200 protein-coding genes, 2 tRNA genes, 2 pseudogenes and 1 riboswitch (1 of these 205 cut by a window edge) are annotated in these 230686 nt (G+C 71.4%); of the genes and pseudogenes, 121 read left to right on the top strand and 83 right to left on the bottom strand.

From position 1 onward, the window contains the following. Positions 1-556: the 3' end of a type I restriction endonuclease subunit R gene (locus tag GPA10_RS01010; RefSeq protein WP_157163829.1), read on the top strand. Its footprint begins 2591 nt before the window's first position; the window shows 556 of its 3147 coding nt (coding positions 2592-3147); its start codon lies beyond the left edge, outside the window; its stop codon occupies positions 554-556. Between the two features lie 13 nt (positions 557-569). Here GPA10_RS01010 and GPA10_RS01005 read toward each other — a convergent pair whose 3' ends face one another. Beyond that, on the bottom strand, positions 570-977 hold the full coding sequence (locus GPA10_RS01005) for a PIN domain-containing protein (RefSeq protein WP_093675289.1): 408 nt from the start codon (positions 975-977) through the stop codon (positions 570-572). After that, positions 974-1249, bottom strand: a complete 276-nt coding sequence (locus GPA10_RS01000; RefSeq protein ID WP_157163828.1) for a hypothetical protein — start codon at positions 1247-1249, stop codon at positions 974-976. The genes GPA10_RS01005 and GPA10_RS01000 overlap by 4 nt, the downstream gene beginning before the upstream one ends. 1162 nt (positions 1250-2411) lie before the next feature. Here GPA10_RS01000 and GPA10_RS42110 point away from each other — a divergent pair. Beyond that, positions 2412-2643, top strand: a pseudogene (locus tag GPA10_RS42110) (IS630 family transposase); the annotation flags it as partial. Positions 2644-2861: 218 nt separating this feature from the next. On the opposite strand, the gene GPA10_RS00990 reads toward GPA10_RS42110, so the two are convergent. After that, complete coding sequence (locus tag GPA10_RS00990; RefSeq protein WP_343040153.1) at positions 2862-3254, bottom strand: PIN domain-containing protein; 393 nt, start codon at positions 3252-3254, stop codon at positions 2862-2864. Then, on the bottom strand, positions 3251-3517 hold the full coding sequence (locus GPA10_RS00985; RefSeq protein ID WP_157163827.1) for a hypothetical protein: 267 nt from the start codon (positions 3515-3517) through the stop codon (positions 3251-3253). Before GPA10_RS00985 ends, GPA10_RS00990 begins: the two co-directional genes overlap by 4 nt. Before the next feature lie 376 nt (positions 3518-3893). On the opposite strand from GPA10_RS00985, the gene GPA10_RS00980 reads away from it, so the two are divergent. From GPA10_RS00980 to GPA10_RS41550, 3 genes are all read left to right on the top strand, one after another. Further along, positions 3894-4331, top strand: coding sequence for a hypothetical protein (locus GPA10_RS00980; protein WP_157163826.1), 438 nt, complete (start codon positions 3894-3896; stop codon positions 4329-4331). Then, positions 4294-5061: a site-specific integrase gene (locus GPA10_RS00975; protein ID WP_198351500.1), complete on the top strand. Its 768-nt coding sequence runs from the start codon at positions 4294-4296 to the stop codon at positions 5059-5061. Before GPA10_RS00980 ends, GPA10_RS00975 begins: the two co-directional genes overlap by 38 nt. Positions 5062-5157: 96 nt before the next feature. Then, positions 5158-5307, top strand: coding sequence for a hypothetical protein (locus GPA10_RS41550; RefSeq protein ID WP_198351473.1), 150 nt, complete (start codon positions 5158-5160; stop codon positions 5305-5307). 140 nt (positions 5308-5447) lie between these two features. Here GPA10_RS41550 and GPA10_RS00965 read toward each other — a convergent pair whose 3' ends face one another. The 3 genes from GPA10_RS00965 to GPA10_RS00955 form a co-directional block, all read right to left on the bottom strand. Next, the gene (locus GPA10_RS00965; protein WP_343040152.1) at positions 5448-5855 is read right to left on the bottom strand and encodes a PIN domain-containing protein; all 408 of its coding nucleotides are present in this window, start codon (positions 5853-5855) and stop codon (positions 5448-5450) included. After that, positions 5852-6127, bottom strand: a complete 276-nt coding sequence (locus GPA10_RS00960; protein ID WP_014048106.1) for a hypothetical protein — start codon at positions 6125-6127, stop codon at positions 5852-5854. The genes GPA10_RS00965 and GPA10_RS00960 overlap by 4 nt, the downstream gene beginning before the upstream one ends. A 299-nt stretch (positions 6128-6426) precedes the next feature. After that, a complete protein-coding gene (locus GPA10_RS00955) occupies positions 6427-7782 on the bottom strand; it encodes an MFS transporter (RefSeq protein ID WP_246258593.1) in 1356 nt (451 codons plus the stop codon). Positions 7783-7933: 151 nt separating this feature from the next. On the opposite strand from GPA10_RS00955, the gene GPA10_RS00950 reads away from it, so the two are divergent. The 7 genes from GPA10_RS00950 to GPA10_RS00920 all read left to right on the top strand — a co-directional run bounded on the left by GPA10_RS00950 (position 7934) and on the right by GPA10_RS00920 (position 16938). After that, positions 7934-8440: a MarR family winged helix-turn-helix transcriptional regulator gene (locus GPA10_RS00950; protein WP_058849764.1), complete on the top strand. Its 507-nt coding sequence runs from the start codon at positions 7934-7936 to the stop codon at positions 8438-8440. A gap of 432 nt (positions 8441-8872) precedes the next feature. Next, entirely contained in the window at positions 8873-10456 is a 1584-nt protein-coding gene (locus GPA10_RS00945; protein WP_058849763.1) for a S8 family peptidase, read from the top strand. Positions 10457-10799: 343 nt separating this feature from the next. Next, positions 10800-11552 (top strand): GntR family transcriptional regulator, encoded by a 753-nt coding sequence (locus GPA10_RS00940; RefSeq protein ID WP_343040151.1) that lies wholly within the window; start codon positions 10800-10802, stop codon positions 11550-11552. Between the two features lie 452 nt (positions 11553-12004). Next, positions 12005-12187, top strand: coding sequence for an SPOR domain-containing protein (locus GPA10_RS00935; protein ID WP_058849761.1), 183 nt, complete (start codon positions 12005-12007; stop codon positions 12185-12187). Positions 12188-12206: 19 nt separating this feature from the next. Beyond that, positions 12207-12641, top strand: a complete 435-nt coding sequence (locus tag GPA10_RS00930; protein ID WP_157163824.1) for a (deoxy)nucleoside triphosphate pyrophosphohydrolase — start codon at positions 12207-12209, stop codon at positions 12639-12641. A gap of 264 nt (positions 12642-12905) precedes the next feature. Beyond that, a complete protein-coding gene (locus GPA10_RS00925; protein WP_157163823.1) occupies positions 12906-13358 on the top strand; it encodes an ATP-binding protein in 453 nt (150 codons plus the stop codon). Positions 13359-14301: 943 nt separating this feature from the next. After that, positions 14302-16938: a SpoIIE family protein phosphatase gene (locus GPA10_RS00920; RefSeq protein ID WP_343040275.1), complete on the top strand. Its 2637-nt coding sequence runs from the start codon at positions 14302-14304 to the stop codon at positions 16936-16938. Positions 16939-17034: 96 nt separating this feature from the next. On the opposite strand, the gene GPA10_RS00915 is transcribed toward GPA10_RS00920, so the two are convergent. The 7 genes from GPA10_RS00915 to GPA10_RS00885 form a co-directional block, all read right to left on the bottom strand. Then, positions 17035-17748, bottom strand: coding sequence for a PspA/IM30 family protein (locus GPA10_RS00915; RefSeq protein ID WP_157163822.1), 714 nt, complete (start codon positions 17746-17748; stop codon positions 17035-17037). Positions 17749-17851: 103 nt separating this feature from the next. Next, entirely contained in the window at positions 17852-19843 is a 1992-nt protein-coding gene (locus GPA10_RS00910) for a TPM domain-containing protein (RefSeq protein ID WP_157164144.1), read from the bottom strand. A 237-nt stretch (positions 19844-20080) separates the two neighbouring features. Next, a complete protein-coding gene (locus GPA10_RS00905) occupies positions 20081-21391 on the bottom strand; it encodes an alpha/beta hydrolase family protein (protein ID WP_157163821.1) in 1311 nt (436 codons plus the stop codon). 108 nt (positions 21392-21499) lie between these two features. After that, the gene (locus GPA10_RS00900; protein ID WP_343040150.1) at positions 21500-22357 is read right to left on the bottom strand and encodes a succinate dehydrogenase/fumarate reductase iron-sulfur subunit; all 858 of its coding nucleotides are present in this window, start codon (positions 22355-22357) and stop codon (positions 21500-21502) included. After that, entirely contained in the window at positions 22354-24366 is a 2013-nt protein-coding gene (locus GPA10_RS00895; RefSeq protein WP_157163820.1) for a fumarate reductase/succinate dehydrogenase flavoprotein subunit, read from the bottom strand. The genes GPA10_RS00900 and GPA10_RS00895 overlap by 4 nt, the downstream gene beginning before the upstream one ends. Positions 24367-24394: 28 nt before the next feature. Beyond that, complete coding sequence (locus GPA10_RS00890; RefSeq protein ID WP_157163819.1) at positions 24395-25228, bottom strand: hypothetical protein; 834 nt, start codon at positions 25226-25228, stop codon at positions 24395-24397. Positions 25229-25306: 78 nt separating this feature from the next. Beyond that, a complete protein-coding gene (locus GPA10_RS00885; protein WP_058849756.1) occupies positions 25307-25609 on the bottom strand; it encodes a hypothetical protein in 303 nt (100 codons plus the stop codon). An 864-nt stretch (positions 25610-26473) separates the two neighbouring features. Here GPA10_RS00885 and GPA10_RS00880 point away from each other — a divergent pair. From GPA10_RS00880 to GPA10_RS00850, 7 genes are all read left to right on the top strand, one after another. Beyond that, entirely contained in the window at positions 26474-29086 is a 2613-nt protein-coding gene (locus GPA10_RS00880) for an ABC transporter substrate-binding protein (protein WP_157163818.1), read from the top strand. A 142-nt stretch (positions 29087-29228) separates the two neighbouring features. After that, complete coding sequence (typA, locus tag GPA10_RS00875) at positions 29229-31136, top strand: translational GTPase TypA (RefSeq protein ID WP_157163817.1); 1908 nt, start codon at positions 29229-29231, stop codon at positions 31134-31136. 544 nt (positions 31137-31680) lie between these two features. Next, positions 31681-33303, top strand: coding sequence for a peptide ABC transporter substrate-binding protein (locus GPA10_RS00870; protein ID WP_157163816.1), 1623 nt, complete (start codon positions 31681-31683; stop codon positions 33301-33303). An 88-nt stretch (positions 33304-33391) separates the two neighbouring features. After that, on the top strand, positions 33392-34321 hold the full coding sequence (locus GPA10_RS00865; RefSeq protein WP_157164143.1) for an ABC transporter permease: 930 nt from the start codon (positions 33392-33394) through the stop codon (positions 34319-34321). Beyond that, positions 34314-35276, top strand: coding sequence for an ABC transporter permease (locus tag GPA10_RS00860; protein ID WP_157163815.1), 963 nt, complete (start codon positions 34314-34316; stop codon positions 35274-35276). The genes GPA10_RS00865 and GPA10_RS00860 overlap by 8 nt, the downstream gene beginning before the upstream one ends. 11 nt (positions 35277-35287) lie before the next feature. Further along, positions 35288-36346 carry an ABC transporter ATP-binding protein gene (locus tag GPA10_RS00855; RefSeq protein ID WP_343040149.1) on the top strand — a complete coding sequence of 353 codons (1059 nt, stop codon included), beginning with the start codon at positions 35288-35290 and terminating at the stop codon, positions 36344-36346. Next, on the top strand, positions 36339-37487 hold the full coding sequence (locus GPA10_RS00850; RefSeq protein ID WP_157163814.1) for an ABC transporter ATP-binding protein: 1149 nt from the start codon (positions 36339-36341) through the stop codon (positions 37485-37487). Before GPA10_RS00855 ends, GPA10_RS00850 begins: the two co-directional genes overlap by 8 nt. Positions 37488-37577: 90 nt before the next feature. Here the strand turns inward: GPA10_RS00850 and GPA10_RS00845 are convergent, their stop codons facing one another. After that, positions 37578-38171 carry a hypothetical protein gene (locus tag GPA10_RS00845; protein WP_157163813.1) on the bottom strand — a complete coding sequence of 198 codons (594 nt, stop codon included), beginning with the start codon at positions 38169-38171 and terminating at the stop codon, positions 37578-37580. Positions 38172-38551: 380 nt separating this feature from the next. Between GPA10_RS00845 and GPA10_RS00840 the strand changes: the two genes are divergently transcribed. Genes GPA10_RS00840 through GPA10_RS00820 form a run of 5 tightly spaced genes read left to right on the top strand, consistent with a single transcriptional unit; the run spans position 38552 to position 44211 of the window. Then, complete coding sequence (locus GPA10_RS00840; protein ID WP_157163812.1) at positions 38552-40174, top strand: peptide ABC transporter substrate-binding protein; 1623 nt, start codon at positions 38552-38554, stop codon at positions 40172-40174. A 34-nt stretch (positions 40175-40208) separates the two neighbouring features. Beyond that, positions 40209-41132: an ABC transporter permease gene (locus GPA10_RS00835; protein ID WP_058849742.1), complete on the top strand. Its 924-nt coding sequence runs from the start codon at positions 40209-40211 to the stop codon at positions 41130-41132. Next, complete coding sequence (locus GPA10_RS00830) at positions 41125-42111, top strand: ABC transporter permease (RefSeq protein ID WP_157163811.1); 987 nt, start codon at positions 41125-41127, stop codon at positions 42109-42111. The genes GPA10_RS00835 and GPA10_RS00830 overlap by 8 nt, the downstream gene beginning before the upstream one ends. Positions 42112-42116: 5 nt before the next feature. Then, a complete protein-coding gene (locus tag GPA10_RS00825; RefSeq protein ID WP_157163810.1) occupies positions 42117-43160 on the top strand; it encodes an ABC transporter ATP-binding protein in 1044 nt (347 codons plus the stop codon). Further along, the gene (locus GPA10_RS00820; RefSeq protein ID WP_343040148.1) at positions 43153-44211 is read left to right on the top strand and encodes an ABC transporter ATP-binding protein; all 1059 of its coding nucleotides are present in this window, start codon (positions 43153-43155) and stop codon (positions 44209-44211) included. Before GPA10_RS00825 ends, GPA10_RS00820 begins: the two co-directional genes overlap by 8 nt. 166 nt (positions 44212-44377) lie before the next feature. Here GPA10_RS00820 and GPA10_RS00815 read toward each other — a convergent pair whose 3' ends face one another. Continuing rightward, positions 44378-46555, bottom strand: a complete 2178-nt coding sequence (locus GPA10_RS00815) for a S9 family peptidase (RefSeq protein ID WP_157163809.1) — start codon at positions 46553-46555, stop codon at positions 44378-44380. A 213-nt stretch (positions 46556-46768) separates the two neighbouring features. Here GPA10_RS00815 and GPA10_RS00810 point away from each other — a divergent pair, with 213 nt between their 5' ends. The 4 genes from GPA10_RS00810 (at position 46769) to GPA10_RS00795 (ending at position 51011) form a co-directional block, all read left to right on the top strand. Beyond that, on the top strand, positions 46769-46963 hold the full coding sequence (locus tag GPA10_RS00810) for a hypothetical protein (RefSeq protein ID WP_030562584.1): 195 nt from the start codon (positions 46769-46771) through the stop codon (positions 46961-46963). Positions 46964-47068: 105 nt separating this feature from the next. Then, complete coding sequence (mshB, locus tag GPA10_RS00805; RefSeq protein WP_157163808.1) at positions 47069-48001, top strand: N-acetyl-1-D-myo-inositol-2-amino-2-deoxy-alpha-D-glucopyranoside deacetylase; 933 nt, start codon at positions 47069-47071, stop codon at positions 47999-48001. Between the two features lie 260 nt (positions 48002-48261). Continuing rightward, positions 48262-48630 (top strand): DUF6113 family protein, encoded by a 369-nt coding sequence (locus tag GPA10_RS00800; RefSeq protein WP_157164140.1) that lies wholly within the window; start codon positions 48262-48264, stop codon positions 48628-48630. A 140-nt stretch (positions 48631-48770) separates the two neighbouring features. Further along, the gene (locus GPA10_RS00795) at positions 48771-51011 is read left to right on the top strand and encodes a hypothetical protein (RefSeq protein WP_157163807.1); all 2241 of its coding nucleotides are present in this window, start codon (positions 48771-48773) and stop codon (positions 51009-51011) included. 80 nt (positions 51012-51091) lie between these two features. Here the strand turns inward: GPA10_RS00795 and GPA10_RS00790 are convergent, their stop codons facing one another. After that, positions 51092-51691, bottom strand: coding sequence for a dihydrofolate reductase family protein (locus GPA10_RS00790; RefSeq protein WP_157163806.1), 600 nt, complete (start codon positions 51689-51691; stop codon positions 51092-51094). A gap of 169 nt (positions 51692-51860) precedes the next feature. Here GPA10_RS00790 and GPA10_RS00785 point away from each other — a divergent pair, with 169 nt between their 5' ends. The 4 genes from GPA10_RS00785 to GPA10_RS00770 all read left to right on the top strand — a co-directional run bounded on the left by GPA10_RS00785 (position 51861) and on the right by GPA10_RS00770 (position 55807). Further along, positions 51861-52919 carry an ABC transporter ATP-binding protein gene (locus GPA10_RS00785; protein ID WP_157163805.1) on the top strand — a complete coding sequence of 353 codons (1059 nt, stop codon included), beginning with the start codon at positions 51861-51863 and terminating at the stop codon, positions 52917-52919. A gap of 121 nt (positions 52920-53040) precedes the next feature. Continuing rightward, the gene (locus GPA10_RS00780; RefSeq protein WP_157164138.1) at positions 53041-53781 is read left to right on the top strand and encodes an ABC transporter permease; all 741 of its coding nucleotides are present in this window, start codon (positions 53041-53043) and stop codon (positions 53779-53781) included. 74 nt (positions 53782-53855) lie between these two features. Then, positions 53856-55121, top strand: a complete 1266-nt coding sequence (locus GPA10_RS00775; protein WP_157164139.1) for a sensor histidine kinase — start codon at positions 53856-53858, stop codon at positions 55119-55121. Further along, positions 55118-55807 (top strand): response regulator transcription factor, encoded by a 690-nt coding sequence (locus GPA10_RS00770; protein ID WP_157163804.1) that lies wholly within the window; start codon positions 55118-55120, stop codon positions 55805-55807. The genes GPA10_RS00775 and GPA10_RS00770 overlap by 4 nt, the downstream gene beginning before the upstream one ends. Before the next feature lie 24 nt (positions 55808-55831). Here the strand turns inward: GPA10_RS00770 and GPA10_RS00765 are convergent, their stop codons facing one another. The 3 genes from GPA10_RS00765 to GPA10_RS00755 all read right to left on the bottom strand — a co-directional run bounded on the left by GPA10_RS00765 (position 55832) and on the right by GPA10_RS00755 (position 59128). After that, on the bottom strand, positions 55832-56743 hold the full coding sequence (locus tag GPA10_RS00765; RefSeq protein WP_157163803.1) for a transglutaminase family protein: 912 nt from the start codon (positions 56741-56743) through the stop codon (positions 55832-55834). 70 nt (positions 56744-56813) lie between these two features. Next, positions 56814-57668: a transglutaminase-like domain-containing protein gene (locus GPA10_RS00760; protein ID WP_157163802.1), complete on the bottom strand. Its 855-nt coding sequence runs from the start codon at positions 57666-57668 to the stop codon at positions 56814-56816. A gap of 419 nt (positions 57669-58087) precedes the next feature. Further along, positions 58088-59128, bottom strand: coding sequence for a GNAT family N-acetyltransferase (locus tag GPA10_RS00755; RefSeq protein ID WP_343040145.1), 1041 nt, complete (start codon positions 59126-59128; stop codon positions 58088-58090). A gap of 143 nt (positions 59129-59271) precedes the next feature. Here GPA10_RS00755 and fdxA point away from each other — a divergent pair, with 143 nt between their 5' ends. After that, positions 59272-59592, top strand: coding sequence for a ferredoxin (fdxA, locus tag GPA10_RS00750; protein WP_058849731.1), 321 nt, complete (start codon positions 59272-59274; stop codon positions 59590-59592). Positions 59593-59689: 97 nt separating this feature from the next. After that, positions 59690-60784 carry a bifunctional succinyldiaminopimelate transaminase/glutamate-prephenate aminotransferase gene (locus GPA10_RS00745; protein ID WP_343040144.1) on the top strand — a complete coding sequence of 365 codons (1095 nt, stop codon included), beginning with the start codon at positions 59690-59692 and terminating at the stop codon, positions 60782-60784. An 83-nt stretch (positions 60785-60867) separates the two neighbouring features. On the opposite strand, the gene GPA10_RS00740 is transcribed toward GPA10_RS00745, so the two are convergent. Both GPA10_RS00740 and GPA10_RS42045 read right to left on the bottom strand, forming a co-directional pair. Then, positions 60868-61308: a hypothetical protein gene (locus GPA10_RS00740; RefSeq protein ID WP_058849729.1), complete on the bottom strand. Its 441-nt coding sequence runs from the start codon at positions 61306-61308 to the stop codon at positions 60868-60870. Positions 61309-61944: 636 nt separating this feature from the next. Further along, positions 61945-62808 (bottom strand): annotated as a pseudogene (locus tag GPA10_RS42045) (heavy metal transporter); the annotation flags it as partial. 107 nt (positions 62809-62915) lie between these two features. On the opposite strand from GPA10_RS42045, the gene dapE reads away from it, so the two are divergent. Together dapE and GPA10_RS00725 are read left to right on the top strand one after the other, a co-directional pair. Beyond that, entirely contained in the window at positions 62916-64046 is a 1131-nt protein-coding gene (dapE, locus tag GPA10_RS00730) for a succinyl-diaminopimelate desuccinylase (protein ID WP_157163800.1), read from the top strand. A 179-nt stretch (positions 64047-64225) separates the two neighbouring features. Then, entirely contained in the window at positions 64226-64975 is a 750-nt protein-coding gene (locus GPA10_RS00725) for an LOG family protein (RefSeq protein WP_157163799.1), read from the top strand. 119 nt (positions 64976-65094) lie between these two features. On the opposite strand, the gene folP is transcribed toward GPA10_RS00725, so the two are convergent. Further along, positions 65095-65955, bottom strand: coding sequence for a dihydropteroate synthase (folP, locus tag GPA10_RS00720; RefSeq protein WP_157163798.1), 861 nt, complete (start codon positions 65953-65955; stop codon positions 65095-65097). A 149-nt stretch (positions 65956-66104) separates the two neighbouring features. On the opposite strand from folP, the gene GPA10_RS00715 reads away from it, so the two are divergent. Both GPA10_RS00715 and GPA10_RS00710 read left to right on the top strand, forming a co-directional pair. Continuing rightward, entirely contained in the window at positions 66105-66563 is a 459-nt protein-coding gene (locus GPA10_RS00715; RefSeq protein ID WP_079086616.1) for a DivIVA domain-containing protein, read from the top strand. After that, complete coding sequence (locus GPA10_RS00710; RefSeq protein WP_343040143.1) at positions 66560-67162, top strand: DNA-3-methyladenine glycosylase I; 603 nt, start codon at positions 66560-66562, stop codon at positions 67160-67162. The genes GPA10_RS00715 and GPA10_RS00710 overlap by 4 nt, the downstream gene beginning before the upstream one ends. Before the next feature lie 18 nt (positions 67163-67180). On the opposite strand, the gene chcB is transcribed toward GPA10_RS00710, so the two are convergent. After that, positions 67181-67981 (bottom strand): 2-cyclohexenylcarbonyl CoA isomerase, encoded by an 801-nt coding sequence (chcB, locus tag GPA10_RS00705; RefSeq protein ID WP_157163797.1) that lies wholly within the window; start codon positions 67979-67981, stop codon positions 67181-67183. A gap of 32 nt (positions 67982-68013) precedes the next feature. Here chcB and GPA10_RS43280 point away from each other — a divergent pair, with 32 nt between their 5' ends. Continuing rightward, positions 68014-68145: a hypothetical protein gene (locus GPA10_RS43280; protein ID WP_281364618.1), complete on the top strand. Its 132-nt coding sequence runs from the start codon at positions 68014-68016 to the stop codon at positions 68143-68145. Between the two features lie 260 nt (positions 68146-68405). Further along, on the top strand, positions 68406-68573 hold the full coding sequence (locus GPA10_RS00700) for a DUF3117 domain-containing protein (RefSeq protein WP_003966491.1): 168 nt from the start codon (positions 68406-68408) through the stop codon (positions 68571-68573). 289 nt (positions 68574-68862) lie between these two features. Here the strand turns inward: GPA10_RS00700 and GPA10_RS00695 are convergent, their stop codons facing one another. Beyond that, a complete protein-coding gene (locus tag GPA10_RS00695) occupies positions 68863-69561 on the bottom strand; it encodes a class I SAM-dependent methyltransferase (RefSeq protein WP_079086615.1) in 699 nt (232 codons plus the stop codon). Between the two features lie 209 nt (positions 69562-69770). On the opposite strand from GPA10_RS00695, the gene sigE reads away from it, so the two are divergent. The 5 genes from sigE to GPA10_RS00670 all read left to right on the top strand — a co-directional run bounded on the left by sigE (position 69771) and on the right by GPA10_RS00670 (position 75693). Continuing rightward, entirely contained in the window at positions 69771-70544 is a 774-nt protein-coding gene (gene sigE / locus GPA10_RS00690) for an RNA polymerase sigma factor SigE (RefSeq protein WP_198351472.1), read from the top strand. Beyond that, complete coding sequence (locus tag GPA10_RS00685; protein ID WP_343040141.1) at positions 70541-71587, top strand: anti-sigma factor family protein; 1047 nt, start codon at positions 70541-70543, stop codon at positions 71585-71587. Before sigE ends, GPA10_RS00685 begins: the two co-directional genes overlap by 4 nt. Positions 71588-72205: 618 nt before the next feature. Beyond that, positions 72206-74125: a S1C family serine protease gene (locus GPA10_RS00680; RefSeq protein ID WP_343040139.1), complete on the top strand. Its 1920-nt coding sequence runs from the start codon at positions 72206-72208 to the stop codon at positions 74123-74125. Between the two features lie 149 nt (positions 74126-74274). Beyond that, positions 74275-74763: a sec-independent translocase gene (locus GPA10_RS00675; protein WP_058849720.1), complete on the top strand. Its 489-nt coding sequence runs from the start codon at positions 74275-74277 to the stop codon at positions 74761-74763. Between the two features lie 255 nt (positions 74764-75018). Continuing rightward, positions 75019-75693, top strand: a complete 675-nt coding sequence (locus GPA10_RS00670; RefSeq protein WP_058849806.1) for a hypothetical protein — start codon at positions 75019-75021, stop codon at positions 75691-75693. 195 nt (positions 75694-75888) lie between these two features. On the opposite strand, the gene GPA10_RS00665 is transcribed toward GPA10_RS00670, so the two are convergent. Genes GPA10_RS00665 through GPA10_RS00655 form a run of 3 tightly spaced genes read right to left on the bottom strand, consistent with a single transcriptional unit; the run spans position 75889 to position 78914 of the window. Further along, entirely contained in the window at positions 75889-77022 is a 1134-nt protein-coding gene (locus tag GPA10_RS00665) for an Mrp/NBP35 family ATP-binding protein (protein ID WP_058849719.1), read from the bottom strand. Between the two features lie 43 nt (positions 77023-77065). Then, the gene (locus GPA10_RS00660; RefSeq protein ID WP_157163795.1) at positions 77066-77650 is read right to left on the bottom strand and encodes a DUF1003 domain-containing protein; all 585 of its coding nucleotides are present in this window, start codon (positions 77648-77650) and stop codon (positions 77066-77068) included. After that, positions 77637-78914, bottom strand: coding sequence for a magnesium transporter MgtE N-terminal domain-containing protein (locus GPA10_RS00655; RefSeq protein ID WP_058849717.1), 1278 nt, complete (start codon positions 78912-78914; stop codon positions 77637-77639). Before GPA10_RS00655 ends, GPA10_RS00660 begins: the two co-directional genes overlap by 14 nt. Positions 78915-79167: 253 nt before the next feature. Between GPA10_RS00655 and GPA10_RS00650 the strand changes: the two genes are divergently transcribed. Beyond that, positions 79168-79938 (top strand): hypothetical protein, encoded by a 771-nt coding sequence (locus GPA10_RS00650; protein ID WP_058849716.1) that lies wholly within the window; start codon positions 79168-79170, stop codon positions 79936-79938. A 39-nt stretch (positions 79939-79977) separates the two neighbouring features. Here GPA10_RS00650 and GPA10_RS00645 read toward each other — a convergent pair whose 3' ends face one another. Together GPA10_RS00645 and GPA10_RS00640 are read right to left on the bottom strand one after the other, a co-directional pair. Continuing rightward, positions 79978-80493: a hypothetical protein gene (locus GPA10_RS00645; protein WP_157163794.1), complete on the bottom strand. Its 516-nt coding sequence runs from the start codon at positions 80491-80493 to the stop codon at positions 79978-79980. 64 nt (positions 80494-80557) lie between these two features. After that, a complete protein-coding gene (locus GPA10_RS00640; protein WP_157163793.1) occupies positions 80558-81682 on the bottom strand; it encodes a magnesium and cobalt transport protein CorA in 1125 nt (374 codons plus the stop codon). Positions 81683-82169: 487 nt separating this feature from the next. Here GPA10_RS00640 and GPA10_RS00635 point away from each other — a divergent pair, with 487 nt between their 5' ends. Further along, positions 82170-82754 (top strand): suppressor of fused domain protein, encoded by a 585-nt coding sequence (locus GPA10_RS00635; protein WP_157163792.1) that lies wholly within the window; start codon positions 82170-82172, stop codon positions 82752-82754. Positions 82755-82772: 18 nt separating this feature from the next. Here GPA10_RS00635 and GPA10_RS00630 read toward each other — a convergent pair whose 3' ends face one another. Continuing rightward, a complete protein-coding gene (locus tag GPA10_RS00630; protein WP_157163791.1) occupies positions 82773-84041 on the bottom strand; it encodes an MFS transporter in 1269 nt (422 codons plus the stop codon). Between the two features lie 199 nt (positions 84042-84240). On the opposite strand from GPA10_RS00630, the gene GPA10_RS00625 reads away from it, so the two are divergent. The 3 genes from GPA10_RS00625 (at position 84241) to GPA10_RS00615 (ending at position 86934) form a co-directional block, all read left to right on the top strand. Continuing rightward, entirely contained in the window at positions 84241-84882 is a 642-nt protein-coding gene (locus GPA10_RS00625; RefSeq protein ID WP_058849712.1) for a DUF6758 family protein, read from the top strand. Positions 84883-85241: 359 nt separating this feature from the next. Beyond that, positions 85242-86117: a PHP domain-containing protein gene (locus GPA10_RS00620; protein WP_343040137.1), complete on the top strand. Its 876-nt coding sequence runs from the start codon at positions 85242-85244 to the stop codon at positions 86115-86117. A 214-nt stretch (positions 86118-86331) separates the two neighbouring features. After that, complete coding sequence (locus GPA10_RS00615; protein WP_058849803.1) at positions 86332-86934, top strand: MarC family protein; 603 nt, start codon at positions 86332-86334, stop codon at positions 86932-86934. Positions 86935-87048: 114 nt separating this feature from the next. On the opposite strand, the gene GPA10_RS00610 is transcribed toward GPA10_RS00615, so the two are convergent. Further along, positions 87049-87201 (bottom strand): hypothetical protein, encoded by a 153-nt coding sequence (locus GPA10_RS00610; RefSeq protein WP_016644538.1) that lies wholly within the window; start codon positions 87199-87201, stop codon positions 87049-87051. Between the two features lie 216 nt (positions 87202-87417). Here GPA10_RS00610 and GPA10_RS00605 point away from each other — a divergent pair, with 216 nt between their 5' ends. After that, on the top strand, positions 87418-88332 hold the full coding sequence (locus GPA10_RS00605; protein ID WP_425505632.1) for an NYN domain-containing protein: 915 nt from the start codon (positions 87418-87420) through the stop codon (positions 88330-88332). On the opposite strand, the gene GPA10_RS00600 is transcribed toward GPA10_RS00605, so the two are convergent. Together GPA10_RS00600 and GPA10_RS00595 are read right to left on the bottom strand one after the other, a co-directional pair. Next, positions 88326-89291 carry an alpha/beta fold hydrolase gene (locus GPA10_RS00600; RefSeq protein ID WP_157163790.1) on the bottom strand — a complete coding sequence of 322 codons (966 nt, stop codon included), beginning with the start codon at positions 89289-89291 and terminating at the stop codon, positions 88326-88328. The two genes, GPA10_RS00605 and GPA10_RS00600, sit on opposite strands and share 7 nt — an antisense overlap. Before the next feature lie 286 nt (positions 89292-89577). Then, positions 89578-91182 (bottom strand): DEAD/DEAH box helicase, encoded by a 1605-nt coding sequence (locus GPA10_RS00595; protein ID WP_157163789.1) that lies wholly within the window; start codon positions 91180-91182, stop codon positions 89578-89580. Between the two features lie 466 nt (positions 91183-91648). On the opposite strand from GPA10_RS00595, the gene GPA10_RS00590 reads away from it, so the two are divergent. Next, a complete protein-coding gene (locus tag GPA10_RS00590; RefSeq protein WP_425505631.1) occupies positions 91649-92443 on the top strand; it encodes a ferritin-like fold-containing protein in 795 nt (264 codons plus the stop codon). 242 nt (positions 92444-92685) lie between these two features. On the opposite strand, the gene GPA10_RS00585 is transcribed toward GPA10_RS00590, so the two are convergent. The 4 genes from GPA10_RS00585 to GPA10_RS00570 form a co-directional block, all read right to left on the bottom strand. After that, positions 92686-92955: a hypothetical protein gene (locus tag GPA10_RS00585; RefSeq protein ID WP_058849709.1), complete on the bottom strand. Its 270-nt coding sequence runs from the start codon at positions 92953-92955 to the stop codon at positions 92686-92688. 276 nt (positions 92956-93231) lie between these two features. Next, complete coding sequence (locus tag GPA10_RS00580) at positions 93232-93459, bottom strand: DUF3107 domain-containing protein (RefSeq protein ID WP_343040136.1); 228 nt, start codon at positions 93457-93459, stop codon at positions 93232-93234. A 146-nt stretch (positions 93460-93605) separates the two neighbouring features. Next, positions 93606-94247, bottom strand: a complete 642-nt coding sequence (locus GPA10_RS00575; RefSeq protein ID WP_058849707.1) for a TetR/AcrR family transcriptional regulator — start codon at positions 94245-94247, stop codon at positions 93606-93608. 187 nt (positions 94248-94434) lie between these two features. Then, the gene (locus GPA10_RS00570) at positions 94435-94665 is read right to left on the bottom strand and encodes a hypothetical protein (protein WP_058849706.1); all 231 of its coding nucleotides are present in this window, start codon (positions 94663-94665) and stop codon (positions 94435-94437) included. A 334-nt stretch (positions 94666-94999) separates the two neighbouring features. On the opposite strand from GPA10_RS00570, the gene GPA10_RS00565 reads away from it, so the two are divergent. The 12 genes from GPA10_RS00565 (at position 95000) to moeZ (ending at position 110539) form a co-directional block, all read left to right on the top strand. Continuing rightward, entirely contained in the window at positions 95000-96052 is a 1053-nt protein-coding gene (locus GPA10_RS00565) for an alpha/beta fold hydrolase (protein WP_157163787.1), read from the top strand. 8 nt (positions 96053-96060) lie between these two features. Then, positions 96061-97725 (top strand): DUF3152 domain-containing protein, encoded by a 1665-nt coding sequence (locus GPA10_RS00560; RefSeq protein WP_425505630.1) that lies wholly within the window; start codon positions 96061-96063, stop codon positions 97723-97725. An 82-nt stretch (positions 97726-97807) separates the two neighbouring features. Beyond that, complete coding sequence (locus tag GPA10_RS43570; protein WP_343040134.1) at positions 97808-97900, top strand: Ms4533A family Cys-rich leader peptide; 93 nt, start codon at positions 97808-97810, stop codon at positions 97898-97900. A gap of 334 nt (positions 97901-98234) precedes the next feature. Beyond that, positions 98235-99938, top strand: a complete 1704-nt coding sequence (locus tag GPA10_RS00555; RefSeq protein WP_157163785.1) for an ABC transporter substrate-binding protein — start codon at positions 98235-98237, stop codon at positions 99936-99938. A gap of 64 nt (positions 99939-100002) precedes the next feature. After that, entirely contained in the window at positions 100003-101073 is a 1071-nt protein-coding gene (locus GPA10_RS00550) for an ABC transporter permease (protein ID WP_157163784.1), read from the top strand. Further along, a complete protein-coding gene (locus GPA10_RS00545; RefSeq protein WP_425505629.1) occupies positions 101070-102149 on the top strand; it encodes an ABC transporter permease in 1080 nt (359 codons plus the stop codon). The genes GPA10_RS00550 and GPA10_RS00545 overlap by 4 nt, the downstream gene beginning before the upstream one ends. Beyond that, complete coding sequence (locus GPA10_RS00540; RefSeq protein ID WP_157163783.1) at positions 102146-103948, top strand: dipeptide ABC transporter ATP-binding protein; 1803 nt, start codon at positions 102146-102148, stop codon at positions 103946-103948. The genes GPA10_RS00545 and GPA10_RS00540 overlap by 4 nt, the downstream gene beginning before the upstream one ends. A 245-nt stretch (positions 103949-104193) precedes the next feature. Then, positions 104194-105975 carry a glycosyltransferase gene (locus GPA10_RS00535; RefSeq protein ID WP_343040132.1) on the top strand — a complete coding sequence of 594 codons (1782 nt, stop codon included), beginning with the start codon at positions 104194-104196 and terminating at the stop codon, positions 105973-105975. After that, complete coding sequence (locus tag GPA10_RS42105; RefSeq protein ID WP_246258591.1) at positions 105972-107336, top strand: hypothetical protein; 1365 nt, start codon at positions 105972-105974, stop codon at positions 107334-107336. Before GPA10_RS00535 ends, GPA10_RS42105 begins: the two co-directional genes overlap by 4 nt. Positions 107337-107540: 204 nt before the next feature. After that, positions 107541-108494, top strand: a complete 954-nt coding sequence (locus GPA10_RS00525) for an NAD-dependent epimerase/dehydratase family protein (protein WP_058849697.1) — start codon at positions 107541-107543, stop codon at positions 108492-108494. Further along, a complete protein-coding gene (locus GPA10_RS00520) occupies positions 108482-109261 on the top strand; it encodes a spherulation-specific family 4 protein (protein ID WP_058849696.1) in 780 nt (259 codons plus the stop codon). Before GPA10_RS00525 ends, GPA10_RS00520 begins: the two co-directional genes overlap by 13 nt. Before the next feature lie 99 nt (positions 109262-109360). Then, positions 109361-110539, top strand: coding sequence for an adenylyltransferase/sulfurtransferase MoeZ (gene moeZ / locus GPA10_RS00515; protein WP_343040131.1), 1179 nt, complete (start codon positions 109361-109363; stop codon positions 110537-110539). Between the two features lie 102 nt (positions 110540-110641). Here the strand turns inward: moeZ and GPA10_RS00510 are convergent, their stop codons facing one another. The 3 genes from GPA10_RS00510 to GPA10_RS00500 form a co-directional block, all read right to left on the bottom strand. Next, positions 110642-112210: an alpha/beta hydrolase gene (locus GPA10_RS00510; RefSeq protein ID WP_157163781.1), complete on the bottom strand. Its 1569-nt coding sequence runs from the start codon at positions 112208-112210 to the stop codon at positions 110642-110644. An 88-nt stretch (positions 112211-112298) separates the two neighbouring features. Next, complete coding sequence (locus GPA10_RS00505) at positions 112299-113849, bottom strand: alpha/beta hydrolase (RefSeq protein WP_157163780.1); 1551 nt, start codon at positions 113847-113849, stop codon at positions 112299-112301. Positions 113850-113884: 35 nt separating this feature from the next. Then, positions 113885-116764 carry a lysylphosphatidylglycerol synthase domain-containing protein gene (locus GPA10_RS00500; protein WP_343040130.1) on the bottom strand — a complete coding sequence of 960 codons (2880 nt, stop codon included), beginning with the start codon at positions 116762-116764 and terminating at the stop codon, positions 113885-113887. Positions 116765-116928: 164 nt separating this feature from the next. Between GPA10_RS00500 and GPA10_RS00495 the strand changes: the two genes are divergently transcribed. The 6 genes from GPA10_RS00495 (at position 116929) to nudC (ending at position 128851) form a co-directional block, all read left to right on the top strand. Continuing rightward, positions 116929-117384, top strand: a complete 456-nt coding sequence (locus GPA10_RS00495) for an MGMT family protein (protein WP_246258590.1) — start codon at positions 116929-116931, stop codon at positions 117382-117384. A gap of 168 nt (positions 117385-117552) precedes the next feature. Further along, entirely contained in the window at positions 117553-121560 is a 4008-nt protein-coding gene (locus GPA10_RS00490) for an ATP-dependent helicase (RefSeq protein WP_425505628.1), read from the top strand. Positions 121561-121679: 119 nt separating this feature from the next. Next, on the top strand, positions 121680-122372 hold the full coding sequence (locus GPA10_RS00485; RefSeq protein ID WP_157163779.1) for a hypothetical protein: 693 nt from the start codon (positions 121680-121682) through the stop codon (positions 122370-122372). A gap of 149 nt (positions 122373-122521) precedes the next feature. Further along, the gene (locus GPA10_RS00480; RefSeq protein WP_343040129.1) at positions 122522-126163 is read left to right on the top strand and encodes an ATP-dependent helicase; all 3642 of its coding nucleotides are present in this window, start codon (positions 122522-122524) and stop codon (positions 126161-126163) included. 10 nt (positions 126164-126173) lie between these two features. Further along, on the top strand, positions 126174-127706 hold the full coding sequence (locus GPA10_RS00475; protein WP_157163777.1) for a dipeptidase: 1533 nt from the start codon (positions 126174-126176) through the stop codon (positions 127704-127706). A 197-nt stretch (positions 127707-127903) separates the two neighbouring features. Beyond that, positions 127904-128851 (top strand): NAD(+) diphosphatase, encoded by a 948-nt coding sequence (gene nudC / locus GPA10_RS00470; RefSeq protein ID WP_058849688.1) that lies wholly within the window; start codon positions 127904-127906, stop codon positions 128849-128851. A gap of 42 nt (positions 128852-128893) precedes the next feature. Here nudC and GPA10_RS00465 read toward each other — a convergent pair whose 3' ends face one another. Beyond that, on the bottom strand, positions 128894-129151 hold the full coding sequence (locus GPA10_RS00465) for a mycoredoxin (RefSeq protein WP_058849687.1): 258 nt from the start codon (positions 129149-129151) through the stop codon (positions 128894-128896). 154 nt (positions 129152-129305) lie between these two features. On the opposite strand from GPA10_RS00465, the gene GPA10_RS00460 reads away from it, so the two are divergent. From GPA10_RS00460 to GPA10_RS00440, 5 genes are all read left to right on the top strand, one after another. Then, positions 129306-131522: an ATP-dependent DNA helicase UvrD2 gene (locus GPA10_RS00460; RefSeq protein WP_343040128.1), complete on the top strand. Its 2217-nt coding sequence runs from the start codon at positions 129306-129308 to the stop codon at positions 131520-131522. Positions 131523-131685: 163 nt separating this feature from the next. Next, positions 131686-132036, top strand: coding sequence for a hypothetical protein (locus GPA10_RS00455; protein ID WP_157163776.1), 351 nt, complete (start codon positions 131686-131688; stop codon positions 132034-132036). 166 nt (positions 132037-132202) lie between these two features. Further along, complete coding sequence (locus tag GPA10_RS00450; protein WP_030560620.1) at positions 132203-132571, top strand: WhiB family transcriptional regulator; 369 nt, start codon at positions 132203-132205, stop codon at positions 132569-132571. Continuing rightward, positions 132568-132894: a hypothetical protein gene (locus GPA10_RS00445; protein ID WP_058849684.1), complete on the top strand. Its 327-nt coding sequence runs from the start codon at positions 132568-132570 to the stop codon at positions 132892-132894. Before GPA10_RS00450 ends, GPA10_RS00445 begins: the two co-directional genes overlap by 4 nt. Before the next feature lie 109 nt (positions 132895-133003). Continuing rightward, complete coding sequence (locus GPA10_RS00440) at positions 133004-133249, top strand: hypothetical protein (protein ID WP_157163775.1); 246 nt, start codon at positions 133004-133006, stop codon at positions 133247-133249. Positions 133250-133277: 28 nt separating this feature from the next. On the opposite strand, the gene GPA10_RS00435 is transcribed toward GPA10_RS00440, so the two are convergent. After that, the gene (locus tag GPA10_RS00435) at positions 133278-134675 is read right to left on the bottom strand and encodes an ABC1 kinase family protein (RefSeq protein ID WP_198351469.1); all 1398 of its coding nucleotides are present in this window, start codon (positions 134673-134675) and stop codon (positions 133278-133280) included. A gap of 41 nt (positions 134676-134716) precedes the next feature. Next, on the bottom strand, positions 134717-135850 hold the full coding sequence (locus tag GPA10_RS00430) for a ThiF family adenylyltransferase (RefSeq protein ID WP_157163773.1): 1134 nt from the start codon (positions 135848-135850) through the stop codon (positions 134717-134719). A 292-nt stretch (positions 135851-136142) separates the two neighbouring features. Here GPA10_RS00430 and GPA10_RS00425 point away from each other — a divergent pair, with 292 nt between their 5' ends. The 4 genes from GPA10_RS00425 to GPA10_RS00410 all read left to right on the top strand — a co-directional run bounded on the left by GPA10_RS00425 (position 136143) and on the right by GPA10_RS00410 (position 140164). Next, complete coding sequence (locus GPA10_RS00425; protein WP_058849680.1) at positions 136143-136739, top strand: M48 metallopeptidase family protein; 597 nt, start codon at positions 136143-136145, stop codon at positions 136737-136739. A gap of 140 nt (positions 136740-136879) precedes the next feature. After that, the gene (locus GPA10_RS00420) at positions 136880-138700 is read left to right on the top strand and encodes a TerD family protein (protein ID WP_157163772.1); all 1821 of its coding nucleotides are present in this window, start codon (positions 136880-136882) and stop codon (positions 138698-138700) included. 11 nt (positions 138701-138711) lie between these two features. Then, on the top strand, positions 138712-139392 hold the full coding sequence (locus tag GPA10_RS00415; RefSeq protein WP_058849678.1) for an AIM24 family protein: 681 nt from the start codon (positions 138712-138714) through the stop codon (positions 139390-139392). 16 nt (positions 139393-139408) lie between these two features. Then, on the top strand, positions 139409-140164 hold the full coding sequence (locus GPA10_RS00410; protein WP_157163771.1) for an AIM24 family protein: 756 nt from the start codon (positions 139409-139411) through the stop codon (positions 140162-140164). A 97-nt stretch (positions 140165-140261) separates the two neighbouring features. On the opposite strand, the gene GPA10_RS00405 is transcribed toward GPA10_RS00410, so the two are convergent. Then, on the bottom strand, positions 140262-140786 hold the full coding sequence (locus GPA10_RS00405; protein WP_343040126.1) for an NUDIX hydrolase: 525 nt from the start codon (positions 140784-140786) through the stop codon (positions 140262-140264). Next, positions 140783-142288: a zinc-dependent metalloprotease gene (locus tag GPA10_RS00400; protein WP_343040125.1), complete on the bottom strand. Its 1506-nt coding sequence runs from the start codon at positions 142286-142288 to the stop codon at positions 140783-140785. Before GPA10_RS00400 ends, GPA10_RS00405 begins: the two co-directional genes overlap by 4 nt. A gap of 194 nt (positions 142289-142482) precedes the next feature. On the opposite strand from GPA10_RS00400, the gene GPA10_RS00395 reads away from it, so the two are divergent. The 4 genes from GPA10_RS00395 (at position 142483) to GPA10_RS00380 (ending at position 145960) form a co-directional block, all read left to right on the top strand. Beyond that, complete coding sequence (locus GPA10_RS00395; RefSeq protein ID WP_058849674.1) at positions 142483-143682, top strand: SDR family oxidoreductase; 1200 nt, start codon at positions 142483-142485, stop codon at positions 143680-143682. 280 nt (positions 143683-143962) lie between these two features. Then, positions 143963-144424 (top strand): molybdenum cofactor biosynthesis protein MoaE, encoded by a 462-nt coding sequence (locus tag GPA10_RS00390; protein WP_157163770.1) that lies wholly within the window; start codon positions 143963-143965, stop codon positions 144422-144424. 163 nt (positions 144425-144587) lie between these two features. Continuing rightward, a complete protein-coding gene (locus GPA10_RS00385) occupies positions 144588-144794 on the top strand; it encodes a hypothetical protein (protein ID WP_058849672.1) in 207 nt (68 codons plus the stop codon). A gap of 77 nt (positions 144795-144871) precedes the next feature. Next, the gene (locus GPA10_RS00380; RefSeq protein ID WP_058849671.1) at positions 144872-145960 is read left to right on the top strand and encodes a YlbL family protein; all 1089 of its coding nucleotides are present in this window, start codon (positions 144872-144874) and stop codon (positions 145958-145960) included. A gap of 102 nt (positions 145961-146062) precedes the next feature. Here GPA10_RS00380 and GPA10_RS00375 read toward each other — a convergent pair whose 3' ends face one another. Further along, on the bottom strand, positions 146063-146620 hold the full coding sequence (locus GPA10_RS00375; protein WP_246258588.1) for a PPA1309 family protein: 558 nt from the start codon (positions 146618-146620) through the stop codon (positions 146063-146065). A 145-nt stretch (positions 146621-146765) separates the two neighbouring features. On the opposite strand from GPA10_RS00375, the gene GPA10_RS00370 reads away from it, so the two are divergent. From GPA10_RS00370 to GPA10_RS00355, 4 genes are all read left to right on the top strand, one after another. Continuing rightward, entirely contained in the window at positions 146766-149732 is a 2967-nt protein-coding gene (locus tag GPA10_RS00370; RefSeq protein ID WP_157164119.1) for a UPF0182 family membrane protein, read from the top strand. Positions 149733-149807: 75 nt separating this feature from the next. Next, positions 149808-149881 (top strand) — tRNA-Met (locus GPA10_RS00365). A 246-nt stretch (positions 149882-150127) separates the two neighbouring features. After that, positions 150128-152356, top strand: coding sequence for a tetratricopeptide repeat protein (locus GPA10_RS00360; protein ID WP_157163768.1), 2229 nt, complete (start codon positions 150128-150130; stop codon positions 152354-152356). Between the two features lie 69 nt (positions 152357-152425). Continuing rightward, a tRNA-Met gene (locus GPA10_RS00355) sits at positions 152426-152499 on the top strand. A 130-nt stretch (positions 152500-152629) separates the two neighbouring features. Here the strand turns inward: GPA10_RS00355 and GPA10_RS00350 are convergent. After that, entirely contained in the window at positions 152630-153040 is a 411-nt protein-coding gene (locus tag GPA10_RS00350) for a Fur family transcriptional regulator (RefSeq protein WP_058849667.1), read from the bottom strand. Positions 153041-153183: 143 nt separating this feature from the next. On the opposite strand from GPA10_RS00350, the gene GPA10_RS00345 reads away from it, so the two are divergent. Further along, positions 153184-154635 (top strand): catalase, encoded by a 1452-nt coding sequence (locus tag GPA10_RS00345; protein WP_058849798.1) that lies wholly within the window; start codon positions 153184-153186, stop codon positions 154633-154635. Positions 154636-154750: 115 nt separating this feature from the next. On the opposite strand, the gene GPA10_RS00340 is transcribed toward GPA10_RS00345, so the two are convergent. Both GPA10_RS00340 and hisN read right to left on the bottom strand, forming a co-directional pair. Further along, complete coding sequence (locus GPA10_RS00340; protein WP_058849666.1) at positions 154751-155149, bottom strand: CBS domain-containing protein; 399 nt, start codon at positions 155147-155149, stop codon at positions 154751-154753. Between the two features lie 211 nt (positions 155150-155360). Then, positions 155361-156161 (bottom strand): histidinol-phosphatase, encoded by an 801-nt coding sequence (gene hisN / locus GPA10_RS00335; RefSeq protein WP_058849665.1) that lies wholly within the window; start codon positions 156159-156161, stop codon positions 155361-155363. 154 nt (positions 156162-156315) lie between these two features. Between hisN and GPA10_RS00330 the strand changes: the two genes are divergently transcribed. Next, positions 156316-156921 carry a TetR/AcrR family transcriptional regulator gene (locus tag GPA10_RS00330; protein ID WP_058849664.1) on the top strand — a complete coding sequence of 202 codons (606 nt, stop codon included), beginning with the start codon at positions 156316-156318 and terminating at the stop codon, positions 156919-156921. A 125-nt stretch (positions 156922-157046) separates the two neighbouring features. On the opposite strand, the gene GPA10_RS00325 is transcribed toward GPA10_RS00330, so the two are convergent. The 4 genes from GPA10_RS00325 to GPA10_RS00310 form a co-directional block, all read right to left on the bottom strand. Then, entirely contained in the window at positions 157047-157370 is a 324-nt protein-coding gene (locus GPA10_RS00325; RefSeq protein ID WP_016645400.1) for a DMT family transporter, read from the bottom strand. 144 nt (positions 157371-157514) lie between these two features. Beyond that, on the bottom strand, positions 157515-158525 hold the full coding sequence (gene rsgA / locus GPA10_RS00320) for a ribosome small subunit-dependent GTPase A (RefSeq protein WP_157163766.1): 1011 nt from the start codon (positions 158523-158525) through the stop codon (positions 157515-157517). A gap of 16 nt (positions 158526-158541) precedes the next feature. Further along, positions 158542-159882: a 3-phosphoshikimate 1-carboxyvinyltransferase gene (aroA, locus tag GPA10_RS00315; protein WP_058849662.1), complete on the bottom strand. Its 1341-nt coding sequence runs from the start codon at positions 159880-159882 to the stop codon at positions 158542-158544. 272 nt (positions 159883-160154) lie between these two features. Further along, positions 160155-160877 (bottom strand): M50 family metallopeptidase, encoded by a 723-nt coding sequence (locus tag GPA10_RS00310; protein ID WP_058849661.1) that lies wholly within the window; start codon positions 160875-160877, stop codon positions 160155-160157. A 49-nt stretch (positions 160878-160926) separates the two neighbouring features. Here GPA10_RS00310 and GPA10_RS00305 point away from each other — a divergent pair, with 49 nt between their 5' ends. The 10 genes from GPA10_RS00305 (at position 160927) to GPA10_RS00260 (ending at position 171527) form a co-directional block, all read left to right on the top strand. Further along, the gene (locus GPA10_RS00305; RefSeq protein WP_058849660.1) at positions 160927-161742 is read left to right on the top strand and encodes an SOS response-associated peptidase; all 816 of its coding nucleotides are present in this window, start codon (positions 160927-160929) and stop codon (positions 161740-161742) included. A 1-nt stretch (position 161743) separates the two neighbouring features. Next, complete coding sequence (locus GPA10_RS00300; RefSeq protein WP_343040123.1) at positions 161744-162406, top strand: alpha/beta hydrolase family protein; 663 nt, start codon at positions 161744-161746, stop codon at positions 162404-162406. Between the two features lie 221 nt (positions 162407-162627). Beyond that, entirely contained in the window at positions 162628-163311 is a 684-nt protein-coding gene (locus GPA10_RS00295) for a sigma-70 family RNA polymerase sigma factor (protein WP_343040122.1), read from the top strand. Beyond that, a complete protein-coding gene (rsrA, locus tag GPA10_RS00290) occupies positions 163308-163634 on the top strand; it encodes a mycothiol system anti-sigma-R factor (RefSeq protein WP_058849657.1) in 327 nt (108 codons plus the stop codon). The genes GPA10_RS00295 and rsrA overlap by 4 nt, the downstream gene beginning before the upstream one ends. Positions 163635-163790: 156 nt before the next feature. Then, positions 163791-165182: an HD-GYP domain-containing protein gene (locus GPA10_RS00285; protein WP_343040121.1), complete on the top strand. Its 1392-nt coding sequence runs from the start codon at positions 163791-163793 to the stop codon at positions 165180-165182. A gap of 26 nt (positions 165183-165208) precedes the next feature. Continuing rightward, complete coding sequence (locus tag GPA10_RS00280) at positions 165209-166561, top strand: HD-GYP domain-containing protein (protein WP_425505656.1); 1353 nt, start codon at positions 165209-165211, stop codon at positions 166559-166561. Positions 166562-166673: 112 nt separating this feature from the next. Continuing rightward, on the top strand, positions 166674-167654 hold the full coding sequence (locus GPA10_RS00275; protein ID WP_058849655.1) for a tetratricopeptide repeat protein: 981 nt from the start codon (positions 166674-166676) through the stop codon (positions 167652-167654). 279 nt (positions 167655-167933) lie between these two features. Next, on the top strand, positions 167934-168584 hold the full coding sequence (def, locus tag GPA10_RS00270) for a peptide deformylase (protein WP_058849654.1): 651 nt from the start codon (positions 167934-167936) through the stop codon (positions 168582-168584). A gap of 574 nt (positions 168585-169158) precedes the next feature. Then, entirely contained in the window at positions 169159-170151 is a 993-nt protein-coding gene (locus tag GPA10_RS00265; protein ID WP_241845177.1) for a terpene synthase family protein, read from the top strand. Next, a complete protein-coding gene (locus GPA10_RS00260) occupies positions 170148-171527 on the top strand; it encodes a bifunctional albaflavenone monooxygenase/terpene synthase (RefSeq protein ID WP_157163763.1) in 1380 nt (459 codons plus the stop codon). The genes GPA10_RS00265 and GPA10_RS00260 overlap by 4 nt, the downstream gene beginning before the upstream one ends. Before the next feature lie 72 nt (positions 171528-171599). On the opposite strand, the gene GPA10_RS00255 is transcribed toward GPA10_RS00260, so the two are convergent. From GPA10_RS00255 to GPA10_RS00220, 8 genes are all read right to left on the bottom strand, one after another. Then, positions 171600-172571, bottom strand: coding sequence for a helix-turn-helix domain-containing protein (locus tag GPA10_RS00255; protein ID WP_157163762.1), 972 nt, complete (start codon positions 172569-172571; stop codon positions 171600-171602). 257 nt (positions 172572-172828) lie between these two features. Beyond that, positions 172829-173869 (bottom strand): ribonucleotide-diphosphate reductase subunit beta, encoded by a 1041-nt coding sequence (locus GPA10_RS00250; protein WP_157163761.1) that lies wholly within the window; start codon positions 173867-173869, stop codon positions 172829-172831. Then, the gene (locus GPA10_RS00245) at positions 173869-176325 is read right to left on the bottom strand and encodes a ribonucleoside-diphosphate reductase subunit alpha (protein WP_343040120.1); all 2457 of its coding nucleotides are present in this window, start codon (positions 176323-176325) and stop codon (positions 173869-173871) included. Before GPA10_RS00245 ends, GPA10_RS00250 begins: the two co-directional genes overlap by 1 nt. 129 nt (positions 176326-176454) lie before the next feature. After that, a riboswitch (cobalamin riboswitch) is annotated at positions 176455-176595 on the bottom strand. Between the two features lie 214 nt (positions 176596-176809). Continuing rightward, positions 176810-178438, bottom strand: coding sequence for a monocarboxylate uptake permease MctP (gene mctP, locus GPA10_RS00240; protein WP_343040119.1), 1629 nt, complete (start codon positions 178436-178438; stop codon positions 176810-176812). Then, on the bottom strand, positions 178435-178716 hold the full coding sequence (locus GPA10_RS00235) for a DUF3311 domain-containing protein (protein ID WP_079086606.1): 282 nt from the start codon (positions 178714-178716) through the stop codon (positions 178435-178437). Before GPA10_RS00235 ends, mctP begins: the two co-directional genes overlap by 4 nt. Before the next feature lie 197 nt (positions 178717-178913). Continuing rightward, positions 178914-179114 carry a CstA-like transporter-associated (seleno)protein gene (locus GPA10_RS00230; RefSeq protein ID WP_157163760.1) on the bottom strand — a complete coding sequence of 67 codons (201 nt, stop codon included), beginning with the start codon at positions 179112-179114 and terminating at the stop codon, positions 178914-178916. Continuing rightward, on the bottom strand, positions 179111-181243 hold the full coding sequence (locus GPA10_RS00225) for a carbon starvation CstA family protein (RefSeq protein ID WP_343040118.1): 2133 nt from the start codon (positions 181241-181243) through the stop codon (positions 179111-179113). Before GPA10_RS00225 ends, GPA10_RS00230 begins: the two co-directional genes overlap by 4 nt. 228 nt (positions 181244-181471) lie before the next feature. Beyond that, positions 181472-182299 (bottom strand): GntR family transcriptional regulator, encoded by an 828-nt coding sequence (locus tag GPA10_RS00220; RefSeq protein ID WP_157163759.1) that lies wholly within the window; start codon positions 182297-182299, stop codon positions 181472-181474. 397 nt (positions 182300-182696) lie between these two features. Here GPA10_RS00220 and GPA10_RS00215 point away from each other — a divergent pair, with 397 nt between their 5' ends. The 4 genes from GPA10_RS00215 (at position 182697) to GPA10_RS00200 (ending at position 188044) form a co-directional block, all read left to right on the top strand. Next, positions 182697-183971, top strand: coding sequence for an extracellular solute-binding protein (locus tag GPA10_RS00215; protein WP_343040116.1), 1275 nt, complete (start codon positions 182697-182699; stop codon positions 183969-183971). Between the two features lie 756 nt (positions 183972-184727). Then, entirely contained in the window at positions 184728-185717 is a 990-nt protein-coding gene (locus tag GPA10_RS00210) for a carbohydrate ABC transporter permease (RefSeq protein ID WP_058849794.1), read from the top strand. After that, a complete protein-coding gene (locus GPA10_RS00205; RefSeq protein WP_058849645.1) occupies positions 185714-186544 on the top strand; it encodes a carbohydrate ABC transporter permease in 831 nt (276 codons plus the stop codon). Before GPA10_RS00210 ends, GPA10_RS00205 begins: the two co-directional genes overlap by 4 nt. A gap of 6 nt (positions 186545-186550) precedes the next feature. Beyond that, positions 186551-188044: a glycoside hydrolase family 3 protein gene (locus tag GPA10_RS00200; RefSeq protein WP_157163757.1), complete on the top strand. Its 1494-nt coding sequence runs from the start codon at positions 186551-186553 to the stop codon at positions 188042-188044. Between the two features lie 240 nt (positions 188045-188284). Here GPA10_RS00200 and nagB read toward each other — a convergent pair whose 3' ends face one another. Then, on the bottom strand, positions 188285-189070 hold the full coding sequence (nagB, locus tag GPA10_RS00195; RefSeq protein ID WP_343040115.1) for a glucosamine-6-phosphate deaminase: 786 nt from the start codon (positions 189068-189070) through the stop codon (positions 188285-188287). 357 nt (positions 189071-189427) lie between these two features. Between nagB and GPA10_RS00190 the strand changes: the two genes are divergently transcribed. Next, entirely contained in the window at positions 189428-190498 is a 1071-nt protein-coding gene (locus tag GPA10_RS00190; protein WP_058849642.1) for an SIS domain-containing protein, read from the top strand. A 184-nt stretch (positions 190499-190682) separates the two neighbouring features. Here GPA10_RS00190 and GPA10_RS00185 read toward each other — a convergent pair whose 3' ends face one another. After that, the gene (locus GPA10_RS00185) at positions 190683-191588 is read right to left on the bottom strand and encodes an SDR family oxidoreductase (protein ID WP_246258587.1); all 906 of its coding nucleotides are present in this window, start codon (positions 191586-191588) and stop codon (positions 190683-190685) included. Between the two features lie 95 nt (positions 191589-191683). Here GPA10_RS00185 and GPA10_RS00180 point away from each other — a divergent pair, with 95 nt between their 5' ends. Further along, on the top strand, positions 191684-192280 hold the full coding sequence (locus GPA10_RS00180) for a TetR/AcrR family transcriptional regulator (protein ID WP_157163756.1): 597 nt from the start codon (positions 191684-191686) through the stop codon (positions 192278-192280). Between the two features lie 686 nt (positions 192281-192966). Further along, the gene (locus tag GPA10_RS00175; RefSeq protein ID WP_058849640.1) at positions 192967-194433 is read left to right on the top strand and encodes a sensor histidine kinase; all 1467 of its coding nucleotides are present in this window, start codon (positions 192967-192969) and stop codon (positions 194431-194433) included. A gap of 278 nt (positions 194434-194711) precedes the next feature. Here GPA10_RS00175 and GPA10_RS00170 read toward each other — a convergent pair whose 3' ends face one another. Continuing rightward, the gene (locus tag GPA10_RS00170; protein WP_016639615.1) at positions 194712-194969 is read right to left on the bottom strand and encodes a WhiB family transcriptional regulator; all 258 of its coding nucleotides are present in this window, start codon (positions 194967-194969) and stop codon (positions 194712-194714) included. Between the two features lie 319 nt (positions 194970-195288). Next, positions 195289-196257, bottom strand: coding sequence for a diacylglycerol/lipid kinase family protein (locus GPA10_RS00165; protein WP_058849639.1), 969 nt, complete (start codon positions 196255-196257; stop codon positions 195289-195291). A gap of 101 nt (positions 196258-196358) precedes the next feature. Between GPA10_RS00165 and GPA10_RS00160 the strand changes: the two genes are divergently transcribed. Beyond that, the gene (locus GPA10_RS00160; RefSeq protein WP_343040113.1) at positions 196359-196799 is read left to right on the top strand and encodes a hypothetical protein; all 441 of its coding nucleotides are present in this window, start codon (positions 196359-196361) and stop codon (positions 196797-196799) included. A gap of 129 nt (positions 196800-196928) precedes the next feature. Here the strand turns inward: GPA10_RS00160 and GPA10_RS00155 are convergent, their stop codons facing one another. From GPA10_RS00155 to GPA10_RS00145, 3 genes are all read right to left on the bottom strand, one after another. Beyond that, positions 196929-197927: an RNA polymerase sigma factor SigF gene (locus GPA10_RS00155; protein ID WP_058849637.1), complete on the bottom strand. Its 999-nt coding sequence runs from the start codon at positions 197925-197927 to the stop codon at positions 196929-196931. Then, positions 197924-198337: an ATP-binding protein gene (locus GPA10_RS00150; protein ID WP_016639611.1), complete on the bottom strand. Its 414-nt coding sequence runs from the start codon at positions 198335-198337 to the stop codon at positions 197924-197926. The genes GPA10_RS00155 and GPA10_RS00150 overlap by 4 nt, the downstream gene beginning before the upstream one ends. Positions 198338-198582: 245 nt before the next feature. Next, positions 198583-198843 (bottom strand): UBP-type zinc finger domain-containing protein, encoded by a 261-nt coding sequence (locus GPA10_RS00145; RefSeq protein ID WP_157163754.1) that lies wholly within the window; start codon positions 198841-198843, stop codon positions 198583-198585. A 46-nt stretch (positions 198844-198889) separates the two neighbouring features. Here GPA10_RS00145 and GPA10_RS00140 point away from each other — a divergent pair, with 46 nt between their 5' ends. Then, entirely contained in the window at positions 198890-200488 is a 1599-nt protein-coding gene (locus GPA10_RS00140; protein WP_157163753.1) for a Na+/H+ antiporter, read from the top strand. Positions 200489-200523: 35 nt separating this feature from the next. On the opposite strand, the gene GPA10_RS00135 is transcribed toward GPA10_RS00140, so the two are convergent. The 3 genes from GPA10_RS00135 to GPA10_RS00125 all read right to left on the bottom strand — a co-directional run bounded on the left by GPA10_RS00135 (position 200524) and on the right by GPA10_RS00125 (position 202844). Continuing rightward, complete coding sequence (locus GPA10_RS00135) at positions 200524-201438, bottom strand: 1-aminocyclopropane-1-carboxylate deaminase/D-cysteine desulfhydrase (RefSeq protein ID WP_343040112.1); 915 nt, start codon at positions 201436-201438, stop codon at positions 200524-200526. A gap of 436 nt (positions 201439-201874) precedes the next feature. Next, positions 201875-202465: an N-acetylmuramoyl-L-alanine amidase gene (locus tag GPA10_RS00130; RefSeq protein WP_058849633.1), complete on the bottom strand. Its 591-nt coding sequence runs from the start codon at positions 202463-202465 to the stop codon at positions 201875-201877. Between the two features lie 145 nt (positions 202466-202610). Beyond that, positions 202611-202844, bottom strand: a complete 234-nt coding sequence (locus GPA10_RS00125) for a hypothetical protein (RefSeq protein WP_030560680.1) — start codon at positions 202842-202844, stop codon at positions 202611-202613. Between the two features lie 371 nt (positions 202845-203215). Between GPA10_RS00125 and GPA10_RS00120 the strand changes: the two genes are divergently transcribed. The 8 genes from GPA10_RS00120 to GPA10_RS00085 all read left to right on the top strand — a co-directional run bounded on the left by GPA10_RS00120 (position 203216) and on the right by GPA10_RS00085 (position 210975). Further along, positions 203216-204622 (top strand): family 2B encapsulin nanocompartment shell protein, encoded by a 1407-nt coding sequence (locus GPA10_RS00120; protein WP_157163752.1) that lies wholly within the window; start codon positions 203216-203218, stop codon positions 204620-204622. Positions 204623-204752: 130 nt separating this feature from the next. Beyond that, complete coding sequence (locus GPA10_RS00115) at positions 204753-205829, top strand: family 2 encapsulin nanocompartment cargo protein polyprenyl transferase (protein WP_157163751.1); 1077 nt, start codon at positions 204753-204755, stop codon at positions 205827-205829. 321 nt (positions 205830-206150) lie between these two features. Next, positions 206151-206750, top strand: a complete 600-nt coding sequence (locus GPA10_RS00110) for a GNAT family N-acetyltransferase (protein WP_058849630.1) — start codon at positions 206151-206153, stop codon at positions 206748-206750. Between the two features lie 270 nt (positions 206751-207020). Next, complete coding sequence (locus GPA10_RS00105) at positions 207021-207620, top strand: dihydrofolate reductase family protein (RefSeq protein ID WP_157163749.1); 600 nt, start codon at positions 207021-207023, stop codon at positions 207618-207620. 209 nt (positions 207621-207829) lie between these two features. Next, the gene (locus GPA10_RS41535; RefSeq protein WP_198351467.1) at positions 207830-208045 is read left to right on the top strand and encodes a hypothetical protein; all 216 of its coding nucleotides are present in this window, start codon (positions 207830-207832) and stop codon (positions 208043-208045) included. Between the two features lie 260 nt (positions 208046-208305). Then, positions 208306-209220: a hypothetical protein gene (locus GPA10_RS00095; RefSeq protein ID WP_157163748.1), complete on the top strand. Its 915-nt coding sequence runs from the start codon at positions 208306-208308 to the stop codon at positions 209218-209220. Next, positions 209217-209906 (top strand): HAD-IA family hydrolase, encoded by a 690-nt coding sequence (locus GPA10_RS00090; protein WP_157163747.1) that lies wholly within the window; start codon positions 209217-209219, stop codon positions 209904-209906. The genes GPA10_RS00095 and GPA10_RS00090 overlap by 4 nt, the downstream gene beginning before the upstream one ends. Before the next feature lie 142 nt (positions 209907-210048). Then, positions 210049-210975, top strand: coding sequence for a sigma-70 family RNA polymerase sigma factor (locus tag GPA10_RS00085; RefSeq protein ID WP_157163746.1), 927 nt, complete (start codon positions 210049-210051; stop codon positions 210973-210975). 69 nt (positions 210976-211044) lie between these two features. Here GPA10_RS00085 and GPA10_RS00080 read toward each other — a convergent pair whose 3' ends face one another. Next, a complete protein-coding gene (locus GPA10_RS00080; RefSeq protein WP_343040271.1) occupies positions 211045-213060 on the bottom strand; it encodes a GTP-binding protein in 2016 nt (671 codons plus the stop codon). Positions 213061-213579: 519 nt separating this feature from the next. Next, on the bottom strand, positions 213580-213975 hold the full coding sequence (gene sodN, locus GPA10_RS00075) for a superoxide dismutase, Ni (protein WP_058849625.1): 396 nt from the start codon (positions 213973-213975) through the stop codon (positions 213580-213582). A gap of 165 nt (positions 213976-214140) precedes the next feature. On the opposite strand from sodN, the gene sodX reads away from it, so the two are divergent. Further along, positions 214141-214602 (top strand): nickel-type superoxide dismutase maturation protease, encoded by a 462-nt coding sequence (sodX, locus tag GPA10_RS00070; protein WP_157163745.1) that lies wholly within the window; start codon positions 214141-214143, stop codon positions 214600-214602. Here the strand turns inward: sodX and GPA10_RS00065 are convergent. Then, positions 214506-215135, bottom strand: a complete 630-nt coding sequence (locus GPA10_RS00065; protein WP_343040108.1) for a CGNR zinc finger domain-containing protein — start codon at positions 215133-215135, stop codon at positions 214506-214508. The two genes, sodX and GPA10_RS00065, sit on opposite strands and share 97 nt — an antisense overlap. A 117-nt stretch (positions 215136-215252) precedes the next feature. Between GPA10_RS00065 and GPA10_RS00060 the strand changes: the two genes are divergently transcribed. Further along, positions 215253-216026 (top strand): class I SAM-dependent methyltransferase, encoded by a 774-nt coding sequence (locus GPA10_RS00060; RefSeq protein WP_058849623.1) that lies wholly within the window; start codon positions 215253-215255, stop codon positions 216024-216026. Between the two features lie 104 nt (positions 216027-216130). Here GPA10_RS00060 and GPA10_RS00055 read toward each other — a convergent pair whose 3' ends face one another. Genes GPA10_RS00055 through GPA10_RS00045 form a run of 3 tightly spaced genes read right to left on the bottom strand, consistent with a single transcriptional unit; the run spans position 216131 to position 218839 of the window. Then, positions 216131-216892, bottom strand: coding sequence for an amino acid ABC transporter ATP-binding protein (locus tag GPA10_RS00055; RefSeq protein WP_157163744.1), 762 nt, complete (start codon positions 216890-216892; stop codon positions 216131-216133). Continuing rightward, a complete protein-coding gene (locus GPA10_RS00050) occupies positions 216892-217839 on the bottom strand; it encodes an amino acid ABC transporter permease (RefSeq protein WP_058849621.1) in 948 nt (315 codons plus the stop codon). Before GPA10_RS00050 ends, GPA10_RS00055 begins: the two co-directional genes overlap by 1 nt. 37 nt (positions 217840-217876) lie before the next feature. After that, positions 217877-218839 (bottom strand): ABC transporter substrate-binding protein, encoded by a 963-nt coding sequence (locus tag GPA10_RS00045; protein ID WP_058849620.1) that lies wholly within the window; start codon positions 218837-218839, stop codon positions 217877-217879. A gap of 564 nt (positions 218840-219403) precedes the next feature. Here GPA10_RS00045 and GPA10_RS00040 point away from each other — a divergent pair. After that, on the top strand, positions 219404-220645 hold the full coding sequence (locus GPA10_RS00040) for an NAD(P)-dependent malic enzyme (RefSeq protein ID WP_343040107.1): 1242 nt from the start codon (positions 219404-219406) through the stop codon (positions 220643-220645). Positions 220646-221120: 475 nt separating this feature from the next. Continuing rightward, positions 221121-222083 carry a zinc-binding dehydrogenase gene (locus GPA10_RS00035; protein WP_058849618.1) on the top strand — a complete coding sequence of 321 codons (963 nt, stop codon included), beginning with the start codon at positions 221121-221123 and terminating at the stop codon, positions 222081-222083. 140 nt (positions 222084-222223) lie between these two features. On the opposite strand, the gene GPA10_RS00030 is transcribed toward GPA10_RS00035, so the two are convergent. Continuing rightward, positions 222224-223543, bottom strand: a complete 1320-nt coding sequence (locus GPA10_RS00030; protein WP_157163743.1) for a PadR family transcriptional regulator — start codon at positions 223541-223543, stop codon at positions 222224-222226. Between the two features lies 1 nt (position 223544). Continuing rightward, positions 223545-224540, bottom strand: a complete 996-nt coding sequence (locus GPA10_RS00025; RefSeq protein ID WP_157163742.1) for a DUF4097 family beta strand repeat-containing protein — start codon at positions 224538-224540, stop codon at positions 223545-223547. Positions 224541-224739: 199 nt separating this feature from the next. Here GPA10_RS00025 and GPA10_RS00020 point away from each other — a divergent pair, with 199 nt between their 5' ends. Then, entirely contained in the window at positions 224740-225636 is an 897-nt protein-coding gene (locus GPA10_RS00020; RefSeq protein WP_157163741.1) for a hypothetical protein, read from the top strand. Between the two features lie 86 nt (positions 225637-225722). Here the strand turns inward: GPA10_RS00020 and erm are convergent, their stop codons facing one another. The 3 genes from erm to GPA10_RS00005 form a co-directional block, all read right to left on the bottom strand. Beyond that, positions 225723-226505 carry a 23S ribosomal RNA methyltransferase Erm gene (erm, locus tag GPA10_RS00015; protein WP_343040106.1) on the bottom strand — a complete coding sequence of 261 codons (783 nt, stop codon included), beginning with the start codon at positions 226503-226505 and terminating at the stop codon, positions 225723-225725. A gap of 286 nt (positions 226506-226791) precedes the next feature. Continuing rightward, positions 226792-226974: a DUF6104 family protein gene (locus tag GPA10_RS00010; protein ID WP_003961784.1), complete on the bottom strand. Its 183-nt coding sequence runs from the start codon at positions 226972-226974 to the stop codon at positions 226792-226794. A 156-nt stretch (positions 226975-227130) separates the two neighbouring features. After that, on the bottom strand, positions 227131-230686 hold a 3556-nt coding region (locus tag GPA10_RS00005; RefSeq protein WP_157163740.1), incomplete at its 5' end, for a multifunctional oxoglutarate decarboxylase/oxoglutarate dehydrogenase thiamine pyrophosphate-binding subunit/dihydrolipoyllysine-residue succinyltransferase subunit.

Genomic DNA, 230686 nt, shown 5'->3' with positions numbered 1-230686 from the left:
CGACTACGGCGATCCCTACATGGAGATGCTCTCGATCTTCCTGCGCCTGCTGGAGAAGGTGATCGCCGAGTCCGCTTGGGCAGCCGACGTCGACCTCTCCGACGTGGTGCTGGTCGGCGTCAAGCACAACAAGGCGATCGCGGTCGACATCTCACTCGTGGGCGACGGGCAGCTGAAGGGCATCAGCGCCGCCGGCACGGGAGCGAAGAAGGATCCGAAGTACGTCGCGCTTCAGGTCGTCATAGACAAGATGAACGACCTCTTCGGCGCCGAGACGTTCGCTGCCTCCCAGGTCAGGGAGTTCGTACAGGGCCTAGTGCAGCTGCTGCTCGCTGACCCGAACTTGGTCCAGCAGACCAAGGTGAATTCCAAGAAGCAGTTCCTGGAGTCACAGGATTTTCAAGCCGCCGTCACGGAGGCAGTCGCAGAGAATCAGGACGCCCACAACACGATGGCTGACTACTTCTTCACCGATGGGCCGGCCATCAACGCGATCATCGTTGCCCTTGCGGATGCCTTCTACGAAGCAGCAGTCGATCAGCAGATCGACACCTGAGTGGACGCCGAGGTCAGACGTCCTTGATCTGTACGCGGTCGCCGCACAGTTTCGACCAGTCGTCGCGGTCCGAGGTCAGCACAAGGACGGGTGCCGGGGAGCGGAGCGCCATCGCGGCGACGAGGGCGTCGATGGCGTACTTGTGGCCATGTAGGCCGCCGGCGTCGCTCAGCAGCTGCACCGCGGTGAGACTGTCCGCCTGGGTGACGTCTTGGACCTGAAGGCGGGAGAGCAGCCAGCGCAGCCTGGCGGTATCCGTTTTCCCGTAGACGGCCTCCACCACCGTCAGGGCCGACACGAGGACGGGCACACCTACGCGCCGAGCGGCCTCGATCCGGGTGATCATCTGGCGGTCGTTGCGCAGCAGCAACGACAGCGCCTGGGAGTCGAGCACCAGGGACCTGGCCGCGGGCTCCTTCACGCGGCGCTGTCGTTCGACGCGTAGGGTGCCGGTGTGTCACCGAACAATTCGCTCTGCGCGGCCTGGACTTCGGCTTCGGTCAGCGGCTCGTGCTCGGCTTCGTAGGCGGCCACGATCTCCGCGAGGCCGTCCATGGCGAGCTGATGCCGGACCGCCGCCGTCACGTATGCGGACACGCCGCGCTTGCCGGTACGGGTGCGCAGAGCACCGAGGAGTTCGGAGGGCATCGACACGGAGATGTTCTCTGTGCCACCGGGGCGGGGTGACTTCATGGCCGCAAGTCTAGTACACAAACTATTACAGTGTCTGGAGTGCTGCGCGGCCTGTATCCGGACGGGCGTTGATGCGTAGTCTTGACGCTTCTGGATCTTCTTGTACTTTGCAGTGAATCCCGTGCTGGGATGGTGCTGGGATGCGCCTGGATAACCGCAGGTCAGAGCGGTTGTGGTGGAGTTCCGCTTCAACGTGTGATCGATCAACTGCTTTACGTTATGCGGCTCGTTGACGTGCGAGTTCGGGGTCGAGCCCTTTCCTGGGCTCGGCCCCTTGGCGGGTTCCTGTGTCGACCTGTCCTGCGCCTTGCAGATGGCGTTTTTATGGCAGTTGTGCCTGAAGAGTGGCTGCGCCTGATTGGCAGTGCATCGCTTCACTCTCCCAGATGATGCGATGCACGCCAGCCCGCTTGCGGTCCCCGGGCGTCTCGTGCCGTTCCCCGCGATTGCCGAGGCCGCTACGGCGAAACAAAGCGAAGCATCAGCCGTCAGGCGCTCCAGCACTAGGAAGCGAGAACGGCAGGAGCGAGGCAAGGCCCTTACGGAGTACCGGTTGCGTCCCGTCGTCTCGTTCAGTGGAAACCGGCAGGTTGCAGCTCGGTTCACCGGAGTGATCGCGCATCAGGCTGGCAGTTGCACACTTTCTGTTATGAACTTGACGGGGCTGTCGTGCAGCAGGGCGTATATGGGGCTCCAACCGTGCACATTCTTACGTGTGCTCCTCGGCTCTAGAGCTGTAGTTAGCTACGAAGCTCTGTTTAACTTGAAAGGAACTTCGTCAAATCCTGCTGCAACCGTCACTCGCTAGTGTCGGCGGTGAGTAGATCTGGCATTTATTTGTCCTCTGGTCGAACGAATCTTTCCCCTGCCTGACTACGCGCATGGGAAGCGGCATTCAGGTGCCTACGAAGGAATTGATGGACTCGCTTTCCATAGCGGACATTATCGTTCACCTTGACGACGTGGAAAACGGGGCAGCCCACGTCGGAGGAAACTAACGTCAGCTTCAAGCGGGACCATCGTTCGACTTCGCCCGCTTTGTCTGAGCGGGGTCTGTGCCCAACGGCGCTCCGCTTACTGAGTTGGGACTCGTGGAGTCGTAGTTGCTGACGGAGCTTGATCTTCGCGGTATGCCGTACTCATGCGGTACGCACGCGGCGGTGGGCTGAAGTGGCTGGCCGCGCACCAACTGCCCTCCTACGCACCCGATCGCACCCCGGTCGAAGGCGCTGCGACGCGGCTGGCTCAGCAACGTCGCCTTCACCACGCCCGAGCACCTCGTCCAGACCGTCCGCAGAGGCTTGCGCACGATTCCATACCTCAGCGACCTCATCGACGGATGCCACGTCGGAACCGGATTGTCGCTCACGACTCCACGAGTTCAAGCTCGGTAGGAAGTGTCACGCTGGCTGGGTCATCAGTCCTGCAAGATCCCACTCGACTTCGGCGAAAATCATCGAAGAGCATGTCTGTTGCCCAGTACGTGAGCGCCCTTGTCGGGAGGTCCTGACGCTGCCCGTCCACCCCTGCGTGATCAGGCAGCCGTGCCTGTCTCCGTCCCTCACCTCGCTATTGGGTCCCGTAGTGGCTGGTCGCCGGGGAATATCTGAGGTTAGACGGTTCGGATGACCGGGGCGGGTTTAATGTCCTGGGCGTCGATGAGGGTGCGGATGTCGTCTGGGTCCGAGGTCCAGATGATGGCGCCGAGGCTGGCTGCCATGGTCACGACGGTAGCGTCGACGATGTCGGAGGTGCTGGCCTTGCCGCAGAGGATGCCTGCGGTTTTGGCGGTTTCGAGGCCGACGGGTACGACGTGGCATCCGGCGAGGAACTTGCCGAGTCTGACCTGGCGGCGGGAGTCCCGCCATGCCTGGCTGACGACGACGGACGGGATGTGGATGTCCCGTCCGTCTTCGAGGGCGAGGCTGTGTCGGACCCACATGCTGCGGTCGTCGTTGTCGATGGCGATGAGGACCCCGGCGTCGTACAGGTAGGGGATGTTCACGCGGCCGAGGCTCCCGAACTGCTGAGGTATTCGGCGTCGGCGGCGGCCAGGTCCGCGCGGGCGGCGGCAAGCTCTTCCGGGGTGAAGGCACCGTGCTCGGCCTGCCACTCCTGGATGACGGCGCGACCGGCCCGCAGGCGTAGCTCGCGCTCGGCTGCTCCGGCGACGAGGCGGGAAAGTGGGATGCCTTCTTCCTCGGCAGCTCCGGACAGGGCTTCGACCAGGGATTCGTCGAGGGTGATAGTCACCTTCTTGGTAGCCATACATCAACCATAGTGCGGTATGGCATCCGGTGTCGATGTGCTCTTCGCGCGTCAGCGAGCGTCGCGGTGTGAGCGCGTCCGGTGAGGGGTCTCGGCGGGCAGGGGCTGTAGGTGATGCTGGGCCCATATTCACTGGTAAAAGCGGATTGGCGATGAATGCCCTGCTGGGCCGTGGGGCGCCAGTGCACGGTCTCGAGCACGGGCCAGGCGACAGATCGGGGCTTGGGTGGCGAGCGTTTTTCAGAGGTGCAAGAGGGACGTCCGGGACCGGAACTTCCCCTGTGGCCGTCTGCGATGTCGGCACGGCTGGACGGTGCGTTACCGGGAGCCGGGCGGTAGGCGCGGGCGGCAGCGGGAGAGGTCGTTTGCCCGGCGGGTGGGCTCGGATGGTGCGGATGCATTTGCCGACAAGGGCGAGAACGACAAGAAGGCCGACGTTCACTTCGATCCTGCGCCTGGGTGGGTGTCATTGCAGGTCTGGGCTCAGGAGTGGCTGGAGCGCCGGGTCAGCGGTGAATCGACGCGCCGCAACTACGAAGGGTTCGTCCAGAACCATCTCGTGCCGCGACTGGAACGGAAGATGCTGGCCGGGCTGGCACGGCGCGACTTCGAGGAGTTCACCAGGCAACCGCACTCCGCCGGCGCCGGGTTGGCGGTCTCTACGGTCAACGATCGGTTGATGATGGTGGCCGCGATGCTAGAGGTGGCCGTCGTGGAGAAACGCATCTGGCGCAATCCCGCGCGGTGTCCGGGTATCCCGGGCGGCCCCGTGCGCGGTGGACGAGGACGAGATTCCCACGTTGGGCGAGGTTGACCTGATCGCGGAGCACATCTCCCCGCAGTACCGGCTCGCGGTCTATCTGCAATCGGGCACCGGTCAGCGCCCCAGCGAGGCCCTCGCCTTCTCCACCGAGTGCCGACGGTCCGGCTTCGTCAGGGTCCGCCGGCAGGTCAGTGCCAAAGCGCACCACGATGACTGCCGCACAGCCTTGGTGCCGCTCAAGCACCGGACGGAGGGTGAGTACCGGGACGTCCCGGCAGCCCCGGTCGTCGAGCAGGAAATCGACGACCACTTGTCGCGGTGGGCGCTGGTGTCCGTGGCCTTCACAGGGCTTCGCGGCAGACGTCGGCGGCTGGAGGTCTTCTTCCCCCCCCGCCGCCAGCGTGGCAAGGGTGTGATGCCCACCGCCGCCACCTTCGGATGCCACTTCAAGAAGGCGTGCGCGGCAGCAGGCGTGGTCGATGTGGACGGCAAGGCCAAATACACGCCCGGCAGTCTTCGGCGCTTCTTCACCTCGACCGCGCTGGGGAACGGCGTGCCGATCCGCGAGGTCTCGCGAGGGTCCGACTCTTCGGGGTCGGGCCCTCTGCTCCTCCCGCGCTTCCACCAGTGGGAGGCCGTCACGAGCATCGTCGCCGCAGCGAAGGAGGAGGGCGTCGGGCACCGGTACTTGATCGAGCACTGGGCCGGGTCAGGAGCGACGAACACCATCGACTGGACCGCCCACGGGCTGGCTCGACCGCATGATGCCGTTGGCGTGTAAGTGCTCGACGGATACGGAAGGGAAGGAACGCTCTCGCGGCGGCGATCAGCCCGGCGCAGCGCGACTTCCGGCGCCGCTACGCGCGGGCGATCGAGGATGAGGACGGAGAAGGTGATCGCCGAGTCCTCTTGGGCAGCCGACGTGGACCTCTCCGACGTGGTGCTGATCGGGGTCAAGCACAGCAAGGCGATAGCGGTCGACATCTCGCTCGTGGGTGACGGGCACTCGTGGGTGACGGGCAACTGACGGGCATCAGCGCCGCCCGCACGGGCGCGAAGAAGGATCCGCGCGGTGGCCGCCGCCTCCAGCGAAGCCGAGTTCCGGATGCCGTCCGCGAAGCGGCAGTCGATCAGCAGGCGGATGCAACCTGAGTAAGCGTTGAGAGGTCAGACGTCCTTGATCTGTACGCGGTCGCCGCACAGTTTCGACCAATCGTCGCGGTCCGAGGTCAGTACGAGCACGGGTGCCGGGGAGCGGAGCGCCATCGCCGCGACGAGGGCGTCGATGGCGTACTTGTGGCCGTGCAGGCCGCCGGCGTCGCTCAGCATCTGCACCGCGGTGAGGCTGTCTGCCTGGGTGACGTCCTGGACCTGAAGGCGGGAGAGCACCCAGTGGAGCCGGGCGGTGTCCGTCTTCCCGTAGACGGCCTCCACTACCGTCAGGGCTGACACGAGGACGGGCACACCTACGCGCCGAGCGGCCTCGATTCGGGTGATCATCTGGCGATCGGTGCGTAGTAGCAGCGACAACGCCTGGGAGTCCAGAATCAGGGACCTGGCGGCGGGCTCCTTCACGCGGCGCTGTCGTTCGACGCGTAGGGAGCCGGTGCGTCCCCGAACAGTTCGCTCTGCGCGGCCTGGACTTCGGCCTCGCTCAGCGGCTCGTGCTCGGCCTCGTAGGCGGCCACGATCTCGGCGAGGCCGTCCATGGCGAGCTGATGCCGGACCGCCGCCGTCACGTACGCGGACACGCCGCGCTTACCGGTGCGTGTACGCAGGGCACCGAGAAGTTCTGAGGGCATGGAAACGGAGATGTTCTCCGTGCCGCCGGGGCGGGGTGACTTCATGGCCGCAAGTCTAGTACAGAAACTATTACAGTGCCTGGAGTGCCGCGCGACCCGTATCCGGGGTGGGCGTTGACGCGTAGGCGTGGCGCTCCTGAATCTTCTTGTACTTTGCAGTGAATCCCGTGCTGGGATCGTGCCGGCATGTGAGCGGGCGGGCGCCTGCTCCATGAGGGCGACAGTGAGCATGGTGACGAGGTGGCCGTGCCACCACCTCTGAGGAGCCGGTTGCCGGGGAGTATCGCCGCGGCCCCCGCCCGGGTCTTCGGGCGGGGGCCGCTCGCGTACCGGGCGATCGAGGATCACCCAAGGACCAGCACCGTAGCAACCCCCGGCCCGAACGCCCCGCCCAGCTGATAGCTCAGGGCGAAGAGGCCGATGGCCGTAGGGCGGTGGGTGGGGGTGGGGGCTGATGCCGCGTGCATGGAGAGGGTGGCGTTGGCGCCCGTTGCCGCGAAGGCTGCCGCGCCCGCCGCGAGCAGCAGCAGGACGCCCGACGTCGCGAACACCGCCGTGGTGATCGCCGCCGCGCCCACCGAGATCAGCACCGCCCGCACCACCGTCCTGCCCAGCCGCACCGCGCTCGCCGCAAGCAGCCACGACAGCGCCGACGCCGTCAGCAGGGTCACCAGCTGGCCCGTGCCGATCGCCCCCTTCGACCAGTCCGCCCTGTCCCGCAGCAGGCTCGGGACCGTGAAGAGGAGGGTGAAGTACGTGGTCGACAGCGTTCCGCCGAGTGCCGCCGAGAAGAGGAAGAGCGGTGAGCGCAGGAGTTGGACCGGGACGAAGCCCTCCGGGCGGCGGCGGATGTGCAGGGCCAGGACGACAATTGTCAGCAAGGCCGCTGCCAGCGCCGGGAGCGGTGCCGTCGGCAGCAGGATCAGCGACGTCGCCAGCGCTATCAGCAGCGCCGCCCCGCGTGCGTCGAAGCCACCCCCGCCCGGCTTCGTCCCCCGCGTGTACCGCGCCACCACCGGTACGGCGAGCACCGCCACCGCCGACACCCCGAACGCGAGCCGCCACGACACCGCGTCCGTCAGCGTCGCCCCCAACAGCGGGCCCGCCGCCCCGAGGACACCGAAGCCCGAGCTGATCACGCCCATCCTGCGTGCGCTGCCCGCCAGGTTCATCGCCGCCGCCACCAGGCCCGCGCCGCCGAGCGACTGCCCCACCCGACCCACCAGCGCCACCGGCAGCCACGGCGCGAGGGCCACCAGCGCCGTGCCACCGAGCACCAGCGCCGTGCTCAGGCGCAGCAGCGGCTGGAACCCGTACCGCCGCAGCAGCGCCGCGAGCAGCGGGGTGCCCGCCGCCATCGCCCACGCGAAGGCCGTCACCATCCACGTCGCCGTGGCCGTCCCCACCCCCAGCGAGCGCGCCATGTCCGGCAGGATCAGCACCGGGGCGTTGGCCCCCGCCGCCACCGGCGCCGCCAGCAACGCCAGCCAGATGACGGGGACTTGGGGCGGTGTGTGTTCCCCTTCCCCTTCCCCTTCCCCTTCCCCTTCCCCTTCCCGTTCCTGGTTTCCCTCCCGCTCCCGGTTCCGGTCCCGCCCCCGGTTCCGGTCCCGGTCCCGCCCCCGCCCCCGCTCTCTCGTGGGCTCTACAGCAGGTTCCGCAGGTGCTGCGAGCGCGGTAGATGCGGTGGTGCTGGACATGGGAATCCCCCTGAAGCCATCTCTGTGAGCCTTCGTTTTCTGAAGGCTGGAACTCTTAACGTTGAGATAAGAATGCATGCGGGTTCGTTCAGTGTCAAGTGTCTTAACATTGAGAGACTGTGGGCGAAGGATCCAAGAAGAGGAGGTCCCTGTGAGCGACGTCGTGGACGCCATCGTCGGGCAGTGGGAGAAGGAGCGGCCCGCGCTGGCGGACGATCTCTGGCCGGTCCAGTTCATCGCCCGGGTGCAGCGGGCGAACCGGGTCATCGAGCGGGAGGTGAAGACCTTCTGCGCCGAGCACGGCGTGGAGATGGGCGAGTTCGACGTCCTCACCACGCTGCGCCGCTCGGGGCCGCCGTACGCCCTGACCGCCGGCGCCTTCCTCAAGGCGGCCATGGTGACGTCCGGTGCGATCACCAACCGTATCGACCGGATGGAGGCCAAGGGGCTCGTCGAGCGCGTGCGGGACAGCGGCGACCGGCGGACCGTCAAGATCAGGCTCACCGAGCGCGGGCAGGAGCTCACCGACGTACTGATGGCCGGGCATCTGCGCAACCACGCCCGGATCCTCGGCGGCATCGACCCCGCGGAGATGGAGCGGGCGGTCGCCGTGCTCCGTACGTTCCTGGAGCAGCACGGGGACACGTCGATCACCTGAAGAGGGGCGGAGTGCGGCCGGCCGAGGCCCGTGGCCGAAGTGCCGCCCGTGACCCGAGAGGCACGGGCAACCCCGTGTGAACCCCGCGGCGCAAAAGCGTGGAGTGCCCACCGTGGCTGAAATCCCGCCATCGCGGCCCCTCGCCAGCCTCCGCCCCTCGGAAGCCGAAGTCCGGTGCCGATGCCTGGACCAGGGGTCGTTCCCTGTGTCGCGGACGAAATGCATCGATTGTTGATGCCATGTCATGGCGGGTGCATGGCAGTCGTGTTACGTCCGAACACTGCCCTTGTGGGTTTTCTATGGATCGGTCAATCTTTCGTCGGCGACAGGGAGTTGAACACTGATCAACTTGACGTGACGTCTCTCCCAAACATTGTCATGCCCTTGTCGCATCCCCCACCAGCGCACCACCGATTGAGGAGGACCCCTCAGATGGCAGTGACGCGTCACCCCCGCCGAAGACTGGCCGGCATAGGCACCCTCTCCCTGACCGCCGCCACGGCCGTCGCCCTCGGCGTCGTGTCCGCGCTTCCCGCGAGCGCGCAGCCGCAGGCCGCGGAGGGCCGGATCCAGTACGCCGGTGCGCCCGGCACGATCGCGAACAGCTACATCGTCACGCTCGACGCGCACGTCGCGAAGGCGGACTCCCCGGCCGGCAAGGCGCTCGCCGAGAAGCACGGGGCCGAGATCGAGCGTACGTTCAAGAAGGTCCTGAACGGCTACGAGGTGGAGGCATCCGAGGCCGAGGCGAAGAAGTTCGCCGCCGACCCCGCCGTCACCTCCGTCGTGCAGAACCGGACGTACACGGTCGCCGCCACCCAGAACAACCCGCCGTCCTGGGGTCTGGACCGCATCGACCAGCGCAGTCTGCCGCTGGACCAGAAGTACACGTACCCGGACAAGGCCGGTGAGGGTGCCACCGTCTACGTCATCGACACCGGTGTCCGCAAGACGCACCAGGACTTCGGCGGCCGTGCCGTCGACGGCTACGACGCCGTCGACAACGACAATGTCGCGCAGGACGGCCACGGCCACGGCACACACGTCGCCGGCACCGTCGGCGGCACCGCGCACGGCGTCGCGAAGAAGGCGAAGATCGTTGGCGTCCGGGTGCTCAACAACTCCGGGTCCGGCACCACCGCGCAGGTCGTCGCGGGCATCGACTGGGTGACCAAGAACGCCACCAAGCCCGCCGTCGCCAACATGAGCCTCGGCGGCCCGGCCGACAGCGCGATCGACACCGCGGTGCGCAACTCGATCGCCGCCGGCATCACCTACGCCGTCGCCGCCGGCAACGAGTCCACCAACGCCTCGACGCGCTCACCCGCACGCGTCACCGAGGCCATCACCGTCGGTGCCACCACCAACACCGACGCCAAGGCGAGCTACTCGAACTTCGGCACCGTGCTCGACCTGTTCGCCCCGGGCTCCAACATCACCTCGACGTGGAACACCAACGACACGGCGACCAACAGCATCTCCGGTACGTCGATGGCGTCGCCGCACGTCGCGGGCGCCGCGGCCCTGTACGTCGCCGAGAACCCGTCGGCCACCCCGGCCCAGGTGTCCACCGCCCTGACGACCGCCGCGACGCCGAACGTCGTCGGCAGCCCCGGCACGGGCTCGCCCAACCGCCTCCTGTACGTGGGCGGCGGCGGCACCAACCCGCCCGGACCGAAGTTCGAGAACGGCGCGGACTTCGCCATCGCGGACAACGCATCCGTCGAGTCCCCGGTGACGGTCACCGGTGTCGCCGGCAACGCCCCCGCCGCGCTCGGCGTCCCGGTCGCGATCAAGCACACGTACGTCGGTGACCTGAAGGTCGAACTCCTCGCCCCCGACGGCACCGCCTACGTCCTGAAGAACTTCGGCACCGGCGGCAGCTCGGACGACATCAACACCACGTACACCGTCGACGCCTCGTCGGAGACCGCCAACGGCACCTGGAAGCTGCGCGTCACGGACAACGCGGCCCAGGACGTCGGCACCCTCGACTCCTGGGGTCTGCAGTTCTGACGGCCCTGACGGACGGCGCCACGCAGTAGCGGCGCCAGGCCTCACCCGCACGTGACTTCGCCCCCGCGGAACGGCCCGGGTCACCGACCCGGCCCACCGCGGGGGCGCGGTCATGTTTGCGTGTGGAAGGGCTGCCCGCACGGGAGTGCCCGTGAGAGGGCTCATAAGAGGGCCAACGACTCTCGGGTGTGGGTTGGTTGATGGCTATAACGCTTGAAACGCCCTGCGTAAAGCCCCGTGTAGCAGGAAATCATCACTTCGAGTGATTCCTTGGCCTAGGGTTGCGACCAACAACCCACGGTTGCCAGGCTGTTGCTGTCTGTCAACCTGATGGGAGTGGCCAGTGACATTCGGTGAGCAGCCGGCGTATCTCCGCGTCGCGGGTGATCTCCGCAAGAAGATCGTCGACGGTTCGCTGCCTCCGCACACCCGCCTCCCCTCGCAAGCAAGGATCCGCGAGGAGTACGGGGTCTCGGACACGGTCGCTCTCGAAGCCCGCAAGGTGCTCATGGCCGAGGGCCTGGTCGAGGGCCGCTCCGGTTCCGGTACGTATGTGCGCGAGCGCCCCGACCCGCGCCGCATCGCGCGTACGGGCTTCCGCGGCCCCGGTGTCTCCACCCCCTTCCGGCAGGAGCAGGCCGCCGAGAGCGCCCGGGGCACCTGGGAGTCCCGCAGCGAGCAGGCGGAGGCGAGCGGCGCGGTCGCCGAGCGCCTCGCCATCCGCCCCGGCGACCGCGTGATGTGCACGAGGTACGTCTTCCGGGACGCGGGCGAGGCCATGATGCTCTCCACGTCCTGGGAGCCCCTCGCCGTCACCGGACGGACGCCGGTGATGCTCCCGGAGGAGGGCCCCCTCGGCGGCTGCGGCGTGGTCGACCGCATGGCCGCCATCGATGTCATCGTGGACAACGTCGCGGAGGACGTCAGCGCCCGCCCCGGTCTCGCCGAGGAGTTGCTCGCCCTCGGCGGCGTCCCCGGCCATGTCGTCCTCGTCATCCGCCGGACCTACTACGCCTCGGGGAGGCCCGTGGAGACGGCCGACATCGTGGTGCCCGCGGACCGCTACCGCGTCGCCTACCACCTGCCGGTGCGCTGACCGCCGTCCGCTGTCTGCCGGTTCTGCCAGGGGGTGGGGCAGCAGGGGGTGGAGCGCGTGCGGTGGCGGTGGTATCCGGCCGTTCTCATGGCCCGTCGCGATCGGATGCCGGTGGTGCGGGCCGGGGCTCCGGGCGGCTCCCGGCGGCCCTCGGGGGCGCGCCCTGCCGGTGGCCTCCCGGGCCATCGGCGCGAGCGGGGCGCACGTCGTCCGAGGGTAAGTCAACGAACCGTAAAGCAGAGGGAGTTACGGCTCGTCGTGGCCGTGCGGGATCATCGCAGGGGGCGCATTCGCGAGAGTGCGCCCCCTGTGTGCTGGCCGATTGCGTATCTCTTTGTGCAAATTCGTATCCGCTGCGTAAAGGTCGGGCGTAAGCTCGGGCATATGCGGATTGCGGTTTCCTTACAGATCGAGGCGTGGGGCGCGCCGGGGGCTGGGAGCGGAGGGACGGCATGAACGACGGAACGGTCATACTTCCCTGGCTCGTGATACGGCAGGACGACAACGGCAACCGCTACCGGGTCGGCAGGTACGCGACCAAGGCCGAGGCCCAGAAGATGGTGGACAGCCTCGACGGCCGCGGCAAGGAGAAGCTGTACTGGGTGGAGCGGCTGAGTCCGAACGGCGGACGCTGAAGGTCGTAGGCTCCGCCGCATGACTGAGCTGATCGCGGTGGTGGGTGCGGCGCTGTACGACGAGGGGCGACTGCTCGCCGCCCGCCGGAGCGCACCCGAGGAACTGGCCGGGCGCTGGGAGCTGCCGGGCGGCAAGGTCGAGCCCGGGGAGCGGGGCGAGGACGCGCTGGTGCGCGAGTTGCGCGAGGAGCTCGGGGTCGAGGCGGAGCCGCTCGGGCGGGTGCCGGGGGATTTCGACCTCGGACGCGGATATGTGATGCGGGTGTGGCGGGCCCGGCTGCTCGCCGGTGAGCCCCGGCCGCTCGAGGACCACGACGAACTGCGCTGGCTGCGCCCCGATGAGCTGTGGACGGTGGACTGGCTGCCCGGCGACGTCCCGGCGATCCAGGCGCTGATCGACTCCTCGCTCGGTTCGGTGCGCGATTCCTCGCCCGGTTCGGGGCGTGACTCCTGACCCGGTTCGGTGTGCGATTCCTCGCCCGGTTCGGGGCGTGACTCCGGGCCCGGTTCGGTGCGTGATTCTTCGCCCGGCTCCTCGCCCGGCTCTTCCTCGTAGGGGCTCGCCGCGTCTCGTGGCGCCTCGTTCGGTGACGCCTGGGCGAGGGGGCGTGCGAGGTGATGAGGGGACAGTTTGTGCGCCCCCTACGCCGTTCGTGTCACTGTGTCCCCTTGGATACGGTAGCGCGGCCGGGATATCGGGTATGTGCCCATTAACCCCATGAAACCGGACATAGGTCCGCCGCTGGCCTGGGAAGTGATCGGCGTGATCGACACCGAAGGCGACTGCGCCGAGTGGGCTTTCCCGGCGGATCCCGGAGCCGTGCGCACGGCCCGCGCCGTCGTCCGCGGGCAACTCGGCGAGTGGGGGCTCGGCACCCTCGGCGATGTCGCCGTGCTGCTCGTCAGCGAACTGGTGACCAATTCCCTGCGCTATGCCTCGGGCCCCATCGGGGTGCGTCTGGTGCGCCCGGCGAGACCTGGGGGCGCCCTGCTCGTGGAAGTCTCCGATCCGCTCCCGGACCCGCCCAGGGAACGCGCCGCCGCCCCCGACGACGAAGGCGGACGCGGCATCCAGCTGGTGGCGCGATCATCCCGGCGCTGGGGTACCCGACCGGGACGGACGGGCAGCGCGGGGAAGACGGTGTGGTTCGAGCTGGCGCTGCCCGGATAGAAGACAGGTGGCGCCGGTACGTACAAGTGCAGGGGACGAGCACAAGGCGGACACGGGCCAAAAAGCGTTGAGTCCGTGCTGTGATCGTGAACGGCGTGTGGCCCGGCACCGTAGTGCTGGATACTGCGGGCAGCCACATCCGGTGACCGGTGCCGGACGCGGTGAGCTGGAGGGGACGGTTCGCGTGAGCGAGATACCAGCGAAGGCGACGGGTGCGAAGCGGCCTGTGGCGCGGGCGGGCGGTGCCCTGCCCACCCGGCCGGTGCCGGGAGCGCCGGGACCCGGGGGGACACCTCGCTCGGCGGAGCCGGTGGCGGCTGCGGACATGGCGGGGGGCTCGGCGGGCCCGGCGGGCGCGCCGGGCATGTCGGGCACGTCGGCGAGCGGCGCCCGCGGTACCGCGGGGACGGCTGGCGCGGGATCGGGCGCTGCCTCGGGCGGCGTCTCGGGCGGTGGCGAACAGCGAGGTGAGGAGGGTGGTGCGGCCGCCTCCGGCGAGGACGCGGCCGGCTCCGGCGGTGAGGACGCGCCTGGATCCGCCGGCGAGGACGCACCCGGCTCCGGCGGCGAGAACGCGTCCGGACCCCCGGGACACGCACCCGGACCAGCCGAGGCCGCACCCGGCTCCGCCACGGACGCAATAGAGGCCGCCGAGGCCGCACCCGGACCAGCCGACAGCGTCCCCGGGTCCCGCGAGCAGGCCACGTGTTCCGGCTCCGCGGGGCCCGGCTCCACAGGTCCCGGCTCCGACAAGGGCGCCCCCGACCCCGGTGCGGAGACGGCCCGCCCCGGCTCCGGCACGCCCGGCGCCTCCGGCACGCCCCGCGCCTCCGGCCCCGGGGGCGCGGAGGACGTAGACCCGGGCACGCGCCCCACAGCACCCGCGGATGGTCCTGGCGGCGTACCGTCGCGGGCCGAGGGTGTCGACGCGCGTCGCCGCGGCGTGACGGCCGCGCACTCCACGGTCGACACCGGACCCGTCGCCCCGGACGACATCGTCTGGCAGACGAGCCCGCCGGGGTCCATCTACGACTACATCAAGGTGGCGTCCTTCTCGATCGGGCCCGACGGCCTGGTCGACCAGTGGAGCGCGCGCGCCGAGCGGCTGTTCGGCGTGGCCTCGCAGGACGCCGTCGGCAAGGATCCGATCGAGGCGTTCGTCGCCCCCGAGCTGCGCCGCACGGGCCACCGCAAGATGGCCGAGATCCTCGACGGCCGGGAGTGGACCGGATCGGTCCCGTTCCGGGTGCCGTCATCCGCCCCAGGGGTAGAAGGCGCCGGGGGCACGGCGGGCGCCCAGGGCATGGAAGGCGCCCGGGGCATGGAAGGCGTCGCGGAGGTCTATGTCATGCCGGCCAGGACGGCCGACGGCGAGCGCTCCGCGGTGTGCATCGTCGTCGATGTCCGCGCACTCCGGCAGATAGAGAGTGACCTTGCCGCGTCGCAGGCGATTTTTGGACAATCTCCCTTCGGTTTCCTGCTGTTCGGCACCGACCTGACGGTGCAGCGGGCCAACCCCCGCTTCGCCGACGTCTTCGGTGGCGCCGTCGAGGCCCACCGCGGCCGGACCGTCCACGACTATCTGCCCCGGCACGAGGCCGACCGCGTGCAGGCCGCGCTGCGCCGCGTCCTGGAGACCGGCGAAGCCGTCACGGACATGCAGATCGTCGGCCCGGCCCCGAACAGCAACGAACGCCGCCACTGGTCCGTCAACCTCTACCGCGTGCACAGCGGTTCCGGACGCCCCATCGGCATCGCGTTCCTCGGCAGCGACGTCACCGGCAGGCACGCCGCCGCCCGCGAAGCCGCGCACGCCCGCCGCAACCTCGCCCTCCTGAACGAGGCGGGCGCCCGCATAGGAAACTCCCTCGACCTGGAGACCACCGCCCGCGAACTGCTCGACGTCGCCGTCCCCGGCTTCTGCGACCTCGCCTCCGTCGACCTCTACCAAGGCCTGCTCGACGGCGACGAGGCCTTGAACGTCCGGCAGAGCCTCGCCGACGGCAGCGCCGAGCTGCGCCGGGTCGCGTTCGCCAGCGCCGTCGCCGACGCGCCCTTCCCCGAGGGCACCGGGCCCGTCGAGGTCGGCTCCGTCCACCGCTTCAGCTTCAACTCGCCCTGCGCCGACGCGCTGCGCACCGCCCGCCCCCGGCTCGTCTCCGCCGGTGACGACAGCGGGCCCGCCCGCCGTCTGACCACCGGGCTCATCCAGTCGACGCTCGCCGTGCCGATGGTCGCGCACGACACCGTCGTGGGCCTCGCCCAGTTCTCCCGTACGAAGGGCAGCGAACCGTTCGGCGAACGCGACCGCGCGCTCGCCGTCGAGCTGGCCTCCCGCGCCGCCGTCTGCATCGACAACGCCCGCCTCTACCGCCGCGAGCACGAACGCGCGCTGATCCTGCAGCGGTCCCTGCTCCCGCCCGGTGACCCCGAGGCCGCGGGGCTCGACATCGCCTGCCGCTATCTGCCGGGGAACGCCGCCACCGAGGTCGGCGGCGACTGGTTCGACGTCATCGAACTGCCCGGACACCGCACGGCCCTGGTCGTCGGCGACGTCATGGGGCGCGGCCTGCGCGCCGCCGTCGCCATGGGCGAACTGCGCTCCGCCGTCCGCACCCTCGCGCTGCTCGACCTGGAGCCCGCCGAGGTCCTCTCCGCGCTCGACGAGATCGCCCGCGGCCTCGGCAACCCGCAGAGCCCCAGGGACGCCCGCCGCTCCGGGCCCGCACGCGGCGGCGCCGAGGGCGACGACCTCGCCGAGGTCTACCTCGCGACCTGCGTCTACGCGGTGTACGACGCCGTCACCCGCCGCGTCACCTTCGCCAACGCCGGGCATCTCCCGCCCGTCCTCGTCGAACCAGGCGAGAGCGCGCTCATGCTCGACGTCCCCCCGGGCATGCCCCTCGGTGTCGGCGGCGAGCCCTTCGAGGAGGTCGAGGTCGACCTGCCGGAGGACGCGCTGCTCGCGCTCTACACGGACGGCCTCGTCGAATCCCGCGACCACCCCCTCGACGAGGGCCTGAACGCCTTCGTCGGCGCGCTCGCCGACCCCGCGCGGGCCCTGGAGGACATCTGCGACCACGTCCTGAACACCCTCGACACCCACCACGGCGAGGACGACATCGCCCTCCTGATGGCCCGGGTGCAGGGGCTGCCCGCCGAGCACGTCGGCGACTGGACGCTGCCGCGCGAGCCGCAGTCCGTGGGCCGCGCCCGCGAGCTGGCCTGTGCGCGGCTGCGCGAATGGGACCTGGAAGGCCTCGTCGACACCGCCGAGCTCCTGGTCAGCGAACTCGTCACCAACGCCCTGCGCTACGGCGAGGGCGAGATCCGGCTGCGGCTGCTGCTCGACCGCACCCTGGTCTGCGAGGTGTGGGACGCGGGCCTCGTCCAGCCACGCCGCCGCCGTGCCCGCGACACCGACGAGGGCGGGCGCGGCCTCCAGCTCGTCGGCCTGCTGAGCGCCGCCTGGGGCTCGCGCCGTACGCCGCGCGGCAAGACGGTCTGGTTCGAACTGGCCCTGCCCGACGGGGACTCGCAGCCGATGGACGCGGCGGAGGCGCTGATGAGCCTGTTCTGACGCCCGCCCGGCTGCCCGGCGGCGCGCCCGGCTGCCCGTCCGTCTGCCCGCCGCCCGTCCGTCCGTCCGCTCGCCCCGGCCGTGCGGCGCGCAGGTCTACGTGGTCGCCTTCAGGGCGGCGAGCCGCGCCTCCACCTCCGCGGTGTCGCTCAGGCTGTCCAGCTGCTCGAACTGCGCGTCCAGCGAGGACGCGGCGAGCTCCTCGCGGCCGAGCGCCCGCGCCTCCTCGCGCCGCACCTTCTCCTCGAACCGGCTCAGCTCGCTCGTCGGATCGAGCACGTCCACGCTGCGGGCCGCGTCGAGCATCCGGTTGCGCGCCTGCGCGGACTTCGCCCGTGCGACCAGCTGGTCCCGCCTCGACCGCAACTCCGTCAGTTTGATCCGCATGGTGTCCAGGCCGTCCTTCAGCCTGCCGACCACGTCGGTCTGCGCGGCGATCGACGGCTCGGCGTCCCTCGCCTCCTGCTCGGACCGCAGCTGCCGCCCGAGCGCCACCTTGGCGAGCCCGTCGAACCGGTCCGCCTCCGCCGCGTTCCCGTCGGCCCTCAGCACGTCCGCCTTCTTGCTGGCGGCGAGCGCCTTCGCGCCCCACTCGGCCGCGGCCTCCAGGTCCTCCCTGTGGTCCTCCTCCTGCAACCGCAGATCACCGATCGTGGTCGCGACGGCCTGCTCGGCCTCCCGGATGCTCTCGGTGTAGTCGCGGATCAGCTGGTCCAGCATCTTCTGCGGGTCCTCGGCCTGGTCGAGGAGCGCGTGCACATTGGCCCGCGCCAACTGCGCCACCCGCCCGAGGATCGTCTGCTTGGCCATGGCTGTCTCCTTCTCGGGGCGTACGAGTTCTTGAGGCGTGCGAGTTCTTGAGGCGTGCGGGGTGTGGGCGTACGAAGGCGGTCGCGCTCCGGGCGTACGAGGGTCAGAACCGGCCCCCTCCGCCCCTGCGCCCCCGCGTCCCGCCCCCGCCGAAGCTCCCGGGACCGCCTCCGCCGAAGCCTCCGGAGCCGGCGGACCCGCCCCCGCCGAAGCCGCCGCGGCCCCCGCCGCCCAGGATCTGCCCGAGGACGATCCCTCCGAGCACGGCCCCGCCCGTGCCGCCGCCCCGGCCGCCGTACGGATTGCCGTACGCCCGCACGTCCCGTTCGGCGAGCGCCTGGGCCTCGCGGGCGAGGGAGTCGGCGCGCTGGGCGTCGGCGAGGGCGGCCGCGGGCCCGGCCGTGTCCGCGGGCCGCTCCGCCCGCGCCAAGTGCCGCCCACCTTCCGCGAGGCGGGTGCGGGCCTCGCTGCCCACGGCGCCGCGGTGCGTCGTCACATAGTCCGTGGCCGCCGCGACGGCGCTGCGGGCGGTGAGGAGCGCCTGGTCGAGCAAGGAGCGGGCGCGCACGTCGGCGCTCTCGCGGGCGCGCGCGCCGGAGAGCGCCGCGTCCAGGGCCGCGTCCGCCTCCTCCAGGCGGCGCAGGGCGTCGACGGGATCGGGGCGGCCCGCCGCCAGGGACCGGCGTACCTCGGCCACGACGGCCTCCACCCGCGCCATCCGGCCGCGCAGCTCACCGGTCGGCACTCCGGCACCCGTGCCCGCCAGGAGCCCGCGCGCCTCCGCGAGGTCGGCCTCCGCCTCACCGAGCGCCCCTGGCAACCTCGCCGCGGCCTCGGCGAGCTCGGCGGCGAGGCGCTCCACCGCCGTCACGAAGGTGTCGGCCTGGTCGACGGCGCCCTCGGCCGCGCGCAGATGGACGGCGGCCCGCGCGTGGTCGGCCCCGCCCACCGCGTCGCGGGCCTGCCGCAGCTGTGCCGCCGCGAACAGGAGCCGGTCCTCGGCCTGGGTGACGTTGCCGACGACCGCTTCGGTGGCGCCGGGCGCGTACGCGGCGCGCACGCTGTCAAGCGTGCTCCGCACGGCTCCGGCGCGCGCCTCCACCTGCCGGAACACCGAATCGGCGTGCTCCAGCGCGGCGGGCGCCCCGCGTTCCAGGGCCCGCAGCTGATCGAAGGCGGCGGCTTCGGCGTCCAGGCGGTGCCCCGCCTCCGTGCAGCGGGCGACGATCTCGTCGAGCATGCGGCGCCGCGTCGCGTCGTCCTCGGGGTGGGCGTCGTCCAGGCGCTGGCGGAGCCGGAACGCGGCGGTCAGCTCGTCGCGCGCGGCGGCGAGGGCGGCGGTGAACGGCTGCGCGGCCTCCTCGCCGAACTGGGCGGTGGCGAAGCCCAGCTCCTCGGTGCTGGTGCGCACGGCGTCGTCCGTCTCGACGAGGAGGGCCCTGGCCGTCGCGTCGAGTTCGGGCAGCGGCACCGGCCGGGGGCCCGTGGCCGGGCCCGGCGTCGTACGGGTGGTGAAGCGCCTCTTCCTGCGCCGGTACGCGACGAAGGCGACGGTGCCCGCGACCCCGGCGGCGACCACGGGCAGCGCCAGGTCGCCCGCCACCCCGTCGTCGGCGGCCGCCCGGCCCCCGCCCGGGTCGGCCTCGCCCGGAGTGACGGCCGGCGTCGGCACGGGCCGCCCGTCGAGCACCGCCGCGTACCCGTTCGCCGCGCCGATCGCCGCCCCGGCCCAGTCGTTCTGCCGCAGCGCCGGTTCGACGGCGGTGCCGGCGACCTCCCGGAGCTGGGCGTCGGTGAGCCGGGACCCGTCGTCGACCGTGTACGCGTACCGGCGGTCGTGGGTGGCCACCGCGAGCAGCACGTCGTCGTCGCCGAGGCCGTTCCGGTCGGCGGTGGCGTCGGCCCAGCCCCGCGCGGAGCGGCCGGAGAAGTCGCGTACGTACACGACGAACAACTGCACGCGCTGCTCGTCGTACAGCTGGTCCAGTGCCGCGGCGACGGCCGGGCCGCGGTCGCCGAGCGCGCCGGTCCTGTCGGTGACCTGCCCGGAGCGGTCCAGGGGCGCCGGGTCGTCGAGGGGCGCCACAGCAGCCATGGGCGGCACGGTGGTGTGCGCGGCGGGCTGGGCGGACGCCGTGGGCGCCGCCGGTGGGAACCAGCACACGCCGAGCAGCACGGCGGCCGCGGCCCGCGCGGATATGTGCGACGGGGCGCGGGAGGACGGCGTCACATTGGGCAGCGTATGACCCTGTTTGCCCTACCGCGACCGGGGTGGTGCACAGCCCGGCCGAGGCGGTTCGCCATGTGGCTCGCCGTCCGGGCGGACGCGGCGCTACGGCCGTACGAAGCGGACCTCGGGGAAGCGCGCCGACGGGCCGTCCAGGAGGTGGTCGTCGCGGCCGCGCAGCTCCCTGTCGAAGAAGGAGGCGACGTAGGCGCGCTGGGCGGCGGTGGCACGGGCCGGGTCGACGGTGCCGATGTTCTTCTCGACGACATCGCGGCCCACCCCGGCCTGCGGCAGGACCGCCGCCAGGTCGGTGTACGTCTGGTGCTTCGAGCCGCGCAGGGTCAGGTCCCGCTTGAAGCCCGTGCTGTGCTTCCAGAAGGGGGCCCAGGACGGTTCGGTGGTGTGGTCGCTGCCGTCCCTGCCCATCAGGACGAACGGCCGGTCCAGGCCGTGCCGGGCGACGGGCATGAGGTTCGTGCCGTCGGGCTCGCCGTTGTACTCCAGGGTGCCGTCCATGTTCAGGCCCGCCCGCACGCGCTTGTCCTCGTACATGGTCTCGGCTGCGGCGATCCCGCCCGCGGACTGGCCGAACATGCCGACACGCCGGGTGTCGACCGCGTCGCCCACGCCGTGGGGCAGCGACGTGAGCCGGTCGATGACGAACTTGTCGTCGGCGACGCGGACGCCGAGCACCTTCTCCAGGAGCCGCGGCAACCCCTCGGGCCCTGCCTGCGCGAACGCGTCCCGCACGGGCTTGTCGTCCGTCACGGAGCCGTCGGGGAACTGCACGCCCGGCGACTCGTAGGTGTGGTCGACGGTCACCACGACGTAGCCGCGGCTCGCCATCTCCTCGACCAGGGAGGTGCCCCAGGTACGCGGGTCGCCCGCGCCCGCGCTGTACAGGAGCACCGGCAGCCGCCCGCCGCGTCCGGGCCCCGCGGCCCCCTTCTTCAGGGGCGCGCCCTCCCGGGCGTGCGTGCGCATGCCCGCCCAGTCGACGGCGCCCGCGGGGACGCCGTGCGGTTCCGCCGCGTTCCAGCGGGCCGCCGCCCCCTGGGCCATGTACGGGGCGACGCGGTGCCCGCCGGAGGCCCGCGCGGGGTACCAGACGCTCACCATCAGCTCCCGCTGCGGCCGCGAGGACACCCATGGGTCGGGCCGCGAGTGGTCCACGAGGCGGGTGGAGAACGTGCCGACGGCGTGCGGCCCGGTCGGCGCGGGCAGCGCCGCCCGCACCGGCCGGTCCTGCCCGGATGCCCCCGTCGCCTCGTCCGCGGCGGCGGGGGCGGCGGTCACGGCGGCGAGGACGGTCGCCACCGCGAGGCCGAGGGCGAGCGCTCCCTTGCGGGAACGGGGGGACCAGGGGGACCGGGGGGACCGGGGGGACCGGGGGTTTCGAAGATCGCTGCGGTTCATGTGTCCATGCTGGCGCCGCCGTACGCCCGCCACCATGGAGGCAATCCGGAGAATCCGGGGTGGGGGATTTCCCCCACCCCGGGCCGGCACGAGGAGCCCAGGGGGCCGTTACGTGGGCCGCCGCCGGATCTTGTTGCCCAGCCAGACCAGCGGATCGTACTTGCGGTCGACCGCCCGCTCCTTGAGCGGGATGAGCGCGTTGTCGGTGATGTGGATGCCCTCGGGGCACACCTCCGAGCAGCACTTGGTGATGTTGCAGTAGCCCAGGCCGTGCTCCTCCTGGGCGGTGGACTTGCGGTCGAGGCCGCTCGCGGCGGCCGCGTCCAGCGGGTGCATGTCGAGTTCGGCCACGCGCATCAGGAAACGCGGCCCGGCGAAGGCCGTCTTGTTCTCCTCGTGGTCACGCACCACATGGCAGGTGTCCTGGCACAGGAAGCACTCGATGCACTTGCGGAACTCCTGGGAGCGGTCCACGTCCTCCTGCATCATGCGGTACTCGCCCGGACCGAGGTCCTCCGGCGGGACGAACGACGGCACCTCCCTGGCCTTCTCGTAGTTGAAGCCCACGTCCGTCACCAGGTCCCGCACCACAGGGAACGCCCGCAGCGGCGTCACCGTGATGACGTCGTCACGGCCGAAGACCGACATGCGGGTCATGCACATCAGGCGGGGGCGGCCGTTGATCTCGGCGGAGCACGAACCGCACTTGCCCGCCTTGCAGTTCCACCGCACCGCGAGGTCGGGGGCCTGGGTGGCCTGGAGCCGGTGGATGATGTCGAGGACGACCTCGCCGTCGTTGACCCGTACGGTGAAGTCCCTCAGGTCACCGCCGTCGACGTCGCCGCGCCAGACCCGGAAGCGCGCGTCGTAGGCGCTCCCGTTCGCCTCGGAGCCCTCGCCCGCCGCGTCGGGGCGCTCTGCCGGGCCCTGGTCGGAAGCCGTTTCGGAAGGCGTACGCGTACTCACTCGAAGAGCTCCTCTTCGGCCAGGTACTTGACCAGCTCCTCCTTGTCGAAGAGGGCGAGCAGGTCGGGTCGGATGGGGTCGGTGGTGACGCGGGTGAGGGCGATGCGGCCGCGGGCCGGTTCGGCCGCCGCGAGGCCGCCGACGGGCGCGGCCGAGCCTGCGGCCGGTTCGGCGCGGACGTCGGGCCGTCCTGCCGTCGGGCTGTCGTCGGCCGGTTCGGCGAGCCGGCACAGCAGGTTCACGCGGCGCCAGTCGCGGTTCATCCCGGGGTGGTCCTCGCGGGTGTGCCCGCCGCGGCTCTCCGTCCGCTCCAGGGCCGCCCGCGCCACGCACTCGCTGACGAGCAGCATGTTGCGCAGGTCGAGGGCCAGGTGCCAGCCGGGGTTGAACTGGCGGTGGCCCTCGACCCCGGCACGCCGTGCGCGCTGCCGCAGATCCGCGAGCCGCTCCAGGGCCTCGGCCATCTCGCCCTCGCGGCGGATGATGCCCACCAGGTCGTTCATCGTCTGCTGGAGTTCCTGGTGCAGCGTGTACGGGTTCTCGGGGACCGTGCCGTCCCGCGGGCCCTCGGCGCTGAACGGACGCAGGGCCTCCGCCGCCGCCGTGTCCACCTGCGCCTCGTCCACCGAGCGCGCGGCGTCCGGCGCGGCGGCGTGCCGGGCCGCGTACAGACCGGCGCGGCGCCCGAACACGAGCAGGTCCGAGAGGGAGTTGCCGCCGAGCCGGTTCGAGCCGTGCATACCGCCCGCCACCTCACCGGCCGCGAACAGGCCGGGGACGCCGCGCGCCGCCGCCGTGTCCGACTCGACGGCGATGCCGCCCATCACGTAGTGGCAGGTCGGGCCGACCTCCATCGCCTCGGCCGTGATGTCGACGTCGGCCAGCTCCTTGAACTGGTGGTACATCGACGGCAGCCGGCGCCGGATGACCTCGGCGGGCATCCGGGTCGACACGTCAAGGAACACCCCGCCGTGCGGGGAGCCGCGACCCGCCTTCACCTCGGCGTTGATGGCGCGCGCCACCTCGTCGCGGGGCAGCAGTTCGGGTGGGCGGCGGTTGTGGTCCGGGTCCTCGTACCAGCGGTCGCCCTCCGCCTCCGACTCGGCGTACTTCTCCTTGAAGACGTCGGGAATGTAGTCGAACATGAACCGCTTTCCCTCGGAGTTGCGCAGCACCCCGCCGTCACCGCGGACGGATTCAGTGACCAGGATCCCCTTCACCGAGGGCGGCCAGACCATGCCCGTCGGATGGAACTGTACGAATTCCATGTTGAGGAGCGGCGCACCGGCGAGCAGGGCGAGCGCGTGCCCGTCGCCCGTGTACTCCCATGAATTCGACGTCACCTTGAAGGACTTGCCGATGCCGCCGGTGGCGAGGACGACACTCGGCGCCTCGATGACGAAGAACCGCCCGCTCTCGCGCTCGTAGCAGAATGCACCGGTGACGCGCCCGTCGCCGCTCGCGCTCTCGTCCTTCAGGACCCGGGTGACGGTGCACTCCTGGAAAACCTTCAGCCGGGCCTCGTAATTCCCGAATTCCCGCTTGTCCTCCTGTTGCAGCGCCACGATCTTCTGCTGAAGCGTGCGGATGAGTTCGAGTCCGGTGCGGTCCCCGACGTGCGCGAGCCGCGGATACTCGTGCCCGCCGAAGTTCCGCTGCGAGATCCGGCCGTCCTTGGTGCGGTCGAAGAGCGCGCCCCAGGTCTCCAGTTCCCACACCCGGTCGGGTGCCTCGCGCGCGTGCAGTTCCGCCATGCGCCACTGGTTGAGAAACTTGCCGCCCCGCAGTGTGTCGCGGAAGTGCACCTGCCAGTTGTCACCGGAGTTCACATTGCCCATGGACGCGGCGATGCCGCCCTCGGCCATCACCGTGTGCGCCTTGCCGAACAGCGACTTGCAGATCACCGCGGTACGAGCACCCTGCTCGCGCGCCTCGATGGCGGCCCGGAGGCCGGCACCCCCGGCACCCACCACGACGACATCCCACTGCTGTCGCTCCACTTGAGACATCAGAAGCACCCTTTGTTCCGTTGTTCCGTCAGAAGAGGGTCGGGTCGTCGAAGGCGCCGGACGCGATGAGATACACATAGAAGTCCGCGAGCGCGACGCTGATCAGCGAAGCCCATGCGAGCAGCATGTGCCGGCCGTTCAGCCAGCCGACCCACCGCCACATCCGATAGCGCACCGGATGGATCGAGAAGTGCTTGAGCTTTCCGCCGACGATGTGCCGACAGGAGTGACAGGAGAGGGTGTACGCCCAGATGAGCGTGATGTTCACGAGGAACACCAGGGTGCCGAGACCGGCGTGCCCCCACTCGTAGTGCTCGTTCCGGAAGGCGAGCACGGTGTCGTACGTCAGAATTCCCGCGACGGGTACCGCCGCGTAGAAGAAGTACCGGTGGATGTTCTGCAGAATCAGCGGGAAACGCGTCTCACCCGTGTACTTGGCGTGCGGCTCCGCGACCGCGCAGGCGGGCGGTGACGCCCAGAATCCGCGGTAGTAGGCCTTGCGGTAGTAGTAGCAGGTGAGCCGGAATCCGAGCGGGAAGATGAGAATGAGCAGGGCGGGGGAGAGGCCCCACCAGCTGCCGAAGATCTCCCAGTTGGGCCCGTTCTTCATCGGCTCGCAATTCTCCGCGATGCACGGTGAGTAGAACGGCGAGACGTAGGGCGCCTCGTAGTAGTCGGCGTTCGCGAACGCCCGCCATGTCGAGTACACGACGAAGGCGAACAGTCCGGCGGCGGTCGCGGCGGGCTGTAGCCACCAGCGGTCCGTCCGCAAATGGGCAGCGGCGATCGCGGCGCGCGTGCCGTGCCGTACGCCGCCGGGGGCCGAGCCCTTCTTCAGATGGGGTTCCGTGCCAGTGGCCAACGAGGCTCCACTCCTTCGTCGACGTGCGGGTCGTTGCAACGAGGCCGTGCCTTGCGCCTTGCTCTTCGGTGGTCCGGCCTACGGTGCGTGCCGGTCGCGGGCGCCCAGGCCCTCGTCGTCCGAATCCGTCCACAGCGACCGGTCGTACGGCGTGTCGGGGATGGTGACGAGGTCGGGCCGGGCTTCCGGGCGCGCGGGCGGGGCCGTGGCGGCGGCGCGCAGCAGGGCGACGCTCTCGCGCAGATGGTCGGTGTCCATGCGGACCCGGCGGAAGTCGACGCCGGCCAGCTCGGTGCCGGACCGCTGTTCGACTCTGCCCACCGTGCGGACGAGTTCGTCCACACAGTGCTGAATGGCCGTCAGATCGTCGTGCAGAGCCATGACTTGCCCTCGCTTCGGGGTGCGGGTGCGGTGGCTGCGCTCACGCAAAACGCTCATGCGCCTGCGAGTGTCGCGCGTCACATCCCGGTTGGGAAGCCATGTGCGGCGATTCGCCCCCTTCGGGGGCGCTCTCATTGCGGGGGTGCGCCCCTCGGCGGGGCGGGGCGGCGCCGGTCGGGCCCCGCCTTCGCCCTGGCCGGGCTCCCGCCGCGACCCCGCACCAACCCATCCACCCATCCACCCATCCACCCATCCATCCATCCATCCACCCACCCACCCGCCCGTGACCGCGACACCCGCCGTTCCGCCCATCGCGCGCCGCCCATCGCGCGCCGCCCATCGCGCGCCGCCCATCGCGCTCCGCCCATCGCGCTCCGCGCTCGTCCTCAAGCGCCGGACGGGCTGGGTGGGTGCTGGGCGGGGCGAGTTTGCGACGCGAGCGCGTCCTCCGATGTTCGCTGTGCCCACCTGCGCCCTGGGCGGGTGCGTGGTGGGGGAAAGCCTGTCCGGCAATTGAGGTCGAGCGCGGAGCGCGATCTGCGGTGCGTGACTGCGCCGGTCGCCGCGTGGGCGTACCCCGGCCCGGCCCTTCGACAGCCCCCCGCAGGGCCCGCAGGGGACGGCCCCCCGCCCCCGGGGATCCACCCCGAGAGGGACCCCCGCCCCCGGGGTTGTTCCGCCGCACGGGTGGCTTCCGCCCCCGGAGCCGCCGTGTCGCCCCCGCCCCCACCACCCCGTCCCCTTCAGTGGAAGCAATAGGTGTGATCAACTCCATATTTCCCCGCAATGCCGCCAAACGTGCACAAGGCGCACACGCCTGACGCGCGCCGGCACATGGCGTGCCAGTACTCGGAGGTATCCGTCATGCCCCACGACCGCGCCAGGCCGCGACCGGTCCGCCCGGCGGCCACGGCCCGCTCCGCCGTGTTCCTCGCCGCCGGAGTCCTCGCGCTGCCCGCCCTCACCGGCTGCGGCGCGGGCGACGAGCCGAGCACCCCGGCGGCCGGGCAGGACATCGCCCCCGCAGCCCGGGACCGGATCGCCGACGGCTCCACCATGAAGTGGGCCGTCGACACGCTCCCCGAGACCTTCAACTCCTTCCAGTCCGACGCCGACGCCACCACCACCCGCGTCGCGGGCGCCGTCCTGCCGTCGATGTACCGCACCGACGCGCAGGGCAGACCCCAGCGCAACCCCGACTTCCTGGAGTCCGCGGAGGTCGTCGAGCGCGCACCCCGCCAGGTCGTGCTCTACAAGCTGAACCAGCAGGCGGTCTGGGGCAACGGCCGCGAGATCGGCGCCGACGACTTCGCCGCCCAGTGGCGCGCCCTGTCCGGGAAGGACAGCGCGTACTGGACCGCCCGCAACGCGGGCTACGACCGCATCGGCAAGATCGAACGCGGCGCCAACAACCTGGAGGTCCGCGTCACCTTCGACAAGCCCTACGCGGACTGGCGGTCGCTGTTCTCCCCGCTCTACCCGAAGGAGGTCATGGCCACCCCCGACTCCTTCAACGACGGCGCGCGCACCAAGCTCAAGGTCACCGCGGGCCCCTTCGTCCTGAAGGGTGTCGACCGCTCCGCGGGCCGGATCACCCTCCAGCGGAACCCGCGCTGGTGGGGCAGCCCCGCCAAGCTCGACAAGCTGATCCTGCGCTCCGTACCGCGTGACCGGCGCGCCGCCGCCCTCGCCGAAGGCCGCGTCGACCTCGCCGACATCGACGCCGCCGAGGCGAGCCGCATCGCCCTCGCCGCCCGCGACAAGGACGCCCCGGGCGCACTCGCGCACGGACCCGGCGCGCAGCTCACGCCCGCGAGGGCCCTGCGCTCCTGGGCGATCGCGCACGGCTCCGACGAGGAGGCCGCGGACACCGAGCAGCGCGCCCGCAAGAAGGCCCGCAAGGCCGTCGCCAAGTATGCCGAGCAGCAGACGGGCCTGCGCGGCTACGTGGTCCGCAAGTCCCTCGAACCCGCCTACACCCAGCTCGCCCTCAACGGCTCCGAAGGCCCCCTCGCCGACGACCGGGTGCGCCGCGCCGTCGCCCGCGCCCTGGACCGCGGCGAACTCGCGGAAACGGTTCTGAAGCCGCTGGGCCTGCCCGCAGAGCCCGTCGGCAGCCACCTCGCGCTCGCCGGACAGGAGGCGTACGCCGACAACAGCGGCGCACTCGGCGACCAGGACGCCGCCGAGGCCCGCGCCCTCCTCGCCGACGCGGGCTGGACGCCCACCGCCGTCACGGAGAAGGGGGCGAAGGAGGAGGACAAGGAGAGGGACAAGGAGAGGGGCGGTAAGGAAGAAGGGGAGGAGGCGGCGGGGGGCGAGGCCGGATCGAGGACCAGGTCGGAGTCCGGCTCCGGCTCGCGGTCCGAGTCCGAGTCCGGTTCCGAGTCCGAGTCCGGTTCCGAGTCCGAGTCCGGTTCCGAGTCCGGCTCCCGGTCCGAGTCTGGCTCCGGCTCCCGGTCCGACTCCGATTCCGACTCCGACTCCGGCTCCCGGTCCGAGTCCGGCTCCGAGTCCGATTCGGACTCCGGCTCCGAGTCGAACTCCGGCTCCGGCTCCGGTTCCGGCTCCGACGACGGCACCTACATCGTCGGCGAAGACGACAACAAGCCGGGCGGCACCGCCACCCCCGCGCTCTCCCCCGACCGCGCCGCCGCCTACCAGCAGTCCGTCCTGCTCCGGCAGGCCGACGCCCTCGGTGCCCGGCGCGAAGCCGACAAGGAGTACAAGAAGGACCCCGGCGGGAAGTCGAAGAAGGCGAGAGCGGAAGCCAGGGCCGACAAGCAGGCCGAGAAGCAGGCCCAGGGCGGAGCCCCGGGCGCCTACGCCCCCAAGGGAACCCTCGCCCCCAAGGGAACCTCCGCCCCGAAGGGCACCACCCCGAAGGGCGTGAAGCCCGCCGCCGGCCCCCTCGCCAAGGACGGCAAGCCGCTCACCCTCCGCTTCGTGCTGCCCTCCGGCGCGGGCTCGGAGCCGCTGCGCGGTGTCGCGGACCGCATCTCGCGGATGTTGCAGCGCATCGGGGTCCGTACGGAGATCTCCAAGGTCGCCGACGAGAGCTACTTCAAGGACCACGTCGCGTCCGGCCAGTACGACCTCGCGCTCTACTCCTGGCCCGCCTCCGCCTTCCCCGCCACCGACGCCCGCCCGATCTTCGCCAAGCCGGTCCCCGCGGCGGACGGCTCCCTGAACGTCGAGCAGAACTACACCCGCGTCGGCACCGATCATATCGATCAACTGTTCGAGCAGGCTCTGGGGGAGCTGGACGAGGACGAGAACCGGTCCCTGGTGAAGAAGGCCGACGCCCGGATCTGGGCTGCGGCCGGGTCCATTCCCCTCTACCAGCGGCCCCAGCTCGTCGCCGCCCGCCCGAACCTCGCCAACGTGGGTGCCTTCGGCTTCCAGACCCCCGTCTACCAGGACATCGGCTTCCTGAGGGCGAGCGCGAAGACGGGAGGGAGCCCGTCCGGCGACTGAGGGTGAGCCGGGCCCCGGCGAGGCACTTCCGGCGGGGCACCGTAGGATGGGGTAAGGCCGTGGCACGTCTGCCCGGCAGGGCACGCGTACGAAATGGACGTACGCGCCGCCGTCCAAGCCTCCCGGGAGAAGCGCACCTCGCATGCCCACGCGCCACGACATTCGTAACGTCGCCATCGTCGCCCACGTCGACCACGGCAAGACGACCATCGTCGACGCCATGCTCAAGCAGGCGGGCGCCTTCGCCGCGCACGCCGCCGAGTCGCTCGACGACCGCATGATGGACAGCAACGACCTGGAGCGTGAGAAGGGCATCACGATCCTGGCCAAGAACACCGCGGTCAAGTACCACCCGAAGGACGGTGGCGACCCGATCACGATCAACATCATCGACACCCCCGGCCACGCCGACTTCGGCGGCGAGGTCGAGCGCGGTCTGTCGATGGTGGACGCGGTCGTCCTCCTCGTAGACGCCTCCGAGGGTCCGCTGCCGCAGACCCGCTTCGTGCTGCGCAAGGCCCTGATGCAGCGCCTGCCCGTCATCCTGTGCATCAACAAGACGGACCGTCCCGACTCGCGCATCGACGAGGTCGTGAACGAGACGTACGACCTGTTCCTCGACCTGGACGCCGACGAGGACCAGATCGAGTTCCCGATCGTCTACGCCTGCGGCCGTGACGGCGTGGCCTCGCTGACCAAGCCGGAGGACGGCACGGTCCCCGCCGACTCCACCAACCTGGAGCCGTTCTTCACCACGCTCCTGGAGCACGTCCCCGCGCCCGAGTACGACGAGAGCGCCCCCCTCCAGGCCCACGTCACCAACCTGGACGCCGACAACTTCCTCGGTCGTATCGCGCTGCTCCGCGTCGAGCAGGGCGAGCTGCGCAAGGGCCAGACGGTCGCGTGGATCAAGCGGGACGGCACCATCGCCAACGTCCGCATCACCGAGCTGATGATGACCGAGGCGCTCACCCGCAAGCCCGCCGAGAAGGCGGGCCCCGGTGACATCTGCGCGGTCGCCGGCATCCCCGACATCATGATCGGCGAGACGCTCGCGGACCCGGAGAACCCGATCGCGCTGCCGCTGATCACGGTCGACGAGCCCGCGATCTCCATGACCATCGGTACGAACACCTCGCCGCTGGTCGGCCGCGGCGGCACCGGCAAGGGCGCGGACGCCAAGGCGGCCGTCAAGGACCGCAAGGTCACCGCCCGCCAGGTCAAGGACCGCCTCGACCGCGAGCTCATCGGCAACGTCTCGCTGCGTGTCCTGGAGACCGGACGCCCGGACGCCTGGGAGGTGCAGGGCCGTGGTGAGCTGGCGCTCGCCATCCTGGTCGAGCAGATGCGCCGCGAGGGCTTCGAGCTGACCATCGGCAAGCCCCAGGTGGTCACCCAGGAGATCGACGGCAAGACGCACGAGCCGGTCGAGCGCATGACCATCGACGTGCCCGAGGAGCACATGGGCGCCGTCACGCAGCTCATGGGCGTCCGCAAGGGCCGGATGGACAACATGTCCAACCACGGCTCGGGCTGGGTGCGCATGGAGTTCGTCGTCCCGTCCCGCGGCCTCATCGGCTTCCGCACGGAGTTCCTGACGAACACCCGCGGCACGGGCATCGCGCACTCCATCCACGAGGGCCACGAGCCCTGGTTCGGCACGTTGCAGACGCGCAACAACGGCTCCCTGGTCGCCGACCGCTCGGGCGCCGTCACGCCGTTCGCGATGATCAACCTCCAGGAGCGCGGTGTGCTGTTCACCGAGCCCGGCACCGAGGTGTACGAGGGCATGATCGTCGGCGAGAACTCGCGCGCCGACGACATGGACGTGAACATCACCAAGGAGAAGAAGCTCACCAACATGCGTGCGGCTTCCGCGGACAACACCGAGAACGTGGTGCCGCCGCGCAAGCTCTCCCTGGAGCAGTCCCTGGAGTTCTGCCGCGACGACGAGTGCGTCGAGGTGACCCCGGAGGCCGTCCGCATCCGCAAGGTCGTCCTTGACCAGAAGGAGCGCGGCCGCGCCGCGTCGCGCGCCAAGCACAACTGAGCCCGCGGCGCCGTCGGACGCCCGGGGCACCGGAAGGTGCCCTTGAGGGCACTGTCGGCGCCCAGCGGTACTCCTGCGGGCCCCTGAGGCCCCTGAGGCCGGATTCCCGCACTCTCCGGAGTGCGGGAATCCGGCCTCTCGTGTCGGTGGGGGCGCTACGGTGAGCTTCGGCCCATACGCACCGGGAGACATCAACGTCCTCGCGGCAACCGGTTTTCGCTGCCGATCTGTCCGGTATACGGACTCAACTGACCGTTAGATGTGTAACACGTCCGTTTCGCAACCATCTATCTAGGATCGGTTTGTCCGGATTTTGGAAGTTGTACGGGCCAGGTGTGATTGAACCGAGACCAAAAGGGTGTGGTCGGGCCGTACCTCATGGCTAATAGTTGACCGCGTATAGCTCGGGTCAATGGGTCACGCGCTGTGGGGAGCGCCGACTCACGAGCACACTGGGGTACTCGATCTTCGCCGTCAGGGGTGTCGGCACGGTCTCTCGTACCCCCTCTTGTAGTGAACAAGTGGACTCATGAGGAGGAACCCCATGCGTGGTGCCAAGAGCGCCAAGTGGGTCGCCATAGCCGGTGTTGTGGCGCTGACCGCTACTGCCTGCGGCGGCGGCGACGATGACAAGGGCAGCGGCAAGGTCGACCCCAAGGGGATCGTCAGCTACGCCAACGGTGAGCCGCAGAACCTGCTGCAGCCGTCCAACACCATGGAGGCGTACGGCAGCGTCGTCATCGACGCCCTCTTCACGGGGCTTGTCCACTACGACAAGCAGGGCAACATCACCTATGAGAACGCCGAGTCGGTCACGCCCGACAAGACGAACAAGGTGTGGACCGTCAAGCTGAAGCCGGGCTGGAAGTTCCACGACAACACGCCCGTCAACGCCAAGTCCTACGTCGACGCGTGGAACTGGGCCGCCGACCCGGCGAACGGCCAGCAGAACAGTGCCTGGTACCGCGACATCGTCGGCTACGACGACGTCCACCCGGAGAAGGGCAAGGCCAAGAAGAAGGCCATGTCCGGTCTGAAGGTCGTCGACGAGAACACCTTCACCATCACGCTGAAGAACGGCATCCCGTACTACCAGTACAAGCTGGTCTACAAGCCCTTCTTCCCGCTGCCCGCGGCCGCCCTGAAGGACCCGAAGAAGTACGGCGAGGCCCCGGTCGGCAACGGTCCCTACAAGTTCGCCAAGTGGGACCGCAAGAAGCTGATCTCGGTGCGCACCTGGCCCGGCTACAAGGGCGAGGACAAGCCGAAGAACGGCGGCATCGACTTCAAGGCGTACACCAAGGACACCGCGGCCTACGCCGACCTGAAGTCGGACAACGTCGACACGATGCCGATCGTGCCGAACAGCGAGCTCGCCAACTTCAAGAACGACTTCGGTGACCGCGCGATCGTCTCCGACTACTCGGCGCTGAACACGGTCAACTTCGCCTTCTACACGCCGCAGTGGAAGAAGACCGACATCAAGGTCCTCCAGGGCCTGTCGATGGCGATCGACCGCGACACCATCGCCAAGACGGTGTTCTACGGCACCCGTGAGTCCGCGACCGGCTGGGTCGCCAAGGGCGTCAAGGGCTACCAGGACGACGCCTGTGGCAAGTTCTGCAAGTTCGACCCGAAGGGCGCCAAGGACCTGATCAAGGCCGGCGGCGGTGTCCCGGGCAACAAGATCCAGATCCAGTACAACGCCGACCAGCCGCACAAGGACTGGGTCGTCGCGGTCTGCAACTCCATCACCAAGGCCACCGGAGTCAAGTGCACCGGCGACGCGGTGACGGACTTCGCGGCCGACACGGAGATCCGGGACCAGAAGAAGGTCAAGTCGATGTACCGCTCCGGCTGGGTGCTCGACTACCCGTTCAACGGCAACTTCCTCGCCGACCTCTACGGCACCGGCGTCGACGGCAACAAGGGCGGCTTCTCGGACAAGAAGTTCGACGAGCTGACCGCTGAGGCCGACAAGGCCAAGACCATCGACGAGTCCGCCGAGCTGTACCAGAAGGCCGAGAAGGAGCTGGTCAACAGCTTCCCGGGCATCCCGCTCTGGTACAACAAGACGCTCTCCGCCTACTCGAACAACGTGAAGAAGATCGAGTTCGACCAGGCGGGCGACCCGGTTCTGTCCGACGTCGAGGTCTTCGAGAAGTAGCAGTCGCCGGAGTTCCGCACCGCGAAGCGACGCCCGGCGATCCCGGGCGTCGCTTCCGGGCGGCTCCGCAATGGACGGAGGCACCACTATGGGGCGTTACGTCGCGAGGCGACTGCTCCAGATGATCCCGGTCTTCATCGGGACAACCCTGCTGATCTTCCTGATGGTGAACGCCCTCCCCGGTGACCCGGTCAAGGCGCTGTGGGGAGACAAGCCGCCGGACCCGGCACAGGTCGCGCAGATCAAGCACGACCGGGGTCTGGACCTGCCCCTCTGGGAGCAGTACCTGCACTACATGAAGGGTCTGTTCCAGGGCGACTTCGGCAAGACCATCGCCGGCAACCGGCCCATCCTGGACGAGATCACGCAGGCGTTCCCGGTGTCGATGCGGCTCGCCGCGATGGCGTGGACGTTCGAGCTGGTGGTCGGCATCACGCTGGGCGTGATCGCGGGCATCCGGCGTGGGCGGATCATCGACACCACCGTGACGATGTTCACCCTGCTCGTGATCTCCATCCCGATCTTCGTGTTCGGGCGTGGACTTCAGCTCGTCTTCGGTAATGAGCTGGGCTGGGTGAAACCCACGGTGCAGGACTCGGAGAACCTTGAGCAGTTGATTCTGCCGGCGCTCGTCCTGGGTCTGGTGGGCCTGGCCTACGTTGCGCGCCTGACCCGTACCTCCATCAAGGAGAACCGGTCAGCCGACTACATACGGACCGCGGTTGCCAAGGGCTTGCCGCGGCGGCGTATCGTCAGCAGACACCTGTTGCGCAACTCCCTGATCCCCGTGGTCACGTACCTCGGCACGGATATCGGTGCCCTGATGGGCGGTGCGGTGATCACCGAGGGCATCTTCAACGTGACCGGTGTGGGAAACCTGCTCTTCCAGGGCATCGCCCGGCGCGAGGGCGCGGTCATCGTCGGCGTCGTCACGGTCCTGGTGCTCGTGTACCTCCTCGCCAGCTTGCTCGTCGACCTGCTCTACGCGGTCCTGGACCCGAGGATCCGTTATGCCTGACCTTACGAAGACTCCGGCCGTGGACGAGCCGGAAGTGGTGCTCGCCGAGGCCCAAGCCGGCGGGAAGGTGCTCGACGGCGGCGAGGCGAATGGGGCTCGCAGCCTCTGGAGCGACGCATGGCGGGACTTGCGCCGCAGGCCACTGTTCATCATTTCCTCGGCGCTCATCCTCGTGGTCCTGCTCATGGCCGCCTTCCCCGGCCTGTTCACCAGCGCCGACCCCGCCAGCGGTGACCTGACGAAGCACTTCCTGGGTGAACCCAAGCTTGCCCACTTCTTCCAGGAGGACTGGTTCGGGTACGACCGGCAGGGACGCAGCATCTACGCACGCACGGTCTTCGGTGTTCGCAACTCCGTGATGGTCGGCGTCGGCGTGACCTTGCTCGTCACCCTGTTCGGCGGCCTCGTCGGCATGCTCGCGGGCTACTTCGGTGGCTTCTGGGACAGCCTCCTCTCCCGGATCACCGACGTGTTCTTCGGCATCCCCTTCCTGCTCGGTGCGATGGTGGTGCTCAACGCCTTCACCAACCGCAACGTGTGGGTGATCACTGGCGCGCTGGCCTTCCTCGGCTGGACACAGATCGCGAGGGTGATGCGCGGCGCGGTCATCACGACCAAGCACGCGGACTATGTGATGGCGGCCAAGGCGCTCGGCGCGGGCACCAAGCGGATTCTGTTCCGGCATGTCCTGCCGAACGCTGTTGCGCCTGTCATCGTGGTGGCGACCATCGCGCTCGGCACCTACATCGTGGCCGAGTCGACGCTGTCGTACCTCGGGCTCGGCTTCGGTGACGATGCCATTTCCTGGGGCGCGGACATCTCCGACGCCACGAACGACATCCGGAACAATCCACACACACTGATCTTCCCCGCCGGAATGCTCAGCCTCACCGTGCTGGCGTTCATCATGCTCGGCGACGCGGTACGCGAAGCCCTCGACCCGAAGCTGCGCTGAGGGAGGCGTACGTGACTACCATCGACAAGACTGCGGACGTTCCCGCTCCCCGCTCGGGCGGGAACTACAGCGGGCACCTGCTGGAAGTGAAGGACCTGCACGTCGAGTTCCACACGCGCGACGGTGTGGTCAAGGCGGTCAACGGAGTCAACTACAGCGTGGACGCGGGCGAGACGCTCGCCGTGCTCGGTGAGTCCGGCTCCGGCAAGTCCGTGACCGCGCAGGCCATCATGGGCATCCTCGACATGCCGCCGGGGAAAATCCCACAGGGCGAGATCGTCTTTCGGGGCCAGGACATGCTGAAGCAGTCCAACGAGGAGCGCCGGAAGATGCGCGGCAGCAAGATCGCGATGATCTTCCAGGACGCGCTGTCGTCCTTGAACCCGGTGCTCTCCGTCGGCTACCAACTCGGCGAGATGTTCCGGGTGCACCAGGGCATGAGCCGCAAGGATGCCAAGGCCCGGTCCATCGAGCTGATGGACCGAGTGAAGATCCCCGCGGCCAAGGAGCGCGTGAGCGACTATCCGCACCAGTTCTCGGGCGGTATGCGCCAGCGCATCATGATCGCGATGGCGCTCGCCCTGGAGCCCGACCTGATCATCGCCGACGAGCCGACCACGGCCCTCGACGTGACGGTCCAGGCCCAGGTCATGGATCTCCTCGCGGAGCTGCAGCGTGAGTACAACATGGGTCTGATTCTCATTACTCACGACCTCGGTGTGGTCGCAGATGTGGCGGACAAGATCGCCGTCATGTACGCGGGCCGGATCGTGGAGACGGCGCCGGTGCACGAGCTGTACAAGCGCCCGGCGCATCCGTACACGAGGGGCCTGCTCGACTCGATTCCGCGCCTGGATCAGAAGGGTCAGGAGCTGTATGCGATCAAGGGGCTGCCGCCCAACCTCTTGAAGGCCCCGTCGGGTTGTGCTTTCAACCCGCGCTGCCCGAAGGCGCAGGACATCTGCCGCACCGAGGTCCCGCCGCTCGTCCCCGTCACGGAGCGGGACGGCGCGGAGCTCGCGGGCCGCGGCAGCGCGTGCCACTTCTGGAAGGAGACGATCCATGGCTGAGGTCAGCAAGAACGACGGGCCGACGGACGCCACGCCGAACGTCTCCGAGGTGGAAACGGTCGACGCGGAGACGCCCGAGGAGGCGGTGGCCGCCATCGAGGCCCCCGCCGAGCGCGGCGAGCCGATCCTCCAGGTGCGCAACCTGGTGAAGCACTTCCCGCTCACCCAGGGCGTCATCGTCAAGCGCCAGATCGGCGCGGTGAAGGCGGTCGACGGGATCTCCTTCGACCTCTACCAGGGCGAGACGCTCGGCATCGTGGGCGAGTCGGGCTGCGGCAAGTCGACGGTGGCCAAGCTGCTCATGACCCTGGAGCAGGCGACGGCCGGCGAGGTCTTCTACAAGGGCCAGGACATCACCAAGCTGTCGGGGCGCGCGCTGAAGGCGGTGCGCCGCAACATCCAGATGGTGTTCCAGGACCCCTACACCTCGCTGAACCCCCGTATGACGGTCGGTGACATCATCGGGGAGCCCTTCGAGATCCACCCCGAGGTGGCCCCGAAGGGCGACCGGCGCCGCAAGGTCCAGGAGCTCCTGGACGTGGTGGGCCTGAACCCGGAGTACATCAACCGCTACCCGCACCAGTTCTCGGGCGGTCAGCGCCAGCGCATCGGCATCGCGCGCGGCCTGGCGCTCAACCCCGAGATCATCATCTGCGACGAGCCGGTCTCGGCTCTGGACGTGTCCGTCCAGGCCCAGGTCATCAACCTGATGGAGAAGCTCCAGGACGAGTTCAACCTGTCCTACCTCTTCATCGCGCACGACCTGTCGATCGTCCGGCACATCTCGGACCGCGTGGGCGTGATGTACCTCGGCAAGATGGCGGAGATCGGCTCCGACGAGCAGATCTACGACCACCCGACGCACCCGTACACGCAGGCGCTGCTCTCCGCGGTGCCGGTGCCGGACCCGGAGGCGCGCGAGGGCCGCGAGCGCATCATCCTCGCCGGCGACGTCCCGTCCCCGGCGAACCCGCCCTCCGGCTGCCGCTTCCGCACCCGCTGCTGGAAGGCGCAGGACAAGTGCGCCGAGGAGATTCCCCTGCTCGCGATCCCGGAACGCTTCGCGGGCAAGGACACTCCTGCCGCCCACGAGTCGGCGTGCCACTTTGCGGAGGAGAAGGACGTCGTGCACGCGGCGTGAGTAGGCGCAAGAGAGGGGCCCTGCCGAACATGTGAATTGGCGGGGCCCCTCTCGTATCCGCGAACTCCATGAGAGATTCGCGACCAATACCTACCGGTTGGGCTTCAGGTAGAAATAGAGCTTCACCTTCGGAGCGCACCACATCGGTTCGTTGGCGCGCTCGAGCTGCACGTGCAGCATAAAGTTGAGCGGCTTGTTCTTGGCGAATTTAACCGTCTTGTTGATCTTGTAGGTACGCCACACATCCCCCTTGGGGATCTGCCATCCCCAGGCCTTGCGCCACTTCTCGTGGTGGCTGCCGTCGTGCAGATAGGCCGAGCCGACGTGCAGCTTGCGCTCGTTGTAGTAGCGCACCTTCACCGACTTGACCCGGGCGGATGTACGAGTCACCTTGCCGAGGTCCCAGACCACCTTCTCCATCGTGACGGAGGTGGACTTGCAGTGCTGCTCCCCACGGCTGTTGACGCCGATGTTGGCTGAGTAGACCTTCTGGCCGCCGTTCTTGACCTTGGCGACCGAGACGGTCCCCGTCGGCATGCCCCGAGCAGCGGACGGCGCCATCACGGACGTCGACGTCTTGGCCTTCGCGCTGTTCTCGGCCCCGGTCGCGGGCCCAGCGGCGGTGAGAGCGCCAACCGCCAGAGCGGCGGTGACTGTCAGCGATGCGGTCTTTCGTATACGCACTTTACTCCTAGCCCCGTTCACCTGCAGTCGCTGGATGACTGCTTTGTGTGCTCAGGCTATGCATGGGCCGCACGCGAATCCAGTGACTTGAGGTAAAGTTGAGGCTACTCACTGTGTTCAATCGCCATCATGCGCCACGAATTCGGACCGGCGCGCTCGGCCCCCATTCCATCCGCCGATCGGGCCTCTGGCCTCGGGCCGTCGAGGCTGTCCGCCCGCTGTCGTGGTGCGGCGCCTCATGCGCCAACGGGGTTTCCCGTAGTGCATCCGGATGGCTACCCCCTCGTGTGGACCGGCAAAATATGCGTTTTGTCTCGCTCCTCGGAAGTATTTACGGTACTGCGCGCGGCCGGCGCGCCCAGCGATCGAGGAGGCGAGCCATGCGTGGAGCCACGCAGGCCAAGTGGGCCGCATGTGCGGTGGTCGTCGTGCTCACGGCGACGGCCTGTGGGGGCGGGGGCGGCGGTGGTGACGGCTCCGGGGTCGTCGGGTCGTCCTGGGGGGATCCGCAGAACCCGCTGGAACCGGCGAACACCAACGAGGTCCAGGGCGGCAAGGTCCTCGACATGATCTTCCGCGGACTCAAGCGGTACGACCCGAAGACCGGTGAGGCCAAGGACATGGTCGCCGAGTCCATCGACACCGAGGACTCGCAGAACTTCACCGTGAAGATCAAGGACGGGTGGAAGTTCAGCGACGGCGAGTCGGTCACCGCCAAGTCCTTCGTGGACGCCTGGAACTACGGCGCGCATCTGAAGAACAACCAGAAGAACGCCTACTTCTTCGGGTACATCGAGGGGTACGACAAGGTGCACCCCGAGAAGGGGGACGCCACTGCCGACACCCTGTCGGGGCTGAAGGTCAAGGACGAGCGGACCTTCACCGTGAAGCTCACGCAGAAGTTCTCCACCTGGCCCGACACCCTCGGCTACCCGGCCTTCGCCCCGCTGCCCAAGGCCTTCTTCGACAAGCACGACGCCTGGCTCTCCAAGCCGGTCGGCAACGGGCCGTACACCGTGAAGTCGTACCAGAAGGGCTCCAAGATGGAGCTCAGGAAGTGGGACGGCTACCAGGGGGACGACAAGGCGGAGAACGGCGGCGTCGACCTGAAGGTCTACACCGACAACAACACCGCCTACACCGACCTCATGGCGGGCAATCTCGACCTGGTCGACGACGTACCCGCCTCGCAGCTCAAGAACGCGAAGAGCGACCTGGGGGACCGCTACATCAACACCCCCGCCGGAATCATCCAGACCCTCGCCTTCCCCTTCTACGGGGACAAGTGGACGAAGCCGGGCGTGGAGAAGGTCCGCCAGGGGCTCTCGCGGGCGATCAACCGCGAACAGATCACCGAAACGATCTTCCAGAAGACCCGTACGCCCGCCAAGGACTGGACCTCGCCGGTGCTCGGCAAGGACGGCGGCTACAGCGACGACGCCTGCGGCGACTGGTGCGAGTACGACGCAGCCGAGGCCAAGAAGCTGGTCGAGGAGGGCGGCGGCATCCCCGGCGGCACCCTGAAGATCTCGTACAACGCCGACACGGGCTCCCACAAGGAGTGGGTGGACGCCGTCTGCAACTCCATCAACAAGGCCCTCGGCAACGACCGCTCCTGCGTCGGCAACCCCGTCGGCACCTTCGCCGACTTCCGCAGCCAGGCGTCCCAGCAGAAGCTCGACGGGGCCTGGCGCGCCGGCTGGCAGATGGACTACCCGCTGATCCAGAACTTCCTGGAGCCCAACTACTTCACGGACGCCTCGTCCAACGACGGCAAGTTCTCCGACAAGGGCTTCGACAAGCTCATCAACGAGGCCAACGGCGAGACGGACACCGCCAAGGCCGTCACCAAGTTCCAGGACGCCGAGAAGATCCTCGCCCAGAAGATGCCGGCCATCCCCCTCTGGTACCAGAACGGCAGCGCCGGCTACTCCGACCGCGTCTCCGACGTCGCGCTGAACCAGTTCAGCGTGCCCGTCTACGAAAAGATCAAGGTCAACTGACCCAGGCCACCCAGCCACGCATCGGAGCGAGCCCATGGGTCGATATGTGATCCGGCGTCTGCTGCAGATGATCCCGGTGTTCATCGGCGCCACGCTGCTGATCTTCCTGATGGTCAATGTGATGGGCGACCCCGTCGCGGGGCTGTGCGGGGACCGCAAGTGCGACCCCGCGACGGCCGCCCAGCTCAAGAAGGAGTTCGGCCTCGACAAGCCCGTGTGGCAGCAGTACGCGACCTACATGGGCAACGTGTTCACCGGTGACTTCGGCACCGCCTTCAACGGCCAGAAGGTCACCGAGCTGATGTCCACGGCGTTCCCCGTGACCATCCGCCTCACCCTCGTCGCCGTCGTCTTCGAGATCGTCATCGGCATCACCCTCGGCGTCCTCACCGGCCTGCGGCGCGGCAGGCCCGTCGACACCCTGGTGCTGATCCTGACCCTCGTGGTCATCTCCGTACCGACGTTCGTGACCGGTCTGCTCCTCCAGCTGCTGCTCGGCGTCCAGTGGTCGGTCATCAAGCCGTCGGTGTCCTCGGAGGCCACCGTCGACGAGCTGATCGTGCCGGGGCTCGTGCTCGCCTCCGTCTCGCTCGCCTACGTCACCCGGCTCACCCGGACCTCCATCGCGGAGAACCGGCGCGCCGACTACGTCCGCACCGCCGTGGCCAAGGGCCTGCCGAGACGGCGTGTCATCACCCGGCACCTGCTGCGGAATTCACTCATTCCGGTGATCACGTTCATCGGCACGGACGTCGGCGCGCTGATGGGCGGCGCCATCGTCACCGAGCGGATCTTCAACATCCACGGCGTCGGCTTCCAGCTCTACCAGGGGATCCTGCGGCAGAGCACCCAGACCGTGGTCGGGTTCGTGACGGTGCTCGTCCTCGTCTTCCTGGTGGCGAATCTGATCGTCGACCTGCTGTACGCCGTACTCGACCCGAGGATCCGCTATGCCTGAACCCCACGAGCCCGCCGAGGGGGCCATCGCCGGCACCGGCGCGGGCGGCGCGATGGACCTCGCCGCGAGCGAGGCGACGACCCTGTCCCCGGACGGGACCGGGGCGGCGGGGCCCGGCGGCGGACCCGGCACCCCGGCCCGCAGCCTGTGGTCCGACGCCTGGCGCGACCTGCGTCGCAACCCGGTGTTCATCATCTCGGGCCTGATCATCCTGTTCCTGGTCTTCATCTCGCTGTGGCCCTCGGCGATCGCCTCCGGCGACCCGCTGGACTGCGACCTCGCCAACGCCCAGAAGGGCTCGTCGCCAGGCCACCCCTTCGGCTACAACGGGCAGGGCTGCGACGTCTACACCAGGACCGTGTACGGGGCCCGCGCCTCCGTCACCGTCGGGGTGTGCGCCACCCTCGGCGTCGCGGTCCTCGGCAGTGTCCTCGGCGGGCTCGCCGGGTTCTTCGGCGGGGCGTGGGACGCGATCCTCTCCCGCATCACCGACATCTTCTTCGCCATCCCCGTCGTCCTCGGCGGCCTGGTGCTGCTCTCCGTCGTCACCAGCAACACCGTCTGGCCGGTGATCGGCTTCATGGTCCTCCTCGGCTGGCCGCAGATCTCCCGCATCGCCCGCGGCTCCGTCATCACCGCCAAACAGAACGACTACGTCCAGGCCGCCCGCGCCCTCGGCGCCTCCAACCCGCGGATGCTGCTCCGCCACATCGCCCCCAACGCCGTCGCCCCGGTCATCGTCGTCGCGACCATCGCGCTCGGTACGTACATCGCCCTCGAAGCGACCCTGTCCTACCTCGGCGTCGGCCTGAAGCCGCCCACGGTGAGCTGGGGCATCGACATCTCCGCCGCGTCCCAGTACATCCGCAACGCGCCGCACATGCTGCTCTGGCCCGCGGGCGCCCTCGCGATCACCGTGCTCGCGTTCATCATGCTCGGCGACGCGGTGCGCGACGCCCTCGACCCCAAGCTGAGGTAGGCGCCATGGCCACACCCGCATCCACGGCAGCCGCGGCGGCCGGGCCCGCCCCCGCGTCCGCGCTGCTCGACGTGCGCGATCTGCACGTGGAGTTCCGGACCCGCGACGGCGTCGCCAAGGCCGTCAACGGCGTCGACTACGCGGTGGCGGCGGGGGAGACGCTCGCCGTGCTCGGCGAGTCGGGCTCCGGCAAGTCCGTCACCGCCCAGGCGATCATGGGCATCCTCGACGTACCGCCGGGACGCGTCACCTCCGGCGAGATCCTCTTCCGGGGCCGGGACCTGTTGCAGCTCAAGGAGGAGGAGCGGCGCAGGATCCGCGGCGCCGAGATGGCCATGATCTTCCAGGACGCCCTGTCGTCCCTGAACCCCGTGCTCAGCGTCGGCGACCAGCTCGGCGAAATGTTCGTCGTGCACCGCGGCATGTCCCGCAAGGACGCCCGCGCCAAGGCCGTAGAGCTGATGGACCGGGTCCGCATCCCGGCCGCCAAGGAGCGCGTCACCCAGTACCCGCACCAGTTCTCCGGCGGCATGCGCCAGCGCATCATGATCGCCATGGCGATGGCGCTCGAACCGTCCCTGATCATCGCCGACGAACCCACCACGGCCCTGGACGTGACGGTCCAGGCCCAGGTCATGGACCTGCTCGCGGAGTTGCAGCGCGAGCTGAACATGGGCCTGATCCTGATCACCCACGACCTGGGGGTGGTCGCGGACGTCGCCGACAAGATCGCGGTGATGTACGCGGGCCGGATCGTCGAGACCGCGCCGGTGCACGAGATCTACCGGGCGCCCGCCCACCCGTACACCAAGGGCCTGCTCGAATCCATCCCGCGCCTCGACCAGAAGGGCCAGGACCTCTTCGCCATCAAGGGCCTGCCGCCCAACCTCATGAACATCCCGCCCGGCTGCGCCTTCAACCCGCGCTGCCCGATGGCCCAGGACGTGTGCCGCACCGACGTCCCGCCGCTGTACCGGGTCACGTACGAGGGACTCGCGGCCGAGCGCCGCAGCGCCTGCCACTTCTGGAAGGAGACCCTCCGTGGCTGAGCCCGCCGCCGGGCCCGTACCGGCGCCCGTCACCGAGCCCGTCCTGGAAGCACGGGGGCTCGTGAAGCACTATCCGCTCACCCAGGGGATCGTGATCAAGCGGCAGGTCGGCGCGGTGAAGGCCGTCGACGGCGTGGACTTCGCCCTCGGCCGCGGCGAGACGCTCGGCATCGTCGGCGAGTCGGGCTGCGGGAAGTCCACGGTCGCCAAGATGCTCGTCAACCTGGAGCGGCCGACCGCCGGGGAGATCCGCTACAAGGGCGAGGACATCACCAAGCTGTCGGGGCGCGCCCTGAAGGCGGTGCGCCGCAACATCCAGATGGTGTTCCAGGACCCCTACACCTCACTGAACCCGCGCATGACGGTCGGCGACATCATCGGGGAGCCGTACGAGATCCATCCCGAGGTGGCGCCGAAGGGGTCGCGGCGCGCGCGGGTGCGGGAACTCCTCGACGTCGTGGGCCTCAACCCCGAGTACATCAACCGCTACCCCCACCAGTTCTCCGGCGGTCAGCGGCAGCGCATCGGCATCGCGCGCGGCCTCGCGCTGCGGCCCGAGGTCATCGTCGCCGACGAGCCCGTCTCCGCGCTCGACGTGTCCGTGCAGGCGCAGGTCGTGAACCTCCTGGAGAAGCTGCAGAGCGAATTCGACCTCTCGTACGTGTTCATCGCGCACGACCTGTCGATCGTGCGGCACATCTCCGACCGGGTCGGGGTCATGTACCTCGGGCGGATCGTCGAGACCGGCACGGACGCGGAGATCTACGAGCATCCGACGCATCCCTACACGCAGGCGCTGCTCTCCGCCGTGCCCGTGCCGGATCCGCTGGCGCGGGAGCACCGCGAACGGATCATTCTCAGCGGGGACGTGCCCTCGCCCGCGAACCCGCCCTCCGGGTGCCGGTTCCGCACGCGGTGCTGGAAGGCGCGGGAGCGGTGCGCTCTGGAGGTGCCGTTGCTTGCCGTTCCGGCGGAGTTCCGGGGGGTGAGCGGGCCTGCGGCGCATGATTCGGCGTGCCACTTCGCGGAGGAGAAGCAGGTGGTGCCGTGAGCCTCCACGGGGCGCCCCAGGCCCGCCCCTTCGCCGAACCTGGGGCTCCGCCCCAGACCCCGCTCCTCAAACGCCGGAGGGGCTGAAACTTACCGGCACGTATTCAGCCCCGTCCGGCGTTTGAGGACGAGGCGCGGAGCGCCGATACGGGGTCCGGGGCGGAGCTCTAAGCCAGCCCCAGCGACCGCTTCAGGAAGTCGACCTGGAGGAGTAGCAGGTTCTCGGCCACCTGTTCCTGCGGGGTCATGTGGGTGACCCCGGTGAGGGGGAGGACCTCGTGCGGGCGGCCGGCGGCGAGGAGGGCGGAGGACAGGCGGAGCGCGTGGGCGACGACCACGTTGTCGTCGGCGAGCCCGTGGACGATCATCATGGGCCGGTGCGGCTCCCCGGGGTCGACGAGCCCGTCGTCACAGACGAGGGAGTTGCTGCGGTACACGTCGGGGGAGGTGCGGGGATCGCCCAGGTACCGCTCCTGGTAGTGGGTGTCGTAGAGGCGGAGATCGGTGACGGGCGCCCCGACCACCGCGGCGTGGAAGACGTCGGGCCGGCGCAGCACGGCCATGCCGGAGAGATAGCCGCCGAAGGACCAGCCGCGCATCGCGACCCGGCCCAGGTCGAGCGGAAACCGCTCGGCGAGCGCGTGCAGGGCCTCGACCTGGTCGTCGAGCGTGCGCGTCAGGTCGCCCTTGACCGCCTTCTCCCAGGCGGGCGACCGCCCCGGCGTCCCGCGCCCGTCGGCGACGACGACGGCGAAACCCTGGTCGGCGAACCACTGCGAGGTGAGGTGGGCGTTGTGGGACTTCGTCACGCGCTGGCCGTGCGGACCGCCGTACGGATCCATGAGTACGGGAAGTGGTCCCGAAGCCTCCGGGTCGTACCCCGTGGGGAGCAGCACGGCGCACGGAATCCGCCGTGCGCCCCCTTCGGTGAGTGTCACGCGCGGGGTGAGCCCCGGCCGCTGGGCGTGTGAGGCGACGGTCGCCACCTGCTTGCCGTCGCGGAGCACGGACACGCGTGTGCCCGGCTGGTCGAGAGTGGCCGAAACCAATACGGTGACGTCGCCCGCGCGCACCGCCGAGTGCACCCCGGGCTCCTGGGAGACGCGTTCGACGCCCAGCTCGTTGACCCGGTAGACATGCACCTCGCCGACCTCGGGATCGGCGGCAGCCTCGCCCGCGGACGCCGAGATCAGCGCGGAGTCCTCGGTCACGTCGAGCACCGCGCGCAGATGCAGCTGAGGTCCGGTGAGCGGCCTGTCGCCCCAGGCGAGGACCCGGGCGCCGCCCTCGTCCGCGATCCGGACCATCCGTCCGCTCGGCGACCAGCAGGGCACACCGGGGTGCAGTTCCAGCCAGTCGTCGTCCTCGTCGGCGTGCACCATCCGCGTCGAGCCGTTGTCGGCGTCCACCGCGAGGTACAGCGCGCTGCGCTGGTCCCTGGCCTGCACCAGGAGCAGCGGAGCCCCGCTCGACGACCAGTGCACCCGCGCCAGATACGGGTACCGGGCCCGGTCCCACACGACCTCCGTGCGCACCCCGTCCAGGCCCACCACGAACAGCCGCACGTCCGCGTTGTCGGTGCCCGCCGCCGGATAGGCCACCGGTACGGGGTCCCGGTCCGGATGCGCGGGATCCGCGATCCACCAGCGCTGTACGGGGGCGTCGTCGACCCGCGCGACCAGCAGACGGTCGGACTCGGGCGACCACCAGAACCCCCGGGAGCGGCCCATCTCCTCGGCCGCGACGAACTCCGCGAGGCCGTAGGTCACCGTGTCCGCCTCCACCGCGTCCGGTGCCGCGAGCGCCCGGTCGTCCCCGCCGTCGGCCCCCATGACGCGCAGGGCGCCCCGGGACACGTACGCGATGTGGCGGCCGTCGGGAGAGGGGCGCGGATCTATCACGGGGGCGGGCGCGGGCAGCTCGCGCGCCGTGCCCGCGCGCAGTTCCGCAGCGAACAGCTTGCCGGACAGGGCGAAGGCCGCCAGCTCCACGGCCGCGTCGGTGGCGTAGCCGACGATGCCCGAGCCGCTCTCGCGGCTGCGCTCGCGCCGTGCCCGCTCCGCCGCCGAGAGCCGCTCGGCCGCGCCGCCGAGGAGCGACTGCGGGTCGGCGGCCACACGTTCGACCGCACCTCCGTCCGTGAGGTCGAGGACCCACAGCTTGCCGGTCCTCTCGGTGCCGGAGGCCGAGCGGACGAAGACGACTCGGGAGCCGTCGGGAGCCACGGTGAAGGCGCGCGGCGCGCCCAGGGAGAAGCGCTGTGTCCGCGCGTGCTGGCGCGGGAAGGAAAGCCGCTGGGCGGGACCTTCGGGGGGCCCGTCGGTTGCGGGGGTCTCGGTGGTCATTCTCCGAGCCTATGGCTCATGCGCCCCTTGTGCTGCGGTGCTCCGACTCATGTGGCTCGACACATAGTTATGATCCGTAGCACTTGGTGGGTATGACCTTGCTGGCACGGCGAGTTGGGTCCCGTCGGCCGGACGCAGGGGGGGCGGCTTCGGGGCGGCTCGGGGGCGCTTGGTCGGAATGTTGTCGGGTCATGGGAATGGGAGGTGAACCGCGTGGCAGTCTCGGTATCGGTGGTGCTGCTGCTGGCGATCATCGTGGTCATGATGGTGCGGAAACAGGGGCTCAAGACGATCCACGCGATCGTGTGCGCGCTGCTCGGTTTCTATCTCGCCAGCTCGTCGCTCGCGCCGACCATCGACGAACTGTCGACGAACCTCGCGGGGGTCATCGAGGACATCAACTTCTGACGGCACCGAGGAGCCGCCGGGGAGCGGCTGGGGAGGCACGGGGGGCGCACGCGGTACGGGGCGCGGCCTGGCGGGACGTGCGCGCCGGGCTCGTAGGCTGTTCCCATGACGGAACAGCCCGCCCGGCGCCTGCTGCTCGTGCACGCGCACCCCGACGACGAGTCGATCAACAATGGCGCCACCATGGCCAGGTACGCGGCCGAGGGCGCCCGAGTCACGGTGGTGACCTGCACGCTCGGCGAGGAGGGCGAGGTCATCCCGCCCGCCCTCGCACGGCTGACCGCCGATCGCGAGGACGCGCTCGGCCCGTACCGCATCGGTGAGCTCGGCGCCGCGATGAAGGAGCTGGGCGTCGCCGACCACCGGTTCCTCGGCGGTCCCGGCCGCTACCGCGACTCCGGGATGATGGGCACCGAGCAGAACCACAGGCTCGGAGCCTTCTGGTCCGCCGACCTCGACGAGGCGGCGGGCCATCTCGTGGCCGTCCTGCGCGAGGTGCGCCCCCAGGTCCTCGTCACCTACGACCCGGACGGCGGCTACGGCCACCCCGACCACATCCAGGCCCACCGGGTCGCCATGCGCGCCGTGGAGCTCGCGGCGGACCCGGGCTTCCGCACCGACCTGGGCGAGGCGCACGCCGTCGCGAAGGTCTACTGGAACCGCGCGCCCCGCTCGGTGGTCGAGGAGGGCTTCCGCCGGCTCGCGAGGACGCTGCCGGACACGCCGTTCACGACCGCCGCCGCGGTGACCGACGTACCGGGCCTGACCGACGACGAACGCGTCACGACGGAGATCGACGGACGGGCGTACGGTGCGGCCAAGGCAGCGGCGATGCGGGCCCACGCGACCCAGATCGAGGTCCACGAGCCGCTGTTCGTGCTGTCCAACGGCCTGGCGCAGCCGATTTTCGACGTGGAGTACTACGAACTGGTGAGAGGTGGGGCGGGCACGGTGGACGGCGGGCGCGAGAGAGATCTGTTCGCGGGGCTCGACGAGGGGCTGAAGCCCGCGGGTATCGAGACGGAGGGCGTGAAGTGAGCGCGCGGTCCAAGGCGTCCTCGTCCTCCTCGCCGAACTCGTCCGGCTCGTCCGGCTCGTCGGGCTCGTCGAACTCTTCGAGCTCGTCGAATGTGCGGAAGGCGGCACAGGCGAAGGGATCTTCTCGGCCAAACCGCGACGCGTCCGGGGGAACGCCCGCTAAAACATCCGGAAAGTCCGCAAAAGGGGGAAGTGGCGCGACCGTTTCCTCCGGCGGCGCCCGCCCGTCCGCGGGTGCCGGAAGCTTCCTCGCGCAGCCGCTGAACGCCGGCCGCCTCGCCGCCTACGCCGGTCTCCTCGTGCTCGGCGCGATCGTCGGGGTGGCGGGTGCGCTCGTCCAACAGGCCTGGGCGCCGGGCGGATTGCTGCTCGCGCTCGCCGGTTCCGCCGGTGCCTTCTACGGTGGTTCGCGCGCCACCGGCACCCGCGGCGGAGCCGTGGCGCCCGCCGCGGGCTGGCTCGTCGCCGTGATGTTCCTGACCGCGACGCGCCCGGAGGGCGACTTCGTGTTCGGCGCCGGCCTCGGCTCGTACGTCTTCCTGCTGGGCGGTATGGGCGTCGCTGTGATGTGTGCCACCCTCGGGCAGTCACCGCAACCGGGCGCTTCCGACGCCCGACTTGGCAAGTGACGTACCACTTGAGCCCGTGTCCCGCACGGGTTTGACGCCGGTCACGGGAAGACCGTGGGCGGCGGCCAGTATGGTGGTGCGCGCCGCCGAGCCGCCCGAGTGGTCGAGACGGGCGGTGGAGCCAACCAGGAGAACCTGCCTTGAGTCGTGAAACTGACAGTTCGTCCTCCGGTCCCCAGGGGCGCGCGGGAGCCGCGTACCCCTCGGGGACGCCGCCGTACGGCTCGCCCGCGCAGGGCGGCACGCCCGGGGGCGGCCCGGATGGCGCCGGCCCCGGTGTCGGCGGCGAGCGGTCCGGCGAACCCAAGACCGAGACCACGCTGACGACCCGCATTCGGATCAACATCCCCGGGTCGCGGCCCATCCCGCCCGTCGTCATGCGCACGCCGGTCGGTGACTCCGACGGCGGCAGAGACGCCGACGACCGGCGCGCGGACGGTCCCGGGCACGCGGGTCCGAGCAACCCCATCGGCGGCCCGACCGGCTCCGGCAGCTCGGGCACCTCCGGTCTCTCCGGACCTTCGGCCCCCGGCGGCTCAGCCGCCGCGCCCAGGCCCTCCGCCCCGGCGGCCGCGTCGTCGGCCTCCGGGTCCGCCGCGTCCCCGCAGGGTTCGGCGGGCGACGACGGCGACGAGAAGACCAGCGACTGGTTCGCGCCGCGCAGGGGCTCCGCGCCCAAGGGCGGGGGCACCCCGTCCGGCAGCGGGGGCGACACCGGCGGGTACGACGTGTCGGGTGCCGTCGCCGCCGGTCCGCTCGGCACCGGCGGGCCGCACGGCGGGGAGCCGCAGCGCGGTGACCTGCCGTACTTCTCCGGGGGCGAGGGCGAGTACGGCGCCACCGGACCCGCCGGGCCCACCGGAGGCCCGGTGACCGGCGACGGTCCCCTGCTGCCGCCCGGAACGCCGGGCGGACCCCGGTCCCAGGGCGGTCAGGGCGGATACCCCGACGGTTCCGACGGCTACGGGAACGGCTCCGGGGCCTATCCCGGTGAGGCGGACCCGCTGGGCGGTGCCGGTGGGCCTGGAGCCGCCGGCGGGCCTGGCGGCCCCGGCGCGGCTGGAGGTCCCGGTGGGCCTGTTGGGCCTGGTGGTCCCGGTGGGCCTGGTGGACCCGGGCGGCTGAGCGACGACACCGCCATCCTGACCCCGCAGAACCCGCCGCCCGGCTCCGGCGGGGTGCGCCCGCCCGTGCCCGGCGGTCCCGGCGCGGGCGGACCCGGTGGCCCTGGTGGACCCGGCGGCCCTGGTGGCCCTGGTGGAAACGTCTCCGGCGACACGCTGAACAGCGGCATCCCGGTGGTCCCGCCCGCACAGAACTCCCCGTTCGCGCCGGGTGGGCACCTGGACGAGCCGGGCCCGCACACGCCGCCCAAGCTGCCCGAGCCGGTGCAGCCGAACGTGCCGACGGCGTCCGCGCCCAAAAAGAAGAAGAAGGGCCGCAACAAGCTGGTCCTGCTCGTCGGTGTGGTCGTCGTCGGCGGCTGCGGCGCGTACGGCGCGGGCCTGTTGATGAACCACGCCGACGTGCCGAAGGGCACCACCGTCCTCGGCGTCGACATCGGCGGCGGCACCCGCGACGAGGCCGTGAAGAAGCTCGACGCGGCCCTCGGCGAGCGCGTGAACAAGCCGCTGAAGCTGACGGTGGGCGGCGACGAGGTCACCCTGAAGCCGGACCAGGCGGGCCTCACCCTGGACAGCCAGGCCACCGTGCGCGCCGCCGCGGGCAGCGACTACAACCCGGTCTCGGTGATCGGTTCCCTCTTCGGCGGCGAGCGCGTCGTCGAGCCCGAGATGCCCGTGGACGAGGAGAAGCTCGCGGCGGCCCTGGAGCGCGCCGCGGGCGGCTCGGGCACGGCCAAGGAGGGCACGGTCAAGTTCGTGCCCGGCAAGGCCGTCCCCGTCTACGGCAAGGCGGGCAAGGGCATCGACGCCGACCAGGCGGCGACGGCGATCGCCGAGGCGTACGAGAAGCAGGTCGAGACGGGCAGCGCGGGCACGATCGCGGTACCGGTCACGGACCGCAGGCCGACCGTGTCCGACGCCGAGGTCGACGACTTCATGAAGCGCTTCGCGAAGCCCGCGATGTCGGCGAACGTCACCGTCAAGGCGGGGGCCGCGTCGATTCCGTTCGGCCCGTCGAGGTCGCTGCCGAAGGTGCTCGGCGTGAAGGTGGTCAGCGGCGGCAAGCTGTCGCAGACGTACGACCTCGTCGAGCTCAAGAAGCTCTACGGCAACATCTTCGACGGCGTGCTCATCGAGCGCGCCAACGGCAAGAAGACCCCCGTGCAGCCCACGGACGTCGCCCTCGCCATGGGCAAGGCGTTGCAGGGCAGGACGCCCGCGGAGCGGGTGGGCGTGATCGAGACGAACCCGAGCTAGACGAAGCAGAGCGGGACCGCGCCGGAACGCGGGGCGGGCGGGACACCTTCCGGTGTCCCGCCCGCCCTCTTCGTCCCCGGCTACTCGCCCCCGGCCGCCGGACGGTAGGTGCACACGTGCACCCCGTTGTCGCTCACGACCGTCGAGACCAGTTCCAGGGGGCGCTGCACGGCGTCGTCCGGGAAGATCGACTTTCCGCCGCCGAGCAGCACCGGCATGAGCATCAGACGCAGTTCGTCCACCAGGCCCGCGCCCAGGAGCGCGCGCACCAGGGTCGGGCTGCCCATGACCAGCAGGTTGCCGCCCTCGGCCGCCCGCAGCTCCCGGATCTCGCCGAGGGCCTCGCCGCCGCCGATGAGCGTGGTGTTGTTCCAGGTCAGATCGGACTCGCCGAGTGTCGACGACACCACGTACTTCTTGAGCGAGTTCATCCGGTCGGCGAACGGGTCCCCGGCGCGCTCCGGCCAGGCCCCGGCCATCGTCCGCCAGGTGCGGCGGCCGAACAGCAGCCCGTCGGCCGCCGCCACCGCGTCGTCGAACGCGCCGCCGACCACCTCCGGGTCGAAGTACGGGTGCGACCAGCCGCCGTGCGCGAAGCCGCCGTCGGTGTCCTCCTCCGGGCCGCCCGGCGCCTGCACGACACCGTCCAGGCTGGTGAATTCACTGACCACGATGCGCATGGGACTCGCCTCTCCATCGGTTCCGCCGTAAGTGCCGACCATCAGACCGGAGCGGCGCCGGAAAGTCATCGCCATGGCGGGCGTCATCTCCCGCGCATGACATCCGTCATCCAGGTCCGGCTACGGACGACACTGCCGCGCGCCGCCCTGACCAGCAACGATGGTGCACATGACGACGACAGTGAACACGGTGGGCGCAGCCGCGGGGCCCGCGGCGGGGAGCACCGGGAGCGCAGGGAGCACCGGTCGCGCAGGGAGCGCCAATCGCGCGGGCAGCGCCGGGAGCGCCGTGAGCTTTCAGCAGGTGACCAAGGCGTACGGAGAGGTGCTGGCCGTCGACGGTCTGACCCTGGATCTGCACCCCGGCGAGACCGTCGCGCTGCTCGGGCCGAACGGTGCGGGCAAGTCCTCCACGCTCGACCTGCTGCTCGGGCTGCGCCGTCCGGACAGCGGCACGGTGCGCGTGTTCGGTACCACCCCGCGCGACGCCATCGCCGCCGGGCGGGTCGGGGCGATGCTGCAGAGCGGCGGCCTCATGGGCGAGGTGACCGTGCGCGAACTGGTGCGCCTGGCCTGCGAACTGCACCCGCGCCCGTACCGGGTGAGCGACGTCCTGGCCGCCGCGGACATCACCCGGATCGCCGACCGCAAGGTCGACAAGCTCTCCGGCGGCCAGGAGCAGCGAGTGCGGTTCGCCCTCGCGACGGCCGGGGCGAGCGACCTGATCGTCCTGGACGAGCCGACGACCGGCATGGACGTCACGGCGCGGCAGGCGTTCTGGGCGACCATGCGGGACCAGGCGGACCGGGGCCGGGCGGTCCTGTTCGCCACGCACTACCTCGAAGAGGCCGACGCCGTCGCGGACCGCGTCCTGGTGCTGCACCGGGGCCGCCTCCTCGCGGACGGCACGGCAGCCGAGATCAAGGCGAGGGCGGGCGCCCGCAAGGTCGCCTTCGACCTGCTCGACGCGGACGCGGGGAGCGCGTCCCGCCACTCGCCCGAACAGCGCCTGCGGGAGCTGCCGTTCCTGACGGAGCTGACCGTGTCCCGCGGCGGTGCCGGGGCGGGCCCGGGGCACACGGTGCGGCTCCAGTCGACGGACGCGGACGCCACGGTGCACGCGCTGTACGGCCTCGGGCTCCATCCGCGCAACCTGGAGGTCGCGGGCCTCGGCCTGGAGCAGGCCTTCGTCGCGATCACCGCGGCGGAGGAGGCACGGACGGCATGAGCGGCGACCCCGTACTCGTCTCAGCACGCGTACCCGTGTCCGTACTGGCACGCGTACCTGTACCCGTATCCGTACCTGTACTAGCACCGGCAAGGAGAAGCGCGTGACCACGCACAAGGGGATGGGGGCCCTCGTACGCCTGGAGGTGCGGCGGGCCCTGCGCAACAAGAAGTTCCTGTTCTTCTCGGTGATCTACCCGGGGCTGCTCTTCCTGATCGTCGCCGGTGGCGCGGACACCACGACCGAGGTCGGCGACAGCGGGCTGGGCCTGCCCGCGTTCATGATGGTCTCGATGGCGTCGTTCGGTGCGCTCACCGCCGTCCTGGTGGGCAACAGCGAACGCATCGCCAAGGAGCGCGAGAGCGGCTGGGTGCGCCAGCTGAGGCTGACGAGCCTGCCGGGCCGCGGCTACGTCCTCGCGAAGACGGCGAGCGCGGCCGTGGTCAGCCTGCCGTCGATCGTCGTGGTGTTCGTGACCGGCGCCGTCGTCAAGGACGTCCGCCTCGACGCCTGGCAGTGGCTTGCCCTGATGGCCGCCATCTGGGCGGGCAGCCTGTGCTTCGCCGCCCTGGGCGTGGCCATCGGCTACTGCGTCACGGGTGACGCGGTGCGACCGGTCACGATGATCGTCTATTTCGGGCTCTCGCTGCTCGGCGGCCTGTGGATGCCGACGACGACGTTCCCGTCCTGGCTGCGGAGCCTCGCGGACTGGCTGCCGACGCACGCCTACGCGGCGCTCGGCCGGGCCATCGAACTCGGTGACGCGCCGCACGTCCGCGACATCGTCCTGCTCGTGGCGTACTTCCTGCTGTTCGCGGGTGGCGCCGCGTGGCTGTACCGGAAGGACACACTGAAGACGTGAACGCATCACTGAGCCCCGAGTGCGACCGGGCCCGCCCCGGCGGCCTGCCGGGGGAGGCCCCCGAGCGGCACCCGATGCAGACATTCGCGGAGCCCGTCCTCGACCGGCGGCAGGCCCGCGCCAAGTTCGCCTGGATCGGCATCTGGCTGATCTTCATGGCCGCCCCCGTGCGGGACCTGGCCGTCGGCGGCCACACCACGGCCGCCACGGTCCTCGGGTCCCTCGGCCTGGCCGCGTTCATCGGCTGCTACCTGGCGCTGGTCTTCCGCTACACGACGCGGATCAAGGAGTGGGGCGCCGTGCACGCGACGTTCGCGGTGCTCCTGGCCCTCGCCGTGGTGCTTCCCCTCAGCATGGGGGCGTCCTGGCTCGGCCTGTTCGTGTACGTGTCGGTGGCGGCGGGCGCGGTGCTGCCGATGCGGCGGTCGATGTGGATGATTCCCCTGGTGACCGTGGCGATGGTGGCGGTCGGCGTGCGGTACACGAGCGTGGGGGACCTGCTCTCCGGGCTCGCCGTGACCACGATCCTGGTCGGGTTCGCGATGACGGGCGTGCGCGAGCTGATCCGTACGACGGTGGAGCTGCGGCAGGCGCGGGCCACGGTCGCGCAGCTCGCCGCCAACGAGGAGCGGCTGCGCCTCGCCCGTGATCTGCACGACCTGCTCGGCCACTCCCTGTCGCTGATCACCCTGAAGAGCGAGCTGGCCGGGCGGATGCTGCCCGCCCACCCGGACAAGGCCGGCAAGGAGGTCACCGACATCGAACAGGTCAGCCGCCAGGCCCTGGTGGACGTGCGCGAGGCCGTCACCGGCTACCGCAGGCTCACCCTGGCGGGTCAGCTCGCCGGTGCCCGCACGGCCCTGGCCGCCGCGGGCGTCGACGCCGACGTCCCCCTGGAGATCCCCGGCCCCGGCACCGCCCCGGACGAGGAGCGGGAGGCCGCGCTCGCCTGGGCGCTGCGCGAGGCGGTGACCAACGTCGTACGGCACAGCGGCGCCCGCCGCTGCACGGTGGCGCTCACCCGCCGCCAGACCCTCGCGGGTCCTGTCGTCGAACTCGCGGTCACGGACGACGGCGTGGGCCCCGTGCCGGGGGCGGGGCCCACGGGCGGCGGACAGAGCGCCGGACAGAGCGCCGGACAGGGCGGCGGACAAGGCGGCGGCAACGGCCTGGCAGGGCTCTCCGAACGTCTGGAAGCGGTCGGCGGCGTGCTCGACGTGGGCCCGGCGGGCGGCGGCCGCACGGGCTTCCGGCTCGCGGCGCGCGTACCGCTGGCGCCGGACCCGGACGGGGCCGCCGCACCGTACGCCGCTGAGCCCGCTCTAGGATCCTCCGCATGACCGGCACGCACAGTCCCGCGGGGAACGCCCCGCCCGACGGCTCCCCGGACGCACCGGACGCACCGGGCACCGGGGGCCGCACCGTCCGGGTGCTCCTCGCCGAGGACCAGTCGATGGTCCGCGAGGCGCTCGCGGCGCTGCTCGGCCTCGAGCCGGACATCGAGGTGGTCGCGCAGGCGGCCCGCGGTGACGAGGTCCTCGGCGCCGCCCGCGCCCACGAGGTCGACGTGGCGCTCCTGGACATCGAGATGCCCGGGTGCACCGGCATCGAGGCGGCGGCCCAGCTGCGGGACGCGCTGCCGGACCTGAAGGTCGTCGTGCTCACCACGTTCGGGCGGCCCGGCTATCTGCGCAGCGCCATGGAGGCCGGAGCCGTCGCCTTCCTGGTCAAGGACGCGCCCGCCGCGCAACTCGCCGACGCGGTGCGCAGGGTACTCGCCGGGGAGCGCGTCATCGACCCCACGCTGGCGGCCGCCGCGCTCGCCGAGGGGGCGAACCCGCTGACCGGCCGCGAGCGCGAGATCCTGCGGGCCGCGGCCGACGGCGCCACCAACGCCCAACTGGCCGCCGCCCTGCACCTCTCCCAGGGCACCGTCCGCAACTACCTCTCGACGGCCATCCAGAAGCTGGCCGTGCGCAACCGCGCCGAGGCGGTGGGCATCGCCCGCGAAAAGGGCTGGCTCTGAGCGCACGCCCCGGCCCCCGGGCCGTCAGTTGAGCCGTGCCCGCGCCGCCCGCGCCTGCTGCCGCACCCCGTCCGCCGCCACCTCGTCGGAGGCGGCGATGGCGTCCGCGTACCGTTCGAGATCGGCCGCGCCCGCCCGGAAGTCGCCGCGCTGCACCAGGATCTCGGCCCGGTCGTGGTGCAGGCGGTCCGGGTGCGCGGGCAGCAGCAGGGACAGCTCCACCGCCCACAGCGCGACGTCGGAGCGCTCGGGGCGCGCCGCCGCCCAGACACGGATGTTGTTGAGGATCCGCTGCACGATGTCGAGCGTGCCGACGGGCCGCAGCATCGCCGGGTCGAGCGGCGCCCCGGTCGCACCCGCGACGAGGACGTGCACGTCCGTACGCGTCAGTAGGCGCCCCGCGTGGAACGGATCGGCGAGGACGCGCTCCCCGTACCGCTCGCGGGGGCCCCGCGAGCCGCAGGCGCCGTACGCGTCGGGCGGCTCCTGGGCGCAGACACCGGGGCAGCCGAAGCCGACGACGAAATGGCCGGGCAGGGCGACGCCGTGGACGGCGAGCCCCGCCCGGCGCGCGACCTCGATCCAGACGACGGACAGGAGGATCGGCAGGCCCCGCCCCCGCCGCAGCACCTGATGCAGCAGCGAGGACTCCAGGCGCTGGTAGTCGCCGGGGCGCCCGCCGAAGCCGCAGCGGGTGCCGAGCAGCTCGGCGACCGCGGCCGCCCCGGCGTGCGGACAGCGGCCGGGAACGGCCGGGAGCAGGGCCGCGAGGCGGTCGAGGCGCCGCTGCGCCGCCGCCATGCCCGGGGCGTCGAGCGCCGGATCCGCCTCCGCGCCGATGAGCAGACACAGCCGCGCGAGATCGGGTCGCTCCGCCTTGACCTCGGCGGCGAAGGCCCGGCGCCACCGTGTGGTGGGGGCAGGTCGGGAATGCATACGTGCGTGGTGCCCGTCCGGACCGATCGCTACCGCATCCCGGCCGGACGGGTCGGCGTGTCCCCGGGGCTCAGTTCAGCTTCGCCCGTGCCGCCCGTGCCTGGAGGCGTACGCGTTCCGCCGTCGTCGGCTCGATGGGCTCCACCACGTCGGCGTACTCGTCGAGGCCGCGCGCCCCCGCGAGGAAGTCGCCGCGCTCGACCAGGAGCTGGGCGCGTTCGTAGCGCAGCCTGGCCGGATGGGCGGGGAGCAGCAGGGACAGTTCGAGGGCCCACAGGGCGACGTGGGAGCGCTCGGAGCGGGCGGCGGCCCAGGCGCGGATGTTGTTGAGGATGCGCAGCATGATGTTCAGCGGGTCGGCCGCCGTCAGGAGGGAAGGATTCAGCCTGCCTCCTGACGCCTGCGCCACCAGTTGCTCCGCGTCCGTGGCGGAGAGCAGCCGCCCGCCGTTGAAGGGGTCGGCGAGGACCTGTTCCGGCTTGCCGTACGCGTCGGCCGAGCCGAAGCCGACGACGAAGTGGCCGGGCAGGGCGACGCCGTAGACCGGCGCGCCGGCGCGCCGCGCGACCTCGATCCAGACGACGGACAGCAGGATCGGCAGGCCCCGTCTGCGCCGCAGCACCTGGTGGAGCAGGGACGACTCCAGGCGCTGGTAGTCGGCCGCGGTGCCGTGGAACCCGTGCCGCCCGCCGAGGATTTCGGAGACCGCGAGCGCCCACTCCCGCGGCCCGCCGGGGCGAAAGGGCAACTGCCCCGCGAGCGTGTCCAGCTCGATCTGCGCCGCGTCGATGCCCGCCTCGTCGAGCTCCGGGTCCGCCTCGCCGGCGAGCAGCAGGCACAGCAAGGACAGGTCGGGCCGTTCCGACCTGGCCTCGTCGGCGAATCTGCGCCGCCATTCACTGGACTTCGCGGGCTGTGCGCGCATCCGTGCCTCTGTCGTTTCTGTCTGGCACCGGGGGGATTCGCCGTAGGGGTCCATCCGTGGTGCGGTTGCCGGTGGTGCGGGGTCGAAGGGCGAACGGTGCGGCGTCCCGTGGTGACGGTCGTGGCGCCGGGTGATCGCCTCCCGGCGTCGTCGCCGGTGAGGCAAATTCCCGTGGGACCTTAGTCGTAAGCGTCTGTACTACCCGCGACTGGCCGGATCGCACCCCTCGTGGCCGTGTCCTCGGACCGCGCGTTCCACCGCCGCCGGGCGGCGCCGTCTCTGTTTCGTGGGTTCCACCGCCGTCATGCCGCGCCGTTCCCGTCCCGTGGGTTCCACCGCCGTCATGCCGCGCCGTTCCCGTCCCGTGGGTTCCACCGCCGTCATGCCGCGCCGTTCCCGTCCCGTGGGTTCCACCGCCGTCACGCGGAGCCGTTCCCGTCCGGCTCCCGGTAGTGGTGATAGCTGTGGTGCACCGCGAAGCCCATCCCGTCGTACAGCGCCCGCGCGCCGCCGTTGTCCTCCTCCACCTGCAACCACGCGGCCGACGCGCCCTCTTGGAGCGCCTGTCGCGCGAGGGCCGTCATCACGGCCGTGGCCAGACCTTCACGCCGTCGCGCCGGGTCCACCTCCACCGCCATGAAACCGGCCCACCGCCCGTCGACCACACACCGGCCGATCGCCGCCGGCGGACCGTCCACCGCAGGCACGGCAGCGAACCACACGGACGGCCCCGCGGCCAGCACCTGGCGCACCCGGGGTCCGGGCACCCCGGTCCGCTGGTACCGCCCGAGCCACGCGTCGTCCACGGTCCGGGACAGCAGCACCCGCCCGGCGTCGGCGTCGAGGTCCCCCACGGGCGCGAGCCCGCCGACCCGCAGCTCGGCGCTCACCTCCCGCGTCCAGCCCCGTTCCACGAGTGCGGCGCACAGCAGCTCCTGCGTGCCCTCCGCGCCGGTCGCCGTCTGCGCGTACGCGGGCAGTCCCCGTTCGGCGTACCACTGCCGGACCCGCGCGAGGGCGTCGTCGAGCGGGCGGCCCGGATCCCCGAGCGGCAGGACGGAGTTGGCGCGCCGCGTGAACCCCACCCGTCCCGCGCCGGACACCTCCTCGTAGGCCGCCCGCAGCTCCCAGTCGCCGAGCCGCTCGCTCTCCACGGGCTGCCAGGCGCGCGCCGCGACCCGCGCGAGCTCCGTGTAGTGCGCCGCGGGACCGCGCCTGCGCGCGGGGGCGGCGGGAACCACCTTCCCGGCGACGAGCAGATTCTCCGCAATCCGGACCATTGCCCCGTCCCGGCGTGTGATGACGAGCACACCACCGTTCCAAGATGTGAGAACGCCCACCGTGTCGGTGAATCCGCCGACTGGGTCTCCACCGTCGTCCAAGCGTCGGACAGAGACACGTTTGCCCACGTCAGACGGGGTGATTCTGACTTCGAGCCGTCCGCCCGCAGTGAATTCCACAGCTCTGTACGCCCCTCCTGTTCGGATCATGCCCAGGAACGGAGATACTAGGTGCGGGCATCGACGACGCCGCGCTCCCGCGCGCCAGGCGAGCGGAGCCTGAGGACGGCCCGCCAGCGCCCGTATCGAGGAGGAACGACAGCGTGACCTACGTCATCGCGCAGCCTTGTGTCGACGTCAAGGACAAGGCGTGCATCGAGGAGTGCCCGGTCGACTGCATTTACGAGGGCAACAGGTCCTTGTACATCCACCCGGACGAATGCGTCGACTGCGGAGCCTGCGAACCGGTCTGCCCGGTCGAGGCGATCTTCTACGAGGACGACACTCCGGAAGAGTGGAAGGACTACTACAAGGCGAACGTCGAGTTCTTCGACGAGCTCGGTTCGCCCGGCGGCGCCAGCAAGCTGGGCCTGATCGAGCGTGACCACGCGTTCATCGCCGCGCTGCCGCCGCAGAACCAGTAGCGCCCGCCTTTGAGCGTCACCCCGGTCCCGTACGGCACGTCCCGCTGTACGGGGCCGGGGCGTTTGTACAGACCTCACGTATCCCTGGAGCCAGCCCGTGTCAGCATTCTCCGACCGCCTCCCCGCCTTTCCCTGGGACAAGCTGGAGCCCTACAAGGCGACGGCGGCCGCCCATCCCGACGGCATCGTCGACCTGTCCGTGGGGACGCCGGTCGACCCGGTGCCCGAGCTGATCCAGAAGGCGCTGACGGCGGCGGCCGACTCCCCGGGCTATCCCACGGTGTGGGGCACCCCGGAGCTGCGTGACGCGATCACCGGCTGGTGCGCCCGGCGTCTCGGCGCCCGCGGCCTCACCCACCGCAACGTGCTGCCGATCGTCGGCTCCAAGGAACTGGTGGCCTGGCTGCCGACCCAGCTCGGTCTCGGCCCCGGCGACAAGGTGGGCTACCCGCGGCTCGCGTATCCGACGTACGAGGTCGGCGCGCGTCTCGCCCGCGCAGAGCACGTCGCCTACGACGACCCCACCGACGTGGACCCCGCGAACCTGAAGCTCCTGTGGCTCAACTCGCCCTCCAACCCGACCGGCCGTGTCCTGTCAAAGGACGAACTGATCCGGGTGGTGGCCTGGGCGCGGGAGCACGGTGTGCTCCTGGTCAGCGACGAGTGCTACCTGGAGCTCGGCTGGGAGGCGGAGCCGACATCGGTCCTGCACCCGGACGTCTGCGGCGGCTCGCACGAGGGCGTCGTCGCGGTGCACTCCCTCTCCAAGCGCTCGAACCTCGCCGGCTACCGCGCGGCGTTCCTCGCCGGTGACGCCGAGGTCCTCACCGACCTGCTGCTGATCCGCAAGCACGGCGGGATGATGACGTCCGCGCCGACGCAGGCGGCGGCGGTGGCGGCGCTCGGCGACGACACGCACGTGCAGGAGCAGCGGGCCCGCTACGCCGCCCGCCGGGCGGCCCTGCGCGAGGCGCTCCTCGGCCACGGCTTCCGCATCGAGCACAGCGAGGCGAGTCTGTACCTGTGGGCCACGCGCGACGAGTCGTGCTGGGACACGGTCGCGCATCTGGCGTCCCTGGGCATCCTGGTGGCCCCCGGCGACTTCTACGGCGAGGCGGGGCGGGACTTCGTGCGCGTCGCGATGACGGCGACGGACGAGCGGGTGGCGGCGGCGGTGTCGCGGCTGCGCTGAGCCGCGGAGCGGACAGGGCGAAGGGGTGCGGGAAGCTCACGCTTCCCGCACCCCTTCGGTGTCTCCCGGAGTACCGGGGCGTACTAGCCGAGCGGCAGGCTGTGCAGCGGCAGGGCGCTGGTCGGGCCGCCCTTGCCGAGGGCGTCGGTGGGCAGTCCGCCCTTGGTGGCGTTGCCCGCGGTGTCGCCGACCACGTCACCGGCGGTTCCGGCGATCTCACCGCTGATGTTCTGCGCCGCGGGGACCGTGGTCTTCGCGCTCTTGCCGAGGGCGTGGCCCGCGGCCGGGACGGCCTTCTTCACGGCCTTGCTCCCGGCGTGGCCCGCCAGCTCGGTGGCGTTCCGGGCCGTGTCGTCGACGGCGTCGCCCACGTCGGCACGGTCCAGGGCCGTGATGCCGCCCTGGTCGGTGGTGGTGGGCAGCTCGGCGGCGCTGGCGGAGCCGGCCGCACCGACCACGGGTGCCGCTCCCGCCGCGACAAGCAGCGCGACACGGGCGATCCGGCGGGTCAGGGGGAGGGACATGATGCTCCTTCAGACGGAGAGAACGTGTGAGGTGCCCGGCCGTTCCGTGCGGTGGACTCCGTGCGGTGGAATGCGGCGATCGGACGCAGTGACTACCGCTCGAAGGGCCTGAAGGTTGCGGTGCGCCAACGTAAAGAGTTGGTAATGCGTCGCATTATCAGCTACGGATAAAATCGGGCAAAAAGCTCTGATGCCGAAGATGCCCCACCCTCGCGAAGTCCTGTGTTCACAAGGGTTGTGCGCCCTCGGGGCGGGGCCGCGCGAAGATCGCCGACGGCGTCAGCATCCGCCGATCGCCGTGCCCCCTCCGGGGGATCGGCCGCACTACTGCCCAGTGACGATTCGGACTTCGTCGAGTGATCCGAATGAGCCGAGCGATTCGGGTGCAGTGCGTGATGTGCGTGATGTGCGTGACCTGGGTGATGCGGAATCGGGACCGGAGTCACCGGCTCCGCTTTCCGTCTTTCGCCACCCCCCGCCGGAATCCCCGAAACCCCCGGAATCCCCGAACTCCTCGGCATCTCCGGATTCCCCGGTACCTCCGGTACCTCCGGTACCTCCGGTACCTCCGGTACCTCCGGTACCTCCGGTACCTCCGGTACCTCCGGTACCTCCGGTACCTCCGGTACCTCCGGTGTCTCCGGAACCCCCGGCGTCCCCGGCCTCCCCGGCCTCCCACTCGCGCCCCGCGTACGAGACCCGCGAGATGTGCAGCGCGGAGGCCTGGGCCACCGCCCAGTGCGCCACTTCCCAGCCGCCCGGCGCGGTGCCGCCGTCCGGGGCGGCGGACGCTGCTGCCGTCGCGCCCGTCACCGGGACGCGGAGCGTCCTCCCTTCGGCCGCCGCCACGTCCGCGCCGAAGTCCCGCGCGAGGGCCGCGCGCACCCGCGCGGGCCCCGCGCCGTCCGCGGATGCGGGGTCCGGCCGGCCCGAGCAGGAGAGCGCCGCGGGAGCCCGGCCGGTGAGCGCGGCGGCGAGCAGCGCGGCGTCCGGCTCGTACTTGGCGTACGCCTGCGGGAAGCCGCTGCGCTGGACGCGCTGCGCGGCGACCGTCAGGGGCAGCCGCGAATAGCCGGGGACGCCCTCCAGGCGGGCGTAGAAAAGACCGGCGGCGTGCACGGGGTCCATGATCTGCCGCTCGCTGCCCCAGCCCTGCGAGGGCCGCTGCTGGAACAGGCCGAGCGAATCCCGGTCGCTGTGCCGGATGTTGTGCAGACCGGACTCTTGCAGCGCCGTCGCGAGGGCGATCGTCACGGCGCGCTCCGGCATGCCGCGGCGGGTTCCGACGGCCGCGACCGTCGCGGCGTTCTCCGCCTGTTCCGCGCTCAGTTCGTACGACGCCCCGTCGCCGTGGTCCGACACCACCGTGCACCGGGGCGCGGGCTCGCCGGTGACGTACTGCATCACCACATATCCCACGACCGCGCAGAGCACGGCACCGGCAGCGGCGACGCGCAGCCGACGGCCGCGCCGGGCGGGGGCGGCGGCGGTCTCGGACACGCGGACCACCGTACTGGAGCCGACCGACAGGGCCGGGACGGCCGCGCGGGGCGGGGCGTGGCGACGCGGACCCGGGCGCCGCGGGGCGGCGCGTTAGGGTCGGGGCCATGGACCGGACGCCAGCTCACTCCGCCGCTCGGACCGCCCCGGAAGGCGCGGTCACGCTCGACCTCACGCTCGACGCCGCCGCGCTGACCGCGGCCCTCGTCGACATCCCCTCACCGAGCGGCGCGGAGAAAGCGCTCGCGGACGCGATCGAAGCGGCGCTGCGCCCGCTGCCGCACCTCACGGTCGACCGGCACGGCAACAACGTGGTGGCGCGCACCGACCTGGGCCGCGCCGAGCGCGTGATCCTCGCCGGGCACATCGACACCGTGCCGATCGCCGAGAACCCGCCCAACGTCCCCTCGCGCCTGGACGCGAACGGCGTGCTGTGGGGCTGCGGCACCTGCGACATGAAGTCGGGCGTCGCGGTGCAGCTGCGCCTCGCGCAGACGGTGACCGAGCCGAACCGCGACCTGACCTTCGTCTTCTACGACAACGAGGAGGTCGCAGCGCACCTCAACGGCCTGGGCCATGTCGCCGAGGCGCACCCCGACTGGCTGGAGGGCGACTTCGCGGTCCTCCTGGAGCCCACCGACGGCCAGGTGGAGGGCGGCTGCCAGGGCACCCTGCGCGTCCTGTTGAGGACCACGGGGGAGAGGGCGCACTCCGCGCGCGCGTGGATGGGGTCCAACGCGATCCACGCGGCCGCCCCGATCCTCGCGAAGCTGGCCGCGTACGAGGCGCGCACGCCGCTCGTCGACGGCTTGCGCTACCACGAGGGCCTCAACGCCGTCGGCATCGAGGGCGGCGTCGCCACCAACGTCATCCCTGACACGTGTACCGTCACGGTCAACTTCCGCTACGCCCCGGACCGCACTCCCGAGGAGGCCGAGGCCTTCGTACGGGACTACTTCGCGGACTGCGGCGTCGAGGAGTTCGTCGTCGACGACCACACCGGCGGCGCCCGCCCCGGCCTCACCCACCCCGCCGCCGCGGCCTTCATGGCGGCTGTCGGCGGCGAGGCCCGCCCCAAGTACGGCTGGACGGACGTCTCCCGCTTCAGCGCGCTCGGCGTGCCCGCGGTCAACTACGGGCCCGGCGCCCCGCTCCTCGCCCACAAGGTGGACGAGCGCGTCGACGTGTCCCTGATCCCGGAGGCGGAGTCCCGACTGCGCTCCTGGCTGACCTCCTGACGTACGGGTCTCCTGACGTACGGGTCTCGCGGCGTCCTGGCCTCCTGGCGTGCCGGCCCCCCTGACCTCCTGGCCTCCCGACTGGCTGAGCGGCTGACTTCTGGAGTTACGCCCCGTGTAACGCCCCTGGACCTACGCTGAAGTGGCACAACGTACGTCGGCAAGGAAAGGGGATGTTCATGGGCAATCCGGAAGCGCAGGGTCCGCCGGAGGAGCAGCGCCTGGGTCCCGTGGTGCGCAGACGGGACCAGATCACACCCGGCACCACCGATCAGCGGCTGCTCGACACCGAGGGGGACGCGGAGTGGGTGCACACCGACCCCTGGCGGGTCATGCGCATCCAGTCCGAGTTCGTCGAGGGCTTCGGGGCGCTCGCGGAACTCCCCAGCGCCATCAGCGTCTTCGGCTCGGCCCGCACACGGCCGGGCTCCGCCGAGTACGAGGCCGGGGTGCGGATCGGCAAGGCCCTGGTCGACGCCGGGTTCGCCGTGATCACCGGGGGCGGGCCCGGCGCGATGGAGGCCGCCAACAAGGGGGCCCGCGAGGCCAAGGGCATCTCCGTCGGCCTCGGCATCGAGCTGCCCTTCGAACAGGGGCTCAACCCGCACGTCGACATCGGCGTGAACTTCCGCTACTTCTTCGTCCGCAAGACGATGTTCGTGAAGTACGCCCAGGGCTTCGTGGTCCTGCCCGGCGGCCTCGGCACCCTCGACGAACTCTTCGAGGCCCTCACCCTCGTCCAGACCCGCAAGGTCACCCGCTTCCCCATCGTCCTCTTCGGCACCGCCTACTGGGGCGGCCTCGTCGACTGGCTCCGCGAGACCGTGGTCGCCCAGGGCAAGGCCTCCGAGAAGGACCTGCTGCTGTTCCATGTGACGGACGAGGTGGAGGAGGCGGTCCGGCTGGTGACCAAGGAGGTCGGCCGCTGAACCTCTGACGCCGGAGGGGCTGGGTGTTTCAGCCCGTCCGGCGTTTGGGGACCGGGGGTCCAGGGGGTGGAGCCCCTTGGTTACGGGAAAGGGGTGGGACCGGGGCGCCCCGCGTAGGCCTACGCCAGGCCGCGGCGCGCCACCGCAGGGGGCCGATGGCCCGCGATGGTGGCGACCATGTCGACGACCTGCCGGGTCTCAGCGACTTCGTGGACGCGGTAGACCTGCGCCCCGAGCCACGCGGACACCGCGGTGGTGGCCAGCGTCCCCACCACCCGCTCCTTGAGCGGCGTGTCCAGCGTCTCCCCGACGAAGTCCTTGTTGGAGAGGGAGACGAGCACGGGCCACCCCGTGGCCACCAGCTCCGGAAGCCGCCGCGTGGCCTCCAGCGAGTGCCGTGTGTTCTTGCCGAAGTCGTGCCCGGGATCGATGAGCACGGACTCCCGCTCCACCCCGAGCTCCACGGCCCGCTCGGCGAGCCCCACGGTCACCCGCAGGATGTCCGCGACGACGTCGTCGTACTCGACCCGATGGGGCCGCGTACGGGGCTCGGCGCCCCCGGCGTGGGTGCACACGAGCCCCACCTTGTACCGCGCGGCGACCTCCGCGAGCCGCGGGTCGACGCCGCCCCACGCGTCGTTGAGGAGGTCCGCCCCGACGTCGCACACCGCCTCGCCGACCTCGTGCCGCCAGGTGTCGACGCTGATGACGACATCGGGGAAGCGCCGCCGCACCTCGGCGACGAAGCCGACGGTGCGCCGCACCTCCTCCTCGGCGGTGACCTCGTCGCCCGGACCGGCCTTCACCCCGCCGATGTCGATGATCGCGGCACCTTCGGCCACGGCCTGCTCCACCCGTGCGAGCGCCGGTTCGTCGCGGAAGGTGGCGCCCTGGTCGTAGAAGGAGTCCGGGGTCCGGTTGACGATCGCCATGATCACCGGTTCGTGCGCCTCGAACACGCGCCTGCCAAGGCTGAGCATCCCCTGTGAGCCTCCCTGTCGTTCCGACGGCCGGCCTCGCGGTCCGGCCGCCTGCGACCTTAACTGTCACAGGCGCATGGCACGATCGGTGCCTGACAGTTTCCGTGCCGGTCCGCGAGCGGTCCGGCATCCGAGCGTGGGGACCGCAGATGGTCATGTTCCTGTTCCTGGTCATCGCCCTCGTCGTCGTGGTCGGGGCGGTGACGCTCGCGGTCCTCGGCGGCGGCGAGAGCGGCGGTCTGCCCGAAGTGCCGCCGGAGCGTCTGACCGACCAGCTGCCGCCGGACCGCCCGCTGCGCCGCGCCGACATCGACGCGGTGCGCTTCCCGATGACGGTCCGCGGCTATCGGATGCTGGACGTGGACGAGGCCCTCGACCGGCTCAGCGCGGAACTCACCGAGCGGGACGCGCGGATCGCCGAGTTGGAGGCCGCCCTCGCCGGCGCCCAGGCCACCGCGGTCGCGGGCCCCGGCCTCCTCAAGGGGTACGGCGGCGAGCACCCCGGACGGAACCAGGACCGGCAGGAACCCCCTGCGGACGCCCACCCGGGGCCGCCGCAGCACCCCGGGCCCGGCGAGCGCACCGAACGACCGGAGGACGACCAGTGAGCAGCGGCGCGATCGCGGGACCCGACGGCGGCCTGCGCTGCCCGTGGGGCCTGTCCACCGACGACTACGTGGCGTACCACGACACGGAGTGGGGCCGCCCCGTGCACGGCGACGACGCCCTGTTCGAGCGGCTCTCCCTGGAGGCCTTCCAGTCGGGCCTCTCCTGGATCACGATTCTGCGCCGCCGTGAGGGCTTCCGCGCCGCGTTCTCCGGGTTCAAGATCGCCGCGGTGGCGGAGTTCGGGGACGCCGACCGCGAGCGGCTGCTCGCCGACGCCGGCATCATCCGCAACCGCGCGAAGGTCGACGCGACGCTCGCCAACGCGCGCGTGCTCGCCGACTGGCCCGCCGGTGAACTGGACGAGCTGATCTGGTCCTTCGCCCCGGACCCGGCCGCCCGCCCGGTGCCGCGGACGCTCGCCGACGTGCCCGCGGTCACGGACGCGTCGACGGCCCTGTCCAAGGCCCTGAAGAAGCGTGGCCTGCGCTTCGTCGGCCCCACCACCGCGTATGCCCTGATGCAGGCCTGCGGCCTGGTGAACGACCACCTCGTGGACTGCGTGGCCCGCGAGGCGAGCGGCGCTCCGGCCTCCGGCTGAGCGGCGCCCCGGCCCCGGCTAGCGGCCCAGGTACTCGGGCGCGGTCTTGTCGAGGAAGGCCTGGACCGCGATGGCGTGGTCCTCGGAGGCGCCTGCCCTCGACTGAAGCTCGTCCTCCTTGTCGAGGGTCTCGTCCAGGGTGTGGCCGGCGGCGAAGGCCAGCGACTCCTTGATCGCTCCGTAGGCCAGGGTCGGGCCCTTAGCCAGCGCCCTGGCCGTCTTCAGGGCCTCCTCCGCGAGGTCGGCCGAGGGCACCACGCGGTTGGCGATGCCCAGGTCGTACGCCTCCGCCGCCTTGATGCTGCGCGGAAAGAGCAGCAGGTCGGCGGCGCGGCTCGGGCCGATCAGACGGGAGAGGGTCCAGGAGACCCCGGAGTCCGCGGTCAGCGCGACACCCGCGAAGGACGTGTTGAACGACGCCGTGTCCGCGACGATCCGGTGGTCGGCGGCGAGCGCGAAGCCGAGGCCCGCGCCGGCCGCCACACCGTTGACGCCCGCCACGACGGGCTTGGCCATGCCGGTCAGGGCGCGCACGATCGGGTTGTAGTGCTCGCGCACCGTGCTCATGGTGTCCCCGGAGCCCGACGCGCGGTCGGCGGCGAGCAGACCGACGTGCTCCTTGAGGTCCTGGCCCACGCAGAAGGCACGCCCGGTCGCGGTGAGCAGCACGGCGCGCACCGCGGGGTCCGCGGCGGCCGAGCGGGCGGCCTCCCGCAGGGCGACCTTCGCCTCGACGTTCATGGCGTTCATCGCGTCGGGGCGGTTCAGCGTGATCGTCGCGAGCCCGTCGCTCACCTCGTAGAGCACGGTGTCGGCCATGGTGGTCCCCTCCGCTGATCCGATGTTGTCTGGTGCTGGTGCTGGTGCTGGTGCTGGTGCTGGTGCTGGTGCTGGTGCTGGTGCTGTGTTGCGCTGTGCTGGTCAAGGGCCCGGTGACGCGTTCCGTGACGGGTCGGACGGGCTCCGGGGCCAGCATGACCTAGATCATCGGCCCTCGGAACGCGGCTGCCGATGTGACCTGCGTCAAAGTGTGTGGGGCGGCAGAAGCGTGTGGGGCGGCGAAGTATTGCAGTCACATCGCCGAATTGAGTGGTTTTGCGGGCGCGCGTTGCGCAAGCGATGCAGACCGATGTTGGTCATCGGGTCCCGCGATGCGGGATAATGACCTGGAAGCAATGTGTTCGATGCCGGTGACACCTGGGTTGTCGGCTGCGACAAGCTGGTTTCAGGAAGGGGAACGAGCATGGCGGCCATGAAGCCGCGGACGGGCGACGGCCCGCTCGAGGTGACCAAGGAGGGGCGGGGCATCGTCATGCGCGTTCCGCTCGAAGGCGGCGGTCGACTTGTCGTCGAACTGACCCCCGACGAGGCCGACGCCCTCGGCGACGCCCTGAAGAAGGTTGTCGGCTGACGCGTAGGCGTCCGCACGGTGCACCACACTTTGCACCACACTTGTGAGCTGCCCCGGCATCGTACGACGAGCCGGGGCAGTGCTGTGCCCGGGGGCGGGCGGTCGCCACGGCGGCCCGTGCTCCACGGTGCGGGGCGCAGGAGAGACCGGAATGCGCCGGGGCGAAAGGCCTGAATGTTCGGGTCACAGGTCCCGTTTAACGGCCCGGTCGGCGGGCTCCCCGGGGCGGCGGCCGGAGCGGGGTCACCCGTACGGCCGTGTGCAGGGCGACCGCCGTGCGGAACAGCCGCTACCTTTTGACGGCGCAGAGCAGGCCGTCGCCCACCGGCAGCAGGGAGGGCACGAGGTCCTGGCTCTCGCGCACGGCCCGCAGCAGCTCCCGCAGCCGCAGCACCTCCGCGGGCTGCGGCCCGGAGTCCACCGTCCGGCCGTCGGCGAAGACGCCCTCGAAGCAGACGAGCCCGCCGGGACGCAGCAGGCGCAACGATTCAGCGAGGTAGTCGAGGCACTCCGTACGGTCGCCGTCGCAGAACACCAGGTCGTAGCCGCCGTCCGCGAGGCGCGGCAGCACGTCGAGGGCGCGGCCCGGGATGAAGCGGGCGCGGTTGCCGGCGAAGCCCGCGGCGCGGAAGGCCGTGCGGGCGAACTGCTGGCGCTCCGGCTCCGGGTCGACCGTGGTCAGTACGCCGTCGGGCCGCATCCCGTGCAGCAGGTGGATGCCCGACACTCCCGTGCCCGTACCGATCTCGGCGACCGCCTTGGCGTCCACGGTGGCGGCCAGCATCCCCAGCGCGGCGCCGGTTCCGGGCGACACGGAGCGCAGCCCCGCGTCCCGCGCCCGGTCCCGGGCCCAGCGCAGCGCCTCGTCCTCGGCGACAAAGGCGTCGGCGAACGCCCAGCTCGTCTGCCGGTTGCCGGTAATGGCCCTCTCCTGTCCCCGTGGTTGCCTGGCCGTGACTGTATCCGTTGGGGCCGGGAACCCGCAGATGGGACTGTGCGTTGTGAAGGGGTGAGAGGACAGCGGGGTACAGCGGGGACACAGACATGGATCGGGAACCGAAGCCGGCCCGCACGATCGGCATCACGCGAACGAGACCGACGAGGCCGACGAAGCCGACGAGGCGGACCCGGTCGACCACTGGGCAAGTACCAAATTCACGTAAAAACGCTTATCCGGAGCTAACGGGCGGGGTGGTTATGGTAGGGGCTCCACTGGACACCACCAGAGCCGACAGGGGAGGTGCGGCCGAGTCCGCAGATCGGGGAGGAGCGCTACGGCGCCTTCTCGGATGGGCGGGTGGGCCGAAATCCGTGACCGACACCGCTGACCGTTCCCGCGCCACCGACTCCGCTCAGACCGCGACCTTTGCCGCTGACGCGGAATCGCAGGCGTGGACTCCTCCCACCTGGGAAGAGATCGTCAGCACGCACAGCGGCCGCGTCTACCGCCTCGCCTACCGCCTGACGGGCAACCAGCACGACGCCGAGGACCTCACGCAGGAGGTCTTCGTCCGCGTCTTCCGCTCCCTCTCCACGTACACCCCGGGCACGTTCGAGGGCTGGCTGCACCGCATCACCACGAACCTCTTCCTGGACATGGTGCGCCGCAAGCAGCGCATCCGCTTCGACGCCCTCGGGGACGACGCGGCGGAGCGGCTGCCCAGCCGCGAGCCCTCGCCGCAGCAGGTGTTCAACGACACCCACTTCGACGCGGACGTCCAGCAGGCGCTCGACACGCTCGCGCCCGAGTTCCGCGCCGCGGTCGTCCTGTGCGACATCGAGGGCCTTTCGTACGAGGAGATCGCCGCCACCCTGGGCGTCAAGCTCGGTACGGTCCGCAGCCGTATCCACCGCGGCCGCTCCCAGCTCCGCAAGGCCCTTCAGCACCGCTCCCCCGAGGCCCGCGCCGAGCGTCGCTCGCTCGCCGTCACCGGAGCCGTGGCACTGGGAGGAGGGGGCGCGACCGCGTGAGTGGATCACGGTCCAATCCTGCCGAGCGGCATCTCGCCGAGCAGCACCTGGGGGACCGGCTCGCCGCGCTGGTCGACGGTGAGCTCGGTCATGACGCCCGCGAGCGTGTGCTCGCCCATCTGGCGACCTGTCCGAAGTGCAAGACGGAAGCCGACGCGCAGCGCCGGCTCAAGAACGTCTTCGCGCAGAGCGCGCCGCCGCCCCCGAGCGCGAGCTTCCTCGCCCGTCTGCAGAGCCTGCCCGCCACCGGCATCGGCAGTGACGACGACGAACAGCCAGGAGGCCCTAGGACGCCCGTCGACGACGGGTTCGCCACCGGGTCGTCCGAGGCCACCGGCATGCCCGGCAGCGGGGTGTTCAGCACCCGCACGGGAAGACCCGACTCCTTCCTCGGGTACGTTCCCGCGGGCGCCCACGCCGCGGTCCTCGCCAGTGAGCAGCGCGGCTTCCGCATCCATGACGTCCACGACGTCCATGATGTCCGGGATATCCGTGATGTCCGTGGCGGCGTCAAGCCCGAAGGCGAGCGATCCGTCTGGCTGGGGCGGCGGTTCGCCTTCGCCGCGGCCGGAGCGGTGTCCCTCGCGGCGATAGCACTCGGCGGGGTCACGATGGGCACGCCCCTCACCGCTGGTGAGCAGCGGGCCGGCGGCGCGGGTGCCGCCAACAGCAACGCGTCGCCCGTGCGCTCGTCCGGCCCGCCGAGCGCCGCCGTGTCCGACTCCGGTCGGCGCCGGGGCACCAACCCGCTGTCCGTGCAGGGCCCCCGGCCCCAGACCCTCGCGCCCACCACGGCCGCGGGCCCGCTCCTGTCCGGCGCGCCCGCCCGGCCCGGCCCGCACGAGCGCAACCAGCTCACGGCCTCGCTGCTCGCCGGAGCGGGCGTCATGTCCCCCCTGGTGCGCGCCGTGGCCGACACCTCGCAGGGCGCCTCGCCCCAGGGCCTGACGCTGAACGCCGTCGCGGACTTCGCCCCCACCGGCCCCAGCGCCTCCCCGAAGCCCGACACCGGCCTGCGCCACAGCAGCTCGCAGATCCGCTGACGCACGCTGCGCTCCGGCGCGGGGACCTGGTTGAATCCTGGGTGGGCCGTGCGCGCCGGAGACGCGGCGGGCACGGACGGGGAACGCAATGGGCGTCCCCCGCGGGCCAGTTGTGGGGAGAACATGGACGACGAGGGCAAGCCCACCCAGGCGAAGCCGAACTGGTGGAGTCGTCCACGCGACGTGGGCACCGGGCGTGAGTCGGGTGCGGATGCCGGGGGGACCTCCGAGGGGTCCCCCGGCGCTGGGACGGCTTCCGGTGCCGGGACGGCTTCCGGTGCCGGGGCGGCTCACAGTGCCGGGGTGGCTCACAGTGCCGGGGTGGCGCCGGGTGGCGGGGCGGGCGCCGGTCCTGCGGTGGGCCCCGGCGGTTCTGCGGTGGGACCCGCTGGTCCTGTGGCGTCTTCTGGTGCCGGGGTGTCTCCCGGTGGGGTGGCGTCTTCTGGTGCCGGGGGGACTCCCGGTGGCATGGCGTCCTCTGGTGGGGTGGCGTCCTCTGCTGCCGGGGTGTCTCCCGGTGGGGTGGCGTCCTCTGGTGCCCATGTGACTCCCGGTGGCGAGGCGCCCTCCGGTGCCGGGGTGACCCCTGCTCCTCCGGGGCCGGTACCAGGTGCGCCCGTGGCCGACCGGGGGACCGGCGGCGAACCTCAGGACTTCGTGCCCGAGGCCGCGCGGGGTGCGGTGCCGCAGCCCCCCGCCCAGGCGCCCCTCGCCCAGGTGCCTCCCGCCCAGGTGCCTCCCGCCCAGGCGCCTCCCGCCCAGGCGCCCCTCGCCCAGGTGCCTCCCGCCCAGGCGCCCCCCGCCCAGGTGCCTCCCGCCCAGGCGCCCCCCGCCCAGGTGCCCCCGGCCCCGCCCGCCGCGCAGCCGTCCGCTGCCGCCGCGTCGCCGGCGTCAGGAAGCACTCCCGGCCCCGCGCCCGACCCGACCGCCCCCCAGGCCCCTGGGGAGCGCCCTCGCCCCCTGCACGACCCCGACCCCTACGGCACCCCGCCGTACGGCGAGCCCGGCCCCTGGGCCCCCGCTCCGCCCGTGCAGCACCCCATGGGGCCCCCGGCACAGGGCGGCACGCCCCCGTACGGAACTCAGGACCCCGGCGCACCGGCTCCCGCCGCCCACGCCCCGGTGCCCCCGGCCCCCGCCGTCCCCGGCACACCCCCGCACGGAACCCACCACGCGCCGCAGCCGAGCACCCCCGCGCACGCGACCCCCGTACAGGAAACACCCCCGCACGACCCCACAGCCGCGTACAGCGGAACAGCACACAGCGGGCCGGCGCACCGCGAGACAGCACACAGCGGAGCCGGGCGCCCCGAGGCAGCGCACGGCGCATCCCCGCCCCCCGACCCCTGGCGGCGCTACGACCCCTGGGGCGCGCCGCTGCAGCAGACCGGTGCCGCCGTGCAGACGCAGGCGCAGCGGCGGCGGCGCGGGCGGAAGACGCTCGTCCTCGGGGCGGTCGTGGTCGCGTTGGTGGCCGGTGGGATCGGCGGGATCGTCGGGGCCCATCTGGAGCGCGAGGGCGGGCTCGGGCGGCATGTCGAGCTGCCCCAGGCCGGGTCGGAGACGGAGAAGCGGCCCAAGGGCAGCGTGGCCGGGATCGCGGCGAGCACGCTGCCCGGCGTGGTGACGCTGCACGTCCGCGGCGCCGACGGCGCGGGCACCGGCACCGGCTTCGTCCTCGACGGCAAGGGCCACATCCTCACCAACAACCACGTGGTCGAGCCCGGCGGCAAGGGCGGCGACATATCGGTCACGTTCAGCGGCGGGGAGACCGCGAGCGCCAAGGTCATCGGCCGGGACGCGGGCTACGACCTCGCCGTCGTCAAGGTCTCCGGCGTCCGCGGCCTCAGGCCGCTGCCGCTCGGCAACTCCGAGAACGTCCAGGTCGGCGACCCCGTCGTGGCCATCGGCGCGCCCTTCGACCTCGCCAACACCGTCACCTCCGGGATCATCAGCGCCAAGGAGCGGCCCATCACGGCGGGCGGCGAGAAGGGCGACGGAAGCGACGTGTCGTACGTGAACGCCCTCCAGACGGACGCGCCGATAAACCCCGGCAACTCCGGCGGCCCCCTCGTCGACGCCCGCGCCCGCGTCATCGGCATCAACAGCGCCATCCGCTCCGCGGACGGCGGCGGCTCCGCCCCCGAGAGCGGCCGTTCCGGGTCCATCGGGCTCGGCTTCGCCATACCCATCAACCAGGGCAAGCGCGTCGCCGAGGAACTCATCAACACCGGCCGCGCCACCCACCCCGTGATCGGCGTCACCATCGACAAGCAGTTCACCGGGGACGGCGCCCGCATCGCGCAGAAGAGCCAGAACGGCGGCCCCGCGGTCAACAGGGGCGGTCCCGGCGACAAGGCGGGCCTGAGGGCGGGCGACGTGATCACGGCCGTCGACGGGCAGCGCGTGCACTCCGGCGACGAACTCATCGTCAAGGTCCGGGCCCGCCGCCCCGACGACCGTCTCGAACTCACCGTGGAGCGGGACGGCGACGAGCGGAAGGTCACCCTGGTCCTCGGCACCGCGGGCGGCGAGTGAGCCCTCCGGCCGCGAACGAGCCCCCCAGCGGCGAGTGAGCCCCGAACAGAAGCGGTCGCCCTGTTGTCCGTGTGGTAGCCCTGCGGCTACCGGACGGACAGCCGCGGCGGGTACCGTAGAACCGGTCCGGACGGCAAGGAGTCTTCAAGGTGTTCAACGACATTGGCGCACTCGAGATAGTGACGCTGATCATCCTCGCCGTGCTGATCTTCGGACCGGACAAGCTGCCGAAGCTGATTCAGGACGTGTCCCGCACCATCCGCAAGATCCGGCAGTTCTCCGACAGCGCCAAGCAGGACATACGGAATGAACTGGGACCGGAGTTCAAGGACTTCGAGTTCGAGGACCTGAACCCGAAGAAGTTCATCCGCAAACAGCTGGAGAACGACGACCTCGGTCTGAAGGAGATCCGCAACGGCTTCGACCTGAAGAAGGAAATGGCCGAAGTCGCGGACGCCGTGCACGGCCGCGACAGCGATTCCGCCGACGACTCCGGCAGCAGGACCGCCGGTTCCGGCACCGCGTCGGCCAACGGCTCCAGCAGCGGCCGAGGCGACCGCGTCGACATGGAAAAGCGCCCCGAGCCGGGCAAACCCGCGGCCGGGGACCCGCCGCCGTTCGACGCCGACGCCACCTGACCTCCGTCCCGGAACCCTCCGGAACCACCGGGCGGGACCCGCGCCGGCCCTGCGGGAGTGTGCGCCCGCGCCGTCCCTCGTCCGCGCTCCGGCGTGCGCCACGGCATCGTCGATGGCGCTGCGGACACCCCTGTCGCCCACCGGTTTACCGGCATCCGGAATCGGTGTGGCTATCCTGCCTTGTTGTCCGGCGTGAGGACGCCCGAGGGGGGCGGGCCGCTCCGGACCGACGAGAGCGAGGAGGCGGCCGGGTACATGGAGACGACAAGTCGGGTGGGCGCGCAGGCGCCAGACGCGGAGGGCGCCGCGCAGGCCGCGCCCTCCGCCCGGCGCACGGTCGACGGCTACCTGCTGGCGCCCTTCCCCTGGTACGGCCTGGACGAGGCCTTCACGGGACCGCGCTGGCTGATGCAGGTGGGCACCGGCGCGGACGGGGCCGTGGAGCACGGCTCCATCGGTCACGGGGACGAGCCGTCGGTGCGCGCCGAAGGGACGTTCGGGACCGGCGACAAGGAGCGGTTCGCGGTCGTGGTGAGCGTCGCCGCCAACCCGGTGCGCCGCAGCGGCGACGGCACCGGTGTCCTGGAGGCGACCTCGGTGTCCTCCGCGGCGTGGCTGGCCGGTGTGGGCCTGCTGTCCCTCACCTGGCCCGGCCAGATGGACCACAGCCTGCGGGACGACTGGCTCGACCAGCAGACCGAGACCGCCTGGGTCCTCGCCGACGACCTGGACGGGTCCGACTGGTCGACCCTCTCCCTGCCCGTGGACGGGGAGCCGACCTCGTTCCACTACCGGGAGTCCGAGTACGGCTGGGTCCTCGCGGGCTCCACCAAGGAGGGCGTGCACCTGGGGGCGTACGGACGCGGAATGAGCGCGTACGGCCTGGGCTTCTCGGTGGTGCAGGACATCACCTCGTACGAGGCGAAGTAGCCGCGCGATTCCAGTGCTGAGCGCCGGGCGGGCCGGAGCCGGACCGCCCGGCGTTCGGGGACGAGCGCGCGGCACGATGAACGGCCGAGCGCGCGGCGCGATGACGGGCGGGTGCGCGGCGCGATGAGCGCGGGCGCGCAGCGCCATGAACGGGCGGGCGCGTGCGGGAAACCGCTCACAGGGCGAAACGCTCAGTCAGAACTTGTTCCGCGGCGTGATCCCCAGCGACATCCCGGACAGCCCCCGCTGGCGCCCGCCGAGCTTCCCGGCGATGGCCCGCAGCGCCGCCCCCGCGGGCGACTCCGGGTCGGAGAGGACGACGGGCTTCCCCTCGTCCCCGCCCTCGCGGAGCCGTACGTCGATCGGGATGGACCCGAGCACAGGAACCGTCGCGCCCGTGGTCCTCGTCAGGCCCTCCGCGACCTTCTGGCCGCCTCCGGTGCCGAACACGTCGACCATCTCGTCGCAGTGCGGGCAGGGCAGCCCCGACATGTTCTCGACCACGCCGACGATCTTCTGATGGGTCTGCACGGCGATGGAGCCCGCGCGCTCGGCGACCTCGGCGGCGGCCTGCTGCGGGGTGGTGACGACCAGGATCTCGGCGTTCGGGACGAGCTGGGCGACGGAGATCGCGATGTCGCCCGTGCCCGGCGGCAGGTCCAGGAGCAGCACGTCCAGGTCGCCCCAGAAGACGTCCGCGAGGAACTGCTGGAGCGCGCGGTGCAGCATCGGGCCGCGCCACACCACCGGTGCGTTGCCGGGCGTGAACATGCCGATGGAGATGACCTTCACGCCGTTCGCCGACGGCGGCATGATCATGTTCTCGACCTGGGTGGGGCGGCCGTCCGCGCCGAGCATGCGCGGCACCGAGTGGCCGTAGATGTCGGCGTCGACCACGCCGACCTTGAGGCCGTCGGCCGCCATCGCCGCCGCCAGGTTCACCGTGACCGACGACTTGCCGACGCCGCCCTTGCCGGAGGCGACCGCGTACACCCGGGTCAGCGAGCCCGGCTTGGCGAACGGCACCTCGCGGTCGGCCTGGCCGCCGCGCAGCGCCGTGGCCAGCTCCTTGCGCTGCTCGTCGCTCATCACGTCCAGGGTGACGTCGACGCGCGTGACGCCCTCGACGGCCGCGACCGCGTCCGTCACGTTCTTCGTGATCGTGTCGCGCATCGGGCAGCCGGAGACCGTCAGGTAGACGGTGACGGCGACCGCGCCGTCGGCGCCGATCTCCACCGATTTGACCATCCCCAGTTCGGTGATGGGTCGCTGGATCTCGGGGTCGTTCACCGTCGCCAGTGCTTCGCGCACCGCGTCTTCCGTAGCCATAAGGAGATGGTACGGCCCAGTAGCAGGGGGCCGGGAAGGTCTCTCAGCGGTCGCCTACATCACGCGGTCGGCCGCTCTCGGCCGGGAATACGGGCTGCTGCTCCTCCAGCTCCTTGACCAGGTCCTGGAGTTCGGAGCGGATCCAGTCGCGGGTGGCGACCTCGCCGAGGCCCAGGCGCAGGGCGGCGATCTCCCGGGTGAGGTACTCGGTGTCCGCGATGGACCGCTCGTTGCGCTTGCGGTCCTGCTCGTGGGTGACGCGGTCGCGGTCGTCCTGGCGGTTCTGCGCGAGCAGGATCAGCGGCGCCGCGTACGAGGCCTGGAGGGACAGCATCAGGGTCAGGAAGATGAAGGGGTAGCTGTCGAAGCGCAGGTGGTCGGGGGCGGAGACGTTCCAGACGACCCACATGATGATGACGACCGTCATCCAGACGATGAAGCGCCCGGTGCCGAGGAACCGCGCGATCCGCTCCGAGAGCCGCCCGAACGCCTCCGGGTCGTAGTCGGGGAGCAGCTTGCGGCGCGGCGGCCGCGGCTGGTCGAGCCGGAACCGCCCCCGGCCCCGCCCCTCCCGCTCCCGTTCCCGCTCCCGGGCCCGCCCCTCCCGCTCCCGTTCAGGCGCCGCCATGACCCGTCCCCTCCTGGAGGTGAAGCTCCGTCTCGCGCCAGTCGTCGGGCAGCATGTGGTCGAGCACGTCGTCGACGGTGACCGCGCCGAGCAGCGAGCCGCCCTCGTCGACCACCGGCGCCGAGACCATGTCGTACGCGGCGAAGAAGCCCGCCACCACCGGCAGCTCGGCGTCCGGCCGCAGCGGCCTGAGGTCGTCGTCGATGATCGCGCCGACCAGCGTGTACGGGGGGTCGCGGAGCAGCCGCTGGAAGTGCACCGTGCCCAGGTACTTGCCGGTCGGGGTCTCGTCCGGCGGCCGGCACACGTACACCTGCGCGGCGAGCGCGGGGGACAGGTCCCGGTTGCGCACCCGGGCGAGGGCGTCCGCGACGGTGGCGTCCGGGCGCAGCACGATCGGCTCGGTCGTCATCAGACCGCCCGCCGTGCGCTCCTCGTACGCCATGAGACGGCGCACGTCGGCGGCGTCGTCCGGCTGCATCAGGGTGAGCAGACGCTCCTTGTCGTCCTCGGGCAGCTCGGCGAGCAGGTCGGCGGCGTCGTCGGGGTCCATGGCCTCCAGGACGTCGGCGGCGCGTTCCTCCTGGAGCTTGCCGAGGATCTCGATCTGGTCGTCCTCGGGGAGCTCTTCGAGGACATCGGCGAGCCGGTCGTCGGCGAGGGCGGCGGCGACCTCGGCGCGCCGCTTCGGCGACAGGTGGTGCAGCACGTTGGCGAGGTCGGCGGGGCGCAGCTGCTCGAAGGTGGCGAGCAGCCGCTCGGCGCCCTGGCCGTGCTCCTCCAGGGAGAACCCCGCGACGGCGGACCAGTCGACGGTCAGCGCCTCGCCCTTGCGCCGGAACGCCCCGCCCCTGCCCTTGCGGACGAAGAGCCGGTCCACCTCCCAGTCCCTGCGGGCCGGGAGCCGGCGCACGGACACGTCGAGGACGGTGACCTCCTCGCCGCTCTCCACCAGGGTGACCCGGCGGTCCAGCATCTCGCCGATGACGAGGCGCTCCGTGGGCCGCCGCTCGAAGCGCTGCACGTTCAGGACGCCGGTCGTGATGACCTGGCCCGACTCGATGCCGGTAACCCGCGTGATGGGCAGGAAGATGCGCCGCCGCGTGGTCAGTTCGACGACGAAGCCGAGCAGCCGCGGCGGTCTGCGGTCGGTCCTGAGCATGGCGACCAGATCGCGCACCCGGCCCATCTGGTCGCCGTTCGGGTCGAAGACGGCCGTGCCGGCGAGGTGCGAGACGAAGATCCGGGGCGCGCTCCCTGCCATGTGCGGCGCCTCCTCGCTGCTCGCTTCTGTTCGTCCGCCGGGCCATGTCGCTCTTTGCAGCCATTTGTACGGCCTTTCGTACGGGCCTCAGGCTAGCCGGTACCGGGCGCATCCGCCCTGGTGGGGCGTCCGGACGGACTGGCTCGGAGTCACCCGGACGGCACCGGTACGCTGCGGTACGCCAGGCCGTGGTCCGCTCAGGCCTGGGTCGTAGAGGACGTCCGCACGAGAGGCAGCGCCACCTGTGACTGCGATGCGACAGGCCCGCCGTACGCGAAGGGCCGCCTGGGTGGGCGCGGTGTGCGCCGGGCTCGTGGTGGGCGGCGCGGGCCTGACGGGCTGCGGCGGCGGCAGCGAGGACCCGGACGCGGGCACGAACGGCGTGGGCAAGCTGTCCGCGACGAAGATCCAGGGCAAGACGCAGCAGGCCGCCAAGGGCGCGACGGCGGTACGGCTCTCCGGGACGCTCGTCAGCAAGGGCCGGACGTACAAGCTGGACATGCGTCTGAAGGACTCCGGCGGCACCGGCTCGGTGACGTCCAAAGGAGGAACCTTCCAGCTGCTGCGGGTCGACAAGCACCTGTATCTGAAGGCCGACACCGATTTCTGGACACATCAGGGCGAGTCGGGTGGCGAGGGCGAGGGGTCCCCGGCGGACCGGGCGGCGGCCGAGAAGCTCGGCGGGAAGTATGTGAAGGTGCCGCCCGGGGACCCCGCCTACCAGCAGCTCAGCGGCTTCACCGACAAGGGCCTGATGCTGGACGGCACGCTCACGCTGCACGGGACGCTGTCCAAGGGCGACCGCGTCGGGTCCGGTGCCCGGCGCGTCATCAGGATCGCGGGCGACGAGGGCGCGGGCGGCACCCTGGACGTCTCCCTGGCGGGCACGCCCTATCCGCAGCGCCTCCAGCGGGCGGGCGACGCGGGCACGCTGCGGCTCACCGAGTGGGGCAAGGACTTCCCCCTGGAGGAGCCGGGCCTGAACGAGACGGTGGACTACGGCAAGCAGCTGCCGACGTCGTGAGGGGCGCCCGGCGCGGGTGGGGCCCGGCGCCGGTGCGGCTCAGCGCTGCTTGCGCTTGAACAGGAGCCGCGGCAGCGCAGCGGGCACCGGCTCGCGGGTCGTCGCCGGCGTGGGCAGCGGGACCGCCGCGAGGGAGCCGTCCGGCAGGTCCGTGCGCGCGTCCTCGGGGGTGAGCCGCAGCACCCGGCACTGCTCGGCCCAGCGCTCCACCATGAGCTCGCCGTCGGGCGCGTTGAGGCGCTTGCCCTTCAGCTCGGCGACGGCGGCCTCCCAGGCCTCGGAGCGCGGCGCGAGCTCGGTCACCGCGGCCGTCCAGGAGACCACCCGGCCGCCCTTGTCCTTGCTGCGTACGGTGACGTCGGCGCGTGCCCCGTCGACGAGGTCCGGCAGCGGCTGCTCACCGGGGCCGTCGCCGACGACATGGGCGGCGCCGTCGGCCCACACGTGCCACAGCGCGCGCACGGGTCCCGGGCCGCCGACCCAGATGAGCCCCGACTTCTTCGTGGCCTCCTCGACGAGGGCGCGGCCGTACAGCGCGTCAGTGGCAGCAGTCATGCGGTCACTGTAGTCCGGCCGCGCGGGCGGGGCCGAGGGAGCGGGAGGTGCCGCCGGACCGGCCCTACAGCCAGCCGTTGCGCTTCAGGGTGCGGTGGATCGACCAGCAGACGACGCCGATGAAGCCGAGCACCATCGGGTAGCCGAACCGCCAGTGCAGCTCCGGCATGTGGTCGAAGTTCATGCCGTAGACACCGCAGACGGCCGTGGGCACGGCGATGATGGCCGCCCAGGACGTGATCTTGCGCATGTCCTCGTTCTGCGCGACGGCGGCCTGCGCGAGGTTGGCCTGGAGGATGGAGTTGAGCAGTTCGTCGAAGCCGAGCACCTGCTCCTGGACGCGCGCGAGGTGGTCGGCGACGTCGCGGAAGTACTTCTGGATGTCGGGGTCGACGAGCCGCATCGGCCGCTCGCTCAGCAGCTGCATGGGCCGAAGGAGCGGCTGCACGGCCCGCTTGAACTCCAGGACCTCCCGCTTGAGCTGGTAGATCCGGCCGGCGTCCACACCGCGCGAGACGCCTTTGCCGGTGGCGGCGAAGACCTCGTTCTCGACGTCGTCGATGTCGACCTGCATGGCGTCGGCGACGGCCAGATAGCCGTCCACGACGTGGTCGGCGATGGTGTGCAGGACCGACGAGGGGCCCTTGGCGAGCAGCTCCGGCTCGTCCTGGAGGCGGCGCCGCAGCGCGCGCAGCGAGCCGTGTCCGCCGTGCCGCACCGTGATGAAGAAGTCCCGGCCGGTGAAGCACATGACTTCGCCGGTCTCGACGATCTCACTGGTGGCGGTCAGCTCGGCGTGCTCCACGTAGTGGATGGTCTTGAAGACCGTGAACAGCGTGTCGTCGTACCGCTCCAGCTTGGGACGCTGGTGGGCGTGGACCGCGTCCTCCACGGCGAGCGGGTGCAGTCCGAACTCGGCGGCGATCCCGGCGAACTCGGCCTCCGTGGGCTCGTGCAGACCGATCCACGCGAAGCCGCCGTCACGGCGCACCTGGAGCATCGCCTCGTGCGGCGTGAGCGTCTCGTCGGTCGTGTCGCAGGCGACGCGGCGGCCGTCGCGGTAGACGGCGCAGTCCACGACGGCGGAGACGGAGCGGGGGTCGCGGGTGGTGTCGTACGAGCTGTAGGAGGCGCTGTCCTTGCGCAGGGAGGGGCGGACGGCGTCACGCAGGTCGCGGATCATCGACATGGGCAGGCTCCTTCGACGAAAGGGCCGCCTGCGGCGGGTGGAACTGCCCGGAATGGGGACGTCCTGCTGGTGCCTGTGGCACGTCCACAAAGCGGGGAGCACCGCACCGTCGCGGTGGCAGCAACGCTACTGATGCAGATCAGGTGAAACGCGGTGCTCTTCCGTCTTGCGTGCGCACGCCGGGTGCGGACGAGTGGTCACTGGTCCACGGGAGGCCGAGCGCACGGCCGCAGCGACGCTGCTGCGGGAGATTCAGCGGGCGGAAGAGCGAGTGGTACTGCACGGTCGACTTCGATCCACTGCAGCCCCACCTCCTCCGGCCGGTCCCCCGTGGGGGAAGTCCCAGGCGCGTAGCGCCGTCTCCTGCGTCCGGGCTTGAAGGCGACGCTTCTGCGTGCTGCCCGGGTGCCAGCGGCCAACAGTATCAGCCGACCGGTGCGTCAAGCCCCAACCTTTACCCATCACTGATGAGTTCTATGCTCGCGTCATGGCTGATGTTCTTGCTCCGGTCGAGGCCAGGCTCCGCGACTCCCTCGGGGAACCGGACGCGCGCGCGGCGGTGACGTTCCTCGGTACGGACCGCATCGAGGTGCTGCGCTTCCCGGCCGGGGACGTCGTGCGGTACGCCACGCTCGGCATGTCCGCCCGCCCGATGACCGACCCCACGGCCGCGCTCAGCGACCCGGTGCGGGGCCCGCGCGCGGAGCTGGTCCTCTCCGTACGCGGTGGCGTCGCCGAGACGGACAAGGTGCTGCGCCCGCTCGCCGTGCTCGCCGCCTCGCCGCAGGTGGAGGGGGTCGTGGTCGCGCCGGGCGCCTCCCTCGACGTGGGGGAGCCGCTGTGGCCGGGGACGTCGTCCACCTCGGTCCTCGTCGCGGAGTCCGGCGGTCTGGTGGCGGACCTGGAACTCGACGAGCCGATGGATCCCGTACGTTTCCTGCCGCTGCTCCCCATGACGCCCAACGAGGCGGCGTGGAAGCGGGTGCACGGGGCGGCCGCGCTCCAGGAGCGCTGGCTCACCAGCGGCACGGACCTGCGCGATCCGCTGCGCAAGTCCGTACCGCTGGACTGAACGTCCGCTTCCGCCGGGTCAGTTGGCGAAGACGGTCACGCCGTCCTCGGTCGCGTGCCGCGGCTCCAGCTCCTCGGCCTCGTGGGTGAGCGCGGCGCGGCGCGCCCACACCACGCCCGCGCCGAGCAGCGCCGTGACGGCGGCGACGACGAACGGGATGTGGATGTCGCTCCACTCCTCGATCTTCGGCGCGAAGTACGGGGCCGCGGCGGCCGCGAACCAGCGCACGAAGTTGTAGCCGGCGCTCGCCACGGGCCGCGGCGCGTCCGAGACGCCGAGTGCCAGCTCCGTGTAGACGGTGTTGTTCACGCCGATGAAGGCGCCGGACAGGACGGTGCAGACGACGGCGGTGGTGTGGCTGCCGTAGCCGAGGACCAGGACGTCCGCGGCGAGCAGCACCAGCGACCCGCCGAGCACCTTCAGGGAGCCGAACCGCCTCTGCAGCCGCGGCGCCACGAGCACCGAGAACACCGCGAGCAGCAGGCCCCAGGCGAAGAACACCGCGCCCGAGCGGTACGGGCTCATGTCCAGGACGAACGGCGTGAAGGCCAGGACCGTGAAGAACGTGTAGTTGTAGAAGAACGCGGACGCCGCGGCCGAGGCGAGACCGCCGTGGCCGAGCGCCTTGATCGGGTCGAGCAGCGAGGTCTTGCGGGCGGGCTTCGGCTGCTCCTTCAGGAACGCCGTGATGCACAGGAACCCGACGGCCATCAGGACCGCGGTGCCGAAGAACGGGTACCGCCAGCTCGCGTCGCCGAGCAGCGCGCCGAGCAGGGGGCCGCAGGCCATGCCGAGGCCGAGCGCGGACTCGTAGAGCAGGATCGCGGCCGCGCTGCCCCCGGCGGCGGCGCCGACGATGACGGCGAGCGCGGTCGACACGAACAGCGCGTTGCCGAGCCCCCAGCCCGCGCGGAACCCGACCAGTTCACCGACCGACCCGGACGTGCCCGCGAGCCCGGCGAACACCACCACGAGCGCGAGCCCGGCGAGCAGGGTCTTCTTGCCGCCGATGCGGCTGGAGACGAAACCGGTCACCAGCATCGCGACGGCGGTGATCAGGAAGTACGAGGTGAACAGGAGGGAGACCTGGCTCGGCGTCGCGTCCAGGCCCCTGGCGATGGACGGCAGGATCGGATCGACGAGGCCGATGCCCATGAACGCCACGACGGAGGCGCCCGCCGTGGCCCACACCGCCTTCGGCTGCCGCAGCAGGCCTCCGGCCCCGGCGTCGAAGGGGTCCTCGTGCGCTCCGTGTGGGCTGTGCTCTCCGTGTGCGGGGGTGGTCATCCGCAGCTCCTTCGCGTGCTTCCGGACGTAGATCGTTGTCGTATGCATATAATAAGTTAGCTGAGCTAACTAATGCAAGTTACATCTACTTCGGGTCCGGTGGTGGGGCCGGGAAAGCGGCGGGCGGTGTGGTGGAGGCGGCCTCCGGACGGGTGATCGTCCTTGACGGGGGGCCGCCCGGGGAGGACCGTTGGGCGCTATGAGGGGCGAACCCAGTTGCCCGAAGTGTGGTGGCCGGGTCCGGGCTCCCGGCCTCTTTGCCGACTCCTGGCAGTGCGATGTGCACGGCACGGTGCACCCGCTGCAACCCGTGATCCCGCCCAGCGTCGAGGCCCTCCAGGTCGTGGTGCACCGCACCCAGGTGCCCGTGTGGATGCCCTGGCCGCTGCCCGTCGGCTGGCTCTTCACCGGTGTCGTCTGCGCCGGTGACGACCGCAGCGGCGGGCGGGCCACCGCGGTGGCCTGCTCGGGGCCCGCGCCGCTCGGCGGCGTCGGTGAGCTCGTCCTCGTCGCCGAGGAGCTGGGGGTCGGGCTCGGCGCCCGGTACGCCGGCATCGACGGGCCCGACCCCGGGCCCTCCATGAGCGCAGGCAAGCCCGCCCAGACCAAGGTGCTCGCGGCCGGGCGGCCCACGGCCATGTGGCACGTGCCGGGGGCGCCCGACGACCGGGCCGTGTTCGCCGGTGAGGCGCGGGGGCTGTGGCTGTGGGCCATCGCCTGGCCCGAGCAGTCGGGGCTGCTCATGTACGACGAGATGGTCCTGACGGACCTGAGGGACGCCGGGGCCGAGGTGGATCTGCTGCCTTGCGGGGCGTTGTCGCCGCGGTTGCTGATGCCGTAGGGCGCGGCGCCGGGCCTTCGCGGGGCGCCCCAGTCCCACCCCTACTCCGATCCCGGGGCTCCGCCCCGGCCCCCGTTTTTCGGCGCTCCGCGCCTCGTCCTCAAACGCCGGACGGGCTGAAGTCGCGCTCCGCGCTCGTCCGCAATCGCCGGACGGGCTGGAACCGTGCCGGACCGGGCGGAGCTTGGAGCCCGTCCGGCGATTGAGGACGAGGCGCGCAGCGCCGATGGAAGGGCGGGTGGGTGGGGGAAAGAGCCTGCCCGGCGGCCGGGGGGCGCCCGAGGTGGGCGGGACGACGGGGCGCGGACCGTTATCCTTGGGGCAACGTCCCGTCCGTCCCGAAAAGCGTGGAGCCCTACGTGCGTATCGACCTGCACACCCACTCCACCGCATCCGACGGCACCGACACCCCCGCGGAACTGGTCCGCAACGCGGCCACCGCGGGCCTGGACGTGATCGCGCTGACCGACCACGACACCACCCGCGGCCATGCGCAGGCGATCGCCGCGCTCCCCCCGGGCCTCACCCTCGTCACCGGCGCCGAGTTGTCCTGCCGGCTCGACGGCGTGGGGATGCACATGTTGGCGTACCTCTTCGACCCCGACGAGCCGGAGCTGGCCCGGGAGCGCGAACTCGTACGCGACGACCGGGTGCCGCGCGCGCAGACCATGGTCCGCAAGCTCCAGGAGCTGGGCGTCCCCGTGACCTGGGAGCAGGTCGCGCGCATCGCGGGCGACGGCTCGGTGGGCCGCCCCCACGTCGCGGAGGCCCTCGTCGAGCTGGGCGTGGTGGGGAGCGTCTCGGACGCCTTCACGCCCCAGTGGCTCGCCGACGGCGGCCGCGCCTACGCCGAGAAGCACGAACTCGACCCGTTCGACGCGATCCGCCTGGTCAAGGCCGCGGGCGGCGTCACCGTTTTCGCGCACCCCGCCGCTGCCCAGCGCGGCAGGATCGTGCCCGAGTCGGCGATAGCCGAACTGGCCGCGGCGGGTCTCGACGGCATCGAGGTCGACCACCCGGAGCAACTGGCGTACGCGCCCGAGTCCGGCCCCCGGCTGCGCGCCCTCGCCGCGGACCTGGGCCTCCTCGTCACGGGCTCCAGCGACTACCACGGCACCCGCAAGACCGTCTCGCTCGGCGAGTTCACCACCGACCCCGAGATCTACGGCGAGATCACCCGCCGCGCCACGGGTGCCTTCCCGGTGCCGGGCGCGGGCGGAGCCCCGGCCGCCTGACGAGCCGCCGGGAGCCCCGGACCCGCCCGACCGCGCACCGGCGTGTCGGCGAGCCGCACCACACCGCACCGCTCTCAGCGGACCCGCACCCGCACCACCCTCCGCGCACCGCACGCCTTCCGCGCGCCCCGCGAGCGTCCGCGCGCTCTCGCCCCTCGGCGTGGCGCGCCGGCGCCCGCTGTTCCGTACGACCCTCTTCCGCAAGGCCATCACTGTGTTCGACGTCGCCGTCTTCGGCTCCCTCTTCCTCACCCTTTTCGTGATCATGGATCCCCCCGGGGTCACGCCGATCTTCCTCGCACTGACCGCGGGCCGCCCCGCCAAGGTGCAGAAGAAGATGGCCTTCCAGGCGGTGTGCGTGGCCCTCGGGGTCATCACCGTCTTCGGCATCATCGGCCAGCAGATCCTCGACTATCTGCATGTCTCCACCCAGGCCCTGATGATCGCCGGTGGTCTGCTCCTGCTCCTGGTCGCACTCGACCTGCTCACCGGCAAGACCGACGAGCCGCAGCAGACCAAGGACGTGAACGTCGCTCTCGTACCGCTCGGCATGCCGCTGCTCGCGGGGCCCGGTGCCATCGTGCAGGTCATCCTCGCCGTGCAGCACGCCGACGGCATGGAGCAGGTGTCGGTGTGGGCGGCGATCCTCGCGATCCACGTGGTGCTGTTCCTGGCGATGCGCTTCTCGCTGCTGATCATCCGCGTCATCAAGGACGGCGGAGTCGTGCTCGTGACCCGGCTCGCCGGCATGATGCTCTCCGCGATCGCGGTGCAGCAGATCATCAACGGCGTGACGCAGGTGATCCGCGGCGGTTGAGCCGGTCGGGTGACCGCACCCGCGCCCGACACCACGCACAGAGCCCTGTGCGACACCGGTTGCTCCGGATGTCGTACAGGGCTCTGAAGTGTGTGATGAGGCCTGTCGGCGGCGTTATGAGGCCGAGGCGTCGGCCGGACGGATGTAGAGGCGCTGCCCTATGGCCGCGGCTTGCTGCACGATCCGGTTGACGGAGGCGGCGTCCACGACGGTCGTGTCCACGGCGGTGCCGTCGACGTCGTCGAGTCGCATGATTTCGAAGCGCACGGGCTTCTCCCTTCGTCTGGTGATCCTCCTGAAGGAGAACTGCTTGCTACATAGGGGTGCAACGACTTGACCCGTTCAAACATTCCCTACGCTAAAGAAAATTTTCGAGTGGCTAATGAATATGGCGTTTCGTGACCGTAACGCGGCTTGTTGTGTTCGCTGCGTCACAGTCACCGGTTGTGCCCGCTGTGTGACGGACGGGACAATGCGTTCTGTATGGACATGGACGAGACCATTGACGAGAGCGGCGGCATCACCGCGCGGCTCGAGCGCACCAACGGACTCCTGGAGCGCATGCTCGTCGAGGTGGCCAAGACCCCGTCCACGCACGCGATCTTCGTGGACGCCGGCTATCTGTACGCCGCCGCCGGGCGGCTCGTGACGGGCACCGAGGACCGGCGGACCTTCGAGCTCGATGCCGAAGGGCTGATCGACGCGCTGATCGACAAGGCGCGCACGATCTTCGCGGACAGCAGGCTCCTCCGCGTGTACTGGTACGACGGCGCGAGACGCCGCATCCACACCGCCGAGCAGCAGTCGATCGCGGAACTCCCCGACGTCAAGGTCCGCCTCGGCAACCTCAACGCCAACAACCAGCAGAAGGGCGTCGACTCGCTGATCCGCTCCGACCTGGAGTCCCTCGCCCGGCACCGGGCCATCAGCGACGCCGCGCTGATCGGCGGCGACGAGGACCTCGTGTCGGCGGTCGAGGCCGCGCAGGGGTACGGCGCACGCGTCCATCTGTGGGGCATCGAGGCCCCCGACGGCCGCAATCAGGCGGAGCCGCTCCTGTGGGAGGTCGACAGTCAGCGCACGTTCGACGCGGACTTCTTCAAGCCGTTCGTCACGCGCCGCCCCGCCGCGCCGTACGAACCCGCGGCCACGGCGGCCCGGCCCTCACGGGACGACGTGCGCTTCGTCGGCGCCCAGATCTCCGCGAAGTGGCTCTCGGCGCGCGGCCGGGAGGCGCTGGTGGGCCTGCTGCCGGGCCACCCCTACCTGCCGGGATCGGTCGACCAGGAACTCCTCGTCGAGGCCGAGCGGCTGCTCGACTACTCACTGCGGGGGCAGTCGGACCTGCGGCGGGTGCTGCGGGACGGGTTCTGGGACCACCTGCAGAAGTACTACTGAGCACCGCGCGCTGCGGGCCGCTCCGGTGCGCAGCTGTCCCAGAAGGCGGCCAGCGCGGTCGCGGTGGCCTCCGGACGGTCCGTGTTGGGGGAGTGCTCCGCGCCCACGACCACCGTGCGGCGTGCGCCCAGACGGCGCGCCATGTCGTCAAGGAGCGGCACCGGCCAGGTGTCGTCGCGCTCACCGGACACCACGTGCTTGGGCAGGGGCGCCGCGGCGAGCTCGTCGACGCGGTCGGGTTCGGTGCGGAGCTGGTGGCCGGTGGCGATGAGCTGGGCCGGGTTGTTGCGCAGCCAGCGGGCGCGGAGTGCGGCGGCGTCGGTGTCTTCGGTGTCGTCGACGGCGTCGGTGTCGGCGGTGCGCGGGACGGCGGCGGTGTCGGCCCCCGGTCCGGTGGCGGTAGCGGTGTCCTCCGGTGGCGGCTGCATGGCCTGCATGGCCTCCCACACCACGGCCATGGGGTGGGCGGCGACGGCGTCCGTCAGGAGCGTGGCCCGGGTGCGCTGCGACGGGGAGATGCGGGCCGGGCCCGACGCCATCAGGGTGAGCGAGGCGAAGGTGCCCGGGGGCGCGAGGAGTACGGCGGCGCGGGCCACCAGGCCGCCCAGGGAGTGGCCGAGCAGGTGCGGGGGCTCCTCGCCGTCGCCGTGGACGGCCGCCGCCTGGGCCAGGACGTCCGCGGCCAGCTCCTGCTGCGCGTACGCGGCGACGTCGTCCGGGCCCGTGGACTCGTACTGGCCGCGGCCGTCCACGGCGACGGTGCGGTAGCCGGCCTCGGCGAGGGGGCGCAGCAGGGCGATGAAGTCCTCCTTGCTCCCCGTGAAGCCCGGCAGGAGCAGGGCCGTGCCCTTGACCTCGCCGGTCGGGCGGGTGTCGAGCACGGCGAAGTCGCCGCGGGCGGTGCGCAGCCTGTACGCGCGGGTGCCCGCGGGCGGGACGAAGGTCGGCGGCCGGCTCATGCCCCCGAGGCTACTGGCCGGGGGCCCGCGGCCGGGGGGTGCCCCCGCCCCCCTCACATCCCGGTTCCCGGAGGCTTCGCCTGTGCCCACCCGTTCCGCCTCTGGCGGACCAGCTGCCCACAGGGGGTTGCCCCCGGGGGGGGGAGGCATCGGCTGGGTACCTTGTGTCCGTTATGCGGAGTAACGGGCGGGCGGGTGGGAAACATCCGCCGCGGAGCGGCGGGAAGGAAAACACCCGTGCCCGGGACCACGAGGGCCCCGGGCACGGGAGAGGGAACTGCACGGACTAGCTGTCGGCGGACTCCGCCGACTTACGCGTCCGCCGCCGCCGAGGCTTGACCTCCGCAGCCTCCTCGGAGGCAGCGGCAGCGGCCGGAGCCTCCGCAGAAGCCTCCGCCCCCGCACGGGTACGCCGCCGCCGCCGAGGCGTACGCGGCGCGGCAGCCTCCTCCGCCACGGACGAGCCGGACGAGACGGCCGAAGCAGACGAGGCAGAAGCAGCGGACGAGGCAGGCGAGGCGTCAGCCTCGACGACGGCCGTGGCCGCAGCCTCCCCCTCGACCGGCGCCCCGGCCCGGGTCCTGCGCCGCCGCCGAGGCGTACGCACGGGCCGCTCGGCCTCCTCGGCCGGCGCACGCCCCCCGGCCCGGGACCGCGCGGGCCCCCGGGAGCCGGAACCGCCACGCGAACCGCGGGCCCCGGTCTCGCCCAGGTCCTCGATCTCCTCGGCGTCGAGCCCGGCGCGCGTGCGCTCCGTGCGCGGCAGGACACCCTTCGTACCGGCGGGGATGCTCAGCTCCTCGTACAGGTGAGGGGAGCTGGAGTACGTCTCGACCGGGTCGTTGAAGTCCAGGTCGAGCGCCTTGTTGATGAGCTGCCAGCGCGGGATGTCGTCCCAGTCGACCAGCGTGATCGCGATGCCCTTGGCGCCCGCGCGGCCGGTGCGGCCGATGCGGTGCAGATAGGTCTTCTCGTCCTCGGGCGACTGGTAGTTGATGACGTGCGTGACGCCCTCGACGTCGATGCCGCGCGCGGCGACGTCGGTGCACACGAGCACGTCGACCTTGCCGTTGCGGAACGCGCGCAGCGCCTGCTCGCGCGCTCCCTGGCCCAGGTCGCCGTGGACCGCGCCGGAGGCGAACCCGCGGCGCTCCAGCTGCTCGGCGATGTCCGCGGCCGTGCGCTTCGTACGGCAGAAGATCATCGCGAGGCCGCGGCCCTCGGCCTGCAGGATGCGGGAGACCATCTCCGGCTTGTCCATGGAGTGCGCGCGGTACACGAACTGCGCGGTGTTCGCGACGGTCTGGCCCTCGTCGTCCGGCGCGGTGGCGCGGATGTGCGTGGGCTGCGACATGTACCGGCGGGCGAGGCCGATGACGGCGCCCGGCATGGTCGCGGAGAAGAGCATCGTCTGGCGCTTCACCGGAAGCATGTTGATGATCTTCTCGACGTCGGGCAGGAAGCCCAGGTCGAGCATCTCGTCGGCCTCGTCGAGGACGAGGCACTTGATGTGCTTCAGGTTCAGCTTGCGCTGTCCGGCCAGGTCGAGCAGGCGGCCCGGGGTGCCGACGACCACGTCGACGCCCTTCTTGAGGGCCTCGACCTGCGGTTCGTAGGCGCGGCCGCCATATATGGCGAGGACGCGGACGTTGCGCGCCTTGCCGGCGGTCAGCAGGTCGTTGGTCACCTGCTGGCACAGCTCGCGGGTCGGAACCACGATGAGGGCCTGCGGTGCCTCGGTCAGCTGACCGGACTCGGCGCGGCCCGCCTCGACGTCGGCGGGGACGACGACGCGCTCGAGGAGCGGAAGGCCGAAGCCGAGCGTCTTGCCGGTGCCGGTCTTCGCCTGGCCGATGACGTCGGTGCCCGAAAGGGCGACGGGGAGCGTCATCTCCTGGATGGGGAAGGGGTTGATGATGCCGACGGCCTCAAGGGCCTCGGCGGTCTCGGGGAGAATTCCGAGCTCTCGGAAAGTCGTAGTCAGGGCAATGCCTCTTCTGTGAGACGCGGCGCGAGGCGAACGCTGGGGGTCGTGACCGTACCGGGGACTGCCGGCCGCCTGGGGAACGAGCCCGGCGAGCCGGTGGTACGGGACCACTGCCGACGCTCGAGCGCTCACACCGCTGAGGGGGTCCCTCCGCATGCAGTACGCACCGTGCATACCGCCCTGGAGGGCTGTCTGGTCGGAGCCGATCGGGCCACCGACCGGGCATCCTCATTCATGCGGCCCGTCGAATATTCGGCGGGCGCATTACCACTGTACCCCGGAATCTCGCATGCGTGTCCGGCGAATTGCTCACGTTGCCGTCGTCACAGTGGTTGACCAGGCCCTTACGCCGTGCGGCGAGCGGGCTATTGTGCGCTTCATGGAGACGTCTGACACCGCCGCGAAGCCCCCCGAACGCCCCGAAAGCACCGCAGCCGCCGAAGCCGCCGAAGAGAACGCCGCCGCCCCCACCGGGGTCGCCGCGCAGGACTGGAAGACGGCGTCCGCCGACCCGCAGTACCGCGCCGCCGTCGTGGATCTGCTCGGCGCGCTCGCGTACGGCGAGCTGGCGGCGTTCGAGCGCCTCGCGGAGGACGCGAAGCTGGCGCCGACGCTCGCCGACAAGGCGGAGCTGGCGAAGATGGCGTCCGCCGAGTTCCACCACTTCGAGCAGTTGCGGGACCGGCTCGCGGCGGTCGGCGCGGAGCCCACCGAGGCCATGGATCCTTTCGTCGAGGCGCTCGACGGGTTCCATAAGCAGACCGCGCCGTCCGACTGGCTGGAAGGCCTGGTCAAGGCGTACGTCGGTGACTCCATCGCGAGTGACTTCTACCGCGAGGTCGCGGCGCGGCTCGACGTCGACACCCGCTGGCTGGTGCTCGGTGTGCTCGACGACACCGGCCACGCGAGCTTCGCCGTGGAGAAGGTGCGGGCCGCGATCGAGGCGGAGCCGCGGGTCGGCGGGCGGCTCGCGCTGTGGGCGCGGCGGCTCATGGGTGAGGCCCTTTCCCAGTCGCAGCGCGTGGTCGCCGACCGGGACGCGTTGTCGACCATGCTGGTCGGGGGGGTCGCGGACGGGTTCGACCTCGCGGAGGTCGGGCGGATGTTCTCCCGGATCACCGAGGCGCACACCAAGCGCATGGCCGCGCTTGGCCTGGCGGCCTAGCCTTGCCGGGGTAGGTGCCGGCGCCCGTCGGGTTCGCCCCAGCCGTGGTGGCCGTCGATCGCCCTGCGGGCTCGTCCTCAAGCGCCGGACGGGCTGGGGTCGCCCTGCGGGCTCGTCCTCAAGCGCCGGACCGGCTGGGGTCGCCCTGCGGGCTCGTCCTCAAGCGCCGGACGGGCTTTTTCTCGCGCGCCGGACGGGCCTTTTCTCGCGTGCCGGGCGGGCTGGAACGTCCGCCGCCAGGCCTACGCAGGTGCCTGGCGGCGGTGCAGGCGGCGGGTGGGGCGGAGCAGGAGTGAGAGCAGGGCCGCGGAGACGGCCAGGGCGCCCAGCAGGATCGCGGGCGGGTGGCCCGGACCGAGCGCCATGTGCGTGATGAAGGCTCCGACGAGCGCTCCGCCCACTCCGGTGGACAGGACGAGGGCTCGTGCGGGGAGCCGGTGCGGCAGTCGGCGGGCCGTCGCCCAGGCCAGGGCGAGGCCGATGAGTGCGGAGCCGAGTGCTTCGAGGATCACGGTGTGTTCCCTCCCTCGTGGCCAGGTGCAAATCGGTCGTAGCCGGTCTTACCCCCGGCTGCCGGAATACAACCCTCCAGCTCCGGGTGCCCGGACGCGCACACCCGAACCGAACTCCCGGTGCCCGGACGAGCAATCCGAACCGAACTCCGGGCGCCCGGACGAGCACACCCGAACCGAACTCCGCGCCGACGCCGGGAAATCGCGCCGCCGCACACGGAACGACGGCCCGGTGGCAGTGCCACCGGGCCGTCGTCCTGCTGCTCGCGCGTGGTCCTACAGGGCGCCGAAGCCCACCTTGCGCTGAGTCGGCTCGCCGATCTCCACGTAGGCGAGGCGGTCGGAAGGCACCAGGACCTTGCGGCCGTGGTCGTCCTCCAGGCTCAGGAGCGGGGCCTTGCCCGAAAGAGCCTCGGACACCGCGCTCTCGACCTCCTCGGCGCTCTGACCGCTCTCCAGAACGATCTCGCGCGGCGCGTGCTGCACGCCGATCTTGACCTCCACGCTTTGTCCCTCCGACGGTCAGTGATGTGCGCGGGCGCCCGCGCCGTACCCAGCACAGATTAGCCCGGTGAGGGGACGGGATCGGTGCCGGGCGTGCACGCCAGGAGCGAACAACGCCGGGGCGCAGGGTGGGAACAAATGCGCGGTCAGTGGCCTTCCGTGCCGTGCAGCGGGAAGCCCGCGATGCCGCGCCAGGCCAGCGAGGTGAGCAGCTCCACCGCCTTCTCGCGCGGCACGCCGCCGTCGCTGTGCAGCCAGTAGCGCGCGACGACCTGGGCGAGGCCGCCGAGTCCGGACGCCAGGAGCATCGACTCGGACTTGGACAGGCCGGTGTCCTCCGCGATCACCTCGCAGATCGCCTCGGCGCACTCCAGGGTGACCTTGTCCACGCGCTCGCGGACCGCGGGCTCGTTCGTCAGGTCCGACTCGAAGACCAGCCGGAACGCGCCGCCGTCGTCCTCCACGTACCCGAAATAGGCGTCCATCGTGGCCGCGACGCGCAGCTTGTTGTCCGTCGTCGACGCGAGCGCCGCGCGCACCGCCTGGAGCAGGTTCTCGCAGTGCTGGTCGAGCAGCGCGAGGTAGAGGTCCAGTTTGCCGGGGAAGTGCTGGTAGAGCACCGGCTTGCTGACGCCCGCCCGTTCCGCGATGTCGTCCATCGCCGCCGCGTGGTACCCCTGCGCGACGAACACCTCCTGGGCCGCGCCCAGAAGCTGATTGCGCCGGGCACGGCGCGGCAGGCGTGTGCCCCGCGGGCGCGCCGCCTCTGTCTGCTCGATGGCTGTCACGCCGCCTCCCGAAGTCGTCCTTGTGCTGCGGTGTGCGCCGCGTCGCCATCGTACTTTTCGGTAACTGTGATGTGTGCGGTGCGAGCGCAGAATTTCACGGACTGGATGTCCTCGACACGTCCCGGCGCCGGTGCGTAGCCGGGCGAACACGGGCAGCTGCGTGCGGGTCGGCCGCCCGGGTGCGCCGTCAGCGGTAGTCGTCCTCGTCCTGGGACACCACGCGTGCCTGTTCTGCCAGGTCGGCCTCGTCGGCGGCGTTCTGGTCCGCCTCATTGAGGGACTGGAGCGAGTCGTCCCGCTCCGGGGTGAGGGCGGTGTGCTGCTCGGCGGAGTCCGCCTCCGGGGTCTCCGGCCCTGACTCCTGCGCCGAGGGCTCATCCACCTGGAAGGTGTCGGGGTCGGTCGGGTCGACGCTCATGTGGACTCCTCGGCTCTCTTTCCCGGGGCGACGGTCTCTTCCCCGGGCTGACGGGTCTTTTCCCCGGGCTGGCGGGTCTCTTCCCCGGGTTGGCGGGTCTCTTCCCCGGGCTGACTGGGAAGCCGGCTCGCGACTTGCGCGCCGTGCCTCGCTCTCCCGGGGTTTCCCGGGGGCCCGCTCTCATGCCTCTCGCCGCGCCCGGGTCTGCGGCGGGCGGTTCCCGCGATCACCTCAGAGCCTAGGGAAGAGGTGATTTCGCCGCCACGCGATCCCCGCCGGATCTGTGACGCCGAACACGTGATCCCGCACGTGATCGTCTCGTAACATTGCCCGCATGTCTTCGACCGAGTTGCCCGGCGCACTGGCCGCCGTGGCCCCCAAACCGGGGGCTGTCGCCGTCGCGAAGGGCGAGCGACTCGACTCGGTCGCCCTGCCCGGACTCACCCTGAACGTGCGCTCGCGCCCCCCGGCGCGCCCCGGTCTGCCGCCCGCGCTGTACGTGCACGGGCTCGGCGGGTCCTCGCAGAACTGGACGGCGCTGATGCCGCTGCTCGAGGACGTCGTGGACTGCGAGGCCGTGGACCTGCCGGGCTTCGGCGACTCGCCGCCGCCGGACGACGGCGACTATTCGGTCACCGGGCACGCGCGCGCGGTCATCCGGCTCCTGGACTCCCGAGGCCGCGGGCCCGTGCACCTGGTGGCCAATTCGCTGGGCGGCGCCGTGTCGACGCGCGTCGCCGCGGTCCGCCCCGACCTGGTCCGCACGCTGACGCTGATCTCGCCCGCCCTGCCCGAGCTGCGGGTGCAGCGCACGGCGGTGCCGACCGGACTGCTCGCGCTGCCCGGGGTCGCCGCCCTGTTCACCCGGCTCACCAAGGAGTGGTCGGCGGAGCAGCGGGTGCGCGGCGTGCTCGGCCTCTGTTACGGGGACCCCGGGCGGGTCACCCCGGAGGGCTTCGGCGCCGCGGTCCGCGAGATGGAGCGGCGGCTCGCGCTCCCCTACTTCTGGGACGCGATGGCACGCTCGGCGCGCGGCATCGTGAACGCGTACACCCTCGGCGGCCAGCACGGACTGTGGCGGCAGGCGGAGCGGGTGCTCGCGCCCACGCTGCTCGTGTACGGCGGCCGGGACCAGCTGGTGTCGTACCGCATGGCGCGCCGGGCGTCGGCGGCCTTCCGTGACTCGCGGCTCCTGACGCTGCCCGACGCGGGGCACGTGGCGATGATGGAGTATCCGGAGACGGTGGCGACGGCCATCCGTGAACTGCTGGCCGATACCGATGAGTTGGCCGGACCCGTCGAGTCGGGCGAGTTGAGTGGGGCACGTGGTGTGCGCGATCGTGGCGCTGTGATGAAGGACCACCACGATTCGGGTTCGAGGAGCTGAGGCGCCGCGTGGGACGTCATAGCCGCCGGGGTCCGGCCGACACCTCGGACACCACCAGCACCTCCGGCATACGGAGTGGCGCACCGAAGGGCCCGGCCGAGGGCCCCGCACCCGGCTCCGGCCGCCGTCGGCGCGACGGCGGCGACGTCACGCCCCCGCACGGGGTGCCCCAGGTGTCCCCGCCACCCGCGTCGACGCCTCCGCGCGGCGTGCCCCGGCACACTCCTCCGCGCGGCGTGCCCCAGCACACGCCGCCCCACGGGGTTCCGCAGCACACCCCGCCCCACGGGATTCCCCAGCACATGCCTCCGCACGGCTCCCCCCTGCACACCCCGCCCGGCGGGACCCCGAAGGTGCGCGGCGGGCACCCCGAGCGGCGCGAGTCCGGAGGCGGCTGGGGCGAGGTCGGCGGAGCGGCTTCCGGCAGGGCCGGGGCCGGGATCGGGATCGGCGTCGGTTACGGAGTGTCTCCCCAGGGGCGGGGCACCTCGGCGCGCGGCCCCCGGCAGGACTACGTCGACGCCTTCGGGGCCGACGACGTGATCGACGTCCGGGACGACGACATCGAGGACGGCGAAGACGACGGCGACGTCTTCGGCGGCGCCACGAGGACCGGTCCGAGCGCCGGTCCTCGTGGCGCCGGCCCGAGGACCGGCCCGAGACCCGCTGCGCAGAGCGGCGCGCGGACCGGTACGAGGTCCGCGCAGCGGCAGCCGGCCCCCCGCGACCCGTACGCGTCCGTGACCACCTGGGACTCGGGCGGCTCCGACGGCGGCGGGCACGACGGCACCGGCGACGGTTCCGGTGACGGCGACCAGGACCCCGCCGACGGCGGCGACGCGGGCACGCGGAGCCGCACGCGGAGCCGCGGCCGTACCGTCACCGGCATCGCGGCCGCCGCCGTCACCACCGTCCTCGCGGTCATCGTGGCCGGTCAGGTCGCCGACGGCGCCAAGGGCGACGGCTCGCCCACGCGGGCCGCGGACAAGGGCGACGACCGTCCGGGGCGCGGCTCCGAGGCGTCCCGCTCCGACAACCGTCCGGCCCCGTCCGATCCCGCTCCGGCCGCCCCGGCCACGTACGACGAGAAAATGGGCAAGAAGTACCCGCTGGACGCGAAACTCACCGCGTCCGGCGACTTCGACGCGATCCGCGGATTCGCCAAGGCGCCGGGCAAGGGCCAGAAATTCAGATACCGCGTCGACATCGAAAAGGGCATGGCGCTCGACGGTGAACTCTTCGCGACGGCCGTGCAGAAAACCCTGAACGACAACCGGAGTTGGGCGCACGGCGGCGCCAGGACCTTCGAGCGGATCTCCTCGGGCCGGCCCGATTTCGTCATCACCCTGGCCAGTCCTGGAACGACCGCGAAATGGTGCGCCAAATCCGGGCTCGACACCTGGGAACAGAATGTGTCGTGCGACTCCGCCGCCACCGACCGGGTGATGATCAATGCGTTCCGGTGGGCCCAGGGCGCCAAGACCTACGGCGACCGCATCCACCCGTACCGGCAGATGCTGATCAATCACGAGGTCGGTCACCGGCTCGGCTACGGACATGTGGACTGCCGCCGCGACGGCGAGCTGGCCCCCGTCATGCAGCAACAGACCAAGTTCCTGAACCACGACGGCATCCGCTGCAAGGCCAATCCCTGGTCGTTTCCGAAGAGTTGAGCCACCGTAACGGGAGATGAACACGGGGGATGAACCGGACCTCGCGTTGACATTCCACGCGCCATCGACCATATTTCTCCGCATGTCGAGCCGTCACGCCTCCGTGAGCGCCGCCCTTGAGCTGGCGCTGTTCGGCGTGACCGCGCTCTGCGTGGCCGACATCCACTGTCGCTGACGCCCGCCCCGGCGAGTGCGTCGCGTTCTTTCCTCGTTTGTTCCTGGCTGATCTGTCGCGTTTCTCCCTGCCGTATGCCGTGACCGCCCGTGCGGTTCGTCCGCCGCATTCGGTACGGCCCTCGGCAGGTCCGTGAGCGCATTCGACGCGCATGCTCCGGGGCGGCCCCTCCGGTTCCGCCGGGCCGTTCCGGCGAACCGTTTCGCTGATTCCCTGCCGGTCCCTTCCCCCGATTCGGCGAGTCCCGTCCCGATTCGTCTTCTTTCGCTTTCCGAGAGGCACTCCGATGCGCCGTCTGCGTCGTCCCACGTCCGCCATATCCAGTCGTACGGCCATGTCCCGCCGTACGGCCGCGGCGTCCGCCGCCCTGGTCGTCCTGGCCGCGGGCGCCGCCGCCTGCGCGGGCCCGGAGGACAACAAGAACAAGGCGGGCGGCGACGGCAAGCCCCAGAAGGGCGGCACCCTCACCGTCCTCAACAGCGACCCGCAGAGCGACTTCGACCCGGCGCGCCTGTACACCTCCGGCGGCGGCAACGTACCGAGCCTCGTCTTCCGCACCCTGACCACCCGCAACCGCGAGGACGGCGCCGACGGCGCCAAGGTCGTGCCGGACCTCGCCGAGAGCCTCGGCAAGCCGAGCGAGGACGCCACGGTGTGGACGTACACCCTGAAGAAGGGCCTCAAGTTCGAGGACGGCACGCCGGTCACCACCAAGGACATCAAGTACGGCATCGAGCGGTCCTTCGCCGCCGAGCTGTCCGGCGGCGCGCCCTTCCTGCGGGACTGGCTCATCGGCGGCGACAAGTATCAGGGCCCCTACAAGGACAAGAAGGGCCTGGACTCCGTCGAGACCCCGGACGACCGGACGATCGTCTTCCGGCTGAACAAGCCCGTCGGCGACTTCGACTACGTGGCCACGCAGACGTCGTTCGCACCCGTGCCCAAGGCCAAGGACAAGGGCACCAAGTACGAGGAGCACCCGGTCTCGACGGGCCCGTACAAGGTCGTGAAGAACACAGGCGACGGCGAGCGGCTGCAACTGGAGCGCAACCCGCACTGGTCCGCGGACACCGACGCCGAGCGCAAGGCGTACCCGGACAGGATCGATGTGCGGTCCGGCCTCAACTCGTCCGTCATCAACCAGCGGCTCTCCGCGAGCCAGGGCGCCGACGCCGCGGCCGTCACCACCGACACCAACCTCGGGCCCGCCGAACTCGCCAAGGTCAGCGGTGACAAGAAGCTCGCCGCGCAGGTCGGCACCGGCCACTTCGGCTACACCAACTACCTCGCCTTCAACCCGAAGGTGAAGCCGTTCGACGACCCCAAGGTCCGGCAGGCCATCGCCTACGCCGTCGACCGGACCTCGGTCGTCAACGCCGCGGGCGGCTCCTCGCTCGCCGAGCCCGCCACCACCTTCCTGCCGAACCAGAAGTCCTTCGGATACACGGAGTTCGACCACTTCCCCGCGGGCGCGTCCGGCAACCCGGAGAAGGCCAAGGAGCTCCTGCGGGCCGCGGGCCACAAGGACGGCCTGACCATCACCCTCACCCACTCCAACGCCAAGAACTTCGAGACCAGCCCGGAGATCGCCACGGCCCTCCAGGACGCCCTGAAGAAGGCCGGCATCACCGTCAGGCTCCAGGGCTTGGAGGACAACGACTACGAGGACAAGGTCCACGACGCCAAGGACGAGCCCGGTCTCTTCCTCGCCCACTGGGGTGCCGACTGGCCCTCCGGCGGCCCCTTCCTCGCCCCGATCTTCGACGGCCGCCAGATCGTGAAGGACGGCTACAACTTCAACTCCAGCTTCCTGGACGACAAGGCCGTCAACCAGGAGATCGACGAGATCAACAAGCTCACCGACCACACCGCGGCCGCCGTCCGCTGGGGCGCCCTCGACAAGAAGATCGGCGCCAAGGCCCTCACCGTGCCGCTGTTCCACCCCGTCTACAAGCGTCTGTACGGCAAGGACGTGAAGAACGTCGTGATCAGCGACTGGACGGGTGTCCTCGATGTCTCCCAGGCCTCGGTCAAGTAGTCATCGCGTACGGAACGAAGCACGGATTCAGGTCGATTTTTCATGAGCTTTTTCATGAGGCCCCATGAGTGAGGCCCTGTTGGCCTCGGAGACCCCGGGGGTGGGCGCCACCGCGGTGCCCGCCCCCGCCTCCGGAGCCCGTCAGTTCTGGCGGCGCCTGCGCACGCAGCGCGCCGCCCTCGCCGCGGCGGCGGTCGTCGCGCTGCTCGTCCTGGTGGCGCTCGCCGCGCCGCTGTTCACGGCCTTGGAGGGCCAGGACCCCACCTCGTACCACCCGGCACTCGTGGACTCCGCCCGCGGCGGTGTGCCCGTCGGGCCCTTCGGCGGGATCAGCTCCGAGCACTGGCTCGGCGTCGAACCGCAGACCGGCAGGGACCTGTTCGCGCGGCTCGTGTACGGCGCCCGCGTGTCCCTCGGCGTCGCCCTCGCGGCGACCGTGCTCCAGGTCGCGATCGGCGTCACCGTGGGGCTCGCGGGCGGCCTCGGCGGCCGCTGGCTGGACCAGACGCTCAGCCGCGCCACCGACGTCATGGTGGCACTGCCCCTGATGGTCCTCGCCCTCGCGCTGCTCGCCGTGGTGCCGGGCGGCTTCCCGCGGCCGGTGCTCGTCGCCCTGGTCATCGGCTTCGTGGGGTGGGGCGGTGTCGCCAAGGTGGTGCGCGCCAAGACCATCTCGCTGAAGTCCCTCGACCATGTGGCCGCGGCCCGGCTCAGCGGCTGGGGCGGCGTCCGGATCGCCCGCCGCGAGCTGCTGCCCGCGCTCGCCGCGCCCGTCATCACGTACGCCGCGCTGCTCGTCCCCACGAACATCACCGTCGAGGCGGCCCTGTCCTTCCTCGGCGTCGGCGTCAAACCGCCGACCGCGTCCTGGGGGCAGATGCTCACCTCGGCCGACGTCTGGTACCAGGCGGCCCCGCAGTACCTGCTGCTGCCCGCCGCCGCCCTGTTCGTGACCGTGCTCGCGCTCACCGTCCTCGGCGACGGTGTGCGCACCGCGCTCGACCCGCGGGCGGCCTCCCGGCTGCGCGTCGGCACCCTGCGCACGCGGAAGGCCGACACCCTGCGCACGCGGAAGCCCGACACCCTGCGCACGCGGAAGCCCGACACCCTGCGCACGCGGAAGGACGGCTCATGACCGCCACCGCCACCGCCACCACCACCTCCGCCGCTGCCCGCTCCCGCGGCGGCGCAGCCGCGCTCGGCGGGCTGCTCGGCGGCGGCTTCACCGGGTTCGTCCTGCGCCGGGTCCTCGGCGCCGTCGTCACCCTCTTCGTGCTCTCCGTCGTCATCTACGCCGTCTTCTACGTGGCGCCCGGCGACGTCGCGCAGATCACCTGCGGCCCGCGCTGCTCGCCCGCTCAGGTGCAGCAGGTCTCCGAGCAGCTCAAGCTCGACGACCCGATCCACGTGCGCTACCTGGACTTCCTGCGGGGCGTCCTCGTGGGCCACGACTACTCGACCGGTACGAGCGTGCTGCACTGCGACGCGCCCTGCCTCGGGCTCTCGTACCAGACCGACCAGCAGGTCACCGAGCTGATCCTGAACAAGGTGCCCGTCACCGCGTCGCTCGCGATCGGCGCCATGGTGCTCTGGCTGATCCTCGGCGTCGGCACCGGCGTGCTGTCCGCCTGGCGCCGCGGCCGCCCCACCGAGCGCGTCCTGACCGCGCTGACCCTCGCGGGAACGGCCACACCCGTGTTCGTCATCGGCCTGCTCCTGATGATCCTCGTCTGCGGCAAACTGCAGTGGCTGCCGTTCCCGCAGTACGTGCCGTTCACCGACGACCCGCAGCAGTGGGCGTGGAACCTGCTCCTGCCCTGGGTGTCGCTCGCCCTCATCGAGGCCGCCAAATACGCCCGCCTGACGCGCTCGTCGATGCTGGAGACGCTCGCCGAGGACCATGTGCGGACCTTCCGCGCGTACGGCGTCCGCGAGCGGTCCATCGTCGGCAGGCACGCCCTGCGCGGCGCGCTCGCCCCCGTGATCGCGCTCAGCGCCAACGACTTCGGGTCGATGTTCGGCGGCGCGCTGCTCACCGAGACGCTGTTCGGCCTGCCCGGTCTCGGGCGCGAACTCGTGCAGGCCGTACGCGTCGTCGACCTGCCGGTGGTCGTCGGCATGGTCCTCGTCACCGGCTTCTTCGTGGTTCTCGCCAACGCCGTCGCGGACGTCCTGTACGCGGTGGCCGACCGACGGGTGGTGCTGTCATGAGCCTCGTGGAAGTCGAGGACCTGGGCGTGGAGTTCGGTGCCGTACGCGCCGTGGACTCGGTCTCCTTCACGCTGGCGCCGGGGGCCGCGCTCGGCCTCGTCGGGGAGTCCGGCTCCGGCAAGTCGACCGTCGCGTCCGCGCTGCTCGGCCTGCACCGGGACACCGGCGCCCGGGTGACGGGGTCCGTGCGGGTCGGCGGCGTGGACGTGGCGGCGGCCGGGGACGACGAGTTGCGGCGGCTGCGCGGCGGGGTCGCCGCGATGGTCTTCCAGGACCCGCTGTCCGCGCTCGACCCCTACTTCGCCGTGGGCGACCAGATCGCCGAGGTCCACCGCGCGCACTCCGGCGTCTCGCGGCGGGCGGCCCGCGCCCGCGCCGTCGACGTGCTCGGCCGGGTCGGGATCCCGGATGCCGCCCGCCGCGCCCGCTCCCGCCCGCACGAGTTCAGCGGCGGCATGCGCCAGCGCGCCCTGATCGCCATGGCCCTCGCCTGCGAGCCCGACCTGCTCATCGCCGACGAGCCCACCACCGCCCTGGACGTGACCGTCCAGGCGCAGATCCTCGACCTGCTGCACGCCCTGCGCGAGGAGACCGGCATGGGCCTGCTCCTGGTCACCCACGACGTCGGCGTCGCCGCCGAGAGCGTGGACGACGTGCTCGTCATGCGGGACGGGCGCGTGGTGGAGCGCGGGGGTGTGGCCCAGGTGCTGGGGGCTCCTCGGGAGGCGTACACGCGGGAGTTGCTGAGCGCGGTGCCGCGGGTGGAGGGCTCCGGCTCCGGCCCGGTCCCCGGTTCCGGTACCAGTTCTGGTTCTGGTTCCGATTCTGGTTCCGGCTCCGCTGCGGGCGCTGATGACGGCGTCGGTGATGGTGGCGGCGTCGGTGATGGTGGCGGTGGCGGTGGCGGTGACGCCGAGGGTGTCGTGGATGCCCGGCGTGCCGAGGGCGTCGTGGGCGACGTCGTGGTCGAGGCCGAAGGGCTGCGGCGCGTGTTCGGACGGGGCAGGCGTGCCTTCACCGCCGTCGACGGCGTCTCGCTCACGGTGCGCGCGGGCGAGACGCTCGGCGTCGTAGGCGAGAGCGGCAGCGGCAAGACCACCCTCGGCCGGATGCTCGTGGGCCTCCTGGAGCCGACGGCCGGACAGCTCCGCCACGGAGGTGCGGAGAAGCCCGGCAAGGGCGCGGCCCCCGGGGTGCAGATGGTGTTCCAGGACCCCGTCTCCTCGCTCAACCCGCGACGCTCCGTCGGCGAGTCGATCGCCGATCCGCTGCGGGCGCGGGGCGACCGCGACGGGGACGCGATCCGGGCCCGGGTCCGTGACCTGATGCAGCGCGTCGGCCTCGACCCCGCCCACTACGACCGCTACCCGCACGAGTTCAGCGGCGGCCAGCGCCAGCGCGTCGGCATCGCTCGCGCGCTCGCCGCCGAGCCACGGTTGATCGTCTGCGACGAACCGGTGTCCGCCCTGGACGTCACCACCCAGGCGCAGGTCACGGCGCTCCTCGCCGAACTGCAGCGGGAGCTCGGGCTCGCCCTGGTCTTCGTCGCGCACGACCTGGCGGTGGTCCGCCAGGTCAGCGACCGGGTCGCGGTGATGCGGAACGGACGGATCGTCGAGCAGGGACCGGTGGACGAGGTGTACGGCGCGCCGCAGGACCCGTACACCCGGCAGTTGCTCGCCGCGGTGCCCGCCCTGGACCCGGCGGTCGCCGCGGAGCGGCGCGCGGCGCGCGCGGCTGGTGCGCACGCGGTGCGCGAGGACGGCGGCGCCGCGGGCAAGGAGCTGGCCGCAGCGTGACGTTCCGTGAACAAGGGTGAGATGTCTTGCGGTGAAGTGCGGGTTTCTGTCCGCTATCGTCCTGGCCTGACCTCGCCATAGCGCGACGGAACGCTACCGACACGAAGAAGTTACGGCGCTTCACCCCTTTTGGTGGCGCGATGGACAACCGTCCGTCGCGCCACCGTCATGTCCGCATACGTTCGTCCCGCTGCGAGCCGCCGGGCCAACGGCGGCTCCCCATATGGGAGATCGGGGGTGCACACGTGCGCATAGGACTGCTTACGGAGGGTGGTCATCCGTATGTGGGTGGTGAGACCGGGCACTGGTGCGATCGCCTCGTGCGCGGGCTCGGGCAGCACGAGTTCGATGTGTACGCGCTGAGCCGGGGCGTGCGGGGGGAGAGGTCCGGGTTCGGTTCTGGTTCTGCCTTCGGTTTCGGGTTCGGTTCCGGGTTCGGTTCCGGGTTCGGTTCCGGCGTCGATTCCGGGTTCGGGTCCGGTTCCGGGTTCGGGTTCGGTTCCGGCTTCGGACGGCGTGCGCGGCGTGCGCGGCGGCGGTTCGCCGAGTGCTTCGGTGAGCTGGCGCGGGTGCTGTGTGCGGGGGCCGGGGTCGGTGCCGACCGGGCGGGCGAGAGCGGGGGGGACGGCTCCGGCCAGTTGGCGGACCGTTTCGGCAGCGCGCTGTACGGCCTCGCCGAACTGGCCCGTGACGCCGGTAGCCTGGCCGGGCCGCTGCGGTCCGAAACCGCCGTGCGCGCCTTGGAGCAGGCCTGCCGCGCGCCCGGCGCATCCCCGGCCGCGCGCGCCGCCCGCGTGGCCGATCTGCTCGCCGTCGCGGACCACCTGGAGCGTGCGCTGCACCCGCTGTCCCTCGACTGGTACGGGGACGACGCCCTGGGCGCGGTCGACCTCTGCCACGCCACGTCGGGCGGCGGCGCCGCGCTGACGGGGCTGCTGGCCAAGCACTTCGCGGGGGTGCCGCTGCTGGTCACGGAGTACGGGGTGCGGTTGCGGGAGCACTATTTGGCTGGTGCTGGTGCTGGTGCTGGTGCTGGTGCGCCGGGGCTCGCGGTGCCCGCGCGCACGCTGCTCGCGGCCTTCCAGGGCAAACTCGCCGCCGAGGCGTACCGGCAGGCCGCGGTCGTCACCCACGGAAACGCGCACGCGCGCCGCTGGCAGGAACGGTGCGGCGCGGACCGGGCCAAGCTGCGCACGGTCCACCCCGGTCTCCCTTCGAGCCGCTTCGGCGAGGTCGGCGAACGGGAGGGCCCCGGAGATCCGCGGACCCTGATCTGGGTCGGCCGCGTCGAACCGGCGAAGGACCTGGTCTCGCTGCTCCACGCCTTCGCCGAGGTCCGCAGGGCGGAGCCCGGGGCGCGGCTGCGCGTCGTCGGCGCCCCCGCGGACGGGGCGGAGGCGGCGGCGTACCACGCGCACTGCCGGGCGCTCGCCGCCCACCTGTTCCCCGCCGAGGCGGACGGCGCGCCCGCGGGCGGCGCCGAGCCGGTGTCGTTCGAGGAGATCGGCGGGCCGGAGCTGCCCAGCCTCGCGGACGCCTACGCGGCCGGCGGCGTGGTCGTCCTGTCCAGCGTCGTCGAAGGCTTCCCGGTCGGCCTCGTCGAGGCGATGTTCTGCGGGCGCGCGACGGTCTCGACGGACGTCGGCGCGGTCGTGGAGGTCGTCGGCGGCACCGGTCTCGTGGTGCCACCGCGCGATCCCCGGGCGCTCGCGCAGGCGTGCGTGGCGCTGTTGCGGGACCCCGGGCGCCGTGCGCGCCTCGGCGCCGCGGCGCGGGCCCGTGCGCTCGAACTCTTCACGGTCGAGCAGAACCTCACAGCATTTAACGGCATTTACCTGGAGATCGTCTCCCACTGTCCGGCGCGGCGTGAGGCCCTGAACGAGGCGGGGGAGCCAGTGCCGTTCGCGCGCCCCGCCGAGGCGTACGTACCCGGTCGGTGGGCCGGGGTGCGCCGTCACGAGGGCACGCGGCTCGGCCCGCCGCCCGGACCGGGGCTCTGCCTGAAGCCCTGGGAGGCGCTGTCATGACGCGGTGGGCGGAGCGGTCGGTGGACGTGCCGCGGGCGCCGGGCCCCGCGGACGGCTGGGACGCGCGGTCGGAGGACCCGGCGGGCGGGAGCGGGAGCGGTGCCCCCCGGCGAGGCCCTGCCGATCCCGTGAAGGCGCTCATGCACCAGTACCGCGACCTGTGCGAGCGGGCGGTGGACCCGCTGGAGATCGCGGCTGGTCTGGAGGCACACGGCCTCACCGACCGGACGGTCGCACGGTTCCGCCACCGGGACGTGTTCGCGCTCGCGGAGGAGATGTACGCCCGTGCTCCGCGGGGGGGCGGCGACCTTGCGGGCACCGGCGATGCGGCAGGGGCCGGTGCTTCGCTGGGGTCCGGTGTCTCCGTGGACACCGTCACTCTCGCGCGGGTGGGCACTTCCGTGTGGGTGGGCACTTCCGTGTGGGTCGGTACCCCCGCGCGGGTTGTCACCCCCGCGCGCACCGCCACCCCCGCGCGCACCGTCACCCCGGCGCGCAAAGTCACCCCCGCGCCCCCCAGCAGCACCCCCCGATGGGCCCTCGCCCCGCTCCCCGGAGCCGCCTGTGCCCTCGCGGTGGCGGGCGCGGCCCTCGGTGACGGGCGGTTGCGCCTCGCGGCGGGCATCGGTGGCGCGCTCGCCGTCGCCGCGGCCCTCTGGATCGCGTTGCGGTACGGCCCGCTCCGCCCCGCCCGCCGCGCCTCCCGGACCCTGCACGTCTGGGTCGCCCTGCTCCTTGCGTACGCCCTCGTCGGTGACGAGTTGCTCATGGCCGCCGTGTCCGGAGAGCCCGTCGGACTCCGGCCGCCCTCGGCCGCCGTCGCCCTCGTCCTCGCGGGTGCCGTCGCCCCCGGCCTGTGGTGCGCGCGGATCTTCGCCGTACGCGCGGGCGGGCGGCTCGGCGCGAGCCGTGGCCTCGACGAGTTCGCGGCCTCCGTACGGCCGCTGCTGATCGCGGTGTTCGCGCTGTACCTGTGCGCCGTGGGCGCCCTGCTCGTCGGCGTGGGATCGCTGCGCGTGCCGGGGGCAGGCGCCACCCGCTCCCTCGTCGCCGCCGGAGCGCTCGCCGCGCTGTTGTGGCTCGGCCGGATGCTGCGCGCCCACGGCTCGCGCCGGGCGCCCGCCCTCGTGTACGGGACGGCCGCCACGACCCAGGCCGCCGCGGTGGGCCTGGTGTGCGCCGCCCGCCTGCCGGGCCGCCCCGGCTTCCTCGCCGCGCCGGCCGAGCGCCTGCACGCCGCGGGCGGCACCGGCGCACTGCCCGCCCTCGTCTGCGCAGCCGGAGCCGCGGTGCTCCTCGTACACGCCGTGCGCGTCCTCGGCCGGGCCTCCGCACACGCCACCGCCGGCGGTGCGCGGTGAGCGCCTTACCCGCGACCCGCCGCCCCGGGTCGCCCCCAGACACCGTCACGCCCCAGCCCCCGCCGTGACGCCCCGCGCGGCCGCAGAGCCGGCCCGGGACCCTCCCCGCCTCCGTCCGTCCCTTCCTCGAACACGGCAACACCCTGAAGGAGAAACGCAGATGACCACCCCCAGCCACCGCGCGAGTGCCCCGGGAGCCGCCCGATGAGGGTGCTGCTGATCGGAGCCAACGGATACCTCGGCCGGTTCGTCGCGGACCGGCTGCTCGCCGACCCGGCCGTACAGCTCACCGCCCTCGGACGGGGCGACGACTCGGACGTCCGGTTCGACCTCGCCAGCGGCAGCCCCGGGGCGCTCACCCGCTTCCTGGACGCCGTGCACCCGGGCGTCGTCATCAACTGCGCGGGCGCCACCCGCGGCGGCGCCCGCGACCTGACCCGGCACAACACCGTCGCCGTCGCCACCATCTGCGAGGCCCTGCGCCGCAGCGGCTGCGGTGCCCGCCTGGTGCAGCTCGGCTGCGGCGCCGAGTACGGCCCGAGCCAGCCGGGCTCGTCCACGGCCGAGGACGCCGTGCCCCGCCCCGGCGGCCCGTACGGCGTCAGCAAGCTCGCCGCCACCGAACTCGTCCTCGGCTCCGGCCTCGACGCCGTCGTCCTCAGGGTGTTCTCGCCCGCGGGCCCCGGCACCCCGGCGGGCTCGCCCCTCGGCAGGCTCGCCGAGGCCATGCGGCGCGCCATGCAGGCGGGCGACGGCGAACTCAAGCTCGGCGGACTCGGCGTCCAGCGGGACTTCATCGACGTACGCGACATCGCCCGCGCCGTGCACGCGGCCTCGCTGTCCGCCGCCCAGGGCGTCGTCAACATCGGGTCCGGACGTGCCGTGCGGCTGCGGGACGCGGCAGCCGTGCTCGCCCGCGTCGCGGGCTACGGCGGTGCCCTGCACGAACTCGACCAGCCCGCGGGGCGGCCCGTCATCGGCCACCCCCGCCCCGACCCCGACCACGCGCCGCCGACCGCCTACCCCTACCCGGACGGCTGCGGCAGCTGGCAGCAGGCCGACGTGCGCACCGCCCGCGACCGGCTCGGCTGGCGGCCCCGTATCAACCTCGAAGAGTCCCTGGCCGACATCTGGATGGAGGCGGCATGCCGCATCTGAGCAGCACGGCCACGGGCGTCGCCCAGACCGACCTGCGCGTCGGGTTCGGCGTGCCCGGCTTCGCGCACCCCCTGCTCGCCCCCACCGAGTGGGCCGAACTGACCCGCCCCGGCACCCCGCTGCACTGGGTCGTCCTGAACGTCGACAACGGCCCCGGCGGGCGGCCCGACCCGCACTGCCTGGAAGCGGCCGGAAGGCTGCGGAACGCCGGAGTCCGGGTCCTCGGGCGGCTCGACGTGACGTACGGCGCCCGCTCCTTCGGCGAGCTGGTCTCCGACGCCCACCGCTACGTCGACTGGTACCTCGTCGACGGGTTCTTCCTCGGCCGCTGTCCCACGGGGCGCACGTACCTGCCGGAGGTCGCGCGCACGGTCGGCACGCTGCGCGCGCTCCTCGGCGGCGGGTCCCGCGACGGGCACGTCGTCTTCGGCCACGGCTGCCACCCGTACCCCGGATACGCCGACGCCGCCGACCAGTTGGTGACCTTCGCCGGGCCCTGGAGCCAGTACCGCTGGTCGCAGGCGCCCGAGTGGACCGCCGCCCACCCGCCCGAACGCTTCTGCCACCTCGTCCACGGCGTGCCGCTCGGACATCTCGACGAGGCCCTGCGCGTGGCCCGCTGGCAGGGAGCGTCGACGATCTACTTCACCGACCGTACGGACCGCAGCGACCGTTCCGAGGGCGGCCCCGCGGCCGACCCGTGGGAGGCCATGCCCGGTTACTGGGACGAAATCGTCTCGCGCATCGGACCAGGTGTCTCGGAATGAAGAAGGCCATGGCAGTGTTACCAGGAGAACAAGCGTCCCCCTGTCCGGCGCTGCCCGGACCGGGGGACTTCGATCGCACTTTCGACCAACGGAGTCCCCGTGTCGCTGCCACCCCTGGTCGAGCCAGCATCTGAGCTCACCGTCGACGAGGTCCGCAGGTACTCCCGCCACCTGATCATCCCCGACGTCGGGATGGACGGGCAGAAGCGGCTGAAGAACGCCAAGGTGCTCTGTGTGGGCGCCGGCGGCCTGGGGTCGCCGGCCCTGATGTACCTCGCGGCGGCGGGCGTCGGCACCCTCGGCATCGTGGAGTTCGACGAGGTCGACGAGTCGAACCTGCAGCGCCAGATCATCCACAGCCAGGCCGACATCGGCCGTTCCAAGGCCGAGTCCGCGAAGGACTCGGTCCTCGGCATCAACCCGTACGTGAACGTGGTGCTGCACGAGGAGCGGCTCGAGGCCGACAACGTCCTGGACATCTTCGGCCAGTACGACCTGATCGTCGACGGCACGGACAACTTCGCCACGCGTTACCTGGTCAACGACGCGTGCGTGCTGCTCAACAAGCCCTACGTGTGGGGCTCCATCTACCGCTTCGACGGTCAGGCCTCGGTGTTCTGGTCCGAGCACGGGCCGTGCTACCGCTGCCTGTACCCGGAGCCCCCGCCCCCCGGCATGGTCCCGTCCTGCGCCGAGGGCGGCGTGCTCGGCGTGCTGTGCGCCTCCATCGGCTCCATCCAGGTCAACGAGGCCATCAAGCTCCTCGCGGGCATCGGCGAGCCGCTCGTCGGCCGCCTGATGATCTACGACGCCCTGGAGATGCAGTACCGCCAGGTCAAGGTCCGCAAGGACCCGGACTGCGCGGTCTGCGGCGAGAACCCCACCGTCACCGAGCTCATCGACTACGAGGCCTTCTGCGGCGTCGTCTCCGAAGAGGCCCAGGAGGCGGCGGCCGGTTCGACGATCACTCCCAAGCAGCTCAAGGAGTGGATCGACGCCGACGAGAAGATCGAGATCATCGACGTCCGCGAGCAGAACGAGTACGAGATCGTCTCCATCCCGGGCGCCAAGCTGATCCCGAAGAACGAGTTCCTCATGGGCGCCGCCCTGGAGTCGCTCCCGCAGGACAAGAAGATCGTCCTGCATTGCAAGACGGGTGTCCGCAGTGCGGAAGTCCTCGCCGTGCTGAAGTCCGCGGGCTTCGCGGACGCCGTGCACGTCGGCGGCGGCGTGATCGGCTGGGTCCACCAGATCGAGCCGGAGAAGCCGGTCTACTAGGGCGAACGCTCCACCGGGCTTCCCTCGGCCCCGCTCACCTTCCGGTGGGCGGGGCCTTCGGCTGTCCGGGCCCAGCGACGGCCGGGCTCCGGGCCCCGGCGCTCAGGACTCGCAGACCTTGTCGTCCTCGGGGACCTTGCCGTCCAGGAGGTAGCCGTTCACCGTGTCGTCGACGCACGTGCTGCCGTTGCCGTACGCCCCGTGGCCCTCGCCCTTCCAGGTCAGGTGCACGCCGACGCCCTTGCCCAGCTCGTCCGCCATCCTGCGCGCGCCCTCGTAGGGCGTGGCCGGGTCGCCGGTGTTGCCGACGACGAGGACCGGGTCGGCGCCGGGGGCGCTCACCTCCGGGGTGTCCGTGAGGCCCTCGACCGGCCACTTGTGGCACCAGCCCGCGGTGTCCCAGCCCATGAACACGCCGAACACCGGCGATATCTCACGGAACCGGTCGAGCCGCGCCTTGGCCTGCGCGGGCGTCGGCCGCTCCTTGGTGTCGCGGCAGGCGATCGCGCGCTGCGAGTGGCTCTGGGTGCTGTAACGCCCGGACGCGTCGCGTTCGTTGTAGGCGTCGGCGAGCTGGAGCAGGGCCGTGCCGTTGCCCTTCTCGGCCTCCGCCAGGGCGTCGGTCAGCGCGGGCCAGGTCTCCTTGCTGTACAGCGTGACCGTGATGCCGGTCGTCGCCAGGGCCTCGCTCAGCTTGCGCCCCGGCGTGTCCGTGCGCAGCGGCTCGGCGTCGATGCGGCGCAGCAGGTCGACGATCTTCTTCGTGCCCGCCTTCGGCTCCTGGCCGTTGGCCTTCAGGTAGTTGTCCAGGGCGCGCTGGAAGCCCCGGGCCTGGTTCTCGGCGTGGCCCACGGCGCCCGACGTCGGGTCCACCACGGCGTCGAGCGTGAGGCGGCCGGTCTTCTCGGGGAACAAGTGGGCGTACGTCCCGCCGAGCTCGGTGCCGTACGAGATGCCGAAGTAGTGCAGCTTGTCGTCGCCGAGCACCTGCCGCATCACGTCCATGTCGCGCGCCGCCTCGGCCGTCGAGACGTGCGGCAGCAGCTTCTTGGCGGCCTTGGCGCAGCCGGCTCCGAAGTCCTCGGCGTCCTTGAGATAGGCCCGTTCCTCGGCCGGGGTGTCCGGGGTGGGGTCGGTGTTCTCCGCCGCCTGGGTCTGCTTGTCGCTGCGGCAGCGCACGCCCTCGCTGGCGGCGACTCCGCGCGGGTCGAAACTCACCAGGTCGTACCGCTCGCGCAGCTTGGCGTACTGGTCGCCGAAGGACGGCAGCATGGAGACGCCGGAGCCGCCGGGGCCGCCGAAGTTGAACAGGAGCGAGCCGATGCGGTCGCCCTTGCCCGTGGACCTGGCGCGGATCAGCGCGATGCCGATCGTCTCGCCGTCGGGCTTCGCGTAGTCGAGCGGGACCTCGATCGTCGTGCACTGCCACTCGTCGCCCGGCGCCGCCTCGCCGCCCGAGGCCTCGCAGTCCCCCCAGTCGAGCTTCTGCGTCGTGAGGGAGGCGGGCAGTGAGGAGGAGGGGTCGGGGCGCGGCGCCGGATCGGCCCCCGAGCCCCCCGGCCGTTTCGCGTCGTCCTCGCCGTCGTCCGACGAACCTCCGCACCCGACGGCGAGCCCGGCCACCATGACCCCTGCGGCGGCCAGAGCGGCTGACCGTACGAAACGCGGCATGACGCTTCCCCCCTCGGAAGACAGTCAGCCCATAGTAGGCACGGCCACTGACATCGCTCCGGGCGGGCGGAGCGCGGGGCGAACCCGCTCAGGCACAGACGGTGCCCTTCTTCGGCACCCTGCCCTCCAGCAGATAGCCGTCCACGGCCCCTCGTACGCAGGAGTTCTTGCTGTCGTACGCCCCGTGCCCCTGGCCCTTGTAGGTCAGCTCGACGCCGACGCCCTTGCCGAGGGCGTCGACCATCTTGCGCGCGCCCTCGTAGGGCGTGGCCGGGTCGCCGGTGTTGCCGATGACGAGGACGGGGGCCGCCCCCCGCGCGCTCACGTCGGGGCGGTCGGCGGCGCCGTCGACCGCCCAGTCGGTGCAGTTGACCATGCCCCACGCGAGGTAGTCGCCGAAGAGGGGAGAGGCCTCGCGGAACTCGGGCAGCTTCGCCTCGACGTCGTCGGGCGTGTAACGCGGTTTGTCGTCGGCGCAGTTGATGGCGACGTTCGCGGCCTGGATGTTGCTGTAGCTGCCGTCCTCGTTGCGTCCGTTCATCGCGTCGGAGAGCACCATGAGGATCCTGCCGTCGCCGTCGTAGGCGTCTTCGAGGCCCTGGGTGAGATAGGGCCAGAAGTCCTGGGAGTACAGGGCCTGGGCGATGCCGTTCGTCGCTGCCGTCTGCGTCAGTTCACGCGGCGGCAGACCGGGCAGCGGCTTGCTGTCGAGGTTCTTCAGGAGACGCGCGATACGGTCCTTGACGTCCTGTTCGCTGTCGCCGACAGGGCAGTCCTCCTCCTTGGAGGCGCAGTCCTCGGCGAAGTTGTCGAGCGCGAGCTGGAACCCCTTCGCCTGCCCCAGGGAGCCCTGTTCCGGTGTCTGCGTCGGGTCGACGACCGCGTCGAAGACCGCGCGTCCCACCTTCCCGGGGAACAGGTGGGCGTACACGCCGCCCAGTTCCGTGCCGTACGAGATGCCGAAGTAGTGCAGCTTGTCGTCGCCGAGCACCTGCCGCATCAGGTCCATGTCACGGGCCGCGTCCGTGGTGCGCACATGGGGAAGCACTTTCTTGGAGTTCTTCTCGCACGCCCCGTTGAACTTCTTGACGTTGTCGATGAGCTCCGTCCGCTCGGCGGCGTCGTCGGGCGTCGCGTCCTGCTGGTAGTACGCGTCGAGGTCCTTGTCGTCCTCGCACTCCACTGCCTCGCTGCGGCCCACCCCGCGCGGGTCGAAGCTCACCAGGTCATAGCGGGTGCGCAGCTTCGCGTAGTCCGAGCCGAACGCGGGCAGCGAGGTCACGCCGGAGCCGCCGGGGCCGCCGAAGTTGAAGACGAGCGAGCCGATGCGCCGGTCCTTGTCGCGCGCGGCGGCACGGATCAGGGCGATGTCCAGGGTGTCGCCCCCGGGCTCGTCCCAGTCGCGCGGCGCCTTCATGGTGGCGCACTGCCACTCGGCGCCCCCGGGCAGCGGGGAGGGGGCGTCGCCGCCGCCCTCCGCCGCGGACGGCGCCGGACAGTCCTTCCAGCTGAGCTTCTGGTCCGCGGGGGCCCTGCCCGCGCCCTTGTCTGAGCCGGAGTCCCCGCAGGCCGTGAGCGCGGCGGTCAGCAGGGCGGCGGTGGCGGTCAGGGCCTTGGCGCGCGGCGGGAGCTTGGGCATGGCTCCATCCTGCGGCGGGGTCCGTCAAGGCGCTCCTACAACAGCCCCTTACGGGTGAGGTGATTGAAGAACAGCCAGCCGGGGAGCACCGGCAGCCACAGCGTGAGGAGCCGGTACAGGAGCACCGCGGGCGCCGCCACGTCCTTGGGCACGCCCACCGTGATCAGGCCGAGCGTCAGCGTCGCCTCCACCGCGCCGATACCGCCCGGCGTGGGCGCCGCCGAACCGAGCGCGTTGCCCGCGAGGAAGACCACGGCGACGCTGGCCAGGCTCAGCGTGCCCATCTCCTCGCTCGCGAAGGCCCGTACCGAGGCGTCCAGACAGAGCACGAACAGGAACGTCAGGAGCAGCATGCCACCGATGCCGGTGAGCAGCTTCTGGGGCCGCTGGAGGACGTCGAGCATGCGCGGCACGACACCTGCGAACAGCGACCGCACGCGCGTGACGACGAATTTCCGCAGGAACGGGATGGCGGTCACCACCAGGACGAGGACCGCGACCGTCAGGAGGCCCGCGATGACCGTCCTCGACGGCGTCAGCGTCGGCGTCTTCTGGGTCCCCGTGACGTACCCGAACACCAGGAGGAGCAGGATGTGCGCGCCGAGCCCGAAGAGCTGGGAGGCGCCGACGCTCGCCACCGCGAGCCCCGAGCGCACACCCGAGCGCTGGAGGAAGCGGGTGTTCAGCGCGACACCGCCCACCGCGGCGGGCGCCACGATCTTCACGAAGGAACCGGCGACCTGCGCGGACACGGCCCGCAGGAACGGCACCCGCTCCGGTACGAAGCCGAGCAGGCTCATCGCGGCCGCGAAGTAGCTCAGCGCCGAGAACGCCACCGCCGCGGCGACCCAGCCCCACTCGGCCTCTCCGAAGATGGTGCCGAAGTCGACGTGGGTCAGCTGCGACAGCAGGAAGTAGGCGCCGAAGGCACCGGCGATGAAGCTGATCAGCGTACGGGGCCTGATCCGCTCCAGCTGTGCCGGTTCCACGGGCGCGGTGGGGCGGATGAGCAGCACCTGGTGGCGGATCTGCGTGAGCAGGTCCTCCTCGCGCGCCTGTTCGAGAGCTTCGTCTATGGCCTGCTTCTCGGCCTGCTTCTCCGCCCGGTCGGCCTTGCGTGTCGCGGCCGCGGCCTCCTCCTCGGAGAGGCCTTCGATCTCCGCCTCCGCCTCCGCGCGCGCGAGTTTCGCGTTCCGGGACGCCTCCAGGACCGCCTCGCGCTCCCGCTCGGCGCGCTCACGGGCCCGCTTGCGCAGCGTGCCGCGCGTGGAGCGGGTCAGGGCGATCGGCTGGAGCAGCGGCAGACAGTCCGCGACGGCGTCGGGGCCGAGGACGTCCACCGCGGTGGCGACGGCGCGCTCGGCACCGACGCGCAGGCCGAAGGCCGTCAGGAGCTGGGCGATGTCCATGCGCAGGACGAGGTCGCCGGCCGCGATCTCGCCGCCGCGCAGATCGGTCAGGACGACCGTGCCGGAACGATCCACCAGGATCGCGTCACCGGCGAGCCTGCGGTGCGCGATGCGCCGCGACTGGAGGGCCTTGACCTGTCGCCAGGTGTCGCGGAGCAGATCGTCGGTGAGGGCCGTGTCCGGCAGCGAGTCCAGGGAGCGGCCGCCCGTGTGCTCGTACACGAGGATCACTGCGTCCGGGCCGAGCTCGGAGGTGGCGATGAGCTTCGGCGCGTTCGCCCCCGCGGCGATCGCCGCATACGCGAGCAGCGCCTCCTGCTCCAGCGCCTGGCGCAGCGACTGGAGGCTGCGGCGCTGGGTGATGCCGCGCAGCGTGAGCCTGCGCCACACGCGGTAGAAGAACCCCTGCGCCTGCTGCTCTCGGTCGATGACCGTGACGTCGAGGGGCGGCCCGTCCTCCAGCGTCACGAAGTACCGGCGGCCGCGGTCGGTGGCCTGGTCGGACGCCTCGCCGGAGTCCTCGCGGGCCGCGCTCACCGGGCGGAAGCCCACGTGCCGCAGGCCCGCGAGCAGCGTCTGGCCGGTGGGCCGCACGTTCGGCGAGCCCACGGCGTACAGCGTGCCGTAGGCCACGGTCCAGCCGATGAGGACCGTCAGGATGATCGAGAACGGCGTGGTGTTGCCCGACACCAGCATGGTGAACGCTTCGAGCAGCAGCACCACGAGCAGCACGACACGCCACCGCGGTCTGCGGGACATGCCCACCGCGGTCATGTACGCGATGACCGGCGCGAGATAGCCGTGCACCGGGTCGGTGAGCGAGTTGATGTCGCCCGGGGACGGCTGCGTCAGGGCGTCCTGGATGGACCCGGGCGCGGCCTTGGCGACCCAGAGGTCGGTGGCCAGCGTCACGCCGTGCGCGAGGACGGCCGCGAGCACGCCGTCGGCGATGCGCAGGCCGTCCCGTTTGATCAGGCGCTCGATGGCGAACGCCACCGGGACGAGCAGCACGCCGATGCTCGCGGTCAGCCCCGCCAGCTTCATCAGCAGGTCCGGGGGTTCGCCCGTGCCCGCGTTGATGTCCTGCTCCAGACCCGACGTGGTGCCGTGCGCGAACGCGGAGATCGCGATCAGCACGGCGATCGCCAGGATGCCGACGAGCAGCCGCATGAGGTCGGAGGGGCGGTGCACGCGCGCGGGGAGGAGGGGTTCGTCGCCCTCCACGCGTTCGGAGTGCGCTTCCTCTTCCTCGGCGCCGCAGGGGGCGGGGGTGGCTCCGCCGGGGGCGGTGTCGTCCGGGGCGACGCCGTCTGCCTCCGGCTGCGGGGGGGTGTCGGCTGCCTTTGGCTGCGGGTGGGTGTCGTCCTCGTGCGGCTCCGGGTGGGCTCCGTCCGGCTTCAGCGGGGGCTCATCGGTGCCGGGGCGCGCGGGGTCCGCAGAGGTGCCTGCCGTCTTGTCGGAATGCACGCCCTGCTGCTCCGTCGCCTCTTCTTGATCTCGTATCACCAGTCACCGCCCGCACGATGGTGGCATGCCCCGCTGACAACGGGGGGCATCAGGGGGCATCGCGGGGGCGCGATACGGTCACGATTTGCCGCTTCGTCCCGCGTCGGCCGCCCTGTCGCACCCTCTTCCGCGAGGCGGCCGCGGTGTCGGTGCCATGCGGCAGGATGGTCCGGATGAGCGAGGAGAGCCGACCGGCACCGGAGCTGCCGGAGTACGCGGAACGGGTCCTGGACGTGGCGGAGCGCATCCCTCCGGGGCGGGTGATGACCTACGGGGACGTCGCCGAGTGGCTGGAGGAAGGCGGACCCCGTCAGGTCGGCCGGGTGATGGCGCTCTACGGAAGCGCGGTGCCGTGGTGGCGCGTGGTGCGGTCGGACGGTGTGCTCCTTCCGAGCCACGAACTGCGGGCCCTCGCGGAGTACCGCGCGGAGGGCACCCCGCTGCGGGAGGCGCACCGCACGTCCGAGGGGAGCCTGCCCCGGCTCGACATGCGCAGGGCGCGCTGGGACGGCGGCGCGACGGGCACAACAGGTGCGGCGGGCGCGGCAGGCGCAGCGGGCCTGACAGACGCGACGGGTGGGGCGGGCGCGGCGGGTGTGGCTCCGGAGGCTCACACCTGACAGCTTCCGCCATGCGGCACCCCCGCGGCAGGCCGCGGGCCCGTCCGGGGGAAGCCACCCGTCCCGGGCGCCCGCTGGCGTAGCGTCGACAACACGCATGCACTCTCACTCCGCGGCTGTCGCGCAGCCGCACCTCGACCAGTACACCCACCAGGACCGGCGATCCACGTGAGCTCCACTTCATCCGCCCGGCACGCCGAGCACACTCGGCACGGCCGGGACCTGTCGCACCCCCAGGTACGACAGGGGACCACGGGTGCCTATCGCCTGGTGCGCACGCCGCCGGTTTCCGCGGATCCCCCTCACCTGGACGCACGACAGCGTGCCGTGGTTGACCACGCGGGCGGTCCGCTGCTCGTTCTCGCTGGTCCGGGCACCGGCAAGACCACCACGCTGGTGGAGTCGGTGGCCGCGCGGGTGGCCAAGGGGACGGATCCCGAGCGCGTCCTGGTGCTCACGTTCAGCCGCAGGGCGGCGGTCGGGCTGCGCGACCGCATGGCGCACCGCATCGGTGCCGCCGACGCCCCGCAGGCCACCACGTTCCACTCGTTCTGCTACGCCCTCGTCCGTGCCCACCAGGACGCCGACCTCTTCGTGGAGCCGCTGCGGCTGCTCTCGGGACCCGAGCAGGACGTCGCGGTACGAGAACTCCTCGCCGGTCAGTCCGACCTCGCCCGCGAGGGCCTCGCGCGGGTGCGCTGGCCGGACGAGCTGCGCGCCTGCCTGACGACGCGGGGCTTCGCCGACGAGGTGCGTGCCGTGCTCGCGCGCAGCCGGGAGCTGGGGCTCGGCCCTGCCGCCCTGGACGCCTTCGCGCGGCGCGGCGGGCGGCCCGACTGGCGGGCGGCGGCGGCGTTCCTCGCCGAGTACCTGGACGTGCTCGACATGCAGGGGGTGCTCGACTACGCCGAGCTGGTGCACCGCGCGGTGCTCCTTGCCCGCAGGCCGGAGGTCGCCCGGGCGCTCGCCGCACAGTACGACGCCGTGTACGTGGACGAGTACCAGGACACGGACCCCTCGCAGGTGCGGTTGCTGGGTGCCCTCGCGGGCGGCGGCCGGGACCTGGTCGCCTTCGGGGACCCGGACCAGTCGATCTACACCTTCCGCGGTGCCGACGTGAACGGCATCCTCCGGTTCCCGGAGGACTTTCCGCGCGCGGACGGCGCTCCGGCGCCGGTGGAGGTCCTGACGACGTCCCGGAGGTCGGGGGAGCGGCTGCTCGCGGCGACCCGTCTGATCACCGCGCGGATGCCGCTCGGCGGGCTGCCCGCGCGGCAGGTGCGGGCCCACCGCGAGCTTGCGGCCGTCAGGGACGGCGGCCGTGTCGACGTGCGGACGTACCCCACGGCCGGGGCGGAGCTGGACAACATCGCGGACATCCTGCGCCGCGCGCACCTGGAGGACGGCGTCCCCTGGAACGAGATGGCCGTCCTGGTCCGTGCGGGCACCCGCACCATCCCCGCCGTCCGCCGCAGCCTCACCGCGGCGGGCGTGCCCCTGGACATAGACGGCGACGACATCGCCCTGCGCCACGAGCCCGCGGTGACGGCCCTCCTGACGGCCCTGCGGGCGGTGGCTCGGGCGGAGTCGGGGCCGGCTGTGGGGGCGGGTGCCCCCTCGGACGCGCCGGGTAAGCCGGAAGCCTCCCTGGACCTGGACCGGCCGGGCGACTCGCTGGACGGGCTGGGCGTCCGGCCGGACGTATCGGCTGCCTTCCCGGACGTACCGGGCACCTTCCCGGACGCGCCGGGTGAGCCCGGCACGCCGGACGACGTGTCCGGGCCGGGTGGGCCGGAGACCCCTGGTGCTGCACCCGGACGGCCCGGCGAGCCCGGGGAGCCGGGAGAGCTCGGGGAGCCGGGAGAGCCCGGGGAGCCGGGAGAGCCCGGGGCGCCGGAGGAAGCCGGGGGGACCCGGGGACACGGGAAGTCGGGGAGGCCCGAGGAACCGGAGGATGCCAAGGAGCTGGGCGACTCGGAAGAGCCCGGGGAGCGGGGCGACGCGGAGAAGCCCGGGGAGCCGGGCGGCTCCGAGAAGCCCGGGGAGCGAGGCGACGCGAGGAAAGGCGGGGAGCCGGGCGGCTCCGAGAAGCCCGGGGAGCCGGAGAAGCCGGGAGCGTCCTCCCGGATGCCCGTCACCCCCGCCTGGCTCGACACCGAGACGGCCCTCGCGCTCCTCACCTCCCCCCTGGCCGCCATGGACACCGCCGACCTCCGGCGGCTCGGCAGGGCCCTGCGCGAGGAGGAGCGCGCCGCGGGCAACCACCTCCCGCCGCCCTCCGACGAGCTCCTCGCGCGCGCCCTGGCCGAGCCGGAGCGCCTGGCCGCGCACGACCCCGCGTACGCGAAGGGCGCCCAGCGCCTCGGCGCGCTCATGAGCCGGGCCAGGAAGCGCCTCGCGGACGGCGGCACCGCGGACCAGGCGCTGTGGGACCTGTGGGACGGCACCCCCTGGCCGCGCCGCCTGGAGCGCGCGGCCAGGCGCGGCGGCGCGGCGGGCCGCAACGCCGACCGCGACCTCGACGCGGTCTGCGCCCTGTTCGCCACCGCGGCCCGAGCCGAGGAGCGCACCGGCGGTCGCGGCGCCCTGAACTTCCTCGACGAGATCGAGGCCCAGGACATCGCCGCGGACACGCTCACGCGCCGCACGGTGCGCCCCGACGCCGTACGCCTGATGACGGCACACCGCTCCAAGGGCCTCGAATGGCGCCTGGTCGTGGTGGCCGGGGTCCAGGAGGGCCTCTGGCCCGACCTGCGCCGCCGCGGCTCCCTCCTGGAGGCGGACCGCATCGGACGCGACGGCATCGCGGAACCCCTGACCCCCGGAGCACTCCTCTCCGAAGAGCGCAGGCTGTTCTACGTAGCCGCCACGCGCGCGCGAGAGCGCCTCGTCGTCACCGCCGTCAAGGCGGCCGCCGACGACGGCGACCAGCCCTCCCGCTTCCTGACCGAGCTGGGCGTCGAACCCAAGGACGTGGCGGGGCGCCCGCGCCGCCCCCTGTCGGTCGCCGCCCTCGTCGCGGAACTGCGCGCCACCACCGTGGACCCGCACGCCTCGGACGTCCTGCGCGAGGCCGCCGCCCAGCGCCTGGCCCGCCTCGCCGCGCTGAGCGACGCCGACGGGCGCCCCCTCGTGCCGTCCGCGCACCCCTACCGCTGGTGGGGCATGTTCGACCAGACGGCGAGCGCGGTGCCCCTCAGGGACCGCGACAAGCCGGTCGTGCTGTCCGGCAGCGCACTCGACCAGCTGGCCAACACCTGCGCCCTGCAATGGTTCCTGGGCCGCGAGGTGAAGGCCGACGCCCCGGCGACCGCGGCCCAGGGCTTCGGCAACGTCGTGCACGTCCTGGCCGACGAGGTCGCCTCCGGACGGACCCCCGCCGACCTGGACGTGCTCATGGAGCGCCTCGAATCGGTGTGGGACGCCCTGGCCTTCGACGCCCCCTGGAAGTCGGAACAGGAGAAGGGCAACGCGCGCGCGGCACTCGAACGCTTCCTCCAGTGGCACGTCAGCGGCGCCCACGCCGGCCGCACCCCCCTGGCCAGTGAGCACGACTTCGACGTGACCCTGGAGGCGGGCTCCTACGAAGTACGCGTACGCGGCTCCATGGACCGCGTCGAGCGCGACCGCGAAGGCCGCGCCTACGTAGTCGACTTCAAGACCGGCAAACAGGCCCCGAGCGCCGCCGACGTCGCCCGCCACCCCCAGCTGGCCGTCTACCAGCTCGCGGTACGCGAGGGCGCGGCCGACGACGTCTTCGAAGGCGTACGCCCCGACGTCGGCGGCGCGGAACTGGTGCACCTGCGCCAGGGCGCGGCCAAGAAGGACGGCGGCGACACACTGCCCAAGGTGCAGGCACAGGCACCGCTGGCCGACAGCAAGGGCGCCGGCGGCCTCACGGAGGAGGGTGACAACGGCGCCGCGGACGGCGACAACGGCGCCACGGAGGGCGGCGACAACGGCACGGGGAACGGCGAGAGCGGCACCGAGAACGGCGCGGACGGCACCGAGAACGGCGAGGACGGCGCGGGCGACTGGATCGGCGGCCTCCTCGCCACGGCCGCGGGCAAGGTCCTCGACGAGCGCTTCACGCCCGCCACGGGCCAGCACTGCGCGCACTGCGCCTTCCGTGCCTCCTGTAGCGCCCGCCCGGAGGGCCGCCAGGTCGTCGACTGACCCATCGGTGGCCCGCCAGGGGCCCGTCGGCCCGCGAGGCCTCACAGGCAATCTAAAGTTTCCGTCAAGGTGCCGCTCGCGGCACCCGTCTTTGCACCGTTTTGAGGAGAAGCGCGTATATGGCAGCCAACCGGAAGCTCCTGGCAGTGGCCGTGGCCTGCACCGCCGTCGTCGGCATCGCCGGCTGCGGCGGCGACGGCGGCGACAAGGACCCCTTCGACGGCATGAGCGCCGACAAGATCGCTGACAAGGCTTCCGCAGCCTCCAAGGGTGCGGGCTCGTACCGCATGGTGGGCGAGTTCAAGGAAGAGGGCGGAAAGAACCACATCGACCTGGCCGTCTCCGAATCCGGAGGCTGTAAGGGCTCAATGACGTCGACCCGCAAGGGCAAGGCCGAGATCCTCGCCTCCGGGAAGGACTCCTACATCAAGGCGGGCGAGGACTTCTGGAAGGCGCAGACCGGTTCCTCGACCGCCGGTGAGATCGCCAAGGGGCGCTGGGTGAAGTCGCCCGGCGGCAGCCCCTGCGGCCAGAAGGACATGTTCAAGAACGACAACCTCAACAACCTGGAGCGCAAGGACGACGCCGAGGTCGACGGCAAGAAGACCGCCGTGCTCACTCGTAAGAAGGGCAAGGAGACCACCACCTTCTACGTCGCCATGGAGGGCAAGCCGTACTTCCTGAAGGTCGACAACGAGGGCGGCGACGGAGCCGGCACGGTGACCTTCAGCGACTACGGCAAGCCGGTCGACGTCAAGGCCCCGCCGGCCGACCAGGTCGTCGACCCGGCCAAGCTGGGCGGCGGTTCCTGACACACCGGCGGCCCCGGGCGACCATCCCGTGGCTGCTCCACTGCCATCCCGTGGCCGCTCCACTGTCACCCCGCGTGCCCCGTCCCCGTCCTCCCGGGCGGTGACGGGGCACGCCCCTGTTGTCAGTGGCCGCCGCTAGCCTCTCTGACGTGTCTCCTCGCCTCACCGACCCCGAGCAGCTCAAGGAGCTCCTCGGCATCCCGTTCACCCCGGAGCAGACGGCCTGCATCACGGCGCCGCCCGCCCCGCAGGTGATCGTGGCCGGTGCGGGCTCGGGCAAGACGACGGTGATGGCCGCGCGCGTGGTGTGGCTGGTCGGCACCGGCCAGGTCGCCCCGGAGCAGGTCCTCGGCCTGACGTTCACGAACAAGGCGGCGGGCGAGCTCGCCGACCGCGTCCGCCAGGCGCTGATCAGGGCGGGCGTCACCGACCCCGACGCGGCGGACCCCGCCGACGCCCCCGGCGAGCCGGTCATCTCCACGTACCACGCGTTCGCCGGCCGCCTCCTCACCGACCACGGCCTGCGCATCGGCCTGGAGCCCACGTCCCGGCTCCTCGCCGACGCCACCCGCTTCCAGCTCGCCGCCCGCGTGCTGCGCGAGGCCCCCGGCCCGTATCCCGCCCTGACCCGCTCCTTCCCCGACCTCGTCAGCGACCTCCTCGCCCTCGACGGCGAGCTCGCCGAGCACCTGGTGCCCCCCGACGGGCTCCGGGCGTACGACACCGACCTCCTGCGCACCCTCGCGGACGCCAGGCTCACCAACGCCGACCTGCGCCGCGTCCCCGAGACGGCCGCCGCCCGGCTCCAGCTCGCCGAGCTCGTCGACCGGTACCGCACGGCGAAGCGCGCCCGCGACCTGCTCGACTTCGGCGACCAGATCGCCCACTCCGCGACCCTCGCCCGCACCCGCGCGGAGGTCGGCCGGATCCTGCGCGAGGAGTTCCGCGTCGTCCTGCTCGACGAGTACCAGGACACGTCGGTGGCCCAGCGCGTCCTCCTCGCCGGCCTCTTCGGCGGCGGCACCGGCCACCCGGTGACCGCCGTCGGCGACCCCTGCCAGGCGATCTACGGCTGGCGCGGCGCCTCCGTGGCCAACCTCGACGACTTCCCCGAGCACTTCGCCCACGCCGACGGCCGCCCCGCCACGCGGTACGCCCTGAGCGAGAACCGCCGCAGCGGCGGCCGCCTCCTGGACCTCGCCAACGGCCTCGCGGAGCCGCTGCGGGCCCTGCACGCGGGCGTGGAGGCCCTGCGCCCCGCCCCAGGGGCCGAGCGCGACGGCACGGTGCGCTGCGCCCTGCTCCGCACCCACGGCGAGGAGATCCAGTGGATCGCCGACTCCCTCGCCCACCTCGTCGCCACCGGCACGGCCCCCGGCGAGATCGCGGTCCTGTGCCGCACCGCGGGCGACTTCGCCGAGATCCAGGCCGCCCTGGTCGCACGGGACGTCCCGGTGGAGGTCGTCGGCCTCTCCGGGCTCCTGCATCTCCCCGAGGTCGCCGACCTCGTCGCGGTCTGCGAAGTGCTTCAGGACCCCGGCGCCAACGCCTCCCTGGTGCGCCTGTTGACCGGCCCGCGCTGGCGCGTCGGCGCACGCGACCTCGCGCTCCTGGGACGCCGCGCCCGCCTCCTCGTACGCCACGGCCACGGCGGATCCGGCGCCCCCGAGTCCCCCGAGGAGGCCGACCGGCGGCTCGCGGAGGCCGTGGAGGGCGTCGACCCGGCCGAGGTGACCTCGCTCGCGGACGCGCTCGACACGTTCCTGGAGACACCGGTCGAGACCCCCGAGGACGACGGTCTGCCGTTCTCCCCGGAGGCCCGCGTGCGGTTCGCGCGCCTCGCCGCCGAACTGCGCGACCTGCGGCGCTCCCTGGCCGACCCGCTGATGGACGTCCTGCACCGCGTCCTCGCCGTCACCGGCCTCGAAGTCGAGCTGTCCGCGTCCCCGCACGCCCTGGCCGCACGCCGCCGCGAGACCCTGTCGAACTTCCTGGACGTCGCCGCGTCCTTCGCCGCCAACGAGCCCTCGGCCTCGCTCCTCGCCTTCCTCGGCTTCCTGCGCACCGCCGCGCAGTACGAGAAGGGCCTCGACAACGCCCTGCCCGGCGGCGAGAACACCGTCAAGGTCCTCACCGCCCACAGGTCCAAGGGCCTGGAGTGGGACGTCGTCGCCGTGCCGGGCCTGGTCACCGGCACGTTCCCGAGCACGCAGGGCCGCGAGAAGTGGACGGCGCAGGCCAAGGTCGTCCCGCACGCCCTGCGCGGCGACGCCGACACGCTCCCCGACATCGGCGCCTGGGACGCCAAGGGCATGAAGGCGTTCCACGCCGACATGAAGGACCACCAGCACACCGAGGAGCTCCGCCTCGGGTACGTCACGTTCACCCGCCCCCGGAGCCTCCTCCTCGGCTCCGGGCACTGGTGGGGCCCCAGCCAGAAGAAGCCCCGGGGCCCGTCCGACTTCCTCCTCGCGCTGTACGACCACTGCGTCGCCGGGCACGGCGAGATCGAGGCCTGGGCGGACGAACCGGAGGAGAGCGAGGAGAACCCGGCGCTGCACGAGAAGGCGGCCGACCACGCCTGGCCGCTCCCGCTCGACGCGGCCTCGCTGGCCCGCCGCCGGGCCGCCGCCGCCACCGTGCTCGCCCATCTGGACCGGCCCGCGGCCGACGACGCCCGCTCCCACGAAGAGGCCCACCCGGCCGCGGACGCCTCGCCGTACGGCGCCGTCTCGTACGACGACCCGGCCGAGCCGCCGGAGTACGGGACCGACCCGGAACCCCCCGAGCCCCCGGACGACGCGGACCCCACCGGCCCCGCCGACCCCCTGGAGTGGAACTCCTGGTCACAGGAGCGCCCCGCACGCCCCGCACGCCCCGAAGGTCCCGAAGGTCCCGAAGGTCCCGAAGGTCCCGCGCAGGAAACCACCCCCCACGCGCGCGTGCCGCACCAGATCCCGCACGGGACCACGCATCCGACCCCGGAGGAGACCCGCACCCTCGCCTCCTGGGACCGCGACCTGGACGCACTCACCGGCGAGCTCCTGCGAGCCCGCGAGAGCGTGCACGACGTTCCGCTGCCGACCACGCTCACCGCCACCCAGCTGCTGCACCTGGCCCGCGACCCGGACGGCCTCGCCCAGGAGCTCGCCCGCCCCATGCCGCGCCCGCCCCAGCCCGCGGCCCGCCGCGGCACCCGCTTCCACGCCTGGATCGAGGCCCGCTTCGAGGAACTGCGGCTGCCCATGCTCGACCCCGACGAGCTGCCCGGCGGCGGCCCGGGGGAGGCGGAGATCGCCGACGAACGCGACCTGGAGGCACTCAAGGAAGCCTTCGAACGCACCGAGTACGCCCACCGCACGCCCCACCGCGTCGAGCTGCCCTTCCAGCTCGCCATCGCGGGCCGCGTCATCCGCGGCCGGATGGACGCCGTCTACAAGCACGGTGACGGCGACGACACCACGTACGAGATCGTCGACTGGAAGACGGGCCGCACCCGGAACGCCGACCCCCTCCAGCTCGCCGTCTACCGCCTGGCCTGGGCCGAGCAGCACGGCATACCGCCCGAGTCGGTGCGCGCGACGTTCCTTTACGTACGCAGCGGCGAGACCGTGCGCCCCGCGAACCTGCCGGGCCGCGCGGAACTCGAGCGGATCCTGCTCGGCGGACGTGACGAGCACCACCCGTACGAGGACACCGACGGCGTCGGCCCCGGCAGCGCGGGCCACGTGGCCCCCGGCGGGCAGGAGGACGACCGGCCGACAGGACGGACCGCTCCCACGGGCCGATAGGCTCGTGACCATGAGCAAGCCCGTCCTCAGCGCCGACAGTGCCGTCAGCGCCGACCGCGCCGTCAGCGCCGGAAGTGCCGTCAGTACCGACCGCGCCGTCAGCGCCGAGAATGCCGTCAGCACCGACCGTGCCGTTCGTGCCGCCGGTGACGTGAACGACGCCGGTGCCGTCGCCGCTGTGCGCGCGTACATCGACGACCACCGCGCCGCCTTCCTAGACGACCTCGCCGAGTGGCTGCGCATCCCGTCCGTCTCGGCGCAGCCGGAGCACGCCGCCGATGTGCGCCGCAGTGCCGACTGGCTCGCCGCGCACCTGCGGCGGACCGGCTTCCCGACGGCCGAGGTGTGGGAGACCGAGGGCGCACCCGCGGTCTACGCCGAGTGGCCCTCCGAGGACCCGGACGCGCCCACGGTGCTGGTCTACGGCCACCACGACGTGCAGCCCGCCGCCCTGGAGGACGGCTGGGACAGCGACCCCTTCGAGCCCGTCGTCCGCGGTAACCGCCTCTACGCGCGCGGGGCCGCCGACGACAAGGGCCAGGTCCTCTTCCACACCCTCGGGGTGCGCGCCCACCTCGCCGCCACCGGCCGCACCGCGCCCGCCGTGAACCTGAAGCTGCTCGTCGAGGGCGAGGAGGAGTCCGGATCGCCGAACTTCCGCGCCCTCGTCGAACGGCACCGGGACCGTGTCGCCGCCGACGCGGTGATCGTCTCCGACACCGGCATGTGGTCCAGGGACACCCCCACGGTGTGCACGGGGATGCGCGGCCTCGCCGAGTGCGAGATCGAGCTGTCGGGTCCTGACCAGGACATCCACTCGGGCTCCTTCGGCGGCGCGGTGCCGAACCCGGCGACCGCGGCGGGCCGCCTCGTCGCGGCCCTGCACGACGAGCACGAGCGCGTGGCGGTCCCGGGCTTCTACGACGGCATCGTGGAGCTCACCGAGCGCGAGCGGCAGCTCTTCGCCGAGCTGCCCTTCGACGAGGCCGAGTGGCTGCGCACGGCCAAGTCGCACGCCCCCCACGGAGAGGCCGGGCACACCACCCTGGAGCGCGTCTGGGCCCGCCCCACCGCCGAGGTCAACGGCATCGGCGGCGGCTACCAGGGCGCGGGAGGCAAGACGATCATCCCGTCGAGCGCCCTCCTGAAGCTGTCGTTCCGGCTGGTCGCGGGGCAGGACCCGGGGCGGGTCGAGGAGGCCGTCAGCGCGTGGGTCGCCGAACAGCTGCCCGCCGGGATCCGGCACACGATCACCTTCAGCGGCGCCACCAGGCCCTGTCTTACGCCCCTCGACCACCCCGCCCTTCAGTCCGTGGCGCGTGCCATGGGCCGGGCCTTCGAACAGGACATCCGCTTCACGCGCGAGGGCGGCTCGGGTCCGGCCGCCGACCTCCAGGACGTCATCGGGGCGCCGGTGCTCTTCCTCGGCATCTCCGTACCGTCGGACGGCTGGCACGCGCCGAACGAGAAGGTCGAACTCGACCTGCTCCTCAAGGGCGTCGAAACCAGCGCCTACCTGTGGGGCGACCTCGCTCCGCACTGATGCGGGGCGATCTCGCTCCGCGCTCATGCGGGGCGAACTCGCTCCGCGTCGATGGAACGACCTCGCTCCGCGTCGATGGAACGACCTCGCTCCGCGTCGATTGGGGCGATCTCGCTCCGCACCGACCAGACCCGTCCACCGCAGCACCGGACCCGCTCGCTGAACCACCCATTCCACCGGGGGAGTTGGAAGTACCAGTGACCACCTGGACCGATCGCGCCGCTGACCGTCCCGTCTCGCTCACCGAACCCAGCGGCATCGACCGCGCGGCCCACCACCGCCTCGACGAGCCCTGGCTCGCGGCCGCGTGGAGCCACCCCTCGACACGGGTCTTCGTCGTCTCCGGCGGTCAGGTGCTCATCGACGAGACACCCGACGGGCGCACCGAGCTCGTGATGACACCGACGTTCGAGGCCCCCCTCACCGAAGCGCACCGCTACTTCCTGGGGACCGACGACGACGGCGTGAGCTACTTCGCGCTCCAGAAGGACACGCTGCCCGGCCGCATGGACGCCTCCGCGCGGGCCGCGGGGCTGCGGGAGGCGGGCCTGCTCCTGTCCCCGCGCGACGCGGGCCTGATGGTGCACGCCGTGGCCCTGGAGAACTGGCAGCGCCTGCACCGCTTCTGCTCGCGCTGCGGTGAGCGCACGGTCATCGCGGCGGCGGGCCACATCCGCCGCTGCCAGGCCTGCGGCGGCGAGCACTACCCGCGCACCGACCCGGCCGTGATCATGCTGGTGACGGACGACCAGGACCGCGCGCTCCTCGGCCGTCAGGTCCACTGGCCCGAGGGCCGCTTCTCGACCCTCGCGGGCTTCGTCGAGCCGGGCGAGTCGATCGAGCAGTCGGTGCGCCGCGAGGTCTGGGAGGAGGCGGGCGTCACGGTCGGCGACGTGGAGTACGTCGCGAGCCAGCCCTGGCCGTTCCCGTCCAGCCTGATGCTGGGCTTCATGGCCCGCGCCACCTCGTCGGAGATCAACGTCGACGGCGAGGAGATCCACGAGGCCCGCTGGTTCTCCCGGGACGACCTGCGGGCCGCGTTCGAGTCCGGGGAGGTCCTGCCTCCCTACGGCATCTCGATCGCGGCCCGCCTCATCGAGCTCTGGTACGGAGAGACCCTGCCGAAGCCCGGCACGGTCGGCTGACCCGGACCCGCCGCGGTCCGCACCGGGCCGCGGCCGGGGTCGTCAGACGGCGAGCGCCTGCTTGACCTGGGCGAGGCTGGGGTTCGTCATGACGACCTCCGCCCCGCCCGCGGCCGGCACCACGCGGACCGTCGGAACGGTCTGGTTGCCGCCGTTGGCCTTCTCGACGAAAGCCGCGGAGTCCGGGTCGTGCTCGATGTTGATCTCGTCGTACGCGATGCCCTCGCGGTCCATCTGGCTCTTCAGCCGACGGCAGTAGCCGCACCACGTGGTGCTGTACATCGTCACAGTGCCCGGCATGTCTCTCGTACTCCTCTACGGCTCAGGGGGTGCGTCGTCGCACTGGATGAGAACGTACGCGACCCGGTCACCATTCCCGCATTAGTACGACTGCGGGGGTCCGCCTGTGGACAACGCGGCTCACCCGCCCCGCGGGACCTGGCAGCATGGCGGGGTGACAGCAGCAACGCACTCCACCCTCTTCCCGCGGGTCCCGGACACCGCCGACGCGGTGCTCGACGGGCTCGACCCGGAGCAGCGCGAGGTCGCCACCGCCCTGCACGGACCGGTGTGCGTGCTCGCGGGCGCGGGCACGGGCAAGACCCGCGCCATCACCCACCGCATCGCCTACGGCGTGCGCGCGGGCATCCTCCAGCCCACCAGCGTGCTCGCCGTCACCTTCACCAACCGCGCGGCCGGGGAGATGCGCGGCCGCCTGCGCCAGCTCGGCGCCACCGGCGTCCAGGCGCGCACGTTCCACTCCGCGGCCCTGCGCCAGCTCCAGTACTTCTGGCCGAAGGCCGTCGGCGGACAGCTGCCCCGCCTGGTGGAGCGCAAGATCCAGCTGGTCGCCGAGGCCGCGGCGGCCTGCCGCGTCCGCCTCGACCGGAACGAGCTGCGGGACGTCACCGGCGAGATCGAGTGGTCCAAGGTCACCCAGACCGTCCCCCAGGACTACGCCGCGGCGGCGGCCAAGGCGGGCCGCGACACCCCCCGCGCCGCCGCCGAGATCTCCCAGCTCTACGCGGCGTACGAGGACCTCAAGCGCGACCGCACCGTCATCGACTTCGAGGACGTCCTGCTCCTCGCCGTCGGCATCCTCCAGGACCGCCACGACATCGCCGAACAGGTCCGCTCGCAGTACCAGCACTTCGTGGTCGACGAGTACCAGGACGTGAGCCCGCTCCAGCAGCGCCTCCTGGAGCTGTGGCTCGGCGACCGCGACAGCCTGTGCGTCGTGGGCGACGCCAGCCAGACCATCTACTCCTTCACCGGCGCCACCCCCGACCACCTCCTGAACTTCCGCACCCATCACCCGGGCGCCACGGTCGTGAAGCTCGTCCGTGACTACCGCTCGACGCCCCAGGTCGTCCACCTCGCCAACGGCCTGCTCGCCCAGGCGCGCGGCCGCGCCGCCGACCACCGCCTCGCCCTGGTCTCCCAGCGCGACCCCGGCCCCGACCCGGTGTACACGGAGTACGCGGACGAGCCCGCCGAAGCCGAAGGCGCCGCCCGCCGCATCCGCGCCCTGCTGTCCGACGGCGTCCCCGCGAGCGACATCGCGGTCCTGTTCCGCACGAATGCGCAGTCGTCGATCTACGAACAGGCCCTCGCCGACGCCGGCATCCCTTACCAGCTGCGCGGCGCCGAACGCTTCTTCGAGCGCACCGAGGTCCGCGAGGCGGGCGCCGCCCTGCGCGGCGCCGCCCGCTTCGGCGGCAACGACACCCTCCTGGACGACGTCGTCGACCTGCCGTCGCAGGTGCGGGCCGTGCTTTCCACCAAGGGCTGGACGACCACGCCGCCCGCGGGCTCGGGCGCGGTCCGGGACCGCTGGGAGTCCCTGGCCGCCCTGGTGCGGCTCGCCGAGGACTTCACCGGGGCCAAGCCGGAGGCGACGCTCGCCGACCTCGTGGCGGAGCTGGACGAGCGCGCCGCCGCCCAGCACGCGCCCACAGTCCAGGGCGTCACCCTCGCCTCCCTGCACGCCGCCAAGGGCCTGGAGTGGGACGCCGTCTTCCTGGTGGGACTGGCCGAGGGCATGATGCCGATCACGTACGCCAGGACCGACGAACAGGTCGAGGAGGAGCGCAGGCTCCTCTACGTCGGCGTGACCCGCGCCCGCGCCCACCTCTTCCTGTCCTGGGCCCTGTCGCGGTCCCCGGGCGGCCGGGCGGGCCGCAGAGCCAGCCGCTTCCTCGACGGCCTGCGCCCGGGTTCGGGCACCGCGGCCGGAGCCCGCACGGAGGGCGGCGCCGGAGGCATCGAGCGGGGCACCGGCGGCACCGGCGGCGGCGTCGACCGGAGTGCCGTCCGCGGGCACCGCCGCGGCGCCCGTTCCCCGGCCCGTTGCCGTGTCTGCGGTCGCACACTCACCGACGCGGGTGAGATGAAGCTCATGCGGTGCGAGGACTGCCCGTCGGACATGGACGAAGGGCTCTACGAGCGGCTCATCGAGTGGAGATCCGACCAGGCCAGGGCCCTGAGCCAGCCCCCGTTCTGCGTCTTCACGGACAAGACCCTGATCGCCATCGCGGAGGCCGTGCCCGAGGACGAGGGCGAGCTGGCCCGGATCCCCGGCGTCGGCGCGCGCAAGCTGAACCGATTCGGCGCCGATGTGCTCGCCATGTGCGCAGGTCAGGAGGGTGCGACGGGCGGCCAAGCGAACTGATTCAAACTCGTCGAAAAAATAGTTTGCGCATGCGCCAGCAATCCCCATAGGTTCTTAAGCACGGGAACGGCGGCTTCTCCGAAGCCCGGGTCCCGTGCTGTACTTGTCAGTCCGCAGGGTCGGTTCCGGCCGATCCCCTAGACGCCGAGAGGAGGCGATTCCAGTGATCAGCAACAACGAGAGCTTCATCAGCACCGTCAAAATGACCGATCGCTCGGTCGTCGCTTCCTGCCTGCTCGGCCTCTCGAACCGGGGCACCGGTCTGTCCGTCGGCAATGCCGCTCTCTCTGCTGGCAACGCCGCCGTGCGTCCGGCCGCCGCCTCCCTGCCTCTCTCGGGTCTGCCGATCCGTGAGGGCAATGAGCGACCGACGAAGGCACCGGAAGCAGTAGCGACGGCACAGGCGCAGGCCTATGCCTTCGCGGCAGCCGGTGCCGGATTCCCGAAGCAGACGACGCAGCACCACACGATGTGGGCCTTCCGTGGGCTCGAACCCTGGAGTGATCCAGTCTGATCCTCGATCAGACCGGCGCCTTCAGGGCCGCGGAACCCCACCCGGGATCCGCGGCCCTTCTGTTTTCCCCGAAAAAGGGAGACGGAGCGAAGGGGCCGAGCAAGACCCGGTACCAGCCGCCAACCGGCCGACCCGGCCGGCACGACCAGACGAGGAAAACACCACCGTGCAACTCGAAGCGCACGCCCCGTCCGTACCGCCTTCAGACACTCTCCCGCCGCCCGTTCCCACGGAGGACCCGACCTTGACTCCCCTCACCGCGCTCACCGCGCTCGACGACGCCATCGAGAACCTCGGCGTACCCGTTCCCTGCCGTGCCTACGACCCGGAGGTCTTCTTCGCCGAGTCGCCCGCGGACGTCGAGTACGCCAAGTCCCTGTGCCGTACCTGCCCGCTGATGGAGGCCTGCCTGGCCGGCGCCAAGGAGCGGCGCGAGCCGTGGGGCGTCTGGGGCGGCGAGCTGTTCGTCCAGGGTGTGGTCGTAGCCCGCAAGCGGCCGCGTGGCCGTCCGCGGAAGAACCCGGTCGTGGCATGAGCACCGCCGGAACGATCGATCGCCCCCTGACGCACGACCCCAAGAAGCAGGCCCCGATGAAGGCACCAGCCAGCGAGCCCAGCGGCTCCGCGACCCCAGACTTCTTCACCACCACCGGCGTGACCGGCTCACGCCAGAACAGGACCCGCGAAATGCAACTCATTCCAGAAGCCCTGGCGCGTGCGCATATGCACGAACGCCTGCGTGAGGCCGACGAGCACCGTCCGGCCGCCCGCCTGATCGCGGCCCGCCGCATGCAGCGCCGCGCGGAGCGCGCGTCCCTGCGTGCCCGGCGCGCGCTCGCCATGGCGGTCATGCAGTAAATGGCGGTCAGGCAGTAACAGGAAACAATCAGCGGGGGGCGGTCCGAACGGACCGCCCCCCGCGGTGCGTTGTGCCCCGATACCCCGATGGCGGGGATAGGGTCACCGGGTGGACCAGCAGCCTCCTGAACCTGCGGACGCCGGTGACACCGAGAACGCGGATGACGCCGAGGCCACCGGTGACGCCGGTGACGCCGGGAGCGCCGTGTGCGCACGCTGTGGTGCGGTCGCCGACGGCCGGCCCCCGACCTGGACCTGCTCCGTGGAGAACGGCGTCCGGCACTACTTCTGCGACACCTGCGCCCGCGACAACATCCGGTCGATCGAGGGCCGCCTCGACTCCACCTGGTGGTGAACCGGCCCCCTCGCGCGGGCGCCCGCCCTCACGCCTCTGCCGCCTCCTCCTCCAGGCCGTCCCGCTCGTCGCCCCCGTCCTCCTCCACCGCGAACTCCGCTTCCCCCGCGACGAAACCGGGCAGCCACTCCTCCAGCTCGTCCCGCATTCGCACCGTCGCACCCAGCTGGCACAGGACACCGATGGTGCTCAGCGTCACCCGGTGGATCAGGAGGTACGACGGCGGCAGGTTCAGTTGCTTGCCCAGCTGATGGGCGGGGGAGCGGGGGTCGGCGATACGGGCGGCCTGACTGCGCATCCAGCCGCGCGTGAAGGTGAACTCGTCCGCCACCGCGGGCTCGATGATCGGCAGCAGATAGTCGAGGACCGCCTCGGGCTCCAGGTCGACCGTCTCCTTGACGAAGCCCTCCGCGCACAGCATGGCGTACACCGCGTCCGCCTCGCCCTCGACGGTCATCCGCAACGAGTCGCCGATCGTCGACGGCAGGCCGCCCGGCAGCCGGTCCACCGTGCCGAAGTCCAGGACACCGAGGCGCCACTCGCCCTTCTCGCCCGGCAGCAGACGGAAGTTGCCCGGATGCGGGTCGGCGTGCAGCAGTCCTGTCCTGGCCGGGCCGGAGAAGAGGAAACGGGTCAGGAGCTGCCCCGCGCGGTCCCTCTGTTCCTGGGTCCCCTCCGTGATCACTTCGGACAGCGGCACGCCGTCGATCCACTCCGTCACCAGGATCTGCTCGCACTGGTGCACCACGTCCGGCACCACCACGTCCGGGTCGTCCGCGAACTCCTCGGCATGCGCCCGCTGCGCCTGCGCCTCCAGGACGTAGTCCAGCTCCTCGGAGACACGGTCGCGCAGCTCGGCGATGAGCGGCTTGATGTCCATGCCCGGAATCAGCGGCCCCAGGACCCGGGCGAAGCGGCTCAGCTGGTTCAGATCCGAGAGCAGCGCCTCGCCCGCGCCCGGATACTGCACCTTCACCGCGACATCGCGCCCGTCCCGCCACACCGCCCGGTGCACCTGGCCGATCGACGCGGCGGCCGCGGGCTTGTCCTCGAACTTGAGGAAGTGCTCCCGCCAGTCCGTGCCGAGCCGCTCCTCCAGGACCGCGTGCACCGTGCGGGTCGGCATCGGCGGCGCGGCTTCCTGGAGCTTTGTCAACGCCGCGCGGTAGGGCCCCGCGACCTCCTCCGGCAGGGCCGACTCGAAGACGGACAGCGCCTGCCCGAACTTCATGGCGCCGCCCTTCAACTCGCCCAGCACCTTGAACAACTGCTCCGCCGTGCGCTGTTGCAGCTCACGGCCGACGATCTCCGCGGACTTGCCGCCGATCCGTTTGCCGAGTCCCCAGGTGGCGCGGCCGGCGAAGCCGAGTGGCAGCGCGGCCAGTTTGGCGGTCCGGGTGACCGCCTTCCGGGGAAGATCAGACATGCGCCCCTCCAAAACCCAGACAGCCGCGCCCGTTCAGGCGGTTACCGGGCCATTGTCTCGTGCGGCTCTCGATCCACGGCGGTCTGCTCCCCCTTATCTTGCTCACTTGCCCCACAGGGGCAGGAAGGGTGGGCCCGTGTGCGCTGCCGACGCCAGTCGAAACCCGGTGTCGAGGCCTCCCAGCGCACGCCCGCCACCGGATCCGCGCCGTCCAGGAAGGCCAGGGCACGGGCGGCGGCAAGACCGGCGACCGCCGTCGCGAGCGCCAGGTCACAGGCGGGCACCTGACGGCGGTGACCCGAACGCCACTGGGCCAGCAGCCGCGGCCAGGCCGCGTCCTCCTCGGCGCGGGCCAGGACGAGGCAGCCCGCGCAGGCGGACACGCCGGGCAGGACCAGGGGCCCGACCACACCCGTGCCCTCGATCACGCCCGCGTACAGATGAGGGGTGCCGGCGGAGATCAAGGGCTCGGCGACACCCGGGTCGGGGGCGAAGGCGTCAAGGCCGTCGCGCGGAGCCAGGACGACCAGGGACAGCGGGCGCTCGCCGTCGCCCCGGTCCCCGGGATGGCGCGGTGGACGGCCCGGGGCCGCGCGCCGCACCACTGCTCCGGCCGCGGCGTCCCTGCGCCGGCCGACGGACTCGGGCGGCAGCCCGCCCGGCGCGACGTCCCACGGCTCGACACAGCCGCCGTCCAGCACATCGACCCGGCCGACGCCCGCGCCGGACAGGACCGCGGCGAGGACCGCTCCCACCCGGCCCGCGCCGCGCACCCGCACCCGGGTGACGCGGCGCGCGGCCAGTTTTCGGATGCCCTGGTTCGGAGCCGGGGTGACGGCCGACAGCGCCGCGAGGTCGGGGCGCAGCCGGTCCATCACCTCGGTGCGCGAGCGCAGGGCGTCGGCCGCCGGGCCGCCTCCCGTCGCGTCGTCCAGGAGCCCGGCCCGGGTGAGGCGGTGCAGGAGCCGGTCCACGTGGCCGTCCGGCAGTCCCATCCGGCTTGCTTCCTCGCGCAGGAGGGGCAGCCCCCGGGTGCCGTCGAGGAGCGTGAGAAAACTTCCCGTCGCCGTGTCGACCGGGCCGAGGACCCGGGCGTGCGCCCGGGTCACGCCGATCTGGACGGTGTTCAGATCGCGCCAGCCGCGACGCAGGGCCGGCTTGAGGATCGGATGCATGGTGGGTCCCCCGTTCTCGTGTCCCGGGCCGTACCGATCTGGATCGATCTGGGCCGATCTGGACCGACCTGGGAAAACCTGGGAAGGCCTGGGCTGGTCTGGGTCGATCGAGGTCGCTCGGTGCGGCCCGGTACCGCTCGAATGCCAGAATGCCCGGCCGGGCCGAGCCGTGCGTCCGGTTGTCCACAGGCAATGAGTACTTGTCGTACTAATCAAGCGCATGGGGAGTGGATCGCGACCGAACCGTCCCGGAGGCGGGACTTCCCCTACACCCAGCGGGTAACGTCGAGGCGTGCCCGCCGACCCACTGCACCGCGCCGGAAGCCCGCAGCGCAGCGCGACCAGCCCGCCCGCATCAGGCGCGGCGACCAGCGCGGTCGAGGTGCGAAGGAGCGCCCGCCGCCGCAGAACGGTCTCGGCCTACCGGGAGGGCAACCGCACCGTCGTCCTCATCCCCGCCCGCATGTCCGAGGCGGAGGAGCAGCGCTGGGTGACCGTCATGCTGGACAAGCTGGCGGCACAGGAAAGCAAACGGATCCTCGGCGACAGCGAACTCGCCGAGCGCGCCCAGCGGCTCTCCGAGCAGTTCTTCGAGGCTCGGGCCCGGCCCACGTCCGTTCGCTGGGTCACGAACCAGAACACCCGCTGGGGCTCGTGCACACCGTCGGAAGGCAGCATCCGCCTCTCGCACCGGCTGCAGGGCATGCCCGAGTACGTGGTGGACTACGTCCTGCTCCATGAGCTCGCCCACCTCCTGGTCCCCGGGCACGGGCCGAGGTTCTGGCGCCTCCTCGACGCGTATCCGCGGACCGAGCGTGCCCGTGGCTACCTCGAAGGGGTGGCCGCCGCGGACCGGCTGCCGCATCTGCCGGCCGCCCGGGAGGAGTAGCGGACACCCCCGGTGGCGGGGTGCGGGGCACCCGGTGAAGGGGTTGTGTACCGGCTCTGTACCGACTTCGTCCGTTGTCGGAGGGAACGGTTAGCCTGGCGCGACGCATTCACATTCGGGATGGGGGACGGTCGTTACGTATGGCCAGGGAATTCCAACGCGGCCACAAGGCCAAGATCAGTGACCTCACCGCGGGGACCGATCTGTACGTAGGCGTGCACATCGCTGCCCCCGGGGTGACCTTCGACATCAGCTGCTTCGGGCTCGACGCGGACGAGCGGCTCTCGGACGACCGGTACTTCATCTTCTTCAACCAGCCGAAGTCCCCGGAGGAGTCGCTTCAGCTCCTGGGCGCCCAGGCCGGTGACACCGAGTCCTTCCGCGTCACTCTGGACCGGATCCCGCAGCAGATCCAGAGGCTGTCGTTCTCCGCGGCGATCGACGGCGCCGGGCAGATGTCGCAGATCAGCTCCGGGTACATCCGGCTCGTGGCCGGGGGTGAGGAAGTGGTCCGCTACTCCTTCACCGGCTCTGAGTTCTCCACCGAGCGCGCCCTGATGCTCGGCGACTTCTACATGAAGGACGTGTGGCGCTTCGCCGCCGTCGGCCAGGGCTTCGACGGCGGCCTCGACGCGCTGATCAAGAACTTCGGCGGCGAGGTCGCGGAGGACGAGCCCGCCGCCGCGCAGCCGCAGGCCGCCCCCGGCTTCGCCCCGCCCGCCGACGCCGCGACTCCGCCCGCGTTCGCCGCGCCCGCGGCCCCCGTGACACCGGACCCGGCCCCCGCGCAGCCCCCCGCCCCCGCGCCCGCCCAGAGCTTCGCGCCCCCCGCGGGCGCCACGCCGCCGCCCGCCCCGGCGCCCGACCCGTCGGTGCACGCCGCGCAGACCATCGTCGCGCCGTTGAACCAGCCGGGCGGCGTCCAGGTGCCCCCGCAGGCTCCGTACGGCGGGCCCGGCGCGCAGCCCCAGGGCCCCCCGCCGCACGGAGGGCCCGGACAGCAGCCCCCGTTCGGCCAGGCCCCGCCGCCACCCGGTTACGGCCAGCAGCCCTCGGCGCCCCTGCCGCCCGGGTACGGCCAGCAGGCCGCGGCGTCGGCGCCGCCCGGCTACGACCAGCAGCAACCGTCCGCGCCGATGCCCCCCGGCTACGGCCAGCCGCCGGGAGCCCCGGCGCAGCCGTACGGCCAGCAGCCCGCGGCCGCCGCGCCTCCCGGGTACGGCCAGCAGCCCCAGATCCCCGGCCAGGCCCCGTTCGCCGCGGGCCCCGCAGGCGGGGTTCCGCAGGGCGCCCCGCAGGGGGCCGGTGTGGCCTCGGCGCTCCAGAAGTACCGCGAGGCGGCGACCGGACAGCGCTGGACGCAGCAGAACGAGAAGCTGGTCCGCGTGGACCTCGGCGTCGGCGACCACCCGGTCCTCGCCCGCCAGGGCAGCATGGTCCTGTACCAGGGCAAGGTCGAGTTCGGCTACAAGGGCGCGGGCTTCCAGGGCCGCGTCGTCGGCAACGCGACCGGCCAGGAGATGCAGCTCATGCGCTGCTCCGGCCGCGGCCAGGTCTTCCTCGCCGAAGAAGCAACGCACCTGCACCCCATCGAGCTCCAGGGGGACGCGATCTGCGTCTCCGCGGAGAACGTCCTCGCCTTCGACGAGACGCTCCAGCACGAGGTGCGCCGCATCGAGGGCCACGGCATCCCCGGTGGCGCGCTGTTCGTCATGCAGTTCCAGGGCACCGGCACGGTCGTGATCAAGACCCACGGCATGCCCGTCGTGCTGCCGGTCACGCCAACGACGTTCGCGGACTGCCACGCCGTGGTCGCCTGGTCGGCGGCCGCACAGGCGATCGTGTCCAGCCAGGTCAGGCTGCGCGGCAACGCCTCGGCGGGCTCCACGGGGGAGAGCGTGAACCTCCAGTTCCGTGGCGCGCCCGGCAATTTCATCGTCGTCCAGCCGTTCGAGGTCTGAGGGAGCCCGTCATGAACCAGCAACTCGCGGGCTTCGCCCCGGCGCCCGTCGCCGCCCGCATGGAGAACCACGGCCACCACATGGTCAAGGTCGCCATGCAGACGGGGAACGACCTCCTCGCGCGCGTGGGATCGATGGTCGCCTACGAAGGGTTCGTGCAGTACGAGCCCAATCCGCCCGCCGTCCGGCAGATCGCCCGTGACTGGATCACCGGCGAGGGCGCCCCGCTGATGAAGTGCTCCGGTGACGGCCTGCTCTACCTCGCCGACTACGGAGCCGACGTCGTCGTCATCAACCTGGCGGGCGACTCGCTCTCCGTGAACGGCACCAACCTGCTCGCCTTCGACGCGAGCCTCCAGTGGGGCGTCGAGCGGGTCAAGGGCCTCGCCAAGTTCGCGGGCCAGGGCCTGTGGAACATCAAGGTCTCCGGTCAGGGCTGGGTGGCGCTGACCTCGCGCGGAACGCCGATCGTCGTCGACTGCGGCCGCGGTGAGGACGAGACGTACGTGGACCCGGACGCGCTGATCGCCTGGTCGCCGAACCTGAAGGTCAAGGGCAAGCGCAGCTTCAGGGCGGGCTCCCTGATCGGGCGCGGCAGCGGCGAGGCCTACCAGATGGGCTTCTCCGGCGAGGGCATCGTCGTCGTACAGCCCAGTGAGGACAGCACCGACCGTCTCCGGATCCGGAGCTGAGGGGGAGCAGGACACCATGCAGAGCTCGCTTTTCGCGCACACCGAGCAACAGACCCAGGAGCGCTACACCGTCCAGAACCCGCAGCTCCTGCGGGTCGCCCTCGAAGGCCACGACGACGTGCTCGCCCGCAAGGGCGCCATGGTCGCCTACCAGGGGCTCATCGAGTTCGACGCCGAGTTCCAGAGCCGCGGCCAGCAGCGCGCCCGCGCGCACACCGGCGAGGGCCTGGACCTGATGCGCTGCCACGGCCAGGGCACCGTCTACTTCGCGAACCTCGCGCAGTACATCCACCTGGTGGACGTCGACCAGGACGGCCTGACGGTGGACAGCTCCTACGTCCTCGCCATGGATTCCTCGCTGACCCACCAGGTCATCGCCGTCGACAGCCAGTACGGCATCTCCGGCTCCGGCAAGTACCAGCTCAACATCACCGGCCGCGGCAAGGTCGCCCTGATGACGTCGGGCCAGCCGCTGATGCTCCAGGTCACCCCGGACCGGTACGTCAACGCGGACGCCGACGCGATCGTCGCCTGGTCGAGCGGACTGCGGGTGCAGATGCAGGCCCAGACGCACTCCTCGGGCGTGTGGCGGCGCCGCGGCAACACCGGCGAGGGCTGGGAGCTGAGCTTCATGGGGCAGGGTTACGCCCTCGTCCAGCCCAGCGAGATGCTGCCGCCGCAGCACGCCACCATCGGGCAGGGCGCCCGCGCCCAGTTCGGCATGGGCCAGCAGGGCGCCCGGGGGCAGAACCAGGGCAACGTCTGGAACTGAACGCCCTCGTCGAGGCGGGGACGAGAGCAGGTCGCGGGGAACTGCGGGCCCGTTGTGGCTGGTCGCGCAGTTCCCCGCGCCTCTGACGGAGCTCGTCCTAGAGGCGCAGCCGGGTCTGCTCCACCAGGCGCACGACCGACTCGTCCGCCACGCCCGCCACCTCGTCGTACGCGAACCAGCGCAGGTCCAGCGACTCGTCGCTGATCGCCTCGACCGCGTCCGCCGGGGCGAGCGCCGCGTACTGCACGTCCAGGTGCTGGGTGCAGGGGCCCGGGATCGGGTGCCGGTCGAGGCGGATGGGGCCGCCCGTGAGGAGGGTCAGGCCGGGCACACCGGACTCCTCCGTGGCCTCGCGCAGCGCCGCCGCGGCCAGCGTCGCGTCGCCCGGCTCGCAGTGACCGCCCATCTGGAGCCACATCCGCAGCTTCTTGTGCAGCGTGAGCAGGACACGCCCGCGTGCCGGGTCGACGACCAGGGCACTCGCGGTCACGTGGCCCGCCGTGCATGCCTTCCAGAGGCCGTCCTCGGGGTGGGCGGACAGGTGGTCCAGGTAGTACTGGCGCAGTTCGGGCTGGTCCTCGTAGCCCTTCAGTACGAGGACCGCGTCGTCGTACAGGCTCACTTGCCGTTGTCGCCCTTGCTGTCGTCGCCGTCCGCACTGTTCGTGCCGTCCGCACTGTCCGTGCCGTCCGCTCGCTCGGCGTCGCCCTTGGTGAGGTCCGGCTTCGCGGAACCGGAGCCGGAGCCGGACCCCGAGCCCGCCGCCTCGCCGAGCATCTTGTCGAGCTCGGAGAAGTCCAGGTGCTCGCGGTGCACGAAGCCGTCGGGGTCGTCCAGGTCCGACGCGGTCGGCAGCATGTCCGGGTGGGCCCACAGGCCGTCCCGGCCGTCCACCCCGCGCGCGTCCGTCAGCGAGGCCCACAGGCGCGAGGCGTCCCGCAGCCTGCGCGGACGCAGTTCGAGGCCGATCAGCGTGGCGAAGGTCTGCTCGGCGGGGCCGCCGGTGGCACGGCGCCTGCGCAGCGTCTCGCGGAGCGCGTCGGCGGACGAAAGACGCGGCTTCGCCGCCGCGTGCACGACCGCGTCCACCCAGCCCTCCACGAGCGCCAGGGCGGTCTCGAGGCGGGCCAGGGCGGCCTTCTGCTCGGCCGTGTCCTCCGGCTGGAACATGCCCTGCTGGAGTGCCTCCTGCAACTGCTCAGGGTTCTGCGGGTCGAACTGGCCGACGACGTCCTCCAGCTTGGAGGTGTCGACCTTGATCCCGCGCGCGTAGCCCTCGACGGCGCCGAACAGATGCGAGCGCAGCCACGGCACGTGGGCGAAGAGCCGCTGGTGGGCGGCCTCGCGCAGGGCCAGATACAGGCGCACCTCCTCCATGGGGACGCCCAGGTCCTTGCCGAAGGCCGTCATGTTCACCGGGAGCAGCGCGGCCTTGCCCGCGGGGCCGAGAGGCAGGCCGATGTCGGTGGAGCCGACGACCTCGCCCGCGAGGACCCCCACGGCCTGGCCGATCTGCTGGCCGAACATCGCGCCGCCCATGGAGCGCATCATGCCGATCAGCGGGCCCGCCATGGCCTGCATCTCCTCGGGCAGGACGTCGCCCATCGCGAGGCCGACGCGCTCGGCGACCGGGTCGACGAGCTCCTTCCACGCCGACAGGGTCGCCTCGACCCACTCGGCGCGGCTCCAGGCCACGGCGCTGCCCGCACCGGACGGCAGGGACGTCGCGTCGTCCAGCCACAGGTCCGCCAGGCGCACGGCCTCCTCGACCGCGGAGCGCTCGGCGGGGCCGACGCTCGCGTCCTTGGTGCCGTCCGCCGTGCCCTGGGAGACGGTCTGGCGGGCGATGTCCTTGGCCATGTCCCAGTTCACCGGGCCGCCCTCGTACGACAGCATCTGGCCGAGCTGCTGGAAGGCGGCGCCCAGGTCGCCCGGGTTCATCGACCCGAACATGGCGGCGAAGGGATTGTCCCCGGCGCCCGCGGGGCCCATCGCCCCGAAACCGAACGGGTTGGCAGGGCCACCGGAACCCTGTCCCCCTCCGGGGGTGTCCTTCTTCTTGCCCTCGTCGCCGTTCTCCGGCTCCTCCGGCGGAAGGCCGAATCCGAATGGGGTGTCACTCACGGGATTCCTCGGCTCGTTGGGCCACCGGATCCTGGATCCGGTGGCGATTGCCCGACAACACCACCCAGCGTAGACACCCCGGCCGGTTCGGGCCTCGGTGCTTCGCCGCCTCGGGGGCTGCGGCAGGATGGATGCCACCTGGTACGTACGCGTCAGTTCGCGCACATACTGAAGACAACCGCTGGAGACGCCCGGTGAGTTCCCCAGATCCACAGGTTCGCGCAGCGCGAAACCCTTCCGACCCGACCCCGCCCGACCCCGACGGAGGGCAGGACTCCGTACCGGCCGAGGAGACACCGGCCGTCGCGGCGGCGCCCGCGCGCGAGAGCTCGCCGCCCGCGCGCGGCCCCGTCGTCGCCGTCACCGGCGCGGCGGCGGGAGTGGGCGCGCAGCTCACCGAGCGCCTCGCCGCGTCCGAGCAGATCAAGCAGGTCGTGGCCATCGACGAGCGGCGCGGCGAGTGCGCGCGGGCCCAGTGGCACGTCCTGGACGTCCGCGACCCGGCCATCGCGGAGAAGCTCCGCGGCGTCGACGTCGTGGTGCACCTGGCGCTCGACCTCGACCTGGAGACCGACGCCGCCGCCCGCACCGCGTACAACGTGCGCGGCACCCAGACCGTCCTGACGGCGGCGGCCGCCGCCGGAGTGCACCGCGTCGTGCTGTGCACGTCGGCGATGGTCTACGGAGCGCTGTCCGACAACGAACTGCCCCTCTCCGAAGACGCCGAATTGCGGGCGACCGCCGAGGCCACCGGAGTCGGCGACCTCCTGGAGATCGAGCGGCTCGCCCGGCGGGCCCCGCGCGCCCACCCTGGTCTGAACGTCACCGTGGTGCGGCCCGCCATCCTCGTCGGCGGTACGGACACGGCGCTGACCAGGTACTTCGAGTCGCCGCGGCTCCTCGTGGTGGCCGGTTCGCGGCCCGCGTGGCAGTTCTGCCACGTGGACGACCTGTGCAGCGCGCTGGAGTACGCCGTCGTGGAGAAGGTCGACGGGGAACTGGCCGTCGGGTGCGACGGGTGGCTGGAGCAGGAGGAGGTCGAGGAGCTGAGCGGCATCCGGCGCATGGAGCTGCCCTCCACGGTCGCTCTCGGCGCCGCGGCACGGCTCCACCGGATCGGGCTCACGCCGTCCCCGGCGGGCGATCTCGCGTACACGATGTACCCGTGGGTCGTCAGCGTCAGCAGGCTGCACGACGCGGGCTGGCGGCCGCAGTGGACCAACGAGGAGGTGCTCGCGGAGCTGCTCGACGAGGTGGCGGGGCGGCGCACGGTCGCCGGGCGGCGGCTCGGGCGCAAGGACGCGACGGCCGCGGGTGCCGCCGGGGCGACGGTCGCGCTGCTGGGTACGGCTGCCCTGGTGCGCAGGGCGCGGAAGGCGCGGAGGCGGTTGTGAGGGCGCCGGCCGGAGGCCTGTAGCCGAGGTACCGGGGCTTGGCCCGCCCCGGGCCCCACAGGAGGGTCGGCGGGAACCGGGGGCTGTGCCCACCCGTCCCGCCCTGCGGGACGATTGCCCACAGCAGAGCGGGACACGCGCCCATCACGGAGCGGGACGATCGCCCACGGGGTGCGGGCACGCGCCCATCGCGGAGCGGGACGATTGCCCACAGCGGGGCCGCTCGCGCTGTAGGAAAGCGCTATTTCGGGTTGTCAGTGGTGTGCGGCACGATGGCCGTATGGCACGCAATCCGATGGACCACCCCGGGGAGCAGCCGGGTGTCGAGCCGATTCGACTCCTTGCGATCCGTGACGTCCCGCTCTCGCTCGACGAGGTCTTCCGAGCCGTCGGTGACGACGCCGCGGGGGGCACGGCCCTGTTCGTCGGGACGGTGCGCAACCACGACGGGGGCGCGGACGTCGACGAGCTCGGGTACTCCAGCCACCCGAGCGCGGAGGCGGAGCTGCGCCGCGTCGCGGAGAAGGTCGTCGCCGACTTCCCGGTGCGCGCCCTGGCCGCGGTGCACCGCGTGGGGGACCTCTCCGTGGGGGACCTCGCGGTCGTGGTCGCCGTGTCCTGCCCGCACCGCGCCGAGGCGTTCGCGGCCTGCCGCAAGCTGATCGACTACCTCAAGCACGAGGTGCCCATCTGGAAGCACCAGCGGTTCTCCGACGGCCAGGAGGAATGGGTGGGGGCCTAGACAGGCCCGACAGGCCCGGACCGGACAGCCCGGACCGGCCGACCCCGAAAGGCTCCGGTTGCGTAACCCGACCCCTGCTGTGAGCGTTGTCGGAGCTGATGGTTAATCTGCTGATCAGTCAGTTGTGGTCAGTTGTGATCACTCATGGGATCAGGAGGTCTTCGTGGCATCGCTTGCCTGGCTGCTGATTCCGGTGCTGGCGGCCGTCGGTGCGGGTCTGTGGGCCGCCTGGGCCAACCGGAACCGCAAGAGCGGCAGAACGGGTGACAACAGCGAGCTGAACGGCTACGCGGCGTTCCGCGAGGCGATGGAGAAGTCCCACTCGGGCGTCCCCTCCGGCGCTCCCTCGGGCACCGACACCGCCGCCTGACCCCGCTCGGGGCCCGTGGCGATCCCGTACGGACGCCCCAGGGATGCACGCACAGGACCGTCCCGTACTGTCGTTCCATGCCACGCCGCACTGCGACGATGCTCGCCTCCACCCTGATGCTGATCGCGCTGCTCTGCGCCGGAGTGCTCATCAAGGTGCCGTACTCGGAGATGTCCCCGGGCCCCACGGTGAACACCCTGGGCGATCACGGCGGCGAGCCGGTGCTGCAGATCTCGGGCCACAAGACGTACCCCACGAGCGGCCACCTGAACATGACGACGGTCCGGGTGACCAGCGCCGACTACAAGATGAACCTCGCGGAGGCCGTGTACGGCTGGCTGGCGCACGACAACATCGTGGTGCCGCACGACACCCTGTACCCGGACGGCAAGACGGAGCAGCAGTCCAGCCAGGAGAACGCCGAGGAGTTCAGCCAGTCACAGGAGAGCGCCAAGGTCGCGGCCCTCAAGCAGCTGAAGCTCCCCGTGAAGTCCCAGGTGGTCGTCTCCACCGTCTTCAAGAACAGCCCCGCCGAGGGCAAGCTGCACGCGGGCGACGTGATCAGGAGTGTCGACGGGAAGCCCGTGAAGCGGTTCACGGACGTCGCCGAGCTCGTCACGAAGCACAAGGCGGGCGAGCCCGTCGTGTTCGGCATCGTGCCCGTCAAGGAGGCTGCCGCCGCCGAGAAGGCGGGCAAGGAGCCGACGGCCACCGGGACGGTGAAGATCACCACGGAGAAGGCCGAGGACGACGGGCGCGCGGTCGTCGGCATCAAGGCCGGGACCGACCACACGTACCCGTTCACCATCGACATCAAGCTGGCCGACGTGGGCGGGCCGAGCGCGGGCCTGATGTTCGCCCTCGGCATCGTCGACAAGCTCACGCCCGGCGATCTCACGGGCGGCAAGTTCGTCGCGGGCACCGGCACCATCGAGGACGACGGCAAGGTCGGCCCCATCGGCGGCATCGAGATGAAGACCGTCGGAGCGCGCGACAAGGGCGCCGAGTACTTCCTGACGCCGAAGGACAACTGCGCGTCCGCCGCGAGCGACGTCCCCGACGGGCTCACGCTCGTCAAGGTGAACACCATCGAGGACGCGGTGACGTCTCTCAAGGCCATCAGCAAGGGCGACACCGCCGACCTGCCGAAGTGCACCACGAGCTGAGTCGCCCGGTACGACGGCCGGGGCCGCGACCGGCCCCGACCGTGCAGTGATCCGGCGGCTGCTCCGGATACGCCGCGACAGCCGCCCAGGCCGCGAAGCCGCCTACTCCGCGAACGTCGCCGCCAGCGCCTCCGCGAGACCCGGCACCAGGTCGGAGCCCGTGAGCACCTCCGTCGGCGAGTCCTTCTCGCGCAGCCGCAGCGCGGACTCACGGGCGCCGTCACGCAGTACCGCGACGGTCATGCGGACCTCCTGCCGCTCCGGGTGCTCGGACACCCACTTGGCGAGCTGCTTCTCGCTCATGCCTTCCGGAACGGACGCCTCCGCGGACGGCGGCAGCATGAGCCGCTCCACGCTGAGGGCGCAGCCGACGACGGAGTCGGGCCAGGCGATGGTGCCGAGGAACTCGTCGAGGGGCGATCCTGCGGGCAGTTCGTCCTGCTCGATCGGGGTGAGCGGGGCGGCGGACGCGTCGTCGGCCAGACCCAGGCGGTCGGCCAGGGTCGGCTCCTGCGTCCGCAGGCGGGCGGTGTCGACGAGGGCGAAGAGACGGGCGGGCTGATCCCAGCCGAGCCCGCCGACGTAGTCGTCGATCTCGAGCACGGCACGGGTCAGGGGGCTCGCGGCCATCGGCGGGCCGGAGGGGGAAACGTTGGGCATGCCCAATATCCTGCCTCGTTCGGACCCGGGAACGGGAACTGAGTAAAGCATCGGTAAGTTGCATGAGTGGGCTCTACGATCGCGGAGCCCGTTTCAGCCAGCCACAGCTACAGCGAACTTCGAGGTGCGCACCTTGGCTTTCCAGATGCCGGACCGCGGCGGAGGCCCGACGGGGCCACGGATCAGAGTGGGCCGACCGTCCCGTCGTGTCCGGACCCTGCTCATGACGCTCGGCGTCCTGGCCGTCCTTGCCATGGCGTTCGTCATGTTCGCGGGATTCTGGACGGACTGGCTCTGGTACCGCTCGGTCCACTATTCGTCGGTCTTCACCACCACCCTGACGACCAAGATCGGTTTGTTCTTCGTCTTCGGCCTCCTCATGGCGGCCGCGGTCGGCGTGAACATCTGGCTGGCGCACCGGCTGCGCCCGCCGCTGAGCGCCATGTCGATGGAGCAGCAGAGCCTCGACCGGTACCGGATGGCGATCGCGCCCTACAAGAAGTGGCTGCTGATCGGCATCACGGCCCTCGTCGGTCTGATCGCGGGCGCGTCCGCCGCCGGCCAGTGGCGCACCTGGCTGATGTGGGTCAACGGCGTGCCCTTCCACCAGAAGGACCCCCAGTTCCACCTGGACGTCGCCTTCTACGCCTTCGACCTGCCCTGGTACCGCTTCCTGCTCGGCTTCGGCTTCGCGGCCACGGTGCTCGCGGTGATCGCCGCCGCCCTGACGCACTACCTGTACGGCGGTCTGCGCATCACCAGCCCCGGCGGGCGGGCCACGGCCGCAGCGACCGGCCATCTGTCGGTGCTCATCGGCATCTTCGTCGCGCTCAAGGCGGTCGCCTACTGGCTCGACCGGTACGGCCTCGCGGTGAAGTCCAGTGACTTCAAGGCCACGGGCAACTGGACGGGCCTGCGCTACGTCGACGCGAACGCCTATCTGCCGGCGAAGACCATCCTGTTCTGCATCGCCGTGATCTGCGCGCTGCTGTTCTTCGCGACGCTCTGGCGGCGCACCTGGCAGCTTCCGGTCATCGGCTTCGGCCTGATGGTGCTCTCCGCGATCCTCATCGGCGGGCTGTACCCGGCCATCGTGCAGAAGTTCCAGGTCCAGCCGAACGAGCAGGCCAAGGAGTCCCCGTACGTCGAGAAGAACCTCGAGGCGACCCGCAAGGCGTACGGCATCGGCGGCACGGACGTCACGGAGTACCCCGGCGTCAGCAAGACGCAGGACAAGACGAAGCTGCGCGACGACGTCGCGGGCGCCGCGAGCCTGCGCCTGCTCGACCCGAACATCGTCTCGCCGACGTTCCAGCAGCTTCAGCAGATGAAGAACTACTACGGCTTCCCGTCGAACCTGGACGTCGACCGGTACAAGACGAAGGACGGCAAGGCCCAGGACACCGTCATCGGTCTGCGCGAGCTGAACCTGGACGGCATCCCGAAGAACAACTGGATCAACGACCACTTCCGCTACACCCACGGGTACGGAGTGGTCGCGGCCAAGGGCACCGAGGCCGACGACCAGGGACGTCCGAAGTTCACCGAGTCCGATCTGCCGTCCAAGGGCAGCCTCGGCAAGTACGAGCAGCGGATCTACTACGGCGAGAAGACCACGCAGTACTCCATCGTCGGCGGTCCCCAGAAGGAGATCGACTACTCCGACGACGACGGCGAGAAGACGACCAGCTACAAGGGCAAGAGCGGCGTCAACCTCTCCAACCCGCTCAACCGGGCGGCGTACGCGGTGTCGTTCGGCGAACCGCAGATGCTGTACTCCGGAGCGATCGGAGAAGGCTCGCGGATCATGTACAACCGCACGCCCAAGGAGCGCGTCGAAGCGGTGGCCCCCTGGCTCACCATCGACGGTGACGCCTATCCGGCGGTCGTCGGCAACAAGATCCAGTGGATCGTCGACGCGTACACCACCACCAACGGCTATCCGTACGCGTCGCGCACCACGCTCGGCGACACCACGGCCGACTCGCTGACGGCGAAGAACAACCAGCGCGCGGTGGTGGCCCAGCAGAACCAGGTCAACTACATCCGCAACTCGGTGAAGGCGACCGTCGACGCCTACACCGGAGACGTCAAGTTGTACGAGTGGGACACCAAGGACCCCGTACTGAAGACGTGGCGCAAGGCGTTCCCGGGCACCGTCAAGGACAAGAGCGAGATCTCGGCGGACCTGCTGGACCATCTGCGCTATCCGCAGGACCTGTTCAAGGTGCAGCGCGAGCTGCTCACCCGCTACCACGTGAAGGACGCCGAGACGTTCCTGAGTGGCAGCGAGGTGTGGCAGGTCCCGGACGACCCGACGAACCAGACGTCGAGCGCGGTCCCGCCGTACTACCTGAGCATGAAGATGCCCGGCCAGAAGCAGCAGGACTTCTCCCTGACGACGTCCTTCAATCCCAACGGCCGGGACAACCTGAGTGCCTTCATGTCGGTCAACGCCGAACCGGGGACCGACGACTACGGCAAGATCAGAATCCTGAAGATGCCGTCGAGCACGACGGTCGACGGGCCCAAACAGGTGCAGAGCAAGTTCAATTCCAACGAGGCGATCGCCGAGCAGATCCGCTTGCTCAAGGGCGGCGACTCCGAGGTCGACTACGGAAACCTGCTGACGGTGCCCCTGGACGGAGGCCTGCTCTATGTGGAGCCCGTCTACGTCAAGGGCGGCGGGCTGAAGTACCCACTCCTGAAGAAGGTCCTGGTCACCTACGGCAACAAGATCGCGTTCGAGGACACCTTGGACAAGGCGCTGAACGTGGTCTTCGGAGCCGAGAGCGCCACTCCGGTCGAGCCGCCCGACAAGGGCGACAAACCGGACCCGGACAAGGAGAAGCCACCGGCCACCGGCGACTCCGACAACCCTGAGCTCCAGAAGGCCATCAACGACGCCCAGGAGGCGATCGACGAAGGCAACACGGCGCTCGAGGGCCAGGACTGGGAGGCCTACGGCAAGGCCCAGAAGAAGCTCCAGGACGCCCTGCAGCGAGCCGAGGACGCCCAGGCCAAGCCGTCGGGAGGCGGCGACGGGAAGGGGTCCGACAAGTCCAAGGAGTCGGGCGAGCCGAAGAAGCCCGACGAGGGCGACGGGGGGTAGCCCGCCGGTCGGCTCCTGGCGCGCGAGCAGCGCGCGGGAGCCCCCTCGCGCCGTGGTACGGTTGCCACACAACGGCGCGGGGTGGAGCAGCTCGGTAGCTCGCTGGGCTCATAACCCAGAGGTCGCAGGTTCAAATCCTGTCCCCGCTACTGAAGACGAAGGCCCGGATCCTCAACAGGATCCGGGCCTTCGTCATGCCCGGCCCGGTGCCGCGCGGGTGCCCGTACCGGCACCCCGTGCCATCGGTGTGGGGTTCGTGCGAAGAGTGGTTTGAGCGGGGGGAGTTGCGCGGACTTGTGTTTCACTTATCTCTCTGTGGGCATGTCGACAAAACGCTGAAGTGACCTCACTGGCTGCGGTATACCAGGTGTACCCAGGTTGCAGGTGGTGCGACGATGGACGTTATGGGGGACAAGGCAACTCTGTTGGAGACGGGGCGGTTTGCGCAGCCGGCCGACCGGGAGGATCCCGGGACGGCCGCGGAAGAGTTGCGGCACCGGCTCGCCGCCGAGGCCGGAGACGTGGACGCGATGAGCGTGCTCGGCAGCCTGCTGCTGCGCCGCGGGGATCTCGACGGTGCCGAATCCCTGCTGCGCGGGGCGACCGCGGCCGGTGACCGGGCCGCGGCCAACAATCTCGGTGTCCTCCTGCACCAACGTGGATATGTCGACGAAGCGGCCGGATGGTGGCGCATCGCCGCCGTCGCCGGTTCCGCGCCGGCGGCGCACGCGCTCGGTCGGCACCACCGCGAGCGCGGCGACGAGCCCGCCGCCGAGTACTGGCTCCGGCAGTCCGCCGAGCAGGGGCACACCCTGGGGGCGTACGCCCTCGCCGACCTCCTGGAGCACCGCGGTGACGTCGGCGCCGAGCGCTGGATGCGCACGGCGGCCGAGCGCGGCCACCGCGAGGCGGCGTACCGCCTGGCCAGGACGCTGGACAAGCGCGCGGAGCGCGAGGAGCCGGGTGCGGGCCCGGGGGAGACACCCGGCCCGCGGACCGGCACCGGGGCACGCCCCGGCGGCCCGGCGCGTGCCGACGCGGGCACGCGGACCGGCGGCGCCCGAGCCGGAGACGGGCGGATCGTTGCCGCGCGGACCGGAGACGGGCGGACCGCTGGCCCCCGGGCCGGTGCCGTCCGGACCGGAGGCGGGAGCACCGGTGCCGCCCGGACCGGTGCCGCGCGGACCGGAGACGGGCGGACTGGCGCTGCCCGGACCGGAGGCGCGGGTGGCGCGGGCGCGATTGGTGGAGCCGCGCCTGGTGGAGCCGCGGCCGGCGGAGGCGTGGGTGGCCGGGATGGGGCGCGTGCGAAGGTGTCGCGCCCCGTGTCTGCCGCGCGCCCCGGTGACGCGCGCTCTGACAACGCGCGCAGAGAAGGTGTCCGGCCACCCGCCGGCCACGGCGGCGGCCTGTCGCTCACCGACGAGGCCGAGCAGTGGTACCGGCAGGCGGCCGCACGCGGACACCGCCGTGCCGCCCTGCACCTCGGCGCGATCCTGGAGCGGCGCGGCGAGCTGAAGGAGGCGGGGCGCTGGTACCTGACGTCCGCCAAGGACGGCGAGGCCCGCGCGGCGTGCGCGCTCGGCTTCCTGCTGCGCGACGCGGGCGACGAGGAGAACGCCGCCGTGTGGTGGCTCAGGGCGGCCCAGGACGGCGACGGCAACGCCGCGAACGCGCTCGGCGCCCTGCACGCCGAGCGCGGCGAGACCCAGACCGCCGAGCGCTGGTACCGCGCGGCGATGGACGCGGGCGACGACAACGGCGCGTACAACCTCGGCCTGCTCTGCGCCGAGCAGAAGCGCACCGCGCAGGCCGACCAGTGGTACCGCCGCGCCGCCTACGCCGGGCACCGCGAGGCGGCCAACGCGCTCGCCGTGCTGCTGCTCCAGGGCGGCGACGCGGCCGGCGCCGAGCCGTGGTTCTCCAAGGCCGCGGAGGCGGGCAGCGTCGACGCCGCGTTCAACCTCGGGATCCTCTACGCGAGCCGGGGCGACGACGCCGCGGCCCTCAAGTGGTACGAGCGTGCCGCCGCGGCCGGGCACACCCAGGCCGCGCTCCAGGTCGGCACCGCGCGGCTGCGCGAGGGCGACGAGAGGGACGCGGAACGGCACCTGCGGTGCGCGGCCGGCGGCGGCAGCGCGGAGGCCGCCTACCGGCTCGGCACCGTGCTCGACGCGCGCCGCCCGCCCGCCGGACCGCCCGCGCTCGGCGAGCCCGCGGTGCAGAAGACCGAGTGCGAGGAGTGGTACGAGCGCGCCGCCGAGCAGGGGCACCGGCGGGCCCAGGTCCGCGTCGGGATGCTCGCGGCGGCGCGGGGCGACGTGGTCGAGGCCGCGCGCTGGTACCGGTCCGCGGCGGAGGCCGGGAGCCGCAACGGCGCGTTCAACCTCGGACTGCTCCTGGCCAGGGAGGGCAGCGAGCCGGAGGCCGCGCTGTGGTGGACGCGGGCCGCCGACGCCGGGCACGGCCGGGCGGCGCTGCGGCTCGCCCTGCTGTACGCGCGGCGGGGGCAGCTCACCGAGGGGCAGCGGTGGGCCTCCCGGGCCGTGGAGCTCGGCCCCGCGGAGGTCGCCGAGCGGGCGGGCCGACTGCGCGAGGCGCTGCGCCAGGAACTGACGGCGTAGGGCGGCGCCCGGCCGTGAGGAAAGCGATTTGCGCTGGTCGTGGGCCTGACGTAAAGTTGGGTTCACCGACGCGGGGTGGAGCAGCTCGGTAGCTCGCTGGGCTCATAACCCAGAGGTCGCAGGTTCAAATCCTGTCCCCGCTACTGAAGACGAAGGCCCGGATCCCTCTCAGGATCCGGGCCTTCGTCGCGTGCGCGGACATGGCGGACATGTAGGAGGACCCGGCACCGTCGTGCGGTGCCGGGTCCTCGGGCATGTCGGTTCAGCGCGATGTCACGCGCAGTTCGGGCACACGCCCCGGTAGGTGACCTCCACGTCCGAGATCGTGAAGCCGAAGCGCTCCGAGTCGGGGAGTGCGGCCAGCGGGTTGCCCGTCGGGTGCACGTCGCGGATGGCGCCGCAGCGGGCGCACACCAGATGCTGATGCGGACGGTGCGCGTTCGGGTCGTACCGCTTGGCTCTGCGGTCCGTCGCGACCTCGATGACCTCGCCGAGCGACACCAGCTCGCCCAGCGTGTTGTAGACGGTCGCCCGGGAGATCTCCGGCAGCTTGACGACGGCGCGGGCGTGAACCTCGTCCGCCGTCAGATGCACATGCTCTCCGTCGAGGACCTCGGCCACGACGCGCCGCTGCGCGGTCATGCGCCAGCCGCGTCCACGCAGTCGTTCCAACAGGTCGCTCATGAAATCCAGCCTAACAGCAGCGGGACCAGGTCCCGAACGGGTGTGACTTTGGATGATTGCTTGACTTAGACATTGTCTATTGTAGGATCGGAAACGGCTCACGCCAAGGACAGGAACTGCACGAATTGACGCAGGAGGCGCACGTGACGCAGGGACCCCTCACCACGGAGGCCGGTGCTCCGGTCGCGGACAACCAGCAGAGCGAGACCGCGGGTGCCGGCGGTCCGGTCCTGGTCCAGGACCAGCTGCTCCTGGAGAAGCTCGCGCACTTCAACCGCGAGCGCATCCCGGAGCGCGTCGTGCACGCACGCGGCGCGGGCGCCTACGGCACCTTCACGGTGACCGCGGACGTCACCGCGTACACGCGGGCCGCGTTCCTCTCCGAGGTCGGCAAGCAGACCGAGACGTTCCTGCGGTTCTCCACGGTCGCGGGCAACCTCGGCGCTCCGGACGCCGTGCGCGACCCGCGCGGCTTCGCGCTGAAGTTCTACACCGAGGAGGGCAACTACGACCTCGTCGGCAACAACACCCCCGTGTTCTTCATCCGGGACGCCATCAAGTTCCCCGACTTCATCCACACTCAGAAGCGCGACCCGTACACGGGCTCCCAGGAGGCCGACAACGTCTTCGACTTCTGGGGCCTGAGCCCGGAGTCCACGCACCAGGTGACCTGGCTGTTCGGCGACCGCGGCATCCCCGCTTCGTACCGCCACATGGACGGCTTCGGTTCGCACACCTACCAGTGGACCAACGAGACGGGCGAGGCCTTCTGGGTCAAGTACCACTTCAAGACCGACCAGGGGATCAAGACCCTCACCGCCCAGGAGGCCGAGGTCCTCGCCGGCAAGGACCCCGACTCGCACCAGCGCGACCTGCGCGAGGCCATCGAGCGCGGCGAGTTCCCGACCTGGACCGTGGGGGTCCAGATCATGCCCGTGGCCGACGCGGCGACGTACCGCTTCAACCCGTTCGACCTGACCAAGGTGTGGCCGCACGCCGACTACCCGGTGATCGAGTTCGGCAAGCTGGAGCTCAACCGCAACCCGGAGAACGTCTTCGCCGAGGTCGAGCAGTCCATCTTCAGCCCCGCCCACTTCGTGCCGGGCATCGGCCCGTCCCCGGACAAGATGCTCCAGGGCCGCCTGTTCGCGTACGGCGACGCGCACCGCTACCGCGTCGGCATCAACGCCGACCACCTGCCGGTGAACCGCCCGCACGCCACGGAGGCGCGTACCCACTCCCGTGACGGCTTCCTGTACGACGGCCGCCACAAGGGCGCGAAGAACTACGAGCCGAACAGCTTCGGCGGTCCGCACCAGACCGACCGCCCGCTGTGGGCGCCGACGGCGGTCTCCGGCGAGACCGGCAACCACGTGACGCCCTCGCACGCCGAGGACAACGACTTCGTGCAGGCGGGCGATCTGTACCGGCTGATGTCGGAGGACGAGAAGCAGCGCCTCGTCGACAACCTCGCCGGGGCGATCGCGGGCGTGTCCCGTGACGAGATCGCCGAGCGCGCGATCAACAACTTCCGTCAGGCCGACGGAGACTTCGGCAAGCGGCTGGAGGCCGCGGTCCAGGCCCTGCGCGGCTGAGAACCCAGCACCTTGTCGTGGACGACGGGCCGGATCCCCTCGGGGGGTCCGGCCCGTCGGTCGTGTGCGGGCGGGAACCCGGCGGCCTCGCACGGGCCGAGGCCGCCGGACGTGCTCAGGCCACCGTGGCCGTCTGCCGTCGGGCCGGAGCCCAGCAGCGGATGATGTCCCGTACGGAGACGATGCCGGTCGGCTCGTCGCCGTCGAGCACGATGAGATGCCGGAACCCGCCGTGTGCCATCGCGTCGGCGGCGTCCTCAAGGGTCCAGGTCGGCGTCGCGAAGACGACATCGGTCGTCGTGTGCGTGCCCGCGGTCTCGAGGTCCGGGTCCTGGCCGAGGCCGAGGGAGTTCAGGACGTCGCGCTCGGTCAGGATGCCGAGGCCGTAGGTGTCGGTGTCGAGGACGACGGCCGCGCCGACGCGACGGGCCGCCATCAGGTGGGCGGCCTGCCGGAGGGTGTGGGCGGGGCCGATGGTGAGGACCACAGTGCTCATGGCGTCACGGACGAGCATGGGCTTGAGCCACCTCCTTGGTGAAACCGTGGACCGCGCGAGGCCGAAGGATTGCTTCCGCTCGGCAGCGGTGGAAGGGGATCTCCGGCATCGGCTTGGAGAACGGTTTCACAAGTTCACAAGTGGGGGGACTCTCAGAGTCGCAGGCGCGCGGGTCGGCAACAAGGGGGCGGAGGCGGGAAGTTCGGGGGCGCGCGGACGCTCGCGCGCTTCAGTACCGCTGGTTCAGATAGCCGAGGAGTTCGTCGTGGAGCAGGCCGTTCGAGGCGGCCGCGTTGCCGCTGTGCGGGCCCGGTGTGCCGTCGAGGCCGGTGAAGCGGCCCCCCGCCTCGGTCACGACGATCGCGGTGGCCGCCATGTCCCACAGCGACAGCTCGGGCTCGGCGCACAGGTCGAGGGAGCCCTCGGCGACCATCATGTACGGCCAGAAGTCGCCGTAGCCGCGCGTGCGCCAGCAGGCGCGGGTGAGGTCGAGGAAGCCGTCGAGGCGCCCCTGGTCCTCCCAGCCGCTCAGCGACGAGTACCCGAGCGAGGCGTCCTGGAGCCGGGAGACCTCGGAGACCCGCAGCCGGGTCGCGGAGGTCAGGCTGCGGCCGGTGTACGCGCCGCCGCCCTTCGCCGCCCACCAGCGACGGCCGAGCGCGGGCGCCGAGACGACGCCGACCACCGGCTGGTACCCGCCCTCGCCCGCCTCCATGAGGGAGATCAGCGTGGCCCAGACGGGCACACCGCGTACGTAGTTCTTGGTGCCGTCGATCGGGTCGATCACCCAGCGGCGGGGGCCCGTGCCCTCGATGCCGTACTCCTCGCCGAGGATCGCGTCCCGCGGCCTGGCCCGCTGCAACTGGCCGCGGATCAGCTCCTCGGCGGCCTTGTCGGCCTCGGTCACCGGTGTCATGTCCGGCTTGGTCTCCACCTTGAGGTCGAGGGCCTTGAACCGGTCCATGGTCGCGGCGTCGGCGGCGTCCGCGAGGACGTGGGCGAGGCGCAGATCATCGTGGTAGTCGGGCATGGGTGAACAGTATCGATCTCGTTTCGCACGGGCCACAGCGCGTCGGGGACGGTGCCCACGGGACCCCTTGACAGTGCCCGCGGGCGCGTCAACCCTGACGGGCAGGGCCGCTGGGGCCGTCCCGGCCCGGGGCCCGGGGCAGCGGGAGGCGACGATGCCGGCAGCGCGGGAGTCACTGCTCGACGCGGCCTACACCGCGCTGGCCCGCAGGCCGTGGACGGGTGTGCGGATGGTCGACGTGGCGTCGGTGGCGGGCGTGTCGCGGCAGACGCTCTACAACGAGTTCGGCAGCAAGGACGGTCTCGCGCGGGCGCTGCTGCGGCGCGAGACGGACACCTATCTGCGCGGCGTGGAGCGGGCGCTCGCACAGGCCCGGGACCCGGTGGACCGGCTCGCGGCGGTGAGCGCGTGGACGATCGGTGCCGCGCGCGACAACATCCTGGTGCGTGCGGTGCTCACGGGCTGCTGGAGCGAACGTCTGCCCGCGCCGAGCCGGGCAGCCGTGTCGAGCTCGCCGGTGCCCGCGCAGCGCAGGGCGGACGCGGGCGTGCCCGCGCCCGGTGAACTCCTCGCCCAGGTGCGGGACCGCGCGATGGCCGCGCTGACGGAGCGAGGCCGCCCTTCCGAGACGGAGGACCTGGCTCGGGCGTGCGAGAGCGCGGTGCGCGTCGCGCTGTCGTACGTCGTGGCGCCCGCGAGCCGGGAGGAGGACCCGGCGCGGCTGGTACGGCGGGTGATCGCGGGAGCGGCGGGGCGGTGACCGGTGGGGGAACGGTGCGACCGTGACCGGTGGGGGAGCCGCACGGCGGCGATCGGGGCGGGAGCGGCGGGGCGGTGACCGGTGGCAGGGGTGGCGGGGCCGTGAGCGGCGGCAGCCCCGCCGTGTCAGTGCGCCGACCCCGACAACTGGAGCCCGATGACGCCCACGATCACCAGCGAGATCGAGACGATCTTCAGCGTGGAGACGAGGTCGCCGAGGAAGATCATGCCGTAGATCGCCGTGCCCGCCGCCCCGATGCCCGTCCAGACCGCGTACGCGGGCCCGACGTCCAGCTTCTTCAGGGCGAGCGTGAGCAGGCCGAAGCTGCCGAGGGCGAACGACGCGAAGGCGATGGTCGGCCAGAGCCGGGTGAAGCCGTGCGAGAGCTTCAGGCAGACCGCGAAGCCCGTCTCGAGGATCCCGGCGACGATGACCAGCAGCCACGCCATGGTTGTGCCTCCCACGTCCGTACGTTCCGTGACCGCTTCACCAAAGCTTGAATCAACTTGAATCAATCTTGGTGCGATTATGCACTTACCGGCGCGGTGGGGGCGTAAACAACGCGGAGTTCGGGGAGCCGCACGGCGGGCGGCTCAGTCGCCCTCGCGCCGCTCCCGCGTGGCGAGCAGCCGCCGCAGCGAGTACAGCCGCGCCGGATCCGCGTGCCCCTCGGCCACCCATGCGTCGAGCCCGCAGTCCGGCTCGTCGTGGCTGCACGCGCGCGGGCAGTTCTCCGTGCCGGGCTCCAGGTCGGGGAAGGCGTGGATGACGCGGGACGGGTCCACGTGGTGCAGGCCGAAGGACCGCACGCCGGGGGTGTCGACCACCCAGCCCTCGTCGTCGGGGAGCGGCAGCGCCAGGGCGGAGGTGGTGGTGTGCCGGCCGCGGCCGGTCACGGCGTTCACATGGCCCACGGTGCGCCGCCGCTCCGGCGGTACGAGCGCGTTCACCAGGGTGGTCTTGCCGACGCCGGAGTGGCCCACGAACGCCGTGACCTTTCCGGCGAGTTCGGCGCGGACCATCCCGGCGGCGTCGCCGTCCTCCAGCTCGCCGCGGCTGGTGACGACGTAGGGGATGTCCAGGTCCCCGTACAGCTCGAGGAGCTTGTCCGGGGGCGCGAGGTCGGACTTGGTGAGGACGAGCAGCGGGGTCAGGCCGCCGTCGTAGGCCGCGACCAGACATCGGTCGATCATGCGGGGACGCGGCTCGGGGTCGGCGAGGGCGGTGACGATGGCGAGCTGGTCGGCGTTGGCGACGACCACGCGCTCGTACGGGTCGTCGTCGTCGGCCGTGCGGCGCAGTACGGAGGTGCGTCCCTCGATGCGCACGACGCGCGCGAGGGTGTCCTTGGCGCCGGAGAGGTCGCCGACGACGGCGACGCGGTCACCGACGACGGCGGCCTTGCGGCCCAGCTCGCGGGCCTTCATCGCCACCACGGTCCGGCCGTCGACGAGGCAGGTGAGCCGGCCCCGGTCGACGGTGAGGACCATGCCCTCGGCGGCGTCCTCGTGCTTGGGACGGATGTGTGTGCGCGGGCGGTTGCCCTTGCGGTTGGGGCGGACGCGGATGTCGTCCTCGTCCGGGTTCTTCCCGTAGCGGCGCATGATCGTGACTCGCCCGTCAGTTCCCGAGCATCCCGGCCCACAGTTCGGGGAAGTCGGGCAGCGTCTTCGCCGTCGTCGCGACGTTCTCGATCTGTACGCCGGGGACGGCGAGGCCGATGACCGCGCCGGCCGTGGCCATGCGGTGGTCGTCGTAGGTGTGGAAGACGCCGCCGTGCAGCGGGCGCGGGCGGATGTGCAGGCCGTCGGCGGTCTCGGTGACGTCACCGCCGAGTTCGTTGATCTCCTTGGTGAGCGCGGCGAGCCGGTCCGTCTCGTGCAGGCGCAGATGGGCGACGCCGCGCAGCGTGGACGGGGAGTCGGCGAGGGCCGCCACGGCGGCGATGCCCGGCGTGAGCTCGCCGACCTCGCTCAGGTCCACGTCGAGGCCGTGGATCGAGCCGGAGCCCGTGAACGTCAGGCCCTGCTCGGTCAGCTCGCAGGAACCACCCATCTCGGTGAAGATGCGGCGCAGCGCGTCGCCGGGCTGCGTGGTGTGCGCGGGCCAGTCGGGGATGGTGACCCGGCCGCCGGTGACCAGCGCCGCGGCCAGGAACGGCTGGGCGTTTGACAGGTCGGGCTCGACCGTCAGATCGCGGCCGAGCAGGGCGCCGGGCGTGACCCGCCAGACGTTCGGCTCGCCGCCCGCCTCGGGGGTGTCGACCTGGGCGCCCGCGGCGCGCAGCATGTCGACGGTCATCCGGATGTGCGGCATGGACGGCAGGGCGCTGCCCACGTGCCGCACCTCCACGCCCTGGTTGAAGCGCGGCGCGGAGAGCAGCAGGGCGCTCACGAACTGGGACGAGGAGGAGGCGTCGATCTCGACCTGGCCGCCGTCGAGGGCGCCGCCGCCGTGCACCGTCAGGGGCAGGGCGCCGGGGTTCCCGTCGGCGCCGTCGTCGATGCGGGCGCCGAGGGCGCGCAGCGCGTCGATCACGCCGTGCAGCGGGCGCTCGTACGAACGGGGGTCGCCGTCGAAGCGGATGGGGCCGTCGGCGAGCGTGGCCACGGGCGGCAGGAAGCGCATGACCGTGCCCGCGTTGCCGACGTCGACCGTGGCCGGGCCCTGGAGACCGGAGGGGATCACGCGCCAGGCCTCGCCGGAGTCGCCGGCGCCGGCGGAGCTGGACGACACCGTCTCCTCGATGCCGACGCCCATGGCGCGCAGCGCGGCCACCATCAGGAGGGTGTCGCGCGAGCGCAGCGGGCGGCGCAGCCAGCCCGGCTCGGCGGCGAGCGCGGCGAGGACGAGGCCACGGTTGGTGACCGACTTCGAGCCCGGCACGTGGACCGTCGCGGCGACGGCTCCGCTCGCGTACGGGGCTGGCCAGAGGGCGGTGTCTGTCGGGTTCACGGTCATGCCCACACTTTAGTGGTTGGCGCCGACAGCGATTCTTGATCAAAAGCGGCGAAACTCAGGCGAAACAGAGAAGCACCGGACGGAACTGGTGCGCGAACGCTTGCGGGGACCGGCGTCCGACCGACGTCCGACCTGCGCCGGGCACGAAACCGCCCCCGGCACGTCGTCTGGCCGCCATCCGGTGTCCCGGTGTCACACGGCGGGCAACCGGCGGTGTCACACCGCTAGCAACCAGCTGGCGGTGTCACACCGCGAGCAACCAGCTGGCGGTGTCACACCGCGAGCAACCAGCGCCCCCCGCCTATCAGCGAGCACAGCGACACGGCGTGGAACAGGAACAGCCACATCCCGGCAGGGACGTGCGTGAGCCGCGACAGCTGGTCGGCGTCGGAGTCGCCCGCCCCGCCGTGCCTGCGCTTGGCCTGTAGCTCGAAGGCGGGCCGTACACCGCCGAGGAGCAGGAACCATACGACGGTGTACGCGAAGGCGGCCTGCACGTCGGTGTTCGCGAGCCAGGAGACGCCGAGGAACAGGCCACCGGCGACGATCACTGTCACCGCGCCGTAGGCGTTGCGGATCATCACCAGCATCGCGACGAGCAGGCCCGTGGCGATCCACAGCAGCGCCGTGATGCGGCCCTCGCCGAGCAGCGCGGCGCCGCCGAGGCCGAGGAGCGGGGGCGCGGTGTACCCGGCGGCCGCGGTGAGGATCATGCCGAGGCCGGTGGGCCTGCCGCGGCTGACGGTGAGGCCGCTGGTGTCGGAGTGCAGCCGGATGCCGTCCAGGCGGCGGCCGGTGAGCAGGGCCACCAGACCGTGGCCGCCCTCGTGGGCGATGGTGACGGCGTTGCGGGCCACGCGCCAGAAGCCGTGCGGGACGACGACGCCGAGCGCGACGACGCCGGTGACGATCACCAGCCACTGCTCGGGCGCGGACTGGGTCCCCGTCAGACGGTCCCAGAGATCGCCGAGGCTGGCGGAGGCGGTGGTGTGCATTGCTCGGTCGGCTCCCTACGGTCGGCCACGGCGTGGCAGTGTTGCACGTATGTGCGGACGGTATGCGGCCAGTCGTGGACCCGAGGATCTCGCGGGGATCTTCGAGATCGAGAAGTGGGAGCCGGAAGAGGTTCTGGAGCCCGACTACAACGTGGCACCCACCAAGGAGGTCTACGCCGTTCTCGACCGCCCTCTCAAGGACGTCGAGGACAAGCGTCCGGTTCGTCAGCTGCGCAAGCTGAAGTGGGGGCTCGTGCCGTCCTGGGCGAAGACGCCGGAGGGCGGGGCACGGATGATCAACGCCCGCGCCGAGACGGTGCACGAGAAGCCCTCCTACCGGCGGGCCTTCGCCACCCGCCGGTGCGTCGTCCCCGCCGACGGCTATTACGAGTGGGTGACCTCCAGCGCCGAGCGCGACCTGGAGGTCGAGGGCAAGAAGAAGCGTCCGCGCAAGCAGCCGTACTTCGTCACGCCCGCGGACGGGTCGGTGTTCGCGATGGCGGGCCTGTACGAGTTCTGGCGGGACCGCACGCTGCCCGACGAGCACCCGCTCGCCTGGTGGGTGACGTGCTCGGTGATCACGACGGAGGCGGAGACCACACCGCTGGCCGCCGCCCCCGAGGAGGGCCCGCGGGCACTCGCCGACATCCACCCGCGGATGCCGCTGATGCTGACGCCCGACCGCTGGGACGCCTGGCTCGACCCGGCCCGCACGGACGTGGACGAGCTGCGGGCCCTCCTGGAGCCGCCGCCGCACGGGCTGCTGCGGGCCTTCCCGGTGTCCACCGCCGTCAGCAACGTACGCAACAACGGGCCGGAGCTCTTGAAGGAGCTGGAGGGCCCCGAAGAGGGCACACTCTTCTGACGTGACCAAGCACACGACCCACAGCGAGATCGTCGGTACCGGAGCGGGCGACGCCCGGATCACCTGGCACCCGGCGCGCCGGGCGAGGCACGTGCTCGCCCTCGGCCACGGCGCGGGCGGCGGCATCGAGGCCCGCGACCTCGCGGCCGTCGCCGCCGCACTGCCCGCGCACGGCGTGACGGTGGCCCTGGTGGAGCAGCCCTGGCGGGTCGCGGGCAAGAAGGTGGCGCCCGCGCCCAGGACCCTCGACACCGGCTGGCGCGGCGTCTGGCCCGCGCTCACGGAGCCCGGCCTGCCCGTGCTCGCGGGCGGCCGCAGCGCCGGGGCCCGCGTCGCCTGCCGCACCGCGGGCGAACTCGGCGCCGCAGCCGTGCTCGCCCTCAGCTTCCCCCTGCACCCGCCGGGAAAGCCGGAGAAGTCCCGCGCCGAGGAGCTGCTCGGCGCCGGGGTGCCCACGCTGGTCGTGCAGGGCGGCAACGACCCCTTCGGCAGGCCCGCCGAGTTCCCGGACGCCACGGGCTCCCCGTACCCGTACGAGCTGGTCGGGATCCCGTACGGAGACCACTCCTTCGCGGTGCCCAAGCGGGCGGACATCGGGCAGGACGAGGCCGTGAAACGGATCACGGACGCCGTCGCCGCGTGGGTGGGAATGCTGGACGTGTGAGCGCTGTTGTGGCGGACATACCTTGCAAGCCGTTCGCCAAAGAGGGAGCCCACCCCATGGGACCGACCATCTGCCCGGACCGCTCCAGCGCCTCTGACCTGGAGTGGAGCGTGCTGAGCGCGCCCAAGGCGGCTCCTATTCGGGCGGCGCGCAAAGCGGGTCGTCGTCTATCCTCCGAAACCAGTGGGACCGCTTACGGCCCCACCACGTCGTTGGAGGAGGTGGGTCCGGTCACTGGGACCGACGCAGAGACTGAGCACGGTCGCTCCGAGCGCCCGGAGCGCCCCGTCGAGGGCTCCGAGACGGCCGCGGAGCGCACGGCCCGCTTCGAGCGGGACGCGCTGACGTTCCTCGACCAGATGTACTCGGCGGCGCTGCGCATGACGCGCAACCCGGCGGACGCGGAGGACCTGGTGCAGGAGACCTACGCCAAGGCGTACGCGTCGTTCCATCAGTTCCGGGAGGGCACCAACCTCAAGGCGTGGCTGTACCGCATCCTCACGAACACGTTCATCAACTCGTACCGCAAGAAGCAGCGCGAGCCCCAGCGCAGCGCCGCCGAGGAGATCGAGGACTGGCAGCTCGCGCGAGCCGAGTCGCACATGTCCACCGGTCTGCGCTCCGCCGAGTCGCAGGCGCTCGACCACCTGCCCGACTCCGACGTGAAGAACGCGCTCCAGGCGATCCCGGAGGAATTCCGCATCGCCGTCTATCTCGCGGACGTAGAGGGCTTTGCGTACAAGGAGATCGCGGACATCATGGGTACACCCATCGGTACGGTGATGTCCCGTCTTCACCGGGGCCGCCGCCAACTCCGCGGCATGCTCGAGGACTACGCGCGCGACCGCGGTCTGGTCCCGGCCGGTGCCGGAGAGTCGAACGAAGCGAAAGGCTCGGGCTCATGAGCTGCGGAGAGCCGCACGAGACTGATTGCAGTGAAGTCCTGGACCATCTCTATGAGTTCCTGGACCACGAGATGCCGGACAGTGACTGCACCAAGTTCGAGACGCACTTCGAGGAGTGCTCGCCGTGCCTGGAGAAGTACGGCCTGGAGCAGGCGGTGAAGAAGCTGGTGAAGCGCTGCTGCGGCCAGGACGACGTGCCGTCCGACCTGCGGGCCAAGGTGATGGGGCGGATCGAGTTGATCCGCTCGGGCCAGACCGTCCCCGAGCACGACCTGACGGCGGCGCCCGGCGACGGCACGGCCGTCCGCGCCAGCGAGGCCTGACCGGCCGAGTCCGTTTCTTTTCCTCTTGCGCGCTTCTCGCATGATTTCTGCGCGCTTTCTCACTCGAAGGTGCTAATTCGCGGCCGTGAGCCGTGGCGTGCCCGAACCCCGTTCTAGTCTCCGGATCTCCGGACCTGGATCGGGGAGGAGGTGGCCGTGCGCCCGGTTCCGCCACGGGCCCGTGGGTACGTCCTCGGCGCCGCCCTGGGGGGCGCCGCCTGTGTCGCGCCCGCGTTCGGCCCGGACACGCCCTGGTCCGTGCTCGCGCTGCTCGCGGTCCTGTACGCCGCGGGCGAGCACGCCGTGCGCCGCGACGTCGCCGCCGCCACGTTCTTCCCGGTGCTGCTCGCCGGGGTCTTCCTGCTGCCGCCCGCCGCGGCGGCGCTCGCGGCCGTGCCCGGGGCGCTCTGCGCCCGCGTGGAACGGCGCCCGCGCGGCCTGCGGCGGCTGTGGCGCGCGGCGCAGCCCGCCCTGGCCGCCTGGGCCGCGGGACACGTGTACGCGGCGCTCGGCGGGCCCGCCGCCGCCTCGGCGCCCGACTTCCCGTACGTGCTCCTCCCGGCGGTGGCCGCCGTGCTCGCGTTCGCGCTCGCCCTGACCGCGCTGGACGGCGGGATCCTCCTGACGGCGGAGCTGGTGCCCGCCCGGACGGCCTGGCGGGGGCTGCTGCTCAGGTCGCTCGCGCCCGTCTCCGTGCACGGGCTCGCCGGGCTGATGATGGCCGTGCTCTGGTCCAGCCCCTACGGCCCGCCGGCGGCCCTCCTCGTCCTGCTGCCCATGGGCGTCTCCTGCTGGGTCTTCGCGCAGTACCACCGCGAGCGGTCCGCGCACCAGGCCACCATCCGTGCCCTCGTGCAGGCCGTCGACCTCAAGGACCGGTACACCCGCGGGCACAGCGAGCGGGTGGGCCGCGCCTCCGTGCTCATCGCGCGCGAACTCGGCATGGCCGACGACCGCGTGGAACTGCTGCGCTTCGCCGGGATCCTGCACGACGTGGGCAAGCTCGGCGTCCCCACCCGCCTCCTGCGCAAGGAGGGGCCGCTGACCCCCCAGGAGCGCCGGGTGATCGAGCTGCACCCCGAGTACGGGCACGAGATGGTCCGCGGCATCGGCTTCCTCGGCGAGGCACGGGCGGCCGTCCTGCACCACCACGAGCGCATCGACGGCAGCGGCTACCCCTACGGCCTGACCGGAGCCCAGATCCCCGAGGCGGCACGGGTCGTGGCCGTCGCGGACGCCTTCGACGCCATGACGTCGACCCGCTCCTACCGCCGCGCCCGCCCCGTCCCGGCCGCCGTGGCCGAGCTGGAGCGCTGCGCGGGAGTCCAGTTCGACGCGGCGATGGTGCGGGCGCTGGCACGGGCCCTCCAGCGGCACGGCTGGTCCTCCGAGGTCACGGCGGGCACGGAGACCACGGCGGGGGGCGAGCCCGTGCGGGGGGCGGCGGCCGAAGCCGCGTCCGGGGCCGCGTCCGAGCCCGTGCGCGAAGCCGCGTCCGAAGCCGCGTCCGAAGCCGCGGGCGGCCGCCCGCGTTCAGGCCGCCGGTGACCGCCCGCCCGGCCTTCCGCCTCCCCGTGGCCGTCACGGTCGTGGCCGTCACGGTCGCGGTCCGGGCCGCCGCCGCCCTCCTCGCCGTCGGCGCGCTCGGCGCGACCCTCTGGTACGGCGTCGAGGACCCGGGCATCGCGCTGGCCTTCGGAGTGCTCATAGCCGTGGGGGAGCTGGCGCGCTGGGGGAGCGGCAAAGGGCGCGAGCCGGCGCCCCTGGGTGCAGCGGGCGCCCTGGCGTACGCCCTCGTGGGGGAGTGCGCGGGCCGTCCCAGTCACCACGGCGTGCTCCAGGTCGTCGCCATCGTCGTCGCGGCGGGCCTGGTCGGCGCCGTCCCGCACGTGGCGCTCGGCCGCGGCCCCTGCCTCGACCACATCGCCCGCCGGGTCCTGAGCGTCGGCTTCGCCGCGCTGTGTTTCCAGCCCCTGTACAACTCGGGGCAGTTGACGGCGGTCACCGGGCACGGACCGGCGTACGCCGTCGTCATCGTCACACTTCTCGCGCTCACCGCGCTGTGCGACGCCGTGCTCGCCGCCGCCATGGCGCACGACAGGTCGGGATGGCCGTTCGGGCCGCTGCTCAGGGAGGAGCTGCGGGGCATGTCCGGCGTGGGGTCCGCGGTGTGCGCGTCGGGGGCCGTGATGGCGCTCGCCGTCGCCGTGGCCGGGCTGTGGGCGCTGCCCGTCTTCAGCTTCCCGCTGCTCCTCACCCAGCTCGCCTTCCGCAGGTACGCGGCCGTACGGACCACCTACCGGCAGACCATCGCCTCGCTGGCCCGCGCCACCGAGATCGCCGGGTACACCCCCGCAGGGCACGCCCGCCGTGTCGCGGACCTCAGCCGGGCCATGGGCCGTGACCTCGGTCTTCCGGGGCCGGACCTGGGCGTCCTGGAGTACGCCGCCCTGATGCACGACATCGGCCAGCTCTCCCTCGTCGACCCCGTGCCCGCCGGGGCCACCGCCGCCCTGCCCGAGGCCGAGCAGCGCCGCATCGCCCTGCTCGGCGGCGCCGTCGTGCGCCAGACCGGGGTCGCGGCCGATGTCGCCGTGGTGGTGGAGCGCCAGGCCGATCCGTTCCACGAGCAGCCGCTCGCCGCCCGGATCGTGCGCACCGCGAACGCATACGACGAAATGGCACGGGAACAAGGACCTCATGGGCCTCTCGGCGCCCTGGAGCGGCTGCGCCTCGCCACCGGACGCGACCACCAGCCGGAGGTCGTGGAAGCACTCGCACGGGTGCTTGCGCGGGGGCGGGGCCGGGGGAGCGGCGGCCGGGGGCGGCCGGGGACCAGGCGGTGCGCACCGGCCGGGCGGGGGAGCGCGGGTGATGTCGCCGGAGGTGTGGGGAAAGTCCGTCTGACCCCGCGTCCCCCTGGGTAACCCATGGGTAATGAGCGGCCGTCCGACGGTCCGTGGTTGGATGCGAAGGAAGCGCGCAAGCGCGGCAGCACGGAAGCGGGGCAACCCCGACAAGAGCTGGCAGGCGGGAATCGTGAGGATCTTCGGCAAGGGACGGCACCGGCCCTCCGCCTCCTGGCGGCAGGCCACCGACCGGGCGTTCACGCTCATCGGCGACGGCCGCTACGAGGACGCGGGCGCGCTCCTGACACGCGCCGCCGACCTCGAACCCTGGCTGTCCGAGTCCTGGTTCAACCTCGCGCTCCTGCACAAGTTCCGGCACGACTGGGAGCAGGCGCGGGCGGCGGGCCTCAGGGCCGTGGCGCTCCTCGACCGGTCGGCGGGCGCCCCGGACTGGTGGAACGTGGGCATCGCGGCGACGGCCCTCCAGGACTGGCCGCTGGCCCGCAGGGCCTGGCAGGCGTACGGCCTGAAGGTGCCCGGCGGGGTCGCCGCCACGGGTGAGCCGACGGGCATGGAGCTCGGCAGCGCGGCCGTGCGGCTCTCGCCGGAGGGCGAGGCGGAGGTCGTGTGGGGCCGCAGGCTGGACCCGGCGCGGATGGAGGTGCTCTCCATTCCGCTGCCGTCCTCCGGGCGCCGCTGGGGCGAGGTGGTCCTGCACGACGGCGTGCCGCACGGCGAGCGCACCACGGCCGCCGGGCACTCCTACCCCGTCTTCGACGAGATCGAGCTGTGGGCGCCCTCACCGGTGCCCACGTGGGTGGTGCTCCTGGAGGCCGCCACGGAGGAGGACAGGGACTCCCTGGAGCGGCTCGCGGCCGACGCCGGCTTCGCCGCGGAGGACTGGTCGTCGTCCGTGCGGCTGCTGTGCCGGATGTGCTCGGAGTCGCGGATGCCCAGCGACGAGGGGGACGGGGAGCATCTGGACCCCCACGACCACAGTGAGCCCGGGCATCCGGGGCCGCTCGGGCATCGCAGCCCCGGGGCCCTGTGGGTGCCCGAGCGCGAGTGCGGGATCGCCGCCCCCGCCGGGCTCGTCCGCGGGCTCCTCGACGGGTGGGTGGCCGACAGTCCGGACTCCCGGGACTGGCGGGACCTGGAAGAGGTCTGTTAGCCGCAGGGCCGGGCGGGTCTTTCTGTCAGCGTGCGTGCTGTGGGGTTGTCGCCCTTGTGCGCTCGTCCTCAAGCGCCGGACGGGCTGGGATCGCGCTGCGCGCTCGTCCTCAAGCGCCGGACGGGCTGGGATCGCGCTGCGCGCTCGTCCTTGAGCGCCGGACGGGCTTTTTCTTCCGCCCGCTCGTCCTCAAGCGCCGGACGGACTGCTGACGGAGGACGCCGTACCCTGTACGGGCACCACAGGCAGCGGTTCCCAGGAAGAAGGCATACGGCGGACATGGCGCAGGACACTGAGCAGCAGCGGCCGGGCGGAGTCCTCCCGGTCGACGACGAGGGCTTCGTCATCGACACCGAGGACTGCGAGGCGCGCGAGACGGCCTACCGCGAGCGCGGTACGTCCCGTCCGATCACGGTCGTCGGCAACCCGGTCCTGCACAAGGAGTGCAAGGACGTCACCGCCTTCGACGACGACCTGGCGAAGCTGGTGGACGACATGTTCGCGACCCAGCGCGTCGCGCAGGGCGTCGGCGTGGCCGCGAACCAGGTCGGCGTCGACCTGAAGGTGTTCGTGTACGACTGCCAGGACGACGAGGGCGTGCGGCACGTGGGCGTCGTCTGCAACCCGGTCCTTCAGGAGCTGCCCGCCGACCAGCGCCGCCTGGACGACTCCGGCGAGGGCTGCCTGTCCGTGCCCACGGCGTATGCCCCCCTGGCCCGCCCCGACTACGCGGTCGTGACCGGGCAGGACGAGAAGGGCAACCCCGTCAAGGTGCGCGGCACGGGCTACTTCGCGCGCTGCCTCCAGCACGAGACGGACCACCTGTACGGCTATCTGTACATCGACCGCCTCTCCAAGCGGGAGCGCAAGGACGCGCTGCGGCAGATGGAAGAGGGCACCCCGCGCTACCCCGTCGCGCCGAATGACTGAACTGCGCGACGGCTGAGGCGCGCGAGAAGCGTGTGACAACAGCGGCCCCTGGTCGGGATTACCCCACTGACCAGGGGCCGTTGGCGTACCCGTACAAAATGAGACAGGACTGGTTCACGATCAGCCGCCACTGATCCATATTCAGTCACGTAAGGGGACGTTCTCGGCACACTGGGGTAGTGAATGGCGTAAATGTGTTCCCTGAACGGTCACTTGTGGTGCTGAATGGAAAGCGCGGGGATACGCAACGGCGCGCGCCCGGCACGGCGGGAGGGGCGCGGGTCCTCAGGTGGTCGAGAGGGGTTTGTTCGTGCCTGCTTCCTCACACAGCACTTCACAGTCGGACCGGGCAGCACGGGTACCGGCACGGCTTGCGGCATATGCAGCGGAACGCGTACCGCGGCAACGCCGGAAGCCGGACGGCGTACTGCGCCCGGCCGTTCACCGGCGGGCGGTATCCGTACCGCCCGCACTGGCTCTTCCGGTGGTGGAGACGGAGTTTCCACGACATCTGCATCCGCATTGGCCAAAGCTTCAGGAGAACTCCCGGGCATGGCTCCTGGAAAAGCGGCTCATGCCCCCGGACAAGGTCGCCGCATATGCCGACGGACTTTGCTACACCGATCTGGTCGCTGGCTACTACATCGGTGCGTCGGACGAACTGCTCGAAGCCATCGCGGACTTGAGCTCCTGGTTCTTCGGCTGGGACGACCGGCACGACCGCGACGCGGTGCACGGCAGGACGGCGCAGTGGCGGCGGCTGTGCCAGGGCCTCCACCGGACCCTGGAGCACCCGCGGGAGCATCTCGACCACCCGGACCCACTGGTCGCGGGCTTCGCCGACTGTGTCCTGCGGCTCTACGGGAATCTCGGTCCGCGCTGGAACGCGCGCTTCGCCCGGCACTTCCACCCGGTGATCGACGCCTACGACCACGAGTTCGGCAACCGTCGCAACGGGACCGTCCCGGGCGTGGCGGCGTACGTGGAACTGCGCCGGCTCACCTTCGCGCACTGGGTATGGATCGATCTGCTCGAACCGACCGCCCGCTGTGAATTGCCGGACGCGGTGCGAAAGCATCCGGCCTATCGCGCGGCGGCGCTCGCGACGCAGGATTTCTCCGCCTGGTACAACGACCTCTGCTCGCTCCCCAAGGAACTCGCGGGCGACGAGGTGCACAATCTCGGGATATCCCTCATCCAGCACGAGGGGATGTCGCTCCAGGAGGCGGTGGCGGAAGTCCACAGGAGAGTGAGCGATTGCGTCCGGGACTTCCTCGCGGTGGAGCCGGAAGTCCTCCGCCTCGCCGCCGGTCTGAACGACGGCAGCGCCCGTGGCGAGGAACTGGGCAACGCCGTGCATTCCTGCCTCTTCAATATGCGGAACTGGTTCAGCTCCGTGTACTGGTTCCACCACGAATCCGGCAGATATCGCGTCGAGAGTTGGGACGACCAGACCCTCCCGCCGTATGTGTCGGACACCGCAGCGCCCGAATTCCCCGGCGCGCGGACGGCAGGAACACCCGGCATCGCACTGGCAGAAACCGACCCCTCCGGTGGTGAAGAATGACCGTCGAATCAGCCGCGTCCGCGCTGTCCCCGCAAGCCGCTGCGAAGAGGCTCCGCACCCCGCCCGTGGTCCCTGGCGGGGTGCCGCTTCTCGGCCACGCCTGGAACCTCGTGCGCGACCCGCTCGGCTTCCTGGGGGCCCTGCGCGACCACGGGGATCTCGTCCGCATCCGGCTCGGACCCAGGACCGCCTACGCGGTGTGCGCCCCCGAGCTCGTCGGCGAACTGCTCAAGAGCCCCGAGTACATCGTGGGCGGGCCGCTGTGGGACACCCTGGAGGTCCTGCTCGGCAAGGGCGTCGCGACCAGCAACGGCCCGCTGCACCGCCGCCAGCGCCGGATGATGCAGCCCGCGTTCCGGCCCGAGCGCATCGCCGACTACGCCCGCGTGATGGCTCAGGAGGCGCAGGCGACGGCCGCGCGCTGGGAGGACGGCAGCACGGTGGACGTCAGCGCGGAGATGTTCCGCACCGCCGTGCGCATCGTGTCCCGCTCGCTCCTGGAGGTCGAGTCGATCGGTGAGAAGGCGGACCGGATCAGCGATTCGCTGCACACCGTCTTCGAAGGTCTGTACCGCCGCATGGTGCTCTCCGTCGGACCGCTGCACCGGGTGCCGACCCCCGCCAACCGGCGCTTCGCCAGGGCGCTCGCCGATCTGCACGCACTCGTCGACGAGATCGTCGCCGAACGCCGCGAGCGCGGGAGCGGCGAGGAAGCGGACCTGCTCGCCGTATTGCTCGCGGCGCACGACGAATCCGGGCAGCCGCTGACGGACCAGGAGATCCACGACCACGTGGTCTCGCTCGTCGTGGCGGGCGCGGAGAATGTCGCGTCCACCTTGGCGTGGGCGTTCCATCTGCTCACCGAACACCCCGAGCAGGAAAAGCGGTTGGTTGAAGAGGTAAATTCCGTGACGCGGGGGCGTCCGGTCGCCTTCGCCGATCTCAAGGAACTGCGGCACACGCGCAATGTCGTCACGGAGGCGATGCGTATACGACCGGCCGCGTGGATTTTCACACGCCGCTCGGTGGCCGAGACCGACCTGGGCGGCTACCGCATTCCGGCCGACGCGGACATCGTCTACAGCGTGTACGCGATGCAGCGCGATCCGCGTTCCTTCGAGCGGCACCTGGAGTTCGACCCGGACCGCTGGAATCCGGAACGCGCGGCGGACGTACCGGAGTTCGCGATGATGCCGTTCAGCGTCGGCAATCGGAAGTGCCCCGGCGATCACTTCAGCCTGGCGGAGCTCACCCTCATCCTGGCCACTGTCGCGCCGAAGTGGCGGCTGAAGCGGGTCGCGCGGACCGACACGGACACGAAGGTGGGCATCACCCTGCACCCGAAGAAGCTGGTCCTCCAGGCCGAGCGCCGCTGAGGCACCGCGACGGAGCCGGGCGCCGCCCCGCTGCGGGTGGCGTCCCGCTCCGGGCGCCGGTTCTGCCCCGGCTCAGGCGGCGGAGTCGGCTTCCGGGCCGCGGAACGTGCGGCGGTAGCTGTTCGGGGTCGTCCCCAGAGCCCGTACGAACTGGTGGCGCATGGCCGGGGCGTTTCCGAAGCCCGAGCGGTGGGCGATCGTGTCGACGGTCTCGTCGGTCGCCTCCAGGAGTTCCTGGGCGCGCAGCAGGCGCTGGCGCAGCAGCCAGCGGTAGGGCGTGGTGCCGGTCTCCTGCTGGAAGCGGCGCGCGAAGGTGCGCGGGGACATGTGCGCGCGGGTGGCGAGCTGGTCCACGGTCACCTCCTGGTCGAGATGGCGCTCCATCCAGGCGAGGACCTCGCCGACGGTGTCGCACCGGGTGCGGGGCAGCGGCCGCTCGATGTACTGCGCCTGGCCGCCGTCGCGGTGCGGGGGCACGATCATCCGGCGGGCGATGGCGTTGGCGACCTCCGCGCCGTTCTCCCTGCGCACCAGGTGCAGACAGGCGTCGATGCCCGCGGCGGTGCCCGCGGAGGTGATGACGGGGTCCTCGTCGACGTACAGGACGTCCGGTTCGACGACGGCGCGCGGATAGCGGCGCGTCAGCTCCCCGGCGTGCCGCCAGTGCACCGCGCAGCGCCGCCCGTCCAGGAGCCCGGCGGCGGCGAGCGCGAAGGCGCCGGTGCAGACGCTCAGGACCCGGGTGCCGCGCTCGGTGGCGCGGCGCAGGGCGTCGAGCAGCTCGGGCGGGAAATCCCGGGTCACATAGGAGTCACCGGCCGGGACGGTGATGAGGTCGGCCTCTTCGAGCCGGTCCAGGCCGTACGGCGTGGAGATCGTGAAGCCCGCGTGGGTGCTGAGCGTGGGGCCCTCGCCGGAGACGAGTGCGAAGTCGTACACCGGAAGTCCCTCGTCGCTGCGGTCGAGGCCGAACACCTCGCACACGACGCCGAGTTCGAAAGGGTGCACCCCGTCCAGGGCGACGGCGGCCACGTTGGTGAGCATGGCCCCAGTGTGCCGTGCCGTTGGCAGGAAATCGAGGGTGTGCGGCAGCTCTGCCACTCACGACGGAGGACGGCCGCCGCGAGAGTGGACGTCATGAACGCACATGACGCACTGAACACGGCGGCCGTCCTCGGAGTCTTCCTGCTGATGGCGCTGCCCTCGCTCATCGGCCACGCGCACGACCGGCGGATCGACCGCCAGCTGCGGGAAGCGGAGCAAGGGTGCCCCGCCTCCCTGGGCCCGTCCGAGCGGCAGCCTCAGAACTCGTCGTCGAAGGAGACCGAGCCCTCCACGGCGACCTGGTACGCCGACGGGCGGCGCTCGAAGAAGTTGGTCAGCTCCTGCACGCCCTGAAGCTCCATGAACGAGAACGGGTTCTCCGAGCCGTACACCGGCGCGAAGCCGAGCCGCTGGAGGCGCTGGTCGGCCACGCACTGCAGGTACTCGCGCATCGAGTCGGTGTTCATGCCGGGCAGGCCGTCACCGCACAGGTCGCGCGCGAACTGCAGCTCGGCGTCGACCGCCTCCTTCAGCATGTCGGTGACCTGCTGCTTGAGCGCGTCGTCGAACAGTTCCGGCTCCTCCTTGCGCACGGTGTCCACGACGTCGAAGGCGAAGCTCATGTGCATCGTCTCGTCACGGAACACCCAGTTGGTGCCGGTGGCCAGGCCGTGCAGCAAACCGCGGCTGCGGAACCAGTAGACGTAGGCGAAGGCACCGTAGAAGAACAGCCCCTCGATGCACGCCGCGAAGCAGATCAGGTTCAGCAGGAACCGGCGCCGGTCGGCCTGGGACTCCAGGCGGTCCAGCTTCTCCACCGAGTCCATCCAGCGGAAGCAGAACTCGGCCTTCTCCCGGATGGAGGGGATGTTCTCCACCGCGGCGAAGGCCGCGTTGCGGTCCTCCGGGTCCGGCAGATAGGTGTCGAGCAGCGTCAGATAGAACTGGACGTGCACGGCCTCCTCGAACAGCTGCCGGCTCAGGTAGAGCCGCGCCTCCGGGGAGTTGATGTGCTTGTAGAGGGTGAGCACGAGGTTGTTGGCCACGATCGAGTCGCCGGTCGCGAAGAACGCGACCAGGCGGCCGATCAGGTGCTGCTCCTCGGGCGTCATCTTGGACAGGTCGGCCACGTCCGAGTGGAGGTCGACCTCCTCGACGGTCCAGGTGTTCTTGATCGCGTCGCGGTAGCGCTCGTAGAAGTCCGGGTAGCGCATCGGGCGCAGCGTCAGCTCGAAGCCGGGGTCGAGCAGGTTCTTCTCACCACTGGTCGAAGTGGTGTGCAGTTCGGACTGGGACATTACTGGCAGGCCTCGCAGGACTCGGGGTTTTCCAGGGAGCAGGCGATCGCCTCGGGGTCGCTCACCTGCTGGGGGACGGGGACGGGGGCGGCCGTGGCGGCGGAGCCGCCCGCGGCGCGGGCGATGCGCGTCGCCGGACGCGAGCGCAGGTAGTACGTGGTCTTCAGGCCGCGCTGCCACGCGTAGGCGTACATCGAGGAGAGCTTGCCGATGGTCGGCGTCTCCAGGAACAGGTTCAGGGACTGCGCCTGGTCCAGGAACGGCGTGCGGTCGGCGGCCATGTCGATGAGTCCGCGCTGCGGGATCTCCCACGCCGTGCGGTACAGCGTCCGGACGTCCTCGGGCACCCACGTGAAGCCCTGCACCGAGCCGTTGGACTCGCGCAGCGCCTCCCGGGTCTGCGCGTCCCACACGCCGAGCCGCTTCAGCTCCTCCACCAGGTAGGTGTTGACCTGGAGGAACTCACCGGACAGCGTCTCGCGCTTGAACAGGTTGGAGACCTGCGGCTCGATGCACTCGTACACGCCCGCGATGGACGCGATGGTGGCGGTCGGCGCGATGGCGAGGAGCAGCGAGTTGCGCATGCCCGTGGCGGCGACGCGGGTCCGCAGCGCCTCCCACCGCTCGGGCCAGGTGAGCTGGACGCCGTAGTGGTCGGGGTGCAGGACACCGCGTGCGGTGCGGGTCTTCTCCCAGGCGGGCAGGGGACCGTTGCGCTCGGCGAGGTCGGCGGACGCCTCGTACGCGGCGAGCATCACGCGCTCGGCGATCCGCGTGGACAGGGCACGTGCCTCGGGCGAGTCGAAGGGCAGCTTCAGCTGGAAGAAGACGTCCTGGAGGCCCATCGCGCCGAGGCCGACGGGCCGCCACTTGCTGTTGGACCGCTCGGCCTGCTCGGTCGGGTAGAAGTTGATGTCGACGACGCGGTCGAGGAAGGTCACCGCGGTGTGCACGGTGGCGTCGAGCCGCTCCCAGTCGATGTCGCCCGCCGCGGTGTCCACGAACGCGCCGAGGTTCACCGAGCCCAGGTTGCACACGGCCGTCTCGCCATCGTCCGTGACCTCCAGGATCTCCGTGCAGAGGTTGGAGGAGTGGACGGTGTGGCCGGGCTCGGCGGTCTGGTTGGCGGTGCGGTTGGCGGTGTCCTTGAAGGTCATCCAGCCGTTGCCGGTCTGCGCGAGGGTGCGCATCATCCGGCCGTACAGGTCGCGGGCGGGGATGGTCCGCTGCGCGAGGCCCGCCGCCTCGGCCTTGCGGTAGGCGGCGTCGAACTCCTCGCCCCACAGGTCGACCAGCTCGGGCACGTCGGCGGGGGAGAACAGCGACCACTGCTGGTCGGCGGCGACGCGGCGCATGAACTCGTCCGGGATCCAGTGCGCCAGGTTCAGGTTGTGGGTGCGCCGGGCGTCCTCACCGGTGTTGTCCCGCAGCTCCAGGAACTCCTCGATGTCGGAGTGCCAGGTCTCCAGGTAGACGGCGGCGGCACCCTTGCGGCGCCCGCCCTGGTTCACGGCGGCGACGGAGGCGTCGAGGGTCTTCAGGAACGGCACGATGCCGTTGGAGTGCCCGTTGGTGCCGCGGATCAGGGAGCCGCGCGAGCGGATGCGGGAGTACGAGAGCCCGATGCCGCCCGCGTGCTTGGAGAGCCGCGCGACCTGGTGGTACCGGTCGTAGATGGAGTCCAGCTCGTCGAGCGGCGAGTCGAGCAGGTAGCAGCTCGACATCTGCGGGTGCCGGGTGCCGGAGTTGAAGAGCGTGGGGGAGGAGGGCAGATAGTCCAGGCGGCTCATCAGGCCGTACAGCGCGGCGACCTCGTCCAGGGCCCGCTCGCCGTCGTTCTCGGCGAGGCCCGCGGCGACGCGCAGCATGAAGTGCTGCGGGGTCTCGATGACCTTGCGGGTGATCGGGTGCCGCAGGAGGTAGCGGCTGTGCAGGGTGCGCAGGCCGAAGTAGCCGAAGCGGCGGTCGGCGCCGTCGGTGAGGGCCGCGTCCACGAGCGCGTCCAGGCGGTCCGTGTGCCGGCGGGTGAACTCGGCGGTGCGGTCCGCGATCAGGCCCTCGCGGTGGCCGACGGCGACGGACTCGGAGAACGACGTGACGCCCTGGGAAGCGGCTTCCTCACGGATGCCGATGCTCAGGAGCCTGGCGGCGAGCCGGGAGTAGGCGGGGTCCTCGGAGATGAGCCCGGCCGCGGCCTCGGTGGCCAGCTCCCGCAGCTCCGTCTCGTCGGCCTTGGCCGAGCGCCCCCGGAGGGCGGCCGCGGCGACCCGGCCGGGGTCGGCGTCGGGGAGGTCGGCGGTGAGGTCGGTCAGGGTGCGCAGCAGGACGGCGCCGGGCCCTTCGCCGCCGGGCGCGGTCTGTCCGGCCGGGGCCCCTGGGCCGGTCTCGGCCTGCTCCTGGTCGGCAGGCTTCTGCTCGGCCTGCGCTGACGCTGGCTCGGCGGGCGCGATGGTCACGTGGTGCTCTCCCTCGCTCGGCTCTGGGCCTTCGGGGAGCGGCAGGGCACGCGTGCGCCCGCGCAGGGGCGACTCCGCGTCCACCAACCCATTCCACGGGGCCCGGACGTCTCGGTACCCGGACCGGACGATCCGGGTACGCCGTCGGCAGGTCGTCGGACTCACTGGCACAGGGAAGGGCGCGAGCGCACAAATGAGTACCAGTACACCGTTGCGGGACAGTTCCGGACTTGCACCGGATTCCCCTGCGGCGACAGCGAGCACGAGCATACATCTTGTGTCCGGTGGTGCGAGGCAGGCCCACATCTTGTGTCGGGTGTGTTGCCCACCACCTCGGGGCAGACACGACAAACGGGCCGCCGGGACGCGACGGACGGGCCGCCGGGACACGACGGACGGGCCGCCGGGAGTCGGAGAACAGGCCGCAGGAGCACGACAAACGGGCCGCCGAACGAGTCGGCGGCCCGTGTCAGAGGGTACTGGCTCAGTGGCCGGAGCCCGCCCCCACGGTGGGCAGTTCGACCTTCACGCCCTTGTCCCCGGCGTCGGCGGTGTAGTCCTCCGGAGAGGTCTCGTCGATGCCCTCGGGGGCCTTCAGGGCCTTCAGGGCGAAGGTGAGGACCACGGTCACGACCACGTTCAGGACGAAGGCCGTCAGACCGATGTAGCCGATCTCGCCGATGCCCGGGATCTCCTTGGACGAGCCGCCGAAGTGCGCTTGCGTCGGCGAGGCGACCCCGTACGCGGCGACGGTCCCGTAGACCATGCCGACGGCCCAGCCGGCTAGCAGCGCCCACCGGTGGAACCAGCGCGTGAACAGGCCGCCGACGAGGGCGGGCATCGTCTGGAGGATCCAGATGCCGCCGAGGAGCTGGAAGTTGATCGCGACCGTCTTGTCCATGGTGAGCACGAAGGCGAGCGCGCCCACCTTCACCAGGAGCGAGACCAGCTTGGAGACCTTGGTCTCCTGCGCGGGGGTCGCGTCCGGCCTCAGGAAGTCCTTGTAGATGTTGCGGGTGAAGAGATTCGCTGCCGCGATGGACATGATGGCGGCGGGCACGAGCGCGCCGATGCCGATCGCCGCGAAGGCGACGCCGGTGAACCAGTCCGGGAACATGTCCTCGAAGAGCTGCGGAATGGCCAGCTGCCCGTTCTCGACCTTGACCCCGGCGGCGATCGCCATGAAGCCGAGCAGCGCGAGCAGGCCGAGCATCAGCGAGTACAGCGGCAGGATGGTGGTGTTGCGGCGGATCACGTCCCGGCTGCGCGAGGAGAGCGTCGCCGTGATCGAGTGCGGATACATGAAGAGGGCGAGCGCGGAGCCGAGCGCCAGGGTCGCGTACGTCCAGGTGCCCGCGTCTCCCGGGACCAGGGCTCCCACCGGTTTGCCGGTGGCCTCGTTCGTCGCGGAGAACTTCTCATTGGCCGCGCGGAAGATCTCGTCGAACCCGCCGAGCTTGATCGGGATGTAGATGATGGCCACCGCGATCACGATGTAGATCAGGGTGTCCTTCACGAACGCGATCAGGGCGGGTGCCCGCAGTCCGGACGAGTACGTGTACGCGGCGAGGACGCCGAAGGCGATGAGCAGCGGCAGGTCCTTGATGAACCAGTTGGTGTCCTCGCCGCCGCCGACGCCCATCACGTCCAGGACGGCCTGGATGCCGACGAGTTGGAGCGCGATGTAGGGCATGGTCGCGAGGATGCCGGTGACGGCGACCGCGAGGGAGAGCCCCTTGGAGCCGAAGCGCCCACGGACGAAGTCCGAGGTGGTGACGTATCCGTGCTTGTGCGAGACGGACCAAAGCCGGGGCAGGAAGGTGAAGATCAGCGGGTAGACGAGGATGGTGTACGGCACGGCGAAGAAGCCGGCCGCGCCCGCCGCGTAGATCGCCGCCGGGACGGCCACGAAGGTGTACGCGGTGTAGAGGTCGCCGCCGAGCAGGAACCAGGTCACCCAGGTACCGAACGACCGGCCGCCGAGGCCCCACTCGTCGAGGCTGTGCTCGTTCTCCGCCTTGCGCCAGCGGGCCGCGAGGAAGCCCATGACGGTGACGGCGACGAAGAAGAAGATGAAGACGGCGAGCGCGACGCCGTTGACGCCGTCGTTCACCGGGACGCCCCTTCACTGAGGTCCTGGGAGTTCCTGACGGCCTTGCGGGCGCGCTGGTCACGCTGCCACAACTGGTACGCGATCATCGTGAGCACGGTCGATATGAGGACCCACAGCATCTGGTACCAGTAGAAGAACGGGATGCCGATGAAGGCCGGGTCGGCCTTGGCGTAGGAGCTCACCCAGAGCATCGCCACGAACGGCGCGACGAGGCACAGGGCGATGACCACGCGGACCGGCGTGACCACCGGTGGACTCACTTCAGGCGCATCTGACACAACGCGGCTCCCGTTCGCTCACTTATCCCGTATTTAACGTGCGGGAAATTTAAGCGATCAGTCTCGCGGTGCGGAACCCCTGTCCGTATAACGGACGGATGACGACGTGTGAACGCGCGTGTCCGGCACGCGTGCCGGACACGCGCCGGACCCGGGTGCCGGACCCGGGTGCCGAACACGGGCGCCTGACATGGCGTTCAGCAGCAGCGGAAGCCCTGGCGGGGGTCCGACTCCTGCCGGTCCGTCCGCATCCGCTCGAACGCGCGGCGGCTCGGCACCGTCGCGGCCGGGTGGTCCTTGCGCACGTGCGCCACGTACCGCTCGTACGCGGACTCGTCCGTCAACTCCCGTACGTACCAGCGCACCCAGCGGCCCGCACGCCGCACCGCGGTGATCATGGCGACTCCCTCGTGGCGGCGGCCAGCTCCGCCTTCTCGTCCTCGGTCGGGAAGAGTCCCGCGGGCGCCACCGTCCTGGACTCCACGAACGGCGCCTCGCTCAGCTTCGAGGAGAGCGGGTCGCGGATGTGCCGTAGGCAGACGCGCAGCGCGTCCACGATGACGACGACGATGAGCAGCGCGAGGGCGGCCGAGAGCACGCCGTCGACCGTGGAGTTGGTGACGACGGTGTGCATGTCGTCCATCGACTTGGCGGGCGGCAGGACCTTGCCGTCGTCGATGGCGTCCTGGTAGATCGAGCGCTGCTTGAAGAAGCCCACCCGCGGATCGCTGGAGAACACCTTCTGCCAGCTCGCGGTGAGCGTCACCGTGGCGTCCCAGGCGAGCGGGATCCCGGTGATCCAGGCCCACCTCAGGCGCCCGGACTTCACGAGCAGCGTGGTGCAGACGGCGAGCGCGACCGCGGCGAGCAGCTGGTTGGCGATGCCGAAGATCGGGAAGAGCTGGTTGATGCCGCCGAGCGGCTCGTGCACGCCGACCCACAGGAAGTAGCCCCACAGGCCCGTGACGGCGGCGCTGGTGAGGACCAGGCCCGGCTTCCAGCTGATGTTCTTGAAGGGCTTGTAGACGTTGCCGAGCATGTCCTGGAGCATGAAGCGGCCCACGCGTGTGCCCGCGTCGAGCGCGGTGAGGATGAACAGCGCCTCGAACATGATCGCGAAGTGGTACCAGAACGCCCGCAGTGAGTCCCCGGTGACCTTGGAGAAGATCTCCGACACCCCGACGGCGAGGGTCGGGGCGCCGCCGGTGCGCGAGAGCAGCGAACTCTCCTCTACGTTCTTGGCGGCCTGCGCCAGGTCCTCGGGAGAGATGGTGTATCCGAACCCCGCGACCGCCCGCGACGCCTCCTGCACGGTGTCGCCGACCACCCCTGCGGGCGCGTTCATCGCGAAGTACAGGCCCGGGTCGATGATGCTCGCGGCCACCAGAGCCATGATCGCCACCGCGGACTCCATCAGCATGGAGCCGTAGCCGATCATCCGGACCTGCGTCTCCTTCTGGATCATCTTCGGCGTCGTACCGGAGGAGATCAGCGAGTGGAATCCGGAGAGCGCGCCGCACGCGATGGTGATGAAGACGAACGGGAAGAGCGAGCCCGCGAAGACAGGGCCGTCACCGCGCGAGGCGAAGTCGGTGACCGGGTCCATCCTCAGCGTCGGCAGCGAGACGACGACGCCGAGCGCGAGCAGCACGATCGTGCCGATCTTCATGAACGTGGACAGGTAGTCGCGGGGCGCGAGCAGCATCCACACCGGCAGGATCGAGGCGACGAAGCCGTACGCGACCAGCCAGATCACCAGCGTCGACGGCGCGAGCGTGAACGCCTCCGCCCACGAGGACTCCGCCACCCACCTCCCCGCGACCAGCGCGAAGAGCAGCAGCGCGACGCCGATGAGCGAGACCTCGCTGACCCGGCCCGGCCGCAGGACCCGCAGATAGAACCCCATGAACAGGGCGATCGGCACCGTCATCGCGATGGAGAAGGTGCCCCACGGCGACTCGGCGAGCGCGTTCACGATGACGAGGGCGAGCACCCCGAGCAGGATGATCATGATGGCGAAGGCGGCGAGCAGCGCCGCGGCACCGCCGAAGGGCCCGATCTCGTCCCGCGCCATCTGCCCGAGCGACCTGCCGTCGCGCCGGGTGGAGAAGAACAGGACCACCATGTCCTGCACGGCACCCGCGAAGATCACGCCCGCGATGATCCAGATGGTGCCGGGCAGATAGCCCATCTGCGCGGCGAGCACGGGCCCGACCAGCGGTCCCGCCCCGGCGATCGCGGCGAAGTGGTGGCCGAGCAGCACCCGCCGGTCGGTGGGGTGGTAGTCGATCCCGTTGTCGAGCCGCTCGGCGGGGGTGGCCCGGCGTTTGTCGACCTTGAGGACCTTGTACGCGATGAACTTGGCGTAGAAGCGGTAGGCGATGGCGTACGAGCCGAGGGCGGCGGCCACCATCCAGGCGGCGGACACCTCCTCGTCGCGGGAGAGCGCGAGTACGGTCCAGCCCGCTGCGCCCACCAGGCCGACGACTGTCCAGAGGGCAATGCTCTTGGGGTTCGCTGTGCGCACGGGCCGTCCTCCCGTTCACGTGTCATGCGGTGACGGGAGGACGGTAGGGCAGGAACGTGATCCGCGCCATGGGGCGGGAGGGACCTCCCTCGTACGGGCGGCGCGGAGGCGGCGGGGCGGCCCGGAGCGGCAGCGCGGTCCGTGCGGGTCGCGGCCGGTGCGGGTCGCGGCCGGTGCGGGTCGCGGTCCGTGCGGGTCACGGCCGGTGGGGGTCGCGGTCCGTGCGGGTCAGTCCTGGGGGCGCTTGAGGCGGGCCACGAATTTGTAGCGGTCGCCGCGGTAGACCGACCGCACCCACTCCACCGGCAGGCCCCCGCCGTCCACCGAGTGCCGCGACAGCATCAGCATCGGCAGGCCCACGTCGGTGCCGAGCAGCCCGGCCTCACGGGGGGTGGCCAGGGAGGTCTCGATGGTCTCCTCGGCCTCCGCGAGGTGCACGTCGTACACCTCGGCGAGCGCCGTGTAGAGCGAGGTGTACTTCACCAGGGAGCGCCTGAGGGCCGGGAAGCGCTTGGCCGACAGATGCGTGGTCTCGATGGCCATGGGCTCGCCGCTGGCCAGGCGCAGCCGCTCGATGCGCAGGACGCGGCCGCCCGCGGTGATGTCGAGCAGCCCGGCGAGGGTGTCGTCCGCGGTGATGTAGCCGATGTCGAGGAGCTGCGAGGTCGGCTCCAGGCCCTGCGCCTTCATGTCCTCGGTGTACGAAGTGAGTTGCAGGGCCTGCGAAACCTTCGGCTTTGCCACGAAGGTGCCCTTGCCCTGGATACGCTCCAGACGGCCCTCGACGACGAGTTCCTGGAGGGCCTGGCGGACCGTGGTGCGGGAGGTGTCGAATTCGGCGGCGAGAGTGCGCTCCGGCGGGACCGGGGTGCCGGGAGGCAGGGTCTCGGTCATGTCGAGCAAGTGCCGCTTCAGGCGGTAGTACTTGGGCACGCGCGCGGGGCGGACCGACTTTCCGGGGCCCGAGCCGTCCGCCGTGGCGGAGACGGTCGCGCTCACGGCTGCCGTCGCGGACGTGTCCGCCCCGGCCTGGGTGCTGCCCGCCTCTGTCCCCATGCTCCGCCTTCCGGGCTCCTGTGCTGCTGTTGTCGCCGGCTCCTGCGCTGTGGTCACCGGGTCCTCCGTCTGTCGCGGCTCACATCGTGGCACGGTCCGGGGGCGAGGGGCTCGCTCCGCTCGCGCGGAGGTCGCGCGAGGCCGCTTTCCCGAGGGTGTTCCGGGGGTGCGACACCGGTCCGACACCGGTCCGAAACCCCCTCAGGTGTCGGTCCGATAACGGACGTGACTGCCCTTCTTATACACCCTTGACACCTATAAAGGTCTAGGCCAAGCTCCCCGTACTGGTCTACACCATTAAAGACCAGGTCCAGTCCCACGGGCAGTCTTTCGGTCCTCTTTCGGTCCTCTGGTCGCTGCGGGTGGGGGGTTGGCTGGCATCCAAAGGAGGATGACTGTGAAGCGCAAGCTCATAGCGGCTATCGGTGTCGCGGGCATGTTGGTCTCGGTTGCGGCGTGTGGCGGCGACGACAAGGACGACAAGAAGTCCGGGGCGGACGGCTTCAAGGGCGAGACGCTGACGCTCTGGGCCATGGACGGCTCGACGCCGGACCAGTGGCAGAAGGACGTCACGGCGGCCTTCGAGAAGAAGACCGGCGCGAAGCTGAAGTTCGAGGTCCAGCAGTGGAACGGTATTCAGCAGAAGCTGACCACCGCCCTCTCCGAGGAGAACCCGCCGGACGTCTTCGAGATCGGCAACACGCAGACCGCCGCGTACGCCAAGACTGGCGGCCTCGCCGAGCTCGGTGATCTCAAGGAGACCATCGGCGCCGACTGGACCGAGTCCATGAACAAGGCCTCGGTGACCGACGGCAAGCAGTACGCCGCCCCGTGGTTCGTGCTCAACCGAGTCGTGGTCTACAACAAGAAGATCTGGGCCGACGCCGGCATCAAGGAGCTTCCGAAGACCCGCGCCGAGTTCCTCAAGGACCTCAAGCAGATCGGCGAGAAGACCGACGCCGAGCCGATCTACCTGCCCGGCCAGAACTGGTACCACTTCGTCGGCCTGACCATCGGTGAGGGCGCCGAGCTGGTCAAGAAGGACGGCGACAAGTACGTCTCCAACCTCGACGACCCCAAGGTCGCCGCGGCGATGAAGACCTACAAGCAGTTCGCGGACCTCTCCAAGGCTCCGAAGAACAAGGACGAGGCCACCCCGCAGCAGGCCGAGGTCTTCGCCAAGGGCAAGACCGGCGCCTTCATCGGCATGAGCTGGGAAGCGCCCACCGCCATCAAGGCCAACCCGAAGATCGAGAAGGACATCGGCTTCTTCACGATCCCCGGCGCCACCGCGGACAAGCCCGAGGGCGTCTTCCTCGGCGGCTCCAACCTCGCGATCGCCGCGACCAGCAAGAAGCAGGAGCTCGCCAAGGAGTTCCTCAAGATCGCGCTGTCCGACAAGTTCGAGGGCCAGCTCGCCAAGGAAGGCGGCGTGATCCCGAACAAGAAGGCCCTGGAGTCCAACCTCAAGGGCAACGCGGCCGCCGAGGCCGCCGCCCCCGCCGCCGCCGGCGGTGGCACCACCCCGCTGATCCCGGAGTGGGGCGCGGTCGAGAACCCGCCGAACCCGCTCAAGAACTACATGACCGCGGTGCTCAACGGTAAGTCCCCCGAGTCCGCCGCCAAGCAGGTCGAGGGCGAGCTCAACAAGCGCCTGTCGCAGAAGCAGTAACAACGCAGACCCCGCCGGGGGCGGCGGGTGAACCGACCCCGCCGGGGGCGGCGGGTGAACCGACCCCGCCGCCCCCGGCGTACCCATGCGTGTCCCGCGCCGCTGCTGCGTGAGCCCGCGTGTCCCGCGCCCTTCGGCGCGAGCCCCGCGATCCCGCGCCGCTCCGACGCAACCCGGCCCCTCGCGCCACCCCGACACCACCTGGTTCCACCGCGCCACCTGGCACGTTCCGGTTCCACGCGCTGTCCGGCGCGATTCGGTTCCGTCGCACCACCTAGCACGATCTGGTTCCGTCGCACCACCTGGCGTGATCCGGTTCCACGCGCTGTCCGGCGCGATCTGGTTCCGTCGCACCACTCGGCGCGAATTGGTTCCACGCACTACCCAACGCAATCTGGTTCCGTCGCACCACCTGGCGTGATCCGGTTCCACGCGCTGTCCGGCGCGATCCGGTTCCGTCGCACCACCCGGCGCGACGGAACCACGCACCACCCAACGCAATCCGGTTCCGCCGCGCCACCCGGCGCGATCCGGTTCCGCGCGCCACCCGGCGCAGTCTGGCCCCGCGCCTCCGGGCGCAACTGTTCCACGCGCCACCCGGCGCACCCCGTGTTCTTCGCGCCGCCCCCGGCGCAACCCCGCGTTCCCGGCGCTGTCACCGGCGCCCACCGCGCCGGTGACAGCGCCCCCGCGCTGCCGCAGGTGCCCCCGCGCCGCCCCAGGCGCTTCGCGTTGCCCACGAAAGAGATGGCGAGCATGACCGTGCAGAAGACCGAACGGCCGCCCTCCGGCCCGACGGAGGTGCAGACACTGGACGGCGGGCCACGACCAAAGGGGCCGCGCAAGGCCTCGGAACGTCTCGCCGGCCTCACGCCCTATCTGCTTCTTGCCCCCGCGATCATCGTCACCCTGCTGCTGCTCGGCTGGCCACTGGTCAACAACGGGATCCTGTCGTTCCAGAACCTCAACATGAGGCAGTTCATTCTGCACCTCACGGAGTGGAACGGATTCGACAACTACAAGGAGGTCCTCACCGGCGAGGACTTCTGGCGGGTCACCGGCCGCTCGGTCGCCTTCACCGCCCTCAACGTCGTGCTGATCATGGCCATCGGCACCCTGGTCGGACTGCTCCTCGCACGCCTCGGCCGCAAGATGCGCACCTTCCTCCTGGTCGGCCTCGTCCTCGCCTGGGCGATGCCCGTCGTCGCGGCGAGCACGGTCTACCAGTGGCTGTTCGCGCAGCGCTTCGGCGTCGTGAACTGGGTGCTCGCCAAGATCGGCTTCGAGTCGATGGCCGACCACGACTGGCTGGCCACGCAGTACTCGACCTTCTTCGTGGTCCTGCTGCTCATCGTCTGGATGTCCATCCCCTTCGTGGCGATCAACCTGTACGCCGCCACGACCACCATCCCCAAGGAGCTGTACGAGGCCGCGTCCCTCGACGGCGCCGGGGCCTGGAAGCAGTTCACCCAGGTGACGCTGCCGTATCTGCGGCCCTTCCTCTACGCCACGACGTTCCTGGAGATCATCTGGGTCTTCAAGGCGTTCGTACAGGTCTTCACGATCAACGAGGGCGGCCCCGACCGCCTCACCGAGATCCTTCCCGTCTACGCCTACATCGAGGGCATGGGCAACCAGCACTTCGGCATGGGTGCCGCGATCGCGCTGCTCACCATCGTCATCCTGCTGGCCATCACCTCGTTCTACCTGCGGATCGTGCTCAAGCAAGAGGAGGACGAGCTGTGAAGCGCTCGCTGATGGGCCGCCTCTGGCCCAACCTGGTCGCCGTCGTACTCTTCGTCTTCTGCGTCTTCCCCGTGTACTGGATGTTCGCGACGGCCTTCAAGCCGACCGGCGACATCATCGCCGAGGACCCGGTCTGGTTCCCGACCGACGCCACGCTTGAGCACTTCAAGAAGGCGATGGACGCCGACCACTTCTGGACCATGGTCGGCAACTCCCTGACCGTGACGATCCTCGCGGTCCTGTTCTCCCTCATCATCGGCGTGACCGCGGCGTTCGCCCTCGCCCGGATGCGCTTCAAGGGCCGCCGCGGCTTCATCATCGGCTTCATGCTGGCGCAGATGGCGCCGTGGGAAGTCATGGTCATCGCGATCTACATCATCGTGCGCGACGCGGACATGCTGAACAGCCTGATCCCGCTGACCCTCTTCTACATGGTGATGATCCTGCCCTTCACGCTCCTCACGCTGCGCGGCTTCGTCGCCGCCGTGCCGAGGGAGCTGGAGGAGTCCGCCATGGTCGACGGCTGCACCCGGATGCAGGCCTTCCGCCGGGTGATCCTGCCGCTGCTCGCGCCGGGCCTGATGTCGACGTCGCTCTTCGGCTTCATCACCGCCTGGAACGAGTTCCCGCTGGTCCTCGTGCTCAACAAGGAAGCCGAGGCCAAGACCCTGCCGGTGTGGCTGTCCAGCTTCCAGACCGCGTTCGGCGACGACTGGGGCGCCACCATGGCCGCGGCCTCGCTGTTCGCCATCCCGATCCTGATCCTCTTCGTCTTCCTCCAGCGCAGGGCCGTGGCCGGCCTGACCGACGGCGCCGTGAAGGGCTAAAGCACCATGACTTCCACTTCCGCGGGCGCCCCCGACGCCCTCACCCGCGACGCCCTGACCGTGCTCCAGCCCGGCTTCGGCGGCACCACCGCCCCCGACTGGCTGCTGCGCCGCATCGGCGAGGGCCTCGCCTCCGTCGGCCTGTTCGGCCGCAACATCCAGACCCCCGAGCAGGTCGCCGCGCTCACCGCCCAGCTGCGGGCCGAGCGCGAGGACATCGTGGTCGCCATCGACGAGGAGAGCGGTGACGTCACCCGCCTGGAGGTGCGCACCGGCTCCTCCTTCCCCGGCAACCACGCGCTCGGCGCCGTGGACGACACGGACCTGACCCGGGGCGTCGCCGCCGAACTCGGCCGCCGTCTCGCGGACTGCGGCGTCACCTTCAACTGGGCGCCGTCCGCCGACGTCAACTCCGACCCCGGCAACCCCGTCATCGGCGTACGCTCCTTCGGCGCCGACCCCGCCCTGGTCGCCCGGCACACCGCCGCCTACATCGAGGGCATGCAGTCCGCGGGCGTCGCCGCCTGCGCCAAGCACTTCCCCGGCCACGGCGACACCGCGGTCGACTCGCACCACGCGGTGCCGCACATCGACGCCGAGGCGGACCTCCTGAACGCCCGCGAACTCGTCCCGTTCCGGGCCGCGATCGCCGCCGGGACCCGCGCCGTGATGAGCGCCCACATCAGCGTCCCGGCCCTCGACCCGGACCTGCCGGGCACCCTGTCCCGGCAGGTCCTCACCGACCTGCTCCGCGGCGAACTGGGCTTCGACGGCCTGATCGTCACCGACGGCATCGAGATGCGCGCGATCTCCGGGGCCTACGGCATCGAGCGCGGCACCGTCCTCGCCGTCGCCGCGGGCTGCGACGCGATCTGCGTCGGCGGCGGCCTGCACGACGAACTCACCGTCCTGCGGCTGCGCGACGCCCTCGTCGCCGCGGTCCGCTCGGGCGACCTGCCCGAGGAGCGCCTCGCGGACGCGGCCGCCCGGGTGCGCGCCCTCGCCGACTGGTCCGCCGCCACCCGCGCGGCGGGCCCCGCCGTCACCCCCGACGCCGAGGTCGGCCTGCGCGCGGCCCGCCGCGCCCTGACGGTCACCCACACCGAGACCTACGCGGGCCCCCTCACCGGTGCCCCGTACGTCGCCGCCTTCACCCCCGTCGCCAACATCGCCGTCGGCGACGAGACCCCCTGGGGCGTGGCCGCCGAGCTGTCCCGCCGCCTTCCCGGCACCGAGACCGGCTCCTTCACCGGCGACCGCGCGGGCGCCGAGGCGCTGGCGGCGGCGGGGGACCGGCGCGTCGTCGCCGTCGTCCGCGACGCCCACCGCCACCCGTGGATGGCCGCCGCCGTCGACCACCTCCTCGCCGCCCGCCCCGACACCGTCGTCATCGAAATGGGCGTCCCCCAGTCCAAGCCCACCGGCGCCCTCCACATCGCCACCCACGGCGCGGCCCGGGTGTGCGGGGAGGCAGCGGCGGAGATCCTCACAGGCGCATGAGGTAACCCACCGGGGGCGCGTCGATCCCCTTGCGCGCGCCTGTCGGTTTCCGGGCATGACCCGGCCGGGGTGTGCTGGAGGCTGCCGGGTGGTTTGTGGGCAGGCGTTCCGCAGGGCGGAACGGGTGGGCACAAACCACCCACGGCCCGCACCCGAACAAGGAGCAGCACAACACAGAACGGCGCCGGGCGCCCCACGCAGGGGCGCCCGGCGCCGTCAGCAGCGACCCCGGCAGGAAGCCTAAAGCCCTTGCCAAGCAGGCTTGTTGGCGTACGTGTGCCGGAAGTACTCGGCAAGCTTCAGCTTGGACGCAGCCGCCTCGTCCACCACCACGGTGGCATGCGGATGCAACTGAAGCGCGGACGCGGGCACCACGGAGGCCACCGGCCCCTCGACGGTCGCCGCCACCGCATCCGCCTTGCCCTCACCCGTGGCGAGCAGCACCAGGTGCCGAGCCTCCAGGATCGTGCCGATGCCCTGCGTAATGACGTGGTGCGGCACCTGCTCGATGTCCCCCTCGAAGAACCGCGCGTTGTCCACCCGCGTCTGCTCGGTCAGCGTCTTGATCCGCGTACGCGAGGCCAGCGACGAGCAGGGCTCGTTGAACCCGATGTGCCCGTCGGTACCGATCCCGAGCAGTTGCAGGTCGACCCCGCCCGCCTCCGCCAGCGCCCTGTCGTACGCCTCGCACGCGCCCTGCACGTCCTCCGCGCTGCCGTCAGGGCCCATGAACGCCGACTCGCTCAGCCCGAGCGGCTCCACGACCTCCCGCAGCACCACCGAGCGGTACGACTCCGGGTGCCCGGCGGGCAGCCCCACATACTCGTCCAGCTGGCAGATGCGCGCCCGCGACGCGTCGACCTCACCCTCGCGGACCTTCGCCGTCAGCGCCTCGTAGATGGGCAGCGGGGTCGAGCCGGTGGCGACACCGAGCAGGGCGTCGGGCTTGCGGCGAACCAGGGCGGCCATGGCCTCCGCGATGAGCTCGCCGCCTGCCTTGGCGTCCGGGACGATGACAACTTCCACGCTGTGCCTGCCGATCTGGAGTAGGGGAGGAGCGGGAGGTGCGCTCGGAGTGTGGTATAGACCAATCTAGCAGAGCCGCACCCTGGCCGTCCCCCATCGGTGCCCCCAGACCACCCTCCGCCGGACCCCTCCGCAGCCCCCTCTGCAGCCCCCCGCGCAATCCCCTCCGCAGGGCCCTGCGCAATCCCCTCCGCAGGCCCCTGTCGGTCCACTCCGCCGTCCACCGCAGTCCTCCCACCGGCCACCTCGCCGTACCTCCACCGGCACCCCTGACAGAGCCGGGCGAAGCCCTCCGGGCCGGCCCCGGCCGCCCCGATGGGCAAGCGCTCCCGGCCGGTAGCGAGCACAGTGGGAGACATGACTGTGACGTCGTCCTCCACCTACAGCGAGCAGCCCGGTCGCATCATGTCCCGTGAGATGGCCGAGCAGCCCGATGTCCTGCGGCGGCTCCTCGACACCGGCGCCCCGAGGATCCGCGAGACCGCCGCCCGGGTCGCCGCCCGAAGCCCCCGCTTCGTCCTGCTCACCGCCCGCGGCACCTCCGACAACGCCGCCCTCTACGCCAAGTACCTCCTCGAAGTCCGCCTCGGCCTGCCCTGCGGCCTCACCTCCATGTCCACGACCACGGCCTACGGCGCCAAGCCCGACCTCAGGGACGTTCTGGTCATCACCGTGAGCCAGTCCGGCGGCTCACCGGACCTGGTGGCCTCCACCCAGGCCGCCCGCGAGGCCGGCGCTCTCACCCTCGCGGTCACCAACAACCCCGACTCCCCGCTGGCCGCCGTATCCGAACACCACATCGACATCCTCGCGGGCCCGGAGAAGGCCCTGCCGGCCACGAAGACCTACACGGCCTCCCTGCTCGCCCTCTACCTCTTCGTCGAGGGGCTGCGCGACGGCGACGGTGCCGCGGCGCGCCCCCTGCCCGGCCTCGCCGCCGACCTGCTGGCCCGCCAGGCGGAGATCCGCACCCTCGCCGCCCGCTACCGCTTCGCCGAACGCATGGTGATCACCTCCCGCGGCTACGGCTATCCCACCGCCAAGGAAGCCGCCCTGAAGCTGATGGAGACCAGCTACATCCCCGCCCTCGCCTACTCCGGCGCCGACCTCCTGCACGGCCCCCTCGCCATGGTCGACAACATCTCGCCGGTCATCGCCGTCGTCCCGGACGGCAGGGGAGGGGAGGCACTGCAGCCCGTCCTCGACCGGCTGCGCGGCCGCGGCGCCGACCTCGTCGTCATCGGCCCCAAGCCCCAGGTCGAGCAGGCGTCCGCCGGGTTCGTCCTACCCACCGAGGGCGTACCCGAGGATGTCCAGCCGATCCTGGAGATCATCCCCCTCCAGTTGCTCGCCCACGAGGTCACCATCGCCCGCGGCCAGGACCCCGACGCCCCGCGGGCGCTGGCAAAGGTGACGGAGACGCGGTGAGCTGCAGTTCAGCGATGCAGGCCGGTGGTTCGGGCTGGTGGCGCAGGTCGATGGTTCGGGCTGGTGGTGCAGGCCGATGAGTCGGGTCGGCGGTAGGGGCCGGTGGTTCCGGCCGGTCTGCAGGCCGGCGATGCAGGCCGGCGATGCAGGCCGGCGATGCGGGCCGATGACGCGGGCCGGAGGTTCAGGCCAGGGAACCTCCCGTCGCGTCGATCCACTGACCCGTCACCCACCGTCCGTCCGGTGCGGCGAGGAAGGCGACCACATCGGCTATGTCCTGTGTCGTCCCGACCCTGCCCAGGGCGGACATCGCCGCCGCGCCCGCCCACGCGTCCTTGTTGTCCTCGCCGCGCAGCCACGCAGCGTTGATGTCCGTGTCCACGATGCCGGGCGCCACCGCGTTGACCGTGATGCCGCGGGGGCCGAGAACCTTGGACAGGTTCCGCGTGAAGACGTCCAGGGCGCCCTTCGTCATGGCATACGTCATGATGTCCGGCAGCACGGCCGCGTGGGAGACGCCCGACGAGATGTTGATGATGCGCCCGCCGTCCCGCAGCCGCTCCGCGCCGAGGCGGGTGATGAAGTACGGAGCTCTGGCGTTCACCGCGAACAACCTGTCGTACTCCGCCTCGTCCGTGTCTGCGAACGGCCGTGAAGTACCGATCCCGGCGTTGTTCACCAGGATGTCCAGGCCGTCCGCATGGGCGTCGAAGGCCGCCCACAGCGCAGCCGCGTCACCGGGCACGCCGAGCTCCGCGCCGATCGCGAAAGCGGAGCCGCCGGACCGCTCGATCGCCGCCACCGTCTCCTTCGCCGCGGCCTCGTTGCTGCCGTAGTGCACGCCGACCCGGGCGCCGTCCTGCGCGAGGCGCTCGGCGATGCCGCGCCCGATGCCTCGGCTGCCGCCCGTGACCAGGGCGGTCTTGCCCACCAGCCGCCCTGGGTTCGTCCCGGCCGCTGTGTGCCTCTCGCTCGTGTCCGTGTCTCCATCGGCCGTGTCTGTTGTTGCCACACGCGTCTTCGCCATGCCGGTCTCTGCCGTCCCGATCTTCGTCGTGCCGGTCTTCGCCGTACCCGCAAGTGCACCCATGATGAGGCGCCCCCCAACTTTCTCTAGTGGCCGCTACATAAAGACCGTACCCGACGGGCTCCCATTTTTCTAGCGGGCGCTATAGAATTTTTTCCATGGCGACGAAACAGCGAGGCAGGCCGCGCTCCTTCGACCGGGACACGGCCCTGGAGAAGGCCCTGCGCCAGTTCTGGGAGCACGGGTACGAGGCGACGACCGTCTCCGACCTCACCCGCGAGATGGGCATCGGAGCCCCGAGCCTGTACGCCGCGTTCGGCGACAAGCGGACCTTGTTCGAGGAGGTCCTGGTGCGGTACGTGGGCTCGTACGGAGCCTTCGGCGGGCACGCGCTGGCGGAGGAGCCGACGGCCCGCGCCGCGATGGAGCGCGTCCTGCGGGAGGCCGCCGCGGTCTTCACCGAGCCCGGCCACCCACACGGCTGCATGGTCATCCACGCGGCGACCAACTGCACGACCCCCGAGATCGAGCAGACCCTGCGCGCCCAGCGCAACGCGAACGTCGAGACCTTCGCGGCACGCATCCAGCGAGGCGTCGACGCCGGGGAACTGCCCGGGGGCGCGGACGCCGGTCATCTCGCCCGATATATGGGGGCGGTCTTCCAGGGGCTGTCGCAGCAGTCGCGCGACGGCGCCACAAGGGCGGATCTCAATGCTGTCGTCGACCTGGCGATGCGGGCCTGGCCGACGGCCTGACGGGCTTCCGCCGGGCGAAAACCGGAATCCCGACTGGAGGAAGATCCGACAACAAACCGCTTCCCGCGCATAGACATCGGAGAATGGTCTAGTCCACAATGCGGGAGTAAAGCCCCGCTCTTCCCGCACAGAAGAGCGGATCGAGGAGCCGGCGCTCTCTGCCCTGACCGCGCCGGGTTCTCCCGAATCGGCGGCTGGTACCGCACATTCCGGTCGTCGATGCACCTGAAGGGCTGCGGTGTTGGGGTCGGGTTGAGGGTCCCGCCCCGGCGCCGCGGCCTGTCGGGTCCGGCCGGATCCGACACGCGCGGGCAGCCGCAGCCGGATACGACCGGCACAGGCAGCCGCCGTCGGGTAAGCAAATGCCCTAGCCGTCACCAGGCACAGCGGCCGCCGACAGCCGCCGTCGGGCACAGCAGCTGCCGACAACTGTCGCCAGGCACAGCAAATGCCGACACCCATCGTCGGGCACAGCAGCCGCCGCAGCCACCGCGAGGCACACCAAACGCCGACAGCCACCGCAAGGCACAGCAGACACCGGCAGCCACAACAGTCGCCAGCCGCCGCAACAGTCACCACCCGCCACGCACAACGAGCATGGCCAGCCGCCGCGAGCCGCCGCCAGCCGCACCCAGGTACAACAGGGACCACCGGGATCGCCAGGTACGCTCGCAGACGTGCCCTCCATGAACGACCTCGTACGCCAGCACACAGCCCTCGGCGACTCCGACCTCGAGTGGCTCCATCTGCTGGTCTCGGAGTGGCAGCTGCTCTCCGACCTCTCCTTCGCCGACCTCGTGCTGTGGGTGCCCACGCGCGACGGCACGCGCTATGTCTCCGTGGCGCAGATGAGGCCCAACACCGGCCCGACCTCCTATCAGGACGACATGGTCGGCCACCTGGTGCCGCGCGGTCGGCGGCCGCTGCTCGACGCCGCGCTCGACGAGGGTCGCATCGTGCGCGAGGGTGACCCGGAGTGGCGCGAGGAGGTCCCGGTGCGCGTCGAGTCCATCCCCGTACGCAGGGAGGGACGCGTTCTCGGAGTCATCGCCCGCAATACCAACCTCCTCACGGTGCGCACCCCTTCGCGGCTCGAACTCACGTATCTGCAGTCGGCATCCGACCTGGCGCAGATGATCGCCGCAGGATCGTTTCCGTTCGAGGGACAGCAGGTCGACATGGACGCGTCCCCGCGCGTGGGCGACGGTCTGCTGCGCCTGGACGCGGACGGCGTCGTCCAGTACGCGTCGCCGAACGCGCTGTCCGCGTACCACCGCCTCGGCCTTGCCGCCGACCTCGTGGGGCACCATCTGGGCAAGGCCACCGCCGAACTCGCGCCGTCCCGGGGCCCTGTGGACGAGGCCCTGACCAAGCTGGCCAGCGGCTGGGCGCCCCGTGAGTTCGAGATCGAGGGCGGTGACGGCGTGATCCAGCTGCGTGCCATTCCGCTCAAGCCCAAGGGGCCGCGCATCGGTTCGCTGGTGCTGCTGCGGGACGTCACCGAACTGCGCCGCCGCGAGCGCGAGTTGATCACCAAGGACGCCACCATCCGGGAGATCCACCACCGGGTGAAGAACAACCTCCAGACGGTCGCGGCGCTGCTGCGGCTCCAGGCGCGGCGCATCGACTCCGTCTCCGGGCGCGAGGCCCTGGAGGAAGCGGTGCGCCGGGTGGGCTCGATCGCCATCGTCCACGAGACGCTCTCCCAGAATCTGGATGAGCGGGTGGAGTTCGACGAGATCGCCGACCGGGTGCTCGCCATGGTTGCGGAGATCTCACCCGGAACGGTGACGGGCCGGCGCACCGGACGTTTCGGCATCCTGGATGCCGAAGTGGCGACGCCGCTGTCGATGGTCCTCACGGAGATCCTGCAGAACGCCCTGGAGCACGGCTTCGCACAGGGGGACACCGGCAGCGTCGAGGTCTCCGCGGTCCGCGGCGGCACGGCGAAGGAAGTCCGGCTCCTGATCACGGTGCAGGACGACGGTGTCGGTCTGCCCGACGACTTCGACCCGCATCGCTCGGGCAACCTGGGACTGCAAATCGTGCGCACCCTCGTCGAGGGCGAGCTGGGCGGTACGTTCGACATGGTCAGGGCGCCGGAACGGGGCACTCGGGTGGTTCTCGACATTCCGGTGCGCGGCGACAAGTAGCCGACACGGGCATCGCGACACCTCACCCGGCGGGTGGTGGCGGTCGCAAACGTCCACGATCGTGACGGTGTGTGAACCTCCCCGTCACACGCGCGGCGCAGAGCACAGCAAGAAGCCCCGGACCTGGTCGGTCCGGGGCTTCTTGCTCACGTTGCGATGCGCACCGGGGGTACTGCGCGGCTGCGGCTCGGGGGCGGGGGTTGCGTACGCGCTGTCCACGGATGAGTACCGTCAGGCACACGCGCCGCCAAGCTCAGGCTCGTAAGGGGGCGTGGGCGTCAGGCGCTGGCCTGGCGCGCCCGGTTGCGGGCGGCGCGGCGCTTCATCGCGCGGCGCTCGTCCTCGCTGAGGCCACCCCAGACGCCGGAGTCCTGGCCGGACTCGAGCGCCCACTGCAGGCACTGCTCCATGACAGGGCAGCGACGGCAGACGGCCTTGGCTTCCTCGATCTGCAGCAGCGCAGGACCGGTGTTGCCGATGGGGAAGAACAGCTCGGGGTCTTCCTCGCGGCAAACGGCGTTGTGACGCCAGTCCATGGCTGCTACCTCTCCTTGGTCTTACATGAAGATTGCTTGTGAATGTGAACGCTTTCACGAATCCCCCCGCGCGGGAAGGGCCGACTCCCAGTTGCCTGGTGTGGACCTTGTGGTGAGAGGAGGGGTTCTGGCGACTTGTAGAGGCCGGTGTTGCGGGCCGTCCCGATCGCCATGTAGAGATTCGCAAACCTCGGCTGCGGATACAACCCCTTCCGGAAAGTTTTTTTTGATTCCTCGGTGTCGACTGAGTCACAGCCGTACTTCCATGGGGTGGAGCCTGGCCTAAACGTTCGAGTGGAAGGACTTTGGGCCCTTCCACTCACACAATCACACGCAGTGCACGGCGTACGCCTGTGAACGTCACGCTCGTGCGCAGCCCCAGGTGGTCGCCGTCCATCTGAAGGGGCAAGGGCGCCTTGGAATGCAAGGTGAAGTCCGTCAGGTCGTGCAGCGAGACCGCGTTCTTTCCGTGCGGCCCCCGCTCGGGCGTCGAGCGCAGCAGCTGGGTGCCGTACCGGGCCACCGAAGCCGTCGAGAGCCGCTTGAGGCCGAGCACGTCCAGACCCGTGTCGAAGGACGCCTTCGGAGACGCGTACAACGGACGATTGCCCAGGTAGGACCAGGGGGAGGTGTTGCAGACTATGGACATCACGAGGTCGGTGACCGGCTCCTCGCCGGCCCGCTCCAGCGTGATCGAACCGTGGCGGCGGTCGCTCTCACCGAGGAACTGGCGTACCACCTGGCGCACGTAGAGGGCGTGCGTCGAGCGGGCGCCGCGCTCCCGGTGCTGCTCGACCCGGCCGACCACTCCGGCGTCGAATCCCAGCCCCGCCGCGAAGGTGAACCAGCGCGGCGGCACCGCCTCGTCCTCCGTGCCCGGCGTGCCGGAGACCCGGCCGAGGCTCACTGTCCGTCCGCTTCCCTCACGCAGCGCGTCCAGGATGGCACCGGTCGCCTCGACGGCGTCGTTCGGCAGCCCGAGGGCGCGGGCGAACACATTGGTCGACCCCCCGGGGACGACGGCCAGGCGGGGCAGGTTCTCCGGAGAGGGTCCATCGTGCAGCAGACCGTTGACGACCTCGTTGACGGTGCCGTCGCCGCCGAGGGCCACGACCAGCTCGATGTCCTTGCTCTCCGCGGCCTGCCGGCCGAGGTCGCGGGCGTGACCGCGGTACTCCGTGGTGACCGCTTCCAGCTTCATCTCGCTCGCGAGAGCGTGGATCAGTACGTCACGGGTGCGCGCACTGGTAGTAGTAGCCGCCGGGTTGACCACGAGAAGTGCACGCATGCGCAGCAGACTACCCAGCGGTCCGTACCTGGCCCAGACCGAGGTCTTGCGCGGACCCACCGAGGTGCTGGGCTCCGGGCGCCCGGGGCTACCCTCGATGCGTGAGCACTGAGCCGAAGACCACCCCAGAAGCCCCCGCGTCGGGCCCCCGCCCCGGGCGCCTCACGGCCGCCGCGGCGCTCGCCGCGCTGGAGGGCCTCGCCCTCGTCGTCGGCGGTGCCTACATGCTCGTGATGGGCCTCGCCGGTGACCCCGACAACCCGCGGCAGGCGACGACGGGCGGTGTCACGCTGCTCGTCCTCGCACTTCTGCCGCTGATCGCCGCCCGCGGCCTCCTCCGGCTGCGCCGCTGGGCGCGGGGACCGGCCATCATCACGCAGATCATGGCGCTGCCCGTGGCCTGGCAGCTGCTCCAGGCGGACAGTGCGCTGATCCCCGGCGGCGTCGCGCTCGCCGCGGTCGCGGTCGCCACGCTCGTCCTGCTGGTCAACCCCGCCACGACCGAGGCACTCGGCATCACCGGCCCCGGGGCTCGCGGCTGAGAGCGGTGACGCACGGCTGAGGGCGGCGAGGAAGACCTCGCCGCCCTCGGAGCGCTCTGCGTGCCGCGCAGCGCCGTGGGCGTGCTGCCCAGCGCCGTCGCGCACGGCGACAGCCCGCACAGGAGCCGCTCACTCCTCCACGAGGAGCTTCTCGCGCAGCTGCGCGAGCGTGCGGGCCAGCAGTCGTGACACGTGCATCTGGGAGATGCCGACTTCCTGCGCGATCTGCGACTGCGTCATGTTCCCGAAGAACCGCAGCAGCAGGATGCGCTTCTCGCGCGGCGGCAGGTCCTCCAGGAGCGGTTTGAGGGACTCGCGGTACTCGACGCCCTCCAGGGCCTCGTCCTCGGCGCCGAGGGTGTCCGCGACCGCCGGCGACTCGTCGTCCGTGTCCGGGACGTCGAGCGACAGCGTGGAGTAGGCGTTGGCCGACTCCAGGCCTTCCAGGACCTCCTCTTCGGAGATCGCCAGTTTCTCCGCCAGCTCGTGCACCGTGGGAGAGCGGCCGTGCAGCTGCGACAGTTCGGCCGTCGCCGTGGTCAGGGCCAGGCGCAGCTCCTGAAGGCGCCGCGGCACCCGCACCGCCCAGCCCTTGTCACGGAAGTGACGCTTGATCTCGCCGACGACCGTCGGGGTGGCGTACGTGGAGAACTCCACGCCGCGGTCCGGGTCGAAGCGGTCCACCGACTTGATCAGGCCGATGGTGGCGACCTGGGTGAGGTCGTCCAGCGGCTCCCCTCTGTTGCGGAAGCGGCGCGCCAGGTGCTCCACGAGCGGCAGATGCATGCGGACGAGCTGATTGCGCAGCTCCGCGTACTCCGGGCTGCCGTCATCCAGCGAGCGCAGTTTCACGAACATCGCTCGCGCGCCGCTGCGGTCCCGTGGATCGTGCCGGCTGTGCTGCTCGTGCTCGCTCATCGTCCCGCCCGTCGGTGGACCCGGCTGCTCCGGATCCTGTGGGTGCGGCCTCGCCTGCTGCTCGGGGATGCCGCCCGGGGCGGCAGGCCCCGGCTGCATCGGACCGCGCCCGGTGGCCGGACGCGTGCCGCCCCTGCCGCGGGCGGGCAGACCGTGTGTGTCACGTGTGCCGCGCTCGTCGTCCCGCACCGGCCCGTCCCCGTTCCTCACGCCGGCCCGGGTCCCGCGCCGCGCTGTTTGTAGAGGCTGATCGAAACGGTCTTGTCGTCGGCTACCGAGGAGTCGACCTTGCCCGCGAGGGCTGACAGGACGGTCCAGGCGAAGGTGTCGCGCTCCGGGGCACGCCCGTCCGTGGTGGGTGCCGACACCGTCACCTCCAGCGAGTCGTCCACAAGCCGGAAGACGCAGCTGAGCACCGAGCCGGGCACGGCCTGCTGGAGCAGGATCGCGCAGGCCTCGTCGACAGCGATGCGGAGGTCCTCGATCTCGTCCAGGGTGAAGTCCAAGCGCGCCGCGAGGCCGGCCGTGGCCGTACGCAGCACCGACAGGTAGGCACCCGCAGCCGGGAGGCGGACCTCCACGAAGTCCTGATTCCCGGGCTCGCCTGCGATCTGGGACACCCTCACCTCCAAGGTGGTACAAGCACTTTCGGGGCTCCGGCCGCCGTGTCACGGTGGTCCGGACTGGGTCACACGGGTGACGCCCCACGTTTTCAAGCGGTGACGCTACCGCGCTGCTCAGTTCCGTGTCCCGGGGACCCCGCCCCGTTGCTGTCACTCATAGTAAGCCTACGGGTACGGACAGTGGCTAGGGGTTTTGCGGGCCCAATTGGAAAGAACGAGCGTCGGGTTGACGTACCCAGGCCTTAGACGATCGAACCGTCGACAAAACACCAGCGCCAGTCCTCGCCCGGTTCGAAGGTGCGCATCACCGGATGCCCCGTCTCCTCGTAGTGCGCGGTCGCGTGCCGGAAGGGTGAGGAGTCGCAGCAGCCGACGTGCCCGCAGCTGAGGCACAGCCGCAGCTGCACGGGGTGGCTGCCGGCCGCGAGGCACTCCGGGCACGTTTCGCTCAAGGGGGCCGGTTCGGGGTGGGGCAGCGCGCTGACGTGCGAGCACTCGTTCATGATGGCCAGGTTACGACGGGAGAGCGGACGGCGGAGGGCCTGGCCGATGGACGTACTGCCCCTGGTGGCACTGATCGCCGCGAGCGCCGCGGTCGCCGGTGCCGCGCGGCGCACCCCGGTGCCCGCACCCCTGCTTCTGGTCGGTGCCGGACTGCTCGCGGCGTACGTGCCGGGGGTGCCGGACTACCACCTCGACCCGCACGTGGTGCTGCCGCTGATCTTGCCGCCGCTGCTGCACACGGCCGCCCTGGAGAGCTCGTATCTGGACCTGCGGGCCAATGTCCGGCCCGTCGCGCTCCTGTCGGTCGGTTACGTTCTGTTCGCAACCCTGGTGGTCGGGTGGCTCGCCTATCTGCTGATCCCGGATCTTCCGCTGACCGCGGCGCTCGTCCTCGGGGCGGTGATCGCGCCGCCGGACGCCGTCGCGGCGACCGCCATCGCGCGCCGCGTGGGGCTGCCCTCCCGCATCACGACGATCCTCCAGGGCGAGTCCCTGGTGAACGACGCGACGGCGATCACCGCCTACAAGGTGGCGCTCGCGGCGGCCGTCGGGGAGGGCGCGAGCTGGGCCGGCGGCATCGAGGAGTTCCTCGTGGCGGCGGTGGGCGGGGTCGGGGTGGGACTTCTCCTGATGGTGCCCCTCCACTGGCTGCGCACCCACCTGAAGGAGGCGCTGCTGCAGAACACCCTGTCGCTCCTGATCCCCTTCGTCGCGTACGCGGCCGCCGAGCAGGTGCACGCATCCGGAGTGCTCGCCGTGGTCGTGGTGGCCCTCTACTTGGGGCACCGTTCCTGGCAGGTCGACTTCGAGACGCGGCTCCAGGAGGCCGCGGTGTGGAAGGTCGTGGGGTTCCTCCTGGAGTCGGCGGTGTTCGCGCTCATCGGCCTCCAGCTGCCGGTGGTGCTCGGGGAGCTCGGTGAGTACAGCGTGGGACAGGCGGTCTGGTACGCGGTCGCGGTGTTCGTGTGCGTCGTGCTGGTGCGCTTCGTGTGGTCGTACCCCGCGACGTACCTCCCGCGCGCGATCTCTGCGCGGATCCGGTCTCGCGAGGGCGACCTGGACTGGCGGCGGCCGCTGGTCGTGAGCTGGGCCGGGATGCGCGGTGTGGTGTCGCTGGCGATCGCGTTCTCGATCCCGCTGGTGACGGAGCACGGAGAGCCGTTTCCCGCGCGCAACCTCGTGCTCTTCCTGACCTTCACCACGGTCATCGGGACGCTGGTGGTGCAGGGCCTGTCGCTGCCGTGGCTGATCGGTGTCCTGAAGCTGCCGGGCCGGGACGCCCGGGAGCAGACGCTGGCCGAGGCGCAGGCCCAGAACGCCGCCTCACAGGCCGCGGAGGCCCGGCTGCGGGAGCTGATGGAGGACGAGCGCAACAGCCTCCCAGGGCCCCTCCAGGACCGTCTGGACACCGTTCTCGAACGGCGCCGCAACGCGGTGTGGGAGCGCCTCGGCCAGCCCAACCCGGTGACGGGGGAGACCGCGGACGCCACCTACCGCAGGCTCGCGCGCGAGGCCATCGCCGCCGAGCGCGAGGTGTTCGTACGCATGCGGGACGAGCGGCGCATCGACGACGAGATGCTGCGGACGCTGCTGCGGAAGCTGGACCTGGAGGAGGCGGCGGCCCACCGGGAGGTGGAGGACTGAGGCCGGCCGGGCTCCTGCCGGCGGACCGAGGTGGTTCACGCGGTCGGCGGAGTGCCCGTGACGACGGCCGTGATCCTGGTCCCCGGGGCGAAAGCGCCCTCTTCGGAGAGCGCGGTCAGCGCGTACAGGAGCTTGGCGACGTAGATCCGCTCCACCGGAAGGCCGTGCCGGTCCTCGAAGTCGTCCGCGAAGGCGGTGAGTTCCGTGGTGGCGCGGGCGTAGCCGCCGCAGTGGAAGCGGTCGTCCAGGGTCCAGTTGGTCCCGGGGGCGCCGAACGCCGCGCGCTGCAGGGCCGCCGTCTCCGAGCCCAGGAAGCCGCCCTTGAGCACGGGAACGCCGAGCGCGCGCTGCCCGGGGCCGAGGCCTGCCGCCAGGCCCGCGAGGGTGCCGCCGGTGCCACAGGCGACGGCCGCGACGTCCGTGTGGCCGCGCAGCTCCGCGCCGAGGGCCGTGCACCCCTGGACGGCGAGCGAGTTGCTGCCCCCTTCGGGGATGACGTACGCGTCCTCGGTGGCCGTCCGCCGCCGGAGCGCGGCCAGCACCTCCGGGTCGCCCTTCTGGCGGTATGCCGATCTGCCGACGAAGTGCAGCCGCATGCCGTCCGCCTCGCACCGGGCCAGGGACGCGTTGCGGGGCCTGTCGGCCAGCTCGTCGCCGCGGACCACCCCGACCGTGCCGAATCCCAGGAGACGGCCCGCGGCCGCGGTGGCCCGCAGATGGTTGGAGTAGGCGCCGCCGAAGGTCAGCAGGGTGTGGTGGCCTTCCGCACGGGCCCGCTCCAGGTTGAGGACGAGCTTGCGGTACTTGTTGCCGGGCAGGTCGGGGTGTATCCGGTCGTCGCGCTTGAGCAGCAGGCGCAGGCCGCGGGCCTCGAAGCGGGGGTCCGTGACCGTTTGCAGCGGAGTGGGGAGCCGGGGCCGCAGCCCGGACGCGGGCGGGGTGGAGGACACCCCGCCATTGTCCCTCGCACCCTCCTCAGCGGTGTGCCGCCGCCACTTCGGCCGCTCGTCGCTCGGCGCTCGTCGAGTCAGCCGCTCGTCGGGGTCAGCCGCCGGCCGATTGCCGCTTGCCGATGGCCGCCTCAGTCGGCAGCCTGCTGCTCCGGTCAGCCGCTTGCCGTCCCGGTCGGCGGCCTGCTGCTCCGGTCAGCCGCTTGCCGTCCCGGTCGGCAGCCTGCTGCTCCGGTCAGCCGCTTGCCGTCCCGGTCGGCGGCCTGCTGCTCCGGTCAGCCGCTTGCCGTCCCGGTCGGCGGCCTGCTGCTCCGGTCAGCCGCTTGCCGTCCCGGTCGGCGGCCTGCTGCTCCGGTCAGCCGCTTGCCGCCCTGGTCGGCGGCCTGCCGCTCCGGTCGGCTGTCTGTCCCGGTCGGCTGCCGCTCACTTCAGCCGCTCACTTCAGCCGCTCATGGACGCGGTCCCGCATCTCGTCCATGGTGAACCCCTTGGGGTCGATCTTGCCCGGCTGCCACTCCAGGTGGCCGATGACCGAGCGGGCCGTCCAGCCGTGGTGGCGGCAGACGGCGGCCGAGACTCTTTCGATGGCGTCCAGCTGCACGTCGGGCCAGGGATCCTCGCCGTCGCCCATGTTCTCGCACTCGAAGCCGTAGAAGTGGCGGTTGCCGTCGGTGTTGGCCTCGTTGTCCGGAGGCAGGGCCTTCTCCGCGATGACGGCGCGCAGGACGTCGTCGTCGCCGAGCCCCGCGTGGTTCGCGCGGCCGTAGCCGACGAGGTGCACGCGGCCGTCCTTGGTGATGACGCCGTGACAGAGCGGGCCGGGGAGCGAGGGGTGGCCGTCGCGACACAGGCGCACCGTCCGCTCGGACCCCGAGGTGACCGTGTGGTGGATCATCACGCCGTGCACCTGTCCCCAGGGGCCCACGTGATTGCGGTTGTGCTCACGCCAGTCGCCGACCTCGACGACCGTGACGCCCTCGTCCTTCAGAGCGTCCAGGAACGCGTTCGCGGACATGGGTGGGGCCATGACCGTCTCCTTTGCGGGCGCGACGGTCGCCCGTCGCGGCCGCCTCGTACGCAGCTCTTACCGGAACTGCCGGTGCCCGAACCCTCCGTTCGGGCACCGTGCGAGCCGATCCGGTCAACCGAAGGGGCTGGTCGGCGAGGCGGCGTCAGGCGCGCAGGAAGCCGTCTCCGTGGGTCGCGACATGTGCCTCCAGGGCGGAGAGTGCCTGCTGGGTGGCGTCGGGGGTGCCGCTGCCGCGCCGCTCCGCGTAGTAGGCGGCGCCGAGCTGCTTGAGCAGGTCGTTTCCGGCGCGCTGCGCCTGTACGTCGTCGAGCTTCTGCTTGCCCTGGTTGAGACCCTGCTGCACCTGTTCTCTGGCGCGGTCCAGGAAGCCTGCCATGTCGCTTCTCCTGACGATGTGGTGCCGATGGTGCTTTCGCTGCGCTTGTCCCGTTGAACGAGCGCCCGGATCTTGCAGTTCCCCTCCGCCCCGCCGCCGTACCCGGTCCGGGGCCGCGTCAGCCGGTCGGCCCGCACACGGGGGTTGGCCGGAAATCCCCGGCCCCGCGGCCGGTATCGCGCCTCCGGTGTCACACAGTGCTCTCAGCTGGGGTTTCTCGGACGAACGTACGAAAGGCCCGGCCTGGCAGGCGCCGACCTGCCCGGTCCTTCGCCGATCCATTCCCGCTCGTTTGTGTGATGGCGCCCGCACTGACCGTGCTGAAAGGGTTGCAGGCGCAGGTCAGCGCAGGTATCGGGAGGGCATTCACCATGTCGGTAGGCGAAGAGATCCGTACGGAGCCGGACAGGCCGCAGCAGAGTCTCGGCACACCCGCCGCGCGGAATCTGGCCACCACCACCAAGTCCGCGCCGCAGATGCAGGAGATCAGCTCCCGCTGGCTGCTGCGCATGCTGCCCTGGGTGCAGGTGCAGGGTGGTACGTATCGGGTGAACCGCAGGACGAGTTACGCGGTGGGCGACGGCCGTGTCACGTTCGTCAAGACCGGGGACCGCGTCGAGGTGATCCCGGCCGAGCTGGGTGAACTTCCGGTGCTGCGGGACTTCGAGGACCAGGAGGCCCTCACCGAGCTCGCGCGCCGTTGCCAGCAGCGCGAGTTCGAGCCCGGCGCGATCCTCACGTCGTTCGGCAACCGGGCGGACGAGGTGTTCCTGCTCGCCCACGGCCGCGCGGAGAAGGTCGGCACCGGCCCCTACGGCGAGGACTCCGTCCTAGCGACCCTCGCCGACGGAGCCTACTTCGGCGAGCAGTCCCTCATCGACCCGGAAGCCATCTGGGAGTACTCGGTGCGCGCGGTCACGGCCTGCACGGTCCTCACCCTCCCGCGCCAGGACCTGGAGCAGGTCGCGGAGCGCTCCGAGCCGCTGCGGGCGCACCTCGAACGGCTGCGGTCCATCCCCGCCCAGCGCACCAACGCCTATGGAGAAGCGGCCATCGACCTCTCCGCGGGCCACGTGGGGGAAGCGGTCCTTCCGGGTACGTACGTGGACTACGAAGCACGGCCACGCGAGTACGAACTGAGCGTCGCCCAGACCGTACTGCGCATCCACACGCGCGTGGCCGACCTCTACAACCAGCCGATGAACCAGACCGAGCACCAGTTGCGGCTCACCGTGGAGGCGTTGAAGGAGCGCCAGGAGGACGAGCTGATCAACAACCGCGAGTTCGGACTTCTCAGCAACTGCGAGTACGACCAGCGGATCCAGCCGCACGAGGGCGTGCCGAGCCCCGACGACCTGGACGAGCTGCTCAGCCGCCGGCGCGGTTCGAAGCTCTTCCTCGCCCACCCGCGCGCGATCGCCGCGTTCGGACGCGAGTGCAACAAGCGCGGCCTCGTGCCCGACAGCGTCGACGTGTCCGGCACCCGCATCCCCACCTGGCGAGGGGTGCCCATCTTCCCGTGCGACAAGATCCCGGTGACCGAGGAGCGGACCACCTCGATCATCTGCATGCGTACGGGCGAGGACGAACAGGGCGTCGTCGGACTGCACCAGGCGGGCATCCCGGACGAGATCGAGCCGAGCCTGTCGGTGCGCTTCATGGGCATCAGCGAGCAGGCGATCATCTCCTACCTGGTGTCGACGTACTACTCGGCGGCCGTCCTGGTGCCGGACGCCCTCGGCATTCTGGAGAACGTCGAGATCGGCAGGTGGAGGTGAGGCGAGGCCTCGCCTCCACGGGCGGCCGAGCGCTGTCCGTGTCCGCGTACGCCGAGGCGGGTAGACCCCCGGCGTACGCGCCCACAGGCCCAGGAACCGCCACCGTCCGCCCTCCCGCCGGAGGAAGTCCATGACGGACACCACGGACATGAGGGAACGCGCGCCCCGGCCCCGGGGACCGGCGGACGAGCACGAGGCCGCCGAGATCCTGGCGTCGGCGCGGCTGCGCGTCGACCCGGAGCTGCGCGCGGCGGTCGACTCGCTGCCGGGTTCCCTGCGCCGGATCGCGCTGTACCACTTCGGCTGGGAGCACGCCGACGGGACGCCCGCGGCCGGTAACGCGGGCAAGGCCGTCAGGCCGGCCCTCGTACTGACCGCGGTGCGGGCCCTCGGCGGCGACCCGCTGAGCGCGATCAGGGCCGCCACGGCCGTGGAGCTGACGCACAACTTCACCCTGCTGCACGACGACGTCATGGACCGCGACACCACGCGTCGGCACCGCCCCACCGCCTGGACGGTGTTCGGCGACACCGACGCGATCCTCGCCGGTGACGCCCTGCAGGCGCTGGCGCAGCGACTGCTCGCCGAGGACCCGCACCCCGGGGCCCCGGCGGCGGCCGCCCGCCTGGCCGCCTGCGTCGTCGAACTCTGCGCGGGACAGCGCACGGACTGCGACCTGGAGGGCCGGGCGCCCCAGGAGGTCTCCCTGGAGGAGTGCCTCGGCATGGTCGAGGCCAGGACGGGCGCGCTGCTCGGCTGCGCCTGCGCGATCGGCGCGGTGTACGCGGGGGCGGGGGCCGAGACGGCCGCGGCCCTCGACGGCTTCGGCCGTCAGGCCGGCCTCGCCTTCCAGCTCATCGACGACGTGATCGGCATCTGGGGAGACCCCGCGCGGACGGGCAGGCCCGCGCGCACGGACCTCGCCGTGCGCAAGAAGTCGCTCCCGGTGGTCGCCGCGCTGGCCTCCGGGACACCGGAGGGCGCGGCGCTCGCCGGTCTGTACGGCCGGGGACGGCTGACAGCCGTGGGCGATCCGGAGCTGGTGGCGCAGGCCGTGGAGCGGGCCGGTGGCAGGGACTGGGCGCAGTCGCACGCCGCGGACCGGATGTCCCGGGCGCTCGGGGACCTCGCCCGCGCGGTGCCCGACCCCGAGCGGGCGGGCGGCCTCCTGGCGCTCGCGGAGTACGTGACGCGGAGGCCGTACTGACAAAGGCCGTACCGACATCGGTGCGATGCCGACGCCGTAGTGACTTCGAGGCCGTGGTGACGGGTTGAGGAAGTCCCGGCGGGGCGTGTGAGGGGGCGCCCCGCCGGGCGGTTACGAGGCGTCCGGAGGGTGGGCCGCCGCACTGCCGCCCGGCAGCGCCGCGCCCCCCCCGCAGGGCGCCTCGCGACGGGACGACGGGCCTCGTGCCACGGCCGGAAACCGGAGGTGCGGGGCCCGTCGTCGCGCCCGGCGCGGTCACTTAGGCTGCAAGCGGCAGAGCTGGGGCGGGAGTTGCGGACCGCCGGGCGAAGGGGAGAAGTCGTGGGTGTGGCGATCCGGAGAGCCGACGAGAGCGACCGGGCGGACGTGATCCGGCTGCTCGACGAGGCGTTCATGCGGGACCCGGTGAGCAGTTGGCTGTTCCCGGACGAGGAGCGGCGGCGCGACCGGCACGGCGCGCTGATGGGCGCCTTCCTCGACCTCGCGTTCGCGGAGGGCCATGTGGACGTCGCGGAGGACGGCTCGGCCGCCGCGCTGTGGTGGTCGGTGCCCGCCGGTGCCGCGCACGAGGACGGTGAGGAGGGGCCCGCGCTGCTGCGGAGCGCCGTCGACCCGGACAACGAACGGATCGAGGTGATCGGCCAGTTGACGTCGGAGATCCATCCGGCCGACCGCCCGCACCAGTATCTGCACATGATCGCCGTGAAGCCGGAGCGACAGGGGCAGGGCCTGGGTTCGGCGCTCGTGGCCTCGGTGCTCGAACGGTGCGACCGGGAGGGCCTGCATGCCTACCTGGAGGCGAGCAGCGCGCGCAGCAGAGAGCTGTATCTGCGGCTCGGGTTCGCCGATATCGGCAGCGCGCTCGACCTGCCGGAGGGGCCGCGGATGTGGCCGATGTGGCGGGAACCGCGGGCGGAGTGAGCGCCAGGGCCCCGGCGGCCCCGGGACCGGAGGATCCGGTTTCGGGGCCGTTTTCTTCGCACCGGCCCCGAGAGCCGACCGGAGTGCCGACCGGAGAACCGACTCCGAAGAGCCAGCCCGAAGAGCCAGCCCCGAAGAACCGGGACCGAAGAACCGGACCAGAAGAACCAGACCCGAAGAACCAGACCCGGAGGGGTTGCCAAACCACTGCACCTGTACCACTATGACTGAAGTAGTCAGGCCTTTGTCACCTGCGGAAAGAGATTCAGCTTGCGAAAGCTCACCTACTTCGTCGCCGTCTCCATCGACGGGTTCATCGGCGACCCGAGCGGGGACGCCAACTCCTTCATGCCGTTCGTGGACGAGGAGTTCCTGGAGTTCCTCAAGACGGAGTATCCGGAGACGGTCTCTGCCGCCGGCCGCCGTTTCCTCGGCTTCGGCGACGGCGTGGCGAACCAGAAGTTCGACACCGTCGTCCAGGGCATGGGCAGCTATCAGCTCGGCCTGGACGAGAACATGCCGAGCCCGTACGGCCACCTGCGGGAGTACGTCGCCTCGCGCAGCCTCGGTACGTCGCCCGACCCGAACGTCGAGATCATCGCCGACGACCTCGTCGGCAAGGTCCGTGCGCTCAAGGCCGAGGACGGCGAACTCGGCATCTGGCTCTGCGGCGGCGCGCGCGTCGCGGGCCAGCTGATCGGCGAGGTCGACGAGCTCGTCCTGAAGACCTACCCGGTGCTGCTCGGCTCGGGCATGCCGATGTTCGAGGGCGTGGAGTCCGCGGTCGGCGAGTTCGAGCTGACCTCCTCCCGGGTCTTCGGCAACGGCGTCGTCGTCCGTACGTACTCCCGCAAGCGCGCGCAGAGCTGACCGCTGCACTGTCCGGCCTCGGGGAACCGCCATATCCTGAGGCCATGGGCAGCGACGGACGCCGGTCCGGCCCCCGTCCGCAGAGCGAACCGGTGTGTACGCACTGCGGACGGCCAGTCGGTACGGCCATCAAACGACGCAAGGTGCTCGGGGCGTACGTCCCGGTGTGGGCCCCCGGCCCTTGCCGAAACCCCGAGTGCGAAGCGTGTGTGGTCGACGAGCCGCAGGAGAAGGCGCGGGCGGCCCGCGGCTACAAGAGCAAGCACAAGCGCGGGCATCTGACCCGGCGCGACCTCAAGCCCGGGCCGAAGCCCGCCGCGCCGGACATCAGGGCCGGTACGGGCGCCGAACCCGCCGACGACCCGAAGTCCACGCCCCTCGTGGACACCGGCCAGGACGCCGGACGGAAGCCGCCACTCGGGTGATGCCCGCGTCGGGCGACGGCGCGTGAGCCGCCGGCGACGGCACGACGTGAGCGCTGCGGGCCGGCGGCACGTGCGCGCCCCGGGCGACGGGGGAGGCGCCCCGGGCGACGGCGGAGGGCGGCGCCTGCCGCCTGTCAGTGGGTGCGGATAGGGTCCTGAGCATGGAGCCGAAGCGGGGGGCTGCGGGCGCGCGAGGGGCCCGGAGGGCATGCGGGACCCGGTGCGCCCACGAGGCGCGGCGGGCGGCCGCGGGAGTGGCCGTGACCGTGGCGGCGCTCCTGGGATGCGTGGGGTGCGCGGCCGAGCAGGACGGCAGGGGCCGTGGCGCGGACGCGGCGCACGGCTCCGGGGTGCCCGAGGTCGACGACGACAAGGACATGCCGCCGCTCCCTTTCGACCGGTACGAGTTCAGCAGCCGTGACTTCGCCCGTGAGGAGCAGGCGGCAGCCCGCCTCACCCAGCGGTGCATGAGATCCCACGGCTTCCCCGACTTCCCACGGCAGTGGCACGAGCAGAGGCTCGAGCCGTTGGCCGTCACCCAGCACGCCGTGGTCACGATGACGACTCTGTACGGCTCCCTGGACCTCGAAGGGGCACGCAAAAGGGGCTATGGCCTCGACCGTGACGCGTTCGACAGGTTCCACAAGGCGCACGCCCCCAAAGGGCGCCTGGTCACTCAGAAGGAGCACGCGGCACTGAACGGCTTCGGCGGGCGCGGCACACCCGAGGGCGGCTGCGAACAGGACGGCTCACGACGCGTGCAGGCGGACGTCAGGAACGAGACCCGCATGTCGACGTACGTCGGCGACCGCGGCGCGGCCGTGGCCGAGGCGGTCGCCGAGGACGCGCGCATGCGGCACGCTCTGGACACCTGGGCCGACTGCCTCGCCGACAAGGGCTTCAAGCGGTACGCGAGCCCGGAGGCCGCCTCCAGGGACAAGGCGTGGGGCAGGGGCGACGACGGCGACACCCGGCGCACACGACGCGAACGGGACACGGCCGTCGCCGACATCGAGTGCAAGCGCGAGCACAACACCGCGGGCGTGTGGTGGAGCGTCACCGCGCAACTGCAGCGCCGCGACATCGACCGGCACCGGCCCGCGTACGAGGCGGTGCGCGCCGACCAGGAACGGGTACGGGCGACCGTGCGCGACGTGCTCGAAGGGGAGAGATGAACCAGAACGACGGCGACGGCGACGGCGGCGGGGCGGTGGCGAGGAGCAGCGCAGGACGGCGCGACAGGGCACGGCACCCCTTCGACGCCGTCCTCACCGACCTCGACGGCGTCATCCGCTTCTACGACATGGCGGACCTCACCGAGCTCGAACGCGCCGCCGGCCTGCCCGGCGGCGCCACCGCGGCGATCGCCTTCGCCCCCGAGACCGACCTGCCCCTGATGCTCGGACGCATCGGCAGGACGGAGTGGATCGAGTCGATCGCCGCCGGGCTGACGCGCGAGCACGGACTCACCCCGGCGCACGGGCGCGAACTCGGCGACGCGCTCGCCGACTCGAAGTTCCGAGCCGACCAGACGGTCGTCGGCCTGCTGCGCCGCGCCCGCACGCACATACCGGTGTCGATCGTCACCAACGCCACGCCCTGGCTCGACGAGGACCTGGCGCTCCTCGGCCTGGACCGGGTCGTGGACGACGTGGTCTCCAGCGCGGTGCTCGGCGTCGTGAAGCCGGACCCTCGTATCTACGAGACAGCTGCCGCCCGCGTGGGTGCGGACATCACCCGCTGCCTGTTCGTGGACGACCGCGAGGAGAACGTGGCCGCGGCCGTCGCCCTCGGCATGACGGGTCTTCGGTACCGGGAACCGGACGATCTGCGGTCGGCCCTCGGCACGCTGCTCGACTGAACGGCACGCCCCCACCCCGAGTCGCACGGCCGTACGGCGTCGGGGCGCTTCCTGCTGGGGTCCACGGCGGAGTCTCCCTGTCACACGGATAGGTTGCGGATGCGTCATTGCTATGACGGATCGCGACGGAGGAATGTGACGTATGAACGCAGGAGAGCTTCTGGCGACGCGGTTCGAGGAGCACAGGCCCCGTCTGAAGGCCGTCGCCTACCGCATGCTCGGGTCCCTCAGCGAGGCCGAGGACGCCGTGCAGGAGACCTGGCTGAAGCTCAGCCGCACCGACGACGAGCGGGTGGAGAACCTCGGCGGCTGGCTCACCACGGTCGTCGGCCGGGTCTGCCTGGATCTGCTGAGGTCGCGCAAGCAGCGCGGTGAGCAGCCCCTGGACACCGAGGCACCCGCCACCCACGTGCCGGACCCGCAGATCAGCCCGCTGCCGGGCGGCGGTGAGGCCGTCGACCCCGAACAGGAGGCGCTGCTCTCGGACTCGGTGGGGCTCGCGCTCCTCGTCGTCCTGGACACGCTGAGCCCCGCGGAACGCCTCGCGTTCGTGCTGCACGACATGTTCGCGGTGCCGTTCGACGACATCGCGCCCATCGTCGAGCGGGCCCCGGCCGCGACCCGCCAGCTGGCGAGCCGGGCCCGCCGCAGGGTGCGCGTCGCGGCCCCGGAGCCGGGGCCCGACCGTACGCGCCACCGCGAGGTCGTCGAGGCGTTCCTCGCGGCGGCCCGCGGCGGCGACTTCGACGCGCTGCTCGAACTGCTCGACCCGGACGTGGTGCTGCGGGCCGACGGCGGCGACGTCTCGGGGCTCTCCCGGTTCGTACGGGGCGCGCCGGAGGTGGTCGCGGGGGCGCGCTCGTTCTCCACGCTGGCGGCCACCACCTATCTGGCGCTGGTCAACGGCCGGGTGGGCCAGATCGCCGTGCACGACGGGCAGGCCTTCTCCGTGGGGGAGTTCACCGTCAGGGACGGCCGGATCGTCGAGATCAACATCCTGGCCGACCAGGAGCGGCTGCGGGCCCTGCTCGACGCGAGGGCGATCGCGGAACTCGCGGCCGCCGACTGACCACGCCACCCGCTCTGCCCCACGCGCGTCCGCCGTGTCATCCGCTCTGGCCCACGCGTGTCCGCCGCGTCATCCGCTCTGGCCCACGCGCGTCCGCCGCGTCACCCGCTGCACGTACTCCTTCCGGTCGAGCGGATTGTGGTCCGTGCGCGGGCGGCCCGGCGGGGTGCCGTGGACCGGCGCGTAATGGTCGAAGGCGGTCTCCAACTCGCCCTCGCCCCGGGTGAGCCCGGGCAGCGCCTGTTCCAGGCCGTGCACCCGCGCGGCGGGCACCACTCCGTCGACGACGTACGAGGAGCCGTGCGCCGTCGGCGTGTGCGGCACCGCGCGCAGCCGTCCGAGGGCGGGCAGCAGCGTCCCGAACACGTCGGCGGGCACGGTGAGCCGGAACCGGTGCATCGGCTCGTGCACCCGCGTCCCCGCCCGCCGCAGCGCGTCCATCAGGACGAGCGGCGTGAGCCGGCGGAAGTCGCCGGCCGTGCTCGACATGCTCTTGTCGAAGACGGCGTGGGCGTGGCTCTGGCGCGGCCAGTACCCGGAGCGCGTCATGGTGACGAGGCAGTCGGGCACCTCCCACCCGTGCGGCCCCTGCCGCAACGTCTCCTGGACCGTCTCCTCGACGGCCTTGAAGAAGGCGTACGGCATCGAACCGAGTTCCACACCGAGCCGGAACTCCACACCCGACCCGGCCGGGGCGGGCTCCACCCGCAGTCCCACCGTGGCGAGGAACGGATTCGGGTCCGTGTCGATGATCTCCACGGCCTCGCCGGTGCCGACGACCCGCTCCACACAGATCGTCGTGGTCTCGCGGAAGTCGGTGCCGACCCCGAACTCCTCGGCGAGCGTGGCCTCGATGACCTCCTTCTGGACCTCGCCGTACAGGGACACGGAGATCTCCTGCCGCAGCGGGTCCTGCCGCAGGCCGATCAGCGGGTCCTGCTCCGCCAGCTGGGTGAGCGCGGAGTGCAGCGCGGACCGGTCGGAGGGCCGGCGCGGCTCGACGACGGTCTCCAGCGTGGGCGGCGCGAAGTGGTGCCGCGCCCGGTGCCGCTCCGGTACGTCGTGCTCATGGCCGAGCACATCGCCGATCCGTACGCCGCGCAGCCCCCACAGGAGGGCGATCTGCCCGGCCGAGACGGCATCGCGGGGTGCCGCCGTGCCCTGCTCGAAGACGCCGATGCCGGTGACCTTGTCCCCGGCTCCGTGGGCGGACCCGCCGATCCGGACCCGGTCCCGTACGCGCACCGTGCCGGAGAACATCCGCGCGTACGCCACCTTCTCGCCCGCGAGGCCGCGTTCGACCTTGAAGACAGTGCCCGCGACGGGCCCGTCGGCGGAGCCTGCCGCCGCGGGCAGCAGTTCCCTGATCGCGCCGGTCAGCGCGTCGAGGCCGGTACCGGTCATGGCCGAGCCGAACAGCACCGGATGGACCAGGGCCCGCCGGGTCTGGCCGGCGAGCGCCGTGCGCAGTTCGTCGTGGCGCGGGACGGCGTCCTCGACGTACGCGGACAGCAGCGCGTCGTCGTGGTCGGCGAGGAGTTCGGTCAGGCGGGCGGTGCGGACCGGGTCGTCGACGGTGTACGGGACATAGCGCGCCGTGCGGGTGCCGGGCGCCTCCACCGTGCCCAGCGGGGTGACGGCAGGCGTCAGCTTCCGTGCCAGTTCGGCGAGTACCCGCTCGGGGTCCGCGCCGCCGCGGTCCACCTTGTTGACGAACACGAGCGTGGGGATGCCGAGTCTGCGCAGCGTGCGCATCAGGACGCGGGTCTGCGCCTGGACGCCCTCCACGGCGGACACGACGAGCACGGCGCCGTCGAGCACGCTCAGGACCCGCTCGACCTCGGCGATGAAGTCCGGGTGGCCGGGGGTGTCGATGAGGTTGACGGTGACGTCGTCGATCGCGAACGAGACGACCGCCGACCTGATGGTGATGCCGCGCTGCCGCTCCAGGGCGAGCGAGTCGGTGCGGGTGCTGCCGTCGTCGACGCTGCCGACCTCGTCGATGACCCCGGCGGTGTGCAGCAGCCGTTCGGTCAGGCTGGTCTTGCCCGCGTCGATGTGGGCGAGGATGCCCAGGTTCAGGATGCGGCGGCCGGTGGTCCGCTCGGGCGCGGGCCGGTCAGCTGCGGCACGACTGTCCTGCGGGTCTTGCTGCGGATGCGGGTGAGATGCCACTGGGCGTCATGTCCTCGGATCGGGGGGCGATTCCTTCCTGGTGGGACATGGACGTCTGGCGCATCTGGGGCTCCTGGTTCGACTCCGGTGGCACGGGTGAGGATGTGATCAGTGCAGCAGGGAGTCGTCGGCGACGGCAACCGAATTTGTGGCGGGCCTCGAGTCGGAGCCGAGCGCTCCGGCACCGGCGCGGCAGCGTTGCGTGCGCCCCGCGCGGCAGCGGACTTGCGCACTGCGCGGCAGCGGACTCGCGCACTGCGCGCGCGTCACTCGCGCACTGCGCGCGGCAAAGGCTCGCGCGCCCGGCGCGGCAGGGACGCGCGAAGAACAACCGGCCCGCCGGACCCACCACGTTCGGTGGGCCCGGCGGGCCGGGTGCGTGCACGTGCCGACGGCCGACCCGCACGGGGAGGCCGTCGAGCGACGGGATCAAGCCTTCTTGGTCTCCCAGAAGATGCGGTCGATCTCGGCGATCAGTTCGAGCGCCTTCTCACCGGTCTTCGGGTCGGTCGAGCCCTTCGCGGCCGAAAGGGCCTTCAGGGTGTCGTTGACCAGGGTGTGCAGCTCCGGGTACTTCTCGAAGTGCGGGGGCTTGAAGTAGTCGCTCCAGAGCACCGAGACGTGGTGCTTGGCGAGCTCGGCGCGCTGCTCCTTGATGACGGTGGCGCGGGCCTGGTAGTGCGGGTCGTCGTTGCCGGCCATCTTCTCCTGGACGGCCTTCACCGACTCCGCCTCGATGCGGGCCTGGGCCGGGTCGTACACGCCGCAGGGCAGGTCGCAGTGCGCGCTGGCCTTCACCTTGGGGGCAAACAGGCGGGAGAGCATTGAGCTGTCCTTCCTCGTGATCGTCTTCTCAGGGGGGACATTACTCCGTGAGAGACCTGATTTCGCGAGCGCCCCCATGGGCTTAGGACAAAAGTCCAGGGTCAGACTGAAGACGGTGGAGGATGGACCGGGAGGCCGGTACAGGATGGGTCCGGGAGGTGGCGGATGCCGGAAACGACGGCAGACGGGCGGGAGGCACGCGTGCCGTTCCAGTTGATCGAGGTCGACGGCCCGTCCATGGTGCCGACGCTCAACCCGGGGGACTGGATGCTGGTCCGGCACGGCGCCCGGGTCCGCCCCGGTGACGTGGTGATCCTGCGTCACCCCCTGCAACAGGACCTGCTGGTGGTCAAACGCGCCGTCGAGCGGCGTGAGGGCGGCTGGTGGGTGCTCGGCGACAACCCGTACAACGCGGGCGGCGACAGCACGGTCTACGGGATCGTGCCGGAGGAGCTGGTCCTCGCGCGGGTCAGCGCGCGGTTCCGGCCGCTGCCGCGGTTCCGCCAGGAGCGGGCGGCGCAGGGGCGGCGTCAGCTGTCGCCGGCCGCGCTGGCCTGCTGGGCCTTCTCGGCCGTGCGCCCCGTGCTCGCGGACCGCTCGCTCTCCAGGCGCTTGCGGGCCCGGTAGGCGGCGACGTTCGCGCGCGTCGCGCAGCGGTCCGAGCAGTAGCGCCGGGACCGGTTGGTGGAGGTGTCCAGATAGGCGTTGCGACAGGGCGCCGCCTCGCACAGGCCGAGCCGGTCCACGCCGTACTCCGTCAGATGGAAGGCGAGGCCCATCGCGGCGATCGCCGCGAACCCCGCGGTGGCGTTCGACGGGTGGTCGGCCAGGTGCATGTGCCACAGCGGGCGGCCGTCGTCGTCGCGGTAGTCGTGGCCGGAGATCTGGGGGCTCACCGGGAACTCCAGGAGCAGGGAGTTCAGCAGGTCGACGGCCAGTGTCTCGTCCCCGCCGTCCGCCGCCTCGAAGACGCCGCGGAGCCGTCCCCGCACCGAGCGGAAGCGCGTCACGTCGGAATCCGTGGCGCGCCGGGCGGCCTGCTGGTTCGCACCGAACAGCTCGCGGACCGCGTCGACGGAGGTCAGCGAGTCCTTGTTGCGAGCCGGCTCCTCGGTGTTGACCAGGCGTACGGCGTAGTCCGAGTAATAGGCCAGTTCCACTTGTAGTCCTTACGGGGGCGGGATATCTTCATCTCTGTGCGCGGTAACGGTCACACTGGCTTCGTGGGTGTTACGCGACATGTTCAGTCGAGCGTAGTACGGGATGGAGGTCTTCCGGTGGCGGAAACGGCTGGCGGTACGGGGTTCGGGACCGACTGGCGTGCCTGGCAGGAGAGTTGGGACCGGCAGCAGGAGTGGTACATGCCGGACCGCGAGGAGCGGTTCCGTGTCATGCTCGACATGGTCGAGGCGCTCGTCGGCCCCGAGCCGCGTGTGCTCGACCTCGCGTGCGGTACTGGAAGTATTACGGCCCGCCTCCTCGAAAGGTTCCCGAAGGCCGTCAGCACGGGTGTCGACCTCGACCCTGCCCTGCTGGCCATCGCCGAGGGCACCTTCGCCGGGGACGACCGCGTCACCTTCGTGACCGCGGACCTGAAGGACCCCGACTGGACCTCCCAGCTGCCCCACGACTCCTATGACGCCGTCCTCACAGCGACCGCCCTGCACTGGCTGTTCAGCGAGCCCCTCGCCGCGCTGTACGGGCAGCTCGCCAAGGTCGTGTCCGACGGCGGCGTCTTCATGAACGCCGACCACATGCCGGACCCGGCGACCCCGCGCATCAACGCCGCCGACCGCGAGCAGCGGCACGCCCGCCAGGAGGCTGCCAAGAACTCCGGCGCCCTGGACTGGGCCGACTGGTGGGGCCTCGCTGCCAAGGACCCCGTGCTCGCCGAGCCCACCGCCAAGCGCTTCGCCATCTACGGAGAGCACGCCGACGGCGACACCCCGCCTGCCGAGTGGCACATCCGCACCCTCCGCGAAGCAGGCTTCGCCGAGGCCCGCACGGTCTGGTCGTCCCCGTCGGACGCCCTGGTCCTAGGCCTCAAGTAGGGACTTCGGCTGCGAGCGGGAACGGAAATCGCGCTCTACGTAGAGGGGCGGTACGGATCACCGATCCGTACCGCCCCTCTACGTAGACGACGCCGGACCTTCGATCACAGCACCTTCGACAAGAACGACTTCGTCCGCTCGTGCGACGGGTTCGTCAGGACGTCGCGCGGGTGCCCGGACTCGACCACCACACCGCCGTCCATGAACACCAGGCTGTCGCCGACCTCGCGGGCGAAGCCCATCTCGTGCGTGACGACGATCATCGTCATGCCGGACTCGGCGAGGTCGCGCATGACGTCGAGCACGTCACCGACCAGCTCGGGGTCGAGTGCCGACGTGGGCTCGTCGAAGAGCATCAGCTTCGGGTCCATCGCGAGTGCACGGGCGATCGCGACCCGCTGCTGCTGGCCGCCGGAGAGCTGCGAGGGGTAGTTCTTCGCCTTGTCGGCGAGCCCGACCCGCTCCAGGAGCTGCCCGGCGCGCTCCCGCGCCTCCGCCTTGGACTGGCCCTTGACCTGGACCGGTGCCTCCATGACGTTCTCCAGCGCCGTCATGTGCGGGAAGAGGTTGAAGCGCTGGAAGACCATGCCGATGTCCCGGCGCTTCTGCGCGACCTCGCTGTCCTTCAGCTCGTACAGCTTGTCGCCCTTCTGGCGGTAGCCGACCAGCTCCCCGTCGACGTAGAGACGACCGGCGTTGACCTTCTCCAGGTGGTTGATGCAGCGCAGGAAAGTCGACTTGCCGGATCCCGACGGGCCGATGAGGCAGAACACCTCGCCGGACTCGACCTGAAGGTCGATGCCCTTGAGCACCTCGACGTGACCGAACGACTTGTGGACGTTCTCGGCCTTCACCATCGCGGTCATCAGCGGACACCTCCCGAACGGTTGCCCAGGGACAACATATTGGCCTTGATCTTCTGCCAGGGAGTGTCCGGCAGCGAGCGCGAGGAGCCGCGCGCGTAGTAGCGCTCCAGGTAGTACTGACCGACGCTGAGGATCGACGTCATGATCAGGTACCAGGTGGCGGCCAGGAGCAGTGCCTCCACCGTCGCGCCGGACGAGGTCCCGATGTCCTGGGCGTACCGCAGGAGCTCGTAGTACTGGACGGCGGCGACCAGCGACGTCGTCTTCAGCATGTTGATGACTTCGTTGCCCGTCGGCGGCACGATCACGCGCATGGCCTGCGGGATGATGATGCGGCGCAGCGTCTTGGAGTGGCTCATGCCGAGGGCCTGCGAGGCCTCCGTCTGGCCCTCGTCGACCGAGAGCAGGCCCGCGCGGCAGATCTCCGCCATGTACGCGGCCTCGTTCAGGCCGAGACCGAGGAGCGCCGTCAGGAACGGCGTCATGAAGTCCGACCACTCGTCCTTGTAGACCGGACCGAGGTTGATGTACTCGAAGACGAAGCCGAGGTTGAACCAGATGAAGAGCTGGACCAGAACCGGCGTACCGCGGAAGAACCAGATGTAGAACCACGCGATCGACGAGGTCACCGGGTTCTTCGACAGCCGCATCACCGACAGGACGATGCCGCCGACGACACCGATGAGCATGGAGAGGACCGTGAGGATCAGGGTCTCGCGGACGCCCTTGACGATGCGCTCGTCGAAGAAGTTGTCGGGGATGGCACCCCAGTTGATGTCGCCGTTCGCGAACGCGAGCACGATCGCGGCGAACGCGCCGATGGCGAGGACGGCCGCGACATACCGGCCGTAGTGGCGCACCGGGATCGCCTTGATCGCCTCGGGGGCGGAGCGCGGTGGTTCGTCCTTGGGGGCGGAGCCGCCCGACTTGCTGATGTCCGTTGTCACGGGTGTGGCCTTTCAGCGACAGGATGACGAGACGCGGTCACTTGCCGCCGTTGATCTTGGCTTCCTTGACTGCGCCGGCGTCGACGCCCCACTTCTTGATGATCTTCTCGTACTGGCCGTTCGCGATGATCGCGGCGAGGGCGTTCTTGATCGCGTCCCGCAGCTCGGGGTTGTTCTTCGCGATCGCGATGCCGTACGGAGCGGCCTCGACCTGGTCGCCGACGAGCTGGAAGTCCTTGCCGCCGCCGGAGGTCTTCACCGCGTACGCGGCGACCGGGAAGTCCGAGGAGCCGGCGTCGGCGCCACCGGAGCGCAGCCGGGTCTGGGCCTGCTGGTCGTTGTCGAAGGACTCGATCGAGATCTTCTTGCCGCCCTTGCACTTCTTCGACTCGGCCTTGGCCATGTCGTGCGAGACGGTGCCGCGCTGGACCACGATCTTCTTGCCGCAGAGGTCCGCCCAGGTCTTGATCCCCTGGTCGTCGCCCTTCTTGGTGTAGATCGAGACGCCCGCGGTGAAGTAGTCGACGAAGTCGACGCCGGTGCCGACCTTCTTGCCGGTCTCCTCGTCGATGCCCTCCTGACGGTTCTTGGTGTCCGTCATGGCCGACATGGCGATGTCGTAGCGCTTGGAGCGCAGACCGCCGAGGAGGGTGTCGAAGGTGCCGTTGTCGAACTCGAACCGGACACCGAGCTGCTTGCCGAGCGCGTCGGCGATGTCCGGGTCGATACCGACCGTCTTACCGCCCTTGTCCTTGAATTCGACCGGCGGATAGGCGATGTCGGAGCCGACCTTGATGACGCCCTGGTTGCGGATGTCCGACGGCAGCTCGTCGGAGAGCGGAGCGCTGACGACCTTGTCGCCGCTGTCCTTCTTGTCGTTCGTCTGGTCACCGCAGCCGGTGAGCAGCAGCGAACCGGCGACCGCGATCGCGCCGACAGCGACGATCCGGGACTTCGCGGACGTCGCGGCGGCGTTGCGACAAATGGGGCCTGCGGTCATAGGGGTCCTCCGGCGGATGGGGGAGTAGCCATGCGGTCGTGCACACACCTTCGGGTGTCGCGACCTCGTGTGATGAGGCATCTTGCCATTCGGACTGCCCGATACTGGGGGCCGAAGATGTCAAAATCGGATAACGAGCGATCGGCAAACCCCAACGAGCCGGTGCTTCGCGGTCATTGAGCCGCCGGGACGAGCAGTCGTCAACCGATGCATAACCACCCAATCTCGCCATGCGGACCGTCAGGGTGTCCTTTTCTCAACAATACGGACATTTTCCCCTGGAGGTCTACTAGATACTTGCTGTTCACATCGGTCTGACACAGATAGGGCTCGTCGGCGGTCGGAAGCATCCGGTAGAAAAGACGGTTACACCCCTCATCCGGGGCTCAGGGCACGTGTGCGGCGTGCCCGCGCGTTCGTACGTACCTCCCGTACCGCTCCGCCGACAAGCGGAGAGCCAACGGCCGACAGGTCCGCGGCTTCAGCACGGACGCGGTGCCCGCCCCACTTCTGCACCAGGAAGTGGACCACCCTCAACCTTGAAGAATTAAGGGGTCAGACACAGTGGCAGCGGAGATCGTCAATCCTCGCAGCGACAGCAGCGGCAGCCGTCCTTCCAGCGGCACCACAACCGGTCACGAAGGCGCGGAGGAGCCCTTCGATCCGGCCTTCGCTCTGCATCGCGGCGGCAAGATGGCCGTCCAGGCGACCGTTCCCGTGCGCGACAAGGACGACCTGTCCCTGGCGTACACGCCCGGCGTCGCGAAGGTGTGCAGCGCCATCGCCGAGAAGCCCGAGCTCGTCCATGACTACACCTGGAAGTCCAATGTCGTCGCCGTCGTCACCGACGGCACCGCCGTGCTCGGTCTCGGCGACATCGGCCCGGAGGCCTCGCTCCCCGTGATGGAGGGCAAGGCCATCCTGTTCAAGCAGTTCGGCGGCGTCGACGCGGTGCCCATCGCGCTCGCCACGACCGACGTCGACGAGATCGTCGACACGGTGGTGCGGCTCGCACCGTCCTTCGGCGGGGTGAACCTGGAGGACATCTCCGCGCCGCGCTGCTTCGAGATCGAGCGGCGGCTCCAGGAGCGCCTCGACATCCCGGTCTTCCACGACGACCAGCACGGCACGGCCGTGGTGACGCTCGCCGCCCTGCGCAACGCGGCGCGGCTGACCGGGCGCACCCTCGGCGACCTGCGCGCCGTGATCTCCGGCGCGGGCGCGGCCGGAGTGGCCATCGCGAAGTTCCTGCTCGAAGCGGGGCTCGGCGATGTCGCCGTCGCGGACCGCAAGGGCGTGGTGTCGCGGGACCGCGACGACCTGACGCCGGTCAAGCGTGAGCTCGCCGAGCTCACCAACAAGGCCGGGCTCAGCGGCTCGCTCGAATCCGCCCTGGCCGGCGCGGACGTCTTCATCGGCGTCTCCGGCGGTACGGTGCCCGAGCCTGCGGTCGCCTCGATGGCCCCGGACTCGTTCGTGTTCGCCATGGCCAACCCGAACCCCGAGGTGCACCCCGACATCGCCCACAAGTACGCCGCCGTGGTGGCGACCGGGCGCTCGGACTACCCGAACCAGATCAACAACGTGCTCGCCTTCCCCGGGATCTTCGCGGGGGCGCTGCAGGTGCGGGCCGCTCGGATCACCGAGGGCATGAAGATCGCCGCGGCGGACGCGCTCGCCGATGTCGTCGGCGACGAGCTGTCCGCCGAGTACGTCATTCCCTCGCCGTTCGACGAGCGGGTTGCTCCGGCTGTCACCGCGGCTGTTGCGGCGGCTGCGCGGGCTGAGGGCGTGGCTCGCAGCTGACCTGGGTCCCGCCCGTTGGGGCGGGGCTCTTTGGTTCCCTCTTTTTCCCGCCCGCCCGCCCGTTTCCGGTCTGCCGTGCGGTGGGCGTCTCCTGTGGGGGTGTCCGCCGTCGGCGGGTGCGGGGGTGTGGGTCTTCCCGCCGCTTCGCGGCGGATCTCTCCCACCCGCCCACCCGTTTCCAGCCGATCGCGGGGTGGGCGTTTCCCGTGGGGCTTGATCGGTGTTGGCGGCTTGCTCCACGTTTGGGCTGGGGCTGGGGCTGGGGCTGGGGCTGGGGCTGGGGCTTTGGGTAATCGTCCCGCTGGGCGGGGCGGGTGGGCGCCGCTGCGGTGTGTGTGGGGGAGAGTGGGCGGTGTCCGCGGCTGCCCCGGGCTCGCGCCGCGTGCGCCCGGCGGGCCGGGGGGCCACGGACGCGGTGCGGGTCACACGCGTGTGGCGTTCCGAAGGCCCAGGGGCCAGGCATATCGTCGGCGCCATGTTCGCTGCCTACGCCGCCCGAATCGACCGCGATCAGCCCCTCACCGGCCTGGAGCTGGGTGATCGTCCCGCTCCCGAATCCCGCCCCGGCTGGTCGACCGTGAACGTCAAGGCCGCCTCCCTCAACCACCACGACCTGTGGTCCCTGCGCGGGGTCGGCCTGGACGAGGACAAGCTCCCGATGATCCTCGGCTGCGACGCGGCCGGCACCGACGAGGACGGCAACGAAGTCGTCCTGCACTCCGTCATCGGCCAGAGCGGCCACGGCGTCGGCCCGAACGAGCGCCGCTCCATCCTCACCGAGAAGTACCAGGGCACCTTCGCCGAGCAGGTCTCCGTTCCCACCTGGAACGTCCTCCCCAAGCCCAAGGAGCTCTCCTTCGCCGAGGCCGCCTGCCTCCCCACGGCCTGGCTCACCGCCTACCGCATGCTGTTCACCAACGCCGGCGTCCGACCCGGCGACTCCGTCCTCGTCCAGGGGGCGGGCGGCGGTGTCGCCACCGCCGCGATCGTGCTCGGCAAGGCCGCCGGTCTGAAGGTCTTCGCCACCAGCCGCGACGAGGCCAAGCGCAAGCGCGCCCTCGAACTCGGCGCCCTGGAAGCCGTACCGTCCGGCGCCCGGCTGCCGCAGCGGGTCGACGCGGTAATCGAGACCGTCGGCGCCGCCACCTGGTCCCACTCGATCAAGTCCCTGCGCCCCGGCGGCACCCTCGTCATCTCTGGCGCCACCAGCGGCGACCGTCCCTCCCACGCCGAGCTGACCCGCGTCTACTTCCTGGAACTGAAGATTGTCGGCTCCACCATGGGCTCCAAGGACGAGTTGGAGGACCTCCTGTCGTTCTGCGCCACCAGCGGGGTGCGACCCGTCATTGACGAGGAGCTGCCCCTCGACCGCGCTCGCGAGGGCTTCGAGCGCCTTGAAGCGGGAGGTCAGTTCGGCAAGATCGTCCTGACCGTCTGAACCTCGTTCGTTTGAACCTCGTCCCTCTGAACCTGGTCCGTCTGAACCTCGTCCCACTGAACCTCGTCCGTCTGAACCTCTGGATCTCGTCCCTCTGCACTTCGTCCCTTTCGCCGCGGGTGCGGTGAGCTTCGGCCCGATCAGGGCGTGGAGCCCTTGGGACGCTTCGGTGCGTGCAGTACCACCGCGATGTGGGCCGCCGCTTCCGCGAGGTGGCGGCGGGCTTCGCGGAGCTGCTCCTCGGACACCCCGTGGTCGCGGGCGGCGTCGCGGATGTCGTCGCGGAAGCGGTCCAGGAGGCGGTCGAGGTCACGGCCGGGAGCGCCGGTCGAGTCCTCGTCCGCCCAGTCCGGGACGTACTCGACGGGCACCTCGTCGCGCTTGGCGGTGAAGACGGGGCCCGGCCCGGCCGTCTCGGCCCCGGAGACATTCGGCTCGGGGCTCTTCCTGAAGTCCTTCCCCTCCTCGGGGCGCTTCTCGTAGAAGGTCGGCTCCTCGGCTGGGGCCTCCCCGGCTGTTGCCTCCTCGGAGGGCCTCTTCCCTGCCGTCCTGGTCCCTCCGGCGGCCTCGGTCCCGGACGGCACGTCCGCGTCCTCGGAGGGCGCGTCCTCCCCCGGCGACTTGCCGCCGGAGCCCTTGCCGCGCGACGTAGCTTCCGACGTCCCGAAGCCGAAGTCCTTCCCGAACTCCTTCCCGAAGTGCTTTCCGAGGTCGCCGAACTCCTTCGCGAGCTCGGCCAGCCCCTCGTGGACGCCCGTCGGCCAGTCGCCCCGCGAGAAGTGGACCTGCACCTGCTCCTGGACGAGCTTGGCCATGCGCTGAAGCTCCTCCTGGGCCTGCGCTCGCACCTGTTCCTGTGCGTCCTTGGCCTGCCTGCGCGCCCGCTGCGCCTCCTCACGGGCCCGGCGACTCTCGTCCTTGGCCCGCCGTGCCTGTTCCTTCCACTCCTTGCGGGCGCGCCGGAACTCCTCCTTCGCCTGGCGCCAGCCGTCGCCGTCCGTCCAGGAGCCGTCGAGGAAGTCGGACGCGTTCGGGAAGCCCGAGCCGAGACCCGCGTCGCAGTCCCCCTCCGCGCGCGCCTCCTGCGCGGCCGCCCGCATCTCCCGGCGCAGCTCGCCCGCCACTCCCTGCACGCCTTCGCGGATCTCGGCGGCGAGTCCCGCGACCGACTCGCGGATCTCCAGCTCCAGGTCGGCCAGCTCACCCCTGCGGTCGGCCAGTTCGGCGCGGCCCGCGTCGGTGATGGCGTACACCTTCCTGCCGCCCTCCGTGGTGTGCGTGACCAGACCCTCCGCCTCCAGCTTGGCCAGACGGGGATAGACCGTGCCGGCCGAAGGGGCGTACAGGCCCTCGAAGCGCTCCTCCAGGAGGCGGATCACCTCGTAGCCATGACGGGGCGCCTCGTCGAGGAGCTTGAGCAGGTACAGGCGCAGGCGGCCGTGGGCGAACACGGGAGACATCTCAGAGCACCTTCTTGTCGGTCGGGCCGTCAGCGGCGTCCGCCTTCGGGGCGGCGGTCGGATCGTCCGCGTCCTGGGCGCCGGTCGGAGCGGCGGCCGCAGGGCGCTCGGGACGGGGCGGAGAGTCTCCAGGGGGTGCGTCCCGGGGTGGCTCCTGCGCCCGGTACAGATCTTCCTCCATCGAGGGCCTGCGCAGGAGCGCGATCGAGCCGGAGATCGTCGTCGCCCGCAGTCGTCCACCGCCCGAACCGAGCCTGCCGGTGATCCTCTTCGCCCCCCACTGGCCGCTGACCCGCAGGTCCTCGAAGTCGTTGGAGACCCGACCGCTCGTGGTGTTCGCCGACACCTCCGTGTGGGACGGGTGGGGGAGGCGGACGGCGATCTCGCCGGACACGCTCATGAGCCCGACGTCGGCGGTGCCCGCGGCCGGGTCCAGGTCCACGATCATCGAGCCGCTCACCGATTCGGCCCGCACGGAGGAACCCGCGCACTCGACGGCGGTCAGGTCGCCCGAGACCGAGTCGAACCGCAGGTCGCCGGTGACGCCCTGGGCCTCGACGTCACCCGAGACCGTCTCGGCGCGGACCGAGCCGGAGAGGCCGACGAGGGTGGTGTCGCCCGAGACGCCTCTGACCGCGGCCCCGCCCTCGATCCCGGAGATCACCGCGCCCGCCCCGATGGCGCCCACCTCCACCCGGGTCCCGGCCGGCACGGTCAGCGAGACCACCGCGTGGCGGCGCCTGCCCTGCCCGCAGCCCCTGAGGTCGAGCCACTCCAGGAAGCCCTTCAAGGGCAGGTCCTCATAGGCGACGGACAGCGTGCCACCGCGGTGCGTGACGCTGAGGGGAGGGCCCGACATCTCGGTGACCTCCAGTCTCGATGTGCTCGCGTCCGTGCCGACGACGTTCACCGTGCCGTTCACCACGTGGACGCGCAGGGTCCGCACGGGCTCGTCGAATGTCAGCATTCCGGGTTCGGTGACAGACCACTCCGGCATGGTGGCGAACCTCCTCGAGCGGGTCAGGGCGACACGACGCGCAATATCGCGTATCTGTCATACACGATATATCGCGGATGCCGTAAGTCAAGGCCTGTGGCCTCTTCGCTTCCCCGTCCCGCGTTCGCCCCGATCTTCGCTCTGTGTTCTGGAGCAGCGTTTATCGGCTGCTATAGGCGAATTGTCCTAGCGTGGAGTCATGTCATCCGGACCATCAAGTCCCTCGGATCCTTCTAATCCCTCCGACCCCTCCTACCGATCGAACCCCTTCGACTCCTCTCGTCTCTTCAGCCGCTCTGGTCTCTCCGGTGCCTCCGCTCCCGCCGGTGCCCTTCTCCTCTGCCGGGCCGGCGCGGACTCCGTCGAGACGGTCGCGCAGTTGCTGCGGCAGCGGATGCTGCTGCTGCCCGCGGGCGACGAGTGGAGCGTGCTCGTGCCCGAGGGCACGCCGTGGCTGGACGGCGGCGAGCCGGTGGACCGGGTGCTCACCGGATGGGCCACGGCGCTCGCCGTCGGCTCGCCGTGGCCGGTGCTCGCCCTGTGGTGGGACGCCGACCGCTCCGGCTGCACGCTCGCGTCCGGGTTCCGCCGCACGGTCGGGTACGTGTGGCTGGCCAACGGCACGGCGGCCGGTGAGGACGAGGCGATGCGTACGCTCGCCACGCGCCTCGGCCTCGACCCGGTGCTCGACATGCAAGCCCTGGACACGCTGACCCGGCCCGACCCGCACGCCGACGCTCGCGCCCGCATGCGGGGCCTCCTGGCGGTCCTCACTCGAGTGGGTGTCGCCCTGCCGCCCGGTCTGGGACCCGGCGAACCAGCGGACCGGCTGCGGAAGGCCGCCCGGACACGGGCCGACGTCCGGCACGTCGAGTGGTCCGGCTGGCGCGAGGCCGTGCGTGCGGAGTTCGACGCGGCCGAGCACGGCCCGCTCGGCCGCGCTCTGGCCGGCGCCCAGCTGGCGACCGGGGTCCCGCTCCTGCTCTGGTCCCTCGGTCGCCGCAGCCACGGCTGGACTGCGGCCGGGGCGCTGCTGGTGATGTACGGAGTGCTCGGCCTGGCCCAGGAGTGTGAGCGGGGGCGGGGCGCGGCGTAGCAGAGCCCTGGAGAGCCCCGGAAAGCCTTGGAGAGCTCCGAAAAGCTCCGAGGCTCTGGAGAGGCCCACCCCGTCTCCCGCGGCGCCTACACCCTCCGGCCTTCCGCCCCCAGCATCCCGAACAACTCCGCCCAGTCCCGCGCGTCGAGGTCCTTGGGCAGCCGGGCTGCACCGCCGCCACGCCGCGCCCACTCCTGGACCCTGCGCCTCGGCAGGTCCGGGGCCGCGGCGGTGAGGATCTGGGGGAGTCCGCGGCCCCGCCCGGTGAACACGCGCCGGACGAAGTCCTGGTACTCCCGCTGTCGCGTGCCCGCCACCAGCGGCCGACCGCGGCGGGCGATCGTCAGCAGACCGCCGTCGACGTTCGGGCGGGGCCGGAACGCCGCCGCCGGGACGCGACCCGCAAGGCCGAACTCGTACCAGGGCCACCACTGTGCGGTCATCAGCGTCGCCCCGCCGACCCCGGCACGGCGGCGTGCCACCTCCCACTGCACGAGCAGCACGGCGTCGGTCCAGCCCGACGAGCGCAGGATGCGCCGCAGCATCGGGGTCGTCTCGTGGAAGGGCAGGTTGCCGACCAGGACGTGCGGCCCGGCGGAGGGCCGGTGACGCAGGAAGTCGGCGGTGACGATCGTCGTCGAGGTGCCCACCCGCCGCCGCAGCCGGTCCGCCCTGCGGCCGTCGATCTCGACGCCCGTCAGACGTCGGCCCAGGCGTTGCAGGGGCAGGGTCAAGGCCCCGTCTCCGGTGCCGATCTCGACGATGGGCCCGTGGGTACGGGACACGAGATCTACGAAGGTGCTGATGACGGTGTCGTCGGTGAGGAAGTTCTGGCCGAACTCATGACGGCCATGGTGGTGCGTGCGCACAGGATCTCCGCGGCTTCGAGGTGAGCCGGGCAGCACGAAGGGCCGCTCGGCGCTGACGCGTGGAAGCGGCGGGGCATGTCCTGGGTGACCTGGGTGACCTAGGTGACCCGGTGACGTGGGTGAAGTGGGACGGCCCGCCGCTAGGAGCGGCGGGTCCTCGTCAAAGCCATTGCGGCGAATGCGCACATGACGGCCAGCCTAGAGGGACCTTGGGACCCTCCGGCAACTGGTTTTCCGGAGGCAGAGGCACCGACATGTTCCGCAGGTACCGCCTGAAGGAGGCCGGTTACTCGTCCTCGTCCTCGTCGTCCAGACGCGCCAGCCACGTGGCGAGCCGCTCCACCGGGACCTCGAAGTCCGGGTTGAGGTCCACGAAGGTGCGGAGCTGCTCGGCGAGCCACTCGAAGGTGACTTCCTCCTCGCCGCGCCGCTTCTCCAGCTCCTCGATGCCACGGTCGGTGAAGTACAACTCTTGCTCCTGGTGCGGGCGGGACCCGGACCGGTGGCCGGGATGCGTTCCGTTTCATCGTACGGCCGCACGCCGGAGGGCCCGGCCCCCAGTCCCGTACAGAACTGGGTGCCGGGCCCTCCCGACGTACCGAACGGCGTGAACCGTCGCCGTGGCCTAGGCCTCGAAGACCTCGTTCAGGAGCTGCTCCTGCTCCTGCTCGTGGCGCTTCTTGGAGCCGACCGCCGGGGACGAGCCGTGCGGGCGCGAGATGCGCCGCAGCCGCTCGTCGTGCGGGATGTCGGCGCCGACCGCCAGGTCCAAGTGGTCGATGAGGTTGAGGGCGATGAAGGGCCACGCGCCCTGGTTCGCCGGCTCCTCCTGCGCCCACAGGTACTTCTCGGCGTTCGGGAACTTGGCGATCTCCGCCTGGAGCTCGGCACCCGGCAGCGGGTACAGGCGCTCGATACGGATGATCGCGGTGTCCTTGACGCCACGCTTCTGCCGCTCGGCCTCCAGCTCGTAGTAGAGCTTGCCCGCGCAGAAGACGACCTTGCGGACTGCTTCGGCCTCCACCGACGCGTCGCCGATGACCGGACGGAAGCCGCCCGTGGTGAACTCCTCCGTCTTGGAGGCCGCGGCCTTGAGGCGCAGCATCCACTTCGGTGTGAAGACCACCAGCGGCTTGTGGTGCGGGTTGTGCACCTGCCACCGCAGGAGGTGGAAGTAGTTCGACGGCAGGGTCGGCATCGCGACCGTCATGTTGTTCTGGGCGCAGAGCTGGAGGAAGCGCTCCGGGCGGGCCGACGAGTGGTCGGGTCCCTGGCCCTCGTAGCCGTGCGGCAGGAGCAGGGTGACGCCGGAGGTCTGGCCCCACTTCTGCTCGGCCGAGGAGATGAACTCGTCCACGACCGTCTGCGCGCCGTTGACGAAGTCGCCGAACTGCGCCTCCCACATCACGAGGGACTCGGGACGCGCCAGGGAGTAGCCGTACTCGAAGCCCATGGCCGCGTACTCGGAGAGCAGCGAGTCGTAGGCGTTGAAGCGGGCCTGCTCCTCGGAGAGGTACAGGAGCGGCGTGTAGTCGTCGCCCGTGTTGCGGTCGATGAGGACCGCGTGGCGCTGGCCGAACGTACCGCGGCGGGAGTCCTGGCCCGCCAGGCGCACCGGGGTGCCCTCCAGGAGGAGGGAGCCGATGGCGAGGGTCTCGCCCATGCCCCAGTCGATCGTGCCGTCCTCGACCATGGCCGCGCGGCGCTGCAGCTGCGGCAGCAGACGCGGGTGCACGGTGACGTGGTCGGGGATGTTGACCTGGGACTCGGCGATCCGCTTGACGACTTCCTGGCTGATCGCCGTGTTGACGGTCACAGGGAACTCGGCCTGCGGCTCGGGGACCTCCGCCGGGGCGGGCTGCGAGGTGGCCTCACGGACCTCCGTGAAGACCTTCTCCAGCTGGCCCTGGTAGTCCTGGAGGGCCTGCTCGGCCTCTTCCAGGGTGATGTCGCCGCGGCCGATCAGGGACTCGGTGTACAGCTTGCGGACCGAGCGCTTCTTGTCGATCAGGTCGTACATCAGCGGCTGCGTGAACGCCGGGTTGTCGGACTCGTTGTGTCCGCGGCGGCGGTAGCAGATCAGGTCGATGACGACGTCCTTGTTGAACGCCTGGCGGAACTCGAAGGCGAGCCGCGCGACCCGCACGACGGCCTCCGGGTCGTCGCCGTTCACGTGGAAGATCGGTGCTTCGATCATCCGGGCCACGTCCGTGGAGTACATCGACGAACGCGAGGACTCCGGAGCGGCCGTGAAGCCGACCTGGTTGTTGATGACGATGTGGACCGTGCCGCCCGTGCGGTAGCCGCGCAGCTGCGACATGTTGAGCGTCTCGGCCACCACGCCCTGGCCCGCGAAGGCCGCGTCACCGTGCAGGGCGACGGGCAGGACCGTGAAGTCCGTGCCGCCCTTGTTGATGATGTCCTGCTTGGCGCGGACGACGCCCTCCAGGACCGGGTCCACCGCCTCCAGGTGCGAGGGGTTGGCGGTGAGCGAGACCTTGATCTGCTCGCCGTCCAGGCCGGTGAAGGTGCCCTCGGCGCCCAGGTGGTACTTGACGTCTCCGGAGCCGTGCATCGACTTCGGGTCGAGGTTGCCCTCGAACTCGCGGAAGATCTGGGCGTACGACTTGCCCACGATGTTCGCGAGGACGTTCAGGCGGCCGCGGTGGGCCATGCCGATGACGACCTCGTCCAGGCGGGACTCGGCGGCGCTGTCGATGACGGCGTCCAGGAGCGGGATGACGGACTCGCCGCCCTCCAGGGAGAACCGCTTCTGGCCGACGTACTTCGTCTGCAGGAAGGTCTCGAAGGCCTCGGCGGCGTTCAGGCGGCGCAGGATGCGCAGCTGCTCCTCACGCTCCGGCTTGGAGGCGTGCTGGCGCTCGATGCGGTCCTGGAGCCACTTGCGCTGCTTCGGGTCCTGGATGTGCATGAACTCGACGCCGGTGGTGCGGCAGTACGAGTCGCGCAGGACGCCGAGGACGTCGCGGAGCTTCATCATCGACTTGCCGGCGAAGCCGCCGACGGCGAACTCGCGCTCCAGGTCCCAGAGCGTCAGGCCGTGCTCGGTGATGTCCAGGTCCGGGTGCTTGCGCTGCTTGTACTCCAGCGGGTCCGTGTCGGCCATGACGTGGCCGCGGACGCGGTAGGAGTGGATCAGCTCGAAGACGCGGGCGGCCTTCGTGACGTCGTCGTCGTGCGAGGCGTCGATGTCCTTGAGCCAGCGGACCGGCTCGTAGGGGATGCGCAGCGACTCGAAGATCTCGTCGTAGAAGTCGCTCTCCCCAAGGAGGAGGTTCGCGACGATGCGCAGGAACTCGCCGGACGCCGCACCCTGGATGACACGGTGGTCGTACGTCGAGGTCAGCGTCATGACCTTGGAGATGCCGAGCTTGTTCAGGGTGTCCTGGGAGGTGCCCTGGAACTCCGCCGGGTAGTCCATCGAGCCGACGCCCATGATGACCGACTGGCCGGGCATCAGGCGCGGCACGGAGTGGACCGTGCCGAGGCCGCCCGGGTTGGTCAGGGAGACCGTGACGCCGGTGAAGTCGTCCATGGTGAGCTTGTTGTCACGGGCACGGCGGACGATGTCCTCGTAGGCCTGCCAGAACTCGAAGAAGTTCAGGGTCTCGGCCTTCTTGATACCCGCCACCACGAGCTGGCGGTCGCCGTTGGGCTTCACCAGGTCGATGGCCAGGCCGAAGTTGATGTGCTCCGGCTTGACGAGGGTGGGCTTGCCGTCCTTCTCCACGAAGGAGTAGTTCATCGACGGCATGGCCTTGATGGCCTGCACCATCGCGTACCCGATCAGGTGCGTGAAGGAGATCTTCCCGCCGCGGGCGCGCTTGAGGTGGTTGTTGATGACGATGCGGTTGTCGAACAGCAGCTTCACCGGGACGGCCCGCACGGACGTGGCCGTGGGCAGCTCCAGGGAGGCGTTCATGTTCTTCGCCACGGCCGCGGACGGGCCGCGCAGCGTGACGTACTCGGGTCCCGCCGGCGCCTCCGTGTCCGCCGAGGCCTTGGCGTCCTTGGCAGGCTTCGCGGGCTCCGCCTTCGCGGGCGCGGCCTTGGCGGCTGCGGGCTTCGCGGCGGCGGGCTTGGCGGCGGGGGCCGGGGCCTGCGCGGCGGCAGCGGGCTGCGCCGCGGGAGCGGCCGGGGCCGCGGGCTGCGCGGCGGCC

The organism is Streptomyces typhae, assembly GCF_009755605.1.
Classification (GTDB): Bacteria; Actinomycetota; Actinomycetes; order Streptomycetales; family Streptomycetaceae; genus Streptomyces; species Streptomyces typhae.
Note: the sequence above shows the minus strand (reverse complement) of the source record. Positions and strands in the feature narration are given on the sequence as shown.

Excerpts from the sequence above, each read along its gene's own strand:
- GPA10_RS00130 (WP_058849633.1), bottom strand. The coding sequence starts at position 202,465 with ATGGCCCCACCCATGTCCGCGAACGCGTTCCTGGACGCTCTGAAGGAC.
- GPA10_RS00140 (WP_157163753.1), top strand. The coding sequence starts at position 198,890 with ATGGACGTACTGCCCCTGGTGGCACTGATCGCCGCGAGCGCCGCGGTC.
- GPA10_RS00020 (WP_157163741.1), top strand. The coding sequence starts at position 224,740 with ATGTCATCCGGACCATCAAGTCCCTCGGATCCTTCTAATCCCTCCGAC.
- GPA10_RS00445 (WP_058849684.1), top strand. The coding sequence starts at position 132,568 with ATGAGCACCGCCGGAACGATCGATCGCCCCCTGACGCACGACCCCAAG.
- GPA10_RS00555 (WP_157163785.1), top strand. The coding sequence starts at position 98,235 with ATGTCCCGCCGTACGGCCGCGGCGTCCGCCGCCCTGGTCGTCCTGGCC.
- GPA10_RS00495 (WP_246258590.1), top strand. The coding sequence starts at position 116,929 with ATGGTCCGGATGAGCGAGGAGAGCCGACCGGCACCGGAGCTGCCGGAG.
- GPA10_RS00485 (WP_157163779.1), top strand. The coding sequence starts at position 121,680 with ATGGCAGCCAACCGGAAGCTCCTGGCAGTGGCCGTGGCCTGCACCGCC.
- GPA10_RS00200 (WP_157163757.1), top strand. The coding sequence starts at position 186,551 with ATGACTTCCACTTCCGCGGGCGCCCCCGACGCCCTCACCCGCGACGCC.
- GPA10_RS00760 (WP_157163802.1), bottom strand. The coding sequence starts at position 57,668 with ATGCGCGCACAGCCCGCGAAGTCCAGTGAATGGCGGCGCAGATTCGCC.
- GPA10_RS00670 (WP_058849806.1), top strand. The coding sequence starts at position 75,019 with ATGGAGACGACAAGTCGGGTGGGCGCGCAGGCGCCAGACGCGGAGGGC.
- GPA10_RS00430 (WP_157163773.1), bottom strand. The coding sequence starts at position 135,850 with ATGCATCCGATCCTCAAGCCGGCCCTGCGTCGCGGCTGGCGCGATCTG.
- GPA10_RS00905 (WP_157163821.1), bottom strand. The coding sequence starts at position 21,391 with ATGAACCGCAGCGATCTTCGAAACCCCCGGTCCCCCCGGTCCCCCCGG.
- GPA10_RS00945 (WP_058849763.1), top strand. The coding sequence starts at position 8,873 with ATGGCAGTGACGCGTCACCCCCGCCGAAGACTGGCCGGCATAGGCACC.
- GPA10_RS00700 (WP_003966491.1), top strand. The coding sequence starts at position 68,406 with ATGGCGGCCATGAAGCCGCGGACGGGCGACGGCCCGCTCGAGGTGACC.
- GPA10_RS00375 (WP_246258588.1), bottom strand. The coding sequence starts at position 146,620 with ATGCCCAACGTTTCCCCCTCCGGCCCGCCGATGGCCGCGAGCCCCCTG.
- GPA10_RS00595 (WP_157163789.1), bottom strand. The coding sequence starts at position 91,182 with ATGACGCTCCCCGTCGCCCTTTCGGGCACCGACGTCATCGGCCAGGCG.
- GPA10_RS00435 (WP_198351469.1), bottom strand. The coding sequence starts at position 134,675 with ATGTCTGATCTTCCCCGGAAGGCGGTCACCCGGACCGCCAAACTGGCC.
- GPA10_RS00935 (WP_058849761.1), top strand. The coding sequence starts at position 12,005 with ATGAACGACGGAACGGTCATACTTCCCTGGCTCGTGATACGGCAGGAC.
- GPA10_RS00310 (WP_058849661.1), bottom strand. The coding sequence starts at position 160,877 with ATGCACACCACCGCCTCCGCCAGCCTCGGCGATCTCTGGGACCGTCTG.
- GPA10_RS00120 (WP_157163752.1), top strand. The coding sequence starts at position 203,216 with ATGTCGGTAGGCGAAGAGATCCGTACGGAGCCGGACAGGCCGCAGCAG.
- GPA10_RS00600 (WP_157163790.1), bottom strand. The coding sequence starts at position 89,291 with ATGAGCCGGCCGCCGACCTTCGTCCCGCCCGCGGGCACCCGCGCGTAC.
- folP (WP_157163798.1), bottom strand. The coding sequence starts at position 65,955 with ATGCTCAGCCTTGGCAGGCGCGTGTTCGAGGCGCACGAACCGGTGATC.
- GPA10_RS42105 (WP_246258591.1), top strand. The coding sequence starts at position 105,972 with ATGACGCGGTGGGCGGAGCGGTCGGTGGACGTGCCGCGGGCGCCGGGC.
- GPA10_RS00180 (WP_157163756.1), top strand. The coding sequence starts at position 191,684 with ATGGCGACGAAACAGCGAGGCAGGCCGCGCTCCTTCGACCGGGACACG.
- GPA10_RS00780 (WP_157164138.1), top strand. The coding sequence starts at position 53,041 with ATGGGGGCCCTCGTACGCCTGGAGGTGCGGCGGGCCCTGCGCAACAAG.
- GPA10_RS00510 (WP_157163781.1), bottom strand. The coding sequence starts at position 112,210 with ATGCCGCGTTTCGTACGGTCAGCCGCTCTGGCCGCCGCAGGGGTCATG.
- rsgA (WP_157163766.1), bottom strand. The coding sequence starts at position 158,525 with ATGCGCCGCTACGGGAAGAACCCGGACGAGGACGACATCCGCGTCCGC.
- GPA10_RS00880 (WP_157163818.1), top strand. The coding sequence starts at position 26,474 with ATGCCCCACGACCGCGCCAGGCCGCGACCGGTCCGCCCGGCGGCCACG.
- GPA10_RS00265 (WP_241845177.1), top strand. The coding sequence starts at position 169,159 with ATGCCCCCGGACAAGGTCGCCGCATATGCCGACGGACTTTGCTACACC.
- GPA10_RS00630 (WP_157163791.1), bottom strand. The coding sequence starts at position 84,041 with ATGACCACCCCCGCACACGGAGAGCACAGCCCACACGGAGCGCACGAG.
- GPA10_RS00525 (WP_058849697.1), top strand. The coding sequence starts at position 107,541 with ATGAGGGTGCTGCTGATCGGAGCCAACGGATACCTCGGCCGGTTCGTC.
- GPA10_RS00640 (WP_157163793.1), bottom strand. The coding sequence starts at position 81,682 with ATGTCGATGATCCGCGACCTGCGTGACGCCGTCCGCCCCTCCCTGCGC.
- GPA10_RS00360 (WP_157163768.1), top strand. The coding sequence starts at position 150,128 with ATGGACGTTATGGGGGACAAGGCAACTCTGTTGGAGACGGGGCGGTTT.
- GPA10_RS00985 (WP_157163827.1), bottom strand. The coding sequence starts at position 3,517 with ATGGCTACCAAGAAGGTGACTATCACCCTCGACGAATCCCTGGTCGAA.
- GPA10_RS00165 (WP_058849639.1), bottom strand. The coding sequence starts at position 196,257 with ATGCGTGCACTTCTCGTGGTCAACCCGGCGGCTACTACTACCAGTGCG.
- mshB (WP_157163808.1), top strand. The coding sequence starts at position 47,069 with ATGACGGAACAGCCCGCCCGGCGCCTGCTGCTCGTGCACGCGCACCCC.
- GPA10_RS00410 (WP_157163771.1), top strand. The coding sequence starts at position 139,409 with ATGCAGAGCTCGCTTTTCGCGCACACCGAGCAACAGACCCAGGAGCGC.
- GPA10_RS00055 (WP_157163744.1), bottom strand. The coding sequence starts at position 216,892 with ATGACCGCGATGGTGAAGGCCGAGAACGTCCACAAGTCGTTCGGTCAC.
- GPA10_RS00175 (WP_058849640.1), top strand. The coding sequence starts at position 192,967 with ATGAACGACCTCGTACGCCAGCACACAGCCCTCGGCGACTCCGACCTC.
- GPA10_RS00210 (WP_058849794.1), top strand. The coding sequence starts at position 184,728 with ATGACCGTGCAGAAGACCGAACGGCCGCCCTCCGGCCCGACGGAGGTG.
- GPA10_RS00230 (WP_157163760.1), bottom strand. The coding sequence starts at position 179,114 with ATGATCACCGCGGTGCGGCGTGCGGGCCGCTGGGTGCGCTGGTACGTA.
- GPA10_RS00660 (WP_157163795.1), bottom strand. The coding sequence starts at position 77,650 with ATGGCGGCGCCTGAACGGGAGCGGGAGGGGCGGGCCCGGGAGCGGGAA.
- GPA10_RS00185 (WP_246258587.1), bottom strand. The coding sequence starts at position 191,588 with ATGGGTGCACTTGCGGGTACGGCGAAGACCGGCACGACGAAGATCGGG.
- GPA10_RS00545 (WP_425505629.1), top strand. The coding sequence starts at position 101,070 with ATGACCGCCACCGCCACCGCCACCACCACCTCCGCCGCTGCCCGCTCC.
- GPA10_RS00655 (WP_058849717.1), bottom strand. The coding sequence starts at position 78,914 with ATGGCAGGGAGCGCGCCCCGGATCTTCGTCTCGCACCTCGCCGGCACG.
- GPA10_RS00505 (WP_157163780.1), bottom strand. The coding sequence starts at position 113,849 with ATGCCCAAGCTCCCGCCGCGCGCCAAGGCCCTGACCGCCACCGCCGCC.
- GPA10_RS00250 (WP_157163761.1), bottom strand. The coding sequence starts at position 173,869 with ATGTCCCAGTCCGAACTGCACACCACTTCGACCAGTGGTGAGAAGAAC.
- GPA10_RS00925 (WP_157163823.1), top strand. The coding sequence starts at position 12,906 with ATGAAACCGGACATAGGTCCGCCGCTGGCCTGGGAAGTGATCGGCGTG.
- GPA10_RS00370 (WP_157164119.1), top strand. The coding sequence starts at position 146,766 with ATGCCGGACCGCGGCGGAGGCCCGACGGGGCCACGGATCAGAGTGGGC.
- GPA10_RS00860 (WP_157163815.1), top strand. The coding sequence starts at position 34,314 with ATGCCTGACCTTACGAAGACTCCGGCCGTGGACGAGCCGGAAGTGGTG.
- GPA10_RS00885 (WP_058849756.1), bottom strand. The coding sequence starts at position 25,609 with ATGGCTCTGCACGACGATCTGACGGCCATTCAGCACTGTGTGGACGAA.
- aroA (WP_058849662.1), bottom strand. The coding sequence starts at position 159,882 with ATGACCGTGAACCCGACAGACACCGCCCTCTGGCCAGCCCCGTACGCG.
- sodN (WP_058849625.1), bottom strand. The coding sequence starts at position 213,975 with ATGCTCTCCCGCCTGTTTGCCCCCAAGGTGAAGGCCAGCGCGCACTGC.
- GPA10_RS00815 (WP_157163809.1), bottom strand. The coding sequence starts at position 46,555 with ATGACCACCGAGACCCCCGCAACCGACGGGCCCCCCGAAGGTCCCGCC.
- GPA10_RS00220 (WP_157163759.1), bottom strand. The coding sequence starts at position 182,299 with ATGGGGACAGAGGCGGGCAGCACCCAGGCCGGGGCGGACACGTCCGCG.
- GPA10_RS00125 (WP_030560680.1), bottom strand. The coding sequence starts at position 202,844 with ATGGCAGGCTTCCTGGACCGCGCCAGAGAACAGGTGCAGCAGGGTCTC.
- GPA10_RS00865 (WP_157164143.1), top strand. The coding sequence starts at position 33,392 with ATGGGGCGTTACGTCGCGAGGCGACTGCTCCAGATGATCCCGGTCTTC.
- chcB (WP_157163797.1), bottom strand. The coding sequence starts at position 67,981 with ATGGCCGACACCGTGCTCTACGAGGTGAGCGACGGGCTCGCGACGATC.
- GPA10_RS00765 (WP_157163803.1), bottom strand. The coding sequence starts at position 56,743 with ATGCATTCCCGACCTGCCCCCACCACACGGTGGCGCCGGGCCTTCGCC.
- GPA10_RS00715 (WP_079086616.1), top strand. The coding sequence starts at position 66,105 with ATGGTCATGTTCCTGTTCCTGGTCATCGCCCTCGTCGTCGTGGTCGGG.
- GPA10_RS00305 (WP_058849660.1), top strand. The coding sequence starts at position 160,927 with ATGTGCGGACGGTATGCGGCCAGTCGTGGACCCGAGGATCTCGCGGGG.
- GPA10_RS01000 (WP_157163828.1), bottom strand. The coding sequence starts at position 1,249 with ATGAAGTCACCCCGCCCCGGTGGCACAGAGAACATCTCCGTGTCGATG.
- GPA10_RS00650 (WP_058849716.1), top strand. The coding sequence starts at position 79,168 with ATGCGACAGGCCCGCCGTACGCGAAGGGCCGCCTGGGTGGGCGCGGTG.
- GPA10_RS00570 (WP_058849706.1), bottom strand. The coding sequence starts at position 94,665 with ATGAGCGTCGACCCGACCGACCCCGACACCTTCCAGGTGGATGAGCCC.
- GPA10_RS00330 (WP_058849664.1), top strand. The coding sequence starts at position 156,316 with ATGCCGGCAGCGCGGGAGTCACTGCTCGACGCGGCCTACACCGCGCTG.
- dapE (WP_157163800.1), top strand. The coding sequence starts at position 62,916 with ATGGACCGGACGCCAGCTCACTCCGCCGCTCGGACCGCCCCGGAAGGC.
- GPA10_RS00770 (WP_157163804.1), top strand. The coding sequence starts at position 55,118 with ATGACCGGCACGCACAGTCCCGCGGGGAACGCCCCGCCCGACGGCTCC.
- GPA10_RS00625 (WP_058849712.1), top strand. The coding sequence starts at position 84,241 with ATGAGGGGCGAACCCAGTTGCCCGAAGTGTGGTGGCCGGGTCCGGGCT.
- GPA10_RS00465 (WP_058849687.1), bottom strand. The coding sequence starts at position 129,151 with ATGCCGGGCACTGTGACGATGTACAGCACCACGTGGTGCGGCTACTGC.
- GPA10_RS00895 (WP_157163820.1), bottom strand. The coding sequence starts at position 24,366 with ATGTCTCAAGTGGAGCGACAGCAGTGGGATGTCGTCGTGGTGGGTGCC.
- GPA10_RS00090 (WP_157163747.1), top strand. The coding sequence starts at position 209,217 with ATGAACCAGAACGACGGCGACGGCGACGGCGGCGGGGCGGTGGCGAGG.
- GPA10_RS00390 (WP_157163770.1), top strand. The coding sequence starts at position 143,963 with ATGGCACGCAATCCGATGGACCACCCCGGGGAGCAGCCGGGTGTCGAG.
- GPA10_RS00420 (WP_157163772.1), top strand. The coding sequence starts at position 136,880 with ATGGCCAGGGAATTCCAACGCGGCCACAAGGCCAAGATCAGTGACCTC.
- GPA10_RS43570 (WP_343040134.1), top strand. The coding sequence starts at position 97,808 with ATGTCGAGCCGTCACGCCTCCGTGAGCGCCGCCCTTGAGCTGGCGCTG.
- GPA10_RS00740 (WP_058849729.1), bottom strand. The coding sequence starts at position 61,308 with ATGTCCCTCCCCCTGACCCGCCGGATCGCCCGTGTCGCGCTGCTTGTC.
- GPA10_RS41550 (WP_198351473.1), top strand. The coding sequence starts at position 5,158 with ATGAGGACGGAGAAGGTGATCGCCGAGTCCTCTTGGGCAGCCGACGTG.
- GPA10_RS00025 (WP_157163742.1), bottom strand. The coding sequence starts at position 224,540 with ATGCCGGAGTGGTCTGTCACCGAACCCGGAATGCTGACATTCGACGAG.
- GPA10_RS00255 (WP_157163762.1), bottom strand. The coding sequence starts at position 172,571 with ATGCTCACCAACGTGGCCGCCGTCGCCCTGGACGGGGTGCACCCTTTC.
- GPA10_RS00835 (WP_058849742.1), top strand. The coding sequence starts at position 40,209 with ATGGGTCGATATGTGATCCGGCGTCTGCTGCAGATGATCCCGGTGTTC.
- GPA10_RS00915 (WP_157163822.1), bottom strand. The coding sequence starts at position 17,748 with ATGGCCAAGCAGACGATCCTCGGGCGGGTGGCGCAGTTGGCGCGGGCC.
- GPA10_RS00045 (WP_058849620.1), bottom strand. The coding sequence starts at position 218,839 with ATGACCGCAGGCCCCATTTGTCGCAACGCCGCCGCGACGTCCGCGAAG.
- hisN (WP_058849665.1), bottom strand. The coding sequence starts at position 156,161 with ATGCCCGACTACCACGATGATCTGCGCCTCGCCCACGTCCTCGCGGAC.
- GPA10_RS00085 (WP_157163746.1), top strand. The coding sequence starts at position 210,049 with ATGAACGCAGGAGAGCTTCTGGCGACGCGGTTCGAGGAGCACAGGCCC.
- GPA10_RS00635 (WP_157163792.1), top strand. The coding sequence starts at position 82,170 with ATGGCTGATGTTCTTGCTCCGGTCGAGGCCAGGCTCCGCGACTCCCTC.
- rsrA (WP_058849657.1), top strand. The coding sequence starts at position 163,308 with ATGAGCTGCGGAGAGCCGCACGAGACTGATTGCAGTGAAGTCCTGGAC.
- GPA10_RS00350 (WP_058849667.1), bottom strand. The coding sequence starts at position 153,040 with ATGAGCGACCTGTTGGAACGACTGCGTGGACGCGGCTGGCGCATGACC.
- GPA10_RS00830 (WP_157163811.1), top strand. The coding sequence starts at position 41,125 with ATGCCTGAACCCCACGAGCCCGCCGAGGGGGCCATCGCCGGCACCGGC.
- GPA10_RS00840 (WP_157163812.1), top strand. The coding sequence starts at position 38,552 with ATGCGTGGAGCCACGCAGGCCAAGTGGGCCGCATGTGCGGTGGTCGTC.
- GPA10_RS00775 (WP_157164139.1), top strand. The coding sequence starts at position 53,856 with ATGCAGACATTCGCGGAGCCCGTCCTCGACCGGCGGCAGGCCCGCGCC.
- GPA10_RS00665 (WP_058849719.1), bottom strand. The coding sequence starts at position 77,022 with ATGGCTACGGAAGACGCGGTGCGCGAAGCACTGGCGACGGTGAACGAC.
- GPA10_RS00550 (WP_157163784.1), top strand. The coding sequence starts at position 100,003 with ATGAGTGAGGCCCTGTTGGCCTCGGAGACCCCGGGGGTGGGCGCCACC.
- GPA10_RS00955 (WP_246258593.1), bottom strand. The coding sequence starts at position 7,782 with ATGTCCAGCACCACCGCATCTACCGCGCTCGCAGCACCTGCGGAACCT.
- GPA10_RS00565 (WP_157163787.1), top strand. The coding sequence starts at position 95,000 with ATGTCTTCGACCGAGTTGCCCGGCGCACTGGCCGCCGTGGCCCCCAAA.
- GPA10_RS00115 (WP_157163751.1), top strand. The coding sequence starts at position 204,753 with ATGACGGACACCACGGACATGAGGGAACGCGCGCCCCGGCCCCGGGGA.
- GPA10_RS00260 (WP_157163763.1), top strand. The coding sequence starts at position 170,148 with ATGACCGTCGAATCAGCCGCGTCCGCGCTGTCCCCGCAAGCCGCTGCG.
- GPA10_RS00725 (WP_157163799.1), top strand. The coding sequence starts at position 64,226 with ATGGGCAATCCGGAAGCGCAGGGTCCGCCGGAGGAGCAGCGCCTGGGT.
- sigE (WP_198351472.1), top strand. The coding sequence starts at position 69,771 with ATGGTAGGGGCTCCACTGGACACCACCAGAGCCGACAGGGGAGGTGCG.
- GPA10_RS00035 (WP_058849618.1), top strand. The coding sequence starts at position 221,121 with ATGTTCGCTGCCTACGCCGCCCGAATCGACCGCGATCAGCCCCTCACC.
- GPA10_RS00190 (WP_058849642.1), top strand. The coding sequence starts at position 189,428 with ATGACTGTGACGTCGTCCTCCACCTACAGCGAGCAGCCCGGTCGCATC.
- GPA10_RS00340 (WP_058849666.1), bottom strand. The coding sequence starts at position 155,149 with ATGCTCGTCCGTGACGCCATGAGCACTGTGGTCCTCACCATCGGCCCC.
- GPA10_RS00415 (WP_058849678.1), top strand. The coding sequence starts at position 138,712 with ATGAACCAGCAACTCGCGGGCTTCGCCCCGGCGCCCGTCGCCGCCCGC.
- GPA10_RS00870 (WP_157163816.1), top strand. The coding sequence starts at position 31,681 with ATGCGTGGTGCCAAGAGCGCCAAGTGGGTCGCCATAGCCGGTGTTGTG.
- GPA10_RS00605 (WP_425505632.1), top strand. The coding sequence starts at position 87,418 with ATGGACATGGACGAGACCATTGACGAGAGCGGCGGCATCACCGCGCGG.
- def (WP_058849654.1), top strand. The coding sequence starts at position 167,934 with ATGGCGCAGGACACTGAGCAGCAGCGGCCGGGCGGAGTCCTCCCGGTC.
- GPA10_RS00850 (WP_157163814.1), top strand. The coding sequence starts at position 36,339 with ATGGCTGAGGTCAGCAAGAACGACGGGCCGACGGACGCCACGCCGAAC.
- GPA10_RS00540 (WP_157163783.1), top strand. The coding sequence starts at position 102,146 with ATGAGCCTCGTGGAAGTCGAGGACCTGGGCGTGGAGTTCGGTGCCGTA.
- GPA10_RS00030 (WP_157163743.1), bottom strand. The coding sequence starts at position 223,543 with ATGTCTCCCGTGTTCGCCCACGGCCGCCTGCGCCTGTACCTGCTCAAG.
- typA (WP_157163817.1), top strand. The coding sequence starts at position 29,229 with ATGCCCACGCGCCACGACATTCGTAACGTCGCCATCGTCGCCCACGTC.
- GPA10_RS00930 (WP_157163824.1), top strand. The coding sequence starts at position 12,207 with ATGACTGAGCTGATCGCGGTGGTGGGTGCGGCGCTGTACGACGAGGGG.
- GPA10_RS00960 (WP_014048106.1), bottom strand. The coding sequence starts at position 6,127 with ATGAAGTCACCCCGCCCCGGCGGCACGGAGAACATCTCCGTTTCCATG.
- GPA10_RS00380 (WP_058849671.1), top strand. The coding sequence starts at position 144,872 with ATGCCACGCCGCACTGCGACGATGCTCGCCTCCACCCTGATGCTGATC.
- GPA10_RS00910 (WP_157164144.1), bottom strand. The coding sequence starts at position 19,843 with ATGGCTGCTGTGGCGCCCCTCGACGACCCGGCGCCCCTGGACCGCTCC.
- GPA10_RS00475 (WP_157163777.1), top strand. The coding sequence starts at position 126,174 with ATGAGCAAGCCCGTCCTCAGCGCCGACAGTGCCGTCAGCGCCGACCGC.
- GPA10_RS00325 (WP_016645400.1), bottom strand. The coding sequence starts at position 157,370 with ATGGCGTGGCTGCTGGTCATCGTCGCCGGGATCCTCGAGACGGGCTTC.
- GPA10_RS00170 (WP_016639615.1), bottom strand. The coding sequence starts at position 194,969 with ATGGACTGGCGTCACAACGCCGTTTGCCGCGAGGAAGACCCCGAGCTG.
- GPA10_RS00785 (WP_157163805.1), top strand. The coding sequence starts at position 51,861 with ATGACGACGACAGTGAACACGGTGGGCGCAGCCGCGGGGCCCGCGGCG.
- sodX (WP_157163745.1), top strand. The coding sequence starts at position 214,141 with ATGCCGGAAACGACGGCAGACGGGCGGGAGGCACGCGTGCCGTTCCAG.
- GPA10_RS00825 (WP_157163810.1), top strand. The coding sequence starts at position 42,117 with ATGGCCACACCCGCATCCACGGCAGCCGCGGCGGCCGGGCCCGCCCCC.
- GPA10_RS00645 (WP_157163794.1), bottom strand. The coding sequence starts at position 80,493 with ATGACTGCTGCCACTGACGCGCTGTACGGCCGCGCCCTCGTCGAGGAG.
- GPA10_RS00790 (WP_157163806.1), bottom strand. The coding sequence starts at position 51,691 with ATGCGCATCGTGGTCAGTGAATTCACCAGCCTGGACGGTGTCGTGCAG.
- GPA10_RS00520 (WP_058849696.1), top strand. The coding sequence starts at position 108,482 with ATGCCGCATCTGAGCAGCACGGCCACGGGCGTCGCCCAGACCGACCTG.
- GPA10_RS00145 (WP_157163754.1), bottom strand. The coding sequence starts at position 198,843 with ATGAACGAGTGCTCGCACGTCAGCGCGCTGCCCCACCCCGAACCGGCC.